Genomic DNA, 224,897 nt, shown 5'->3' with positions numbered 1-224,897 from the left:
CCCAGGCCGAGCAGGATATGGTGTTCACTCATTGGCAGTCCCTATCGGAGATGAATCGGATACAGCGCTATGAAAGACTAGCGCCTCGCACAGTCAAGGCCGCCATTCATGCCCGCGCTAGACCATCTCCTGATTGACCGCTTTCTCGACGCCCTCTGGCTGGAAAAGGGCCTGTCCGAACACACCCGCTCGGCCTACCGCAGCGACCTCGCCCATTTCAATGGCTGGCTCGATGAACGGGGCATGGCCCTGGACAAGGCCGGGCGCGACCTTATTCTCGACCACCTTGCCTGGCGTCTGGAGCAGGGCTACAAGGCGCGTTCCACGGCGCGGTTTCTCTCCGGCCTGCGGGGCTTCTACCGCTTCCTGCTGCGGGAAAACCTGATCCTCGAAGATCCCACCCTGCAGGTGGACCTGCCGCAACTCGGCCGCCCCCTGCCCAAGTCGCTCTCCGAGGCGGATGTGGAAGCGCTGCTGGAAGCCCCGGATCTGGAAGACCCCATCGGCCTGCGTGATCGCGCCATGCTCGAAGTCCTCTATGCCTGCGGCCTGCGGGTGACCGAGCTGGTGAGCCTGACCCTGGAGCAGGTCAACCTGCGCCAGGGGGTGCTCAAGGTGTTCGGCAAGGGCAGCAAGGAGCGCCTGGTGCCGCTTGGCGAGGAAGCCATTGCCTGGATCGAGCGCTATCAGCGCGAAGCGCGGCCTTTCCTGCTGGACGGCAAACCCAGCGACGTGCTCTTCCCCAGCCTGCGCGGCGAGCAGATGACCCGCCAGACCTTTTGGCACCGCATCAAGCACCAGGCCCAGGTGGCCGGCATCAGCAAGTCCCTGTCGCCGCACACCCTGCGCCACGCCTTCGCCACGCACCTGCTCAACCACGGCGCGGACCTGCGCGTGGTGCAGATGCTGCTCGGTCATAGCGACTTGTCCACCACCCAGATCTACACCCACATCGCCCGCGCACGCCTGCAGGAACTGCACGCCCGACACCACCCGCGAGGGTGAGCCGGAAAGGCGACGCATGCGTCGCCCCGGCGAACGACCGGCCACGGATGGCCGGGCCGGGGTCGAGCCTGGCACAGGAGCCACGACAGGGATGTCATGTACAAGGCCGGGCTGATACGCCGAACCCTGTTGCTGCAAATGTCCGATCGGCTTCCGGCAACGGCCGCCGGGCACTCGAGGTCTGCGCGCCAGAGCTTCTGTGTTAGGCTTGAGCGGTTTCCCGAACGTCCGCCGCTCGACAGGAGTACCCATGCGCGTGACTCGTCTTATCGCCGGCCTGGCCCTCGGCCTCGCCAGCACCATCAGCCTCGCCGACGACCCGGACCAGGCCATCCGCAAGACCCTCGACGCCCTGCAACTCGGCCTGCCCATCGAGTCCATCGGCGAAAGCCCGATGACCGGCATCTACCAGGTCCAGCTCAAGGGCGGCCGCATGCTCTACACCAGCGCCGACGGCCAGTACCTGATGCAGGGCTACCTCTACCACGTGCAGAACGGCAAGCCGGTGAACCTCACCGAGCAGGCCGAGAGCCGCTCCATCGCCAAGGAAATCAACGCCATCCCTGCCAGCGAGATGGTGGTGTTCTCGCCCAAGGAGCCGGCCAAGGCCCATATCACCGTGTTCACCGACACCGACTGCGGCTACTGCCAGAAGCTGCATAGCGAAGTGCCGGAACTGAACCGTCGTGGCATCGAAGTGCGTTATGTCGCCTTCCCGCGCCAGGGTATCGGCAGCCATGGCTACAACAGTCTGGTCAGCGTCTGGTGCAGCAAGGACCGTCAGGTCGCGATGAACAAGGCCAAGTCCCGCGAAGAACTGCCGGCGGCGACCTGTGATAACCCGGTTGCCAAGCAGTTCGAGCTGGGCCAGCTGATCGGCGTCAACGGCACTCCGGCCATCGTGCTGGGCAATGGCCAGATGATTCCGGGCTACCAGCCGGCCCCGCAGCTGGCGAAACTTGCCCTGGAGGCCAAGTAATCCGGGCGCTTGCCTCGATTGACCAATATTCGGCCGCTTCGTAAAGTGCGGCTCTTTTCCTCGGCCGGGACTCACCCGGCCGTTTTCGCAGTGATGATGGGGAGTTCAGCGTGAAGCCGGTAAAAGTAGGCATCTGTGGCCTTGGGACCGTCGGTGGCGGCACCTTCAACGTACTCAAACGCAACGCCGAGGAGATTGCCCGCCGTGCCGGGCGTGGAATCGAAGTTGCCCAGATTGCCGCTCGTCGTCCCAACCCGAAGTGTGAAACCGGCGCTACCCCCATCACCGCCGACATCTTCGACGTGGCCAACAACCCGGAAATCGACATCGTCATCGAGCTGATCGGTGGCTACACCCAGGCCCGCGAACTGGTCCTGAAGGCCATCGAGAACGGCAAGCACGTGGTCACCGCCAACAAGGCGCTGATCGCCGTGCATGGCAACGAAATCTTCGCCAAGGCTCGCGAGAAGGGCGTCATGGTTGCCTTCGAAGCCGCCGTCGCCGGAGGCATCCCGGTGATCAAGGCGATCCGCGAAGGCCTTGCCGCCAACCGCATCAACTGGCTGGCCGGCATCATCAACGGCACCGGCAACTTCATCCTCACCGAAATGCGTGAGAAGGGCCGTGCCTTCGAGGACGTGCTGAAGGAAGCCCAGGCACTGGGCTACGCCGAAGCCGACCCGACCTTCGACGTCGAAGGCATCGACGCCGCCCACAAGCTGACCATCCTCGCGTCCATCGCCTTCGGCATCCCGCTGCAGTTCGACAAGGCCTACACCGAGGGCATCTCGAAGCTCACCAGCGCCGACGTCAACTACGCCGAAGCCCTGGGCTACCGCATCAAGCACCTGGGCGTGGCGCGCCGCACCGACAGCGGCTTCGAACTGCGCGTTCACCCGACCCTGATCCCGGCCGACCGCCTGATCGCAAACGTCAATGGCGTGATGAACGCGGTGATGGTCAACGGCGACGCCGCCGGCAGCACCCTCTACTACGGCGCTGGCGCCGGCATGGAGGCCACCGCCTCTGCCGTGGTTGCCGATGTGGTAGACGTGGTCCGCGCGCTGACCACCGACCCGGAAAACCATGTGCCGCACCTGGCCTTCCAGCCGGATTCCCTGTCCGACCACCCGATCCTGCCGATCGAAGCCTGCGAAAGCGCCTACTACCTGCGCATCCAGGCCAAGGATCACCCGGGCGTGCTGGCGCAGGTCGCGACCATCCTGTCGGAACGCGGCATCAACATCGAATCCATCATGCAGAAAGAAGTCGAAGAGCAGGACGGCCTGGTGCCGATGATCCTGGTTACCCACCGGGTCGTCGAGGCGCGCGTCAACGACGCCATCGCCGCGCTGGAAGCTCTGGAAGACGTGGTAGGCAGCGTAGTGCGCATCCGCGTCGAGCAACTGAACTAAGCAGCCGCAAGGTAAGGCCGCGGCCGCGGAGGGGCGATCCCCCGGAGCGGCGCGCCCGTGCCTTCAGCTCGAAACCAAGGTTTTAAGACATGCGCTATATCAGTACCCGCGGCCAGGCACCGGCCCTGAACTTCGAAGACGTGCTGCTGGCTGGCCTGGCCAGCGACGGCGGCCTCTACGTCCCGGAAAACCTGCCGCGCTTCACCCAGGAAGAAATCGCCTCCTGGGCTGGCCTGCCGTACCACGAACTGGCTTTCCGCGTGATGCGTCCGTTCGTAGCCGGCAGCATCAATGACGCCGACTTCAAGAAGATCCTCGAAGAGACCTACGGCGCCTTCGCCCACAACGCCGTGGCGCCGCTGCGCCAGCTGAACGGTAACGAGTGGGTGCTGGAGCTGTTCCACGGCCCGACCCTGGCCTTCAAGGACTTCGCCCTGCAGCTGCTGGGCCGTCTGCTCGACCACGTGCTGAGCAAGCGCGGCGAGCGCGTGGTGATCATGGGGGCCACCTCCGGTGACACCGGCTCGGCCGCCATCGAAGGCTGCAAGGCCTGCGAGCACGTCGACATCTTCATCATGCACCCGCACAACCGCGTGTCCGAGGTGCAGCGCCGCCAGATGACCACCATCCTCGGCGACAACATCCACAACATCGCGGTCGAAGGCAACTTCGACGACTGCCAGGAGATGGTCAAGGCGAGCTTCGCCGACCAGGGCTTCCTCAAGGGCACCCGCCTGGTAGCGGTCAACTCGATCAACTGGGCGCGCATCATGGCCCAGATCGTCTACTACTTCCACGCGGCCCTGCAGCTGGGCGGCCCGGCGCGCTCCGTGGCCTTCTCCGTGCCCACCGGCAACTTCGGCGACATCTTCGCCGGCTACCTGGCGCGCAACATGGGCCTGCCGATCAGCCAACTGATCGTCGCCACCAACCGCAACGACATCCTGCACCGCTTCATGAGCGGCAACCAGTACGTCAAGGACACCCTGCACCCGACCCTGTCGCCGTCGATGGACATCATGGTGTCGTCCAACTTCGAGCGCCTGCTGTTCGACCTGCACGGTCGCAACGGTGCCGCCATTGCCAGCCTGATGAATACCTTCAAGCAGGGTGGCGGCTTCAGCGTCGAGGAAGACCGCTGGACCGAAGCGCGCAAGCTGTTCGACTCCCTGGCCGTGGATGACGCAGCCACCTGCGAAACCATCGCCGAGGTGTACAAGGAGTGTGGCGAGCTGCTGGACCCGCACACCGCGATCGGCGTTCGCGCCGCCCGCGAATGCCGGCGCAGCCTGGCGACCCCGATGGTCATCCTGGGCACTGCCCACCCGGTGAAGTTCCCCGAGGCCGTGGAGAAGGCTGGCGTTGGCCAGGCCCCGGCGCTGCCGTCGCACCTCGCCGACCTGTTCCAGCGCGAAGAGCGTTACACCGTGCTGCCGAACGACCTGAAGCAGATCCAGGCCTTCGTCAGCCAGCATGGCAACCGCGGCAAGCCGCTGTAAGCCATAGCGCCTGAAACGAAAAGGCCGGCTCCCGAAAGGGGCCGGCCTTTTTCGTTGCGGCGATCAAATGCAATGTGGGAGCGATTCATTCGCGATACGGGCTGAAAGCCTGCCTTGTCCCAAGAAGGTCGTTACTCGGCCATTTCGCGAATCAATTCGCTCCCACAGTCACAACACCCGCTCCGTGCGTAGGGTGGACCGCGCTCCATCGGTCCACCATCGGCGGTGGGTTCTGCTTCGAATGGTGGAATCGAAAAGCGACTTCCACCCTACAAAAAGCCACCCCGCCCGCCGTCAAATCGCCCCATCCCCCTTCAGCGCTGCCACCTGCTCGGCGCTGTACCCCAGCCCCGCCAGCACCTCGGCGTTGTGCTCGCCCAGCTCCGGGCCGATCCATTCGGTCGAGCCGGGGGTCTCGGAGAGCTTGGGCACGATGCCCGGCATCTTGAACGGCTTGCCGTCCGGCAGCTTCGCCGAGAGGAACATCTCGCGGGCGAGGAATTGCGGATCGGCGAACATGTCCTCGGCGGAGAAGATGCGACTGGCCGGCACTTCGGCGCGGTTCAGCACGGCCAGCACCTCCTCCAGCGGCAGTGAACCCACCCAGCGGTCGATCACGCCGTAGAGTTCATCCCGGCGGGCGTCGCGGCCGTCGTTGCTGGCCAGGGTCGGATCGTTGGCCAGGTCCTCGCGGCCTATGCCCAGCATGAAGCGCTTGAAGATGGCGTCGCCGTTGGCGCCGATCTGCACATGGCGGCCGTCGGCGGCGGTGTGGATGGAGGAGGGGGTGATGCCGGGCATGATGTTGCCGGTGCGTTCGCGGATGAAACCGAACACATCGAACTCCGGCACCATGCTTTCCATCATGGCGAACACCGCCTCGTAGAGCGCCACGTCCACCACCTGGCCCTGGCCGCCGTTCACCTCGCGGTGGCGCAGCGCCATGAGCGCGCCGATCACGCCCCAGAGCGCGGCGATGGAGTCGCCGATGGAAATGCCCGTGCGCACCGGCGGGCGGTCCTCGAAGCCGGTGATGTAGCGCAGCCCGCCCATGGATTCGCCCACCGCGCCGAAGCCCGGCTGGTCCTTGTAGGGGCCGCTCTGGCCGAAGCCGGACAGCCGCACCATCACCAGCTTCGGATTGAGCGCATGGATCACGTCCCAGCCCAGGCCCAGCTTTTCCAGCACGCCGGGGCGGAAGTTTTCGATGAGGATGTCCGCCTCGGCCAGCAGCTTCTTGAGAATCTCGCGGCCTTCCGGGTGCTTGAGGTTCAGCGTCAACGACTTCTTGTTGCGTGCCTGCACGAACCACCAGAGCGACGTGCCTTCATACAGCTTGCGCCACTTGCGCAGCGGGTCGCCGCCGTCGGGTGATTCGATCTTGATGACTTCGGCGCCGAATTCCGCGCACAGGCGCGAGGCGAAGGGGCCGGCGATCAGCGTGCCGAGCTCGATCACTTTAAGGCCGGCGAGGGGTTTTGCAGCGACGTTCATCGGGATATCCAGGGTCCAGGCGGTGGCGGCGACTCTACTCCGTGGGGCCTGCCGCGAACAGTCCGGTTTACCGCTGGCGCCCCTGTGCAGGGCGACTTAAAGTGCTTGGCAGGATCCCGATTCGCACACGCCGAACGCCATGCCAACACGTGCTGCCATCCTCTGCCGCTTGTCGCCCAGTACGCGCCGGGAGGAGGGACCATGCAATTGAATGTGCCCACCCTGGTGCTTGTGGATATCTACATCCTCGCCCTGGTGGGCATTCTCATGCTCCACGCCTGGCGCCGCGGCCGTCGCGAGCCGACCCTCGGCTACCTGTCCGCCGCGCTGCTGCTGGGCGTGCTGGGCACCGTCCTGGGTAGCCTGCGTGGCATGGGTGTGGATTACCTGCCGCTGGTGATCGGCAACGTGGTGCTGCACATCAGCGCCGCCATGACCTGGACCACCATGCGCGTGTTCGCCGGGCGCCAGCCGCACGTGCCGGGTATCTGCGCGGGCGCGGTGATCTGGACGGTGCTCTGCCTCAATCCGGCGTTCTACGAGTCGCTCACGGTGCGCATCGCGGTCAGTTCGCTGATCACCGTCTGCTATACCGGCCTCAGCGCCTACGAACTGTGGCGCAGCCGCCAGAGCCTGGAGGTCGCCTACCTGCCGGCCCTGGCCCTGACGCTCTTCCACATGGGCTTTTACTGTGTGCGCATCATCGTCGACCGCGGCATGCCTTTCGACGCGGCGGTGGCCAGCAGCGGGCAGGGCACCAACTTCTTCTCCCTGCTGGTGTTCGAGACCCTGCTTTACGCCATCGGCATCTCCTTCGTCACCCTGTCCATGGTCAAGGAACGTGCGGAACTGAAGTTCCGCGCCGCCGCCTACTGCGATCCCCTCACCGGCGTCGGTAACCGCCGCGCCTTCATGACCACCGGCGAATACCTGCTGGAAAGCTGCGAGCACCGGGGAGAGCCGGTGGCGCTGCTGCTGTGCGACCTCGACCACTTCAAGCGCCTCAACGACAACTACGGGCATGCCAGCGGCGATGAAGCCCTGGTGGCCTTCACCCGGATCGCCGTTGGCAGCATGCGCAAGCAGGATGTGTTCGGCCGCATTGGCGGAGAGGAGTTCGCCTGCCTGCTGGCCGACGCCGACGACGAAGCCGGTGCCCAGGTGGCCGAGCGCATCCGTCGCGAGTTCGCCGAGCTGCCGTTCCAGGAGCCGGGCGAGCTCAGCGTCAGCATCGGCATCGTCAGCTCCAGGGAAGCCGGCTACGACCTGTTCCGCCTGCTTTCCCTGGCCGACGACGCTCTCTATGCCGCCAAGGACAAGGGCCGCAACCGCATCCAGCGCTATCCCGCCGATTAGCCGGAAGACCCAGCCAAGGCAGCGGAATCAGGGTAGACTTGCCGCCCTCCGCGAATAACCAAGAAGCCCGCCATGGCCCTCCAAGCGACCCCCTACAAAGTCGAGCTCAACCTCACGGACCTGGATCGCAGCGTCTACGAGAACCTGCGCTTCACCGTTGCCAAGCATCCCTCGGAAACCGAAGAACGCCTGGCCGTGCGTCTGATCGCCTACGCCCTCTGGTACCACGAGCAGCTGTCCTTTGGCCGTGGCCTGTCGGATGTGGACGAGCCCGCGTTGTGGGAAAAGAGTCTGGACGACCGCGTCCTGCACTGGATCGAAGTGGGCCAGCCGGATGCCGAGCGCATCACCTGGTGCTCGCGGCGTACCGAGCGCTTCAGCCTGGTGGCCTACGGCAACTTGCGCGTGTGGCAGACCAAGGTGCTGGACGGCGTGCGCAACCTGAAGAACATCAACGTCGTCGGCGTCAACCAGGAAGCCCTGGAAGAACTCGCCCGCGACCTGCCGCGCTCGGTGAGCTGGAGCGTGATGATCAGCGACGGTTCGCTGTTCATCACCGATGAGCGCGGCCAGCATGAAATTCCCCTGGAGTGGCTCGCCGGGGAACGTTGATCGGAAGTCCGGAGGATTTCCGGGGGCAGGGCGCCGAGCTCTCGCCCCAAGGCCCTTTCCCGGGAGGGAGAGGGGAAGTCGATTCAAAGATTGGACCCTTCATGCGTATCGAACACCGCGCCCTGCCTGATGTCCTGCCCGACCTGGGCGACCTGCCACCGCTGTTGACCCGCCTCTATGCGTCCCGTGGCGTGCAATCGGCAGCCGAGCTGGACAAGAGCCTGGCGCGGTTGATCCCGTACCAGCAGCTCAAGGGCATCGACGCGGCGGTGGAACTGCTGGTCGAAGCCCTGGAAAAGCGCCAGCGCATCCTCTACGTCGGCGACTTCGATGCCGACGGCGCCACCGCCAGCAGCGTTGGCGTACTCGGCCTGCGCATGCTCGGTGCCTTCCATGTCGACTACCTGGTCCCCAACCGTTTCGAATACGGCTACGGCCTGACGCCGGAAATCGTCGCCGTGGCCCTGGAGCGCCGTCCCGACCTGCTGGTGACTGTGGATAACGGCATCTCCAGCGTCGAAGGCGTAGCCGCCGCCAAGGCCGCCGGGCTCAAAGTGCTGGTCACCGACCACCACCTGCCCGGGCCGGAACTGCCGGCGGCGGATGCCATCGTCAACCCCAACCAGCCCGGCTGCGACTTCCCCAGCAAGTCCCTGGCCGGTGTCGGCGTCATCTTCTACGTGCTGATGGCCCTGCGCGCGCGCCTGCGCGAGCTGGACTGGTTCGCCCGCGCCGGCCTCAAGGAACCCAACCTCGGCGACCTGCTCGATCTGGTGGCCCTGGGCAGCGTGGCCGATGTGGTGCCCCTGGACGCCAACAACCGCATCCTGGTCCACCAGGGCCTGGCGCGCATCCGCGCCGGTCGCGCCCGACCCGGGCTCAAGGCGATCCTCGAAGTCGCCGGACGCCCGGCAGGACGCATCACCTCCACCGACCTCGGCTTCATCCTCGGCCCGCGCCTGAACGCCGCTGGCCGCCTGGACGACATGAGCCTGGGCATCGAATGCCTGCTCTGCGAAGACGAGGCCCAGGCCCGCGACATGGCGGTGCAACTGGACCAGCTCAACCAGGACCGCAAGGCCATCGAGCAGGGCATGCAGCGCGAGGCCCTGGCCCAGCTGAAGAACCTGCCCATCGAGGACATGCCCTTCGGCCTCTGCGTGTTCGAGCCGGACTGGCACCAGGGCGTGATCGGCATCCTCGCCTCGCGCCTCAAGGAGCGTTACCACCGCCCGACCATCGCCTTCGCCGATGCCGGCGATGGCCTGCTCAAGGGCTCGGCGCGCTCGGTGCCGGGCTTTCACATCCGCGATGCGCTGGATGCCGTTGCCGCGCGCCATCCCGGCCTGATCAGCAAATTCGGCGGTCACGCCATGGCGGCCGGCCTGTCCCTGCCTGTGGAAAACTTCGGTGCATTCGCCGCCGCCTTCGACGCTGAGACCCGCCGCCAGCTCGATGAAGATGACCTCACCGGTCGTCTGCTCTCCGACGGCCAGCTGAGCATCGAGGAATTCCATCTGGAACTGGCCCGCGCCCTGCGCCTGGCCGGCCCCTGGGGCCAGCATTTCCCCGAGCCGGTGTTCCACGGCGTGTTCCAGATCGTCCAGCAGCGCCTGGTCGGAGAGCGCCACCTGAAGCTGGTGCTCAAGAGCGAGTGCGGCTCGGTACAGCTGGACGGCATCGCCTTCAACATCGATCGCGAGCAATGGCCTAACGCCAGCGTCCGCTGGGCCGAACTGGCCTACAAGCTCGACGTGAACGAATTCCGTGGCCAGGAAAGCGTGCAGCTGATGGTCGCCCACATCGCCCCGCGCTGATGCCCGACACACCCCTCACCCCCGGCCTCTCTCCCAGAGGGCGAGGGGTGACTCGCGCCGACGAGGCTCACGCAATCCTGAAGCACGTACGGGCCTGAACTGACGCATCCGAGGTGAGGCAGCGAACCCGCCCCTCGCTCACCCGTCACCCCATCCGCGCAACTTCTCCATCCAGGGCTACGCTGTTCCAGTCCTGCGCCCTCGAAAAATATTTTCGGCCTGTTGTCGATCTCGTCGTTTGCCCTTCGACCAATTGGCACAGTCAGCAGGCAGCGGCCGCAGGCTGGCGTCCATGCCACCCAACAGGAGAAAGACAATGCGCTTCATGGTGATAGTCAAAGCAACCAAGGAATCGGAAGCCGGCATCATGCCCAGCACGGAACTGCTCACGGCCATGGGCCAGTACAACGAAGAGCTGGTCAATGCCGGAATCCTCCTCGCCGGTGAGGGGCTGCATCCCAGCTCCAAGGGGGCGCGCGTGCAGTTCAAGGGCAAGGACCGCACCGTCGTCGACGGTCCCTTCGCGGAAACCAAGGAACTGATCGCCGGCTTCTGGCTGTTCAAGGTCAATTCCCTGGAAGAGTGCATCGAGTGGGTCAAGCGTTGCCCCAACCCGATGCTTTCCGATTCTGAAATCGAGATCCGCCAGGTGTTCGAGGCCGAGGATTTCGGCGAAGAGTTCACCCCCGAATTGCGCGAGCAGGAACAACGCGTATTCGAGAAAGCCAAACAGCAGTGAGCGCTGAAGACACGGACAGGAGACCCTCATGAAAATCGACCCCTACCTCACGTTCGACGGCCAGTGCGGCCCTGCCTTCCAGTTCTACGCCAAGGTGCTGAACGGCACGCTCGAAGCCTTCCTGACCTTCGCCGAAAGCCCCGCCTGCGGCGATGTGCCGGAGAACTTCCGCGACAAGATCATGCATGCCCGCCTGGCCGTGGGTGACCAGGTGATCATGGGCTCGGACTGCCCGCCCCAGGCACCTTTCCAGGGCATCAGCGGCATCAGCGTTTCGATCAACGTCGACCGAGTCGTCGAGGCCGAGCGGGTGTTCAACGCCCTGGCCGAGGGCGGCCAGGTGCAGATGCCCCTGGCGCAGACCTTCTGGGCCGCGCGTTTCGGCATGCTGGTGGACCGCTTCGGCGTGCCCTGGATGATCAACTGTGAGAAGGATCAATAATTCTCAAAAGTGACGCGGCGCCGGGGCCTCCCCGGCGTTGTGGGCCTAAGCTTCTGGAGTTATCTCAAGCGGACGGCTCCGATGTTCCTTATCCACAGGCTGCGTGATCGCGTCAGCCGTTTCCATTATCGCCGCCAATGGCTGCGACCGGACCTCATGGCGGGCCTGTCAGTAGCGGCGGTACAGATACCTACCGCCATCGCCTATGCGCAGATCATCGGCTTCCCCGCCCAGGTGGGGCTCTATGCCTGCATCCTGCCGATGCTGATCTATGCCCTGGTGGGCGGCTCCCGGCAGCTGATGGTCGGGCCCGACGCCGCCACCGCCGCCATGGTGGCCGCCGCCATCACCCCGCTGGCGGCCGGCGATCCGCAGCGGCTGATCCACCTGTCGATGATCGTCGCGGTGATGGTGGGCGTGCTGTCCATCCTCGCCGGCTTCATTCGTGCCGGATTCATCGCCAGCTTCCTTTCGCGGCCCATCCTCGTCGGCTACCTGAACGGTATCGGCCTCAGCCTGCTGGCCGGCCAGCTTGGCAAGCTGCTGGGCTACCAGAGTGAAACCAGCGGCTTTATCGCCGGCCTGCTGGCCATGATCCGCAACCTGGCCGATACCCACCTGCCGACCCTGGCACTGGGGGCGTCGACTCTGCTCGTGCTGATTCTCCTGCCTCGCCGCTGGCCACGTCTGCCGGTGGCCCTGGTGGCGATCGTGCTGGCTTCGCTGGCGGCCGCCGGGCTGGGGCTGGACCGGTACGGCGTGGAACTGCTGGGCGCGGTTCCGGCGGGCCTGCCGGAACTGAGCTGGCCGCGCGCCAATTACCCCGAGTTGCTCAGCCTGTTGCGCGATGCCATCGGTATCACCATCGTCAGCTTCTGCAGCGCCATGCTCACGGCCCGCAGCTTTGCCGCCCGCCACGGCTACACCATCGACGCCAACCATGAATTCATCGCCCTGGGCCTGGCCAACGTCGGCGCGGGTGTGTCCCAGGCCTTCGTCATCAGCGGCGCGGACTCGCGCACCGCGGTGAATGACCTGGTCGGCGGCAAGACCCAGATGGTCAGTGTGGTGGTGGCCCTGGTGATAGTCGCCGTGCTGGTGTTTCTCCATGGGCCGCTGGCTTGGGTGCCCATCGCCGCCCTGGGCGCGGTGCTGATGCTGGCCGGCTGGGGGCTGATCGACTTTCGCGCGCTCAAGGCGTTCTGGCGCCTCAGCCGCTTCGAGTGCGGGCTGTGCCTGCTCACCACGGTGGGGGTGCTGGGTGTCGGTGTGCTGCCGGGTATCTTCGTGGCCATCAGCCTGGCCCTGCTGCGCCTGCTGTACCTCACGTACCGTCCCACCGATGCGGTGCTGGGCTGGATGGAAGGCGTCGATGGCCAGGTGGAACTGAGTCGTTATCCACAGGCGACCACCTTGCCCGGCCTGCTGATCTACCGCTTCGACGCGCCCCTGCTGTTCTTCAACGCCGATTATTTCAAGCAGCGCCTGCTGCACCTGGTGGAGCAGGCGGACCGGCCCCGCGCGGTGCTGCTCAATGCCGAAACCATGATCAACCTGGACCTCACCGGCCTCGCCACACTGCGCGAAGTGAAGCAGACCCTGGAGGCCCGGGGCGTCTTTTTCGGATTCTCCCGCTTGTTCGGCCCGGCCTACGAGCTGTTGCAGCGCTCCGGCGAACTGGGCGAGTTGAAGCCCCCGTTGGTGTTCAGCTCGGTGCGGGCAGGTATCAATGCCTACCGGATCTGGTTGGCGAAACAGGACTTGCAGGACCCGCAGCCGGGCGGGTAAACCGGTGGCTCAATCCACGGGAACACAAGGAACGAACATGGACCCCTTCATGCAAGCCGCCATTGAAGAAGCCCGCCAGGGACTGGCCGAGGGCGGGATTCCCATCGGCTCGGTGATCGTCCACAAGGGCCGCATCATCGGCCGGGGCCACAATCGCCGCATCCAGGAAGGCAGCGCCATCAAGCACGGCGAGATGGACGCCTTCGAGAACGCCGGCCGCCAGAGCGCCAGCGTCTACCGCGAGTCGGTGCTCTACACCACGCTCTCGCCCTGTTCCATGTGCAGCGGGGCGATCCTGCTCTACGGGATTCCCAGGGTGATCATCGGCGAGAACCGCACCTTCCTGGGGGAGGAGGAGCTGCTGCGTTCCCGGGGCGTGGAGCTGGAGGTGTTGCAGGACGCCGAGTGCGTGAAGCTGATGGAGGACTTCATCGAGGCCCGTCCGGAGCTGTGGAACGAAGACATAGGCGAATGACCGTGCAGCTAGACTGAAACTGTTCGTCCCCATGCTCCTCGAGGAGGTGCAGCATGGCGATCCGCGAAGGTTTCATCGGTACCATCGGCAATACGCCCTTGCTGCGCCTCGACAGCCTCAGCGCCGAGACCGGCTGCGACATCCTGGCCAAGGCCGAATTCCTCAACCCCGGCGGCTCGGTCAAGGACCGCGCCGCCCGCTACATCATCGACGACGCCGAACGCGAGGGACGCCTGTTCCCCGGTGGCACGGTGGTGGAGGGCACCGCCGGCAATACCGGCATCGGCCTGGCGCATATCTGTGCGGCGCGCGGGTATCGCTGCATCATCGTGATACCGGACAACCAGTCCCCGGAAAAGCTCGACCTGCTGCGTACCCTTGGCGCAGAGGTGCGTCCGGTTCCGCCCAAGCCCTACAAGGACCCGGACAACTACCAGAAGATCGCCGGCCGCCTGGCCGCCGAGCTGCCCGGCGCGATCTGGGCCAACCAGTTCGACAACATCGCCAATCGCCAGGCCCACTTCGAAACCACCGGTCCGGAAGTCTGGGCCGATACCGAGGGCCGGCTGGATGCCTTTGTCTGCGCTACCGGCACCGGCGGAACCCTGGCCGGGGTGGCGCGCTACCTCAAGGGGCGTGACACCAAAATCCGCATCGTCCTCGCCGACCCCATGGGCAGCGCGCTGTACAACTGGGTCAGGCGCGGCGAGCTGGTGGCCGAGGGCAACTCCATCACCGAAGGTATCGGCACCACACGCGTCACCGCCAATCTCGAAGGCACGCCCATCGACGACGCCGTGCAAGTGGACGACCCGGCCTGTGTGGCGATGGTCTATCACCTGCTGCGGGAGGAGGGGCTGTTCGTCGGCGGATCCTCCGGCATCAACCTCGCTGCCGCCGTACAGGTGGCGCGCCAGTTGGGGCCGGGGCATCGCGTGGTGACGCTGCTCTGTGATCGGGGCGGGTTGTATGCGGGACGGCTGTTCAACCCGGCGTGGCTGGCGGAGAAGGGGCTGGCGGGGGCGGCTGGGGTCTAGGCCGATATGGTGCTTTTGAGTACAGGCCAGCTCTGGTGCACGCCTGAGATATTTCCCCCTCCTGCCCTCTCCCTCAGGCAGAGGGGGCTGCAATTACATCGGAGGCAATAGCGGCCGCATGCCCCTTTCCCGTGGCGGGAAAGGGGCATGCAACGGCGAGGGGCTTACCAGCCGAGTTGCTTGTTGAATCCGAGGGCGTCGTAGTAGTCGCCCTGGTAGGTGATCTTGCCGTTCTTGACGCGGATGAAGCTCACGCCTTCGAACTTCAGCGGCTTGTTGGTGGCCGGGGTTTCGGCACTCCAGGCACCGCTGTTGGTACCGGCGAACTCCCACTGGAAGGCGATACCGTCGGCGCTGACGATGGGCTCGCTGGTCATTTTCCATTTCAGGTCGGGTACGGCACCGACGAAGACCTTGATCACATTGTCGCGGGCCGCGGCACGACCTTTCTGCGGGGTGCCGACGGTGGCATCGAAGTATTCCGCGTCCTCGGCTAGGAAGCTGGCGGCCTTGTCGGCGTCGTGGGCGTTCCAGGCAGCCATGTAGCCGTCGACTATGGCCTTGGCATCGTCGGCCGCCTGGGCCATGCCGGCCATGGCGCAAAGCAGGATGAAGCTGAAATTACGCAAGGTGTTACGCATTGCTCGTTCTCCTGGTGGTTTGTGCGGGTACTGCCTGTGGAGCATGCTTGGCTTTTCTGTGGGGGCGATTTCAATCGCCAAGGGCGACTCGAAGGGCAGGCCTGCGACCTGCTGAGCGACTGAAGTCGCCCCCACAGGAGAAGCGAACAGCTGGTTAATGCTTGAACATCACATGGCGAATGGCGGTGTAATCCTCCAGCCCGTACATGGACATGTCCTTGCCGTAGCCGGAGTGCTTGACGCCGCCGTGGGGCATTTCGCTGACCAGCATGAAATGAGTGTTGACCCAGGTGCAGCCGTACTGCAGGCGTGCGGACAGGCGGTGGGCACGGCCGACGTCGGCGGTCCAGAGCGAGGAGGCCAGGCCATAGTCGGAGTCGTTGGCCCACTCCAGCACCTGTTCTTCGCTGTCGAAGGCAGTGACCGACACCACCGGGCCGAACACTTCGCGGCGGACGATCTCGTCGTCCTGGCGCGCGCCCGCGAGCACGGTGGGCTGGAAGAAGAAGCCCGGGCCGTCGACGCGTTTCCCGCCGGTGACCACGGTGATGTGCGGCAGGGCGCTGGCGCGCTGGACGAAGCCTTCGACGCGCTCCAGGTGCTGCGCGGTGATCAGCGGGCCGAGTTCGGTGGACGGGTCGTCCTGCAGGCCGGTCTGGATGCTGCCCACGGCTTCACCCAGCTTGGCCACGAACTTCTCGTAGATGCCTTTCTGCGCGTAGATGCGGCAGGCGGCGGTGCAGTCCTGGCCGGCGTTGTAGAAGCCGAAGGTGCGGATGCCTTCGACGGCGGCGTCGATGTCGGCGTCGTCGAAGATGATCACCGGGGCCTTGCCACCCAGTTCCATGTGCATGCGTTTCACGCTGTCGGCGGTGCCGGCGATGATGCGCGAACCGGTGGCGACCGAGCCGGTGAGGGAAACCATGCGCACCTTCGGGTGGGTGGTCAGCGGTTCACCCACGCTCGGGCCACGGCCGAACACCATGTTCACCACGCCGGCGGGGAAGATCTCGATGATGAATTCGGCGAGCTTCAGGGCGGTCAGCGGGGTCTGCTCGGAGGGCTTGAGCACCACGGTGTTGCCGGCGGCCAGCGCCGGACCGAGCTTCCAGGCGGCCATCATCAGCGGGTAGTTCCACGGCGCGATGGAGGCGACCACGCCTACCGGGTCGCGACGGATCATCGAGGTATGGCCGGGCAGGTATTCGCCGGCGGCGGACCCGCTCATGCAACGGCTGGCACCGGCGAAGAAGCGGAATACATCGGCGACTGCCGGCAGCTCATCGTTCAGGGCGGCGGCAAAGGGCTTGCCGCAGTTCTGCGATTCCAGGCGCGCCAGCTCTTCGGCGTGGGCATCGATGCGGTCGGCGAGCTTCAGCAGCAGAGTGGCGCGGTCTTTGGGCGAGGTCTGCGACCAGGCCGGGAAGGCGGCGTCGGCGGCGCGCACGGCGGCATCGACCTGGGCCGGGCTGGCCTCGGCGATTTCCACCAGGGCGGTACCCTGGGACGGGTTGAGTACGGCGAGGCTGGGGCCTTCGCCGGCGATGAGCTGGCCGTTGATCAGGAGTTTGGTTTGCATGGGCTGAGTCCTCGTTCGGTCTAGCCCCTCTCCCTCTGGGAGAGGGGTTGGGGTGAGGGAAAATCGTTATGGTTCGGGCGGCCCCCAGCCCCGGTCCCTCTCCCGCAAGCGGTAGAGGGGAGAAAAGCCGGAGAGAGGGCGTGTATTGGGGTTACTTCCCGCTACCCGCCACGCTCTCGCCACCCTTGGTCAGGTAGTAGGCGGCGAGGATGGGCAGCATGGTCACCAGCATCACCAGCATGGCGACCACGTTGGTGACCGGAACGTCACGCGGGCGGCTGAGCTGGTTGAGCAGCCAGATCGGCAGGGTGCGTTCGTGGCCGGCGGTGAAGGTGGTGACGATGATCTCGTCGAACGACAGCGCGAAGGCCAGCATGCCGCCCGCCAGCAGCGCCGAGCCCAGGTTCGGCAGGATGATGTGGCGGAAGGTCTGCCAGCCGTCGGCACCCAGGTCCATCGAGGCTTCGATGAGGCTGTGGGAAGTGCGACGGAAGCGCGCGATCACGTTGTTGTGGACGATCACCACGCAGAAGGTGGCGTGGCCGATGACGATGGTCAGCAACCCCGGCTCGATGCCCAGTCCCTTGAACGCCGAGAGCAGGGCGATACCGGTGATGATGCCGGGCAGGGCGATCGGCAGGATCAGCATCAGCGAGATGCCTTCCTTGCCGAAGAAGCTGCGGCGGTACAGCGCGGCGGCCGCCAGGGTGCCGAGCACCAGGGCGATCAGCGTGGCGATGACCGCCACCTGCAGCGAAAGCTTGATCGCTTCCACCACGTCGGCGCGGCCGAAGGCGACGCTGAACCAGTGCAGGGTGAAGCCCTGCGGCGGGAAGCTGAAGGCCGCGTCTTCGGTGTTGAAGGCGTACATGAAGATGATCAGGATCGGGATGTGCAGGAATGCCAGCCCGCCCCAGGCGGCGGCTTTCAGACCCCAGGACGCTTTCTCAGAGTGCATCGAAGGCCCCCAGACGTTTGACGATGGACAGGTACACGGCGATCAGCACGATCGGCACCAGGGTGAAGGCGGCGGCCATGGGCATGTTGCCGATGGCGCCCTGCTGGGCGTAGACCATGCTGCCGATGAAGTAGCCGGGCGGGCCCACCAGTTGCGGCACGATGAAGTCGCCCAGGGTGAGGCTGAAAGTGAAGATCGAGCCGGCGGCGATGCCCGGAATGGACAGCGGCAGGATCACCTGCATGAAGGTCTGGCGCGGGTGGGCGCCGAGGTCGGCCGAGGCCTGCAGCAGCGACGGCGGCAGGCGTTCGAGGGACGCCTGGATCGGCAGGATCATGAACGGCAGCCAGATGTACACGAACACCAGGAAGCGCCCCAGGTGGGAGGTGGACAGGGTGCTGCCACCCACGCCGGGTACGCCCAGCAGCAGTTCCAGCACGGGCTGCAGGTGCAGTGCCTGGACGAACCACATCACCACGCCGCCCTTGGCCAGCAGCAGGGTCCAGGCGTAGGCCTTGACGATGTAGCTGGCCCACATGGGCATCATCACCGCGATGTAGAAGAACGCCTTGGTCTTGCCCGTGGTGTAGCGCGCCATGTAGTAGGCGATGGGGAAGGCCAGGGCGGCGCTGGCTATGGACACGGCCACCGCCATGCCCAGGGTGCGCAGGATAATGTCGAAGTTGGCGGCCTGGAACAGCGCGGCGAAGTTCACCAGGGTCAGGTCCGTCGATACTGACATGGTGAAGTCGTCGAAGGTGTAGAAACCCTGCCAGAGCAGCGTCAGCAACGAGCCCAGGTAGATGGCGCCGAACCACAGCAGCGGCGGCACCAGCAGCAGCGAGAGGTACAGGGTCGGCTTGCGATAGAGCAGGCTGGAAAACCTGCGCATCAGGCCATTGGCGGCGCTTGGCCTCCCGGCGTTGAGGGTCAGTTCCATGTCACGCGCCCTCGGTCAGCCGGACCATGGCATCGCGCGCCCAGCGAGCGGTCACCACCTGGCCCTGCTGGTGCAGCGGGGCGGCGTCCTGCCATTGGCTGTTGGCCAGGCTGACGCAGAGATTCTGGCCGTTATCCAGGCGGATTTCGTAGCGGGTGGCGGCGCCCTGGTACTGGATGTCGTGGAGCAGGCCGCTGATTTCCACCTCGTGGCTGCCGATCTCGCCCTGGGCGAAGCGAATGTGTTCGGGGCGGATGGAGAAGGGCTGCGCTACGCCGCTGAGCTGGTGGGCCAGGTCGCCACGCAGCACGTTGGAGGTGCCGACGAACTCGGCGACGAAGGGGGTGGCTGGTTTCATGTAGAGGGTGCGCGGGGTGTCCACCTGCTCGATGCGGCCCTTGTTGAACACGGCCACGCGGTCGGACATGGACAGCGCCTCGCCCTGGTCATGGGTGACGAAGATGAAAGTGATGCCGAGCTGGCGCTGGAGCTTCTTCAGCTCGCTCTGCATCTGCTCGCGCAGCTTGAGGTCCAGGGCGCCCAGGGGTTCGTCCAGCAGCAGTACGCGCGGACGGTTGACCAGGGCGCGGGCCAACGCCACGCGCTGGCGCTGGCCGCCGGAAAGCTGCGCCGGCTTGCGGTCGCCGTAGCCGGCGAGGGCGACCATGCCGAGGGCTTCCTCGGCACGGGCCAGGCGCTCGGCCTTGGCCACACCCTTCACCTTGAGGCCGTAGGCGACGTTGTCGCGCACGTTCATGTGCGGGAACAGGGCGTAGTCCTGGAACACGGTGTTCACGTCGCGCTCGTAGGGCGGCAGGCCGGCCGCCTCTTCACCGTGAATGCGGATGGACCCCGAAGTGGGCTGCTCGAAGCCGGCGATCAGGCGCAGGCAGGTGGTCTTGCCCGACCCGGATGGGCCAAGCATGGAGAAGAACTCGCCGTCCTTGATATCGATGGATACCCGGTCGACGGCCTTGACCTCGCCGAACTGGCGGGAAACCTCGGTGAACTGGACAGCAAGTGTCATGGTGTGGTGCTCCGGTGACGCGAAAAAGACATGACCTGGGTGGGGCCTCGCGGAGGATGCCCTGCGGGAATATCAGGTGGCGCGGAGTAGCCCCCTCTCCCAAAGGGAGAGGGGGGACTCTCGGGGAGAGTTCTGAGCGAATTACCTTCCGCCCATGATCGCGATGTAGTCCTGGGTCCACCGGCTATAGGGCACGAACTTGCCACCCTCGGCCTGCGGGGTTTTCCAGAAGGCGATCTTGTCGAACTGATCGAAGCCGTTGGTGGCGCAGCCTTCGGCGCCGAGCAGGGCGCTGGCCTTGCAGCCTTCCGGGGCGGCGGGCAGGGAGCCGAACCAGGCGGCGACGTCGCCCTGGACCTTGGGTTCCAGCGACCAGTTCATCCACTTGTAGGCGCAGCTCGGGTGCTTGGCGTCGACGTGCAGCATGGTGGTGTCGGCCCAGCCGGTGACCCCTTCCTTCGGCACGACGGTGGCCACGGGCTGGCCTTCGGCTTTCAGGGTGTTGGCCATGTAGCCCCAGGTACTGGAGGCGGCCACGCCTTCGTTCTTGAAGTCGCTCATCTGCACCGTCGCGTCGTGCCAGTAGCGGTGCACCAGGCTGTGCTGTTTGCGCAGCAGTTCGAGGACCGCCGCGTACTGGTCTTCGGTCAGCTGGTACGGGTCCTGGATGCCCAGTTCCGGCTTGGCGGACTTCAGGTAGAGGGCGGCGTCGGCGATATAGATGGGGCCGTCGTAGGCCTGCACGCGACCTTTGTTGGCCTTGCCGTCGGCCAGTTGCTGGGGCTCGAACACCGCGCTCCAGCTGTCCGGGGCCTTGGTGAAGGCCTTGGTGTTGTACATCAGCAGGTTCGGGCCCCACTGGTACGGGGTGCCATAGGACTTGCCGTCGACGGTGAACCAGGGCGCGTCTTTCAGGCGCGGATCGAGGTTCTTCAGGTTGGGGATCAGCTCCGGGTTGATCGGCTGAACGCGCTTGCCATAGATCAGGCGCAGGGAGGCGTCGCCGGAGGCGGTGACCAGGTCGTAGCCGCCCTTGGCCATCAGGCTGACCATCTCGTCGGAGGTGGCGGCGGTCTTCACGTTGACCTTGCAGCCGCTGTCTTTTTCGAACTGGGTGACCCAGTCGTAGTTCTTGTCCGACTCGCCGCGCTCGATGTAGCCGGGCCAGGCAATGATGTCGAGCTGGCCTTCGCCGGCACCGACTTGTTTCAGGGCTTCGGCAGCCTGCAGGCTGCCGCTGGCGAGGATGGCGGTGGCCACTGCGCTGAGCAGGGCGGTTTTGCGCACGGACATGTTGTTCCCTCTTTTTCGTTATTGGTCGGGGCAGATGAAGCGGGTGCAGCCGGCCTCAGAGGCCTTTGTTTCTTCTAATTTTCCAAGCCTGTTCTTGACGCTGTATCGCCGACGCGCAGCTGGCCATGGGCAGGCTCTCAGAGGTCCGTGCCGTGACGGGCCATGATGTGGCGCACCACGCTGTAGTCCTGCAGCGAATCGCTGGACAGGTCCTTGCCATAGCCGGAGCGCTTGAGCCCGCCATGGGGCATCTCGCTGGCCAGCATGAAATGGGTGTTGATCCAGGTGCAGCCGTACTGCAGCCGTGCAGCCACTTGCATGGCCTTGTCCAGGTTCTGCGTCCAGACGGAGGAGGCCAGGCCGTACTCGGAGTCGTTGGCCCAGTCCACGGCCTGGGCCAGGTCGTCGAAACGGGTGACGGTGACCACCGGGCCGAAGACTTCGCGCTGGACGATCTCGTCCTGCTGCTTGCAGCCGGCCAGCAGGGTGGGCTGGTAGTAGAAGCCGGCGCCGGAGTGCACGGCGGCGCCGGTGACGCGCTCGATATGCGGCTGGCCGAGGGCGCGCTCGACGAAACTGGCCACGCGGTCGCGCTGGCGCGAGCTGATCAGCGGGGGGATTTCGTTGTCCTGGTCACGCTTGCGGGCGAAGCGCAGGCTGGCCACGGCTTCGCCCAGTTCGCTCACCAGGCGATCGTGGATACCGGCCTGGGCGTAGATGCGGCAGGCGGCGGTGCAGTCCTGGCCGGCGTTGTAGTAGCCGTGGGTGCGCACACCCTGGACCACGGCATCGATGTCGGCATCGTTGCAGACGATCACCGGCGCCTTGCCGCCCAGTTCCAGGTGGGTGCGCTTCAGCGTGCGCGCGGCACTCTGGAGAATCTTCTGCCCGGTGACGATGTCGCCGGTGAGCGACACCATGCGCACGCGCGGGTGGCCGACCAGTTGGCTGCCGACACTGTCGCCGCCGCCACAGAGGATGTTGATCACCCCCGGCGGGAGGATTTCCGCGAGCGCCGGTGCGAGGGCCAGGATGGTCAGTGGGGTGTGCTCGGAAGGTTTGAAGATCAGTGTGTTGCCGGCAGCGAGCGCCGGCGCGATCTTCCAGGCCGCCATCATCAGCGGGTAGTTCCAGGGGGCGATGGACGCCACTACGCCCACCGGGTCGCGGCGCACCAGGCTGGTGTGGCCGGGCACGTATTCACCGGCGAGCTGGCCCTGCTGGCAGCGCACGGCGCCGGCGAAGAAGCGGAATACGTCAGCGGTGGCGGGGATGTCGTCCTGGCGCGCCAGGTGCAGCGGCTTGCCGCAGTTCAGGGCTTCCAGGCGGGAAAGCTGATCGGCGCGTTTCTCGATGGCATCGGCAATGGCCAGCAGGGCGGTGGAGCGTTGCGCGGGCGTGGTACGCGACCAGTGTGTGAAGGCGCGATGAGCGGCGGCGACGGCGGTTTCCACCTGTTCGATGGAGGCTTCGGCGATGGCCACCAGGGTTTCGCCGCTGGCGGGGTTGATGATCGGCTCGGCCAACCCTTCGCCGATGACGAGCTGGCCGTCGATCAGCAGTTCGGTATGCAGGGTCGGGGTGCTGGTGGCGCCGGTCATCTTGCTGGCTCTTTTTTTCTCGGATTTTTGTTCTGTGGTCATCCCGTGCTCCTTGGGAGCCCGGCATGCCTCTGCTTATGGGGAGGAGAGACTAGAGGCCGGGCTGGAGGTCGACAAATTCTAAATATTGAAAGTGGCGTTCGATTAAATCGATGGCTTGCGGCTGTTCGGCTGTTCCCGCGCCACGGTGATGAAGGGGTCCACCAGGGCCGGGCGCGCGGTACCCCGACGCCAGGCCAGGCCTACGTCCAGGGGGGCGCCCAGGTCCACCAGCGGGCGGGCCTCGATGATGTCGCCCTCCAGTGACCAGGGGCGGTAGGTCATGTCCGGCTGGATCGACAGGCCGAGACCCGCCGCCACCAGGCTTCGCACCGCTTCCACCGAGGCCGTACGCAAGGTCACCTGGGGCGTCAGTCCGGCGCGGGACCAGATGCGCTGGGTGTGCAGGCCCATTTCGTCGGCGTTGAGCTGGATCAGCGGCTCGCCGGCCACGTCCGCCAGGGCGATGCTGTCGCGCTCCAGCAGCGGGTGCTGGGCCGGCAGCCAGAGGCGGTGCGGCGAGTGGGTCAGCACTTCGGTCTGCAGGGCGTGACGGTCTTCGAGGTTGGAGAGGATCAGTACGCCCACGTCGATCTCGCCACTGACCAGCAGGTGCTCGATATACGGGCGTTCGTCTTCTACCACGCGGGTCTTCACGTTGGGGTAGGCGCGCTGGAAGCGGGTGATGAGGTCGGCCAGGTAGTAGCCGGCCACCAGGCTGGTCACGCCGATGGTGAGGCTGCCGGCCACCTGGTCGGTACTCTGCTGCAGGCTGCGCTTGGCATTTTCCACCGTGGCGAGGATCAGGTGCGCCTGGCGCAGGAACTGGTGGCCCTGGTGGGTCAGCGACATGCCCTTGGCGTGGCGGTTGAACAGGCTGACGCCGATCTCTTCTTCCAATTGCTGGATGGCCAGCGTCAGGGTGGACTGGGAAATGAACACCGCCTGGGCCGCGGCGGAGATGGAGCCGGTTTCGGCGACGGCGATGAAATGGCGGATCTGGCGGAGGGTCATCATGGGCGTGGTTCGCGTCTGGATGGCGGCCGAAGAATAGGGTTTATCGAATCCTGAACGAGCATTTCGCTTTTTTAGATGGTTATGCCGAATCCCGCTACTCCGCGGACCCGCAGCAATATCTCGAAGCACTCTGCGAACTGCCGCCAGGAATCCCTGCGGCTAGAGTCGGTCGATCTGTGAGATCGGAATGACCTGGAGGCATCGATGATTACCCGCGGACTGCTCGACCAACTGCTCAAGTCCGGCCAGGACCTGCTGCAACAGAAGGCGGCTGGCCATTCCGCCAGCAAATCCGGCAATGGAAGCGACCTCGGCAGCCTGCTCAAGGGCGCTGGCGGCGGCGCCCTGGCGGCGGGAGCCCTGGGCCTGCTGCTGGGCAACAAGAGCGCGCGCAAGCTGGGTGGCAAGGCGCTGACCTATGGCGGCCTGGCGGCGCTCGGTGTGCTGGCCTACAAGGCTTATGGCAACTGGCAGGCCCAGCAGGCAGCGGCTCCGCAGAACGAGCCCCGTACCCTCGACCGCCTGCCCGCACCCCAGGCCGAGCAGCACAGCCAGGCCATCCTCAAGGCGCTGGTAGCGGCGGCCAAGGCCGATGGCCATGTGGACACCCGCGAACGCCAGTTGATAGAGGAAGAGCTGGCCAAGCTGACCCAGGACGCCGAACTGCGCTCCTGGCTGGACGCCGAGCTGAACAAGCCGCTGGACCCCGCCGAGGTGGCCCGCGCCGCCACCACACCGGAAATGGCCGCCGAGATGTACCTGGCCAGCGTGCTGATGGTGGACGAGGAACACTTCATGGAGCGCGCCTACCTCGAAGAGCTGGCCCGCCAGCTGCGCCTCGATCCGGGGCTCAAGGTCGAGCTTGAGCGCCAGGTTCGTCAGGAACTGGCCTGAATGGCGACGCCGTGTGGGGGCGATTTCAATCGCGAATGAATTCGCTCACACGGCGAGCCGAGTGCCGGCCTGGAGAACGGCAGGGTGCGCCGTGCGTACCGAAGCCCGCGGATGACGCTCACTCCTCTGGATAGGAGGCGGGTTTCCAAACTGACTATTCCTTCTCCCTGCAATTCGGCAACTTTCTGCCAAACTCCCCAAATGCTGCGGACCGGCGGCTTTCTGGCGACGTAAAAGTGCCCATTCCTCGCGCTTGCTAGCGTCAGGCCTTGCCACTAGAGTCGCCGCCATTGGCCGCAGGCCAGCAAGAATCCGGGCACTGGTAACGGGGAAGAATGTGAAGAACTGGACTGTTCGCTTGCGTATCCAGGCAAGTTTCGCGGTGATCGTCGCCATCATGTTGCTGATGGCCGGCATGTCCTACATGCAGCTGAGGAACATCGAGCAAGAGGGCGATCGAGTCCTGACGGATTCCGTTCCCGGCATGTACTACATCAGCAAGATTCGCAGCGGCTGGACCGACAACCTGCTGCGTACCCAGGCCCTCCTGCATCGCGACGGCGATTCGGGCGGCATCATCTTCCACACCGGCCGCAAGGACCTGGACGAGAGCAATACCCAGCTCGACGAGCTGATCGAGGCCTACCGCCGCACTATTGTCGCCGATGCCGATCGCGAGCGGTTCAAGGCCTTCACCGATATCCGCAAGGCCTATGGGGCGCTCCAGGCCCAGGTGTTGACGGAGCTGGGAGAAGGCCAATCCGACATCGCCCGTGCCACGTTCGAAGGCGCTCTCGTGGAGCGGTGGGGCGAAGGCCGCCAGCACCTCAATGAACTGATCGAGATCAACCGCGAGATGAGCGAGGCATCGATCACCGAGATCATCACCTCGGTGCGCAACGCCGAGCGCAGCATGCTGCTCGCCATGATGCTGGCGATCGCTGCGGCGGCCGTTTGCGGCTTCCTGCTGATGCGCGCGATCACCCGCCCGGTCGGCGGTATCGTCGATACCCTGCGAATCATGGGTGGCGGCGACCTGTCCACCCGCCTGGACCTCAAGCGCCAGGACGAATTCAACGCCATCGAGACCGGCTTCAACAGCATGGCCGAAGAGCTCAAGACCCTGGTGTCCCAGGCGCAGCGCTCTGCCGTGCAGGTGACCACCTCGGTTACCGAGATCGCTGCGACGTCCAAGCAGCAGCAGGCCACCGCTACCGAAACCGCTGCCACCACCACCGAGATCGGCGCCACCTCGCGGGAGATCGCCGCCACCTCCCGCGACCTGGTGCGCACCATGGCCGAGGTGTCCGGCACCGCCGAGCAGACCTCCATCCTCGCCGGCTCCGGCCAGCTGGGTCTGGCGCGCATGGAAGACACCATGCACCAGGTAATGGGCGCCGCCGAGCTGGTGAACGCCAAGCTGGCGATCCTCAATGAGAAGGCCGGCAACATCAATCAGGTGGTCACCACCATCGTCAAGGTGGCTGACCAGACCAACCTGCTGTCCCTGAACGCTGCCATCGAGGCGGAAAAAGCCGGTGAGTACGGCCGTGGCTTCGCCGTGGTGGCGACCGAAGTGCGCCGCCTGGCCGACCAGACCGCCGTGGCCACCTACGACATCGAGCAGATGGTGCGCGAGATCCAGTCGGCGGTGTCCGCCGGGGTCATGGGCATGGACAAGTTCTCCGAGGAAGTCCGTCGCGGCATCGCCGAAGTCGGGCAGGTGGGCGAGCAGTTGTCGCAGATCATCCAGCAGGTGCAGGCGCTGGCGCCGCGGGTGCAGATGGTCAACGAGGGCATGCAGGCCCAGGCCACCGGCGCCGAGCAGATCAACCAGGCCCTGGTGCAACTGGGCGAGGCCACCGGGCAGACGGTGGAATCCCTGCGCCAGGCCAGCTCCGCCATCGACGAACTGAACCTGGTGGCCAACGGCCTGCGAACCGGCGTCAGCCGCTTCAAGGTCTGAGTCGGCGCCATGGGCCCGAGTCGAACCCGAGCGCCGGCCCGCACCGTCAGGGGCCGGCTCTACCTGCAGTTCCGCATGGGCGGCGACCGCTATGCGCTGGACGTCCATGAAGTGGTGGAAGTCCTGCCGCTGCGCCAGTTGAAGCAGGTGCCCGAGGCGCCCGAGTGGGTCGCCGGGGTGTTTTCCCACCGGGGCGCGCTGGTGCCGGTGCTGGACCTGGGAATGCTCGCCTTTGGCCAGCCGGCCCAGGCGCGCGCCAGCACCCGGCTGGTGCTGGTGGATTACCCGCTGCAAGGGCAGAGCCGCTGGCTCGGGCTCATCCTGGAGCAGGCCACCGACACCCTGCGCTGCCGTCCGGAGGAGTTCCGCGACTACGGCCTGGAACAGGGCGCAGCGCGCTACCTGGGGCCGGTCTACCAGGCCGCCGACGGCCTGGTGCAGCGCATCCGCGTTGCCGACCTGATGCCGGACGAGGTGCGCGCCTTGCTGTTCCCGGCCACGGAGGGCGCGGCATGATCGAGCGCTTCGAAACCCTGCTGAAGCACCGCATCGGCCTGGAGGCGGAGTCCGTCGGCCGGGTGGTGATCGAGCGTGCGGTGCGCCAGCGCATGCACGCCTGCGCCAGCCGTGACGAGGACGCCTACTGGACCACCCTGAACGCTTCGCCCGCCGAACAGCAGGCGCTGGTGGAGGCGGTGGTGGTGCCGGAAACCTGGTTCTTCCGCTATCCCGAATCCTTCGCAGCCCTCGGCCGCCTGGCCTTCGAGCGACTGCCGGCGCTGGCGGCTGGCCGCCCGTTGCGCATCCTCAGCCTGCCCTGTTCCACGGGGGAGGAGCCGTTTTCCATCGTCATGGCGCTGCTCGACGCCGGCCTGGCACCGGGGCTGTTCCAGGTGGATGCGGTGGATATCAGCGAGCGGGTGCTGGAGCGCGCGCGCCAGGGCGTTTATGGGCGCAACTCGTTCAGGGGCGAGGACCTGGGCTTTCGCGATCGCTACTTCCTGCCTTCGGGCGAGGGCCACGCCGTGGCCCAGCAGGTGGCCTCCAGGGTGCGCTTCCTGCGCGGCAACTTGCTGGACCCCGGCCTGCTCGCCGGGGAGCCGCCCTACGATTTCGTGTTCTGCCGCAACCTGTTGATCTACTTCGACCGGCCGACCCAGGGCGCCGTGCTGGAAGTGCTCAAGCGCCTGATGCAGCGCGATGGCGCGATGTTCATCGGCCCCGCCGAGGCCAGCCTGCTCAGCCAGCAGGGCATGCAGCCGCTGGGTTATCCACAGGCCTTCGTGTTCCGCCACGGGTCATCCCAGGCGGCGAAGCCGGCCAGGGCTCAAATTGCGGCGCCCGCTGCCGCTGTGGCCGTGCCTGCCGCGGCCCGAGTTCCGCCCCGGCCACGTCCGCCGCTGCCCAAACCCGAGCGCCCGAACCACGGGCAGACCCAGGCGGCAGCCGGCGGAACCGGGCGCGATGCCGCCCTGGCGAACATCGTCAGCCTGGCCAACAGCGGCCGCAGCGAGGAAGCCCGCAGTGCCTGCGAAGCCTTCCTTGCCGCCCATGGCCCCTCGGCGGATGCTTTCTACTGGCTCGGGCTGCTCAGCGACGTGGCCGGCAAGGTGGATGAGGCGCAGGACTATTACCGCAAGGCGCTCTACCTGGCGCCGCAGCACGCCGAAGCATTGGCCCACCTGGCGGCGCTGCTCGCCGCTCGGGGTGACCGGGCTGGTGCACAGCGCCTGCAACAGCGCGCCAGCCGGGGAGTGAACAACCATGGCCGATAACAGCCTGCCCCTGATCGCCGGCGACCAGTTGCCGGCGGTTGACGACTGCTGGAATCGCATCGGCATCCACGGCGACAAATCCTGCGAGCGCCTGGCCGGTCATGTGCATTGCCGCAACTGCGAGGTGCATGCCGCGGCGGCCACCTTGCTGCTCGACCGCTATGCGCTGATTCGCGAAGACACCACCCGCTCAGTCGATGACGCCGAAGAAGATGGCCGTGAACGCCGTTCCACCCTGGTGTTCCGCCTGGGCGAGCAGTGGCTGGGCATCGCCACCCGCAGCCTGGTGGAGGTGGCGGCGCTCAACCCCATCCACTCCCTGCCGCACCAGCGCGCCCTGGCCCTGTTGGGCGTGACCAACGTGCGCGGTGCCTTGGTGGCCTGCCTGTCCCTGGTGGAACTGCTGGGGCTGGAGAAGGGCACCGAGGCGAATGGCGAGCGCCGTGTAGTGCCCCGGATGCTGATTTTCGCCAGCCAGGGTGGACCGCTGGTGGCACTGGTGGATGAAGTGGACGGCATCCACGGCATTCCCCTGGATGCGGTGGTGGACCCCGGCCGCGCACCGGACCTGGCCGCCCGCCAGTTCGCCTCGGGCGTGGTGCAGTGGCGCGAACGCAGCATCACGCTGCTGGACGAGGGCCTGCTGCTGCAGGCCATGGCAAGGAGCCTGGCATGACCCCGGACCAGATGCGCGATGCGTCCCTGCTGGAGCTGTTCCGGCTGGAGGCGGAAGCCCAGACCCAGGTGCTCAACACCGGGCTGCTGGTGCTCGAGCGCAATCCCGCCCAGGCCGACCAGCTGGAAGCCTGCATGCGCGCGGCCCACTCCCTGAAGGGCGCGGCGAGGATCGTCGGGCTGGATGCCGGGGTACGGGTCGCCCACGTGATGGAGGACCTGCTGGAGGCTGCCCGCCAGGGCCATGTGCGCCTGCAGCCGGACAATATCGATGCGCTGCTGCAGGGCTCCGACCTGCTGCTGCGCATTGGTGCCGACGCCGGCTGGGCGGAGAGCGCCGGGCGCGAGGCCATCGAAGCGCTGATCACCCGGTTGCAGGGGCGATCCGTGGAGGAGGCGCCGCCGGCCCGGGAACTCATCGAGCCGGTCATTCCCCCACCGCGGATTCCCGAAGCGCCACCGCCGCCTCCGGCGGAGCCCGTGCCCCGCGAGGTGGAGGCACCCGCTCCCGCAGAAACGGTCAGCGAGGCCCGCGACCGCGTGTTGCGCGTCAGTGCCGAGCGCCTCGATCACCTGCTGGATATCTCCAGCAAATCGCTGGTGGAGTTCCAGCGCATCAAGCCGCTGAACGACGCCCTGCATCGCCTCAAGCGCCTCCAGGCCAGCGCCAGCCGGGCACTGGACGTGGCCCGCGAATCGGTGCTGGACGGCTCCCTGGACCCGCAAGCCCAGGCGATGCTGGGCGAGGCGCGGCAACTGCTCGGCGAGTGCCAGCAGATGCTTGCCGGGTACATGGCCGATTTCGATGAATTCGGCTGGCAGGGCGGCCAGCGCGCCCAACTGCTCTACGACGCCGCCCTGGCCTCGCGCATGCGGCCCTTCGCCGACGTGCTGGCAGGACAGGCGCGGATGGTCCGTGACCTTGGCCGCTCCCTGGGCAAGCCGGTGCGGCTGGACGTGAGTGGTGAAACCACCCAGGTCGATCGCGACGTGCTGGAGCGCCTTGAGGCGCCCCTGACGCACCTGCTGCGCAATGCCGTCGACCATGGCATCGAGAGCCCGCAGGTACGCCTGCGCCTGGGCAAGCCGGAGGAGGGCATGATCCGCGTGCATGCTCGCCACCATGCCGGGATGCTCCTGCTGGAGCTGGCCGACGATGGCGCCGGGGTCGACCTGGAGCGCCTGCGCGATGCGGTGGTCGCGCGCCAGTTCGCCAACCTCGAAACCGCGATGCGCATGACCGAGGAGGAGCTGCTGGCTTTCCTCTTCCTGCCGGGTTTCAGCATGCGCGACCAGGTCACCGAGGTGTCCGGGCGCGGCGTCGGCCTGGACGCGGTGCAGCACATGGTGCGCCAGTTGCGCGGCAGCGTGCGCATGGAGCAGCGCAGCGGACAGGGCGCCACCTTCCATATCGAAGTGCCGCTGACCCTGTCGGTGGTGCGCAGCCTGGTGGTGGAGGTGGGCGGCGAAGCCTACGCCTTCCCGCTTGCCCATATCGAACGCATGACCCGGCTGCAGCACGAGGACATCGTCCAGCTCGAAGGCCGCCAGCACTTCTGGCACGAAGGCCGGCACGTGGGGCTGGTTTCGGCCAGCCAGATCCTCCAGTGCGCCGAAGGCAAGCGCGACGAGCACGGCATCCCGGTGGTGCTGATCCGCGAGCGCGACACCTGCTACGGCGTGGCCGTGGAACGCTTCCTCGGCGAGCGCACCCTGGTGGTGATGCCGCTGGACCCGCGCCTGGGCAAGGTCCAGGACCTGTCCGCCGGGGCCCTGCTGGATGACGGCCGGCCGGTACTGATCCTCGACGTCGAGGACTTGCTGAAGTCCGTTGGCAAGCTGCTCGGCAGCGGTCGCCTGGAACGGGTGGACCGCAGCGGGCGCCAGGGCGCGGGGGCCCAGCGCAAGCGCGTGCTGGTGGTGGACGATTCCCTCACCGTGCGCGAGCTGGAACGCAAGTTGCTGGCTGGCCGCGGCTACGACGTGGCCGTGGCGGTGGACGGCATGGACGGCTGGAACGCCCTGCGTTCCGAGCATTTCGACCTGCTCATCACCGATATCGACATGCCGCGCATGGACGGCATCGAGCTGGTCACCCTGGTGCGTCGCGACAATCGCCTGCAGTCCCTGCCGATGATGGTGGTGTCCTACAAGGATCGTGAAGAGGACCGTCGCCGCGGCCTGGATGCCGGTGCCGACTATTATCTGGCCAAGGCCAGCTTCCACGACGAAGCGTTGCTGGATGCGGTGGTCATGCTGATCGGGGAGGCGCAAGGGTGAGGATAGGGATAGTCAACGACATGCCCCTGGCGGTGGAAGCGCTGCGCCGGGCCCTTGCCCTGGAGCCGGCGCACCAGATCGCCTGGGTGGCGGTCAATGGCGCGGAAGCGGTGGACTGCTGCAGCCGGGACGTGCCGGACGTGGTGCTGATGGACCTGCTGATGCCGGTGATGGACGGGGTCGAGGCGACCCGCCAGATCATGGCCCGCAGCCCCTGCGCCATCCTCATCGTCACCGTGGATATCGAGCAGAACGTGCACCGGGTGTTCGAAGCCATGGGCCATGGCGCCCTGGACGCGGTGAACACCCCGGGACTCGGCAGCGGCCAGGCTCAGGAAGCCGCGCAGCTGTTGCGCAAGATCCAGAACATCAGCTGGCTGATGGGCCAGCACGATCACCGTGGCCGTGGTGCCGCCGAGCCCCATGCGCGGCACCGCGGCGGTCGGCGCCTGGTGGCGATCGGCGCCTCCGCCGGCGGCCCGGCCTCCCTGGCGCAGCTGCTCAAGCAGTTGCCGGCGGATTTCTCGGCCGCCGTGGTGCTGGTCCAGCACGTGGATGAGGTTTTCGCCGCCGGCATGGCCGACTGGCTGGCCAGTGAATCCAGGCTCCCGGTCCGCCTGGCGCGGGAGGGTGAACCGCCGCAGCCGGGGACCGTTCTCCTGGCCGGCACCAACAATCATCTGCGGCTGCTGAAGGATGGCACCTTGGCCTATACCGCCGAGCCCACCAGCCATGTATACCGTCCATCCATCGACGTCTTCTTCGACAGCCTGGTAGAGCACTGGAAGGGCGAGGCCATTGGCGTATTGCTCACCGGTATGGGCCGCGATGGCGCGGAAGGCCTCAAGCGCATGCGCAAAAAAGGCTTCCTGACCATTGCCCAGGACCAGGCCAGTTGCGCCGTCTATGGCATGCCCAAGGCCGCCGCGGCCATCGGCGCGGCGGTGGAGATACTCGACCTGGAGCGCATCGCGCCCCGCCTGGTCGAGGCGATTGGTTGAATTCGAAGCATCAAGCTAGGCCCGACGGGCCCGGAGAGTCATATGCAATACCCTTATCGCAGTCAGATGGATGAGACCTCCCCAGGCGGTAGCGGGGTGATGGTCCTCCTGGTGGACGACCAGGCGATGATCGGCGAGGCCGTGCGCCGCGCGCTGGTCGGCGAGCCGGGCATCGACTTCCATTTCTGCGCCGATCCCCTGCAGGCCATCGCCACGGCCCGGCAGATCAAGCCGACGGTGATTCTCCTCGACCTGGTGATGCCGGGCGTCGACGGCCTCAGCCTGCTGGCCGAGTTCCGCGGCATGCCGGCCCTGCGCGATGTGCCGATCATCGTCCTGTCGACCAAGGAAGAGCCAATGGTGAAGAGCGCGGCCTTCGCCGCCGGGGCCAACGATTACCTGGTCAAGCTGCCGGATGCCATCGAGCTGGTGGCGCGCATCCGCTACCACTCCCGCTCCTACGTCACCCTGCTGCAGCGCGACGAGGCCTATCGCGCCCTGCGGGAAAGCCAGCAGCAATTGCTGGAAACCAACCTGGTGCTGCAGCGGCTGATGAACTCCGACGGCCTCACCGGCCTGTCCAACCGCCGCCACTTCGACGAATACCTGGACATGGAGTGGCGCCGCGCGCTGCGTGAGCAGAGCGAACTGTCGCTGATGATGATCGACGTCGACCACTTCAAGGCCTTCAACGACAACTTCGGCCATGTGGCCGGCGACGATGCCCTGCGCCGGGTCGCCGAAGCGATCCGCGCCTGCTGCAGCCGCGCCACGGACATGGCCGCGCGCTACGGCGGCGAAGAGTTCTCCATGGTCCTGCCGGGCACCGCGGCAGGCGGCGCGCGCCTGCTGGCGGAGAAGGTGAGGCGCACGGTGGAGGCCCTGGGCATCCACCACGACATGCCGGCACCGGGTTCGGTGCTGAGCGTCAGCATCGGCGTCGCGACCCTGACGCCGAAGATCGGCCAGGCGTCCCTGGTGCTGGTGGACATGGCCGACCAGGGGCTGTACCAGGCCAAGAACAATGGCCGCAACCAGGTGGCCATGGTGGTGGCCGACGCCAGGCCCTGACGGGGGAGGTGATGCAGGGCGGGCCCGTGCGTCGCCGGATCGGCGCAATTCATGGCCGGCATGCTGCCGGCATTCCGTGACTCGGGTATACTCGCCGGCTTTTCCGAAAGTTTTGCCAGCGAGAGCTTCCAGCCATGGAAATCAACCCGATCCTGAACAGCATCAAGGACCTCTCCGATCGCACCCTGTCTATTCGGGGGTATCTTTGACTACGATCAGAAGCATGATCGTCTCGTCGAAGTAAACCGCGAACTCGAAGACCCCAACGTCTGGAACAACCCCGAATACGCACAGAACCTCGGCCGTGAGCGCGCCCAACTGGCGCAGATCGTCGAAACCCTGGACGACCTCACCGGCGGCCTGGCCGATTCCCGCGACCTGCTGGACATGGCGGTCGAGGAGAACGACGAAGGCGCCGTCAACGACGTCGCCACCGAAATCGAGCGCTTGCGCGAGATCCTCGAGAAGCTGGAATTCCGCCGTATGTTCAGCGGCGAGATGGACATGAACAACGCCTACCTGGACATCCAGGCCGGCTCCGGCGGCACCGAGGCCCAGGACTGGGCCAACATGCTGCTGCGCATGTACCTGCGCTGGGCCGACAAGCGCGGCTTCGACGCCACCATCATCGAGCTGTCCGAAGGCGAAGTCGCCGGCATCAAGGGTGCCACCGTCCATGTGAAGGGCGAGTACGCCTTCGGCTGGCTGCGCACCGAGATCGGCGTGCACCGCCTGGTGCGCAAGAGTCCCTTCGACTCGGGCAACCGTCGCCACACCTCGTTCACCGCCGTATTCGTGTCCCCCGAGATCGATGACAACATCGAGATCGAGATCAACCCGGCGGACCTGCGCATCGACACCTACCGCTCCTCCGGCGCGGGCGGCCAGCACGTGAACACCACCGACTCCGCGGTGCGTATCACCCACGTGCCGACCAACACCGTGGTGGCGTGCCAGAACGAGCGCTCCCAGCACGCCAACAAGGACACCGCCATGAAAATGCTGCGGGCCAAGTTGTACGAGCAGGAAATGCAGAAGCGCACCGCCGCCTCCCAGGCCCTGGAAGACTCCAAGTCCGACATCGGCTGGGGCCACCAGATTCGCTCCTACGTACTCGACCAGTCGCGGATCAAGGACCTGCGCACCGGCGTCGAGCGCAGCGACTGCGACAAGGTGCTGGACGGCGATCTGGACGAATACCTCGAGGCCAGCCTCAAACAGGGACTCTGACCCGCAGGCGGGCGTGTGGATCGACGCACGTCCCGCCAGCCCAGCGAACCCCTGTACCGTGACAATCTTCAAACAGGCGATGTAACGCCTAACCGGGAACCACCAAGACCATGAGCGACCAACAACTCGAGCAGCACGAACTGCAACAGGAAGAAAACAAGCTGATCGCCCAGCGCAAGGAAAAACTTGCCGCCGTGCGCGAAGCCAGGGCCATCGCCTTCCCCAACGACTTCCGCCGCGCCGACTACTTCGCGGACCTGCAGAAACAGTATGCCGACAAGACCAAGGAAGAGCTGGAAGCCGCAGCCATCCCGGTCAAGGTCGCCGGTCGCATCATGCTCAACCGCGGCTCCTTCCTGGTCCTGCAGGACAGCAGCGGCCGCCTGCAGGCATACGTCAATCGCAAGACCCTGCCGGAAGAGACCCTGGCCGAGATCAAGACCTGGGACCTGGGCGACATCATCGGCGCCGAAGGCACCCTGGCCCGTTCCGGCAAGGGCGACCTGTACGTCGAAATGACCAGCGTGCGCCTGCTGACCAAGTCCCTGCGCCCGCTGCCGGACAAGCACCACGGCCTGACCGACACCGAGCAGCGCTATCGCCAGCGCTACGTCGACCTGATCGTCAACGAGGAAACCCGCCACACCTTCCGCGTGCGTTCCCAGGTGATCGCCCACATCCGCCGCTTCCTGTCCGACCGCGGTTTCCTCGAAGTGGAAACCCCGATGCTGCAGACCATTCCCGGCGGCGCCGCGGCCAAGCCGTTCGCTACCCACCACAACGCCCTGGACATGGCCATGTTCCTGCGTATCGCGCCGGAGCTGTACCTCAAGCGCCTGGTGGTCGGCGGCTTCGAGAAGGTCTTCGAGATCAACCGCAACTTCCGTAACGAAGGCGTTTCGACCCGGCACAACCCCGAGTTCACCATGCTCGAGTTCTACCAGGCCTACGCCGACTACGAAGACAACATGGACCTGACCGAGGAGCTGTTCCGCGAACTGGCCCAGGCCGTGCTCGGCAGCACCGACGTGCCCTACGGCGACAAGGTCTTCCACTTCGGCGAGCCGTTCGCCCGCCTGTCCGTGTTCGACGCCATCCTCAAGTACAACCCGGAAATCACCGCGGCTGACCTGAGCGACGTCGAGAAGGCCCGCGAGATCGCCAGGAAGGCCGGCGCCAAGGTCCTCGGCCACGAAGGACTGGGCAAGCTGCAGGTGATGATTTTCGAGGAACTGGTGGAGCACAAGCTGGAGCAGCCGCACTTCATCACCCAGTACCCGTTCGAAGTCTCCCCGCTGGCGCGCCGCAACGACCAGGACCCGAGCGTCACTGACCGTTTCGAGCTGTTCATCGGCGGACGCGAGATCGCCAACGCCTACTCCGAGCTCAACGACGCCGAAGACCAGGCCGAGCGCTTCATGCTGCAGGTCAAGGAGAAGGACGCCGGTGACGACGAGGCGATGCACTACGACGCCGATTTCGTCAACGCGCTCGAGTACGGCATGCCGCCCACCGCCGGCGAAGGCATCGGCATCGACCGCCTTGTGATGTTGCTGACCAATTCGCCGTCTATTCGTGACGTCATCCTGTTCCCGCACATGCGCCCGCAGGCTTGACCCTGGAGTAACGAGAAAAACCGCCTTCGGGCGGTTTTTTCTTGGCTGGCGTCCGGCACGCGAACCTTTTGCCCCGGTGCTGCTCCTACTAGGCGCTCGTCAGGGTCGACAGAGCCACAATCTCGCCAGATCCCGCATTGAATAGCCGGATAAATGGTCAACACTTCACTTTGAGTGAGTTCGGAGGGTTTCCTGTCTTGAACCAGTCGTCCCGCAGTGACAGTGCCGCCCGCGTAGCCAGCGCGGTCGCCGAAAGCGTGAAATACCAGGGCCGCAAGGCCAGTCGCCAGGGCAGCGAGCAGCGGCGCCAGGCGATCCTCGATGCCGCCATGCGCATCATCGTCCGCGACGGTGTGAGGGCGGTGCGCCATCGGGCCGTGGCCGCCGAGGCCCAGGTGCCGCTCTCGGCAACCACCTATTACTTCAAGGACATCAATGACCTGATCACCGACACCTTCGCCCAGTTCGTGGAGCGCAGCTCGGCGGTGATGGCGGCCTTCTGGGCCAACGTGGAGGACGACCTCCAGGCCATGGCCGCAGCGCTCACTCGCGACGGCGACTCGCGTCGGGCGATGACCGACCAGATCGTCGAACTGGCCATCCAGTACGTGCGCAGCCAGCTCGAAGAGAACCGCGACCAGCTCCTGGCCGAGCATGCCTTCCGCCAGGAAGCGTTGCTGAATGCGGGACTCCGTAATCTTGCTGACGCACATCGCCGGATACTCTCGCAGGGCGCGGAGCATTTCTTCCAGGTATTGGGCTCGGCCGAACCTGCCGAAGACGCCAAGGTGTTGACGGCTGTCATTCTGCGGATGGAATATCAGGGCCTTCTCGATGGGGTGGAAAACCTCGACATCGACGAGATGCGAGCCGTCCTGAAACGCTACCTGTATCTGGTGATGGGACTGTAAGGCGCGTAGATCGAACCCCGCCGTGCCGGCGGCTGCGTGAACACTGCTGCGCTCGGCCATGCGTCGTTGAAAGCAGGCTCAGAATTGCTCATTTACTGCATGTAAACTGCGCTTCTTCGCCTGTTTCGCCTAGCCTGGCCATTGTTCGCGACCTGTTCACTTGGCCGGCTAGGCGGGGTTTTTCGTTATCACAAGGAGAGCGAGATGAAAGTCTGGCGTGCCGTGGTCGCCCTGTCATTCCTGCTGTTGGGCGGCTGCCTGGTCACCTTCAAGGATCCCATCCCGGCCAACGAGCCGGCCCCCATCCCCCTTCTCGGGGACTGGACCCGCAAGGATGAGTGGGGCGAGCGTCAATACCTGGAGATCAGCCGCGCTGGCTCCAACCTGTACAAGGCACGCAGCTTCGAAGGCAGCAAGGACAACCTTGAAGGCATGGAGGAGTTCGGCTTCACCGTTGCCCACCATGGCCGCCGCTGGTACCTCTCCGCCGGCTTACCGAAGAAATTCGGCGCCAATTTCGCCATCGCCGGTTTCGAACTGACCACCGACAACGAACTGGTGGTCTACAACCTGGATGTCGAGCGCATCGAGCAGGAAATGCAGGAAGGCAAGTTCCAGGGCCAGTCCGTGGAAATGCCGGACGGCGACGGCTTGCTCATCACCAGCCCGCTGGACGTCGTCTTCGGCTGGCTGGATGACCCGGCCAACTCCGACGTCTTCGTTGAAGTGGCGCGCTATCAGCGTGCTGTCGAGGAGTAAGCTGCCGATGTCCCGTCGCAAGCTGCCCGACGACTACCAGAAGACCATTCGCGCCCTGTCCGACCGTATCGTTCAGGCGCAGACGCCGATCCGCGTGCTGGACGCCGTGAAATGGGACGACAGCGTCCGCCAGGGCTTCCTCAAGCACAAGGGCAAGTCCATGCCGGCGGTGGACCGCGCCTATTACGAGAATCGCCCGCTGGCCTTCGACGCGACGGAAAAGAAGCTGGAGTTCCAGAACATCGAGCGCGACATCACCCGCCACCTGGGGCAGTTCAACCCGGTGGGCCAGATCATGCGGCGCATGTGCAAGGAATACCGCATGGTGATCCGCATGCTCGAAGCGCGTGGCACCGCGGACTTCGGCCTGATTTCCCAGGAACTCTATGGCGCCGCCTCCGATGCCTTCCACGCCGGCGACCCGACCCTGGCCGACCTCGGCCTGATGCTCTCGGACTACCTGAACAACATCGCCGATCGCGGTGACCTCAAGGACGAGGCCAAGACCCTCACCGCCAAGGACGCCGTGGACCTGTTGCAGAGCCGGCTGGGGCCGGTGTTCGGCGATGACACCATCCGTGTGTTCGAGTCCGACGGCATCGTCGCCGACGCCGCAGCCGGTGCCGACTACATCAAGATCCGCGCCGACGCGATGTTCAACGAGCGCGACGTGCGCGCTCTGGAAGTCCACGAGGGGCTGGTGCACGTGGGCACCACCCTGAACGGCCAGAACCAGCCGATCTGCACTTTCCTCGCCAAGGGGCCGCCGTCCTCCACCGTGACCCAGGAAGGCCTGGCGATCCTGATGGAGGTCATCGCCTTCGCCTCCTACCCGACACGCTTGCGCCGGCTGACCAACCGCACCCGCGCCATCCACATGGCGGAGGAGGGCGCCGATTTCCTCGACGTCTACCACTTCTACCGCGAGCAGGGTTACAGCACGGAGGAAAGCTACGGCAGCGCCAGCCGCGCCTTCCGTGGCTCGCTGCCGGGTGGGTTGCCCTTCACCAAGGACCTGTCCTACCTGAAGGGCTTCATCCTGATCTACAACTACATCCAGCTCGCGGTGCGCAAGGGCAAGCTGGAACAGATACCGCTGCTGTTCTGCGGCAAGACCACCCTGGAAGACACCCGCACCCTGCGCCAGCTGGTGGACGAAGGGCTGGTGGTGCCGCCCAAGTACCTGCCGCCGCAGTTCCGCGACCTCAACGCGCTGTCGGCCTGGATGTGCTTCTCCAACTTCCTCAACCACCTCAGCCTGGAGCGCATCGAGGCGGACTACGCCAATATCCTCTGACGGCCGTGCCCGTGACGATTCCAATGGCCGGAACTGCAGGGTGAAGCTGATCCGGTAGGGGCGCCGGGCGCACCGGCGGTCTGACGGGGCCGAGGCGGATACTGGAATCGGTGCGCACAACGCACCCTGCGGCCAAGACCGAGCAAAAGGGGGCGGCCTTCGGTTCGCGGGCTACCGCAAGTCCATGCTCTACGAATGTGGATATTCATTCGCCAACCAGCCCGCAGGGCTGGCCTGTGATGTTTCAGGAAGGAAATACACATGCCCGCTTCCCGCACTCTGCTGATCTTCCTTGCCCTGCTTCTGCAAGGCTGCAGCTCGCTGCTGTTCTACCCGGACAAGCATCTGCCTTTCACGCCGGAGAAGGCCAAGCTGGAATATCGCGACATCCAGCTCACCGCCGCCGACGGTACGCGCCTGCACGCCTGGTGGCTGCCAGCCAAGCCGGGCACTCAAGTGAAGGGCACGGTGCTGCACCTGCATGGCAACGGCGGTAATGTCGCCAGCCACCTGGGCGGAAGTTGGTGGCTTCCAGCCCAGGGCTACCAGGTGCTGCTGCTGGACTACCGTGGCTACGGCCACTCCGAAGGGACGCCGAGCCTGCCGGCGATCTACCAGGACATCGATGCGGCCTTCACCTGGCTCGACCAGGCGCCGGAAGTGCAGGGCAAGCCGCAGGTGCTGCTCGGCCAGAGCATCGGTGGCGCCCTGGCGGTGCATTACCTTGCCGAACGCCCCGGGCGCCGGGACAAACTCAAGGCCCTGGTGCTGGACGGGGTGCCCGCCAGCTACCGCGAGGTGGCCCGGTACAGCCTCTCCAATGCCTGGATCACCTGGCCATTGCAGGTGCCGTTGTCCTGGCTGGTACCCGATGGCGACAGCGCCATTCGTGCCATCGGCGGGTTGCAGGGCCTGCCCATGCTGATCTACCACAGCATCGACGATCCGGTGGTCCCCCTTTCCAACGGCGTGCGCTTGTATCAAGCTGCGCCCCCGCCGCGGGTGTTCCAGCCGGTCCGCGGTGGCCATGTGCAGACGTTCGCCGATCCAACCTGGCGCAAGGTCATGGTGCTTTACCTCGAAGACCCTAAGGGCTTCGTCGGACTGCGCCGGCTGGCTGAAGTCCCGAATACAGAGAGTCCCCAATGAGCGAACGCAATCCCATCCCACTGATCCTCACCGGCATCGGCAGCATTGTCGGCACCGTGATGGTGCTCTGGTACTACGGCTACCTGCACTTCGCCAAACCCGAGGACGCGCTGCTGCTGTCCGACTTCACCATGCTCAAGACCATTCCCGGTGAGGACTACAAGGTTTCCCTGGAGCCGGCCGCCCAGGTCGCCCAGTGCGTCGATGGCGTGCTGGTGCTGTTCGACACCCAGCAGAAAGGCCTGACCGGCGTGCTGGTGGACAACAAGAAGAAGGCCGTGCGCTGCATGGGTGAGGAGACTCCCCAGGAAGTCCGTTGAGGGGCCTGGCCGTCATGGACGCCGTTGCGCAGACGCCGCTTCGGCGAGCCCGTCGCGACCCCGGCCTTTGTGTGCCTCGTTGCTAAAATAATCTGTTACATTTTTGCGGCGGGGCGCTCTGACCCAGGCTCTGCGCTGACCAATAAGAACAACGGACCGCTCCGAGCAGATTCAGGGTTTTCGCATGTCCACAGGCGGCTCTCAGTGTTTCACCATCTTTACCGAGGCCCTGCTGCGCAACTGCAGCGATCAGGTAGCGCCGGTACTGAGTGAGGTGGGGTTGGACGAGTCCATACTGCACGACCCGGCCAGCGAGGTTCCTCTCGCCAAGTATGTCGCGCTGCTGGAGGCGTTGAGCCTGCGCACCGACAGCAACATCGGCCTGAGGATGGGGCTGGATCTGGACAGCACTTCGTTCGGGGTCTATGGCCATGCGGCTCGAAGCGCTACCGATATGGAAATGGCGCTGCGCTGCATGAGCCGCTTCATCGTTGCGCACATCCAGGCAACGCGCCTGGATCTGTCGATCAACGATCACGACGTGATCATCGACTATCAGATCACGGACCCGACCATCTTCCAGCGCCGCCAGGATTCCGAACTCGCCCTCAGCGCCATTCTCAACTGCCTGCGCGAGATCAGTGGCGTCGAGTTCTGGCCGCATCGGGTCGACTTCGAGCATGCCGCGCCGGAAGACCAGCAATTGCACAGGGAAATCTTCCAGTGCCCGTTGCACTTCAACCAGTTGAGTAATCGCCTGCATTTCTCGCGCGACATCCTGAGCCTGCCGCTGCGCACTTCCGATATCCGGCTGTATCGGGCGCTGGAGCCCTTGCTCGAGCAGCAGAGCAAGGTCCGCTCGCAGACAATGGATTTCCTCGGCCGCGTTTCACGGGCCATCGCAGGTTGCCTCTGCCTCGGGGTGGTGAGCCTGGAGCAGATTGCCCGCAGCCAGGGTATGAGCGGTCGAACCTTGCAGCGGCGTCTGGGGGAACTGGGTATCGAGTTCAGCAACCTGGTCGAAGATGTACGCCGCACCCTGGCGCTGGACTACATCAAGAACAAGGAGTACTCGCTGACCGAGGTGGCGCTGCTGGTGGGCTACTCCGAATCCAGCTCGTTGAGCCGGGCATTTCGCCGCTGGACACAACTGACTCCCCAGCAGTACAGGCAGCAACTGCAAACCGGCTCCTGAGCGACGTTTTCGCCGCTGGCCGCTGAGTCGGCGTTGGCGGCCTGCTCCGGCGCGACCGGACGAAGAGCCCACCAAGGCGCTGTTCGAAAGAACCTGCTGCGCCAGCCACCGCGCCGATGCCGCCGGCACGGCGGCGCTTGAAGCCCCCAAGCTGAATTCCTGCACCCTGAGACCGGTCCTTGCCGGTGTTTGCTTGCGCGGGTACGGGGCCCGGTTTCCATGCTCCGACCGGAGTTCCCGGCAACAATCTCGAACGATCTGGCCGCCTTTTCCCGATGACGGTTCGACGCTGCCGGGCTGTCCGCAGCGCTTGGCGTGCTGGGCCAACCACTCTGTCGTGCCGTGTCAATTCTTGGCCAGCCGGCAATGCAATTCTGCTCGCACAGGGAAGTACCCAGTGAATCCGACCAACAAGAAACAGCTTCCAGGCAGACAGCGACATGAAAACAAGAAAAACAGGGGCAAAGGGCATTTACCCGCACGCCCTTGCCCTGGCGGTGGCACTTGCGAGCGTGCTACCGGTCCGGGCGGCCAGCTTCAACATCGGGGAACTCCAGGGGAGTTTCGACTCGACCTTGTCGATCGGCGCCAGTTGGGCAGTGCGCGGTGGCGATCCTGACTTCATCGGCACCGGCAATGGTGGCAAGGCTTCCTCCAGCAGCTCGGACGACAATCGACTGAATTTCAAGAAGGGCGAGACCTTCTCGAAGATCTTCAAGGGCCTGCATGATCTTGATTTGCGCTATCGCGACAGCGGCCTGTTCCTGCGTGGCAAGTACTGGTACGACTTCGAGCTGAAGGATGAACACCGCCTGCTCGAGGATATTGACGACGATGGCCGTGACAATGTCGCCCAGGCCTCCGGCGCCGAGTTGCTCGACGCCTTCGTCTACCACAACTACCAGGTGGCCGATCTGCCGGGCAGCGTGCGCCTCGGCCGGCAGGTGGTCAGTTGGGGCGAAAGCACCTTCATCGGCAATTCCATCAACGCCATCAACCCGATCGATGTCGCCGCCGTGCGTCGGCCCGGCTCCGAGATCAAGGAGGCCCTGACGCCCGTCAGCATGCTGTTCCTGACCCAGGGCCTGAGCGACAACCTGTCCGTGGAGGCCTTCTACCAACTGGAGTGGGAGAAGACCGTACTGGACAACTGCGGCACCTTTTTCGGCAGCGACGTTGCGGCCAAGGGCTGCGACGATCGCATGCGGGTGAACGGCAGCGACTTCGACCGTGCGGCAGGTATCGACGGCACGGGAGTGCCCGGCGGCTACGGCTTCGTGCCGCGTTTGCAGGATCGGGAGGCCCGCGACGGTGGCCAGTTCGGGGTCGCCTTGCGTCTGCTGCTGCCTGAACTGAACGACACCGAGTTCGGCCTCTATGCCCTCAACTACCACAGCCGAACCCCGGAAACCTCGTGGGTCGTCGGCAAGGGGGCCTTTCTCGACCCGGTCGGCGGTTTCGCCGGGCGGGGCGGCCAGAGCAGCGCGCGCTACTTCCTGGAATATCCGGAAGACATTCGCCTGTACGGCCTGAGCTTCGCCACCTCGGTCGGCGAAACTGCCGTGTCCGGCGAAATCAGTCACCGGCCGAACATGCCGCTCGGTATCAACGGTTCCGATCTTTCCGCCGCCGCCACCCTGGGAGCCGCCGCCACCAGCGCTGCGGTCAATGCCGGGTTGCCGGTCTTCGCTAGCGGCTGGGCTGGTTCCAGGTTCGGATCGCCGGTGAAGGGTTACAAGCGCTTGCCCTTCACCCAGGCCCAGGTGACCACCATCAGTACCTTCGATGGCTTCCTCAAGTCGGACAGCACGATCCTCGTCACCGAAGTGGGATACAGCCACGTCGGCGGCCTCGGCTCGACCGACGGCACCGACCTGCGCTTCGGACGCAGCGGCGTATTCGGCAACGGTGAACTGGCCGGCGCCGGCACGGCCCCGGCGCTTGGCGGTATCTCGGGAAACCAGCTCTGCACCCTGGTCGCCAACGCCGCAAACCCGAACCAATGCACCGATGATGGCTTCTTCACCCGCAATTCCTGGGGTTATCGCCTGAGCGCCAGCTTTATCTACAACGATGCCCTGGCCGGCGTGAACCTGAAGCCGAGCCTGGCGTTTTCCCATGACGTCGACGGCTTCGGGCCCACCTTCCAGGAAGGCAACAAGGCCATCAGCATCGGCCTGAACGCCGAATACCTCTCCAAGTACACCGCCACCATCAGTTACACCGATTACTACGGCGGTGATTTCAATGCCAACAGCGATCGCGACTTCGTCGCGGCCAGCTTCGGCGTGAGTTTCTAAGGCCAGACCGGCAGACGAGGTCACCCATGAATCACAAGCAACTTATCCAGGCCGGCTGCCTTGGCCTGAGCCTGGCCGCCTGCCAGGCGCCAGCGGCTGTATCGCCCGAACAGGCCGCGCGCCTGGGCGCCGACCTGACTCCCGTCGGCGCTGAAGCCGCCGGCAATGCCGACGGCAGCATCCCGGCCTGGACCGGCGGCCTGCCGAAGGATGCCGGAAGCAAGGATGCCAACGGCTTCCTCGCCGATCCTTTCGCCGGCGAAAAGCCGTTGTTCATCATCACCGCGGAGAATGTCGGGCAGTACCAGGGCAAGCTGACTCCCGGCCAGTTGGCAATGTTCAAGCGCTATCCGGACAGCTACCGCATCCCGGTCTACCCGTCCCATCGTTCGGTCAGCCTGCCTGACAGGAGCAACGCCGCTACCCGGCAGAATGCCGTCCAGACCCGGCTGGCCGAAGGCGGCAATGGCCTGGAGCAGTTCCAGCCCGGCGGTGTGCCGTTCCCTCTGCCGCACAATGGCCTGGAAGCGATCTGGAACCACATCACCCGCTTCCGCGGCTACTCCGTCAAACGCATCACGGTGCAAGCCTCGCCCCAGGTGAATGGCAGCTACACGCCCAGCGTGATCAAGCAGAACCTCGCCTTCCCCATCGGCCTGACCGACTACTCGGCCGATAAAATGACCAACATCCTGTACATGTTCCGGGAGGAGTTCCTCGGGCCGGCGCGCAAGGCCGGCAACGTGACGCTGGTGCACGAAACCCTCAACCAGGTCAGGGAGCCGCGCATGGCCTGGGAATACAACGCCGGCCAGCGCCGCGTGCGCCGCGCACCGCAGATCGCCTACGACAGCCCCGGCGCCGATGGCATGCGGACCATTGACGACTCCGACATGTACAACGGCGCGCCGGATCGTTTCGAGTGGAAGCTGATCGGCAAGCAGGAGCTGTACATCCCATACAACAGCTATCGATTGGAGTCGCCCAGGCTGAAGTACGACGACATCATCAGGCCCGGTCATATCAATCCGGACCACACCCGTTACGAGCTGCACCGGGTCTGGCATGTGGTCGCCACCCTGAAGCCGGGAGAGCGTCACCTCTACTCCAAACGTGATTTCTACATCGACGAAGACAGCTGGCAGGTGGCCGAGGCCGACGCCTACGACAGCCGCGGCAATCTCTGGCGGGTCGCCGAAGGGCACACCAATTTCTTCTACGACCAGCAGATTCCCTGGTTTGCCGGGGTAACCCATTACGACGTGATATCCGGGCGTTATGCGGTAGGTGCGTTGCACAACGAGGAGAAGGATGGCTACAGGTTCGACTTCCCCGTCACCAGCAAGGAGTTCACCCCGTCAGCGCTGCGCGCCAGCGGCATCCGCTGAGGAATCACAGGACATCGCCGCGGCTGCTGCTTTCCTGCCCCTGATGTCGCTTCGTACCCGGGTGCGGTTCGTCGAGCCATCGGCTGCGGCCATGACAGATACATGAGGAGTCGAAATGAAAAAAGAACCTGTTCCAGGCCGCGTTTCGCCTGCAGAGGAGTGCTCGCAGGCACGTCGCCAGTTCCTGGTGCGAAGCGGTGTGGTTTCCGGAGCGATGCTCGGCTCCGCCGCCTTCGGCGGGGCGATCGGCAGCCTGTTCCCGGCCAGCTCCAAGGCAGCGCCCGCGGCGGCGGCGGACGTGATACCAGCGGATATCGTCGCCATGGATGCCGTGACGCTTTCCCGCGCCATCAAGGCGCGCCAGGTGTCCTGCCGGGAGACCATGACCGCCTATCTGACGCAGATCGAACGACTCAACCCCAAGGTGAATGCGATCGTCTCGCTGCAGGATGGCGATGCCTTGCTGAAGCAGGCCGAAGAGCGCGATCGGCAACTGGCGCGTGGCCAGTACCTGGGCTGGATGCACGGCATGCCGCATGCCGTGAAGGATCTCGCGGCTACCGCCGGGATACGCACGACCTATGGCTCGCCCCTGTTCAAGGACTATGTGCCCAAGCACGACGAAATCTACGTCGAGCGCATCAAGGGCCAGGGCGCGATCGTCATCGGCAAGACCAACGTGCCGGAATTCGGCATGGGCTCCAATTCCTATAACCAGGTCTTCGGGATTACGCGCAATGCCTACGATCAGAGCCGCATCGCCGGCGGAAGCAGCGGTGGCGCGGGGGTAGCCCTGGCCCTGCGCCTGGTGCCGGTGGCCGATGGCAGCGACATGATGGGCTCATTGCGCAATCCCGCCGCTTTCAACAATGTTTTTGGCTTCCGCCCTTCCGCGGGTTGCGTACCCTCCGGGCCGAGCAAGGAATTGTTCCTGGGCGACCTGGCCACCAACGGGCCGATGGGGCGCACGGTGACGGACCTCGCGATGCTGCTGTCCATCCAGGCGGGCCATGACCCGCGCTCACCCTTGTCGATCCAGCAGGATCCGGCACGTTTTGCCGAACCGCTCAAGCGCGACTTTCGCGATACCCGCATCGGCTGGCTCGGCGACTTCAATGGCTACTTGCCGATGGAGGAGGGCGTGCTGGAGCTGTGCCGTGGTTCGTTGAACGCTTTCGAGGCGATCGGTTGCAAGGTCGAGGACGCCGAATTGAATTTCGCGCCGCAGCGTCTCTGGCAAGCCTGGCTGACCCTGCGTCATTCGCTTGCCGCGGGCGAAGCAGAGGCTTTCCCTGACCCCAAACTGCGTGCGCTGATGAAGCCCGAACTCCTCTGGGAAATCGACAGCGGCAAGAACATCAGCGCCCGCGAGCTGTACAAGGCGTCGGTCGAGCGCAGCGCGTGGTACCAGGCCATTTGTGAGCTGTTCAAGCGCTACGACTACCTGGTTCTGCCCACTGCGCAGGTGTTTCCATTCGACGCCAGTGTGCATTGGCCGAAGAGCATCGCCGGCAAGGCGATGGATACCTATCACCGCTGGATGGAAGTGGTCATCCCTGCATCGCTGGCCGGCTGTCCCGCCATGAGTGTTCCGGCCGGCTTCAATGCTGAAGGCTTGCCCATGGGCGTGCAGATCATCGGCAAGCGCGAGGCTGATCTTGCCGTGCTGCAACTGGCCTATGCCTATGAACAGGAGACGCAATGGGTTCGGCGTGTCCCGCCGGCCTTGCTCAAGGTGTGATCGACAGCGCCGGATCGGCCCCCCGGTGAAACGCACCTGCTCCCTGCTGCACGGACCATCGTGGCGGTCCCCGACACGCGAACCTGAGCGACGGACGGTTCGCCATCCAGTACCTCGGTGAAGCGTCTGGCTACTACCATCGGCGGATACCCAGGTTGAGAGTCTAATCAGGTGGAAATCCGGATCTGGCAAGGCGACATCACGACCCTGGAGGTAGGCGCCATCGTCAATGCGGCCAACTCCTCGCTGCTCGGTGGCGGGGGCGTTGACGGCGCCATCCACCGCGCTGCCGGTCCCGAACTCCTCGCCCATTGCCGCACCCTTGGCGGCTGCCCCACGGGCGAGGCGAGGATCACGCCGGGCTTCCGTCTGCCGGCTCGTTTCGTGATCCACACCGTCGGGCCGGTCTGGCACGGTGGCAGCCATCGCGAACCCGAACTGCTCAGCAACTGCTACCGCAACTGTCTGGCCCTGGCCGAAGCCGAAGGGCTGGCCAGCATTGCCTTTCCGGCGATCAGCTGCGGGGTGTATGGCTATCCGCTGCAGCTGGCGGCGCGGATCGCAGTGGCTGAACTCAAGCGGCCGAGGCCGGCGGGCAGCAGCTTGCGTGAAGTGCTGCTGGTGGCGTTCGGCCAGGACATGGTCTTCGTCTATCAGGACGCTTTGGCGTAGGTTCGTTTTCGACGCCTGCACGGACAGTACCCACTCTCTTCGGGAGTGGGTTGTGGGGTGAGGGAAACTGCCAGCCGCGCGGACCTTCCCTCACCCCCGGCCCCTCTCCCGGAGGGAGGGGGGAGAAAGCAACCGCAGCCCGTTGAACACCACCAGCAGGCTGGCGCCCATATCGGCGAACACCGCCATCCACAGCGTGCCTTCGCCCATCAGGGTCAACGCCAGAAACACAGCCTTGATGCCCAGGGCCAGGCTGATGTTCTGCATCAGCACGGCGTGGGTACGGCGGGACAGGCGGATGAACTGCGGCAGCTTGCGCAGGTCGTCGTCCATCAGCGCCACGCCGGCGGTTTCGATGGCGGTATCGGTGCCGGCGGCGCCCATGGCGAAGCCGATGTCGGCACGGGCCAGCGCCGGGGCGTCGTTGATGCCGTCGCCCACCATGCCCACCGGCACGCCGCCGGACTGGCGCCGACCGATCTCCGCCAGCTTGTCTTCCGGCAGCAGGTTGCCACGGGCGTCGTCCATGCCGACCTGGCTGGCGATGGTCTGGACGGTGTGCGGGTTGTCTCCGGAGAGCATCAGCGTCTTCACCCCCAGCGCATGGAGCTGGCCGATGGCTTCGCGACTGCTGTCGCGCACGGTGTCGGCGACGGCGAACAGCGCCAGCACGGCGTGTTCACTGCACAGGGCCACCACCGTCTTGCCCTGTGCTTCCAGGGCGTCCAGGCGGGTTTCCAGCTCGCTGGAGCACAGGCCGAGTTCTTCCACCAGGCGGTGATTGCCCAGGTGATAGGTACGCCCGTCGATCAGGCCGGTGACGCCGCGGCCGGGAAGGGCGGCCAGGCGTTCCACGGCGTAGAGCGCAATGTTGTCGGCTTCGGCGGCACGGGCCACGGCCTGGGACACCGGGTGGTCCGAGCGGGCGGCCAGGCTGGCGGCCAGGGCGCGGGGATCCTGTTCGTGCGCCCGCAGCAGTTCGATATCGGTCTGGCGCGGGCGGCCTTCGGTCAGGGTGCCAGTCTTGTCCAGGGCCACCCAGGCCAGCTTGCGGCCGAGTTCGAGGAACACCCCGCCCTTCACCAGGATGCCGCCACGGGCAGCCGCGGCCAGACCGCTGACGATGGTCACCGGGGTGGAAATCACCAGGGCGCAGGGGCAGGCGATCACCAGCAGCACCAGGGCGCGGTACAGCCAGTCCAGCCAGACACCGTCGAACAGCAGTGGCGGCAGCAGGGCGGTGAGCACGGCAATGAGGATCACCACCGGCGTGTAGATGCGGGAGAACTGGTCGACGAAGCGCTGGGTCGGCGCCCGTGAGCCCTGGGCCGCTTCCACGGCATGGATGATGCGTGCCAGGGTGCTGTCGTTGGCGGCACGGGTGGCGCGGTATTCCAGTTCGCCTTCGCCGTTGATGGTGCCGGCGAACAGCGGATCGCCCAGGTCCTTCTCCACCGGCAGGCTCTCGCCGGTGATGGGGGCCTGGTTGACGCTGGAGCGACCGCCCAGCACTTCGCCGTCCAGGGCGATGCGCTCACCGGGACGGACCCGCAGGCGGGCACCAGGCTGCACGTCGCGGGCCGGGCGCTCGCGCCACTCGCCATCCTCGAACACCGTGGCCTGTTCCGGGGCCAGTTGCAGCAGGCCGCGAATGGCATCCCGTGCCCGCTCCAGGGAGCGCGCCTCGATCAGTTCGGCGATGGCGAACAGCACGCTGACCATGGCCGCTTCGGGCCATTGGCCGATCAGCAGGGCGCCGGTCACGGCGATGCTCATCAGCGCGTTGATGTTCAGGTTGCGGTTTTTCAGCGCGATCCAGCCCTTCTTGTAGGTGGGCAGGCCAGCGCCGAGGATGGCGAGGATCGCCAGTCCCGCCGTCAGCCATTGCGGCCCGCCCCCGAACCATTCGCAGGCTTCCGCCGCCAATGCGGCCAGGCCAGCCAGGGCCAGCGGCCACCAGGGTTTCTTCGCCTGTGCCGGTGCGGCGGCCGGAGCGCCTTCAGCGAGGGGAACGGCCTGCATGCCCAGGCTCTCGATCAGGCGCTGCAGGGGTTCCACGTCTTCGAAGCGATGGCGCACGCGCAGCAGGCGCTGCATCAGGTTGAATTCCAGCGCTTCTATGGCCTGGACCTTGCCCAGCGCATCGCGGATCAGGCGTTCCTCGGTGGGGCAGTCCATGGCGTCGATGCGCAGGCTGCTCCAGCGTGGCTCCGCGGTGGCGGCAATTCCGGCCAGTTCCGGCGTGGCGTTACGGGGCGCATGGTCATGCTCGTGGCAGCAATGTTGGCTCATCGGGTCAATTCCTGTTTGACGCTTCGAGTGGCATTGCACACCCTGTAGCAACTACAGAGTCAAGCGGAGTCAGGCAATGAAAATCGGCGAACTGGCCACCCTCACCGGATGTCCGGTGGAAACCATCCGCTACTACGAGCGCGAAGGCCTGCTGCCGGCGCCCTCGCGCAGCGCCGGCAATTACCGGCAATACGACACGGCGCACGTGGAGCGCCTGTCGTTCATTCGCCACTGCCGCTCGCTGGACATGACCCAGGAGGAAATCCGCGCGCTGCTGGCTCTGCGCGATTGTCCCGAGGCTGATTGCGGCACCGCCAACCGGCTGATCGAGGAACACCTGCACCACGTCGAGGTGCGCATCGCCGAGCTGCAGTCCCTGCGCGACCAGCTCAAGGATCTGCAGGCACGCTGCAACGGCGACGGCGCCAGCCAGGCCTGCGCCATCCTTCGCGAACTGGAACAGCCCGGCCCGCCGCCGGTGACCAGCGACGACTGCGCGCACGCCGGGCACCTGCACGTACCCGGCGTGCATCGGCGGGGGTGACGACTGCCGTGCCCGGTCAGTGATTGGCGGCGTCGCGCTGATCGCTGAGCTGCTGCAGGTAACGGCGTGAAAGGGCCAGGAAACGCGGTGTCGGCCCAATGTCTTCGTAGAGCGGGTCGCCCTGTTCATCGGTGGCGACCACCTGGCTGCCCCTGACGTAGGGGAAGCTGGCCTCCAGCTCCTCCAGGGCGGCGCCCACCAGTTCACCGATGAGTTCCTCGACGCTGCGCTTGGGGTACATCTCGGCCAGCGCCGCGAGCCGGGCGGCGGACTCCAGATCCAGGTGAATGCTGTATTCGCTGCGGGTCAGGCGACCCTTGGCGTTCTGCTCCCAATGGCGGACCAATTCTCTGATCTTCATAGACACCTCATCCTCTTCCCACATGGTGGTGGGTGTTTTCGAGCTCCGGGCGATCTCGGCCACCCGGGAGTCGTCATTCGTGATGGCGGCTAAGGTTCAGACTAGCTCGCGGGAGCGTTCGGATACGCCGTTCGTCGCACCCTTGTATCTGCATGGCGCTATCGGCAATCTGAAGGACGCACACAGCTACGGAGGGAAGGCAATGGCCGAAATCGACGCGCGTCTGCGTGAGGATGTCCACCTGCTCGGCGAGTTGCTCGGCGACACGATCCGTGCCCAGTTGGGGGACGCCTTTCTCGACAAGATCGAACGCATCCGCAAGGGCGCCAAGGCTGCGCGCAAGGGCTCGGCCCAGGGCGAGCGGCAGCTCAACGAGACCCTCGATGGCCTCACCGACGACGAACTCCTGCCGGTGGCCCGTGCGTTCAACCAGTTCCTCAACCTGGCCAATATCGCCGAGCAGTACCACCGCATCCGCCGGCGTGCCCCGGATGAGCCGCAGCCCTTCGAAGACCGCGTGCTGGGCGACCTGCTGCAACGCCTGCTCGCCGCCGGCCACGCCCCGGAACAGCTGGCCCGGCAGCTGGCGCGCCTGGACATCGAACTGGTGCTGACCGCCCATCCCACCGAAGTCGCCCGCCGCACCCTGATCCAGAAATACGACGCCATGGCCGCGCAACTGGCGGCCCAGGACCACACCGACCTCAGCGACGACGAGCGCGAGAGCGTGCGCCTGCGCCTGTTGCGCCTGATCGCCGAGGCCTGGCACACCGAGGAAATCCGTCGCAGCCGGCCGACCCCGGTGGACGAGGCGAAGTGGGGGTTCGCGGTGATCGAGCATTCCCTCTGGCATGCGCTGCCCAAGGTGCTGCGCCATGTCGACCAGGTCCTGCATGCCGCCACCGGACTGCGCCTGCCACTGAGTGCCGCGCCGCTGCGCTTCGCCTCCTGGATGGGCGGCGACCGCGACGGCAATCCGAATGTCACCGCCGCCATCAGTCGCCAGGTGCTGCTGCTGGCGCGCTGGATGGCCGCCGACCTGTACCTGCGTGACGTCGAGCACCTGGCCGCCGAGTTGTCGATGCAGCAGGCCAGCGATGAGCTGCGCGTGCGCGTGGGCGTACATCCCGAGCCCTATCGCGCGGTGCTCAAGCAACTGCGCGATCGCCTGCGCGCGACCCGCGCCTGGGCCGAAGCGGCGCTGGACAGGGACATTCCGCCTGGCCCCGAGGTGCTCCATGAAAACAGCCAGCTGCTGGAGCCCCTGGAAATCTGCTACCACTCCCTGCACGCCTGCGGCATGGGCGTGATCGCCGACGGTGCATTGCTCGACTGCCTGCGCCGTGCCGCCACCTTCGGCCTGTTCCTGGTGCGCCTGGACATCCGCCAGGACTCCGGCCGCCACGCCGCCGCCCTGGGAGAAATCACCGATTACCTGGGGCTCGGCAATTACGCCGAATGGAACGAGGAAGACCGCCTGACCTTCCTCCAGCGTGAACTCGACAACCGTCGTCCGCTGCTGCCGCCGCACTACCGGCCATCGGCCGACACCGCCGAAGTACTCGCCACCTGCCGGGTGGTGGCCAATGCGCCAGCCGCTTCCCTGGGCTCCTACGTGATCTCCATGGCCGGGGCACCCTCCGACGTGCTGGCAGTGCAACTGCTGCTCAAGGAGGCCGGGTTGCAACGGCCGATCCGCGTGGTGCCACTTTTCGAAACCCTGGCCGACCTGGACAACGCCGGCCCTGCCATCGAGCGGCTGCTCGGCCTTCCTGGCTATCGCGCGAGGCTGCACGGTCCGCAGGAGGTGATGATCGGTTACTCCGACTCGGCCAAGGACGCCGGTACTGTGGCTGCCGCCTGGGCGCAGTACCGTGCCCAGGAACGCCTGGTGGATATCTGCCGCGAGCATCAGGTGGAGCTGCTCCTGTTCCATGGCCGCGGTGGCACCGTGGGGCGCGGCGGTGGTCCTGCCCATGCGGCCATCCTGTCGCAACCGCCCGGGTCGGTGGCGGGACGCTTCCGCACCACCGAACAGGGCGAGATGATCCGCTTCAAGTTCGGCCTGCCCGGCATCGCCGAGCAGAACCTCAACACCTACCTGTCCGCCGTGCTGGAGGCGACCCTGTTGCCGCCACCGGAACCCGAGCCGGCCTGGCGTGCCGCGATGGACCGCCTGGCCGCCGATGGCGTGGCGGCCTATCGCGCGGTGGTGCGCGAGCATCCGCAGTTCGTCGAGTATTTCCGCCAGGCCACGCCGGAGCAGGAACTCGGCCGGCTGCCACTGGGCAGCCGGCCGGCCAAGCGCCGCGCCGGTGGCGTGGAGAGCCTGCGGGCGATTCCGTGGATCTTCGCCTGGACCCAGACGCGCCTGATGCTGCCGGCCTGGCTGGGTTGGGAGGCGGCCCTGGCCAACGCCGGGCAACGTGGCGAAACCCCGCTGCTGGCGCGGATGCGCGAGCGCTGGCCGTTCTTCGCGACGCGCATCGACATGCTGGAGATGGTCCTGGCCAAGGCGGACGTGAATATCGCTGCGCTCTACGACGAACGGCTGGTGCCGGAAGAGCTGAAACCGCTGGGTGCGCAGTTGCGCGACCTATTGTCGCAGGCGCGTACTTCAGTACTGGCCCTGACCGGCCAGTCCGAGCTTCTGGCACAGAGCCTGGAGACCCGCGAAGCCATCAGCGTGCGCAACACCTACCTGGACCCGCTGCACCTGCTCCAGACCGAGCTCCTGGCCCGTTCCAGACGCTGCGAGCAGCATGTCGAAGGCCCGCTGGAACAGGCCCTTCTGGTCAGTGTGGCGGGCATCGCGGCGGGGTTGCGAAACACCGGCTGAGGCCGTTTTAGCGCCTACTTCCGGCGTCTTGTGCGCTATAGGGGCGCTGTGTATCTTGAACGTCCTTTTGGCCCGACAGCGACGCCGAAATACCCATTCTGAGATTGGCCCCATGAGGCGAATCCGACCGATTCGAAAACAAAATCTTTGAGGAGCACATCGATGCGCGTGATTCTGCTGGGGGCCCCTGGTGCCGGCAAAGGTACTCAAGCCGGTTTCATCACCAAGAAGTTCGGCATTCCGCAAATTTCCACCGGCGACATGCTGCGCGCAGCGGTCAAGGCCGGTACCGAGCTGGGCCTGCAGGCCAAGAGCGTCATGGACGCGGGTGGCCTGGTATCCGATGACCTGATCATCAACCTGGTCAAGGAACGCATTGCCCAGCCCGACTGCGCCAATGGCTTCCTCTTCGACGGTTTCCCGCGCACCATCCCTCAGGCTGAAGCCATGAAGGAAGCCGGCGTGACCATCGACCACGTGGTCGAAATCGCCGTGGACGACGAGGAAATCGTCAGCCGTATCGCCGGTCGCCGTGTACACCCGGCTTCCGGCCGCGTCTACCACACCGAGCACAACCCGCCGAAGGTCGCCGGCAAGGACGACGAAACTGGCGAAGACCTGATCCAGCGCGACGACGACAAAGAAGAGACCGTGCGCAAGCGCCTGTCGGTCTACCACTCCCAGACCAAGCCGCTGGTGGACTTCTACCAGAAGCTCTCCGCCGCCGAAGGCACCCCGAAGTACAGCGCCGTTGCCGGCGTTGGCTCCGTGGACGAGATCACTGCCAAGGTACTGGCCGCTCTCAGCTGAGGCGCAGTTCGTATCTGACCAACGGCCCGCTTGCGGGCCGTTGGCGTTTATAATGCCCGCCTTTTTTCCTGCGTCTGGACCGATCGATGACCACTCTGCTGGCCCTGGATACCGCCACTGAAGCCTGCTCCGTTGCCCTGCTGCATGACGGCAAGGTACTCAGCCACTACGAGGTGATCCCGCGCCTGCATGCCCAGCGTCTGCTGCCGATGATCCAGGCCCTCCTGGGCGAGGCGGGCCTGCCGCTGGCCGCGGTGGATGCCATCGCCTTCGGCCGCGGCCCCGGCGCCTTCACAGGTGTGCGCATCGCCATAGGCGTGGTCCAGGGGCTGGCGTTCGCCCTGGATCGTCCGGTGCTGCCGGTGTCCGACCTGGCCGTGCTGGCGCAGCGTGCCCATCGCGAGCAGGGCGTGGCCCAGGTTGCCGCCGCCATCGACGCACGCATGGACGAGGTTTACTGGGGCTGTTACCGCCTGGAAGCCGGCGAAATGCGCCTGGCGGGCGTGGAAGCGGTGCTGCCGCCCGAACAAGCCCTGCTGCCACGCGATGCCAGCGGCAACTGGTACGGCGCCGGCACCGGCTGGGGCACCTTCTCCGCGCGGATTCCGGTGCAGGTTTCTGGCCAGTCGCCGGACCTGCTGCCTCATGCCGAGGACCTGCTGGCCCTGGCCCGCTTCGCCTGGGCGCGGGGGGAAGGCCTGCCCGCCGATCAGGCGCAGCCGGTCTACCTGCGCGACAACGTCGCCACGCCCAAGGCGCCGAACTAGAATCAATTCATGCCGTCTCCGCCGCGGATTGCCAACGCCGGGGCGGACGGCTAGAGTCCTCCCGCATTCATTTCGAAACGCCAGCATTGCCGAGCAGTAACCGATGCGCATCGACGGCTTCAACTCTTCCTATCCGCTGGAGCGCAGCCCCCGCCAGGGCAGCGCGGTCACGCCTTTCCGCGAGATCCAGCGTGAGGAGGAGGCTCGCCGCGAACAGCCGAGCACACCGTCCTCTACCCAGGGTTACGAGCAGGCTCCGCAGTCCCGTCGCGTACAGGCCGGCAATGGTTCGACCGACAGCCTCCCGGTGCGTCCCCAGGACCTGATCCAGCAGCGCAACATGAGCAACCGCGCTGCACAGGCCATCGCCAGCTACAGCACCACCGCCCGCATGACCGCCGAATACGACGCCCCCGAAGTCCTCGGCCTCGACCTCTACGCCTGATGCTGCCTTATCACCTGGGCTGCCCGTCGTGGAACGAGCCGGCCTGGCGCGGCAACTTCTATCCTGCCGACTTGCGTCCCGCCGAGACCCTTGGCCACTACTGCCAGGTGTTCAATGCCGTGGAAGGCAATACCACCTTCTACGCCCGGCCATCTGCCGAGACTATTCAGCGCTGGGCGCAAACCATGCCGGAGGGGTTCCGCTTCTGCGCCAAGGTGCCGCGCGACATGAGCCACGAAGGCGATCTGCGCGACCAGTTCACCGCCACTCAGGACTTTCTCCAGCTGCTCTCGCCCCTGGGACCGCGTCTGGCACCGCTCTGGCTGCAGTTGCCGGCGGCCTTCGGGCCTAACCGGCTCGGCGAGCTGGCTTGCTGGCTGGACGAGTTCAGTCACCAGTCCATTGCGGTGGAAGTGCGCAATCCGGCCTTCTTCGACAAGGGCGACGCCGAGCGGGTACTCAATCGCCTGCTGCATGAGCGCGGCGTAGAGCGCATCTGCCTGGATTCGCGGGCCCTGTTCAGCGTCCGCTCCCAGGACCCGGCGGTGCTCCATGCGCAGTCGAAGAAGCCGCGCGTGCCGGTTCGACCCACCGCCTTCAGCGCCAGTCCGCAGGTGCGTTTTATCGGCGGGCCTGACCTGGACGCCAACCAGCCGTTCCTCGAACCCTGGCTGGACAAGGTGGCCGGCTGGATCGAACAGGGCCTGACGCCCAACGTTTTCCTGCACACCCCGGACAATCACCTGGCGGCAGCCCAGGCCCTGCGCTTCCATGCAGCCCTTTGCGAGCGCCTGCCCGGACTGCCGGCCCTCCAGCTGCCGCAACCGCCTGCCGAACAGCTCGGTCTCCTGTAAACCTTGGGCTAGGCTATCGGCCTCTGTTCGCAGATTCCGGAGCCTGCCATGACCACCCAAGCGCAACGCGGCGAAGCCTTTGCCGCCCTGCACCATGCCCCCGGCCTGTTCGTCCTGCCCAATCCCTGGGATGCAGGTTCCGCCAAGATGCTCGCCCACCTGGGATTCTCCGCCCTGGCCACCACCAGCGCCGGCCTTGCCTTCGCCCTGGGCCGGCGTGATGCCGAAGGTAATGTCAGCCGCGAAGAAACCCTGGCCAATGCCCGAGACATAGTCGAGGCGACGCCCTTGCCAGTAGTGGCGGACCTTGAGAACGGCTACGGCGATCACCCCGAAGACTGCGCACAGACCATCCGCGCGGCGGCTGCGGCAGGGCTGGTGGGCGGTTCCATCGAAGACGCCAGTGGCCGGGACGGGGACCCGATCTACTCGCTGGAACTTGCCGTGGAACGCATCCGCGGCGCAGTGGAAGCGGCTCGCAGTCTCGGGTTCGCCTTCACCCTGGCGGCACGGGCCGAGAACTTCCTGCACGGACGTCCGGACCTCGACGACACCCTGCGCCGGCTGGTGGCCTATGCAGAAGCTGGCGCCGATGTGCTTTACGCCCCTGGCCTCACCACCCGCGAGCAAATCAGGGAAGTGGTTCATGCAGTGGCGCCAAGACCGGTGAACGTGCTGGTGGGCTCGCCCAGCCTGAAACTGGGCCTGGACGAGCTGGCGGAACTCGGGGTCAAGCGGGTCAGTGTTGGTTCGAATCTGGCCCGAGTCGCCCTGGGGGCGTTCCACCAGGCGGCCGAAGCCCTGCGCCGGGGCGATCTTGCGCCCCTGGGACAGGCGATGCCCTTCGACCGCATCAACGACTTGCTCAGGTCCTGAGCGGCGAGTCCTTTCTCTCACGGGCCATTGGGACGCTGGCGACAGGCTCTGGCAGAATGCGCGGGTTTTTTACCGGTCAGGCGATTGCGTCCATGAGTGAAGATTCCGTCAGGGTAAGGGCCGAGGCCCTGGAACCGGCCTATGCCGAAGCGCTGGAGGCCTGGGCCGTGCGCCTGGGGCTGCCGCGCGAGGGCGAGGCGGACTTCGCCCTGCAACTGGGCGGCGACGGTCTGCAATTGCTGCAACTGGGCCCCGATTCACCGGGTCCTGTCAGGGTGGATTTCGTCGAAGGTGCAGCCGCCCATCGGCGCAAGTTCGGCGGCGGCAGCGGTCAGATGATCGCCAAGGCGGTAGGCGTGCAGCCCGGCGTCCGCCCGACGGTGCTGGATGCCACGGCGGGGCTGGGGCGCGATGCCTTCGTCCTGGCGACCCTGGGCTGCGGCATGACCCTGATCGAACGCCAGCCGCTGATCGCCGCCTTGCTCGAGGACGGCCTCGCCCGCGCCGGCCGGGACCTGGACTCCGCCGCCATCGTCGCGCGCATGCATCTGTTGCAGGCCAATGCCATCGAGCTGATGCGCAGCTGGCAGGGCGAAGCGCCCCAGGTGATCTACCTCGACCCGATGTTCCCGCACCGCGACAAGAGCGCGCTGGTGAAGAAGGAAATGCGTCTGTTCCGCCCCCTGGTGGGCGACGACCAGGATGCACCGGCGCTGCTGGAGGCGGCCCTGGCCCTGGCCAGTCACCGCGTGGTGGTGAAACGCCCGCGCAAGGCGCCGATCATCGAGGGCGCCAAACCGGGCTATGCGCTGGAAGGCAAATCCAGCCGGTACGACATCTATCCGAAGAAGAAACTCGGAACCTGAAGCAGCGCCACCCTCAGGTGGCGTCCGGCCGACTCCGCGACCGGACCTGCGGACGCTCGGTCAGGGTGCATAAGCCCTGATGAACAGCTCCACCACTTCCCGCACATGCTGCTCGGCATCTTCCCCTTCCAGGGCGGCGCCGCAGCCGATCAGCAGGCGGAAGTTATGCCCGCCCTTGATCAGGCAGAAGAAATGCTCGGCGGCGTTCTGTGCGTGTTCGATGCGCAGCTTGCCGGCCTGGTTGGCCTGGGCCAGCAGCCCGGTCATTTCCTGCAGGATTTGCAGCGGCCCCGCCTCGTAGAACATCCGTGACAGCTTCGCGTCCTGGTTGGCCATGGCCACCATCACGCGGTGCAGTTCCACGGATTCACGGCTGTTGATCAGTTGGTGAAAGCTGCGGCCGATGTTCAGCAGCACGTTCTCGATACTGGCATCCGGCGGCAGCTCGAACAGCAGCTCAGGCAGCTGCTCCTCGCACTTGGCCTTCACCGCGGCGGAGAACAGCGTCTCCTTGTCGGTGAAATGGCTGTACACGGTCAGCTTGGACACTCCGGCCTCGGCGGCGATGGCGTCCATGCTGCTGCCGTCGTAGCCGTTTCGTAGGAAAAGATTCTTCGCGGCTTCGAGAATTGCCTTTCTTTTGGCCGGATCTTTCGGGCGGCCTGGGCCGCTGGTCGGAAATGAATTGTCAGACATTTCTTTCTAAATACTGGACTGGTGAGTTTGCTATTTTTACTATACCCAGCAGTATAAATATTCCAGCTGCTCTTCGCGAAAGGTCATTCATCATGTTTCGCCATGCCTTGCCCCTCGCTCTGCCCCTTTCTCTCTCCCTGTTGATCACGGCCTGCGGCAATGGGGAGCCTGTGCAACAGGTGGTGCGTCCGGCCATGGTGGTGCAGCCCGAGCCTGCGGCGGACGCGGTGGACACTTTCCCGGGTGAAGTGCGCTCGCGCTACGAGCCGGAGCTGGCCTTCCGCATTGGCGGCAAGATCGCCAAGCGCCTCGTGGAAGTGGGGCAGCGGGTGAAGAAGGACCAGTCCCTGGCCGAACTGGACCCGGAGGACGTGCGCCTGCAACTGGAGGCCAGCCGGGCCCAGGTCGCCGCCGCCGAGGCCAACCTCAAGCTGGTGCGTGCCGAGCGTGATCGCTACCGCACCTTGCTGGACCGCCAGATGATCAGTCACTCCCAGTACGACAACGTGGAGAACCAGTACCGTGCCGGCGAGGCGCGGGTGAAGCAGATCAAGGCCGAGTTCAACGTCGCCAGCAACCAGGCCGCCTACACCGTGTTGCGCGCTTCCCAGGATGGCGTGATCGCCAGCCGCCGCGCGGAAGTGGGGCAGGTGGTGGCCGCCGGACAGACGGTCTTCACCCTGGCTGCGGACGGCGAGCGTGAAGTGCTGATCAGCCTGCCGGAACATGCCATCGACCGCTTCAAGGTCGGCCAGGATGTGGCGGTCGAGCTCTGGTCGCTGCCCGGCCAGCGTTTCCCGGCGCGTATCCGTGAGCTGGCGCCGTCTGCCGATTCGCAGTCGCGCACCTTCGCCGCGCGCGTCGCCTTCGCCGATGGCAAGGTCCCGGCAGAGCTGGGGCAGAGCGCCCGCGTCTTCATCCGCAGCAATGGTTCGGTTCCGCTTTCCGTACCGCTCTCGGCGCTGACCGCCGAAGCGGGCCAGCCCTATGTCTGGGTGGTGGATCCCAAGGACTCCACTCTCAAGCGCCGCCTGGTGCGCGTTGGCCCCTATGGCGAGGACCGGGTGCCGGTTCTCGAAGGTCTGCAGCCCGACGATTGGGTCGTGGCCGCCGGCGTGCAGGTGCTGCGCGAAGGCCAGCAGGTGCGGCCGGTGGACCGTGCCAATCGTTCGGTGAAGATGCTGGCCAAGGAGTAAGGCGCCGTGAACTTCAACCTTTCCGCCTGGGCGCTGAAGAACCGCCAGATCGTCCTCTACATCATGCTGCTGCTGGGCATCGTCGGGGCCATTTCGTACACCAAGCTGGGTCAGAGCGAAGACCCGCCCTTCACCTTCAAGGCCATGGTGGTACGCACCAACTGGCCGGGCGCCAGCGCCGAGGAAGTGTCCCGCCAGGTCACCGAGCGCATCGAGAAGAAGCTGATGGAGACCGGCGAGTACGACAAGATCATCTCCTTCTCCCGACCCGGCGAATCGCAGGTGACCTTCATCGCCCGCGACTCCATGCACTCCAACGAGATTCCCGAGCTCTGGTACCAGGTCCGCAAGAAGATCAGCGACATTCGCCACACCTTGCCGCCGGGTATCCAGGGACCGTTCTTCAACGACGAGTTCGGCACCACCTTCGGCAACATCTATGCGCTGACCGGCGAGGGCTTCGACTACGCCGTGCTCAAGGACTACGCCGACCGCATCCAGCTGCAACTGCAGCGGGTCAAGGATGTGAGCAAGGTGGAACTGCTCGGCCTGCAGGACGAGAAGATCTGGATCGAACTGTCCAACGTGAAGCTGGCGACCCTGGGGCTTCCCCTCGCTGTTGTTCAGCAGGCGCTGGAAGAGCAGAACGCCGTGGCCTCCGCCGGTTTCTTCGAGACGGCCAGTGACCGCGTGCAGCTGCGGGTTTCCGGCCGCTTCGATTCGGTGAAGGAAATCCGCGATTTCCCCATTCGCGTGGGGGACCGCACCTTCCGTATCGGCGACGTCGCCGATGTCCGCCGTGGCTTCAACGACCCGCCCGCTCCGCGCATGCGCTTCATGGGCGAGGACGCCATCGGCCTGGCCGTGTCCATGAAGCCCGGCGGCGACATCCTGGTGCTCGGCCAGGCGCTGGAGCAGGAGTTCGCCCGGCTGCAGCAGAACCTTCCGGCCGGCATGCAGCTGCGCAAGGTGTCCGACCAGCCGGCGGCGGTGAAGACCGGGGTGGGGGAGTTCGTTCGCGTGCTCACCGAGGCCTTGATCATCGTGCTGCTGGTGAGCTTCTTCTCCCTGGGCCTGCGCACCGGCCTGGTGGTCGCGCTGTCCATCCCGCTGGTGTTGGCGATGACCTTCGCCACGATGTACTACCTGGGCATCGGCCTGCACAAGATTTCCCTCGGCGCGCTGGTGCTGGCGCTGGGGCTGCTGGTGGACGACGCGATCATCGCGGTGGAGATGATGGCCATCAAGATGGAGCAGGGCTACGACCGCCTGAAAGCGGCCAGCTATGCCTGGAGCAGCACGGCGTTCCCGATGCTCACCGGCACCCTGATCACCGCCGCCGGCTTCCTGCCCATTGCCACCGCGCAATCCGGTACCGGCGAGTACACCCGCTCGATCTTCCAGGTGGTGACCATCGCCCTGGTGGTGTCCTGGATTGCCGCGGTGATGTTCGTCCCCTATCTGGGCGACCGCCTGCTGCCCGATCTGGCCAGGCTGCACGCGAAGCAGCACGGTGGCAGCGACAAGGGCCACGATCCCTACGGCACGCCCTTCTACCAGCGCGTCCGGCGCGTGGTGGAGTGGTGCGTGCGGCGGCGCAAGACGGTGATCCTGCTGACCCTGGCCGCGTTCGTCGCCTCCATCGCCCTGTTCCGGTTCGTGCCCCAGCAGTTCTTCCCGTCCTCTGGCCGACTGGAACTGATGGTCGACCTCAAGCTGGGCGAGGGTTCGTCACTGGCCAATACCGAGGCCGAGGTGAAGCGCCTGGAGCAGATGCTGCGCGACCACCCGGGTGTGGATAACTACGTGGCTTATGTCGGCACCGGCTCGCCGCGTTTCTACCTGCCGCTGGACCAGCAACTGCCTGCGGCGAGCTTCGCCCAGTTCGTGGTGCTGGCCAAATCCATAGAGTCCCGCGAGGAAATCCGCAGCTGGCTGATCCAGGTGCTGAACGATGATTTCCCCACCCTGCGTAGCCGTATCTCGCGCCTGGAGAACGGCCCGCCGGTGGGCTACCCGGTGCAGTTCCGCGTATCCGGCGAGCATATCGACGAAGTCCGTGCCCTGGCGCGCAAGGTGGCCGACAAGGTGCGCGAGAACCCGCACGTGGTGAATGTGCACCTGGACTGGGAAGAGCCGAGCAAGGTGGTGCGGCTGAATATCGACCAGGACCGCGCCCGCGCCATGGGCGTGAGCACCGCCGACCTGTCGCAATTCCTGCAGAGCTCGCTGACTGGCGCGCCGGTCAGCCAGTACCGCGAAGACAACGAGCTGATCGAGATACTCCTGCGCGGCACCGTGCGTGAACGCCAGGAGCTGGCGCTGCTGCCGAGCCTGGCGGTGCCCACGGACAACGGCCGCAGCGTGCCGCTGTCGCAGATCGCCACCCTGGAATATGGTTTCGAGGAAGGCATCATCTGGCACCGCAACCGCCTGCCCACCGTGACCGTGCGTGCCGACATCTACGACAAGTCGTTGCCGGCCAGCCTGGTCAAGGACATCTCGCCGACGCTGGACCCGATCCGTGCCGAGTTGCCGGACGGCTACCTGCTGGAGGTCGGCGGCACCGTGGAAGACTCTGCCCGTGGCCAGCGCTCGGTGAACGCCGGCATGCCGCTGTTCGTCGTGGTCGTGCTGACCCTGCTGATGCTGCAACTGAAAAGCTTCTCGCGCTCGGCCATGGTGTTCCTCACCGCGCCCCTGGGGCTGATCGGCGTGACCCTGTTCCTCCTGGTGTTCCGCCAGCCCTTCGGCTTCGTCGCCATGCTCGGCACCATCGCCCTGGCGGGGATGATCATGCGCAACTCGGTGATACTGGTGGACCAGATCGAGCAGGACATCGCCCACGGGCTGGATCGTTGGCACGCCATCATCGAAGCCACGGTGCGGCGCTTCCGCCCCATCGTGCTCACCGCGCTGGCGGCGGTGCTGGCGATGATCCCGCTGTCGCGCAGCGTGTTCTTCGGCCCCATGGCCGTGGCCATCATGGGCGGGCTGATAGTCGCCACCGCCCTGACCCTGCTGTTCCTGCCGGCACTCTACGCCGCCTGGTTCCGGGTCAAGCCCGCGGAGGCGGAGCAGGTCCAGCCGGCGCTGGCTTCCGACCCGCAGCCCAGCCACTGACGACAAAGGCCCCCTCGGGGGCCTTTTTTTTGGGCGCTTCGGCCATTTCTGCCAATCATCCGGCTGGTTCCTCCCCGGCCCTTGGCGGCGTGGGCATGCGCGCCGAGACTGACCGGGCTTGCCTCAGCCCATGATCACAAGACGAGGTGTCCATGCAGCACGCGACCCAGGTGGAATTGCTCAAGCGAACCCTGGCCCTGGTGGAACGGGGCGTATCCGAATGCGTCGAGTCGCCGTCGGCACTGCCGGTGGATCTCTACCTCGACGAGCAGCGCTACCGCCGCGAACGGGACGAGATACTCCGCCGCGAGCCATTGCTGGTAGCCCGTTCCAGCGAAATTCCCGCCGGCCACTTCATCACTCGCGACCTGCTGGCACCGCTGTTGCTGACCCGTGACGAGCAGGGGCGACTGCGCGGTTTCCTCAACGTCTGCAAGCACCGTGGCACTCAATTGGTGGGCGATGCGGCCGGGCGCAACCGGGTCTTCGTCTGTCCTTACCATGCCTGGGCTTACAACCCGGACGGGCAGCTTCGCGGCATTCCCCACGGATATGGTTTCCAAGGCATCGATCGTGCTTGCCTGAACCTCACCCAGGTGCCGGTCGCCGAACGCTTCGGTGCCGTCTGGGCACGTCACTCACCGGGGCCGGCGCTGGATATGGACGCCTTCTTCGGCGAGCAGATCCTGGCTGACTTCGACAGCTTCGCCCTGGACGATCATGTGATCTTCGATCCCCAGGACATCCGCCGGCCGGTGAACTGGAAGCTGACCATCGATACCTTCCTGGAGAACTACCACGTCACCAGGGCGCACCAGGCCACCATCGACCATCTGTTCTGGCCCAATCTGGGCCTGTTCGAGCGTTTCGGCCGGCATATCCGCAACTACTACGTGAAGCGCAACCTGCAGGAAATCCTCGACCAGCCGGAGCGGGACTGGAACCTGCGGCGCCACGGCAATCTGCTGTACTTCCTCTGGCCCAACACGCTGGTGCTGGTGGAGCCGGACCATATCGATTTCTCCACCGTGTTCCCCGACGGCCCGCTGGCGACCCGTGTGCTCGGGCATACCTTGCTGCCGGAAGCGCCGGTGACGGAAAAGGCGCAGCGTTATTTCGAGAAGAACAACGCCATCCTCTATTCGGCCCTGGAGGAAGACTTCGCCATGGCGGTACGAGTCCAGGCGGGGATCCAGGCCGGTGCCAGTGACCGGCTCTGGCATGGCCGGTTCGAACAGGCGCTGAGGTGGTTTCATCAGGGGTTGGATGAGGCGTTGGGGGAGGAGCGCGTGGAGGTGCTGGGGAGGTGAGGGAATAGCGGATTGGCAATCCGGTGTGAGTTGACCTGGACGTAGTTGTCCAGCCTATTGCCGAGTGGGCTTCAGGTTTCTGTTTCGCCCCCGGCGAGTCTCTTTTTTCAAGCGTCGGAGTGCCGCCCACAAGAAAGAAACCCAAAGGGCGTACCCCGCATCCGGGTCCGGCTGCGCCGGACTTCCCTCCTTCCATCGTTGCGCCGGGGGGCGCGGCGAGAGTGGCCATTCATGGCCCCGCACGCCTCTCGCGGCATTCATGCCGCGCGTCCTCCTGAAGGGGCGGTCTTGCTGCCCCACCGCTTCCGCACGCCGACAGGTGATGACTGGTCATCAGGACTGCCGCGGCCTGTCAGGCGTGATTCACCGATCTACCTCCGGGAGAGGGGCTGGGGGGGAGGGTAACGTCCGGCTGCACGGCGTTCATCAGCCGCAATCACTCAAATTTCCCAATCCCGTTTCAAGGCTATTTACCGGAACCACAACCGGCCACCCATAAAAAGCCCGGCATCAAGCCGGGCTCTTTTTACTGCGTTGCGACGCTCAAAGTGCGCCGAACACCTTCTTCGCCAGGCTGGTAGCCGCCCCTGCCGGATTCTGGCGGATGCTGGCCTCCTGCTCGGCGATCATCTTGAACAGGCCGTCCAGGGCCTCCTCGGTCACGTAGTTCTCGACATTCGCGCTCTTGGCGTCCACCACGCCGAAACTCGCGGCCTGGCCGGCGAAGCTGTTGTACTGCTGGGCCAGGCCCACCTTGTCGGTGGCCTGCTTGACGATGGGCAGGAACTTGGCGCGCAGCTGGTCGCGGCTGGTCTTGTTCAGGTACTGGGTGGCGGCGTCGTCCGGGCCGCTGAGGATGCCCTTGGCATCCTGCACGGTCATTTTCTTCACCGCGTCCACCAGCAGCGCCTGGGCTTGCGGTACTGCAGCCTCGGCGGCCTTGTTCATGGTTGCTTCCAACTGCTCCACCTGGGCGCCCATGCCCATCATCTTCATGGTCCTGGCGGCCTTGCCGAGGTTGCCTGGCAACTCGATGCGCACATCCGGGTTGCCGGAAAAGCCACCCGGCTTGCCGAGCTGCTGGACGGCAACCTTGGCACCCTGGGTCAGGGCATCCTTCAGGCCGCCGCTGGCGTCCTGCTGGCTGAGGTCGGCGAGGGACAGGGCGAAGGCGCTGGCGGAGAGGGTGAGGCCGGCGCAGAGGGTAGCGAAGCGGATCATGGCTGCATCCTTGTGGCGATGGAGGGGCGGTCTGCCTCGGTACTCAGCGAACCGGGTCGACCTTGATCCGCAGGGGCTGCGGATCGGAGCCGTCGAGTTTAACCGAGTGCTGCTCGGTGTTGATGAACATCAGCCGGCCATCCAGTTCGATCCGTGCGCTCACGGCATAGCGGCGGTTGGGCTGGACTTTGGCCGGATCGTAGTCGAGACGGAAGGCGAGGGGCACCTGGCCCTGGACCGGGCCATTCTGGCGGGCCAGTTCCACCGCCGGGGCATCGGCCAGGGATACATCCTGAAGGCTGACACTGAGGGTGGCGGCGGGCGGGAGCGCCATGCGCTGGAGGTAGAAGACCTCGCCTTCCAGATGGCGAGTTTCGTCGGCTGGCTGGCCGACGCAGGCAGTGAGCAGGCCGCTGGCGAGAATCATGGGCAGTGCTTTCATCTGAACCTCAGGGTCGTATGGAATCGATAGGACCCACTATAGAAGGCAATGTGCGACGGGCCATGGAGCCCGGAAAGACATCGCCCCCGGTACGGGGGCGATGTGGAGCGGTCAGTGCTGGTCGTCGTCCAGCGCGGTGCTGGAGATGGCGTTCAGGGTGTTGTTGAACTGCACCGTTTCGTTGAAGGCCTTGACCAGGGCGCGGAAGCGGTCCTTGGCGGCGATCAGTTGCTTGAGCTTCTCGGCAAGCTCGTCTTCCTTGCGGTTCAGCGCGGCCTCGCGCTCGTCGAGGGATTCCGCCCGGCGCACCAGGGACTCGGCCAGTTCATCGTTGCGCTGCTTTTCCAGGCGCAGGGTTTCGGCAAGCTTGGCCGTGCTGCGGTCGCGGGCTTCGACGCTTTCGGCCAGGGCCTTGAGGGCGGTGCTGCGCTCGGCCAGTGCGCGGGCATTGTCCTCTGCGTTGCGCTCCAGGTTGGAGACTTCGCGGGTCAGCCGTGCTTCCAGCAGACGCAGTTGTTCGTCCTTGTCGGCCAGGATGCGTTCTTTCTCCTGCAGCAGGGCTTTGCGTTGCTCGAGGCCTTCCTGCTGCTTCACCGTTTCCAGCTTCTGCTGGGTCAGGCCCTTGGCCATGTCCGCGAGGGAGTCGAGGGTGCTCTGTACGTCGCACAGCACGCTATCGGCCTCGTTGTCGGAGACGGCGGGGAGAATCGGTTGAGGTTGGATCATGGCGGTCGGCTGCTCCGATTCCACCGTCGCCGGCTCATTCAGGTGTTCAGTTGCCTGCTGGGGCGGTGGGGGTTCCGTGGCGATTTCGGCGCCGTTGCTCGGCAGGTCCTCGACTTCGAGGGGCAATCCGGCTTCCGTTTCAGGTTCAGGTTCAGGTTCAGGTTCAGGTTCAGGTTCAGGTTCGGCAGTTGCCGCAGGTTCGGATTCGGGTTCAGGGGCCACTGGCTGCGAGGGCTCCTCAGCGTGGGCTGCCGCTTCGCCCGGTACGTCAACCGGCTCGTGCCCGACCTCCTCCACGACTGCCTCGTCTGTTGGCGCGGGCATCTCGGTGGCGGCTTCGACGACTGCCGGCGAGGCCAGGCTGAAATCCACGCCGAGGGCGCGGCTGTCGATGGGGGAGAAGGACGCAGCCGCAGTGGCGGGTTCATCCGGCAGTGGCGGGCGGCTAGACGGTAGCGGGTCGCCGATGTTGCTGCTTTCGCGGGTGGCAATCAGTTTGCTGATGGAAGATCTGTTGATGGACAGGCAGTGGTGATCTCCCGAGACGGCTGGATCGTTGCCATCGCCGGTGATTTCGCCCTTGAGCTGGACGAAGTGGAATTCTGCTTTGCCGGACGTGCTCATGACTCTTCCCCCCTGGTGATCTCCCTGAGCACCTGAACGGTGTGTTGCCATTCCTGCTCGGACTCCAGGCCGGCAAGGCGATAGCCGTTCTCCCGGGGGATGGCGCTCGCCACATACACCTTGGCGGTGCCCTGGCGGCCTTCTTCGTTGAGGGTGTAGACGAGGATATTGCGATCGATCAGGGGGATGGCGAAGCTGCACAGGACGGCGGCGTTTACCGCCTCTCCGGTGCCGTTCTCGACTGTGATGGTTCTCAGCAGCATGGATTGGGTCTTCCGTGTTCGGGCTGGTGGTGCACTCGGGTTACCGAGAGGCGCAGCGCCGAATGGTACGGAGAGGGCTCAGGCGAGCCTGCCGGGAATTGCCCAGTCGGGATGTGGGAACGGTCCCAAAGGAGAAGCGCCAGGCCCGAAGGCCGGGCGCGAAGTATCAGCCGGCTTCTACCGGGGCTTCCGGCTCGGCTTCGACCTGGCGATCGAATGCCACCTGGCGGATGGACAGGCGAATCTCCGCCGGCAGCACACGCTTGGCCGCACCCTCGGCCAGCTCGCCAAGCAGTTCGTGGTAGCCGAGTTTGCCCGCTTCGTCCTGGCTCAGTACGCGCTGGTCCAACATCGTCTGGATAAAGTGGCGGAACAGGCTCTTGTCGAAGAACTCCGGGGCGTTCAGGCCGTGGAGGATCGACAGTCGCTGGGCCATGACGGTGCAGAGGTCTTCGAGCTCTTCTGCGCTCAGCTGGTTCTGGCCGGCGTTGAGCAGCAGGGCGATGGCCATGTAGAAGCGCTGCAGGGTCTGGACAATGGCACGGGCCAGCAGGGTCAGCAGCACGAACTGCCGCGAGCTCGGAGCTGGACGCACATAGACGTCGCCCTCGACTTTGAGCAGACCCTGCTCGACGAAGGCCGCCAGCCACTGGTCCACGACGCCATCCAGTTCGCTCGTGTCCCAGCGGATGAACAGTTCCGCCTGCAGATAGGGGTAGAGCGCACGGGTGTAGCGCAGGATCTGCTCGCGGCTCATCCGCGCACTGCTCTGGAAGAAACAGGCCAGCAGGGCGGGCAGGGCGAACACATGGAGCACGTTGTTGCGGTAGTAGGTCATGAGGACGGCGTTCTGCTCGTCCAGATAGAGGATCTTGCCCAGCGCGTCCTTCTGCTCCGCGAGCAGGTCCATGCTCTGCACGTACTGGATCAGCGCCTGTCCGTCGCCTTCCGGCAAGGTGGCGTGGGGCGAATAAGGCACGGCACGGATCAGGGCCAGGTAGAGGTCGAGCACGCGGGTCAGGGCGCGTTCATCCAGGGCCAGGCGGGTGGTGGAGAGCAGTGCCAGGGCCACCAGGTTGACCGGGTTGATCGCCGCTGCGTCGTTGAGGTGGCGGGCGATGCGCACGGCGAGCTGGTTGGTAGTGTCGTTGAGCCAGGCCGGGCGGAACTGCGGGCCCAACTCCTGGGCGCGCCAGTCCGGGTGCTGCTGGTCGAGGAATTCGGCCAGCTTGATCGGCTCGCCGAAGTTCACCGCCACCGAGCCGAAACGAAGCTTGAGGGCGCCGATGACCTTGAAGATGTCGAAGATGGATTCCTTCTTCTTGCTCGCGCCGCGCAATTCGCCCAGGTAGGTGCGGCCTTCCAGCACACGCTCGTAGCCGATGTACACCGGCACGAAGACGATGGGCAGGCGCGAGGAGCGCAGGAAACTGCGCAGGGTGATGGCGAGCATGCCGGTCTTCGGATGCAGCATGCGGCCGGTGCGCGAGCGCCCGCCTTCGACGAAGTACTCCACCGGGAAGCCGCGGCTGAACAGGGTGTGCAGGTACTCATTGAATACCGCCGTGTACAGCGGGTTGCCCTTGAAGGTGCGGCGCATGAAGAAGGCACCGCCACGGCGCAGCAGGCCGCCGATCACCGGCATGTTGAGGTTGATGCCGGCGGCGATGTGCGGTGGGGTCAGGCCGTTGCGGAACAGCAGGTAGGACAGCAGCAGGTAATCGATATGGCTGCGGTGGCAGGGCACGTAGATGACCTCTTGGCCATGCACGATGTCCTGCACCTGCTCGATGTGGTTGACCTTGATGCCCTCGTAGAGCTTGTTCCAGAACCAGGACAGCACCACTTCGAGGAAGCGGATGGCGGTATAGGCGAAGTCGGAGGCGATCTCGTTGCCGTACTTCAGCGCCTGGGCCTCGGCAGTGGCCACGCTGACCTTCTCGCGCTCGGCTTCCTCGGCTATGGCCTGGCGCACCAGCGGGCCGCGCACCAGCCCTTTCACCAGGTTGCGGCGATGGGACAGGTCGGGGCCGATGACCGCGGTCTTCTGGTTGCGGAAGTGGACCCGCAGGATGCGGTTGACCATGCGCAGTGTGCGTTCCGGTCCCTTGTCCTGCTGCACCAGCTCGCGCAAGTGGATGGGCGCGGAGAACTGCACGCGGGTCTTGCGCCCGAGGATGAGGATGCTGACCAGCTTGCGCAGGCGGCCGGTCACTGCCCAGCTGTCGGCGAACAGCAGCTTCCAGGGACTGGTTTCACGGTCGGGCGACTGGCCCCAGAACACCGTCACCGGAATGATCTGCGCATCTTCCACCGCATGCTGCTGGATGGCGCCCAGCACCCGTACCAGCGTGGGGGAGGCGCCGCGCTTGTCCTGGCCGCCGAGCCAGCCCGGCTCCGGCGTCAGGTAGAAGAAAGCGGTCGGCTCCAGCAGCTCGCCCACTGCCACCGGCAGCACCGGACGTGGCAGGCCGGCCTTGGTGCATTCCCGGTCCACTACCGCCAGGTCGCTGGCCGAGGGTTGCTGCAGTATATAGAGCACCGGCTTGCTGCGGTCGAGCTTCAGGGTGAAGGCGGACTGGTTGATGGTCTCGGAGCGCACCCAGAGATAAAGCAGGCGGCGCAGGGCACCAAAGGCGAGTCGGCGGAAAGGGGAGCGGGTCATGACAGGGTAAGGCTGTGAAACGAGCGATTGCTCGGGGCGGCTAGTTTGCCGCATTCGCCGCCGGGTCGCAAAAAGCCGAGGGCTGTCGTTTTTACCCGAATTTTCCTGCAACTTTTCGCACAAGGGGCGGTCTTGCAATGCCTGCGGGGGACTCCTTATAGTCCGCCAGCGTTTTGCAAGGCCCCGGTGGCCAGCATGGCCAGGGGCTGTTCCCGACGGGACTAGAGGCCATGATCGAAATAACAAATCTGACCAAGCGCTTTGCGCAGCACACTGCCGTGGACAACCTGTCCTTCAGCGTCGCACCGGGGGAGGTGCTGGGGTTCCTTGGCCCCAATGGCGCGGGCAAGTCCACCACCATGAAGATGCTCACCGGCTTCCTCGCGCCGACCTCCGGCAGTGCCAGCATCTTCGGCTTTGACATCCAGACCCACACCCTCAAGGCGCAGCGGGAAATCGGCTACCTGCCGGAAGGCGCTCCCTGCTACGGCGACATGACGGTGCGCGGTTTCCTCGAGTTCATTGCTGAAGTGCGTGGTTTCCGCGGTGCGGAGAAGAAGGCACGGGTGGCCCGTGCGGTGGGGCAGGTGGAACTGGACAACGTCCTCGGCCAGTCCATCGAGACCCTTTCCAAGGGCTACAAGCGCCGCGTCGGCCTGGCCCAGGCGATCCTCCATGATCCGCGCGTGCTGATCCTCGACGAACCCACCGATGGCCTCGATCCGAACCAGAAGCACCAGGTTCGCCAACTGATCCAGAGCCTGGCCCACGAGAAGATCGTGATCATTTCCACCCACATCCTCGAAGAGGTCACGGCGGTCTGCACCCGCGCCCTGGTGATCGCTTCCGGCAAGGTGGTGGCCGATGGCACGCCCTTCGAGCTGGAAAGCCGCTCCCGCTACCACCAGGCGGTGACGCTGGTGGCCGAAGAGCCGCTGGACATGCTGGCCCTGGCAGTGCTGCCGGGCGTGGCCGGTATCGAGGAGAACGCCATCTCAGGCGGCCTGACCATCCTGGCCAAACCGGGCGAAGTGATCTTCCCGCAGGTGAACCAGCTGATTCACCAGCGGGGCTGGAAAGTGACGGAGCTGGATGTGGAGCGCGGCCGTCTCGATGAGGTGTTTCGCCGACTGACCCGGGGAGAAGCGGCATGACGCAGTTGCCGGTTATTTTCAAACGCGAGTTGGCGAGCTACTTCGCTACCCCGCTGGCCTATGTGTTCATCGTGATCTTCCTGGTGTTGTCCGGGGTCTTCACCTTCTATCTGGGCGGCTTCTACGAAAGCGGCCAGGCGAGCCTCGCACCCTTCTTCAACTTCCACCCCTGGCTCTACCTGTTCCTGGTGCCGGCCATCGCCATGCGCCTGTGGGCCGAGGAGCGCAAGTCCGGCTCCATCGAGTTGCTGATGACCTTGCCCATCACCCGCTTCGAGGCGGTCACCGGCAAGTTCCTGGCCGCCTGGGCCTTTGCCGGCCTGGCGTTGCTGCTGACCTTCCCCATGGTGGTCACGGTCAACTACCTGGGCGAGCCGGACAACGGAGCGATCATCACCGGTTACATCGGCAGCTGGCTCCTGGCCGGGGCCTTCCTCGCCATCGGCTCCTGCATGTCCGCGCTGGCGAAGAACCAGGTGATCGCCTTCATCCTCGCCGTCAGCGTGTGCTTCCTGTTCATTGTCAGCGGCTTCCCGCTGGTGCTGGATGCCTTCAGCGCCTGGGCGCCGCAATGGCTGCTGGACGCCGTGGCCTCGCTGAGTTTCCTCACCCGTTTCGATGCCATCAGCAAGGGTGTGATCGACCTGCGTGACCTGCTCTACTTCGTCACCCTGATCGCCGCCTGGCTGGCCGCCACCGCCGTGGTGGTCGATCTGAAGAAGGCCGACTGAACATGAAAAGACTGATGTATTCCGGCGCCGGGCTGCTGCTCATCGCCCTGGCTTTCCTGGCGTTCAACATGCTCGCCGGGCTGACCCTGACCAACGCGCGGGTCGATCTCACCGAGCAGAAGCTCTACACCATCTCCGACGGAACCAGGAAGATCCTTGGCGAGATCGACGAGCCCATCAACCTGTACTTCTTCTATTCCGACAAGACCGCCAAGGACCTGGTGGTGCTGCGCAACTACGCGCGGCGCGTGGAAGAGATGCTGAAGGCCTACGAGCGCGTCGCCGGCGGCAAGATCAAGCTGCACATCGTCGACCCCGAGCCTTTCTCCGAGGATGAGGACAAGGCCGCCGAGTTCGGCTTGCAGGCGGTGCCGCTGCAGCAGGGCGGCGACCAGGTCTACTTCGGCCTGGCCGGTACCAACGGCGTGGACGACACCCAGATCATCCCGTTCTTCCCGCTGGACCAGGAAGAGTTCCTGGAGTACGAGATCAGCCGCTTGGTGCAGAGCCTGGCCAAGCCGGAGCGCCCGGTGGTGGGGGTGATTTCCGGGCTGAAGATCAATGGTGGCTTCGACATGATGAGCCGCCAGCCGACCTCGCCGTGGATGGTGATGGAGGAAATCCGCCAGCTCTTCCAGATCGAGAGCCTGAAGGGCGATGTCGACCAGATTCCCGAAAAGGTCTCGGTGCTGTTGCTGGTGCATCCGAAGAACCTGCCGCAGCAGACTCAGTACGCCATCGATCAGTTCGTCCTGCGCGGAGGCAAGCTGCTGGCCTTCGTCGATCCGTGGAGCGAAGCCGACAGCGGCATGGAGATGCCGGGCGAGCCCGGGGGCGACAAGGCTTCCGACCTGGGCACCCTGTTCAAGGCCTGGGGCCTGCAGATGGTGCCGGGCAAGGTACTGGGTGACGGCGCCAACGCCATGTCCGTGAGCGTTGGCGAGGGCAAGCCGCCGGCGCGTCATGCCGCCTGGCTCAACCTGCCCAAGCGCAGCCTCGACCAGGCCGACGTCAGCACCGCGGGCCTGGAGAACATCACCGTGGCCACCGCGGGTATCCTCAAGCCGCTGGAAGGCGCCAAGACCCAGTTCGTGCCGCTGATCCAGAGCTCCGAGTACGCCATGCCCTTCGACGTGCAGCGCTTCGGCATGCTCGCGGACCCGGAGGAGCTGATCCGTGAGCTCAAGCCCACCGGCGAGCGCTATACGGTGGCTGCGCGCATCAGTGGTCCGGTGCAATCGGCGTTCCCCGATGGCATCGAGGGCCGCAAGGATGGCCTGAAATCGGCGAAGAACATCAACGTGATCGCCGTGGCCGATACCGACATCCTCAGCGATCGCATGTGGGTGCAGGTGCAGGACTTCTTCGGCCAGCGCGTGCCGCAGCCCTGGGCCGACAACTCCGGCTTCGCCATCAACGCCCTGGACAACCTGGCCGGTTCCGATGCGCTGATCAGCGTGCGTTCCCGTGGCCGCTTCAGCCGTCCCTTCGACGTGGTGGAGAAACTCCAGCGTGACGCCGAGGTGAAGTTCCGCGAGCAGGAACAGGTGCTCCAGCAGCGCCTGGCCGACACTGAGCAGAAGCTGGCGTCGCTGCAGCAGAACCAGGACCCGGCCAAGGCGCTGGAATTGACTCCGGAACAGCAGGCGACGCTACAGCAGTTCATCCAGGAGAAGCTGCGCATCCGCAAGGAACTCCGAGACGTGAACTTCCAGCTCAATGCCAGCATCGAGGACCTGGGGCGCACCCTGAAGTTCGTCAACATCGCCCTGGTGCCACTGGTGCTGACACTGGGCGTGCTGCTGCTGTGGTTCTGGCGCCGTCGGCGCAAGGCTTGAGGAGGGCGATATGGGACGCAATGGCCTGATCTTTCTCGCCCTGCTGGCCGCCGGACTGGGCACCGCCTATTACATTCAGCAGGACAGTGCGCGGCCCCAGCCGAAGGCCGTCGTCAGCCGTGAGCTCCTGTTGCCGGAGCTGCAGGGCAAGCTGGAAGGCGTGACGGCGCTGGACGTGCAGGTGCCCGGCCAGCCCGACCTGCGCCTGGCGCGCAAGGATGGTGTCTGGGTGCTGCCGGCCAAGGCCGACTATCCGGCGGCCGGCCAACCCGTGGCCACGCTGCTGAGGGCGCTGGCCGAGGCACGCAAGGTGGAAGCCAAGACCGCCAACCCCGAACTGCACGGTCGCGTCGGCCTGGCGGAGAAGGGCGAGTCCAGCGAGCAGGGGGCGCGCATCAAGGTTGAGCGCGGCGGCGAAGCATCCCTGGAACTGCTGCTGGGCAAGCCGGCACAGCAGGGCAAGGGGCAACTTGTGCGCCTCTATGGTGATAACCAGGTCTGGCTGGTCGACCAGGTCATGCCGCTGCCGACGAGCGAACTCAACTGGCTGGACCGCCGGGTGGCGGCGATCCCCTTCGCCAGCGTCCGGCAGGTGGAGGTGACCTACCCGAACGGCGGCCGGCTGACCGTCTACCGGGATACCGCCGAAGAACCCAACCTCAAGCTCAAGCAACTGCCCAAGGGTCGTCGCCTGGCCTACGAGGCGGCTGCCAACGGCATGGCGACCCTCTTCGCTGGTCTGGAGTTCGCCGACAACGCGCCGCTGGCGCAGGTGCAGTTCAAGGGCAAGCCGTTGCTGCAGTTCAGCCTTCTGACCTTCGAGGGGGGTGAGCTGCGCGGTGAGGTCTACGGGCAGGGCGAACAGCCCTGGTTGGTGCTCAAGGACAAGAAGAAGTTCGGCGAAGAGCAGGTGCCCGGCAAACTGGATTGGGCTTATCGACTGGAGCCATTCCAATATCAGGCACTGGCCAAGAAGCTTGAGGACGTACTTGCCACCAAGTAGTGCAAGTTATTGAAGTAAGGCGGTAAATCGGACTTTGACCGGTTCATTTCCGCCTTTCCTCATGCCCCATTTTGTACTGTTCGGGAACCAAAAAAGGGCGTGCAGCCCGCATGGGACGGCCATTCTGCACTGTCATAAAAAAGTGCTTTTCAGCGCGAACTCTTGTCGTATACTCCGGTCGCGGTCATAAAAAGAACGCCATTCGAAATACCCGCTCCAAGCTTGATTCCGCCGGGGTTGGATATAACAAGAAGAACGTCTTTGCCGCACCGTCGAAACCCCCAGCAAAGGGGGTACACAACAAAATTGCGAGTTGGAGAGAGCAGTAATGGCTGATCGTGAGATCGGAACCGTCAAGTGGTTCAATGACGCCAAGGGCTATGGTTTCATTCAGCGCGAAAGCGGTCCTGATGTGTTCGTTCACTACCGTGCTATCCGCGGCGAGGGTCATCGCTCTCTGCTGGAAGGCCAGAAGGTGGAGTTTTCCGTGATCCAGGGTCAGAAGGGCCTGCAGGCGGAAGACGTCGCCAAGGTCTGAGACTCAAAACAAGAGGCCCGTCAGTGACGGGCCTTTTGCTTTCTGCGAATCCTTGATCGAGCTGCCGATCTGTCAGTCGGTACGCCAGATGATTTCCTGCTCGCCTTCCGCGTTCACCTTGATCCAGCGGTCGGCGTCTTCTTCGCCCTGCGCTTCCTGCCAGCCACCTGGCGCGCAGCGGATTTCCACGCCCAGGGCCGCGAAGGCCGCGCGTGCACAACCCAGATCATCCTCCCAGGGCGTGGCGTCGCTTTCCAGGTAGAGACTGTGCCACTTGCCAACGGCCTTGGGCAGCCAGGTGACGGGAACATCCCCGGCCAGGCATTTGAAGGTCTGCCCCCTCTGTTGCCAGGGCGTGCAGGAACCCAGCGCCGCATTGAGCCAGGCGGTGACGGCCTCCTGGTCGGCGTCCTTGAGGTAGATCTCGATATCGGGTTGACGCATGGGGGACTCCCTAGAGTTTCTCGATCCAATCGTAGCGAATGGACACCGTCACATCGAAGGCTTCGGCCACCACCGCGGCGCGGCGTTCGGCGCTGGCACGCCAGCCGTGCGGGGTCATGGCCAGCAGGTCCGCGCGAGCCTCGGCGTCAGCCAGGTGCATGCGATAGCTCAGCGTTTCGCTGTGGGCCAGGCGCATGCCCGCTGGAATTTGCGACAGGTGCTTCTCGTCGTCGTAGTCGCGGACTTCATCGTAGAGCTTCTCGCGCAGCTCCAGCAGGTGCTCTCGAGTGGGCCCCATGCGCAGCAGGCCGCCACCGGGGGACAGCAGGCGCAGCGCTTCCTGCCAGTCCAGTGGGCTGAAGACGCTGGCGAGCAGGTCACAACTGCCGTCGGCCAGGGGAACCCGCGCCATGCTCGCCACCAGCCAGTGCAATTGCGGGGCGCGGCGGCAAGCGCGCTTCACCGCCTCGCGGGAGATGTCCAGGGCGTAGCCATCGGTGGCCGGCAGGGCCATGGCTAACTGACCGGTGTAATAGCCCTCGCCACAGCCGATATCCAGCCAGCTTTCCGGGTCGCGCTCGGCGGCGAGCGCCGCCAGGCGGCTGGCGAGCGGTGCGTAATGGCCGCCGTCGAGGAAGCGCCGGCGCGCCTCGACCATGGTGGCGTTGTCGCCCGGGTCGCGGCTCTTCTTGTGCTGCACCGGCAGCAGGTTGTAGTAGCCCTGGCGCGCGCGGTCGAAGCTGTGATTGGCCGGGCACACCAGGCCCTGTTCACGGGCGCTCAGCGCACCCTGGCAAAGGGGGCAGATGAGTTTCATTGGGCGAGCAGGCGGACCAGGGTCTGCTGGTAGATGTCGGTCAGCAGGTCGAGATCGCTGGCCAGCACCCGCTCGTTCACCTGGTGGATGGTGGCGTTCACCGGGCCCAGTTCGACCACCTGGGTACCCATGGTGGCGATGAAGCGGCCATCGGAGGTGCCACCACTGGTGGACGGCGTGGTATCGCGGCCGGTGATGGCCTTGATGCTTGCGGAGACCGCGTCCAGCAGTTCACCCGGCTCGGTGAGGAACGGCAGGCCGGAAAGCGCCCATTCCAGGTGGTAGTCCAGGCCGTGCTTGTCGAGGATGGCCTCGACGCGGCGCTGCAGGCCTTCCACTGTGGATTCGGTGGAGAAGCGGAAGTTGAACACCGCCACCAATTCGCCCGGGACCACATTGGTGGCGCCGGTGCCGGAGTTGAGGTTGGAGATCTGGAAACTGGTCGGCGGGAAGAAGGCGTTGCCGTCATCCCAGTGCTCGGCGGCCAGTTCAGCCAGGGCGGGGGCAGCCAGGTGGATAGGGTTCTTCGCCAGGTGCGGGTAGGCCACATGGCCCTGTACGCCGCGCACGGTCAGCTTGCCGCCGAGGGAGCCGCGACGGCCGTTCTTCACCACGTCGCCCACCAGCGAGGTGCTGGATGGCTCGCCGACGATGCACCAGTCCAGGCGCTCGCCACGGGCCGCCAGGCGCTCGACCACGGCTTTGGTGCCGTGATGGGCCGGGCCTTCTTCGTCGCTGGTGATGAGGAAGGCGATGGCGCCCTTGTGCTGCGGGTGGTCGTTCACGAAGCGTTCAACCGCCACCACCATGGCGGCCAGGCTGCCTTTCATGTCCGCTGCGCCGCGGCCGCAGAGCATGCCCTGTTCGTCGATCAGGGCGTCGAACGGCTGGTGCTGCCAGGCTTGCACCGGGCCGGTGGGCACTACATCGGTATGACCGGCGAAGCAAAGCACAGGGCCTTCGCCGCCACGGATGGCCCAGAAGTTTTCCACATCCTCGATGCGCATGCGTTCGATGCGGAAGCCTGCGGCTTCCAGCCGGCGCATCATCAGATCCTGGCAACCTTCGTCGACCGGGGTGACCGAGGGACGGCGAATGAGGTCGCAGGCGAGTTCGAGGGTGGGGGACAGGGCAGACATGGGGGCTCCGGAAAGCAGCGCGGGAACGCAAGGGAAGAAAAGGCGGATATCTTAAAACAAGAACGGCGGCCAAGGGCCGCCGTTTAAGGGTTTCGCTCGCCAATCAGGCGGTAGCGACCTCCTCTTGCTCCTCTTCCTGACCCTTGGGCAGGGAGGAGAGCAGCGCCATGATCAGCGCGGCCAGGTACGGCAGCGACTGCACCAGCAGCATGGCCACCCAGAACTTCACATCCGGGCTGGGCATGCCCTGGACGATGGCGATGCCGATGGCCGCGCCCCACAGCAGGAGCATCACGAAGACCTCTTCACGGGCTTCGGCCAGGGCCATCATCAGGCCGTGGTTGCTGCGCATCTTCGGTGTGCGGAAGAAGGGAATGCTCTTGGTGAAGAAGCCGTAGAGCACCGCCTTGGCGATGGTGTGCGAGAGCGCGAGCCCGGCCACCGCCGCACAGAAGGCGTCCTTCAGGTTGACCCCCACTGCGCGCTGGTAGAGGAACACGATCTTGCCCACCTTGAAGAAGAACAGCGCCAGCGGCGGGATGGCGAAGATCAGCAGCGGCGGGTCGACCCGCTGCGGCACGATGATCATCGCCGCCGACCAGAGCAGGGCACCGATGGTGAAGAAGATGTTCAGGCCATCGGCCACCCAGGGCAGCCAGCCAGCGATGAAGTGATAGCGCTGGCCCTGCTTGAGCTTGGAATCCTTGCCCAGGAACAGGCTGCGGGCGTGACCCTTCATGATCTGGATGGCACCGTAGGCCCAGCGGAAGCGCTGTTTCTTGTAGTCGATGAAGGTGTCCGGCATCAGACCACGGCCAAAGCTCTCGTGCGCGTAAGCCGCTGCATAACCACTCTTGAACACGCGCAGACCCAGCTCGGCGTCTTCGCAGATGGTCCAGTCGGCCCACTTCAGCTCGTCCATCACGCGGCGACGGATCATGGTCATGGTGCCATGCTGGATGATGGCGTTGCGGTCGTTGCGGGTGACCATGCCGATGTGGAAGAAGCCCTTGTACTCGGCGTAGCAGAGCTTCTTGAAGGTGTTTTCGTTGCCGTCGCGATAGTCCTGCGGCGACTGTACCACGGCGATTTCCGGGTCGGCGAAGTGCGGAACCATGTACTTCAGCCAGTTGCGGTCGACGCAGTAGTCGGAGTCGATCACTGCCACCACTTCGGCATCCGGCGCGGTGTACGGCAGGATGTAGTTCAGCGCGCCACCCTTGAAGCCTTCCAGCGGGGCGACGTGGAAGAACTTGAAGCGCGGGCCCAGCTGTTCGCAATAGTCGCGCACCGGTTCCCAGACGGCCGGGTCCTTGGTGTTGTTGTCGATGATCAGGACTTCGTAGTCCGGATAGTCGAGGTTGGCCAGGGCGTCGAGGGTCTGTTTGACCATCTCCGGCGGCTCGTTGTAGCAGGGTACGTGTACCGACACTTTCGGCCGGTAGGCGGTGTCGGCCAGCACCGGCAGGAACGGACGGCGGCGCTTGCGCACCCAGACCGCCTCGGCCAGTTCATGGGCCTCGGTGAGGAGCACGATGAATACCCCCAGGGCACCGATACCAAGTAGGAGGCCCACGGTCAGGCTGAACCAGGTGCTGTACTGCTGGCTGTAGTCGTAGGCGATCCACACCAGCACCGAGCCGCCGGCGAAGGCGACGAAGGTGAGGAAGGTGCGACCGCGCTGGCGCAGGGCGCTGCCGTCGATCAGCATCAGGGCCAGGGCCAGCAGGGCCATGACCACCGAGGCCACCGCGAGCATGCGCCATTGCGGAATGGCGATCACCGGGCCTTCGAAGGCGAACTTGGGCTGGCGGTCGAGGTTGTAGACGCCCCAGTAGGCGCCTACCGAGCCCTCGTCGCTGGCCTTCCACGGCTGGTCGAAGGCCTCGATCACGAAGTAGTTGTAGCCCTTGGCGTTGAGGGCGTTGACCAGGGTGCGCAGGTAGATGGCCTGGTCGGCCTGGGACGCGTCGGCACCGCCACGCATGCGGCCGTTGCTCGGCCAGCCCACTTCAGACAGCAGCAGCGGCTTCTTCGGGAAGGCCTTCTTCAGGTCCTTGGCGCGTTCCAGGACGAATTCGGTGGAATCTTCCATCGGCACGAATTCCCAGTAGGGCAGCACGTGGGCCGCCACCAGGTCGACGTGCTTGGCCAGTTCCGGGTACTTCAGCCAGATGTGCCACTGCTCGGAGGTGGTTACCGGAACCTTCACGGCGGCGCGGACGCGGTCCAGGTAGACCATCAGGTCCTTGCGGCTGATCTCGCGACGGAACAGGGCTTCGTTACCCACCACCACGCGGACCACGCTGCGGGACGCGTTGGCGATTTCGATGGCCTTGGCGATCTCGCGCTCGTTGCGCTCCTCGTCCGGGCTGATCCACACGCCCAGGGTCACCCGCAGGCCGAATTCCTCGGCCAGGCGCGGGATGTCGGCCAGGGTGCCGTCCACCGAGTAGGTCCGGATGTTGTCGGTCTGCTTGCTCAGCAGTTCGAGGTCCTGGCGGATCTGCTCGTCGGTGGGGTAGCGGTTCTGCTGGGGGTTCTGGTCCGCGCGGAACGGCGAGAAGGAATAACCGGAGATCTGTTCCGGCCAGTCCGGCGCAGTGACCGGGCGGTTGTAAAGCGCCCAGATACCGGTGAACAACGCGGCAACCGCCACGAAGACCACCAGGTTGAGTCCAAATTTACGCGATGGCATAGAGGTCAAGGGTTCCGAATCGAGGAACTGGGTCCCATAGGAGAACGGCCTGCAGCAGGCGGTTTTTCATACGAAACCGGGGGTAGGGCCAGCGAATTGCGGGCCGGCGCGAATCCTACCCCGGCGCCCAACAGCTGTATAGATTGCAACCAGACGGGGGAGCCGGATGGCCGCCCCGCCAGATGGTTTGTTTGCCTTTGGCGCCAGAAGTTCTCCTGATGTGGCGAAATGCCGCCTGGGGTGGGGCGGGTATCGCTTCAGAGCGCCCTCAACAGAATGCGCTCGCTGATCTCCAGGTCAAGGTCGCGCCGTTCGCTCAGGGCGGTCATGCCGTGCCGCTCCAGTTGCGCCAGGACCTGGGGGATCACGTCGGCATCCAGACCGTGTTCGGACAGGCGGGTGGGTACTCCCATGCGTTTGAAGAAATCGCGAGTGGCCTGGATGGCGGAGTCGATGCGCTGTTCTTCGTCACCTTCCTTCAGGCCCCAGACGCGGGAGGCGTATTGCAGCAGCTTCTCGCGCTTGACCTGGCGGCGTTCGGCCAGCAGTGCCGGCAGTACCACGGCCAGGGTCTGGGCGTGGTCGATGTGGTAGAGCGCGGTCAGCTCGTGACCGATCATGTGGGTCGACCAGTCCTGGGGAACGCCGCAGCCGAGCAGGCCGTTCAGCGCCTGGGTAGCGCACCACATCAGGTTGGCGCGCACGGCGTAGTCATCAGGATTGGCCAGCGCCTTGGGGCCTTCTTCTATCAGGGTCAGCAGCAGGCCTTCGGCGTAGCGGTCCTGCAAGGGCGCGTCGGCTGGGTAGGTCAGGTATTGCTCGATGGTATGGACGAACGCATCCACCACGCCGTTGCCGATCTGCCTGGGCGGCAGGCTGAAGGTGGTGCGCGGGTCGAGGATGGCGAAACGCGGATAGAGCAGGGCGCTGGAGAAGGGCAGCTTCTCCTGGCGAGCGACATGGGTCACCACGCCGTGGGGGTTGCTCTCCGAACCGGTGGCGGCCAGGGTCAGCACGCAGCCCATGGGCAGGGCGGCGGTGATCCGCTTGCCGCTGAGCAGGTCCAGCGGATCGCCTTCGTAGCAGGCCGCGGCGGCGATGAACTTGCTGCCGTCGATCACCGAGCCGCCGCCGACAGCGACGATGAAGTCGCAGCTTTCGGCCTTGGCCAGCTCGGCGGCCCTGACCAGGGTATCGAACTGCGGATTGGCCTCGATGCCGCCGAAACGGACCAGCTGATACCCGGCCAGGGCTTCCTCCACCTGCTGCCAGACGCCGTTCTGGAAGATGCTGCCGCCGCCGTGAGTCACCAGGACCCGGCTGCCGGCCGGCACATCCCGCCCCAGCTTGCTGATCTGGCCTTCGCCGAAATGGATGCGGGTGGGGTTGTAGAAGGTGAAGTTGCGCATGACCGGCTCCGTTGTTGTTATCGGCCGACTATAGCCCTGGCGGACCGGGCCCGGATCTATGGGCCACCATTCAGCGCCAGTGGACTTGGGCCGAAGGAGAGCGCTTCCTATAATGCGCGCCCGCCCGAAGGTTGGCGATGGGAGTGATCGGTATGAATACAGACGAGCGTTTCGGTGGCATTGCCCGGCTTTACGGCCTGGACGGGCTCGCCCGGTTGCAGGCGGCCCATGTGGCGGTGGTCGGCATCGGCGGCGTGGGCTCCTGGGCGGCGGAGGCCCTGGCGCGCTCCGGGGTCGGCGAGATCTCCCTGTTCGACCTGGACGATGTCTGCATCACCAATACCAACCGCCAGGTGCATGCCATCGAAGGCGCCGTGGGCAAGGCCAAGGTGGAGGTGATGGCCGAGCGCATTCGCGCCATCAATCCGGCCTGTGTGGTTCATGCCGTAGCCGACTTCGTGACCCGCGAAACCATGGCCGAGTACATCACCCCCGAGCTGGATGCTGTCATCGACTGCATCGACAGCGTGGCGGCCAAGGCGGCACTGATCGCCTGGTGCAAGCGGCGCAAGATCCAGATCGTCACCACGGGCGGTGCCGGTGGCCAGGTGGACCCGGCCCAGATCCAGGTCGCCGACCTGAACAAGACCTTCAACGACCCCCTCGCGGCCAAGGTGCGTTCCACCCTGCGCCGTGACTACAACTTCTCCCGCACGCCTGGGCGCAGCTACAGCGTGCCCTGCGTGTTCTCGACGGAGCAGTTGCGCTACCCGAAGCCAGATGGTTCGGTGTGCCAGCAGAAGAGTTTCGTCGGCGAAGGCGTAAAGCTGGACTGCGCCGGCGGATTCGGTGCGGTGATGATGGTGACCGCCACCTTCGGCATGGTGGCGGCGGCGCGGATCGTGGATAAGCTGGTGGCCGGCGCGCGCAGGCCGTCGGAGCGCCAGGCAGGCTAGGGACGGCTGCGCCGTCCTTTCGCGAATGAATTCGCTCCCACTGGATTAGCTCCCTCTCCCCCATGGAGAGGGTCGGGGTGAGGGAGCCCGCCACATTTCGAAGTTCAATGTCACCGGCCTTCGACGGTCAGGCGAATGAATTCGACCCTACAGGCTCAGTTCACGCATCTTCTTGAGCACGGCATTCAGGCCATTGCTGCGCGATGGCGACAGTTGCCGACCCAATCCCAGCTGCTTGAACCAGTCCGCCAGGTCGATTCCAGCCAGGTCACTGCCTTCCAGCCCGTCGACACGGGCCAGCAGGACCGCCAGCAGGCCACGGATCAACCGCGCGTCGCTGCCCGCGCGGAAATGCCAGTGCTCGCCCAGGCGCTCCGCAACCAGCCAGACCTGGCTTTCGCAGCCGTGGACCCGGTTGGCATCGCTGCGTTCGGCATCGCTCAGGGGTTCCAGGCGTTCGCCCCATTGCATCAGCAGGCGCGCGCGCTGTTCCCAGCCACCGGCTGCGGTGAAGGCGTCGAGCGCCTCCTGTGCCTTGGCGGGGACGCTCATCGCAATAGCTCCAGGGCTTTGTCCAGGGCACCGAAGAAGCGCTCCAGGTCATTGCCGTCGCTATAGAGGCCGAGGGATACGCGGATGGCGCCTTGCAGGCCGAGACGGTGCATCAGCGGCATGGCGCAGTGGTGGCCGGCGCGCACGGCGATGCCCTGTTCGGTCAGCAGGTGCGCAAGGTCGGCGTTATGCACTCCCTCGATGCTGAAACTGGCCAGCGCCAGTTCGGGGGCGCCCAGCAGGCGCACGCCATCTCGCGCAGCCAGCCCGGCCAGCAGCTTGGCGTGCAGGGCTGCCTCGTGGCCGGCGATGGCGGCAGCGTCCAGGTTGCCCAGGTAGTCCAGCGCGGCGCCCAGTCCGATCACCGAGGCGATGGCCGGGGTGCCGGCCTCGAAGCCCAAGGGGGCACCGTGGAAGTCGGCGCTCTGGTAGGCCGCGGTGTGGACCATCTCGCCGCCGAACTGCCAGTGCCTGAGACGCGCCAGTGCCTCGCTGCGGCCGTAGAGCACGCCGACGCCGTCCGGGCCGTAGAGCTTGTGGCTGGAGAACGCATAGAAGTCGCAGCCCATCGCCTGTACGTCATGGCGGCCATGGACCGCGCCCTGGGCACCGTCGACCACGGTAATGGCGCCCTGGCTGCGGGCCAGGGGCAGCAATTCGGTCAACGGCTGCCAGCGACCGAGGACGTTGGACAGCTGGCTCACCGCCAGCAGGCGGGTACGCGGGCCGATCAGCCGGCGCGCCTGTTCCAGGTCGATCAGGCCGCGATCATCCAGCGGCAGTACCACCAGCTTGAGTTGGCGACGCAGGGCCAACTGCTGCCAGGGCAGCAGGTTGGCGTGGTGTTCCAGGGCGCTGATGGCGATTTCGTCGCCGGCCTGGAACAGGTGTTCGAGTCCGTAGGCCAGCAGGTTGATGGCCTCGGTGGTGCCGCGGGTGAAGAGGATTTCCGCCGGGCTTGCAGCATTGAGCCACTGTGCCGCCCGCGTCCGTGTCCCTTCGAAGGCGCGTGTGGCGCGCTCGCCCGGCAGATGCTGGGCGCGATGCACATTGGCTGCGCCGCTGGCGTAGTAGCCGAGCAGGGCGTCGAGCACGGCCTGCGGTTTCTGCGAGGTAGCGGCGCTGTCGAGGTAGGTCTGACCCTCGGCTTCGAGGGCCGAAAGGGCGGGGAAGTCGGAGCGCCAGGGGGAGTTCAGGGACATTGCTGCGGCACACGGAAATGGAAGCGTTGCGAGTTAAGGCCGGTTCGAACGCGAACAGGCCCGGATGCACGGTCTACTGAGTGTAAACGAGCGTCCGGGCCTGGTCGGAAACTGTCCCGAAGCCGGGGCTTCGGGACCCTGGTTCAGTTATGAGCGTGCAGGGCTTCGTTGAGTTCGATGGCCGTCTTGTTGGTCTTGCACTCGACGGCGCCGTTCTGCGAGTTGCGGCGGAACAGCAGGTCGGCCTGGCCGGCCAGGTCGCGGGCCTTGACCACTTTCACCAGCTGGTTCTGGTCGTCCAGCAGCGCAACCTTGGTGCCGGCGGTGATGTACAGCCCGGCCTCGACTATGTTGCGGTCGCCCAGCGGGATGCCGATGCCGGCGTTGGCGCCGATCAGGCAGCCTTCGCCCACGGAGATGACGATGTTGCCGCCGCCGGACAGGGTGCCCATGGTGGAGCAACCGCCGCCGAGGTCCGAGCCCTTGCCGACGAAGACGCCCGCGGAGACGCGGCCTTCGATCATGCCAGGGCCTTCGGTGCCGCCGTTGAAGTTGATGAAGCCTTCGTGCATCACGGTGGTGCCTTCACCCACGTAGGCGCCCAGGCGCACGCGGGCGGTGTCGGCGATACGCACGCCGGCCGGGACCACGTAGTCGGTCATTTTCGGGAACTTGTCCACGGAGAAGACTTCCAGCAGCTCGCCCTTCAGGCGCGCTTCCAGCTGACGCTCGGCCAGTTCGGACAGGTCGATGGCACCCTGGCTGGTCCAGGCAACGTTGGGCAGCAGCGGGAAGATGCCGGTCAGGTTCAGGCCGTGCGGCTTGGCCAGGCGGTGGGACAGCAGGTGCAGCTTGAGGTAGGCCTCGGGGGTGGAGGTCAGCGCGGCGTCTTCGGCCAGCAGGGTGGCGACCAGCGGCTTGTGGCTTTCGGCCAGGCGGGTCAGCAGGGCGGCCTGGGCGCCGTCGATGTCCTTAAGGGCGGTGGCCAGCTGTGCGGCCTGGGCATTGCTGATGGTGATGGCCTGGTTGCCGGCGCTGTAGCCGACTACCGGAGCGACGGCGGCGACCAGTTGTTCGGACGGCTTGAGCAGGGGCTGGGCGTAGAAGACTTCCAGCCAGTTGCCCTGGCGGTTCTGGGTGCCGACACCGAAGGCGATGCTGAAGAGAGCGTTGGACATGGGGATTCCTCTTGCTGAAGGTGTTGATCAGGCGGGGCGGCGGCTGAGCAGGAGGCCCAGCCCGGCGCTGCCCAGCAGGACAGCGCAGCCACGGTTGAACAGGCGCCGGGCGCGAGCACCGGCGAGCAGGCGGCCGAGGTGCAGGCCGGCCAGGGCGTAAAGCAGGATGGCCAGCCATTCCAGGGCCAGGAAGGCCAGGCCAAGGGCCAGGAATTGCGGACCGACCGCCTGCTGCGGATTGACGAACTGCGGCAGGAAGGCGGTGAAGATCAGGATTGCCTTGGGATTGCCCGCCGCAACCCAGAACTCCTGGCGCGACAGTTTCCACAAGGACAGGCGGGCTGCCTCGCCCTGTTCGGCGAGGTTGGCGCCTGGTGCGCGCCAGAGCTGGAAGGCCAGCCAGAACAGATAGCCGGCCCCCAGCAGCTTGATGGCCAGGAACAGTGTGGCCGAAGCCTGCAGCACCAGGGCCAGCCCGGAGGCGGCGAGGGCGATCATCCCGGCGAAGGCCAGCAGCCGGCCGGCACCGGCCAGGCAGGCAGGGCGCAGTCCCTGGCGCGCCGCGTTATGCAGCGACAGCAGATTGTTCGGCCCCGGCGCCATGTTCAGCGCGAAGCAGGCCGGGATGAAAAGCGCCCAGGCGATATCCATGGTTACTTGAACGCGGCGGCGTAGAGGTCCGGCTTGAAGCCGACCAGGGTGCGGTCGCCCAGGTCCAGCACCGGACGCTTGATCATCGACGGCTGGGCCAGCATCAGGGCGACAGCCTTGTCCTGGTCCAGGTCGGCCTTCTGCGCGTCTTCCAGCTTGCGGAAGGTGGTGCCGGCACGGTTCAGGACGGTTTCCCAGCCATGCTCGGCGCACCATTTCTCCAGGCTGGCGCGGTCGATGGCTGATGCCTTGTAGTCATGGAAGCTGTAGGTCACGCCCTGCTCTTCGAGCCAGGTGCGGGCCTTCTTCATGGTGTCGCAGGCCTTGATGCCGTAGAGGGTGATGCTCATGGTGTCTTTCCTTCGAATCTCACAGGCCCTTGATGAAGTGGCGGATGCGTTCGCCGGCTTCCACGCATTCGGCCAGCGGGGCCACCAGGGCCATGCGCACGCGGCCGGCGCCGGGGTTGAAGCCGTCGACGGCGCGCGACAGGTAGGAGCCGGGGACCACGGTGACGTGCTCGCGGGCGAACAGTTCACGGGTGAAGGTTTCGTCGTCCACCGGGGTCTTCGCCCAGAGGTAGAAGCCACCGTCTGGACGCTGCACATCCAGCACCGGGCCAAGGATATCCAGCATGGCGTCGAATTTCTCGCGGTACATGGCGCGGTTGGCGCGCACGTGGACTTCGTCGTTCCAGGCCGCGACGCTGGCCAGCTGGGTCTGCACCGGCATGGCGCAGCCGTGGTAGGTGCGGTACAGCAGGAAGGACTTGAGGATGGCGGCGTCGCCAGCGACGAAGCCGGAGCGCAGGCCCGGCAGGTTGGAACGCTTGGACAGGCTGTGGAACACCACGCAGCGCTTGAAGTCCGAGCGGCCCAGTTCGGCGCAGGCGGTGAGCAGCCCGGCGGGCGGGTTCTGTTCGTCGAAGTACAGCTCGCTGTAGCACTCGTCGGCGGCGATGACGAAGTCGTGCTCATCGGCCAGGGCGATCAGTTTCTTCAGCGTCTCCACCGGGATCAGCGCACCCGTGGGGTTGCCCGGAGAGCAGAGGAAGAGAATCTGGCAGCGCTGCCAGACGTCCGCCGGCACGGCGTCGAAGTCCGGGTTGAAACCGTTCTGCGCCAGGCATGGCAGGTAATGGGGCTCGGCGCCGGCCAGCAGGGCCGCACCTTCGTAGATCTGGTAGAAGGGGTTCGGGCTGACCACCAGACCGTTGTCGGCACGGTTCACCACCGCCTGGGTAAAGGCGAACAGCGCCTCGCGGGTGCCGTTCACCGGCAGCACGTGGCGGGCGGCGTCCAGCCAGCCGGCGGGCACCTTGAAGCGGCCCTCGCACCACTGGGCGATGGCTTCGCGCAGGGCCGGGATGCCCAGGGTGGTGGGGTAGACCGCCAGTTGATCGAGACTGGCCGTCAGCGCTTCGGCGACGAAGGCCGGGGAGCGGTGCTTGGGCTCGCCGATGGACAGGGCGATGGCCTTCTTTTCCGCCGGCGGCTGGGCGCCGGCCAGCAGGGCGCGGAGTTTCTCGAAGGGGTAGGGCTGCAGCTGGTTCAGGGCGTCATTCATGGTTGTAGGGCGTCAACAGGGAGGTCGTGGGTCAAACGGTGCAATCCGGCCTGCGGCCTTATTGCACCCTACGGGTTCAAATGCTTATCCGTGTCGGGTCGAGGCTCTTGCCGTTGGCGTCGGACAGCTGGGAGACGATGGCCTCCTGCAGCCGGAGACAGAGTTCGGGGTCGGAGAGCGGCTGGTTGTTGGCGTCGGTGACGAAGAACACGTCTTCCACCCGCTCGCCGAGGGTGGCGATCTTGGCGTTCTGCAGCGACAGGTCGAACTCCAGGAAGATGCGCCCGATGCGCGCCAGCAGGCCGGGGCGGTCGGGGGCGATCAGTTCGAGGATGGTCACCGGGCGCTGGGCGTCGTTGGAGATGGTCACCTGCGGCGGGAAGGCGAAGTGCTTGAGCTGGCGCGGTACGCGGCGCTGGATGATGGCCGGGTACTCGTCCGGGTTCTTCAGGGCGTCGATCAGGCCTTCGCGGATCTCGCGGATACGCGCCGGGTTCTCGCCAATCCGCCCGCCGTCGGCATCGAGCACGATGTAGGTGTCGAGGGTGAACTGGCTGGTGGAGGTGATGATCCGTGCGTCGTGGATGTTCAGGTTGAGCTGCGACATGGCAGCCACGGTCACGGCGAAGAAGTCGTGCTGGTCCGGCGCGTAGATGAAGATCTGGGTGGCGCCTTCGAACTCGCGCTGGGCGGTTTCCTTGATCAGCACCAGGGGGTCGTTGCCGGCCGGGTGCTGGAGGATCGCCTCGGTGTGCCAGGCCACGTCGTTGGCGGTGTGGCGCAGGAAGTAGTCGTCGCCCAGCTGGCTCCAGAGCTGCTCGGCCTCGTCCTGGTCGATACCGTTGCGCACCAGGATGTCGATGGCGGCGGTCTGCGTCTGGCGGATCTGCTCTTCACGGTCCAGCGGGTTTTCCAGGCCGCGGCGCAGGGCGCGCTTGGTCTCGGTGTAGAGCTGGCGCAGCAGGCTGGCGCGCCAGGAGTTCCACAGGCTCGGGTTGGTGGCGTTGATGTCGGCCACGGTGAGCACGTAGAGGTAGTCCAGCCGGGTCTGGTCGCCCACCAGGCGGGCGAAGTCGTAGATCACCTGTGGGTCGGAGAGGTCCTTGCGCTGGGCGGTGGTGGACATCACCAGGTGGTGCTGCACCAGCCAGGCCACCAGGCGCGAGTCCCATACCGGCAACTGGTGGCGGGCGCAGAAGACTTCCGCGTCCACGGCACCCAGTTCGGAGTGGTCGCCGCCGCGGCCCTTGCCGATGTCGTGATAGAGCCCGGCAAGGTAGATCAGCTCCGGCTTGGGCAGCTTGTCGATGAGCTTGCTGGCCAGGGGGAATTTCTCCGCCAGTTCCGGCCACTTCAGCTTGCGCAGGTGCTTGATCAGGTTGAGGGTGTGGGCGTCCACCGTATAGATGTGGAACAGGTCGTGCTGCATCTGCCCGATGATCTGGCCGAACTCCGGCAGGTAGAGGCCGAGGATGCCGTAGCGGTTCATCCGCCGCAGGTTGCGGTGGATGCCCTGGGTGGATTTGAACAGCTCGATGAACAGGCTGGTGTTGCGGATGTCCTTGCGGAAGTCGTCGTCGATCAGATGACGGCTGTCCCGCAGCAGGCGGATGGTGTCCGCGCGCACGCCCTTGATCTCCGGGTGCTGGGCCATCAGCACGAAGATTTCCAGCATGGCGAAGGGGGTGCGCTTGAAGACGTTCGGGTGGGTCACCTCGATATAGCCGTCGCGCAGCTGGAATCGGCTGTTCAACGGCTGCGCCTGACCCGTCTCGCCAGCGCGCAGGATGACTTCCTCGAAGTGCTGGTTGATCAGGTCGCTGAGTTCGGAAACCCCCATCACCACCCGGTAGTACTTCTGCATGAAGCGTTCGATACCGAGCTTGCCGTCACCGTCCTCGAAGCCGAGGAGGGAAGCGATCTTGCGCTGGTGATCGAACAGCAGGCGGTCTTCGGCGCGTCCGGCCAGCATGTGCAGGGCGTAGCGCACCTTCCAGAGGAATTCCTGGCTGGAGGCCAGCATGCTGCACTCGCTTTCCATCAGGAAGCCCTGCTGCACCAGACCGTGCAGGTTGAGGCTGCCGAACTGACGGCGGGCGACCCAGAGGATGGTCTGGATATCGCGCAGGCCACCCGGGGAACCCTTTACGTTGGGTTCCAGGTTGTATTCGGTGTCGTTGTACTTGGCGTGGCGCGCCTTCTGCTCGTTGCGCTTGGCGAGGAAGAAGTGCTTGCTCGGCCACATCTGCTCGGGGCTGGTGACCTCCAGCATGCGCTGGCGCAGGTGTTCGGGGCCGGAGATGGTGCGGCTTTCCATCAGGTTGGTGACCACCGTCAGGTCCGCCTGCGCCTCCTCGGCGCACTCGGCTACCGAGCGCACGCTCTGGCCCACTTCAAGGCCGATGTCCCAGAGCAGGGTGAGAAAGCCTTCGATGGGCTCGCGGAAGACTTCGTGGTCGGCGCTGTCCAGCAGGATCAGCAGGTCGATATCGGAGAAGGGGTGCAACTCGCCGCGCCCGTAACCGCCCACGGCCAGCAGGGCGATGTCGGCGTCCTCGCTCCAGCCGAAACGCTCCCAGGCCGCCCGCAGGATCTGGTCGACGAACCAGGCGCGGTCTTCCACCAGGCGACGGATGTCGCGGCCGTTGGCGAAACGGTTGTCGAGCACATCGCGGGCCTGGCGAATGGCCTTCTTGAAGGCAGCAATGGGGCTGGACTTCAAGGCCAGTTCCGCCTGGAACTGCCCGCGGTCGAACAACTCGGGATCCACCTGCGGCATGGGGCGGCGTTCCTTATAGAGGGTGGTTGATCAGGGCGATGTGCGCGACAGGGTGTCGTCGCTGCGCAGGGTCAGGATTTCATAGCCGTCGGCGGTCACCAGGACGGTGTGCTCCCACTGGGCGGAAAGCTTGCGATCCTTGGTGATGGCGGTCCAGCCGTCGCCCAGCAGGCGGGTTTCCGGGCGGCCCTGGTTGATCATCGGCTCGATGGTGAAGGTCATGCCTTCCTTGAGCTCCATGCCAGTGCCGGCGCGGCCGTAGTGCAGGACCTGGGGCTCTTCGTGGAACACGGCGCCAATGCCATGGCCGCAGTATTCACGGACCACCGAATAGCCAAGCTTCTCGGCGTGCTTCTGGATCACTTCGCCGATATCGCCCAGGCGTGCGCCCGGCTTCACCAGCTGGATGCCCTTGTACATGCACTCCTGGGTCACGCGGCAGAGCTTGTCGGCCCACTCCGGCGCCTTGCCCACCAGGAACATCTTGCTGGTGTCGCCGTGATAGCCGTCCTTGATGACGGTGACGTCGATATTGACGATGTCGCCATCCTTCAGCGGCTTCTCGTTGGGGATGCCATGGCATACCACGTGGTTGACCGAGGTGCAGATCGACTTGGGGAACCCCTTGTAGTTCAGGGGAGCGGGGATGGCCTGCTGCACGTTGACGATATAGTCATGGCAGATGCGGTCCAGCTCCTCGGTAGTCACGCCGGGTTTGACATGCTCGCCGATCATCTCCAGCACTTCGGCGGCCAGGCGGCCGGCAACGCGCATTTTCTCGATTTCTGCGGGCGTCTTGATGGTGACGGTCATATTGGCTCTCGGGCGCAAACGGAAAAGGCTTGATATTAACAGCTTCAAGCCGCAAGCCATAAGCGCAAGGGAGGAAAGCACCTGATTTGAGGCGTATCGTTGCAGTAGCTCTACCCGGCTTTTTGTGCTATAAAACGCGCCGCTTTACGGACGTGCTGTCCGGAAGCCTTTAACCCACACACGCATCGACACGATCTCCTGGGTGCCCGAAAGGGTTGGATATTGGGATGCGTGGAGGCCTAACCCGACTTATCGAGGAATAGAAATGTCCCAAGTCAACATGCGCGATATGCTGAAGGCCGGTGTGCACTTCGGCCACCAGACCCGTTACTGGAACCCGAAAATGGGCAAGTACATTTTCGGCGCGCGCAACAAGATCCACATCATCAACCTTGAAAAAACCCTGCCGATGTTCAACGACGCCCTGAGCTTCGTTGAGAAACTGGCTGCAGGCAAGAACAAGGTTCTGTTCGTCGGCACCAAGCGTTCCGCTGGCAAGATCGTTCGTGAAGAAGCTGCTCGTTGCGGCTCCCCGTACGTCGATCACCGCTGGCTCGGCGGCATGCTGACCAACTACAAGACCATCCGTCAGTCCATCAAGCGCCTGCGCGAGCTGGAAACCCAGTCCCAGGACGGCACCTTCGCCAAGCTGACCAAGAAAGAAGCCCTGATGCGCAGCCGCGACCTCGAGAAGCTCGAGCGCAGCCTGGGCGGTATCAAGGACATGGGCGGCCTGCCGGACGCTCTGTTCGTGATCGACGTTGATCACGAGCGCATCGCCATCACCGAAGCCAACAAGCTGGGCATCCCGGTTATCGGCGTTGTCGATACCAACAGCAGCCCTGAAGGCGTTGATTACGTCATCCCGGGCAACGACGACGCCATCCGCGCCGTTCAGCTGTACCTCTCCAGCGTTGCTGATGCTGTAATCCGCGGCCGTCAGAATGCCGTTGGCGGTCCTGACGAGTTCGTCGAAGAGGCTGCTTCCGAGGCCGCAGAAGGCTGAGTTGACAGCCGTCTAGCGTTACCCGGTGCGCAAGAAGGGGGCTAGGCCCCCTTTTTGCCACCTCCGAATTGTGAATGCCCGGTCTCCGGGCTGAATGGTTGAAAACCTATTCAAGAGGATTGCGACATGGCAGAGATTACTGCAGCCCTGGTTAAAGAACTGCGCGAGCGTACCGGCCTGGGCATGATGGATTGCAAGAAGGCCCTGACCGCCGCTGAAGGCGATATCGAGAAGGCCATCGACGACATGCGCGCCGCTGGCGCCATCAAGGCTGCCAAGAAGGCCGGCAACATCGCCGCCGAAGGTGCCATCGCTGTCAAGGTTGCTGACGACAACAAGGTTGCCGTCATCATCGAAGTCAACTCCCAGACCGACTTCCTGGCTCTGCAGGACGACTTCAAAGGCTTCGTTGCCGCTTCCCTGGAGCAGGCTTTCAACGAGAAGCTGACCGACGCCGCTCCGCTGGTCGAATCCCGCGAAGAGGCTCGTCTGGCCCTGGTTTCCAAGACTGGCGAAAACGTCAATATCCGTCGTCTGACCCGCGTTGAAGGCGACGTGGTTGGTGCCTACCTGCACGGCCACCGCATCGGCGTAGTCGTGAGCCTGAAGGGCGGCACCCCGGAGCTGGCCAAGGACATCGCCATGCACGTGGCTGCCAGCAACCCGCAGTTCCTGAACCCGAGCCAGGTTTCCGAAGAAGCCGTTGCCAAGGAAAAGGAAATCTTCCTGGCCCTGAACGCCGACAAGATCGCCGGCAAGCCGGAAAACATCGTCGAGAACATGGTCAAGGGCCGTATCGCCAAGTTCCTGGCCGAAGCCAGCCTGGTCGAGCAGCCGTTCGTCAAGGATCCGGAAGTCAAGGTCGGTGATCTGGCCAAGAAGGCCGGCGCCGAAATCGTTTCCTTCGTTCGTTACGAAGTAGGCGAAGGCATCGAGAAAGTCGAAGTCGACTTCGCTGCCGAAGTAGCTGCCCAGGTCGCCGCTACCAAGCAATAAGACGGCTTCGGCTGTCGCCCCGTAAGAGGCTGCCCGCTCACGCGTGCGGCCTCTTCGTCAAACTGGGGAGCCATTTCGGGGTGGTTCCAGCGGCGGGCCCGGTAGCCGGGCACCAATCGCCGTTTGCGTAGTCTCAGGACTCGCCAGTACACCGGGCCTCAAGGCCCATGAATTCAATAGCGCCGCAGGAGAGATACGCAATGGCTCAGCAGGTGAGTGGCCGCCAACCTCGCTACAAACGCATTCTGCTCAAACTCAGCGGTGAGGCCCTGATGGGCTCCGAGGAGTTCGGTATCGATCCGAAGGTCCTCGATCGTATGGCGCTGGAAATCGGCCAGCTGGTCGGTATCGGCGTCCAGGTCGGCCTGGTGATCGGCGGCGGCAACCTGTTCCGTGGTGCGGCCCTGAGCGCCGCCGGTATGGATCGGGTGACCGGCGACCACATGGGTATGCTGGCCACGGTCATGAACGCCCTGGCCATGCGTGATGCGCTGGAGCGCTCCAACATCCCCGCCATCGTGATGTCGGCCATTTCCATGGTCGGCGTGACCGACCACTACGACCGCCGCAAGGCCATGCGCCACCTGAGCTCCGGCGAAGTGGTGATCTTCTCCGCCGGCACCGGCAACCCGTTCTTCACCACTGATTCGGCCGCCTGCCTGCGTGCCATCGAAGTGGATGCGGACGTGGTGCTGAAAGCCACCAAGGTCGATGGCGTGTACACTGCCGACCCGTTCAAGGACCCCAATGCCGAGAAATTCGAGCGCCTGACCTACGACGAGGTGCTGGATCGCAAGCTGGGCGTCATGGACCTCACGGCCATCTGTCTGTGCCGTGATCAGAAGATGCCGCTGCGGGTCTTCAATATGAATAAACCGGGTGCCCTGCTGAACATCGTGGTCGGCGGCGCCGAAGGAACCCTGATCGAGGAGGGCGAACAGTGATCAACGAGATCAAGCAAGAAGCGCAGGAGCGCATGAAGAAAACCCTGGAATCGCTGGATCATGCTTTCGCCAAGATCCGCACCGGGCGTGCGCACCCGAGCATCCTGGACAGCGTCATGGTCTCCTACTATGGCGCCGACACTCCGTTGCGCCAGGTGGCCAACGTGGTGGCCGAGGACTCCCGTACCCTGGCCCTGACCGTGTTCGACAAGAGCATGATCCAGGCTGTGGAAAAGGCCATCATGACCTCCGACCTGGGCCTGAACCCAGCCACCGCCGGCACCACCATTCGTGTGCCGATGCCCGCCCTGACCGAGGAAACCCGCAAGGGCTACACCAAGCAGGCGCGTGCCGAAGCCGAAAACGCCCGTGTTGCTGTGCGCAACATTCGTCGTGATGCCCTGGCGCAACTGAAGGACCTGGTCAAGGAAAAGGAAATCAGCGAAGACGACGAGCGTCGCGCCGCCGATGACGTCCAGAAGCTGACCGACAAGTTCGTCGGCGAAGTCGACAAGGCTCTGGAAACCAAAGAAAAAGACCTGATGGCCGTTTGACGTCCGGTATCGCCATGGACAAGAACCAGCAAGGTGCGAGCCCCGCGGTGCCACGACATGTGGCGATTATCATGGACGGTAACAACCGTTGGGCGAAGAAGCGCCTGCTACCTGGCGTCGCCGGCCATAAGGCCGGAGTGGATGCGGTCCGGGCGGTGATCGAGGTGTGTGCCGAGGCCGGTGTCGAGGTGCTCACCCTGTTCGCCTTCTCCAGTGAGAACTGGCAGCGCCCGGCCGACGAGGTCAGCGCCCTGATGGAGCTGTTCCTGGGGGCGCTGCGCCGCGAGGCCCGGCGCCTGGACCAGAACGACATCCGCCTGCGCATCATCGGCGACCGCTCACGCTTCCATCCGGAGCTGCAGGCCGCCATGCGCGAGGCCGAGCAACTGACCTCCACCCATCAGAGGTTCGTCCTCCAGGTCGCCGCCAACTACGGCGGCCAGTGGGATATCACCCAGGCCGCACAGCGCCTGGCGCGTGAGGTTCAGGCTGGTCACCTGCAGGTCGACGACATTTCTCCGCAGTTGCTGCAAAGCTGCCTGGTCACCGGCGACCTGCCGTTGCCCGACCTGTGCATCCGCACCGGTGGCGAGCATCGCATCAGCAACTTCCTGCTTTGGCAGCTCGCCTATGCCGAGCTGTATTTCTCCGATCTCTTCTGGCCTGACTTCAAACACGAAGCCATGCGCAAGGCGCTGGCCGACTTCGCCAAGCGCCAGCGTCGCTTCGGCAAGACAAGCGAGCAGCTAGAAGCCGAGGCCCGAGCCAAATGCTGAAACAACGCGTCATCACCGCCCTGGTGTTGCTGCCCATCGCCCTCGCGGGTTTCTTCTGGCTGGATGGCGGCGCCTTCGCCCTGTTCATCGGTGCCGTGGTGAGCCTCGGCGGCTGGGAATGGGCGCGACTGGCGGGCTTTTCCTCGCAGCCAATGCGCGTAGCCTACGGCCTGCTCGTGGCGGCACTGCTCTACGGGCTCTACCTCGCGCCGGCACTGGCGCCGCTGGTCCTGGTGCTCGGCGTGCTCTGGTGGGGGGCGGCAACCATCCTCGTACTGGGTTATCCCGAAACGAGTCGCTACTGGGGTGGTACCCCGGGCAAGCTGGTCATCGGCCTGCTGATCCTGCTGCCCGCCTGGCAGGGCCTGGTGCTGTTCAAGCAATGGCCGCTGGCCAACTGGCTGATTCTCGCCGTGATGGTGCTGGTCTGGGCTGCCGACATCGGCGCCTATTTTTCCGGCAAGGCATTCGGCAAGCGAAAGCTGGCGCCCAACGTCAGCCCCGGCAAGAGCTGGGAAGGGCTGGTGGGGGGGCTGCTGGCAAGTCTGGCGATCACCGTGGGTGTCGGTTTCTACCGTGGCTGGGTGGGTTCCGAGCTTGTGCTGGCCGTGGTCGGCGCCGCTCTGGTTGTCCTGATCTCTGTGGTGGGTGACCTGACCGAAAGCATGTTCAAGCGCCAGTCCGGCATCAAGGACAGCAGCAACCTGCTGCCGGGCCATGGTGGCGTGCTGGATCGTATCGACAGCCTGACCGCGGCCATCCCGCTGTTCGCCGCGCTGCTCTGGGCTGCCGGCTGGGGTGCCCTGTGAGCCAGCCGCAACGCATTACCGTGCTGGGGGCTACCGGCTCCATCGGCCTCAGCACCCTGGATGTCGTCGCTCGCCATCCTGATCGTTATCAGGTCTTCGCTCTCAGCGGCTTCAGCCGGCTGAGCGAGCTGGAGGCCTTGTGCCTGCGCCATCGTCCCGAATTCGCCGTCGTGCCGGATGCCGATTCCGCCCGTCATCTGCAGGGCGGCCTGCTGGCGGCCGGGCTTCAGACGCGTGTGCTGGTGGGTGAGGAAGGGCTTTGCGACGTCGCCGCCCATCCGCAGGTCGATGCCGTGATGGCCGCTATCGTGGGCGCTGCCGGCCTCAAGCCGACCCTGGCAGCGGTCGAGGCGGGAAAGCGCGTCCTGCTGGCCAACAAGGAGGCGCTGGTGATGTCCGGCGCCCTGTTCATGCAGGCTGTGCGCAAGAGTGGCGCCGTGTTGCTGCCGATCGACAGCGAACACAACGCGATTTTCCAGTGTCTGCCCCTGGATTACGCCCGTGGGTTGGCGCCCGTAGGCGTGCGCCGCATCCTGCTGACCGCTTCCGGCGGCCCGTTCCGCGAGATGCCGCTGGAGCAGCTGCCGGATGTTTCACCCGAGCAGGCCTGCGCGCATCCCAACTGGTCGATGGGGCGCAAGATTTCCGTGGATTCGGCCAGCATGATGAACAAGGGGCTGGAGCTGATCGAGGCCTGCTGGCTGTTCGATGCGCGCCCGGCCCAGGTGGAAGTGGTAATTCATCCGCAGAGCGTGATCCATTCGCTGGTGGACTACGTGGACGGTTCGGTACTGGCCCAGTTGGGCAATCCGGACATGCGCACCCCCATCGCTCACGCGCTGGCGTGGCCGGAACGCATCGATTCCGGCGTTTCGCCGTTGGACCTGTTCGCCGTGGCCCGCCTGGACTTCCAGGCCCCGGACGAAGGGCGTTTCCCCTGCCTGCGCCTGGCTCGACAGGCGGCGGAGGAGGGCGGCAGCGCCCCGGCGATGCTCAATGCCGCGAACGAGGTGGCCGTTTCGGCCTTCCTGGATAGACGCGTCCGCTTCACCGAAATCGCGAGTATCATCGACGAAGTGCTGAACCGCGAAGCGGCGAGTGCGGTCGAAACGCTGGATTCCGTGCTGCATGCTGACGCCCGCGCCAGGGCTGCGGCGCAGCAGTGGCTGGTCCGTCAAGGGCGCTAGCGGCCGGCCTTCAGCGGCCGCCTGCTCTGGAGGAAACCGATGAGCGCTGTCTACATGATTCTCGGCACCCTGATCGCTCTTGGGGTGCTGGTGACCTTCCACGAGTTCGGTCACTTCTGGGTGGCCCGGCGCTGCGGGGTCAAGGTCCTGCGTTTCTCCGTCGGCTTCGGTACGCCGCTGTTCCGTTGGCATGATCGCCATGGCACGGAGTTTGTCGTCGCCGCCATTCCCCTCGGCGGCTACGTCAAGATGCTGGACGAGCGCGAGGCCGAAGTGCCCGCGGAACTGCTCGGACAGTCCTTCAATCGCAAACCGGTGGGGCAGCGCATCGCTATCGTCGCGGCCGGTCCCGTCGCCAACTTCCTCCTTGCGCTGCTGTTCTTCTGGGTGCTGGCGATGCTCGGCAGTCAGCAGGTCAAACCGGTCATCGGCAGCATCGCTCCAGACAGCATCGCTGCCCGCGCAGGCCTCGAAGCCGGCGAGGAAATCGTTTCGGTCGATGGCAAGGCAGTCACGGGCTGGTCCCAGGTCAATCTGCAACTGGTTCGCCGCCTGGGTGAATCCGGAACCTTGCAAGTGGGCGTCCGCGAGTCTGGCGCCACCACCGAAGCGTTCCGTGATCTGCAGCTGAACGCCTGGCTCAAGGGTGTGGAAGAACCTGATCCGATTGGCGCCCTGGGGATTACCCCTTGGCGTCCGGCTATCCCGCCGGTCCTGGACGAACTGGACCCGAAAGGCCCGGCCCAGGCCGCCGGCCTCAAGGTCGGCGATCGTCTGCTGGCCCTGGATGGCCAGCCGCTGGATGACTGGCAGCAATTGGTCGAGCGGGTGCGCAAGCGTCCCGCCGAGCGCATCACCCTCAGTGTCGAGAGTCAGGGCCAGGCACGAGACGTCCAGGTGACCCTGGCTTCCCGTGGCGAGGGTGAGGCACGCAGCGGCTACCTCGGTGCCGGGGTGAAAGGTGTCGACTGGCCGGCGGAAATGCTCCGGGAAGTCAGTTTCGGCCCGCTGGATGCGGTGGCTGAAGCGGCGGCCAGGACCTGGTCCATGAGCCTGCTAACTCTGGATTCCCTAAAGAAAATGTTGCTTGGCGAGCTCTCGGTAAAAAACTTGAGCGGGCCGATAACCATTGCTAAAGTGGCGGGCGCTTCGGCCCAGTCCGGGGTGGGGGATTTTCTCAATTTCCTCGCCTACCTGAGCATAAGCCTGGGGGTTCTCAATCTGTTGCCAATTCCCGTCCTTGATGGGGGGCACCTGCTGTTCTACCTGATCGAATTGGCGCGAGGTCGCCCATTGTCAGAGCGGGTGCAGGCTTGGGGGGTGCAGATCGGTATCAGTCTGGTCGTAGGGGTGATGTTGCTCGCCCTGGTAAACGATCTGAGCCGTCTGTAACGAGTCACTGATTTTCGAGTCTGCCGCCTTGCGCGGCAGATTCTTTATTACCGGTTGGAATAAAAAAGGACTTCATGAAACGCCTGCTGCTACCTGCGGTGCTTGCCGCACTCATGATCGCCGAGGTTCACGCCGAGTCCTTCAACATCTCCGACATTCGCGTCAACGGCCTGCAGCGGGTTTCCGCCGGCAGCGTGTTCGGCGCCCTGCCGCTCAACGTCGGCGACACCGCGGACGACCGCCGCCTGGTCGAAGCCACCCGCGCACTGTTCAAGACCGGTTTCTTCCAGGACATCCAGCTGGGTCGCGATGGCGACGTCCTGGTTATCACCGTAGTCGAGCGTCCGTCGATCTCCAGCATCGAGATCGAGGGCAACAAGGCCATCAGCACCGAAGACCTGCTCAAGGGCCTGAAGCAATCCGGCCTTTCCGAAGGCGAGATCTTCCAGCGCGCCACCCTCGAAGGCGTGCGTAACGAGCTGCAGCGCCAGTACGTGGCCCAGGGCCGCTACTCCGCCGAGATCGAGGCCGAAGTGATTCCGCAGCCGCGCAACCGCGTGGCTCTGAAGATCAAGATCAACGAAGGCTCGGTCGCTGCCATCCAGCACATCAACATCGTCGGCAATACCGTCTTCCCTGACGAAGACCTGATCGACCTGTTCGAGCTGAAGACCACCAACTGGCTGTCCTTCTTCAAGAACGACGACAAGTACGCCCGCGAGAAACTGTCCGGTGACCTGGAGCGCCTGCGTTCCTACTACCTGGACCGCGGCTACATCAACATGGATATCTCCTCCACCCAGGTCTCCATCACCCCGGACAAGAAGCACGTCTACGTCACCGTCAACGTCGATGAAGGCGAGAAATACACCGTTCGCGAAGTGAAGCTCTCCGGTGACCTCAAGGTGCCCGAGGACGAAGTGAAGAAGCTGCTGCTGGTACAGCAGGGCCAGGTGTTCTCGCGCAAGGTGATGACCACCACTTCCGAACTGATCACCCGCCGCCTGGGTAACGAGGGTTACACCTTCGCCAACGTCAACGGCGTGCCGGAAGCCCACGATGAGGACAACACCGTTTCCATCACCTTCGTGGTGGATCCGGGCAAGCGTGCCTACGTCAACCGCATCAACTTCCGCGGCAACACCAAGACCGAAGACGAAGTGTTGCGTCGCGAAATGCGCCAGATGGAAGGTGGCTGGGCCTCGACCTACCTGATCGACCAGTCCAAGACCCGCCTGGAGCGTCTCGGCTTCTTCAAGGAAGTGAACGTCGAAACCCCGCAGGTGCCCGGCACCGACGACCAGGTCGACGTCAACTACACCGTGGAAGAGCAACCGTCCGGCTCCATCACCGCCAGCGTGGGCTTCGCCCAGAGCGCGGGCCTGATCCTCGGCGGTTCCATCAGCCAGAACAACTTCCTGGGTACCGGTAACAAGGTCAGCATCGGCCTGACCCGTTCCGAGTACCAGACCCGCTACAACTTCGGTTTCGTCGACCCCTACTGGACTCCGGATGGCGTGAGCCTTGGCTACAACGCCTTCTACCGCAGCACCGACTACGACGATCTCGATACCGACGTGTCCAGCTATGCCGTGGACAGCTACGGTGCCGGTGTCAGCATCGGTTACCCGATCAGCGAGACCGCGCGCCTGACTTACGGCCTGACCGTGCAACAGGACAAGATCAATACCGGTATCTACACCGTTGACGAGATCTTCGATTTCCTCGAGCAGGAAGGCGACAGCTACCTGAACTTCAAGGGCTCCATCGGCTGGTCCGAATCGACCCTGAACAAGGGCGTGCTGGCGACCCGTGGCCATTCCCAGAGCCTGGTGCTGGAAAGCACCATCCCGGGTAGCGACCTTTCGTTCTACAAGCTCGACTACCGTGGCCAGCTGTTCACTCCGCTGAGCCAGAACACTGCTCTGCGCTGGCACACCGAACTGGGCTATGGCGACAGCTATGGTTCCACCTCCGAGCTGCCGTTCTACGAGCACTACTTCGCCGGTGGCTTCAACTCCGTTCGTGGCTTCGAAGACAGCAGCCTCGGCCCGCGCAGTACGCCGAGTAAAGGTACTAACCCGGGCACCGCTTTCGACCCGGACCAGGACCCGCTGCCCTTCGGTGGTAACGTGCTGATCCAGGGCGGCGTGGAGTTGCTGTTCCCGATGCCGTTCGTCAAGGACCAGCGTCAGCTGCGTACTGTGCTGTTCTGGGATGTGGGTAATGTGTTCGATACCAGTTGCTCGTCCACTGCGACCAACTGCAGCAGCATCAACGCCGGTGACCTGGCCAGCTCCGTGGGTGTGGGCCTGACCTGGATTACCGCGCTGGGGCCGCTGAGCTTCAGTCTGGGCATGCCCGTCAAGAAGCCGGACAATGCCGATACCCAGGTATTCCAGTTCTCCCTGGGCCAGACCTTCTAAGTGTTATTTCAAGACAACAGTATGTGTTGCAGGAGTTGCATCGTGCGTAAGTTGACTCAATTCGTTCTGGTAGCCGCTGCCATGATGGCGACTCCGGCCTTCGCGGAAATGAAGATTGCGGTACTGAACTATCAGATGGCCCTGCTGGAATCCGACGCCGCCAAGAAATACGCCGTCGACGCCGAGAAGAAGTTTGGTCCCCAGCTGAACAAGCTGAAGACCCTGGAAAGCGACGCCAAGCGCATTCAGGACCGTCTGGTGAAAGATGGCGAGAAGATGCAGCAGGCCGAGCGTGAGCGCCTTGAGCTCGAATTCAAGCAGAAGGCCCGTGACTTCCAGTTCCAGTCCAAGGAACTGAATGAAGCCAAGGCCGTCGCTGATCGCGACATGCTCAAGCAGCTCAAGCCGAAGCTGGACAAGGCAGTCGAAGAAGTCCTGAAGAAAGGCAGCTATGACCTGGTGCTGGAGCGTGGTGCTGTGGTTGACGTCAAACCGCAGTACGACATCACCCGCCAGGTCATCGAGCGCATGAACCAGCAGCGTTGATGATGGCGGCCCCGGTCTTCACCCTCGGCCAACTGGCCGAACGTCTCGGCGCCACCCTGCGTGGCTCCGAGGACAAGGCTATCAGCGGCCTGGCTACCCTGCAGGAGGCCGGCCCTGGCCAGCTCACCTTCCTGGCCAATCCGCAGTACCGCAAGTTCCTTGCCGATACCAAGGCCGCCGCCGTGCTGCTGACCGCAGCCGACGCCGAAGGCTTTGCTGGTGATGCCCTGGTCGTGGCCAATCCCTACCTGGCCTACGCCGAACTTTCCCACCTGTTCGATCCCAAGCCCAAGGCGCAACCGGGTATTCATCCGACCGCCGTGGTCGCGGCCGATGCCAAGGTCGACCCGAGTGCCAGCGTTGGCGCCTACGTGGTGATCGAGTCCGGCGCGCAGATCGGCGCTGGCGTGACCTTGGGAGCCCACTGCGTGGTCGGCGCCCGCACCGTCATCGGTGAAGGCGGCTGGCTGGCTCCTCGCGTGACCCTCTATCACGATGTGAAGATCGGCAAACGCGTGGTGATCCAGTCTGGCGCCGTCATCGGCGGCGAGGGCTTTGGTTTCGCCAACGAGAAGGGGGTCTGGCAGAAGATTGCGCAGATCGGTGGGGTGACCCTGGGTGACGACGTTGAAGTCGGCGCCAACACCACCATCGACCGTGGTGCGCTCTCCGATACCCTGATCGGCAATGGCGTGAAGCTGGATAACCAGATCATGATCGCGCACAACGTGCAGGTGGGTGACAACACCGCCATGGCCGGCTGCGTCGGTATTTCCGGCAGCACCAAGATCGGCCGCAACTGCATGATCGCAGGCGGCGTGGGCATGGTTGGCCATATCGAAGTGTGCGACAACGTATTCGTCACCGGCATGACCATGGTGACGCGCAATATCACCGAGCCGGGAGCCTATTCCTCCGGAACCGCGATGCAGACCGCTGCGGATTGGAAGAAGAGTGCTGCCCGGATTCGCCAGTTGGACGACATGGCGCGTCGTCTGCAACAACTGGAAAAACGCCTGGCGGCGGTGACCCCGGGCGGGGATGCTTCATCAGAAGCGTGATTCACGCTGCGCCGTGCATCCCCAATCCTCTGAAAAGGCTCCAGGAACATGATGGACATCAACGAGATTCGCGAATATCTGCCGCACCGCTACCCCTTCCTCCTGGTGGATCGGGTGGTGGAACTGGATGTTGAAGGCAAGCGCATTCGCGCCTACAAGAATGTCAGCATCAACGAGCCCTTCTTCAACGGCCACTTCCCGCAACACCCGATCATGCCCGGCGTGCTGATCATCGAAGCCATGGCCCAGGCCGCCGGCATCCTCGGCTTCAAGATGCTCGACGTGAAGCCCGCCGACGGCACCCTCTATTATTTCGTGGGCTCCGACAAGCTGCGCTTCCGCCAGCCGGTGCTGCCGGGTGATCAGTTGATCCTCGATGCGAAGTTCGTCAGCGTCAAACGCGGTATCTGGAAGTTCGACTGCCACGCCAGCGTCGATGGCAAGGAAGTCTGCTCGGCAGAGATCATCTGTGCGGAACGCAAACTATGAGTTTGATTGACCCTCGCGCCATTATCGATCCGGCGGCCAAGCTGGCGGATGGAGTTCAGGTCGGCCCCTGGTCGATCATTGGACCCGATGTGGAAATCGGCGAGGGGACTGTGGTCGGACCTCACGTGGTCATCAAGGGACCGACCCGCATTGGCAAGCACAATCGCATCTACCAGTTTTCTTCGGTGGGCGAAGACACGCCCGACCTGAAGTACAAGGGTGAACCCACCCGCCTGGTGATCGGTGACCACAATGTGATCCGCGAAGGCGTGACCATCCACCGTGGCACTGTGCAAGACCGCTCTGAAACCACCATTGGCGACCACAATCTGCTGATGGCCTATGTGCATGTCGGCCATGACAGTGTCATTGCCAATAATTGCATCCTGGTGAACAACACCGCACTGGCCGGCCACGTGCATGTGGACGACTGGGCGATCCTCTCCGGCTATACCCTGGTCCACCAGTTCTGCCGTATCGGTGCCCACAGCTTCTCCGGCATGGGAACCGCCATCGGCAAGGACGTTCCGGCCTACGTCACCGTCTTCGGCAACCCGGCCGAGGCCCGCAGCATGAACTTCGAGGGCATGCGCCGCCGCGGTTTCAGTGCGGAGGCCATCGCGGCCCTGCGTCGTGCCTACAAGGTGGTCTATCGCCAGGGGCTGACCGTGGAGCAGGCGCTGGCCGAGCTGGCCGAATCCGCTGCTCAGTTCCCGGAAGTTGCCGTTTTCCGCGACTCCATCCAGTCCTCGACCCGCGGCATCACCCGCTGAGACCATGAATCGTCCCTTGCGCATCGCGCTGGTTGCCGGCGAGGCGTCCGGCGATATCCTCGGCTCCACCCTGATGCAGGCGCTCAAGGCGCGCCATCCCGACGCCCAGTTCATCGGCGTTGGCGGCCCGCGCATGCAGGCTGAAGGGCTGGAATCCTATTTCCCCATGGAACGCCTGGCGGTCATGGGCCTGGTGGAGGTGCTCGGTCGCCTCCCAGAGCTGCTGCAGCGGCGCAAGCGGCTGATCAGGACCCTGATCGACGAGCGTCCCGACGTCTTCATCGGCATCGACGCGCCGGACTTCAACCTCGGGGTTGAACTCAAGTTGCGCCGGGCCGGGATCAAGACCGTGCATTACGTCAGCCCGTCGGTCTGGGCCTGGCGGCAGAAGCGCGTGCTGAAGATCCGTGAAGGCTGCGACCTGATGCTCACGCTATTCCCCTTCGAGGCGCGCTTCTATGAAGAGCACGGCGTGCCGGTGCGTTTCGTTGGCCATCCGCTGGCCGATGCCATTCCGCTCGAAGCGGATCGCGCGCTGGCGCGAGGGCAACTGGACCTGCCGGAAGATTCTCCCGTGGTCGCGCTGCTGCCCGGAAGCCGGGGTGGCGAAGTCGGCAAGCTCGGAGCCTTGTTCCTCGATGCCGCCGAGCGCCTGCGCTCGATCCGGCCGGGCATCCGTTTCGTCCTGCCTTGCGCGAGCCCGGAGCGGCGTGAACAGGTCGAGGCGATGGTGGCCGGCCGCGACCTTCCCCTGAAACTGCTGGATGGGCGCTCACACGAAGCACTGGCAGCCTGCGACGCGGTGCTGATCGCGTCCGGCACCGCCACGCTGGAAGCGCTCCTTTACAAGCGCCCGATGGTGGTGGCCTACAAGGTGGCGCCGCTCACCTATCGAATCCTCAAGCGTCTGGTGAAGAGCCCCTACGTATCCCTGCCCAACCTGTTGGCCCAGCGCCTGCTAGTGCCCGAGTTGCTGCAGGACGCCGCGACCCCGGAAGCCCTGGCACAAACCGTCTCTCCGCTACTGGATGATGGCGAGGTGCAGACTCACGGCTTCGATGTCATTCACCGCTCCCTGCGCCAGGACGCGTCGCGCCAGGCGGCGGATGCCATCCTGCAATTGATCGGAGTGTCCTGATGCAGCTCGGTCTGGATTTCAGTCTGGTGGAAGAACTGGTGGCCGGCGTCGACGAAGTCGGCCGCGGCCCGCTCTGCGGTCCAGTGGTGACCGCCGCAGTGATCCTCGATCCGTCGCGGCCGATCCTTGGCCTGAACGATTCGAAGAAACTCTCCGAAGCGCGCCGCGATGCGCTGTTCGATGAAATTCGCGAGAAGGCGCTCGCCTGGTGCATCGCTCGTGCCGAGGTGGAAGAAATCGACCAGCTGAACATCCTGCACGCCACCATGCTGGCGATGCAGCGTGCGGTGGAAGGGCTCAGCGTGACGCCGAAGCTGGCGCTGATCGACGGCAACCGCTGCCCCAGGCTCAAGGTGCCCAGCGCGCCGGTGGTCAAGGGCGATAGCCAGGTGCCGGCCATCGCCGCGGCTTCCATCCTGGCCAAGGTCAGCCGCGATCGGGAAATGGCCGAGCTGGATGCGATCTACCCAGGCTATGGCATCGCCGGGCACAAGGGCTATCCCACCGCTGTCCATCTGGAGGCCCTGCGCCGCCTGGGGCCGACCCCCATTCACCGTCGCTCCTTCGGCCCGGTGCGAGAACTGGTCGAGGGCGGTCGCTAAGGCCCTTTGTCGCTCCTGCCCGCGACCTTGCCCCAAGCCTGTAGCTTTGTCCGAGGGCCCGGTACAATCCGGGCCTTGTCGTTTTCGCGTTTTGCATAGGACTTCCATGACCGCTTCCTTCGTCCATCTGCGTCTGCATTCCGAATACTCCCTGGTAGACGGCCTGGTGCGGGTCAAGCCACTGGTCAAGGCCGTGGCGGGAGCGGGCATGCCGGCGGTGGCGATCACCGACCAGAGCAACATGTGCTCGCTGGTGAAGTTCTACAAGACCGCCATGGGCGGCGGCATCAAGCCCATTTGTGGCGCCGATATCTGGCTCGACAGTCCTGTCGAGGACGGCCCCTTGAGCCGCATGACCCTCCTGGTGATGAATGCAAAGGGTTATCGCAATCTCACCGAACTGGTTTCCCGCGGCTGGTCCGAAGGCCAGAGCAATGGCCTGGTGATCATCCAGCGCGACTGGGTGAAAGAGGCTGCCGAAGGCCTGATCGCCCTGTCCGGCGCGAAGGAAGGGGAGATCGGCATGGCGCTGCTCAGCGGTGACCAGGTCGGCGCCGAAGCGCTGCTGGCCGAGTGGCAGGCCGTGTTCCCCGATCGTTTCTACCTGGAGCTGCAGCGTACCGCGCGAGTCAACGACGAGGAGCACGTCCATGCGGCCGTCGCCCTGGCCGACCGTTGCGGCGCACCGCTGGTGGCCACCAACGACGTGCGCTTCATCAAGCCCGATGACTTCGAGGCCCACGAGACCCGCGTGTGCATCGGCGAGGGCCGGGTCCTGGATGACCCGCGCCGCCCGCGCAACTTCTCCGACCAGCAGTACCTCAAGTCTCCGGCGGAAATGGCCGAGCTGTTCGCCGATATCCCCGAGGCCCTGGAAAACACCGTCGAGATCGCCAAGCGTTGCAATATCGAGGTCCAACTGGGCAAGCACTTCCTGCCCGACTTCCCCACGCCCAATGGCATGAGCATCGACGACTACCTGCGTCATGCCTCCTTCGAAGGACTGGAAGAGCGGCTGGCCGTGCTCCTGCCGAAGGACACCACACCTGATTACGAAGAGAAGCGACAGGCCTACATCGACCGCCTGGAGTTCGAGCTGGGCACCATCATCCAGATGGGCTTCCCCGGTTACTTCCTGATCGTTGCGGACTTCATCCAGTGGGCCAAGAACAATGGCGTGCCGGTGGGACCGGGGCGGGGCTCGGGTGCCGGTTCGCTGGTGGCCTACGTGCTGAAGATCACCGACCTCGACCCGCTGGCCTACGACCTGCTGTTCGAGCGATTCCTCAACCCCGAACGCGTTTCCATGCCCGACTTCGACGTCGACTTCTGCATGGATGGCCGCGACCGGGTGATCGACTACGTGGCCGACAAGTACGGGCGCAACGCGGTGAGCCAGATCATCACCTTCGGCTCCATGGCGGCCAAGGCGGTGGTGCGCGACGTGGCCCGGGTGCAGGGCAAGTCCTACGGTCTGGCCGATCGTCTGTCGAAGATGATCCCCTTCGAAGTCGGCATGACCCTGGAGGCGGCCTACAACCAGGAAGAAGTGCTGCGCGACTTCCTCAAGACTGACGAGGAAGCCCAGGAAATCTGGGACATGGCCCTGAAGCTGGAAGGCATCACCCGGGGTACCGGCAAGCACGCCGGTGGCGTGGTGATCGCCCCGACCAAGCTGACCGACTTCTCGCCGATCGCCTGTGACGAAGAGGGTGCCGGCCTGGTGACCCAGTTCGACAAGGACGACGTGGAGGCCGCCGGCCTGGTGAAGTTCGACTTCCTCGGCCTGCGTACCCTGACGATCATCAAATGGGCCATGGAGATGATCAACCGCGAGCAGGAGAAGCAGGGCCTGCCGCTGGTGGACATCGACCGCATCCCCCTGGATGACAAGAAAACCTACGACATGCTGCAGAAGGCGGAGACCACCGCGGTCTTCCAGCTCGAATCCCGCGGCATGAAGGAGCTGATCAAGAAGCTCAAGCCGGACTGCCTGGAAGACATGATCGCTCTGGTGGCGCTGTTCCGCCCGGGGCCGCTGCAGTCGGGCATGGTGGACGACTTCATCAACCGCAAACACGGTCGCGCGGAGCTTTCCTACCCGCACCCGGACTACCAGTACGCCGGCCTCGAGCCCGTGCTCAAGCCCACCTACGGCATCATCCTGTATCAGGAACAGGTGATGCAGATCGCCCAGGTAATGGCTGGCTACACCCTCGGCGGCGCCGACATGCTGCGCCGCGCCATGGGCAAGAAGAAGCCCGAAGAAATGGCCAAGCAGCGCGGCGGCTTCATCGAAGGTTGTTCCCGCAACGGCATCGACCCCAACCTCTCGGGCAACATCTTCGACCTGGTGGAGAAGTTCGCCGGCTACGGCTTCAACAAATCCCACTCGGCCGCCTACGGCTGGGTTTCCTACCAGACCGCCTGGCTCAAGGCGCACTTCCCGGCGCCCTTCATGGCCGCGGTACTCACCGCGGATATGCACAACACCGACAAGGTGGTGACGCTGATCGAAGAATGCCGGCACATGAAGCTGCGCATCGTCGCGCCGGACGTGAACAACTCCGAGTACCGCTTCACCGTGGATGACGACGGCCAGATCGTCTACGGCCTGGGCGCCATCAAAGGCGTGGGTGAAGGGCCGGTGGAAGCCATCACCGAGTGCCGTGCCGAAGGTGGCCCCTTCAAGGATCTGTTCGACTTCTGCAACCGCGTCGACCTCAAGCGCATCAACAAACGCACCCTGGAAGCCCTGATTCGCTGCGGTGCGCTGGATCGACTGGGTCCGTTCTTCAGCAACGAACCCAAGGCCTACCAGGCGGGTATCGACACCAACCGCGCAGTGCTGCTGGCCGCCATGGAAGAAGCCATCCAGGCCGCAGAGCAGACTGCCCGCAGCCATGACAGCGGCCATATGGACCTCTTCGGCGGCCTGTTCGCCGAGCCGGAGGCGGATGTCTACGCCAATCATCGCCGGGCCAAGGAAATGTCCCTGAAGGAACGTCTGAAGGGCGAGAAGGACACCCTGGGCCTCTACCTCACCGGTCACCCGATCGATGAATACGAGGGCGAGGTCCGTCGCTTCGCCCGCCAGCGCATCGTCGAGCTGAAGCCGGCGCGGGACACCCAGATCATCGCCGGCCTGATCGTCAACCTGCGGGTGATGAAGAACAAGAAGGGCGACAAGATGGGCTTCATCACCCTCGACGACCGTTCCGGCCGTATCGAGGCTTCGCTTTTCGCCGATGCCTTCAACGCGGCCAGTGGCCTGCTGCAGACCGACGCCATGGTGGTGGTGGAAGGGGAGGTGAGCCACGACGATTTCTCCGGCGGCCTGCGCCTGCGCGCCAAGCGTGTGCTGAGCCTGGAGGAAGCCCGTACCGGCCTGGCGGAAAGCCTGCGCATGAAGGTGGACTTCAGTGCCCTGCAGGGCGATCGCCTGCGCTGGCTGGCGGAGTTGTGCGGTCGCCATCGCGGTTCCTGCCCCCTGACCCTGGACTACAGCGGCAATGACGCGAAGGCCCTGCTGCAGTTCGGCGATGACTGGCGAATCGCACCGGCCGACGCTTTGATTCAGGCATTGCGTGACCAGTTCGGGCGCGACAACGTCTTCCTGCACTACCGCTGATGCGAGCGTGATGGCACGCCCGCAACGGCCCGATTTCGATTTGATCTCGACCCGAACGCGCCCGATCCCTTAAGGTAGGGCGCCAAATGGAACCAGCCGCCTGGCCCCAAGCGCACGACGGAAGCCTATGAACCCGAACTTTCTGGATTTCGAACAGCCCATCGCCGATCTGCAAGCCAAGATCGAGGAGCTGCGTCTGGTCGGTAACGACAACGCCCTGAACATCACTGACGAGATCTCTCGCCTGCAGGAAAAGAGCAGCGCGCTCACCGAGAGCATCTTCGGTAACCTGACCAGCTGGCAGATTGCCCAGCTGGCACGCCACCCGCGCCGGCCCTACACCCTCGATTACATCGAGCACATCTTCACCGAGTTCGACGAACTGCACGGTGACCGTCACTTCTCCGATGACGCGGCCATCGTCGGCGGCATTGCTCGCCTGAACGACCAGCCGGTAATGGTCATCGGCCACCAGAAAGGCCGTGACGTACGCGAGAAGGTCCGCCGCAACTTCGGCATGCCGCGCCCCGAGGGCTACCGTAAGGCCTGCCGCCTGATGGAAATGGCCGAACGCTTCAAGATGCCGATCCTCACCTTCATCGACACCCCCGGTGCTTATCCGGGCATCGATGCCGAGGAACGTGGCCAGAGCGAGGCCATCGCCTGGAACCTGCGTGTCATGGCTCGCCTGAAGACCCCGATTATCGCAACCGTGATCGGTGAAGGCGGTTCTGGTGGCGCGCTGGCCATTGGCGTTTGCGACCGCCTGAACATGCTGCAGTACTCCACCTACTCGGTGATTTCCCCGGAAGGTTGCGCCTCGATCCTGTGGAAAACCGCCGAGAAGGCGCCGGATGCCGCTGAAGCCATGGGCATCACCGCCGAGCGCCTGAAGGGCCTGGGTATCGTCGACAAGGTGATCGCCGAGCCCCTGGGTGGCGCCCACCGTGATCCGGCTGCTGCCGCCGAGTCGATCCGCAAGGAGCTCTCCGAGCAGCTGAAGACCCTGCAGAAGCTCAACAATGAGGATCTGCTGGCGCGTCGTTATGACCGTCTGATGAGCTACGGCGTAGCCTGATCCCGCCAGAGGCTGTAAAGATCGGGCCCCGGCTTTATGCTTGGGGCCCGATTTTTTTTGAGCCGCACCATGTTCCTCGAGTCCCGCCTTCTGACCGCTCTGGCTCCCTGGCGCCCTGCGCCGGCCTGGCACGTCGCCTACTCCGGCGGGCTCGACTCGACTGTATTGCTTCATCTTCTGGTGCGTCTCGCCCGTCGCGAAGCCCTTCCGCCGATTTCCGCCATCCATATCCATCACGGCCTGCAACCTGCGGCTGATGCCTGGCCTGAGCATTGCCGGCGGGTTTGCGACGAGCTGGGCGTACCACTCAAGCTGCTGCGGGTGAAGGTCGACTCCGGCCCCAGCCTGGAAAGGGCTGCCCGGGAAGCTCGGTACGCCGCCTTCAGCCGTCAGTTGGGAGTGGGCGACGTGCTGCTGAGCGCCCAGCATCGTGACGACCAGGCGGAAACGCTGCTCTTCCGCCTGTTACGCGGGGCGGGCGTGCGCGGTCTGGCGGGCATGCCGGAAAGCCGTGCTCTGGGGGCGGGGCTCCTGGCCAGGCCATTCCTGCAGTTCTCCCGTGCGGAACTGGAGGCGTTCGCTCGCACAGAAGGCCTTGCCTGGGTGGAGGATCCGAGCAATGCCGACACCTCGCTCGCTCGGAACTTTCTCCGTCACGACGTCTTCCCGGTATTGCAGGCGCGCTGGCCCAAGGCCGTAGAATGCCTCGCGCGCAGCGCCGAGCACATGGCCGAGGCGGAGAGCCTGCTGGGCGAACTGGCGCGGGCCGATCTCGACAGGGCATCTGGCATCAGCGAATTTCCCTGGTTGATGCTGCCGTCCCTGGAGGTTCAATCGCTCGCGTCCCTCTCGCCTGCCCGGCAGCGCAATGCACTGCGTTTCTGGCTGGCGCCGCTGACGTCACTGCCTGACAGCGACCATTGGGCCGGGTGGGAAGACCTGCGGGATGCGGCAGTTGATGCCAGGCCGGTCTGGCGTCTGGCCAGGGGCGAGCTGCAGCGCGCCGACGGACGGTTGTGGTGGTTGTCCGGTGATTGGCTCGCCGCGCCGGTTTCGAATCTCACCTGGCCCGATCCCGGACGACCGCTCGAACTGCCCGGCAACGGCCGGCTTGAAATCCACGGGACGCCACCTGCCGGAATGCTCGAAGTCCGTTATCGCCAGGGGGGTGAAATGCTTACCGTCGCAGGGCGCGGGCGTCGTGATCTCAAACGGCTGCTCAATGAGTCCCGCGTGCCAGCTTTTGTCCGCGGCCGATTGCCGCTGCTGCTGGCGGACGGCGATCTACAGGCCATCGCCAATCTTCCCGGCCTGGATGGCCCGCCTGCGGGCAACTGGCGGCTGCGCTGGACGCCACCGACGAATGACCAAGGTTTGAGCTGGTAGGGTCTTTCCGGTAGACTACGCTCCCGTCTTACATAGCTTCCGCTGATTCCTTCGGAATCGGCGGTTGTTGCTTTTGCAGTAGCGCCCCAGCGGCGCTCCATGGTTGAAGGCCATAGCCCTTCATCGCTTTCCCCGGCGGCTTTCCGCCTAAACGCAGACTTCTAGGGTTTTTCATGACGCGCTACATCTTCGTCACGGGCGGTGTTGTTTCTTCTTTGGGGAAAGGCATCGCCTCGGCATCCTTGGCCGCCATTCTGGAAGCGCGGGGACTGAAGGTCACCATGCTCAAACTGGATCCGTACATCAACGTGGATCCCGGCACCATGAGCCCCTTCCAGCACGGTGAGGTCTTCGTGACCGAGGACGGCGCCGAGACCGACCTCGACCTGGGCCACTACGAGCGCTTCGTGCGCACCACCATGACCCAGAACAACAACTTCACCACCGGCCGCGTCTATGCCGATGTGCTGCGCAAGGAGCGCCGTGGTGACTACCTGGGCGCCACCATCCAGGTCATCCCGCACATCACCGACGAGATCAAGCACCGCATCATCAAGGGCGCCGCAGGTGCGGACGTGGCCCTGGTGGAAATTGGCGGCACCGTCGGCGACATCGAGTCCCAGCCCTTCCTCGAAGCCATCCGCCAGCTGCGCGTGGAAGTGGGCGCCAAGCGCGCCATGCTGATGCACCTGACCCTGGTGCCCTACATCGCCACCGCTGGCGAGACCAAGACCAAGCCGACCCAGCACTCGGTGAAGGAACTGCGCTCCATCGGCCTGCAGCCTGACGTGCTGATCTGTCGTTCCGACCATGAAGTCGACCTGTCCTCCCGTCGCAAGATCGCCCTGTTCACCAACGTGGAAGAGCGCGCGGTGATCTCCCTGCAGGACGTCGACACCATCTACAAGATTCCGTCCGTACTGCACGCCCAGGGTCTGGACGATTTCGTCGTCGAGCGCTTCGGCCTGCAATGCGGCAGTGCCGACCTCTCTGAGTGGGATCGCGTGGTGGATGCCAAGCTGAACCCCGAGAAGGAAGTCACCATTGCCATGGTCGGCAAGTACATGGAGCTGCTGGACGCGTACAAGTCGCTGATCGAAGCGATGAGCCATGCCGGCATCCAGAGCCGTACCAAGGTGAACCTGCGCTACATCGATTCCGAAGACATCGAGACCCAGGGCACCGCCCTGCTCGAAGGCGTCGACGCCATCCTGGTTCCGGGCGGCTTCGGCCTGCGTGGCGTGGAAGGCAAGATCTCCACCGTGCGCTTCGCCCGCGAGAACAAGATCCCCTACCTGGGCATCTGCCTCGGCATGCAGGTGGCGGTGATCGAGTACGCCCGTAACGTGCTGGGCTGGACCGATGCCAACTCCACCGAGTTCGACAAGTCCAGCGGCCACCCGGTCGTGGGCCTGATCACCGAGTGGCAGGACGCCACCGGCGCCACCGAAATCCGCACCGAAGCCTCCGACCTGGGCGGCACCATGCGTCTCGGCGCCCAGGCCTGCCAGCTGGAGAATGGTTCCCTGGTTCACGATTGCTATGGCAAGGACGAGATCGTCGAGCGCCATCGCCACCGCTACGAAGTGAACAACAACCTGCTGCCGCAGCTGCAGGAAGCCGGCCTGAAAGTCACTGGCCGTTCCGGCGACGGCGCGCTGGTCGAAGTGGTAGAGGCTCCGGATCACCCGTGGTTCGTGGCGTGCCAGTTCCACCCGGAGTTCACCTCCACCCCGCGTTACGGCCACCCGCTGTTCAGCGGCTTCGTCAATGCCGCCCTGGCGCAGAAAGCGAAGAAGGCCTGACCCATGGCGCAGAAGATCGTCCGTGTCGGCAACATCGACATCGCCAACGACAAGCCGTTCGTGCTGTTCGGCGGCATGAACGTGCTGGAGTCCCGCGACCTGGCGCTGAAAGTCTGCGAAGAATACGTGCGGGTGACCGAGAAGCTCGGCATCCCCTACGTGTTCAAGGCCAGTTTCGACAAGGCCAATCGCTCCTCGATCAACTCCTTCCGTGGCCCGGGCCTGGAAGAAGGCATGAAGATATTCGAGGAAGTGAAGAAGACCTTCGGCGTGCCGGTGATCACCGACGTCCACGAGCCCTATCAGGCGGCTCCGGTGGCCGAGGTGTGCGACATCATCCAGCTGCCGGCCTTCCTGTCCCGCCAGACTGATCTCGTGGTCGCCATGGCGAAGACCGGTGCGGTGATCAACATCAAGAAGGCCCAGTTCCTCGCGCCCCAGGAAATGAAGCACATCCTGACCAAGTGCGAGGAGGCCGGTAATGATCGACTGATCCTCTGCGAGCGCGGTTCGTCCTTCGGCTACAACAACCTGGTCGTGGACATGCTCGGCTTCGGCATCATGAAGCAGTTCCAGTACCCGGTATTCTTCGACGTCACCCACGCCCTGCAGATGCCGGGCGGCCGTGCCGACTCCGCTGGCGGCCGCCGCGCCCAGGTCACCGACCTGGCCAAGGCCGGCATGAGCCAGGGCCTGGCCGGCCTCTTCCTCGAGGCCCATCCGGACCCGGACAACGCCAAGTGCGATGGCCCGTGCGCCCTGCGCCTGAACAAACTCGAACCCTTCCTGTCCCAGCTCAAGCAGCTGGACGACCTGGTCAAGAGTTTTCCGCCGATCGAGACTGCCTGAACCGGCCGTTCTCCGGTAAAGTGCCGCGTGGGCACAATCTGACCGATCGGTCAGGACATTCGCCGGGTCGGCCGACCCCGAGACCCGGCGAGTCGCCTCACTTTCTGCTGAGCGTTTTCGTCAACTTTTGGAGTGCTAACAACAATGGCAAAGATCGTCGACATCAAGGGCCGCGAGGTTCTGGACTCCCGTGGCAACCCCACCGTGGAAGCCGATGTGATCCTCGAGAGCGGCATCGTAGGCAGCGCTTGCGCGCCGTCCGGTGCTTCCACCGGTTCCCGCGAGGCACTGGAACTGCGTGATGGCGACAAGAGCCGTTACCTGGGCAAGGGCGTTCTGAAGGCCGTGGCCAACATCAACGGCCCGATCCGCGACCTGCTGCTGGGCAAGGACGCTGCTGACCAGAAAGCCCTGGACCGCGCCATGATCGAACTGGACGGTACCGAGAACAAGGCCAAGCTGGGCGCCAACGCCATCCTCGCCGTGTCCCTGGCCGCCGCCAAGGCCGCTGCCCAGGCCAAAGGCGTACCGCTCTACGCCCACATCGCCGACCTGAACGGCACCCCCGGCCAGTACTCCATGCCGGTACCGATGATGAACATCATCAACGGTGGCGAGCACGCCGATAACAACGTCGACATCCAGGAGTTCATGGTGCAGCCGGTTGGCGCCAAGAACTTCGCCGACGCCCTGCGTATGGGCGCCGAGATCTTCCACCACCTCAAAGCCGTGCTGAAGGCCCGTGGCCTGAACACCGCCGTAGGTGACGAGGGTGGTTTCGCCCCGAACCTGGCCTCCAACGAAGACGCCCTGGCCGCCATCGCCGAAGCCGTTGCCAACGCCGGCTACAAGCTGGGCACCGACGTGACCCTGGCCCTGGACTGCGCTTCCAGCGAATTCTTCAAGGATGGCAAGTACGACCTGGCCGGTGAAGGCAAGGTGTTCGACGCCGCCGGTTTCGCCGACTACCTGGCCGGCCTGACCCAGCGTTACCCGATCATCTCCATCGAAGACGGCATGGACGAGTCCGACTGGGCTGGCTGGAAAGGCCTGACCGACAAGATCGGTGCCAAGGTTCAGCTGGTCGGTGACGACCTGTTCGTGACCAACACCAAGATCCTCAAGGAAGGCATCGAGAAGAGCATCGGTAACTCGATCCTGATCAAGTTCAACCAGATCGGCTCCCTGACCGAAACCCTGGAAGCCATCCAGATGGCCAAGGCTGCCGGTTACACCGCGGTGATTTCCCACCGTTCCGGTGAGACCGAGGACAGCACCATCGCCGACCTGGCCGTTGGCACCGCCGCCGGTCAGATCAAGACCGGTTCCCTGTGCCGTTCCGACCGCGTGTCCAAGTACAACCAGCTGCTGCGTATCGAAGAGCAACTGGGCGAGAAGGCTCCCTACCGCGGCCGTGCGGAATTCCGTGGCTAAGAGACTGGTTACGATCGGCAGCGCGTCGGAATAACTGCGTTGAGAATGGCTTCGGAAGCCGCTTGCGGCTAACGCGCTTCAGCGCGGCCCGGAGGGCGAGCGAAGTGAGTACTGCTCATTTACAGCTTGTAAACTCCGCGTCCTCAGCCGTTCTCGACTTGTTCTTCTCCAGCGCGCTCGATCGTGAGCAGGTCTCAGCGGTGCCATGTTGAAATCAGGCGCTGAATGCATCTTTACTTCATGTAAACTTCGCAGCCACACCTGATTTCTCCTGGCCGGTCGTCTCCTGCCGCACGGCAGCGACGTAATCCGTTCAGGAATGGTAAAAGGGCAGCGCAAGCTGCCCTTTTCGCATGGATACTCCCTGGCAAAATGACTCGCCCTAACACTTACTGGTTGTTCGTTGTCCTCATCCTGCTGCTGGCTGGCCTGCAGTATCGACTGTGGGTGGGTGACGGCAGCCTGGCGCAAGTCCAGGACCTGCAACGGCAGATCGCCGAGCAGCAAGGCGAGAACGAGCGCCTGCTGGAGCGCAACCGCATCCTCGAAGCGGAAGTGATGGAGCTGAAAAAGGGTATGGAGACTGTCGAGGAGCGTGCCCGCCACGAGCTGGGTATGGTCAAGGAAGGCGAAACCCTCTACCAGATTGCCGAATGAACCAGGCCGATACTCCCTTCTTCTGGGCGGTGATCCCCGCCGCCGGCGTCGGTGCCCGCATGCGCGCCGACCGTCCCAAGCAATACCTCGAGCTTGCAGGACGCACCATTCTCGAACATAGCCTCGATTGCTTTCTCGACCATCCGCAGCTCAAGGGGCTGGTGATCAGTCTTTCGGTGGATGATCCCTACTGGCCGGCGCTGCCGTGTGCCAGTGACGAGCGCATCATCCGCGCCGACGGCGGCAAGGAGCGTGCGGACTCGGTGCTCAGTGCCTTGCTGCGACTGGCCGAAAACGGTGCCCGGGCACACGACTGGGTGCTGGTGCATGACGCGGCGCGGCCGAACCTGTCGCGTTTCGATCTCGACCTGTTGCTCGCCGAACTGGCCGACGACCCGGTGGGAGGCCTGCTAGCCGTTCCCGCGCGGGATACCCTCAAGCGCGTTGGCGCAGACGGGCGAGTGGCGGAAACCGTCGATCGCAGCCTGATCTGGCAGGCCTACACGCCGCAGATGTTCCGCTTCGGCGCACTGCATCGTGCTTTGGCCGATGCCCTGGTAGCTGGCGTCGCCATCACCGACGAAGCCTCCGCCATGGAGTGGGCCGGCAACGCGCCCAAGCTGGTGGAAGGCCGCGCGGACAACCTCAAGATCACTCGCCCTGAAGACCTCGACTGGCTGCGTCAGCGTTGGTCGAGTCGCAGCTGAGCAGCCGCGTACTCCGGCCGTTGGGCCAGCCCTTCCTTCAGCAGATCCACCAGTTGCCGCACCTTGGGTGAGAGGTGCCGTTGCTGTGGATAAAGTGCCCAGACCGCGGTGTTCGGCGGGCGGTGCTGTTCCAGCAGTGACACCAGGGCGCCGCTTTGCAGGTGCTCCAGCACGTAGTAATCGGGCAACTGGCACAGGCCGAAACCCCGCAGGGCGGCATCCAGCACCGCCTGGCCGCTGTTGCAGCGCCAGTTTCCCTGGACGCGGATGGCATGTTCGCGACCCTGCTGCAGGAAATCCCAGTGGTCCGAGCTGCCGACCAGGCAGTTGTGCCGGGCCAGTTCCGAAAGGCTATGGGGGCGGCCATAGCGCTCCAGGTAGGCGGGTGCTGCGCACAGGTACATGACCCGCGGCGCCAGGCGCGTCGCCACCAGTCGCGAGTCCTGCAGGCGACCCAGGCGGATGGCCACGTCCAGGCCTTCGTGCACCAGGTCCAGGGTGCGGTTGCTCAGTTCGATCTCCACCCGCAGCTGCGGGTGTCGCGCCATGAACTCATTCACCAGCGGCACGATGAAGCGCTCGCCATAGGCCACCGCGCAGGTCATGCGCAGCAGACCCTTGGGCTCGCTGGTCAGGTCGCTGACTGCGCGCAGCGCTTCCTCGCGGGCGTCCATCAGGCGCTGGCAGTGCTGCAGGAAGGTCTGTCCGGCTTCGGTGAGCGCGACCTTGCGTGTGCTGCGGTAGAACAGGCGAGTCTGCAGGCGTTCTTCGAGACGGGCGATCTGCCGGCTGACGTGGGACGAAGAGATGCCCAGGCGCTCCGCCGCAGCCGTGAACTGGCCTGTCTCTGCAACCGCAACGAACTCGTCCAGGCCTTCCCAGCGACTCATGGATTATCCCTCCACAGCAATAAAGTTTTGCTTTGCCATGGATTATTTACCATTGGCGGCTCAACTACACTCCTTGGCCATTTCAATCAGCTGGAGAATGACCATGATCAAGTCCCGTGCCGCTGTGGCCTTTGCGCCCAACCAGCCGCTGCAGATCGTCGAAGTGGACGTTGCCCCGCCCAAGGCTGGCGAAGTCCTGGTGCGGATCGTGGCCACCGGCGTTTGCCACACCGATGCCTACACCCTGTCCGGTGCGGATTCCGAGGGCGTGTTCCCCTGCATCCTCGGTCACGAAGGCGGCGGCATCGTCGAAGCGGTAGGCGAGGGCGTCACTTCGCTGGCGGTCGGCGACCACGTGATCCCGCTCTACACGGCCGAATGCCGCGAGTGCAAATTCTGTAAATCCGGCAAGACCAACCTGTGCCAGAAGGTGCGCGCCACCCAGGGCAAGGGCCTGATGCCGGACGGCACTTCGCGCTTCAGCTACAACGGCCAGCCGATCTACCACTACATGGGCTGTTCGACCTTCTCCGAGTACACCGTCCTGCCGGAAATCTCCCTGGCGAAGATTCCGAAGGACGCGCCGCTGGAAAAGGTCTGCCTGCTGGGTTGCGGCGTGACCACCGGCATCGGCGCCGTGCTCAACACCGCCAAGGTGGAGGAGGGCGCGACCGTGGCCATCTTCGGCCTGGGCGGTATCGGCCTGGCGGCGATCATCGGCGCGAAGATGGCCAAGGCCTCGCGCATCATCGCCATCGACATCAACCCGGAGAAGTTCACGGTGGCCCGTGAGCTGGGCGCCACCGACTTCGTCAATCCGAAGGAGCACAGCAAGCCGATCCAGGATGTCATCGTCGAGATGACCGATGGCGGTGTCGACTACAGCTTCGAGTGCGTTGGCAATGTCGACCTGATGCGCGCGGCGCTGGAGTGCTGCCACAAGGGCTGGGGCGAGTCCGTGATCATTGGTGTGGCGCCGGCTGGCACCGAGATCAAGACCCGTCCGTTCCAGCTGGTGACTGGCCGCGTCTGGCGCGGTTCGGCTTTCGGCGGCGTGAAAGGCCGTACCGAACTGCCGAGCTACGTGGAGAAGGCGCAGAAGGGCGAGATACCGCTGGACACCTTCATCACTCACACCATGGGGCTGGACGATATCAACAAGGCCTTCGACCTGATGCACGAAGGCAAGAGCATTCGCTCGGTCGTCCACTACTGAAGCGAAGCCGGATGGCCGCGCCGGCCATCCGGCTGTCTTGTAGGGTGCGCCTTGCGCACCGCAACCCTGTCGGTGCGCAAGGCGCACCCTGCGGAGCTTGTTCATGACCCTCGAAATCGTATCCAGCAACAAGAGCTTCGGCGGCTGGCACAAGCGCTACCGTCACCGCTCCACCAGCCTGAACTGCGACATGGTGTTCGCCGTGTACCTGCCACCCCAGGCGGAGCAGGGCGCGAAGCTGCCGGTGCTCTACTGGCTGTCGGGGCTGACCTGCACCGACGAGAACTTCATGCAGAAAGCCGGTGCGCAGCGCCTGGCCGCGGAATTCGGACTGATCATCGTCGCTCCGGACACCAGTCCCCGCGGCGCCGAGGTACCCGGCGACCCGGACAATGCCTGGGACTTCGGCCTGGGCGCGGGCTTCTACCTGAACGCCACCCAGGAACCCTATGCGCGCCACTACCGCATGCATGACTACGTGGTGCACGAGCTGCCGGCGCTGATCGAGGCCAACTTCCCGGTGTCCGGGAAGCGCGGTATCAGCGGCCACTCCATGGGCGGCCACGGCGCGCTGGTGTGCGCCTTGCGCAATCCGGGGCGTTATCAGTCGCTGTCGGCATTCGCGCCGATCAGTAACCCGATGGCTTGTCCTTGGGGCGAAAAGGCCTTCAGCCGCTACCTGGGGGACGATCGCGGCCGTTGGCGTGAATGGGATGCGAGCGTGCTGATTGCCGAGGCCACCGAACGCTTGCCGATTCTGGTGGACCAGGGCGACCGCGATGACTTCCTCGCCACCCAGCTCAAACCCGAGGTGCTGCAAGCAGCGGCCAAGGCGGCGGCGCATCCGCTGACCCTGCGCCTGCAGCCGGGCTACGACCACAGCTACTACTTCATCGCCAGTTTCATCGGCGATCACCTGAAGCATCACGCCGAGGCCCTGAAGGGCTAAAGCGGGTAGAATCACGCCCTGACTTTTCAGGGCGTTCTTCACTATGCGAATTGGCCACGGCTACGACGTACACCGCTTCGGCGATGGTGATTTCATCACCTTGGGCGGTGTGCGTATTCCACACAAGTTCGGACTCGTTGCCCATTCCGATGGCGACGTGCTGCTGCATGCGCTGTCCGATGCGCTGCTGGGCGCAGCCGCGCTGGGCGACATCGGCAAGCACTTCCCGGATACCGACCCGCAGTTCAAGGGCGCCGACAGCCGCGCCTTGCTGCGCCATGTGGTGTCCCTGGTGAAGGCCAAGGGCTGGAAGGTCGGCAACGTCGACGGAACCATCGTCGCCCAGGCGCCGAAGATGGCGCCGCATATCGAGGCCATGCGCGCGAACATCGCCGCCGACCTGGAGGTCGAACCGGACCAGGTCAACGTCAAGGCCACCACCACCGAAAAGCTCGGCTTCACCGGTCGTGAGGAGGGCATCGCCGTGCATGCGGTGGCCCTGCTGTTGCCCGCATGACCGAACTCGAACTGTTGGGCCCGCGTGCCCATGGCGAACCCCTTGGACAAGCGCAGCTGAAAGCCGTGGCGGAGGACTTCCAGGTCGACGAAGTTCTGGATATCCCGCTGGAAGGCGAGGGTGAACACCTCTGGCTCTGGGTGGAGAAGCGCGAGTTGAACACAGAGGAGGCGGCGCGGCGTATCGCCCGTGCGGCTGGTGTGCCGTTGAAGGTGGTCAGCTACGCGGGGCTCAAGGATCGCCAGGCACTGACTCGTCAATGGTTCAGCCTGCACTTGCCGGGGAAGGCCGATCCGGACCTGTCCGCCGCCGAGAATGCCAGCCTGCGAATCCTCAAGAGCGTCCGCCACAAGCGCAAGCTGCAACGTGGTGCCCATTCCGCCAACGGATTCACCCTGCGCCTGACCCGCCTGGTCGCTGACAGAGAGGCACTGGACGCACGCCTGAAGCGGCTCGCCGAGGTCGGAGTACCCAACTACTTCGGCCTGCAGCGCTTCGGTCATGGCGGCGGCAACGTGATCGACGCCCGCAACTTCGCCGAACGCAAGGAACTGCCGGTACAACGGAATGTGCGTTCGCGCCTGCTCTCCGCCGGGCGCAGCTTCGTCTTCAACCGGGTGCTGGCCGAGCGTATCGCCGCGGGTACCTGGAACCAGGCACAGGTCGGTGATCTGCTCGCTTTCACCGACAGCCGCAGCTTTTTCATGGCGGGTGAGGCCGAGTGCAATGACCCGCGTCTCGCTCTGCTCGACCTGCACCCGACCGGCCCACTCTGGGGCGAAGGGGATTCACCTGCCCAGGGACAGGCCCATGCGCTGGAAGCGGCGGCAGCCGCGGGCGAGAAGGCACTTTGCCACTGGCTGGCAGAAGCGGGAATGGCGCACGAACGGCGCATCCTGCGCCTCCCCATCGGCGGTCTGACGTGGCATTATCCCGAGCCTGACGTTCTGCAACTGGAATTCGTCCTGCCGGCTGGATGCTTCGCCACCGCAGTGGTGCGTGAGCTCGTCGATCTGCTGCCGGCAGGGCAGACGGAAAACCCATGCGCATTCTGATTTCCAACGACGACGGGGTGAACGCACCCGGTCTCGCCGCTCTGCATGGTGCGCTCAAGGATTACGCCGAATGCGTGGTCATCGCACCGGACCAGGACAAGAGTGGTGCCAGCAGTTCCCTGACCCTGGACCGCCCGCTTCACCCCAGCACGCTGGAGAATGGATTCATCAGCCTCAACGGCACGCCGACCGATTGCGTCCATCTCGGACTCAACGGCCTGCTCGAGGAGCTGCCGGATATGGTGGTGTCGGGCATCAACCTCGGTGCCAACCTGGGTGACGACGTGCTCTATTCGGGCACCGTGGCCGCCGCTTTGGAAGGGCGCTTCCTCGGCTTGCCGGCGTTCGCCTTTTCGCTGTTGTCGCGCCAGGCGGACAACCTGCCCGCTGCTGCCTATATCGCACGCCGGCTGGTGGCCGCCCATGATCGGCTCGACCTGCCGCTGCGCACCGTGCTCAACGTGAACATTCCCAACCTTCCGCTGGAGCGCATCCGCGGAATCCAGCTGACCCGCCTTGGCCATCGCGCGCGCGCGGCCGCTCCGGTGAAGGTGGTCAATCCACGGGGCAAGGAGGGATACTGGATATCCGCGGCCGGTGACGCCGAAGACGGCGGTCCGGGCACGGATTTCCACGCGGTGATGCAGGGTTACGTGTCCATCACGCCCCTGCAGCTCGATCGGACTTTCAACGAGGCCTTCCAGGGTCTCGATAGCTGGTTGGAGGGCCTGCTCTGATGTCCCGGGAACAGGACGACCTGATGCGCCGCGGGATCGGCATGACCTCCCAGCGCACCCGTGAGCGCCTTATCCAGCGTCTGTACGAGGAAGGGCTGTCCAACGCCCGTGTGCTCGAAACCATTCGCCGGACACCGCGTCACCTGTTCGTCGATGAGGCGCTTGCCCATCGCGCCTACGAAGACACCGCGCTGCCGATCGGGCACAACCAGACCATCTCCCAGCCTTACATGGTTGCACGGATGACTGAGCTGCTGCTGGCGGCGGGGCCGCTCGACAAGGTGCTGGAGATCGGTACCGGCTCGGGCTACCAGACCGCGATCCTTGCGCAACTGGTCGAGCGGGTGTTTTCCGTGGAGCGCATCCAGGTCCTGCAGGACAAGGCCAAGGAGCGTCTGGCGGTACTCAACCTGCGCAACGTGGTTTTCCGCTGGGGTGACGGTTGGGAAGGCTGGCCGGCGCTGGCTCCCTATAACGGCATCATCGTCACGGCCGCCGCCGCGGATGTACCCCAGGCACTGCTGGACCAACTGGCTCCGGGTGGGCGCCTGGTGATTCCGGTCGGCGCCGGCGATGTCCAGCAACTGATGCTGATCATTCGCGAAGAGCAGGGCTTCACCCGCCACGTACTCGATGCGGTGCGTTTCGTTCCTTTGCTGAGCGGGCCCCTGGCCTGAGCCGCAATCGGGGAACCCACATCGCGGGCAACTTTCTGATGCACCGCCAAGCTGTCCGCCTGCTGTACTTTGTGCGGCAGGCGGCTGGCTCGTCCGGATATTTCCGGCACAATAAATGACACTTGGGAATGTTGGGAAAGGGGACAAGAGTGAGCCTGATGGCCATTCGGCAGTGGATTCGCATGGGGAATGGGCTCACCTGGTTGCCCGCGCTAGCCGCTGGCATCCTGCTGGGCGGCTGTTCCAGCACCCAGAAAGACGGTGTAAACGTGGTCGACCGCAATCACCCGGGATCGACCTCTGCGCCGCAACGGCAACCCGTCACCAGTGGTCAGTACCGCGTGCAGCGTGGCGATACGCTCTATTCCATCGCATTTCGCTTCGGCTGGGACTGGAAGGCCCTCGCTGCGCGCAATGGCATCCCTGCTCCCTACGTGATTCGCCCAGGCCAGATCATCCGTTTCGATGGACAGCCGGGCCAGGCGCGTCCGACTGCGGTTGCCACCGCCCCTGTGGTGGCCAATCCAAGGACTGGTAGCAGTACTTCGACTCGTCCGCCTGTGCAGACCCAACAACCGGTCGTCCGCCCTCAAACGTCAGCACCGCAACCGGTGGTGACCACGCCAGTAACTCCGTCAAACACGTCTACTACGCGCTCTGCAGCCGGTTGGGTGTGGCCCGCGAACGGCCCTCTGATCGGGCGTTTTTCGTCAAACGGCAGTTTGAATAAAGGGATTGATATCGCTGGGGAATTAGGCCAGCCTGTCTTGGCTGCGTCAGACGGATCAGTTGTTTATGCCGGAAGTGGATTACGGGGCTACGGCGAATTGGTCATCATCAAACACAGCGATACCTACGTAAGCGCCTATGGTCATAACCGCAGGTTGCTGGTGCGGGAGGGACAGCAGGTCAAGGTCGGGCAGACAATTGCCGAGATGGGCTCAACGGGGACTGACCGGGTGAAGCTTCATTTTGAAATTCGCCGTCAAGGTAAACCTGTAGATCCGCTGCAATACCTGCCACGTCGTTGATCTGTTTTTCAGCCCGTTCCACCACGTGGTAAGGACGGGCTCAGGCGGCGCCAGGGATAGAAGGCTTCGCCGGGGCTTGTTGTCGAACTCAGCAAGGGACAACAACAATGGCACTCAATAAAGAAGCGCCGGAGTTTGACGTCGATGACGAACTGCTCATTCTCGAGCCGGGCGTCATTTTGGATGAAGCGTTGAGCGAGGAGAACGACGCGCCTCTGCCCACCGCGAAATCCCGGCATTCGAGCTCACCCAAGCAGCACAAGTACATCGACTACAGCCGCGCACTCGACGCGACCCAGCTTTACCTCAACGAAATCGGCTTTTCCCCCCTGCTGACCCCGGAAGAAGAAGTGCACTTCGCGCGCCTTGCGCAGCGTGGTGATCCTGCCGGGCGCAAGCGCATGATCGAAAGCAACCTCCGCCTTGTGGTGAAGATCGCGCGACGTTACGTCAATCGCGGATTGTCGCTGCTCGACCTGATCGAGGAGGGCAACCTCGGCCTGATCCGCGCGGTTGAAAAGTTCGATCCCGAACGGGGCTTCCGATTCTCTACCTACGCGACCTGGTGGATCCGTCAAACCATTGAACGGGCCATCATGAACCAGACCCGGACCATCCGCCTGCCGATCCATGTGGTCAAGGAACTCAACGTCTACCTGCGGGCTGCACGTGAGTTGACCCACAAGCTGGATCACGAGCCCTCGCCTGAAGAAATCGCCAACCTGCTGGAAAAGCCGGTGGACGAGGTCAAGCGCATGCTCGGTCTCAACGAACGGGTGACTTCGGTGGATGTGTCCCTCGGCCCGGATTCCGACAAGACCCTGTTGGACACTCTGACCGATGATCGTCCCACCGACCCTTGCGAGCTGTTGCAGGATGACGATCTCTCGCAAAGCATCGATCAGTGGCTGTCCGAACTGACCGACAAGCAACGCGAAGTCGTGGTGCGTCGATTTGGCCTGCGTGGGCATGAGAGCTGCACGCTCGAGGAAGTGGGCCAGGAGATCGGTCTGACCCGCGAGCGGGTGCGGCAGATTCAGGTCGAAGCGCTGAAGCGTCTTCGGGAAATCCTGGAGAAGAATGGCCTGTCCAGTGACGCGCTGTTCCAGTAGCGGTTGAAAGATTCGAAGAAGCCCGGCCTTGGCCGGGCTTTTTCATTGTGGCTTTCGGCATTTCCCGGCGCACATATGCCGGCCATTACGAGATCACTTTGAGGTAGGTGAGGGTGCCTTGAGCGAGGCTTATCTGCGTCCGTTTTTATGCATCGCTTTGTAAGTCATTGCTTACACGGCATGTACGTGATTTGAGGAAGTTGCTGCTCTCTAATGGATGATTGGATATTGAGAATATATGTAAATTGTTGATAGTTAAGAGTTTTATTTTTGTCGCCACGATCTTCTCAGCGGTCGAGACGCTGTTCCGCCAACTTGATCCGTCCTCATGGATCACTATTATCACCCTTGCGTACAGGATGTATGCGGGTTGATAAGGAAATCGACCAAGGACATCGCCGGATGCGATTCATCAGGATGATGAGCAAGGACTACAGGGAATATGGACAAAAGAGTGGGCGGGTATCCCCCGCCCCTTTTTTCGTCCACAGGAAAGCAAAAGGCCCGCAAATGCGGGCCTTTTGGCGTTCGGACGCTGAGCTGGGTCAGCGCTCCAGATGCTCCAGCTTGCCTTTGACGCCGTCCCATTCTTCGGCGTCGGCCAAGGCATCCTTCTTCTCGGTGATGTTCGGCCAGACCTCAGCCAGATCACGGTTCAGCTCGATGAACTCCTGCATGTCCTCAGGCACTTCATCCTCGGAGAAGATGGCTTGCGCCGGGCATTCCGGCTCGCACAGTGCACAGTCGATGCACTCATCCGGGTGAATGACCAGGAAGTTCGGGCCTTCGTAGAAGCAGTCCACCGGACAGACTTCCACACAGTCGGTGTATTTGCATTTGATGCAGTTGTCGGTGACGACGAAGGTCATTTCTATTCTTCTCCTCAAGCGGCGGCTCGGAAGCCTTCTATGTCCGGCTTCTCGGCTCTGGAATTCGCGGCGCCGGGCAGGCTGATTCCCGGGTGTCTTCCAGAGCGCGCGGGATTCTAGCAGCTTGTGCGGTTCAGGGGTTAGAGGCGTGACTTCAGTGTATACAACAGCTCCAGTGCCTGCCTTGGGGTCAGGTCGTCCGGTTTGACCTTCGCCAGATCATCCAGCACCGGGTGCGGAAGGCTGGCGAAGAGGTCGCTTTGCATGGGCGAACTCGGTTGTCCGGGGCTCTGGCGCGGGACTTCATGAGGCAGGCTGGTGGTTTCCAGGCGTGCCAGGTGCTCGCGGGCTCGCTGGATCACGCCACCCGGCACCCCCGCCAGTTGCGCCACCGCCAGCCCGTAGCTTTGGCTCGCTGGGCCCGGCAGCACATGATGGAGGAACACGATGCGCTCATTGTGCTCGGTTGCGTTCAGATGGACGTTGGCGACCACGGGCTCGCTTTCCGGCAGAACCGTCAGCTCGAAGTAGTGGGTAGCGAAGAGGGTGAAGGCGCGCAGGCGGGCCAAATGCTCTGCCGCAGCCCAGGCCAGCGACAGGCCGTCGAAGGTGCTGGTGCCGCGGCCCACTTCGTCCATCAGCACCAGGCTGCTTTCGCTGGCGTTGTGCAGGATGTTGGCGGTTTCGCTCATTTCCACCATGAAGGTGGAGCGGCCGCCGGCCAGGTCATCGCTGGAACCAATGCGGGTGAAGATGCGGTCCACCAGCGACAGCTCGCAGCCGGCCGCCGGTACGAAGCAACCGATGTGGGCGAGCAGCACGATGAGCGCGGTCTGGCGCATGTAGGTCGACTTACCGCCCATGTTCGGACCGGTGATGATCAACATGCGAGTGGTGTCATCCAGGGCTAGGTCGTTGGCCACGAAGGGCGTGTCCAGCACCTGTTCCACCACCGGGTGACGGCCCTGATTGATGCGCATGCAGGGTTCATCAACGAAGCGCGGGCGGTTCAGGTCGAGGTTCAGCGCGCGTTCAGAGAAGTTGCTTAATACGTCCAGCTCGGCGAGGGCGGCGGCGGTGTCCTGCAGTGGCGCCAACTGCTTGATCAGCAGTTCGAGCAGCTCGTCGTAGAGCATTTTTTCCCGCGCCAGGGCGCGGCTCTTGGCGGAAAGCGCCTTGTCTTCGAAGGCCTTCAACTCTGGTGTGATGAAGCGTTCGGCGCCCTTCAGGGTCTGGCGACGGATGTAGTCCGCCGGCGCCTGCTCGGCCTGCACGCGGGGCAGTTCGATGTAGTAGCCGTGGATTCGGTTGTAGCCGACCTTGAGGTTAGGGAGGCCGGTGCGGGCCTTTTCCCGAGTTTCAAGGTCCATCAGGTACTGGCCGGCGTTCTCGCTGAGCGCCTGCAATTCATCCAGCTCGGCGTCGTAGCCGGTCTTGATCACGCCGCCGTCGCGGATGACTGCTGGCGGGTTGTCGATGATGGCGCGCGCCAGCAGATCGGCCAGCTCCGGATAGGTGCGGATACTGCCGGCCAGGTCTTGCAGATGGGGTACATCCAGTTCGGTCATCGCGCCTTGCAGTTGCGGCAGGGCGGCGAGGGCGTCGCGCAGGCGGGCGAGGTCGCGCGGACGAGCGTTGCGCAAGCCGATGCGGGCAAGGATGCGCTCGACATCGCCGATTTCCTTCAGTTGCGGTTGCAGGCCTTCGAAGCGATAGCGATCCAGCAGGCAGTCGATGGCGTCCTGGCGGGCCTCGAGTACGGCACGGTCGCGCAGCGGGCGATTCAGCCATCGGCTCAGCAGGCGGCTGCCCATCGCGGTCTGGCAGCGGTCGATTACCGATTGCAGGGTGTTATCGCGCCCACCGGAGAGGTTCACGTCCAGTTCCAGGTTGCGGCGGCTGGCGGCGTCGAGGATGACGGTATCGTCGATGCGTTCATGGCGCAGGCTGCGCAGGTGGGGCAGGGCCGTGCGCTGGGTTTCCTTGGCGTAAGCCAGGAGGCAGCCTGCGGAGCCGATGGCCAGGGTCAGGGTTTCGCAGCCGAAACCCTTGAGATCCTGCACGCCGAATTGCTGGCAGAGGCTCTTCTTCGCCGAGTCACGATCGAAATCCCAAGGCGCACGGCGGCGTACGCCACGACGTTTCTCTGCGGGCAGGCCCTGGGGCCAATCATCAGGTATCAGCAATTCGGCCGGATTGAGGCGTTCCAGTTCGGCCAGCAGGTTTTCCCAGCCCTTGATCTCCTGCACGCTGAAACGGCCGCTGGTGATGTCCAGCACTGCCAGACCGAACAGGCGTTCGTCCCCCAGAACCGCTGCCAGCAGGTTGTCACGGCGCTCGTCCAGCAGGGCTTCGTCGCTGACGGTGCCGGGGGTGATGATGCGGACGACCTGCCGCTCCACCGGTCCTTTGCTGGTGGCTGGATCACCGATCTGCTCACAGATCACGATGGATTCGCCGAGCTTCACCAGCTTGGCCAGGTAGCCTTCCACTGCATGGAACGGGATGCCGGCCATTGGAATCGACTTGCCCGCCGACTGGCCGCGCGCGGTCAGAGTGATGTCGAGGAGCTTGGCGGCCTTCTTGGCGTCCTCGTAGAAGATCTCGTAGAAGTCGCCCATGCGGTAGAACATCAGCTGGTCCGGATGCTGATTCTTCAGCTTCCAGTACTGCTGCATCATGGGTGTGTGTTCGCTGAGATCGCTCTGACTCATTGGCTGGCCTTGCATGCAAAAGGCGCTAGTGTACGGTATCCCGTTGGCCCGCTTTAACCCCGGAGTGCACATGTCCGTTACCGAAGATGAACTGACTTCGCTGGCCGCGCGGCTGGGCGAGGAACTGAAGGCACGTGGCGAGTCGGTGAGCACTGCCGAGTCATGCACCGGAGGCGGCATCGCCGAGGCGATCACCCGCATTCCCGGCAGTTCGGCCTGGTTCGAGGCGGGTTTCGTCACTTATTCGAATGAGCAGAAAACCGCGCAGCTGGCGGTGCCTTTCGAGCTGTTCCCGCGGGTGGGCGCGGTCAGCCGTGAGGTAGTCGAGGCGATGGTGCGCGGTGCCCAGTTGCACAGCGGGGCACGTTTCGCCGTAGCGGTAAGTGGCGTTGCCGGACCCGATGGCGGTTCCGTGGACAAGCCCGTCGGCACCGTCTGGCTGGCCTGGGGAAACGGGAAGGAACTGGAGGCCGTGCGCCGCCAGTTTCCGGGCGATCGCCTGTCCGTGCGGCGGCAGACAGTGGTGGAAGCACTCCAGGGATTGATCCGACTAGCTGCAGGAGAAAAAGCCGTCCAGGGGTAGGCGAGCGACTTGCCCTATGGAATAATACTGGCTACTTATACAGTTGTTGGTGGCCGCCAGGCCCTCTTGAGTTTAGTGAGGACTTCAATGGACGAGAACAAGAAGCGCGCCTTGGCTGCTGCCCTGGGCCAGATCGAGAAGCAGTTCGGCAAAGGCGCGGTCATGCGCATGGGCGACCACGATCGCCAGGCCATCCCGGCCATTTCCACCGGCTCCCTGGGCCTGGACATCGCGCTTGGCATTGGTGGTCTGCCGAAAGGCCGTATCGTCGAGATCTACGGTCCCGAATCCTCCGGTAAGACCACCCTGACCCTCTCCGTCATTGCAGAAGCCCAGAAGCTGGGTGCCACCTGCGCCTTCGTCGACGCCGAACACGCCCTGGACCCGGACTACGCCGGCAAGCTCGGTGTGAACGTGGACGACCTGCTGGTGTCCCAGCCGGATACCGGTGAACAGGCCCTGGAAATCACCGACATGCTGGTGCGCTCCAACGCCGTTGACGTGATCATCGTCGACTCCGTTGCGGCCCTGGTACCCAAGGCCGAAATCGAAGGCGAGATGGGTGATTCCCACGTCGGCCTGCAGGCGCGCCTGATGTCTCAGGCCCTGCGCAAGATCACCGGCAACATCAAGAACGCCAACTGCCTGGTCATCTTCATCAACCAGATCCGTATGAAGATCGGCGTGATGTTCGGCAACCCAGAGACCACTACCGGCGGCAACGCCCTGAAGTTCTACGCCTCCGTGCGTCTCGACATCCGCCGTACCGGCGCGGTGAAAGAGGGCGAGGAAGTCGTGGGCAGCGAAACCCGCGTCAAGGTGGTGAAGAACAAGGTGGCCCCGCCGTTCCGTCAGGCCGAATTCCAGATCATGTACGGCAAGGGCATCTACCGCACTGGCGAGATCATCGACCTGGGCGTGCAGCTGGGCCTGGTCGAGAAATCCGGCGCCTGGTACAGCTACCAGGGCAACAAGATCGGCCAGGGCAAGGCCAACGCCGCCAAGTACCTGGAAGACAATCCGGAAGTCGGCAGCGCCATCGAGAAGATCATTCGCGAGAAGCTGCTGGTCGATTCTTCTGCCAACAACAAGTCGGCTGCCACTGCTGACGACTTGGCCGACGTAGACCTCTGATCCTCCCATGCCCGTCGTGCTCGACAGCCCCGCCGCCGTCCGGCGGGCCGCCATGGACTTGCTGGCACAGCGCGAACACGGGCGAGTCGAGCTGACGCGCAAGCTGCGTCAGCGCGGCGCTCCTCCCGAGTTGATCGACAGCGCCCTCGACCGCTTGGCGGAAGAGGGCCTGCTCTCCGAATCCCGCTATCTCGAAAGCTTCATCGCCAGCCGCGCCCGTGGCGGCTATGGGCCGCAGCGTATCCGCGAAGAACTGGCGCAGCGCGGCTTGCCGCGTGGTGATATCGACCAGGCCTTGCGCGAGGCTGATATCGACTGGGTCGAGCAATTGCGCGAGGTTTGGCGTCGCAAGTTCAATCGCCAACCCCAGGACGCCCGAGAGCGTGCCCAACAGGGGCGATTCCTTGCCTACCGTGGCTATTCCATGGAGATGATCAGCCGTCTCCTGCGCAGTAATCCCGACGACTGATTAATCACCTGTGCAGCCTTGAGCCATGCGCGGATGCGCATGGCTGATAGCTGGATGGGGCTGCGTTCGTCTGGGGGAATCAGGCCTTGCTGGCCCAGTGCTGCGGCAGGTTGATGAAGTCGATGAGTTCACGCAGGCGGCCGTGGTCACGACCATTGAAGCGGAACGCCAGGCGGATCAGTTCGCTGAATTCCGGTTCGTCCTTCTCCGAATCCGGGTTGGCTTGCTGGGAGAAATCGCCTTCCAGGCAGAGGTCGGCGAACTGCTCCTGAACCTGCCCGAGGGCCTTCTCGCTGAGAGAGTGATTCATGCGAATCACGAAGCTGTTCCTCAACCATCGGCTGGAGTGGTAGTTGCGATAGAACTGGGCGATCTCGGCAGCCGCCTCGTCGGCATTGCGCACCAGACGCATCAGGTTCATGTCGCTGGGCAGGATGTAGCGGTTGCGCTCCAGTTGCTCATGGAGGAAGCCGATGGCGTCTTCCCAGTAGCTGCCGTCCGGCTCGTCCAGCAACACCACCGGCACTACCGGGCTCTTCCCGGTCTGGATCAGGGTCAGCACTTCCAGCGCTTCGTCCAGGGTGCCGAAACCACCCGGGCAGAGCACCAGCGCATCGGCTTCTTTCACGAAGAACAGCTTGCGCACGAAGAAGAAGTGGAACGAAAGCAGGTGTTCGGAACCATTCACCGTCGTGTTGGCATGCTGTTCGAAGGGCAGGGTGATGTTAAGGCCGAGACTGTTTTCCAGCCCGGCGCCTTCGTGGGCTGCGGCCATGATGCCGCCGCCGGCGCCAGTGATCACCATGAGATCGCGCTTGGCGAGCTCCGCCCCCAATTGGCGGGCCAGGGTATAGATCGGGTGACCTTCGGGGGTGCGGGCCGAGCCGAATACAGTGACTTTGCGGCGCCGCTTGAACTGCTCCAGCGCACTGAAGGCGTGTTCCATCTCGCGCAGGGTCTGCAGCATGATCTTGGCGTCCCAGCGATTGCGGTCGGCCTGGGCCATGCGCACCACCGTGATCAGCATCTCGCGATAGAGCGCGAGGTTGGGGCTGCCACTCGGAACGGTGAGGTTGATCAGTTCGTCGACCTTCTGGGTCAGGTCGATTCCACTGGTCTGGAAGTGTCGAGAGAGATAGTCGTCCGGATCATAGGGCATAGCGTTCTCCTTGCTCATCAACATCTCTGAGCAGCACTACGGGCCGAGTCCGGAGTCCGGGCGACCCGGTCGAGCCGCTCATCTACAGCTTGCGGCAGGGGCTGGATCTTTTCCAGTACGCCGCAGACTGAATGAACCGCAGCGAGGTGTCCGGATTATGGCGGAGTGAGCGTAGGCCCAGGGCTCCAGGGAGAAAGGCGAAGGCGGCGCTCCCCGGACAGGAGCGCCGCAAAGGCGATCAGTTGTTTTTGGCCTTGAGGCCGCAATCCTGGGCACTGAAACGTTCGGACGTCACTGGGCGATTGGTCTTGTACTCGCTGAACTCGTAGCGAAGGCCGGCGCCACGGGCCAGCAGTTGGCGGTAGCCAGTATTGCGGCAGACGCTGGCGCCCAGTTGTGCGCGCACGGCATCGGGGTTGGCGCGCATCTGGGCCGCATGGGTTTCGCGCACGCTGAGGTGATTCACCAGCTCGTTTCCTTCCACCGTGTAGCCCTGGTCGAGGATGTCCTCGTTGATTGCGCGGGGCGTGCCTACGCTGCTCTCCTTGGCGACTTTCTCGAGCATCTTGCTGAGCTCGTAGTCCTTGAGCGATGCGGCCTGGGCGAAGAAGGGCAGGGTCGCGCAGACGGCGATGGCGGTGAGGCGCAGCATGTGTATCTCCTAACGAAAAGTAGCTGTTTGACCAGCGCGGCAATTGTGCGTTCGCAGGCAGCGCTTGTCGCGTGAAAAATCAGCCCATGGCGTCTCTGGTAGAATCTCGCGATCCTTCCTGCCATCCCGATTCCGCCCGCCGCCTTTCAACCTGCGCAGGGCGGGCAGCCGCTGTATTGGAACCCGTTTCGATGAGTCACGCCGTCTTCCGCCTGCGCGCCGAATGCCTCGCACGCAGCACCCGTCCCTTCGTCGCCCGTGGATCGCGTGCGCCACGCTGCCCGGAGTGCCGGGTCGCCTTCGACTACTGCTTCTGCGCCTGGCGCCCCAAGGTACCGGTGCGTTCCGGCGTGTGCCTGATGATGTACTACTCCGAGCCGATGAAGCCGAGCAACACAGGCTGGCTGATCGCTGATCTGGTGCCCGACACCTGGGCGTTTGGCTGGTCGCGTACCGAGGTGGACGAGGCGCTGCTCGCTTTGCTGGAAGACCCGCAGTGGCAGCCTTACCTGGTGTTCCCCGGTGAGTATTCGGCGCCGGAGCGCGTGGTGGATAGCGTCGAGGTGGCGGAAGGCAAGCGGCCACTGTTCATCCTGCTCGATGCCACCTGGACCGAAGCACGCAAGATGTTCCGCAAGAGTCCCTATCTGGACCGTTTTCCGGTCCTCAGCCTGACGCCGGAGCAGATTTCCCGCTATCAGCTGCGTCGCAGGAAGAACGAAGAGCACCTGTGCACGGCTGAAGTCGGGGCGCTGTGCCTGGAGCTGGCGGGTGACGAAGAGGCCGGCGGCGCGCTGAACGCCTACCTGGATGTATTCACCGAACGCTACCTGGGTGCCAAGCGGGCCCTGCCTCTGGACGAGGCGAGCCCGGCGCACCAGGCACTCAGCAGCTATCTCTGATCAGGCTTCGGCCTTGGCTGGTGCCGCCTGCGGCTCGTGCTTCTGCGGCCAGAGCTGGGCCACCAGCATGCCTGCGAACATCAGGGCGCAGCCCATGTAGCCGCGCGCGTGCAGGGACTCATCCAGCAGCAGGGCGCCGGCGATGGCGGCGAATACCGCTTCCAGCGAGAGGATGATGGCGGCATGGGAGGCGATGGCGTGACGCTGCGCCACCACTTGCAGGGTGTAGCCGATGGCGACGGCGATGACGCCGCCGTAGAGGATGGCCGGACCGGCCTGGATGATGGCGTCGACCCTGATTTCCTCGAACACAACTGCCAGCACCAGGCTGACCACCGCACAGACCGCGAACTGCAGGATGGACAGGCGGATCGGGTCATAGCGGCTGGCGAAGTAACCCACCAGCAGCACGTGCACACCCCAGACGCAGGCACCGGCCAGTTGCAGCCAGTCGCCGGACGCGACGTGGAAACCTTCACCCACGCTGAGCAGGAACATGCCCACCACTGCCAGGCAGGCGCCAAGCCAGGTGCCCGTACCGGTGCGATGGCCGAGGAAGAGGCCGAGCAGCGGCACTATGATGACGTAAAGGCCGGTGATGAAGCCGGAGTTGGTGACGCTGGTGAACAGCAGGCCCACCTGTTGCAGGTTGATTCCCAGCGACAGGGCCAGGCCCATGAGCAGCCCGCCCAGCAGCATGCCGCGATTCAGTGGCTGCTTCACGGCAGGCTTCGGCAGGACCAGCAATAGCGGCAGGAGGATGAGGGCGCCAAGGCTGAAGCGCAGGCCGGTATAGAGGAAGGGGCCGACGGCGTCCATGCCCAGCCGCTGGGCGACAAAGGCCGCGCCCCAGATTGCGGCGGTGATCAGCATCAGGATATCGGCGCGCAGAGCTTGGCTTCGCATGGCTTTTCTCGGCGGGAAAAGCCGAGAACTTTGCCGTAAAGCGTTCGACTTGACCACCCCGCCCCGGCTCGGCATTCTGGGCGCCGCTTTACGGCCTGCCCGTATCAAGCTTCGGGCCCGGCCAGCGTATCCCGTCGTGCCGAAATGCCTTTCCACACCCCCGGAGAGGCGTGTCTGGGCCCATTACAAAAAGGACATGCCCATGGCCTCATACGAAATTCTCATCGCTGATGACCACCCGTTGTTCCGCAGCGCCCTGCAGCAGGCCCTGACCCTGGGTCTGGGACCTGACGTGCGGCTGGTGGAAGCGGCGAGCATCGCCGAGCTCGAGACCCGCCTGGCCGAGCGCGCCGACTGGGATCTGGTCCTGCTCGACCTGAACATGCCAGGTGCCTACGGCTTCTCTGGCCTGGTGCTGCTGCGCGGTCAGTATCCGCAGATCCCGGTTGTGATGATCTCCGCCCAGGAAGAAGCCTCGGTAGTCGCTCGTGCCCGTGAGTTCGGTGCCAGCGGTTTCATTCCCAAGTCCAGCCCGCTGGAAGTCATCCAGAATGCGGTTCGCGCCGTGCTCGATGGCGATGCCTGGTGGCCGCCACAGCTGGAAGAAGCACAGGCCCTGTCCGATGAGGCCAAGGCTGCCAGCGAAGGCCTCGCCAGCCTGACGCCTCAGCAATTCCGTGTACTGACCATGGTCTGCGAGGGCCTGCTGAACAAGCAGATAGCCTTCGAACTGCATGTCTCGGAAGCCACGGTGAAGGCTCACGTGACCGCCATCTTCCGCAAGCTCAACGTGCGCACCCGTACCCAGGCCGCACTGCTGCTGCAACAGATGGAATCGATTCCGTCGTCCTGACGCCGGGCTTTTCACGCAAATTTGAAGCGCGTTGCGTTAGGCTGCGCGCTCCTTTCAACAGCCCCTTTCCCTATGTCGCCATTCAAAGGCCAGACCGGTCTCAAACGCATTCTCAACGCCGCCGGCTATTCCCTTGACGGGCTGCGTGCCGCCTTCACCGGCGAGGCAGCCTTCCGCCAGTTGGTGCTGCTCAACGTGGTCCTGATCCCGCTATCGTTCTTCCTCGATGTCAGCCGCGGCGAACGTGCGCTGATGATCGGCGCCTGCCTGCTGGCGCTGATCGTCGAGCTGCTTAACTCGGCGGTGGAAGCGGCCATCGACCGCATTTCCCTCGAACGCCATCCGCTGTCGAAGAACGCCAAGGACATGGGCAGCGCCGCGCAATTCACTGCGCTGACCCTGATCACAGCGGTCTGGGCGACCATTCTCCTGGGCTGATGCTCAGGCAATCGGCGGCAGCACGATCTCGTCACTGCGCGTCACCCCGGCGGTCAGTGCCCGGCACTGATCGAGGAATTCGCGCATGGCTGCCGTCTGGTACTTCTGCCGGTGCCAGATGAAATAGAACTGCCGGCGCAGGTCGATGCCCGGAGTTTCCACCGGCACCAGGCTGCCGCGGCGGAAGGCGTCGCGCAGGGCCAGTCGCGAGATGCAGCTGATGCCGAGGCCTGATTCCACCGCGCGCTTGATCGCTTCGGTGTGCTCCAGCTCCAGGCGGACGTTCAGCGGCGTTGGGTGGTGGCGCATGGCCTGGTCGAAGGTCAGGCGAGTGCCCGAGCCCTTTTCCCGGAGAATCCAGGCCTCGCGGCTCAGCTCCGCCAGGCTCGCCTGACCCTTGGCCGCCAGCGGGTGCTGCGGTGCGCAGAACACCACCAGTTCATCCTCCACCCAGGGCAGCACTTCGATATCCGGGTGTTGGCAGTCGCCTTCGATTAGACCCAGATCAAGCTCGTAGAGGGCGATCTGCTGGACGATATTCGCCGTGTTCTGCACATGCAGGCTCACCTGGCATTCCGGGTGGCGCTGCATGAAGGAGCCGATCAGCAGGGTGGCCAGGTAGTTGCCCACCGTGAGGGTTGCGCCAACGTCGAGGGAGCCGAAACCGGTCTTGCCATTGAGCAGGTCCTCGATCTCGCGGGCCTGGTCAAGCAGGGCCACTGCCTGGGGCAGCAACTGGCGGCCCAGGGCGTTGAGGCTGAGGCGCTTGCCGGCGCGGTCGAACAGCTGGCAGCCCGACTGCCGCTCCAGCTCCGTCACGGAAGTGCTGGCAGCCGACTGCGACAGGGAAAGCTGCTGGGCCGCGCGGGAAACGCTCTCTTGCTGGGCGACGGCGACGAATACCTGGAGCTGACGGAGAGTAAATCGCATATCTATATAACCGATAACCTATATCTTGATAATTCAGTTAACAGATATTGTGGTGGTCATTACAATGTCGCGCAATTGCGCCCCTTCCTGAGTGGCGCTGGCGACTTCAAATTTTCGGAGCCCCGTAAATGAGCAACATGAACTCGGAGCGCATTCTCAGCGTTCATCACTGGAACGACACGCTGTTCAGCTTCAAGTGCACCCGTGATCCGGGCCTGCGCTTCGAGAATGGCCAGTTCGTCATGATCGGCCTGCAACAGGCCAGCGGTCGTCCGCTGATGCGCGCCTATTCCATTGCCAGCCCGAACTGGGAAGAGCACCTGGAGTTCTTCAGCATCAAGGTGCCGGACGGTCCTCTGACCTCCCAGCTGCAGCACCTGAAGGAAGGCGACGAGATCATCATCAGCAAGAAGCCCACCGGCACTCTGGTGCTCGACGACCTGAACCCGGGCAAGCACCTGTACCTGTTGAGCACAGGCACTGGCCTCGCGCCCTTCATGAGCGTGATCCAGGACCCGGAAACCTACGAGCGTTTCGAGAAGGTGATCCTGGTCCACGGCGTGCGCTACGTGAACGAAGTCGCCTACCGCGAGTTCATCACCGAGCACCTGCCGCAGAACGAGTTCTTCGGCGAAGCCGTCAAGGACAAGCTGATTTACTACCCCACCGTGACCCGCGAGCCATTCGAGAACCAGGGCCGCCTGACCGACCTGATGCGCAGCGGCAAGCTGTTCGAAGACATCGGCCTGCCGCCGATCAACCCGCAGGACGACCGCGCCATGATCTGCGGCAGCCCGAGCATGCTCGACGAGACCAGCGAGGTCCTCGACAGCTTCGGCCTGAAGATCTCCCCGCGTATGCGTGAACCGGGCGACTACCTGATCGAGCGCGCCTTCGTCGAGAAGTAAGCGCCAGCGTTACACAACAAAGCCCGCCAATTGGCGGGCTTTGTCGTTTCCAGGTATCAGACCGGGGAGCTGAAGCGCTGTCCGGAGATGGCCGGATGGTAGATCGGCTGGATCTTGTTCCCGGCAGGGTCCAGCACGTGGAAGCTGTGGGCGCCGTCACCATGGGCGAAGGGGCGGTCGAGCATGGTCACGCCCTTGGCCTTGAGGTACTGGTACCAGGCTTCCAGCTCTTCCAGGCTGTCCACCACGAAGCCGTAATGGTCCACCGCCTGTACGCCGCTAGCGGATGCGAAGGCGCGGCCGAGGGACAGGTTGTCGTTGCCGCAGGTGAGGTAGACGAGGTCCTCGTTCGCGCGGTTGAGGACTTCCATGCCCAGCACGTCCACATAGAAGCGTTCGCACTCCTCCAGATTGGGCACGACGATGGCGATATGGCGCAGGCCGTTGAGGCGGCTCGGGCGAGTGGGCATTTCTTTGTCTCCGTTTTTGTATACAATTTTTGAGAAATATAAGACAAAACGGAGTTCAACGTGTACTGCCTTCTCCTCAAGACCCGCCTGCGCCCCGGTAGCCTGGACGCTTTCATGGACGCCATGCGTGTCAACGCCGCTGCCTCAGTGCGCGACGAACCCGGTTGCCTGGTGTTCGATGTGTTGCAGGATCGCAGTGATCCCGACCTGGTCTGGCTCTATGAGGTCTACACCGACGAAGCCGCTTTCGAGGCGCACATGCGGACGCCGCACTTCCTCGCCAGCCGCCCATTGGTGGACCCGCTGATCCTCGAGCAGGACTGCATCGAAGCCGATTCCCTGGCGCTCAACCCGACCCGTTGACCAGCGGCTGTGGGAGGGAACTCATTCGCGATTGAAATCGCTCCCACAGAAAACTCAGCCCCGCGCAATCTCCAGCACGCGAATCCGCCCCGGTGCGGGGTAATGCCAGCGCACGTCCACGTCCCACAGGCGGGCTCCGTAGCGGCGTTCGGGTTCGGGCTTCTGGTAGGCCGGACGCGGATCCTGGGCCAGGCACTGCTCCACCAGCTCGGCCAGGGGTTCACCCAGACGCTGCCCGTGTTCACGGGCCTGGAGCAGGGCGCCGGGTTCCCATTCCACCGGAATCAGTTCCGGCGCTGCGTCGGCGATCGCGTTGAGCGCGCCTTCCTGACGGTCGGCGTAGGGCACGTAGGGTTTGATATCCACGACCGGGGTGCCGTCCAGCAGGTCGATGCCGGACAGCCAGAGGCGACCGGCTTCGACCTTCTCCAGTTTCACCACCGACTGGCCAATGCCGTTGGGGCGGTGGGTGGAGCGGCTGGCGAAGACGCCGATGGACTGGTTGCCGCCCAGGCGCGGCGGGCGCACCTTCAACCGCGGCTTCTCTTCCAGGGCCTGGTGGAACAGGAACAGCAGCCAGATATGGCTGACCTGTTCCAGCCCCGCGACGGCATCGCCGGTATCGAACGGTGGCACCAGTTCCAGCACGCCACGGGCGGCAGGCGCCAGGTGCGGCTGGCGGGGAATGGCGAATTTTTCCTTGAAGCAGGAGCGGACGTAGCCGACCGGGGAAATGCTGTGCTGCATGTCAGTAGGGCACGCGGCAGCCGGCATCGCGGAAGGGTCCCCCCAGGCGCTGCCAGCCTTCGCCGGGCGTGGTCTGGGCGCAGGTCAGCGCGCCATCCAGCTTGCTCTGCCAGATGAAGAAGGGTGCTGGCGCAGCGAAGCTCGGGGCGGCAAGGGTGAGCAGAAGAGTCAGGAGGGCGAGGCGCATGGGGTATTTCCGCTGAAGTGCGCGGCTACCCTAGCGCCGCGCCGGGCGCCGCGCAATAGACCGGTTACAGGTGGAAACCACCGTCGATGGGTATGACGGCGCCGGTCATGTAGGCCCCCGCCGTGCTGGCGAGGCTGATGGCCAGTGCAGCCATTTCCTCGCCCCGGCCCCAGCGCTTCATCGGGATCAGCGCAGTGTCGCGGGCCATGGCTTCGGAGTCACTGGCGATGAAACGGGTCATCTTGCTGGGGAAGCGACCGGGGGCGATCACATTGACGTTGATGTGCTCGGCCACCAGTTCCCGCGCCAGCATCCTTGAGAGCTGGTGCAGCGCTGCCTTGCTCGGCCCGTAGGCGTAGGCTTCTTCGCCATGGGAGGTGATCCCGGCGACCGAGCCGATGTTGATCACCCGCGCCGGGCTGGCTTCGCCGCCAGCTTTGCGCAGCAGCGGCAACAGTTGCTGGATGCAGCTGAACACCGACGTGACGTTGAGCTGCATGACCTTTTCCCAGCCCTTCACCGGATAGCTTTCCAGCGGCGCTCCCCAAGTGGTGCCGGCGTTGTTCACCAGGATGTCCAGTCGCTCGATGCGCTGCGCCAGCGCTTCGGCCAGCGCCCTGGTGCCTTCTTCACTGGAGAGGTCCGCGGCAAGACCATGGCATTCGCCAAGGGCCGAGAGCTCGGCAGCGGTCTCGTGGCAGGCCTCGGCATCACGGGCGCAGATGAAGACGCGCGCGCCGGCTTCGAGGAAGCCCTGGGCAATCATCCGACCGATTCCACGGGTACCACCGGTGACCAGTGCGGTGCGGCCCTGGAGGCTGAAATAAGGATGCATGGCGAACCTCGCGACTGTGCCTGGAAAGGCCCATACCCTAGCCCCTGCGTGGCCGGGGCGGGGGCATTATCGAGGCGCGGAATGCACGGGCATTGTCAGGTCGGGGCGGCCTGGGTGGCGGCCAGCTCGGCGTCTTTTGCCAGGGCACGCTTATAGGCAGGGCGTTCGATGAAGCGCGCGATGTAGGCCTTGATTGCCGGCACTTCCGGTATCAGCCCGAATTGGGTCGTCCAGTTCAGCGCGCTGCCCCAGAGCACGTCGGCGGCGGTGAACTGTTCGCCGAGCAGCCAGGGCCCTTGCTTGAGCTGGCCAACCAGGGTCTTCATCACGCTGTCGAAGTCGCCGTAGGGCGAGCGTGCCTGCGGAATCGGCTCGCGGTTCTGCACGCGGTCCACCACGGCCGGTTCGAAGCAGGAGCCGTAAAACACCATCCAGCGCAGGTAGGGGCCTCGCAGCGGGTCGTCCAGGGGCGGTGCCAGTTTGGCCTCGGGGTAGAGATCGGCGAGGTAGAGGTAGACCGATACCTGCTCGGTGACCACCGCGTCGCCATGGGTGATGGTGGGGACCTTGCCCATGGGGTTGATGGCGAGGAACTCGGGTTTGCGCTGCTCGCCGAGTTTCATGTTCATCACATGCAGCTTGAAGTCCGCGCCGAGCTCTTCCAGCAGCGTCAGGGCGCCGGTGGAGCGGGTGTAGGGGCAGTGGTAGAGGGTTACCTGGCGGTTCTGGACGGTCATTGTTGTGATTCCGCTTGGGCCATGGATGCTGCGAGTCTAGACGCAGCCTCTAGAGCCTGCCGTCCCGCCTCAAGCGGCGCAGCACCCAGCGTCGGTAGACCCGCGACAGGAGTGTCCTGATCAGCGGCAACCCGATCAGCCAGGCCAGCGGCGCCGTCCTGGGCACCCGGGCGAACAGGAGGATGTAGGCGTCCAGTTCGCGGTGGATGCGGCCGGCTTCGTCCTGGACGTGGAGTTCGGTAAGTGCGAGGTAGGGGTCGATGCCCAGGGCGCGCAATTCGGCGTCACGGCCGGTGATGTCGATCCATTCCACACCCGCGGCGGCGCGGGGGAGGGATTCGTACCAGCGGCGGTCGGCGATGCAGCGTGGGCAGGTGCCGTCGTAGAAGACCTTGAGCATGATGGGGCTCTGTCGTGATGGGTGTCGCTACGTTCCACCACATCCTACGACGGAGAGGGCGCTTGAGTTTGCCCAAAAGAAAAAGCCCCGCATCAGCGGGGCTCTTTCATTCAGCGATCGACTCAGACCAGCTCGGCCCACATGTCGTATTCGTCGGCATCCACGATGCGCACGCGCACCTTGTCGCCTGGCTTCACACTGGTGGACTCGATGAACACGCTGCCGTCGATTTCCGGCGCGTCCGCCCAGGAGCGGGCCACAGCGCCTTCGTCGTCCACTTCGTCGATCAGCACGTCCATTTCGCGACCGATCTTCAGTTGCAGGCGGGCGGTGGAGATGGCCTGCTGGTGCGCCATGAAGCGCTCCCAGCGGTCCTGCTTCACGTCGTCGGGCACAAGCTCCAGGCCCAGGTCGTTGGCCGGGGCGCCCTCTACCGGCGAGTACTGGAAGCAGCCGACACGGTCCAGCTGGGCTTCGGTCAGCCAGTCCAGCAGGTACTGGAAGTCTTCTTCGGTCTCGCCGGGGAAGCCGACGATGAAGGTGGAGCGGATGGTCAGGTCCGGGCAGATCTCGCGCCACTTCTTGATGCGGGCCAGGGTCTTGTCCTCGAAGGCCGGGCGCTTCATGGACTTGAGCACTTTCGGGCTGGCGTGCTGGAAGGGGATGTCCAGGTAGGGCAGCAGCTTGCCTTCGGCCATCAGCGGGATCACGTCATCCACGTTGGGGTAGGGGTAGACGTAGTGCAGGCGCACCCACACGCCCATGGCGGAGAGGGCTTCGCACAGTTCCAGCATACGGGTCTTCACCGGCTGGCCGTTCCAGAAGTCCAGCTTGTACTTGAGGTCGACGCCGTAGGCGCTGGTGTCCTGGGAGATCACCAGCAGCTCCTTCACGCCGGCCTTGACCAGGCGCTCGGCCTCGGAGAGCACATCGCCCACCGGACGGCTGACCAGCTTGCCGCGCATGGACGGGATGATGCAGAAGCTGCAGCTGTGGTTGCAGCCTTCGGAAATCTTCAGGTAGGCGTAATGACGCGGGGTCAGCTTGATGCCCTGCGGCGGGACCAGGTCGACGAAGGGGTCGTGGTCGGCCTTGGGAGGAATGACCTCGTGAACGGCGTTCACCACCTGCTCGTACTGCTGCGGGCCGGTCACGGCCAGCACGCTCGGGTGTACGTCGCGGATGGAATCTTCGGAAACGCCCATGCAGCCGGTGACGATCACCTTGCCGTTTTCGGCGATGGCTTCGCCGATGGCATCCAGGGATTCAGCCTTGGCGCTGTCGATGAAACCACAGGTGTTGACCACGACCACGTCGGCATCCTGGTAGGTCGGTACGATTTCGTAGCCTTCCATGCGCAGCTGGGTAAGGATGCGTTCGGAGTCGACGGTGGCCTTCGGGCAACCCAGGCTGACGAATCCGACTTTGGGGGTGGCGGTGGACATTGCGGCTAACCTCGATGGGCGCTCGGGAGGGCGCCTCTGATCAAAAAGTGCGCAATTCTAGCGGCAGGCGTCAGCCATTTCCACCCTCATCTGTTGTCATTTCGCAGCTAGCCTGTAGGAAGCTGGCGGAGCGGATGCGGGATGCTTCTCGTTGCCAGGAAGGCCTATCAGACGATGCGCGCCAACAGTCATCAGCAGGAAGGTTCAGATGAGCGAAAGCGTCACCCACTCCGCCGCCCAGCATGAGGGGCATTCGACCACCGGGTTTGGACTTCTTGTAGCTGCAGCCGGGGTGGTCTACGGCGATATCGGCACCAGCCCGCTGTACACCCTGAAGGAGGTCTTCTCCCCCCAGTACGGCGTCCAGGTCAACCACGACGGGGTACTGGGGGTGTTGTCGCTGATCTTCTGGTCGCTGATCTGGGTGGTGTCGATCAAGTACATGCTGTTCGTGTTGCGTGCCGACAACGAAGGCGAAGGCGGCGCAATGGCGCTGACCGCACTGGCCCAGCGCGCCTCCAGGTCCTACCCGAAGCTGAAGTCGGCGGTCGTGCTACTGGGCCTGTTCGGTACGGCACTGTTCTACGGCGACAGCATGATCACCCCGGCGATTTCGGTGCTTTCCGCTATCGAAGGCCTGGACCTGGCGGTCGATGGCATCAGTCACTGGGTGGTGCCGTTGTCGCTGATCGTGTTGGTGGGGTTGTTCCTGATCCAGAAGCACGGCACGGCGCGCATCGGCATTCTCTTCGGGCCGATCATGGTGCTCTGGTTCAGCGTACTCGGTGCCCTGGGGATCTACGGCATCGTCCAGCAGCCGGAGGTGCTGAAAGCGATGAATCCCTGGTGGTGCGTGCACTTCTTCATTTCCCATCCGACCGTGGGTGTGGTCATCCTCGGGGCGGTGGTGCTGGCACTGACCGGTGCCGAGGCGCTCTACGCCGACATGGGCCACTTCGGCCGCAAACCCATCGCCCGCGCCTGGTTCTTCCTGGTGCTGCCGGGGCTGGTGCTGAACTACTTCGGCCAGGGCGGGGCCATCCTTGCCGACTCCGCTGCTGCGCGAAATCCCTTCTACCTACTCTCGCCGGGGTGGGCGTTGCTGCCCATGGTGCTGCTGGCCACCCTGGCCACGGTGATCGCGTCCCAGGCAGTGATTTCCGGCGCCTTCTCCCTGACCCACCAGGCGATGCAACTGGGCTATATCCCGCGCATGTTCGTCCAGCACACCTCCCAGCAGGAGCAGGGGCAGATCTACATCGGGGCGGTGAACTGGGCGCTGATGGTGGGCGTGGTGCTGCTGGTGCTGGGATTCGAGTCGTCCGGCGCGCTGGCGTCGGCCTACGGCGTGGCGGTGACCGGCACCATGCTGATCACCACCTTGCTGGTGTCGGTGGTCATGCTACTGCTGTGGAAAACGCCCTGGTGGCTGGCGCTGCCGGTGCTGCTGGGGTTTCTTTTCGTCGACAGCCTGTTCTTCGCCGCCAATGTGCCGAAGATCTTCCAGGGCGGTGCGTTCCCGGTCATCGCCGGTGCCGCGCTGTTCATCCTGATGACCACCTGGAAACGCGGAAAGCAGATAGTGGTCGATCGCCTGGACGAAACCGCGCTGCCGCTGCCGTTGTTCATCGGCAGCATCCGGTCGCAGCCGCCCCATCGGGTGCAGGGTACGGCCGTATTCCTCACCGCCCGCACTGACGCCGTGCCGCACGCGCTGTTGCACAACCTGCTGCATAACCAGGTCCTGCATGAGCAGGTGGTGTTGCTGACGGTCATCAGCGAGGACACGCCACGGGTGGCGCCGGATCGGCGTTTCGAAGTGGACGCTTACGGCGATGGGTTCTTCCGCGTGATCCTGCACTTCGGCTTCATCGAGGAGCCTGACGTGCCGGCAGCGCTGAAGCTCTGCCACCTCAACGAGCTGGACTTCAGCCCGATGAGCACCACCTACTTCCTCAGCCGCGAGACGGTGATCCCCACCAAGCGCATCGGCATGGCGCGCTGGCGCGAGGCGTTGTTCGCCTTCCTGCTGAAGAACGCCAACAGCAACCTGAAGTACTTCAACCTGCCGTTGAACCGGGTGATCGAACTGGGGACCCAAGTGGAGATCTAGGGCGGGATCGTACCGATAGGGTGCGCCGCGCGCGGCGCACCCTGCGGGGAAACGGGTATCAGCTCTTGCCCGGCAGCATCCGCACCAGGGTGTTGTCGCGGCTCACGTAGTGATGGAACAGCGCCGCCACGGCGTGCAGGCCGATCAGCCAGTAGCCGGCGGTGCCCGCCAGTTCGTGGAGTTCCTTGATCTGTCCGGCCAGTTCCTTGTTAGGGCCGATCAGCCCTGGCAGTTCCAGGCCGAAGAAGGGAACGGTCTTGCCGGCGGCGCTGAGGATCAGCCAGCCGGCCAGGGGCGTGCCGATCATCAGGGCGTAGAGCGCCAGGTGCATGAGCTTGGAGACAGCGTTCTGCCAGCTCGCCGGGGCGGGCTGAATGGTCGGGGTGGGGGAGATCATGCGGCCGATCAGGCGCAGCCAGACCAGGAAGAACACCGCCATGCCCAGCATGAAATGCCATTGCTTGAGCAGGTCGCGGGTTTCGCTGCCTTTGGGAAAGTTGCCCTTGAGTTCGATGCAGGCGTAGACGGCTGCGATCAGTACCAGCATCAGCCAGTGCAGGGCGATGGACAGGCTCCCATAGCGGGAAGGCGCGTTCTTGAGACTCATCACGGTACCTCTTTCTCGTCTTAAGGCGAAACGGTCGGGCAGGATAACCGGGTTGCCTTAAGCGAATCTGAACCTGGATCAATCCTTGGCAACGGACTCCTGGCGTTTCGCAACCGCTGCCAGCAGTTTCTCCGCCAATGCCGGGTAGTTTTCGTCGTAATGGTGTCCGCCCGGCAGTTCGAGGTTTTCCCCGACGGCGCCCGGCTGGGTGCAGCCGCTTTCGCTGACCTCTTCCTTGCCGAACACGCAAAGCACCTTGCTTGCCGGCAGCTTTTCCAGTTCCGGACCGGTGGCGGCTTCCTGGCCGGCCTTGCCGAGCCAGCCCTGTACCTCGATCTCGAAGCTGCCACTGCGGGCGAGCGCCAGCAGGAGAATGGCGTCCACCTGGTCCTGGTCGGCCTTCGGCAGCCGGTTATAGAGCGCCGGCAGCACGTCGGCGCCGAAGGAGTAGCCCGCCAGCACGAAACGCTTGGCGCCCCATTTTCCGCGGTACTCCTTCATCAGCCGGCTGAGGTCGGCGGCGCCCTGTTCGGGGCTCTTGTGCTGCCAGAAGTAACGCAGTGCGTCGATGCCCACCACCGGGTAGTCGCGCTTGGCCATCTCGTCGGCCACCGCGCGGTCCAGATCACGCCAGCCGCCATCGCCGGAATAGAACAGAGTGACGGTCCCAGTGGGCCGGGTGGCGGGTACTTCCACCACCGGCAGCGGCTCGCCCTGGTCCTGCAGCAGGCTCTGCAGGCGTTGCCGCAGCAGTTGCGTCAGGCGGGTGTCGTAGTCGCTGATCAGGGTTTCGGCATTGGGTTGATTGCGCGCGAAGGCGGCGCTTGGGTCGTCCGGATTGTCGTTCCAGGCGGCCAGCCAATGTCCGTGGGGCGCCTTTTGCGGCAGGGCGGCTGGGCAATCCGGGGTGTCCAGGCTGAAGTCGATGGACAGGGCCTGGGCGTTGTCGCTGCCTTGCCCGGCCAACCAGCGCCAGGCGAAGGAGGCCCCGGCGCCGATACCCGCCACCAGCGACGGTTCGCCTTCCAGGGTCTCGCGGGCCTGCTGCAGGCGTTCCTGTTGTGCCGCGCAGTCCGAGGCCGGGAGGTCCAGCTGTAGCAGGCGGGCATTGCTGCTGCGGGCCAGGGCCAGGAGGTCGGCGTCGGCCAGTCGCTGGTCGCCGTTGGCCATCAGCAGCACGCGGCGTTGGACGGCTCCGGCGGGGTTGGCGAGGGTCATGGGGCTGCCGTCGGAAGCCTTCAGGTGGTGCAGCTTCGCCTGGGGCGTGGGACGGCTCCAGAACAGCAGGATGGTGCCCACCAGCAGGACGATCAGGATCAGCAGCAGGTGTCGCCAGTTGCGTTTGAGCATGTGCACCTCAGCGTTTGACCAGGCCGGTGAAGCCGCCGGCGATCAGCGCGGCGGTGTCGGCCAGCGCCACCAGCGGGTCGAGGCCGGCGGGCACGGCCATGTAGCGCGGTTCCCACTCGGGCTGGAATTTCTCCTTGAAGCGGCGCAGTCCCTGGAAGTTATAGAACTGCTCGCCGCGGCGGAACACCAGTGCGCCGAGGCGTTGGGTCAGGGGGGCGCCACGACGGGGCTGCAGGCCCGCGAGAGGCACCATGCCCAGGCTGAACCGGGCATGGCCGCGTTCCTTGTAGTGCAGCAGCAGGCTGAGCATCAGGAATTCCATGGTCAGCTTCGGCGCGTGAGGATGCACACGCATCAGGTCGATGCTCGACAGCGTATTGCCTTCGGTTTCCAGCAGGTTGGCGAAGGCCACCGGCTTGCCTTCGAACTGGATGGTGGCGATGCGGAAATGCTTCAGGTAATCCGGGTCGAAGCGGCCGAGGGAGAAGCCTTTCTCCCGCGCCTGCTTGCCCTGCATCCAGGCGTCGGAAATGGCCTGCAACTGATCCAGGGGCGCGGTTCCGACTTCATGGATCTGCAGGCTGAGCCCGTCGCGCTGGCCACGGCTCAAGGTGTAACGCAGGTCCTTCATGGCCTTGTTCTTGGCGTCGAGGTCGAAGCGGGGCAGGTCGACCCGTGCTTCCTCGCCCAGCTTCAGGGCGGACAGGCCGATATCCATGTAATAGGGCAGGTTCTCGGCACGTACCTGGTAGAACACGGGCCGGGCGTGGTGATGATCGCAGAGGTCGCGGAACTGCCAGATCAGCTCGGCGCGGCGGTGGGCCGGGCCGATGGGGTCGAACAGCGCCACCAGGCTGCGGCCACGGCGGGCATACATGAGGAAGGCGTCGCCCAGGGGGTGGAAGAGCAAGGCCTTGTCGCCGGTCAGCACCAGGCCGCCATCGGGCTGGTCGGAACTGCGGATCACCTCGGCGGCACGCTGCAGTTCTTCATCGGTCGGCTCGTGGATGGTCGGCGGCACCGGGCGCAGCAACCAGGCCAGGGCGATACCGGCCAGCAGCAGACCGCTGGCCAGAGAGGCGCGCAGGGCGCGCGGCGCGTCGCCGTCCACCGCGAATTGCCACCAGAGTTCATGCTCGTAGGGAACGTCCTGAAAGGCGAAGAACATCAGCCAGAGGGCCGCGATCAGCACGCAGGCGCTGGCCGCCAGGTTGATCGGCGAGAAGGGCATCTCCAGCAGGCGGCTGGGGCGATAGAACGCCGCACGGAAAATCGCCAGCAGCACGGCGGTCACGCTCAGCAAGCTGGCTTCTTCCCAGTCGAAGCCCTTGAGCAGGGACAGACCGGCGCCGGTCAGCAGCAGCACCACGGTCAGCGCCCAGGCGGCCGACAGGCGATGGCGCAAGCCGTGGGCCAGCAGCAGGCAGAGCACTCCGACCAGGCTGGCGGCCAGGTGCGAGGCGTCGATCAGGCGATGGGGAATCAGGAAGCTCAGGTGTTCCAGGCGGGTGTCCACCGCCGGGGTGACGCCGGAGAACAGCAGCACCACGCCGGACAGGAACACCAGCAGCGACAGCACCGGCGCGGCCAGGCCGGAGGCGGCGCGCAACGCCTGGCGGCCGGCGGGGAACAGTCGCTGCGCCTCATTGGCCAGCAACAGCAGACAGGCCAGCACCAGCGGCAGGCCGACGTAGATCAGGCGGTAGAGCAGCAGGGCCGCCGCCAGGGGGGCAGCGCCCAGCTGGCCGGCGAAGGCTGCCAGCAGGACTGCTTCGAATACACCGACCCCGCCTGGAACATGGCTGAGTACGCCAGCGGCCAGTGCCAGCATGTAGACCAGCAGGAAGGCGCCGAGCGGCGGCGCGTCCGGCAGCAGTACGTAGAGCACGCAGGCGGCGGCGCAGACATCCACCACTGTGATCAGCAATTGCAGCGCCGACAGGCGCAGGCCGGGCAGGCGTACGCTGCGGTTGCCCAGGCGGATGTCGATGCAGCCGGGCACCGGCGGCTCGGGGTCGCGCTGGCGCGAGATCCAGAAGATCAGCCCGGCACCGCTCAGCAGCACACCCAGAGCCATGAAGACCACCAGGCTTTCCGGCAGGCCCAGGGCGATCGAGGCTGCGGCCGGGGCACTCAGGGCCGCCAACGCCGCCAGTGGCGGGAGCGCCGAGCCCAGGGCCAGGCTGGCGAACAAGGTGATGCGGGCGATGTCGCCGGCGCCGAGGTTATCGCGTCCGTAAAGGCGGAAACGCACGGAGCCTCCGGTGAGCATCGACAGTCCGACGGCGTTGCCCACGCCTGATGCGCAGAAGCTGCCCAGCGCCATGCGCTGCAAGGGCAGGTGCACCCCGGCGAAGCGGCAGCCGGACCATTCGTAGCCGACGTAGGCGATGAAGCTGACTGCGGTGGCACCCAGGGCCAGCAGCAGGCTGGTGCCGGGTACGTCGGCAATGGCGGAGCGCAGTGCGTCGGGGTCGAGTTCCCGCAACAGGTGCCAGCAGGCCAACAGGCCGAGGATGAACACCAGAAGGGTGAAGGCGATGACGATCCACTGCCGGTAGGCCGTGAGGCTGTCGAGCCAGCGAATCTGGGCGGATTCTTCGTTGAGTTGGCCGTTGGCCGGCTTTTCCACTGGCGGGGTGTTGGCGCGCATCGAGCACCTCTGGGCAATGTGCGCCACTGAGTGTGGGCGCCGACAGCAAGTTCCAAGTGTCTGGCAGAACTTTTTCTTCGCCGGCCTTTCGATGGTTTGGCGCGCGAAACGGCCGGGTGCACCGGCAAGTCTAGGCGAGCACGGAGTCCCGCCGCTGCGGGAAGCCAGGGGGTGTCAGGGGCGGGCGGCAATTTGCCGCGCGATGGCCCGCCGGTCAGTGCCAGACCGAACGGGTCTCCCAATCGCGGAATTGTTCGGCGGGGATCGGCTGGCTGATCTTGTAGCCCTGGGCGATGTCGCAGCCGTATTGGCCGAGCTGGTTGAAGGTCAACTGGTCTTCCACCCCTTCGGCCACTACCGTCAGGTCCAGGTTGTGGGCCAGTTCGATGATGGAGCGGACGATCTTCGCCGACCCCGGGTTGCTGGTCATGCCGCTGACGAAGGACTGGTCGATCTTCAGCGAGTCCACCGGCAGCCTCTGCAGGTAGGCCAGGGACGAATAGCCGGTACCGAAGTCGTCGATGGTCAGGTGCGCATCCAGGTCCTTGAGTGCCGAGAGGGTCTGCTGCGAGGCCACCGGATCTTCCATCAGCGCGCTTTCGGTCAGTTCGAACTCGATCCAGTGGGGTTTGGCGCCCCAGGTGGCGAAGGAGCCCCTGATGCGCTCCAGCAGCCGCGGGTCGCGCAGGTCGTGGGCGGAGAGATTGACCGAAATGGGGCGCTCATCCCCCTCTTCATGCCAGGCGTAGCGCTGGCCCAGCGCGGTATCCAGCACCCACAGGGTCAACGGGGTGATGAGGCCGGTGTTCTCGGCGAGGCGCACGAACTCGTCGGGCGGCAGCATGCCGTGCTGGGGGTGGCGCCAGCGCACCAGGGCTTCGGTGCCGCACACGCGGTTGCTGGCGATCTCTACCTTGGGCTGATAGTAGAGCAGCAGTTCGTTGCGGTCGATGGCGCGGCGCAGGTCGCCCATCAGTGTCAGGTGCTGGGCGCATTCCTGGTCGAGGCCGCCCTGGAACACCGCGAAGCCTGCGTTGGAGCGCTTGGCCTGTTCCATCGCGCTGCCGGAGCGGCGGATCAGGGCTTCCGGCGCCGTGCCGTGGCCGGGGTAGAGGGCGATGCCGATGCTGGCCCGCGCCTCCAGATAGAGACCGGAGAGTTCAACCGGGTCGTAGAGCGCCATGAGGATCTGCTTGGCCAGTTGCGAGGCGTGCTCGGCGCCGCCATTGGGCATGAGCACTGCGAATTCGCATTCGCCCATTCTCGCCACCGTGCGCTCCGCCCCCACGGCCTGTCTCAGGCGGGCGGCGATTTCGATCTGCAGGCGGTCGCCTTCGCGATAGCCGAGGGTTTCATTGATTTCCTGGTTGCGGGCGATCTCCAGGTGCAGCAGTCCGAATGGGCGCCGCTCCTGGCGGGCATTGGCGATGGCGGTATCGAGCAGTTCGTGCAGGCGCACGCGGTTGGGCAGGCCGGTCAGGGCGTCCTCATAGGCCATGCGGCGGATGGTCGCCTCGGCCTCCACGGCGCGGGCACGAGTGCGCAGGGTGGTGATGCCGAAGCCCAGGTCGTGGGCCGTGGCCAGCAGCAGTTCAACTTCCTTCTCATCGAATGCGTCGGCGCGCTCGGCCATGATCACCAGCATGCCGATGAGCGTGTCTTCCACCTGGAGGGGCAGGGCCAGCGCCGACGCGAAGCCATATTCGCGGGCTTCCTCATGGAGCGCGGCTTCCGCGTCGTTGAGCAGGTCACGCAATACCAGCGGATCGCCCGCCTGCAGGGTGGTTTCCAGCTGGCCATGGAAACTGCCGTCATGGCCGCCCGCGCCCCACCCCTGGCAGATGCCATTGGCCGCGTTGCAGGCCATCACCTTGTATGGGTGCACCGGGTCGTCCTGGCGGTAGTCGACCCAGGCTTGGCGATAACCGCATTCATCCACCAGGACCCGGCAGATTTCCGTCAGCAGCGGTATCTCGCTGGTGGCGTGGATCACCGCATGATTGACCGCCACCCGGGTGGCCAGGGCACGGTTGAGGGCTTCCACCTGCTGCTCGGCCTGCCGGCGCCGGGCCTTGATGCGCAGCGCCTGGAGGCCAAAGGCCATGTCGTCGGCGGCTTCACTGAGCAGTGCCAGCTCCCGTTCGCCGAAGGCATCCGGCTCCCTGGCGCAGATGGCCAGGGCGCCGAAGATCTCGCCGTCTACCCGCAGGGGCAGGGACAGGACCGAGGTGATGCCGTGGGTGATGGCGCTCTCCCGCCAGGGGCTGAGCCTGGGGTCTGTAAGGATGTTGCGCGTGATGGTCGGGACACCGGTGCGGATGGCGGTGCCGGTGGTGCCGCGTCCGCGCTCGCGATCGGCCCAGGTGATGTTAAGCGAGTCGACATAATCCTTATCCAGTCCCACATGGGCCAGAGGGGTCACCGACTGTGCTTCATCATGTTCGGCGCGCCCGACCCAAGCCATGCGATAGCCACCTTCCTCCACCACCACCCGGCAGATTTCCCTGAACAGGAAACACGGGTCTTCGGCGCGCAGCAGGGCTCGATTGCAACCGCTCAGCGTACGCAGCGCGCGGTTCAGGTATTCGACTTCCTCACTGGACGCGCAGTAACCGGACATGGCGAACCTCCACCAGGTGGACAGGTGCGCTTGAAGTATAGAAGTCGGGTGTTTTCCGGATGGGGGGCTGACGAGCAGCCTTGACGGACGGGGGAAGGAGTTGGAAACGAAAAAGGCCACTCCGAAGAGTGGCCTTTTTGGAAACTGGTTGCGGGAGCTGGATTTGAACCAACGACCTTCGGGTTATGAGCCCGACGAGCTACCAGACTGCTCCATCCCGCGGCGGCAATTCTACAGTTCTGTGCAGGGCTGTCAAACGATTTCTTTCATTTAAATCAAATACTTATTTCGACCCAAACGAAAAAGGCCACTCCGAAGAGTGGCCTTTTGGAAAACTGGTTGCGGGAGCTGGATTTGAACCAACGACCTTCGGGTTATGAGCCCGACGAGCTACCAGACTGCTCCATCCCGCGGCGGCAATTCTACAGTTCTGCGAGGGGCTGTCAAACGGTTTCGCAGAAAAATTCTTTTTCCCTCAAATATTTAGCAATCGGGTGAGCTGTCGGGGCGCCGCTCAGTCGTGCGCTAGAGCGGCTGGAGAGGGCTCGGGCTGCGCTATCATCGCCTGCTATCCGAACCGCCCTCGCACCACCGACCACCATGCCGCAACGAAAGATCATCCACATTGACTGCGACTGCTTCTACGCCGCTATCGAGATGCGCGACGACCCGTCGCTGGCGGGTAGACCCCTGGCGGTTGGCGGCTCGCCGGACAAGCGTGGGGTCGTGGCGACGTGCAACTACGATGCTCGCGCCTACGGTGTGCGCTCGGCGATGCCGATGCGCACGGCGGTCAAGCTTTGTCCGGACCTGACCATCGTTCGCCCGCGCATGGACGTGTACAAGGCGGTGTCGCGGCAGATCCATCAGATATTCCGCGACTACACCGAGATCATCGAGCCGCTGTCCCTGGATGAGGCCTACCTGGACGTTTCCGACAGCCCGCATTTCAACGGCAGCGCCACGCGCATCGCCCAGGAGATTCGCCGGCGCGTCGCCTCCGAATTGCATATCACGGTGTCTGCCGGGGTGGCACCGAACAAGTTCATCGCCAAGATCGCCAGCGACTGGCGCAAGCCTGACGGGATGTTCGTGGTCACGCCGGACCAGGTGGATGAGTTCGTCGCCGCACTGCCGGTGAGCAAGCTGCATGGCGTGGGCAAGGTGACGGCGGAGAAGATGGCGCGCCTCGGCATACGCACCTGCGCCGACCTGCGCGACTGGAACAAGCTGGCGCTGGCGCGGGAGTTCGGCAGCTTCGGCGAGCGGCTCTATAACCTGGCCCGTGGCCAGGATGACCGCATCGTGCAGGTGGACAGCCGGCGGCAGTCCATCAGCGTGGAAAACACCTACGACCAGGACTTGCCTAACCTCGATGCCTGCCTGGAACAGCTGCCGGTGCTGCTGGATGAGCTGCGTGGGCGCATGGCGCGGCTGGACAGCAGCTACAAGCCGGACAAACCCTTCGTGAAGCTGAAGTTCCACGACTTCACCCAGACCACCCTGGAACAGGCCGGTGCCCGCCGCGACCTGGACAGTTACCGACAGTTGCTCAGCGCGGCGTTCGCCCGTGGCGACAAGCCGGTGCGGCTGATCGGGGTGGGGGTGCGTTTGCAGGACCTGCGTGGCGCAATCGAGCAGCTCAGCCTCTTCTAAGGCTCGACCTGCTTTTCTGCAGGAGCGAATTCATTCGCGAAGGGCTGCGGAGCGGCCCGTGGGTTCATTTCGCGAATGAATTCGCTCCCACAACCAGTAGAAGGCGGACTGTTTCAGCCTTCCACCGGCCACAGCCGGATCGCCTTGCCCTCGGCCGGCCACAGTCGGAGCTGGTCGATTGGGGAAATGTCCCAGCGCTGCACCTTGCCCAGGGTGTCGAGGAAGCGTTGTTCCTGTTCCATCAGCGCGGGCGCGCACATCTTGCGAGTGCTGCCGGCAGCGCCGAAGGTCAGCTTGTCGCCTTCCATCGTGTAGGAGGCGAACCAGTGATTGCAGCCGGCGTTGCCATAGGCGCGGTTGTCGTCGCCCAGGGTGATGGTCAGGTGACTGTTGTCGATCAGCGGGCGCTCGCCGATCCATTCCACCTGGTAGGTCGTGCCGGTTTCCAGTTGCGGACGATCGCTGGCGCAGCCGGCGATGGCGGCGGCCAGAACGGCCAGCAGCAGGGTGTTCCGGGTCATTGGGTGTCCTCCTGACGACAGTTCGGGCAGTAATGCTTGCCTGCGTGGTTGCACCAGCCCAGTTCCGCGATGCGCGCCTCGGCGGCCGGTGCCTGGGCCTGTTTGCCGAGGCCGCTGTCGACGGCGAATTCGAAGTCCAGGCGCTTGCCGCAGGCGTCGCAATCGACGTGCCAGTTGTGGATGGCGAGTTCCTTGAAGGCCGGGCCCTTGGCCACCGCCAGCCACTGGCCGGGCGGGTTGATCAGGTGGCGCACCTTGTCCACGGTCAGACGCATGCTGAGGTCGCGACTGCCCTTGAGGGTCACCAGCAGGGTGTCGCCGGCCTGGATCGAGCCGCCGGTGCCCGTGACCTGGTAGAGGCCCGGGGAGAGGGCGCGGCATTCGTTCAGGGTGTGGGCGGGGTTGAGCAGGTTGTAGCGAAAATCGTGTTCGGCCATAGGTCCTCCGGCTGGGGCACGCATCCTAACATGGCCTAGGCGTCTACCTGATTGCACGGTCGCCCGGCGGCCCAGGCGGCGATGTTGTCCAGGGTGGTGCGGGCGATGGCGGCAAGGGCCTCGCGGGTGAGGAAGGCCTGGTGGGCGGTGATGATCACATTCGGAAAGGTCAGTAGCCTGGCGAGTACGTCGTCCTGCAGAGGCAGGTCGGAGCGGTCTTCGAAGAACAGGTTGGCTTCCTCTTCATAGACATCCAGGCCCAGGTAGCCGAGCTGGCCGGATTTGAGCGCGTCGATCGACGCGGGCGTATCCACCAGGGCGCCACGCCCGGTGTTGATCAGCATGGCGCCGGGCTTCATCCGCTCCAGGCTCTGGGCATTGATCAGATGGCGGGTGGCTTCGTTGAGCGGGCAGTGCAGGCTGATGATGTCGCTGTCGGCCAGCAGTTCCGGCAGCTCGACATAGACCGCGCCCAGCGCTTCGACGCTGGGGTTGCGCTGTGGATCGAAGGCCAGCAAGCCACAGCCGAAGCCAGCCATGATGCGGGCGAAGGTCGCGCCGATCTGTCCGGTACCAACCACCCCGACGGTCTTGCCCACCAGGTCGAAACCGGTGAGGCCGTGGAGGGTGAAGTCGCCTTCGCGAGTGCGGTTGTAGGCGCGGTGCAGGCGGCGGTTCAGGGCCAGTATCAGGGCCACCGCGTGTTCGGCCACCGCGTGGGGCGAGTAGGCGGGAACCCGCACCACGGTCAGGCCCAGGCGCTTGGCGGCTGCCAGATCCACATGGTTGTAGCCGGCCGAGCGCAGGGCGATCAATCGGGTTCCGCCGTTGGCCAGACGCTCCAGCACCGGGGCGGACAGGTCGTCATTGATGAAGGCGCAAACCACGTCGAAGCCATTGGCCAGGGCGGTGGTATCGAGGGTCAGGCGGGCCTGCTGGAAGTGCAGCTCGAAGGTGGGACTGGCGCCGAGGAAGCTCTCGCGGTCATAGGCCTGGCTGCTGAACAGTATGGTGCGCATGGGTTCTCCTTGATTGTTCAGCAGCATAGCTGGCGTCTGGCCACTTCACGTTGTCCCGGATCAGGCCTCCATCCGCGCCACTTCGGCCAGGCGGCTGATCGCCGCATCCAGTTCTTCCAGGGCCTGCGAGGCGCCCGGGTCGTTCTGCTTGAGCAGGGTTTCACTGCGCTGGCAGGCGGCGCGCAGTTGCGGAACGCCGCAGTAGCGGGTGGCGCCGTGCAGGCGGTGGACCCGTTCCAGCAGGGTGCTTCGATCGCCGCTGCGGGCGGCAAGCTGGATGGCTTCGCGGTCGGCGTCGAGGGAGGCCAGCAGCATGGACAGCATGTCGGCGGCGAGGTCAGCCTTGCCGGCTGCCAGGCGCAGCCCTTCTTCGGGGTCCAGCACTTCCAGGCCGTTGTCGTCCCGGTTTTCCCGCCCCGTTCCCTGGCGTTGCACCGGCTGGCCACCGAGGCTGAGACCGGTCCACTTGAGGACCACCTGGGTCAACTGGCGTTCGCCAATGGGCTTGGTCAGGTAATCGTCCATGCCGCCCTGGAGCAGGGCGCGCTTCTCGTTCGCCAGGGCGTGGGCGGTGAGGGCGACGATGGGGACCGGGTCGATGCGCTGCTCGTTCTCCCAGCGGCGTATCGCCTCGGTGGCCTGGGTGCCGTCCATGCCGGGCATCTGCACGTCCATCAGCACCAGGTCGAAGCGCTCCCGCTGCACCGCTTCGATGGCGTCGAAGCCGCTGTCCACGGCACGCACCTCGGCGCCCATGTCGGTAAGCAGGGTCTGCACCAGCAGCAGGTTGGCCGGGTTGTCGTCGACGCAGAGCAGGCGCGGCGCGCGGCTGCTTTGTGTCTGCGGCGGATCGATACGGATTGGGCGTGGACTGATCAGCCCGCCCAGCGCCTGCTGCAGCTTGCGCGTGCAGGCCGGCTTGGCCTGAAGCTGGCTGTGGGCCTCCGGCAGGGCACGGTGGTAAAGGGCCTGCTCGGTGGTGGGACAGAGCACCAGGCTCTTGCAGCCCAGCTGCTCCAGCTCCCAGACCCTTTGGCTGAGCTGTTCCGGTGAGAGCGCCTGGACGTCCGCACCTATCACTGCGAGACCGATGGGACGGTTGCCGAGGCGGTGTGCGGCGACTTCGTCCACCAGGGTGCCGATGCTGGGAAAGTCGAGCACTTCCAGGCCACTGTCTTCCAGCTGGTGGCGCAGGGCCTGGCGCGTCAGCTCCTGGGGTTCGAGCACCGCCACGCGCCGGCCTTCCAGGTAGGGCTGCGCGCTGTCTTCGATCTCGTCCAGGGATTTCGGCAGGCTGAGAGTGATCCAGAATTCCGAGCCGACTCCTGGCGTGCTGCTGACGCCGATCTCTCCGCCCATCTGTTCGATCAGACGCTTGGAGATCACCAGCCCGAGGCCGGTTCCGCCGGCCTGGCGGGAGAGGGAGTTGTCGGCTTGGGTGAAGGCCTGGAACAGTGCGCGCAGGTCGCCGTCGGTCAGGCCGATGCCGGTGTCCTGCACGCTGATGCGCAGCTGCGCCAGTTCGTCGTCGCTGTCGTCCTCGAGCATGGCTCGCACGGCGATGGTGCCTTCGCGGGTGAACTTGATGGCGTTGCTCACCAGGTTGGTCAGTACCTGCTTGAGGCGCATCGGGTCGCCCATGAGCTGCAGCGGGGTGTCGCGGTAGACCAGGCTGACCAGCTCCAGGCGCTTCTCGTGGGCCGCCGGGGCGAGGATGGTGAGGGTGTCCTGGATCAGGTCGCGGAGGTTGAAGGGAATGCTTTCCAGCACCAGCTTGCCGGCCTCGATCTTTGAGAAGTCGAGCACCTCGTTGATGATGCCGAGCAGGCTGTCGGCGGACTTCTCGATGGTGTTCAGGTAATCCTGCTGGCGTGTGGTCAGGTCGCTTTTCTTCAGCAGGTTGGTGAAGCCGAGGATGCCATTGAGCGGGGTGCGGATCTCATGGCTCATGTTGGCGAGGAATTCGGACTTGATGCGGCTGGCCTCCAGGGCCTCCTTGCGCGCCAGGTCCAGTTCGATGTTCTGGATTTCGATGGTTTCGAGATTCTGGCGCACGTCCTCGGTGGCCTGGTCGATGTTGTGCTGCAACTCTTCCTGGGCGGTCTGCAGGGCTTCGGCCATGCGATTGATGCCCGATGCCAGCTCGTCCAGTTCATGGCTGCCCAGCGGGGGCAGGCGGGTTTCCAGGCGGCCTTCCTTGAGCAACGCCACGCCCTGCTTGATGCGCCGCAGGGGATCGTTGATCGCCCGGCTCATGCGAAGGGCCAGCAGCGCCGTGACGCCCAGGCCGGTGGCGATCAGCAGCAGGCTGGCCAACAGGCTGCGGTAACCGCGCAACAGGGTGCCCTGGTGGGACATCTCCAGCTCCACCCAGCCCAGCAGGTCGTCATTGGGCAGCTTCGCTTTGTCGCCGGAAAGCACCCGGTGGCGTTCGAACACCGGTTGCAGGAAGCGGGTGGCTTCGGTGTTGCTCTTCAGCGCCAGGTTATTGCCCTCGCCATCGGGGCTTTCATTGAGCATGCGTGGCCCTGCGTGGGCGAGGCGCCGGTGGTCGGCGCCGATGAAGCTCACCGCGCGCACGTCGGCCTGGTCCAGGGCGTGGTCGGCGATGCGCTCCAGCAGCACCGCGTCGCCGCGGATCAGGGCGGGGGCGGCGAGTGGCGCCAGGTGCTCGGCGATCATCTGGCCGCGCTGCAGCAACTGAGCCTGCATATCGGCTTGTTGTACCCAGGTGAAATAGCCACCCAGTACCAGTGCCAGCAGGCTGGTGGGCAGAAGCGTCAGCATGAGCACGCGGCCCTTGATGCCCAGATCCTTGTACACGCCAGTCCTCCCCATGCGTTTTCCGCGCAGTGTAGCGGCTCATTGGGTGGGAATCTTCCGGCAGATCTGTCGAAACTCGTACTCGACAATCCTTTTCATTTACCGGTGGTTTCCATGCTGGCCACTTCTCAGGCTCCCTTGCGCGTCCTTGCCGTCGAGGACGAGCCATTGCTGGCGGTCCAACTGCATGAGCACCTTCAGGGCGGCGGTTCTGACGTCGCGCTGCGCCAGCAAGGCGAAGAAGGCCAGGGACTGTTCCGTTAGGAAGACTTCGATCTGATTCTCATGGACATTCTGTCGCCTTGGCAGCCCCGGCCGGGGGGGCTGACCCGCTTGTACAGGAGGTGCGCTGGTTACACCTCGGCCCAGCGGCGAAGCAGGTTGTGATAGTTGCCGGTGAGCCGGACCAGTGCAGGGTGGTCCGCTACGTCGCGTGCCAGGCTCTGGATCGATTGGTCCATTTCGAACAGCAGGGCGCGCTGACTGTCTTCGCGGATCATGCTCTGGATCCAGAAGAAGGACGCCAGGCGCGCGCCTCGGGTGACCGGTTCCACCTGGTGAAGGCTACTGGCGGGGTAGACCACCAAGTCGCCGGCGGCCAGTTTCACGCGATGCTCGCCGTAGGTGTCCTGGATTACCAGGTCGCCGCCGTCGTAGGACTCCGGTTCGCTGAAGAACAGGGTGGCGGAGACATCGGTGCGCACCTGCTCGGGGCTGCCCTTGATGGCGCGCACGGCATTGTCGATGTGGTAACCGAATGCGCCGCCACCGCTGTAGCGGTTGAACAGGGGCGGATAGACCTTGTTCGGTAGCACTGCTGAGACGAACAGCGGGTTGTTCCACAGGCGTTGCAGCATGGCGGTACTGATTTCGCGGGCCAGCGGGTCGCCTTCCGCCAGTTGCTGGTTGTTCTTGGCCTTGGCCGACTGGTAGCCGGCGGTGACCTTGCCATCGACCCATTCGGCCTGCTCCAGGGCTTCGCGGATTCGCGTTGCCTCGTCCGTCGTGAAGATGCCGGGAATGTGCAGGAGCATGGCGGTCTACCGGGATTGGGTGGGGTGGAGGAGAATAGTATTCATTTCCATTGGCGCTGTACATCCGCAGGGGCCGGGCGGGTTTCCGGAATCGTGGTGGCTTCATTCCGATCCGCAGGATTCGGACCTCCCCAGGGCCGATTGGCGCGCAAATTCATTTCCGCTACATGGTTATAGCTGCACGCCATAAGCGGAAACGCTTGCGCCATATGGTGTTGCGCGGTTTGCCGCTATCATATGCACCCCCTGCGTCTGGATTGCGAAACCCGCCATGACTCTGCAGTACCCCACAATCGCCGATTGCATCGGCCACACCCCGCTGGTGCGTTTGCAGCGCCTGGCCGGCGAAACCAGCAACACCCTCCTGGTCAAGCTCGAAGGCAACAATCCTGCCGGTTCGGTCAAGGATCGCCCGGCCCTGTCGATGATCACCCGCGCCGAACTGCGCGGTGACATCAAGCCCGGTGACACCCTGATCGAGGCCACTTCCGGCAACACCGGCATCGCCCTGGCCATGGCTGCGGCCATCAAGGGCTACAAGATGATGCTGATCATGCCGGACAACATGAGCGCCGAGCGCAAGGCCGCCATGACCGCCTACGGCGCCGAGCTGATCCTGGTAAGCCGCGAAGAAGGCATGGAAGGCGCCCGCGACCTGGCCGAAAGCCTGCAGCGCGGTGGCCGTGGCAAGGTGCTGGACCAGTTCGCCAACGGCGACAATCCCGAAGCCCACTACGTGGGCACCGGCCCGGAAATCTGGCAGCAGACCCAGGGCACCATCACCCATTTCGTCAGCTCCATGGGCACCACCGGCACCATCATGGGGGTGTCGCGCTACCTCAAGGAGCAGAACCCGGCTATCCAGATCGTCGGCCTGCAACCGCAGGAAGGCTCGGCCATTCCCGGCATCCGCCGCTGGCCCCAGGAATACCTGCCGAAAATCTACCAGGCCGAGCGCGTCGACCGCGTGGTCGACATGGCCCAGATCGAAGCCGAGGAAACCATGCGTCGCCTGGCCCGCGAAGAAGGCATCTTCTGCGGCGTTTCCTCCGGTGGTGCGGTCGCGGCCATGCTGCGCCTGTCCCGCGAAGTGGAAAACGCCGTGATGGTCGCGATCATCTGCGACCGTGGCGACCGTTATCTCTCCACCGGTATCTACGAAGACCCCAATGTCCCGGCGTAATACAGGCCTGCGCTTCCAGCCCAGCGGTGGAGCGCGGACTCCGCAAGTTCCCGTGGGCAAGAAGCAGCGGCTGGTCATCGAGCGCCTGGCCAACGACGGGCGCGGCATTGCCTTCATCGAAGGACGCACCTGGTTCGTTGCCGGTGCGCTGCCCGAGGAAGAGGTTGAAGCTCGTGTCCTTGCCGCTCGCAGCCAGGTGGTTGAGGCCCGTGCCGAGCGCGTGCTGAGTGCCAGCCCGATACGCCTGGTGCCGCCTTGCGCCCATGCCGGCCAGTGCGGCGGCTGCACCCTGCAGCACCTGCCCCATGACGAGCAGCTTGCCCTGAAACAGCGCACCCTGGCCGAACAGCTGGCGCGCGTCGCCGACGTTCAGCCGCAGGAATGGGTGGCCCCACTGGTGGGGGCTGATTTCGGTTATCGGCGGCGTGCCCGCATCGCTGTGCGCTGGGACGTCAAGGCGCGTCAGCTGGACGTCGGCTTTCGCGCGGCTTCCAGCCAGGCGATAGTCGGGATCAAGGATTGCCAGGTGCTGGTACAGCCCTTGCAGCCATTGATGCGCGCACTGCCCGGGTTGCTCAGGGGCCTGGACAAGCCCCAGGCGGTCGGACATGTGGAGTTGTTCCACGGCACCGCTTCGGCGTTGCTGCTGCGTCACACGCAGCCGCTGGGCGAGGCCGACCTGCAGCGCCTGCGCGAGTTCTGTGCGGCGCACCAGGCGCAGCTCTGGCTGCATGGCGAAGGCGAGCCCCATCCGGATCAGCCGGGCGCGCGCCTCGGCTTTCGCCTGGAACAGTGGAACCTGGAGCTTGAATATCGCCCCGGCGACTTCGTCCAGGTGAATGAGGCGGTCAACGAGGCGATGGTGGCGCAGGCGCTAGACTGGATGAATCCGCAGCCGGGCGAGCGTGTGCTGGATCTGTTCTGTGGGCTCGGCAACTTCGCCCTGCCGCTGGCGCGCCAGGTGCGCGAGGTGGTGGCGGTGGAAGGCGTCGAGGCCATGGTGCAACGGGCGCGCGGCAATGCCGCCGCCAATCGCCTGGATAATGTGCACTTCTTCCAGGCCGACCTGTCGAACCCCCTGGCCGATGCGCCCTGGGCCCGGCAGGGCTTCGATGCCGTCTTGCTCGATCCGCCGCGTGATGGCGCATTCGAAGCCGTTCGGCAGATTGCTGCAACCGGTGCAAAACGAGTGGTCTATGTATCCTGCAACCCGGCGACCCTGGCGCGTGACAGTGCCGAACTGGTCAAGCAGGGATACCAGCTGAAGAAGGCCGGGATTCTCGACATGTTTCCTCAGACGGCCCATGTCGAGGCCATGGCGTTATTCGAGGCGGGCTAGGAAGCCCGCGTAATCCGACCGGCACGACAGAGGCTGGCGACAATTCGACGTGAGGGGTTCACGTCGTAGGGAAGGTAGGCAAGATGGTACAGGTGAGAGCGCAACAGCCGGTCAATACGGACGGCAGCATCAACCTCGAGGCGTGGCTGGACCATGTCATCAGCCTCGACCCGGTGCTCGATCGCGCGGTACTCAAGGAGGCATGCGAGTTCGCCCGTGACGCCGAGCAACAGGCCATCGCTGCGAAGAACAGCTGGGCCGAGGGTAACTCCAGTTTCCAGACGGGCCTCGAGATCGCCGAGATCCTCGCGGACCTGAAGCTGGATCAGGAATCCCTGGTGGCGGCGGTGATCTACCGTGGCGTGCGCGAGGGCAAGATCCAGCTGCAAGCCGTGCAGCAGCGCTTCGGCGCGGTCGTGGCCCGGCTGATCGAAGGTGTGCTGCGCATGGCCGCCATCAGCGCCAGCCTCAATCCCCGCCATTCCATGGTCCTCGGCACCCAGGCGCAGGTGGAGAACCTGCGCAAGATGCTGGTGGCCATGGTCGATGACGTGCGCGTCGCCCTGATCAAGCTGGCCGAGCGTACCTGCGCCATCCGTGAGGTGAAGAACGCCGACGAGGAGAAGCGCCACCGCGTCGCCCGCGAGGTGTTCGACATCTATGCGCCGCTCGCTCACCGCCTCGGTATCGGCCATATCAAATGGGAGCTGGAGGACCTGTCCTTCCGCTACCTGGAACCGGACCAGTACAAGCAGATCGCCAAGCTGCTCCACGAGCGCCGCCTCGACCGCGAGCAGTACATCGCCGACGTGATGAAGCAGCTGCGCGAGGAGCTGGCCGCAACCGGCATCAAGGCCGACATCAGCGGCCGCGCCAAGCACATCTATTCCATCTGGCGGAAGATGCAGCGCAAGGGCCTGCAGTTCAGCCAGATCTACGACGTGCGTGCGGTACGGGTGCTGGTGCCCGAGTTGCGCGATTGCTATACCGCGCTGGGTATCGTGCACACCCTCTGGCGGCACATTCCCAAGGAATTCGACGACTACATCGCCAACCCCAAGGAGAACGGCTACCGCTCCCTGCACACCGCGGTGATCGGTCCGGACGGCAAGGTGCTGGAGGTGCAGATCCGCACTCACGCCATGCACGAGGAGGCCGAACTCGGTGTCTGCGCCCACTGGCGCTACAAGGGCACCGACGTCAAGTCGAGCTCCGACCACTACGAAGAAAAGATCGCCTGGCTGCGCCAGGTGCTCGAATGGCATGAGGAACTGGGCGATATCGGCGGCCTGGCCGAGCAGTTGCGGGTGGATATCGAGCCCGACCGGGTCTATGTCTTCACCCCGGATGGCCACGCCATCGACCTGCCCAAGGGCGCCACGCCGCTGGATTTTGCCTATCGCGTGCACACCGAGATCGGCCACAACTGCCGAGGCGCCAAGGTCAATGGCCGCATCGTGCCGCTGAACTACGGGCTGCAGACTGGCGAGCAGGTGGAGATCATCACCGGCAAGCAGGGCGCGCCCAGCCGCGACTGGCTCAACCCGAACCTGGGCTACATCACCACATCCCGTGCGCGGGCGAAGATCGTCCACTGGTTCAAGCTGCAGGCCCGCGACCAGAACGTCGCCGCCGGCAAGGCCATGCTCGAGCGCGAACTGTCGCGCCTGGCGTTGCCGCCGGTGGACTTCGAGAAGCTGGCCGAGAAGTGCAACCTGCGCACGGCCGAAGACATGCACGCGGCCCTGGGTGCCGGCGACCTGCGTCTGGCCCACGTGGTCAATTGCGCCCAGGCGCTGGTGGAGCCGGAGCGTGGCCACAGCGAGCAGCTGGAGCTGATCCCGCGCAAGGCCTCCCACCACAAGCCGGGCAAGCGCGGCGACGTGCAGATCCAGGGCGTGGGCAACCTGCTCACGCAGATGGCCGGTTGCTGCCAACCGCTGCCGGGGGACCCCATCGTGGGCTACATCACCCTCGGTCGTGGCGTCAGCATCCACCGCCAGGACTGCCCGTCGGCGCTGCAACTGGCAGGTCGCGAGCCGGAGCGGATGATCCAGGTCAGCTGGGGGCCGGTGCCGGTGCAGACCTATCCGGTGGACATCATCATCCGTGCCTACGACCGTTCCGGTCTGCTGCGTGACGTGTCCCAGGTGCTGCTCAACGAGCGCATCAACGTGCTGGCGGTGAACACCCGCTCGAACAAGGAAGACAACACCGCCGCCATGCTGCTGACCATCGAGATTCCAGGGCTGGATGCGCTGGGCCGGCTGCTGGCGCGTATCTCGCAGCTGCCGAATATCATCGAAGCCCGCCGCAATCGGGCTGCTTGATGCAGGTTGGTCCGAGCCTGCGGGGCCCAACGCCGATGTTGGGCTTCGCTCCGCTCTGCGCCAACCTGCGGATGATCCCTACAGGATTCCGTCATGTACCAACTCAATGACCTGCTGCACCTGATGGCCCGGTTGCGTGACTCGCAGTACGGTTGCCCCTGGGACCTGAAGCAGGACTACGCCAGCATCGTCCCGCACACGATCGAGGAAGCCTACGAGGTGGCCGACGCCATCGAGCGTGGCGACTTCGACCATCTGCCCGGCGAGCTCGGCGACCTGCTGTTCCAGGTGGTGTACTACAGCCAGCTGGCGAAGGAGGAGGGGCGCTTCGAGTTCGCCGGCGTGGTGGATGCCATTACCCGCAAGCTGGTCCGCCGCCATCCCCACGTCTTTCCCGACGGCGACCTCTACGGCGCTCCGGACATGGCCCGCCTGGAAGAAGCCGCGATCAAACAGCGCTGGGAGGAGATCAAGGCCGAGGAGCGTGCCGAAAAGGCTACCGCCCCCGAGCAGCTTTCCCTGCTGGACGATGTTCCCACCGCGCTGCCGGCCCTGAGCCGAGCAGCCAAGCTGCAGAAGCGCGCGGCCCAGGTGGGCTTCGACTGGCCCGAGGCGTTGCCGGTGATCGACAAGCTGCGCGAGGAGCTGGACGAGGTGCTGGAGGCCATGAGCGAGAACGACCCCCAGGCTATCGCCGACGAGGTGGGCGACCTGCTGTTCGTGGTGGTCAACCTGGCCCGCCACCTCAAGGTCGATCCGGAAACCGCGCTGCGCGGCGCCAATGCCAAGTTCGAGCGGCGTTTCCGCTTTATCGAACAGGCATTGCGCGAAGCAGGCCGTCCCATTGAAGATTGCACCCTGGAAGAACTGGATGCCCTCTGGGGCGAAGCCAAGAAACAGGAAAAACTCAGCCTTGGCTGTTAATTCGAGAGATTGAACCCCGTCATGAGCCTTTCCCTACGCGACCAGCTGCTGAAAGCCGGGCTGGTGAACGAAAAGCAGGTCAAGCAGGCCGGCAAGCAACAACAGAAGCAACAGCGCCTGGAGAAGAAGAACCAGGTCGAGAAGGATGACAGCCTGCGTCAGGCGGCCTTGCAGGCCCAGGCCGAGAAGGCCGCCCGCGACCAGGAACTGAACCGTCAGCAGCAGGAAAAGGCTGACCAGAAGGCCAGGGCAGCGCAGATCAAGCAACTGATCGAAGGCACTCGCCTGCCCAAGCTGACCACCGACGACTACTACAACTTCGTCGACGAGAAGAAGGTCAAGCGCCTGGCCGTCAACGCCATGATGCGCGACAAGCTGAGTCGCGGCTCCCTCGCCATCGTCCGTCACGGCGGCGGTTACGAAGTGATCCCGCGCGACGCTGCCCTGCGCATCCAGGAACGCGATCCCCGTCGCGTCGTGTTGCTCAACACCCAGGTGGAAGAGCCGGATGCGGACGATCCGTACGCGGCCTACAAGGTGCCGGACGACCTGATGTGGTGATGCGAAGAAACCGGGCCCTGGCCCGGTTTTCTTTTGGGTGTCCCTACGAGTCCTGTAGCAGCCTACGGCAGGACTCCGTCCTGCATGGCGAATGAATTCGCCCCCACAGTTTCAGTCCGTATCCTGGGTGAAATCCGGGGCACTCAGCAGATCTGATTTCCCAGCAGCACCCGCCCGAAACTCGCCCCTTCCGTCAGCGGCGTGATCGCCGTGATCTGATCCAGGCGCAGGCGCTCCTGGCCGCCCTCGTTCTGCACGATGAGGAACTCTTCCTTGTCCGGCGTCGTCAGGGTGGTCATGGCGCGGGCATCGAGGCGGGCGCCGCCGGCCAGTTCGATGTGCAACTGGTAGCGGTGCAGGCAGGCGATCTCGATGTAGTCGTAGAGGTCGCAGGAAAGCGGCAGGTATTCCTCGGACATGGCGGTTTCCTCTGCGGCGTGTTGGATGTTCAGCATAGGCGTCGTCGGCGCGCCCTGGCCTTCCTTCAAGTATCAGCCTGTTTCGCCTATCCGGGGCCCCACCTTGGTTCGGCAGCTTTCCTGTGGGCACAAAAAACCGGGCGCTGGGCCCGGTTCTTCGTGGGGGAGGTGTTACTCCGGCAGGCCTTGTACCGGCTTGCCGTTCACCGAGCCCTCCTTGAGCATGATCTGGTATTCCTTGCCGTCCTTCTCCACCTGGTGCAGGCGGACCAGCAGGAAGTCCCAGTCCTTGGCAAACCAGAGGACGGTCTTGCGGCTGCTCTGGGTCGGATCGCGTACACGCTCGACCTTGATCGCATCCACCAGGCCGGCCTTGGTACGCACGCGCTCCTCGCCCAGCACACGGAAGTCATAGGTCTCGACCTCGTCGCCGTCGATCACCTGGTAGCTCATGCTCTTCTTGCCGTCGGCGACGTCATGCTGGAGCACCAGCTGGTAGGTGGATTTGTCTTGCATGCCACGGTTCAGGGGCAGGCGCACCTGGTTGCCGCGGTCATTGCCGATGATCTGCTTCTGGGCCCAGTCGAAGTCGAACTCCACCTGCTTGCTCTTGCCCAGGCCGCTACGGCTGAAGCGGTAGGTCAGGGGCAGGAAGGCGTTGCTCTCGACGCGGAAGGTGCTCACTTCGCTCAGGCTGGCCACCAGCATGGAGGCTTCGAAGTCCAGTTCCCAGCGGCCATTGTCCAGCTGTTTGAGGCTGCGGCCGGCGGTACCGCTGACCGGCAGTTGCTTCCAGTCGGCGGTGTAGCTGGCCTCGAAGGGTTTCAGCTCGGCCGCGACAGCGGGCAGGGTGAAAAGGGCGAGGAGCAACAGCAAGGCACGACGCATTGGCGAATCTCCTAGTTACGCAGTTGTTGCCCCGAAGGGGGCAACGCTTGTCCATCCAGTTCGGCGCCGTACTGGCCCAGGCGCAGCCTGCCTTCGGCAAACCAGCGCATGGCCAGCGGATAAATGCGGTGTTCCTGTACATGAACCCGCTGTGCCAGGCTTTCCGGCGTGTCGTCCGACTCTACCGGGATCAAGGCCTGTACCACCAGAGGGCCGCCATCGAGTTCTTCGGTGACGAAGTGCACGCTGCAGCCATGCTCGGAATCGCCGGCTTCCAGCGCGCGCTGGTGGGTGTGCAGACCCTTGTACTTGGGCAACAGGGAGGGATGAATGTTCAGCAGGCGCCCCTGGTAGTGGCGCACGAAGCCGGGCGTGAGGATTCGCATGAATCCCGCCAGCACCACCAGTTGCGGCTTGTAGGCATCGATGACTTCGATCAGGGCGGCGTCGAAGGCCTCGCGATCCGCGTAGGCCTTGTGGTCCAGTACGCGGGTATCGATGCCTGCCTTCCTGGCCCGCTCCAGGCCGAAGGCATCCGCGCGGTTGGAAACCACCGCGCGGATGCGAGCCGGATGATCGTCGCCGGTGATGCTGTCGATCAGCGCCTGCAGGTTGCTGCCAGAGCCGGAGATCAGCACCACCACATCACAGCGTGCGACCATCAGTGGCTCTTCAGGTTGTTCAGCACGACGCGCTGGGCACCTTCGGCGGCCACGGCGATTTCACCGATGACCCAGGGCTGCTCGCCAGCGGCGCGCAGGACCTTGAGTGCGGCGTCGGCCTGCTCCGGTGCAACGCAGATGACCATGCCCACACCGCAGTTCAGCACGCGGTGCATCTCGGTCTCGTCGACGTTGCCTTGTTCCTGCAGCCAGTCGAAGACCGCAGGGCGCTGCCAGCTGGCGACGTCGATCACGGCCTGGGCGTTGTCCGGCAGGACGCGCGGGATGTTGTCCAGCAGGCCGCCACCAGTGATGTGGGCCATGGCCTTCACCGCGCCGGTTTCCTTGATCAGCTGCAGCAGCGGCTTGACGTAGATGCGGGTCGGGGCCATCAGCAGGTCGGCCAGGGGCTTGCCTTCGAGCTGTACGTTCTCGATATCGACGCCGCTGACTTCGATGATCTTGCGGATCAGCGAGTAGCCGTTGGAGTGCGGGCCGGAGGAGGGCAGGGCAATCAGGGTGTCGCCGGTGCGGACCTTGGAGCCATCGATGATCTCGGCCTTTTCCACAACGCCGACGCAGAAGCCGGCCAGGTCGTAGTCTTCGCCTTCATACATGCCGGGCATTTCGGCAGTCTCGCCGCCCACCAGGGAGCAGCCGGCCAGTTCGCAGCCGGCGCCGATGCCGGTGACCACGGTGGCGGCTACGTCAACATTGAGCTTGCCGGTGGCGTAGTAGTCGAGGAAGAACAGCGGCTCGGCGCCGCAGACCACCAGGTCGTTCACGCACATGGCGACCAGGTCCTGGCCGATGCTGTCGTGCTTGTTCAGGTTCAGCGCCAGGCGCAGCTTGGTGCCGACGCCGTCGGTGCCGGACACCAGGACCGGCTGCTTGTAGCCGGCCGGGATCTCGCAGAGGGCGCCGAAGCCACCCAGGCCGCCCATCACTTCCGGGCGCGCGGTGCGCTTGGCCACGCCTTTGATGCGTTCGACCAGGGCTTCACCAGCGTCGATGTCTACACCGGCGTCCTTGTAGCTCAGGGAGGGTTGCTTGCTCATAAATCCAGGCCTATAGGGGGAAATTCGAGGATCGACCGGCAAGTCTGGCTGCCGGTTTGCGAAGGCGCGCGATTTTATCAGGCTTGCCCGGTAGCGGCCATCGGCAGCGGTCGGCCCCGGCGAAAAGAACCAGAAAACGCGCGCGTTGCCCCGGCGCAGGCGGCTGATTAAGGTATAGCCCTTCGATTGCGGCCTATGCTGCACCTGTTTTCCTACAGAGATTCCACCATGCGCCTGCTCGCTCAAGCTGTATTGCTCTGCCTGACGTTGTTCGGCCTTTCGGTCCAGGCCGAAACGGTCAACAACCTCTATCAGGTTCGTGAACCTGTCACTTCGCAGCAGCCGGAGGAGCGCAGCCAGGCCCTGGTGCGCGCCCTGGAAACCCTGGTGCTGCGCCTGTCCGGGGACGCCAAGGCCGCCCAGAGCCCGGCTCTGGAAGCGGTGCGCAAGGACCCGCAGCAGCTCATCAGCCAGTACGGCTATGAAGGCCAGGTTCTGGTGGTGGACTTCGACCCCATCACCACCGAGCGCACCCTGCGCCAGGCCGGCATCCCGCTGTGGAGCCCCAATCGCCCGGCCATCCTGGCCTGGTGGCTGAACCATTCCGGTGAAGGCAGCAACAATCTGGTGGGCGACGGCCAGGAGGCCGCGACACCCCTGCGTCAGGCAGCACAGAATCGTGGCCTGCCGCTGCGCCTGCCGCTCGCCGACCTCAACGAGCAATTGCTGGCGACGCCCGAGCAACTGACGTCCGCCCAGCCCGGTGCGCTGACCCAGGCCTCCGAGCGCTACGGCGCAGATGCCCTGCTGGCGGTCGATGCCAGCGAGGCTGATGGCAAGTGGCAGGCGCAATGGCGCCTGTGGCTGGGAGACAGCCGCGAACAGGGCACCGCTGAAGGCGCTGACAACGCCGCGCTGGCTGATGCCGTGATGTCCGCGGTGAGCCAGCGTCTGGCAACGCGCTTCGTGGTGGCGCCCGGTGCCGGACAGAACCTGGAGCTGGAAGTGCAGGGTGCCAACCTGGCCCGCTACGCCGAGCTGTCGCGCCTGCTGGAACCCTTTGGCGCCCGCCTGCTCAAGGTCGAGGGCGATCGCTTGGAATATAAGGTCAACGCCAGCCCCGAACAGCTGCGCGCCCAGCTGGCCCTGGCCGGGCTCCAGGAGGCGCCGCCCGAGGCCCCCGCCGCCCCGGCTCCTGCCGCTGATCCCCAGGCCGCTCCGGCGCCCCAGGTGGTACCGCGCAACAACGTGCTGCGCTTCCGCTGGTAGCGGGCGTAAACTGGCGGCCTACCCGGATCGGGGATGCCATGCACCAGTTGCCCAACCTGTTGACTCTGCTGCGCCTGGCACTGGTTCTTCCCATTGCCGGGCTGCTGCTGTCCGATCGGCATGGCCAGGCGCTGGTGCTGTTCGCCGTCGCGGGAGGCTCCGATGCCCTGGACGGTTTCCTCGCCCGGCGTTTCGGCTGGACCAGCCGCTTCGGCTCCCTGTTCGACCCCCTGGCCGACAAGCTCCTGCTGGTGACCAGCTTCATCTGCCTGACCATTACCCAGGTGCTGCCCCTGTGGCTGACGCTGGTGGTATTCCTGCGGGACCTGGTGATCCTGCTGGGAGCCGGGCTGTTCCGCGTGATCGCCGGACCGGCGGACTTCTCACCGAGCCGGCTGGGCAAGTTGACCACGCTGCTGCAGATGCTGCTGGTCGTTTGCCTGCTGCTGGAGCTCAGCCTGGCGCCCGTCCTGGCGTCGCTGCGCTGGCCGCTGAGCTGGCTGGTATTGGTGGTGACGCTGTGCAGTGGGACCCAGTACGTCTGGGATTGGGGACGGAAATATCGCTACGCAAGGATGAGGGCCTGACATGACTGATTCGCGCCGCTGGCTCTGGCTGGGCGGCTTCCTGTTCCTGGGGTGGCTGATCTATCAGCTGCATCCCGTTCTCTCGCCCTTCCTGGTGGGCATGCTGCTGGCCTACCTTGGCGACCCCCTGGTGGACCGCCTGGAGCGGCTGGGCCTGTCACGTACCTGGGGCGTGGTGCTGGTATTCGGCCTGTTCGGCCTGATCCTCCTGGCTCTGCTGCTGGTATTGCTGCCCATGCTCGGCCGCCAGTTGTTCCGCCTCTACGAAGTGGCGCCGCAGATGCTCGACTGGTTGCAGCAGAGTGCGCTGCCTTGGGCCCAGGCCCAGCTTGGCCTGCCCGGCGACTTCTGGCGTGTCGACCGGCTCAAGGCGGTGATCACCGGCCATCTCGGCCAGACCACCGACATCGCCGGCACCCTGCTGGCGAGCGTCACGGCATCCGGCCTGGCGCTGCTGGGCTGGCTGGGCAACCTGCTGCTGATCCCCGTGGTGGGCTTCTACCTGCTGCGCGACTGGGACCTGATGGTGGCCAAGCTCCGCGGCCTGCTGCCGCGCAACCGCGAAACCTATGTGGTCGGGCTGGTGGGGGAATGCCACGAAGTGCTGGGCGCCTTCCTGCGTGGCCAGTTGCTGGTGATGCTGGCGCTGGGGCTGATCTATGCCGTCGGCCTGATGCTGGTGGGGCTGGACCTGGGCTTGCTGATCGGCCTGCTGGCGGGGTTAGCCAGTATCGTGCCGTACATGGGCTTCGTGGTTGGCTTCGGTGCTGCACTGGTTGCTGCGCTGTTTCAGTTCGGTGGCTTCGAACTCTATCCGCTGATCGGCGTCGTAGTCGTGTTCAGCGTGGGGCAACTGCTCGAAGGCATGTTGCTGACCCCGCTGCTGGTGGGCGATCGCATTGGACTTCACCCGGTGGCGGTGATCTTTGCGATACTTGCCGGCGGCCAGCTGTTTGGCTTCACCGGCGTGCTCCTGGCCCTGCCCGTGGCAGCGATCATCATGGTTTTGCTGCGCCATGCGCATGATTTCTATAAACTTTCCGACCTTTACGGACAGTCGAGTAGCGGTCCCGACGACCCTCCCAGTACGGCATGACACCGATCCAGCTTCCCCTGAGTGTGCGTCTGCGTGACGACGCCACCTTCGCCAACTTCTATCCCGGCGCCAATGCCGCGGCCCTCGGCTATGTCGAGCGCCTGTGCGAGCCCGACGCCGGCTGGACCGAGAGCCTGATCTACCTCTGGGGCGGCGAGGGGGCGGGACGCAGCCACCTGCTCCAGGCCGCTTGCCTGCGTTTCGAGCAGCGCGACGAGCAGGCCATCTACCTGCCCATGGACGAACTGGTGCACTACGGTCCGGAAGTCTTCGACAACCTGGAGCAGTGCGAGCTGGTGTGCCTGGACGACCTGCATGCCCTGGCCGGGCGTCCGGAGTGGGAAGAGGGGCTGTTCCACCTGTTCAACCGCCTGCGCGATGCCGGCCGCAAGCTGCTGCTGTCGGCCAGCAAGTCGCCTCGCGAACTGGGCGTGAAACTGCCGGACCTGAAATCGCGCCTGACCCTGGCGTTGGTGTTCCAGCTGCATGCGCTGTCCGACGAGGACAAGCTCCGTGCCCTGCAACTGCGCGCTTCGCGTCGTGGCCTGCACCTGACCGACGAAGTGGGGCGCTTCATCCTCACCCGTGGTCCGCGCAGCATGAACCTGCTGTTCGACCTGCTGGACATCCTCGATCAGGCCTCGCTCCAGGCCCAACGCAAGCTGACCATTCCGTTCCTCAAGGAAATTTTCGGCTGGTAGGCCGCAATTCCAGTCCGTTGCCCAATGAAAAAGCCCGGATCGAAGTCCGGGCTCTTTCATTGCGGTGCGGGAATCACTCCCCGGCGAGTTTGCGGTTGTACTGGAAGCGCCAGCGCGTGTAGAGCAGCGCCGCGCAGAACAGCAGCAGGCTGAGGCCGGCTTCCAGCCAGCCGAACAGGCTACGCGCGGGGTCGATGGCGGCGAGGACGCCCTGGATGAAGTAGAGGTTCACCACGAAGCAGGCCCAGGCATGGGCGCGGGCGTTGCCGAGGATCATGCCGGGGGCGAGCAGCGCCAGGGGGACCAGCAGGATGGCCAGCACCACCCAGGTCCGCGCGCCGTGGAGGTCGGCGAAGAACAGGGTATTCACCGTCAGCAGTACGGCCAGGGCGATGAAGCTCGCCAGGCTGACTACCCGGCTGGCCGACATGCGCGGCGCCAGCCAGTCCAGTTCCGGCAGTTTCTTGGGTTTTTTAGCCACGCGGAGCCTCCAGGCGTTGGGCGGTTTGCGCCAGGCGTTGGCCCAGGGCGCGGCACAGGGCGATCTCGTGTTCGTCCAGGGGACGCTTGCCATCGGCTCCGGCATGGTGGCTGGCGCCATAGGGCGTGCCGCCGCCGCGGGTTTCCAGCAGTGCCGGTTCGCTATAGGGCAGGCCGGTGACCAGCATGCCGTGGTGCATCAATGGCAGCAGCATCGACAGCAAGGTAGTTTCCTGGCCGCCATGCAGGCTGGCGGTGGAGGTGAATACCGCGGCTGGCTTGCCCACCAGCTCGCCGGTGAGCCAGAGGCTGCTGGTGCCGTCGAGGAAGTACTTCAGGGGCGCGGCCATGTTGCCGAAGCGGGTGGGGCTGCCCATGACCAGGCCGGCGCAATGGCGCAGGTCGTCCAGGGTGGCGTAGAGGGCACCATCGGCGGGGATGTCCGGGGCGACCGCTTCGCATTCGGTCGACACCGCCGGCACGGTCCGCAGGCGCGCCTCCAGGCCGGTCAGCTCGATGCCACGGGCGATCTGCCGGGCCATCTCAGCGGTGGCGCCGTGGCGGCTGTAGTAGAGAACCAGGATGTAGGGCGCGCTCAAGGCAGGATCTCCAGCACCTTCTCCGGCGGACGACCCACGACGGCCTTGTCGCCGGCGATCAGGATGGGACGTTCGATCAGCTTGGGGTGGGCGGTCATGGCGGCGATCAGCTGTTCTTCCGAGAGGCTGGTGTCGTCCAGGCCAAGGGCCTTGTACTCGTCTTCACCGGTGCGCAGCAGCTGGCGAGCGGTCAGCCCCAGCTTGGCCAGCAGGTCCCGCAATTGGTCGGCGCCGGGAGGGGTTTCCAGGTAGCGCACGATGGTCGGGGCCAGGCCGCGGGCTTCCAGCAGTTCCAGGGCACCACGGGACTTGGAGCAGCGCGGGTTGTGGTAGAGGGTCAGTTCAGTCATGTCGGGGGTCGCATGGGCTTGGTCGAGGCGGCTATTCTAACCGCGTCGTGGTGCCCGCCTGAACCGTGCACCGCGCTTGCGGTCTGCCGAGCCGGGCCGGGTCGATCAGAATCAAGGAGATGGAATGCGCCAACGCCTCACCGACATCGTCGAATTCTGGCGCTTCCTGCTGCAGCGGTTCATTGCCGATCGCGGCACCAACAGCGCTGCGGCCCTGACCTATACCAGCCTGTTCGCCGTGGTGCCGATGATGACGGTGACCTTCACCATGCTCTCGGCCATACCCGCTTTCCAGGGCACGGGCGAGCAGATCCAGAGCTTCATCTTCCACAACTTCGTCCCGTCCACCGGGGAAACCCTGCAGGAGTACCTGCGTGGCTTCACAGTGCAGGCGCGGCACCTGACCTGGGTCGGTGTCGGTCTTCTGGTGGTGACCGCCTTCATGATGCTGGTGACCATCGAAAAGGCCTTCAACACCATCTGGCGGGTGCGTCAGCCGCGCCGGGGCGTGTCGAGCTTCCTGCTCTACTGGGCGATCCTCAGTCTTGGTCCATTGCTCTTGGGCGCCGGCTTCGCCGTCAGCACCTACATCACCTCGCTGTCGCTGATTTCCGGCCCGGATGCGCTGATCGGCGCCAAGACCCTGCTCAGCGTCACGCCGCTGCTGTCCAGCATCGCAGCCTTCACCCTGATCTATGCGGCAGTGCCCAATGCCCGGGTGCCGGTGCGCCATGCCTTGGCGGGGGGCGTCTTCACCGCGTTGCTGTTCGAGGCGGCCAAGGCGCTGTTCGGCCTCTATGTCAGCTTCTTCCCCGGCTACCAGCTGATCTATGGCGCCTTCGCGACGGTGCCGCTGTTCCTGCTGTGGATCTACCTGTCCTGGGTGATCGTTCTGTTCGGCGCCGAACTGGTGTGCAACCTTTCCACGCCCTGGCACTGGCGTCGCCGCGCGCTTCCCCGCCTGCTGGTGCTGCTGGGCATCCTGCGGGTGTTCCACGACCGCCAGATGCGCGGCATGCCGGTGCGCCACCTGGACGTGCAGCGTGCCGGCTGGCACCTGCCGGAGGATGAATGGCTGGAGATGCTGGAGCTGTTGGAAAGCCAGCACCTGGTGTGCCGGGCCAGCGGAGGTTCCTGGGTGCTCTGCCGCGATCTGAGCGGCTACAGTTTCCATCAGTTGCTCGTCCATGTGCCCTGGCCCCTGCCAAGGCTGGGGCAGTTGCCCGAGCATCTGGATGAAGCGTGGTATCCGCCCCTGCGCAAGGCGCTGGAGTTGCTCCAGGAAGAGCAGCAGGCCTTGTTCGGTGGCAGCCTGGCGCAATGGCTCAAGCCGGGGAACGACTGACGAAAATTGTCAGTCGGCCGGTGAGTGAACCAGGCGAACCCCGCTATGGTCCATGCAACAGCAGGCCGCAGTGATTGGCATGTTTATGGCACTGACAAGGAAGGGGCCATCAAAACGATGGCCAGGGGATGGAAGCGATGGGTACCGCGAAAGACAAGCTGATTCACTTGCACGTGCGCGCACCGCAGCGGGCGCTGGAGGGATTGAACCGGGTGACCGGGCTGAAATTTCGTCACTGGCCGGAATCCCTTGCCCCGTTGGCCGTGCAAGAAGAGCAGGGCGAAACCGAGCGACAGCCCCACGAGGGCAATCGCGCTCTACCGGGCTGAAACCGGTTTCAGGCGCGGACTTGGCGGTTGGCCGGCTCGGCCAGTTCCACCGCCTGCACGAAGAGTTCTTCCACCAGCAGCCCCTTGATCGGAACGGCGGAGCGCAGGCGCACCTGCATCTGTTCGATCTTGTGCTTGAACGGCAGGCGGGCGACGCCCGAGAGCAGGATCTTGCCCTTTGGGTTGAGCTTGCCGTGATCCACTGCAACCTCTCGGCGCTGGCTGCCATCCATGTAGGCCACCATCAGTGACACCGGCAGGTCCGTCATGCCGGGCAGGTGCAGCCAGGCCGCCACATTGAAATCCGCCACCCGGCCTTCGAAGGCGGTGAGGGTGGAGCGGGCGACTTCGACGGCGCGGGCAGGAACCGGGCCGATCAGGCTGTCGTGCTGTTGCATGGGACATCCAGGCTGGAAAAGGTACGTGCGTACCGGTAATGCGGAATTATAAGCAGCCAATCCCATGCGAACTGTGCGCCTTGGCCGCCGGCTGGCGTGACCCGCCTCGCAGTTTGGCTACTCAGGCAAGCTGCAGGGGATAGCGCGCCACCAGCGAGGTGAAGAGATTGGGGGCCGGTAGCGGGACGATGGCCTGGTTGTGGACGCTGGCCAGCTGCAGCCAGAGGTTCTCACCTTCGACGAACTGCTTGCCCGGCAGCCAGAGGCCATGATGCCAGCCATTGCCGGGCTCGGGCGTGCTTTGCAGGACGCCGGGGTGTGTCTGGGCGCTGGGCGCACGGCGCAGCCAGACCGGGCGGGGCAGGCCCTTGAGGTAGCGCACGCCGAGGTGCAGGCCCTCGGTGTTCTGGTAACGCCAGCGCACCAGCGCGAGGACCGGTGTGCTCTGGGTCTGTACCAGCACCAGTTGGCCTACCGGCAATTGGCTCGTCAGGTCGCTATTGCAGAGCAGGCGGGCACCGCCGGGGCTGGCATCGAGCATCTGTGCGCCAGAGCGACCGGGGTGTTTTGCCAGCAGGTCGGCATGGATGGAACTCAGGCCCACCACCAGCTGGCAGTTTCCGGCCTGTTCGGTACGGGGATGGCGGCGTTGCTGTCGTCCCAGCCAGTGCTGGCGGACCCTTTCCAGGAGTTCGTGCTCGCTCTCGCTGCGCAGTGGCGAGGGCTCGTGCAGGGCGATCAGCAGGGCGCCCAATTCAAAGCGACGCAGGTAGGAATTGGCGCCATCGGGCTGCTGGTCCAGCGGCAGACAGGGCTGGGACTCGGTCAGGTCGACGGTCGGGCTGCCGTTCTCGTCGTCCTCGTCCCACGGCAGCAGTCGCGCCAGGCCGGCGACCGGTGCCAGGGCGCCGAACAGAAGCGGGCATTCGCCTTCGCTCAGGTGAAAGGGATTGCTCAGGGCAAGCAGCAGCATCTGCTGGTAGAGCCCGCGAAGGGTGTTGGCCGGTGTGGGGCGGAAGGCGGCGGCTACCGGTTCGTCCAGGCAATGCTGGTGCTCGCCGATCCAGTACAACAGATGGCTGTCGCGCCAGAGCCCGGGGTTCGGCTCCTGATAGAGCTGGTAGTGGCGTAATTGGGTCTGGGCGAGGAAGTGCTGCGCCATGTATAGGCACCAGGCCAGGTGCGGACGCGATGGCTGGTGGCCCTGGAGAATCTGCAGCAACAGGCGTTTGAAGCCGCAGGCCAGCTCGTTGCAGAGCTTGACGAAGGTACCGGATGGCATATCCCGGTCCTGGGCGGCCAGGGTGTAGTGGCGGAACTCCTCGCTGAAACTTTGCAGCACGCGCTGCCTTTCGAGTAAGGTCAGAGCGCTGCGATTGAGCCTGAACAAATGAGCCAGGACCTGCTGCAGGGCACTATCCTGAGGGAGTTGGCGGGCCTGTGCGAGGAGCGTCGGCACGCTTGCCAGTGGAGTGCTGTTCTCTTCAAGAATGTCCGGCACTTCCAGGCGCAAGGCATCCAGCGTCATATCAACCCCGCGTACACGAGGACCGAATGCATGGGATCGCGACTCCAGGCTGTAATAGGGGTGTTCGCTCTGATGGGCGCCGGCCTGCTCCTGGCCAGTTGCTCGGACGACGTGGGCGTCGATCAGCATGGGCAGAAGGTAACGGTTGAACGCCTCGAAGGCCAGTGGCTCGTCATCAATTACTGGGCCGAATGGTGCGCGCCCTGCCGTACGGAAATTCCCGAACTCAACGCCTTCGCAGAGCAACAGAAGGACAAGGGCGTGAAAGTTCTGGGCGTCAATTTCGACGGGCTGCAGGGGGACGAGCTTGGCCAGGCCACGCAGAAGATGGGCATCCGCTTCACCGTACTGGCGGAGGACCCGTCCAAGCGATACGACCTGCCCCGGAGCGAGGCTTTGCCAGTCACCTACATCATCGATGCCCAGGGGAAATTGCGGGAGCGCCTGATGGGGGAGCAAACCGCCACCGGCCTTGCCGCCCGCCTCGAAGAATTGCGCAAGGGAGGCTAGGGGGTATGGCGAGAATCTGTCTGCACGGCTACGTGAGCGGCAAGGTCCAGGGTGTCTATTACCGCCAGTCGACCCAGGAACAGGCCGACCGCCTGGAGCTGGATGGCTGGGTGCGCAATCTGGCTGATGGCCGGGTCGAGGTGCTTCTGGAGGGAGAGGAAGACGCGGTGCGCGAATTGGCCGGCTGGCTGGAGCAGGGGCCTGCCGAGGCAAAGGTGACCGGCGTCGAGCTTCAGGAGCAACCGCTGCAGGGCATTACCGGCTTCATCGTGCGGCGCTGATGCCGCGAGGCGGGAGCGAGATGTGCTCGCTCCCGGACTCACTCAGTCCGAATCGCCCGGGTCGGCTGCAAGGCGCCCGGCATTCTTCATCAGCGACTGGAGAAACTCCTGTTGCAGTTCCGGATCGTTGCGGGTCAGCTCGATCAGGCTCTGTTCCAGTTCGCTGGCTTCCTCTTCAAGGCCCAGTTCCGACAGGCGCTTGACGCGATGGACCCACTGCGGGACTTCATCGTCCTCGAGGTCTTCGAAGATCAGCGAATGGGCTTCCGCCAGCTTGCCGCGCAGGGCGTGGCTGATGCCCAGGTTGGCGTCTGCTCGGGCGCTGTCCGTGGGGTCTTCGACACTCAGCTGGAGCTTGCCGATACGACTGATGTCCTGGTCGGCAAAGGGGCCGTCCAGCAGGTTGAGTCGCAGGATGCCATTGCGATCAGTGAGCAGCTCATGGGTATGGTTGCCCAGCTTGACCAGCACCGGGCGCTCCGCCCAGGGCGTGCTGGAGTATTCCATGCGCTTGTCCATCTGCTTCTCGTCGAGACTGGCCAGGTTCTGCTCGGAACGGCCATTGGACTCGACGTTCATCGCCGGGTTGAGACCGGCGAAGCCGTAGCTGATCCAGTCTTTGGTGGCGGTGTCCGGCAGGCTGCCGAGCAGTACCACATTGAGCACGTTGGCGCCGACGCCAGCGACTACCGCTACCGCACCCAGCGGAACCTCGTAGAGTTCCCGCCAGGGCTGGTAGGGGGTGTAGCGATCGTAGTGACGGCTGACCTCGAACTCGGTGACTTCGAAGGTCTTCTGCTCGTTGATGCGGATGCGTCGTTGCGGCAGTTCCAGGACCTGGGGATCGCCCACCTCGATCTGCAAGCTGTGATTGAGCAGTTTGCGCTCGACGCGCTCCTCGTGCTCGCTGCGCTGCGGCAAATGGTTGGCACAACCGCTGACGAAGAGGGCGCCGCACAAGGCGGCGCCGGCCAGGTAATGGGAACGGCGCTTGGACATTTTCTCGATCAGCGATTCACGCGGGCAGTGATGAAGGACAGAACCTCAGTGAGCGCTACAGCCTGGTTGTCGGTCTCACGGCGGTTCTTGTATTCCAGGTTGCCTTCGGCCAGGCCACGCTCGCTCACCACGATGCGGTGCGGAATGCCGATCAGCTCCATGTCGGCGAACTTCACGCCGGGGCTGGTCTTCTTGTCACGGTCGTCCAGCAGCACGTCGACGCCCGCAGCGCGCAGTTCGGCGTAGAGCTTGTCGGTCGCTTCCTTGACTGCCGGGGTCTCGTACTTGAGCGGCACCAGGGCGACCTGGAAGGGCGCCAGGGCTTCCGGCCAGAGGATGCCGCGCTCGTCGTAGTTCTGCTCGATGGCGGCGGCGACCACGCGGGACACGCCGATGCCATAGCAGCCCATGATCAGGGTCACCGGCTTGCCTTGCTCGCTCAGCACGCTCAGCTTCATGGCTTCGCTGTACTTGGTGCCCAGCTGGAAGATGTGGCCCACTTCGATGCCGCGCTTGATCACCAGGGTGCCCTTGCCGTCCGGGCTCGGGTCGCCAGCGACCACGTTGCGCAGGTCGGCGACTTCCGGCAGCGGCAGGTCGCGCTCCCAGTTCACGCCGAAGTAGTGCTTGTCGTCGATGTTGGCGCCGATGGCGAAGTCGCTCATCAGGGCGACGGAACGGTCGACTACGCAGGCCAGCGGCAGGTTCAGCGGGCCGAGCGAGCCGGCACCGGCACCGATGGCCTGGCGCAGTTCGGCTTCGCTGGCGAACACCAGCGGGTTGGCGATCTGGGGCAGGTTGGCAGCCTTGATTTCGTTCAGTTCGTGATCGCCACGAATGATCAACGCCACCAGGGTGCCTTCCTCGGCGCCGTGGACCACCAGGGTCTTGATGGTCTTCTCGATCGCCAGACCGAAGTTTTCCACCAGGTCGGCGATGGTCTTGGTGTTCGGGGTGTCGACCAGCTTCAGCTCCTGGCTCGGCGCGGGACGCTCGGTCTCGCGGGGCAGGGCTTCGGCCTTCTCGACGTTGGCGGCGTAATCGGAGCTGTCGCTGAAGGCGATGTCGTCTTCACCGGACTCGGCCAGCACGTGGAACTCGTGGGAACCGGTGCCGCCGATGGAGCCGGTGTCGGCCAGTACGGGGCGGAAATCCAGGCCCAGGCGGCTGAACACGTTGCAGTACGCCTGGTGCATGCGGTCGTAGGTTTCCTGCAGCGACTCCTGGTTCATGTGGAAGGAGTAGGCATCCTTCATCACAAACTCGCGGCCGCGCATCAGGCCGAAGCGCGGACGGATCTCGTCACGGAACTTGGTCTGGATCTGGTAGAAGTTGAGCGGCAGCTGCTTGTAGCTGTTCAGCTCATTGCGCGCCATGTCGGTGATGACTTCTTCGTGGGTCGGGCCGACGCAGAACTCGCGCTCATGGCGATCCTTCAGGCGCAGCAGCTCGGGGCCGTACTGCTGCCAACGACCGGACTCCTGCCACAGTTCGGCGGGCTGCACGGCGGGCATCAATACTTCCAGCGCACCAGCGGCATTCATCTCTTCGCGGACCACCGCCTCGACCTTGCGCAGAACACGCAGGCCCATTGGCAGCCAGGTGTAGAGGCCGGAAGCGAGCTTGCGGATCATGCCGGCGCGCAGCAGCAACTGGTGGCTGATCACCACGGCATCGGTGGGGGTTTCCTTGAGGGTAGACAGCAGGTACTGACTGGTACGCATGTTTGGCCGTTTTGTCGGTTGCGATGGGTTTGAATGGCTCGGCATTGTACGGCGCTGATCAAGTGGCGTACAGGATTGTGGTCCGGCAGAGCGAGGAGGGCGACGTAGTGAGTCTGACAGCGGAGCAGGTAGAGGCGCTCATTCGCAATGGGGTACCGATGGCGGAAGACATCGACCTGCGGATCGAGCGGATGGACGAACAGGGAGCGCTGGCGCGCGTGCCCTTCCAGCCCAGGTTGGTGCGACCGGGAGGAACCTTGTCCGGTCCGACCATCATGGCGCTGGCCGATGCTGCCATGTACGCGGTCGTGTTGGGCCGCCTGGGCAAAGTCGAAATGGCGGTGACATCCAACTTGAATATCAACTTCCTGGCTCGGCCCAAACCTGTGGATCTGCTTGCCGAGGCGAGGATTCTTAAACTCGGTCGTCGTCAGGCGGTATGTGAAGTTTCACTTTATTCACAAGGGGCGGAAGAGGATCTCGTTGCCCATGTGACCGGCACTTATGCGTTGCCATTGGTTGATTAAAGTTTGAGCAACTGTTTGGCGGCGATTTGATCAACTCGCGAGTCAAGTTCTTCCGCGCAAAAAGAAACCCGGCCTAGGCCGGGTTTCTTTCATCACTTATGTATACGCGGGGGATATTACAGGATATCCAGCGGGTACTCGGTGATTACGCGGATTTCGTCGTTCGCGGTACCGCCAGCGGAGCCGAAGAAGGCCATGTCGCTGTTGGCACGCCAGCTGGCGTGACGAATGCGGATGGACAGGTCTTTAGCTGCGCCTTCCTGAACCACGTACTTGGCTTCGATGTCGCGTTCCCATTCCTTGCCGTCTTCGCCAATTGCACCCGCGAAGGCGCCGTTCGGGTCGGCCTTGGTGCCGTCAACGTCGTCACCGGTGATGTAGCGAGCCATGAAGCTCAGGCCCGGAACACCGTACTGAGCCATGTTCAGGTCGTAGCGAACCTGGATGGACTTCTCGTTCGGGCCGTTGAAGTCGGAGTACTGGACGGAGTTGGCCAGGAAGATGGAGTCGCCGGAGTTCTGGCCGTCCATCGAGATGTAGTCGAAAGGCTCGTCGCCGTTCACTTTCTGGTAGGCCAGGGTGAACTTGTGGGCGCCGATGGAGTAGGCGGCGGCAGCGGACCAGGCGGTGGTATCCAGGTCGCCAGCGATGGCGTCGCCCTTGTCGGTGGTGCGGTAGACGTTGAAGTCCAGGTTCAGGGCTTGGCTGTCGCTGAACGGAATGTTCCAGTTCAGGTTGCCGTAGTACTGACGCCAGATGTCTTCCAGCTCGGCACCGTACAGGCTTGCGCTGACGTTGTCGGTGAAGGAGTAGGAGCCGCCTACGTAGTCAGCGCTGTTGCTAGCGAGGCCGGTGTAGGTGGTGGTGATTTCGCCGTGGCGGTTGGTGGAGGCGCTGCCGTCACGGATGGAGGTGAAGTGGCCGGCGTCGACGTTCAGGCCTTCGATCTCGCTGCTGGTCAGCTGGAAGCCTTCAGCGGAGCCCGGGAACAGGCGAGCGGTACCGGTGGCGAATACCGGAGCGGTCGGGAACAGGTTGCCGTACTTCAGCTGGGTGTTGGACACCTGCATCTTAACGGCGCCGCCAGCGTAGGAGTAATCGTCCTGGGAGCGGCCGTCGGAGCCGGTCGGGAGCAGGCCGGTACCGTTGGTGCCATTGCCGCTGTCCAGTTTCAGACCCAGCATGCCGTGGGCATCAACACCGAAGCCAACGGTGCCTTGGGTGAAGCCGGACTCGTACATGGCACTGATGCCATGGGCCCATTCTTTACGGTAGTTCTGGCTGGTGTTCGGGTTGTTACGGAAGTCACGGTAGAAGAAGAAGTTCTTGTTCAGCAGAGTCAGATTGCTGTCTTCTACGAAGCCCTTGGACTCTTCCTGGGCGCTGGCGAATGCCAACTGCATGCTACCGGCGGTCACGGCCAGAGCCAGTGCGCTCCACTTCATCACTTGCATTGTGATTGCTCCTTTGGTTTTGAAGATTCTCGCCGCTTTCTTATTTACGTGAAGGCGGTTCTTTCTTTTTGTGTCGGCGCTAACTTATAGCACGGCGACAATATTGGCGATAGTTGAAACCTAGTCCTTACGATTTCTTCACAGTGCTGTCGCAAATCGAGAAGAAGTGTGTCGCATATCTATAGGTTCGCTCTTGCATCCCTTCAACCCCTATGTATCCGAGGCACGGTGCGGGTGGGCGGCCATTGGATTCGTTCCCGTTCCCGCGAGTGACCTGGCACCTGCCAAGCAACAAACGTGCACAAACGACCAGGTATGGAAAGAAATCTTGCATTTGCCACGGGGTGCGCTCGTTGCCGCTCTACCAACGCCTGATCTGGCAATGCCTGATACGAAAAGCCACTGCCCTGAAATGAGGCATTTTGCGCGCTGGGTGGCTATTGACAGGCATTGCCTGAGCAGTCTGGGAAAGCCTCTACCCCGCGTTGTGACAGGCGCTGCGTAACCTCAGTGTGGCGGTAAGTAACGAAATGTTAATCGTGCGCGATCCTGGTGCGCGTGGTGACGGAGGCTTCCTCTATATAAGAAGCGCCGGTGAGCGAGTTCCGCTCGCCGCGAGCCTTGGCTATGCTGCGCGCCCCCGTGCCGGTCGCTAGGTCGGGGATGCTAATCTCGAACTCCCTACAGTCGAACAGGAGAGGCCAGTATGTTCGCCCTGGACCCAAGACTTCAGCAGGACACCCTGCCCATCGGTGATTTTCCCCTGTGCCGGCTGCTGTTGATGAATGACGCCCACTATCCCTGGTTCATCCTGGTGCCGCGCCGCGAAGAGGTCAGCGAGCTGTTCCAGCTCGGCGCTGACGAGCAGCGCCAGCTCTGGCAGGAAACCACTTTCCTCGCCGAGACCCTCAAGGACACCTTTGGTGCCGACAAGATGAACGTCGCGACCCTCGGCAATGTGGTCAGCCAGTTGCACATGCACGTAATCGTGCGCCGTCGCGAGGATGCGGCCTGGCCGTCCCCGGTCTGGGGGCGTCATCCGGCGGTGGCGTACTCGTCCGAGCAGGTCGCTGCCATTCGTGCCAAGCTGCGCATGGCGCTGGCCGATGATTTCCGCTTTGTGGAGGAGTGAGCCATGAGTCTGGAAATGCGCATCGCTGACCTGGAGAGCCGACTTGCCTTCCAGGACGACACCATTCAGACCCTCAACGACATCCTGGTCGAGCAGCAGCGTCTGGTGGATCGCCTGCAGCTCCAGGTGACGGCCCTTGCCCGGCGCCAGGAAGAGCTCCTCAGCCAGTTCGGGTCGAACGAGGACGAGGCGCCGCCGCCTCACTATTGAGCACGCAAGAAAAAGCCCGCCGATTGGCGGGCTTTTTCATCTGCCTCAGCGTCGGCTGGGGAGCGCGGCAATCACGTCCTCTGCCTGCAGGCCCTTGTCCCGCTGGATGACCGAGAACTCCACGCGCTGTCCTTCGATCAGTACGCGGTGACCTTCGCCGCGGATGGCGCGGAAGTGCACGAAGATGTCATCCCCGGAATCACGGGAGATGAAACCGAAGCCCTTGGATGTGTTGAACCACTTCACTGTGCCGGTTTCGCGGTTGGACATGTCCTGGGGCAGCGGCGGCGCCTGGGTCACCTTGCGCAGGTTGATGGCCAGGTGCAGTGCAACGGCGAGGATCACGGTCAGGAGGCTGACGAGGATGGCCGGCTGCGCACCGATTTCGGGCATCGGTGCCAGGAGGATCAGCGTTTGCAGGATCACCGCCAGGACCAGCAGGGCGGAGACGAGGGTCTGCAACTGGTTGTGCAGTCCCTTGGCCCAGGCCGGAACCACCGGGGCCAACAGCAGGTTGAGCAGACCGAAGAACGCCAGGTAAAGGGCTTCGGGTTGTTGCAGGTAGGGCAGGGCGTCAGCGCGCAGGCTCGGAATGAAGGACAGCAATAAAGCGGCAGCGCCCGTCAACAGATGGACGATTTTCAACATGTTCAATGGATCACCTTGGAAACGGAATCTCAGACGGAAAAGAGCCGGTACATGCGGGATGAAAAGAGCATGGAGCCGGCCTATGCCGCAGGTCAGGGGATTGACTTGCGGCACCGGCTGTATTTAACAGCAAAGGACAGGGCTACTCAAATCAAGCGGTTAGCGCTGCTTCAGGGGCTGCGGGATGCACCTGATTGCGGCCATTGCGCTTGGCCTGGTAGAGGGCGTCGTCGGCTCGGGTGATAAGACTTTCGAGGGTGTCGCCGGGTTCCGCGAGAGCGAGGCCGAAGCTTGCGGTGATGGTATCGAGCACCTGGTCCGTACGGCGGACCTTCACACGCAGTGCCTGCATTTTATTGCGCAGTTGCTCGGCGAAGGCGCGGGCCGTGTCCAGGTTCTGGCAATCACGCAGCAGCACACAGAACTCTTCCCCGCCGTAGCGACCGGCCATGCCGCGCGGTGGCAGCAGTTCCCGCAGCAGTTGGCCGACATGCTGGAGGACGCGATCCCCGAGCGGATGGCCGAACTGGTCGTTGAATTGCTTGAAGTGATCAATGTCCAGCATCACCAGCGCCAGGCCTTCCTGATCGTTCTTCAGGGACTGTTCCAGCAGGCGAGTGAAAGCCTGGCGGTTGAATACCTGGGTCAGGCCATCCAGCGTGGCGGCCAGTTGCGCGCGTTCCAGCTGGTTGCGCAGGTGCTGGATTTCCGCCTGGGCGGCCTGCAGGCGATAGAGGAATTGCTCCTGCTGTTCCTGCATCAGCTGGGTGCTTTCCTGCAGGTGGTTCAGCACGCTGGGAAGGTCGTCGATGATGGGCTCATGGAGGGCCGCCAGACCCGCCGTCAGGCTGCTCTGGTACGCCTGGCCGCCGCTGACGCTGCGACTGACATCACCCTCGATGTCATCCACCAGGTCGATGACCTGCTGCTGCCCCTGGCGTGCTTCCTCGAGCTCGCCACGGATGATGTACTCGCGAAACAGCTTGAGGGCCGAGTCCGGAGGGAAGACGTCGAAGTCGTTGGTGATTTTGTCCAGTCGGCGATTGAGATCCGGATCCATGCCCTTGCTGTAGGTGTACCAGAGGGCGTAATGCACCGGGTTCGGCGGAATGGAGTGACGCACCATGTGAGGAACGGCCTGCTTGAGCAGGTCGGCGGCCTCACGGGTTTCTTCGGGGAAAAGCTCAAGCAGCGACGGATGTTTCGGAGGCTTGCTCATGCACTTCACTGTGGACAGATGTCGAATTGCCAGAGCATAGATCAGGCAGACTGTCGCGCATAGCGAAAGGCCCGGTTTCCCGGGCCTTTTTGAAATGCCTGAAGGTCAGGCGGCGAGCAGGCTGCGGAGCATCCACGCAGTTTTCTCGTGGACTTGCATGCGCTGGGTCAGCAAGTCGGCGGTGGGCTCGTCGCTGACCTTGTCCAGCAACGGGAAAATGCCACGGGCAGTGCGGACTACCGCTTCCTGGCCCTGTACCAGCTGCTTGATCATGTCTTCGGCGGCCGGAACGCCTTCTTCTTCCTTGATGGAGGACAGACGGGCGTAGGCGGCGTAGGTGCCGGGGGCTGCGAAGCCCAGGGCGCGGATACGCTCGGCAATGGAGTCCACCGCCAGGGCCAGTTCGTTGTACTGGCCCTCGAACATCAGGTGCAGGGTGTTGAACATCGGTCCGGTGACGTTCCAATGGAAATTGTGGGTCTTGAGATAGAGGGTGTAGGTGTCGGCCAGCAGGCGGGACAGGCCCTCTGCGATAGCTGCACGATCCTGTTCGGCGATTCCGATGTTGATTTCCATACCAGTTCTCCTCTCGGTAGCTTGTGGCCCGCACCGGGCCCGTGATGGAAAAAGCCTAACACGGGCCGGGTGCGGGGCGGCCTTGTCTTCTATCAATGAATGCAATGCTTAGAAGTCATTGGTCTTTGCCGGTTTCATTTCTTGTTTAGAAACTTGCCCAGCAGTCGCGGGTAGCTGGCGGGCAATAAACGCTGCAGGTGATCGAGGAAGCGCGCGTCGGCGCCGACCATGATGCGTGGCTGGCCAGCCTGCACGCCCTTGATGATGGCCTGTGCCGCCTGCTGTGCCGAGGTGCGCGCCAGCTTGTCGAAATGGATGGCCGCCTTGGCCGCATCCGTCTTGCCATCGATGCCCCGATAGAAGCGTGCCGAGCGGGCGATATTGGTGCGGATGCCGCCCGGATGAACGCAACTGACCTTGATGGCGGTACCGCAGAGTTCCTGGCGCAGTGCTTCGGTGAAGCCTCGCACCGCGAACTTGCTGGCGTTGTAGGCGCCCTGGGTGGGCATGCTGACGATGCCGAAGATGCTCGATACGTTGACGATATGCCCTTCGCCCTGATCCAGCAGGTGGGGAAGGAAGGCCTTGGTGCCGTGGACCACGCCCCAGAAGTTGATGCCCATCAGCCATTCGAAATCGTCGTAGCGCAGCTCGGCGATGGTCTGGGAGACCGCCACGCCGGCATTGTTGATCACCAGGTCGGTTCGTCCGTGCCGGGCCAGTACGCTGTCGGCGAAGGCGTGAACGGCCTCGCGGTTGGAGACGTCCAGTGTGTGGGTGGAAAGTTGCAGGCTTTCGCGGCGCAGTGGCGAAGCGGTGGCCTCGAGACCTTCGGCGTCAATATCGGCGAGGGCCAGATGGCAACCCATGCCTGCCAACTGGTGGGCGAGGGCGCGACCGATGCCGGACGCGGCTCCCGTGATGACTGCGACTTTCCCTGCAAGCGATTGCATCTCCACTCCTTCCTTGTGTGCCACGTGTCCGTCCGTCGGGTGAGTGCAGGCGAGCTTAGACACTGCCCTGTGGCCCAGCAAGCGAACCCACTCTCGGTCGGGGCGTCGGACCGGGCGGGGAGGGCGGCTGCGCGGTGACAATTTACGCTATATAATCCCGCTCTTTGCCGCGAACCCCGGCCCGTCCGGCAGGGGGTTGCACTTCCGCCGGATGCTCCGTCGCCTCAGGGCGGGCGGACGAATTCACGACTCAAGAGAAGCGAAACACGACCATGATGCGCAGCCACTATTGCGGCCAACTGAACGAGAGCCTGGACGGCCAGGAAGTCACCCTCTGCGGTTGGGTACACCGCCGCCGCGACCACGGCGGGGTCATTTTCCTCGATATCCGTGACCGCGAAGGCCTGGCCCAGGTGGTGTTCGACCCGGATCGCGAAGAAACCTTCGCCCGCGCCGACCGCGTCCGCAGCGAATTCGTGGTGAAGATCACCGGTAAGGTCCGTCTGCGTCCGGAAGGCGCGCGCAACGCCAACATGGCTTCCGGTGCCATCGAAGTGCTGGGTTACGAGCTGGAAGTCCTGAACCAGGCGGAAACCCCGCCGTTCCCGCTGGACGAATACTCCGACGTGGGCGAAGAAACCCGCCTGCGCTACCGCTTCATCGACCTGCGTCGCCCGGAAATGGCTGCCAAGCTGAAGCTGCGCGCGCGCATCACCAGCAGCATCCGCCGCTACCTGGACGAGAACGGTTTCCTTGACGTGGAAACCCCGATCCTGGGTCGCCCGACTCCGGAAGGCGCACGCGACTACCTGGTGCCGAGCCGCACCTACCCGGGCCACTTCTTCGCCCTGCCGCAGTCGCCCCAGCTGTTCAAGCAGCTGCTGATGGTGGCCGGCTTCGACCGCTACTACCAGATTGCCAAGTGCTTCCGCGACGAAGACCTGCGTGCCGACCGCCAGCCGGAATTCACCCAGATCGATATCGAGACCAGCTTCCTGGAAGAAAGCGACATCATCGAAATCACCGAGAAGATGGTGCGTCAGCTGTTCAAGGAAGTGCTGGACGTCGAGTTCGACGAGTTCCCGCACATGCCGTTCGAAGAAGCCATGCGCCGCTACGGCTCCGACAAGCCGGACCTGCGTATCCCGCTGGAACTGGTCGATGTAGCCGACCAGCTGAAGGGCGTGGAATTCAAGGTGTTCTCCGGCCCGGCCAACGATCCGAAAGGCCGTGTTGCCGCCCTGCGCGTACCGGGCGCCGCTTCCATGCCGCGCAGCCAGATCGACGATTACACCAAGTTCGTCGGCATCTACGGTGCCAAGGGCCTGGCCTACATCAAGGTCAACGAGCGCGCCAAGGGCGTCGAAGGCCTGCAGTCGCCGATCGTCAAGTTCATCCCCGAGGAGAACCTCAATGTAATCCTCGATCGCGTGGGCGCGGTTGATGGCGACATCGTGTTCTTCGGCGCCGACAAGGCCAAGATCGTCTGCGACGCCCTGGGCGCGCTGCGTATCAAGGTTGGCCATGACCTCAAGCTGCTCACCAAGGAGTGGGCGCCGATGTGGGTCGTGGACTTCCCGATGTTCGAAGAGAACGACGACGGTAGCCTGACTTCGCTGCACCACCCGTTCACCTCGCCCAAGTGCACTCCGCAGGAACTGGAAGCCAACCCGGCCGCCGCGCTGTCCCGCGCCTACGACATGGTGCTCAACGGCACCGAACTGGGCGGCGGCTCCATCCGTATCCACGACAAGTCCATGCAGCAGGCGGTGTTCCGCGTACTGGGTATCGATGACGCGGAGCAGGAAGAGAAGTTCGGCTTCCTCCTCGATGCGCTGAAGTACGGTGCACCGCCGCACGGTGGCCTGGCCTTCGGCCTGGATCGCCTGGTGATGCTGATGACCGGCGCTTCGTCGATCCGCGAAGTGATCGCCTTCCCGAAAACCCAGAGCGCCGGCGACGTCATGACCCAGGCACCGGGCACCGTGGACGCCAAGGCCCTGCGCGAGCTGAACATCCGCCTGCGCGAACAGGCCAAGGCCGAGTAATCGGAACCAACCCAAGACGGCGCCACAGGGCGCCGTCCGTTATAGAGAGTACGGAGTGAGTTATGGCTGGTCATTCGAAATGGGCCAACATCAAGCACCGCAAGGAACGCCAGGACGCCAAGCGCGGCAAGATCTTCACCAAGCTCATCCGTGAGCTGACCGTTGCCGCCAAGCATGGTGGTGGCAATCCGGCGGACAACCCGCGTCTGCGTCTGGCGGTGGACAAGGCGCTGACCGCGAACATGACCCGCGACACCATCGATCGCGCCATCGCCCGTGGTGCCGGCTCCAACGAAGCCGACAACATGGTCGAACTCAGCTACGAAGGTTACGCACCGAGCGGCGTGGCGATCATCATCGAAGCCATGACCGACAACCGCAACCGTACCGCGGCGGAAGTGCGTCATGCCTTCAGCAAGTGCGGTGGCAACCTGGGTACCGATGGTTCGGTGGCCTACATGTTCGACCGCAAGGGCCAGATCAGCTACGCGCCTGGCGTGAATGAAGAAGCCCTGATGGAAGCAGCCCTGGAAGCTGGTGCCGATGACGTCGTGGCTGGCGAAGATGGCTCCGTCGAGGTCTACACCACCTTTGCCGACTTCCTCTCGGTGAACGAGGCCCTGACCGCCGCCGGCTTCAAGGGCGACGAGGCCGAAGTGGCGATGATCCCGTCGATCACCGCGCCCATCACCGACCTGGAAACCGCGCAGAAGGTGATGAAGCTGATCGACATGCTGGAAGACCTGGACGATGTCCAGAATGTCTACCACAACGCTGAGATCCCAGACGAGATCATGGAGCAGCTCGGCTGAGTGCTGGCGTGATCCCGAAGCCGGAAGTCGCCTCGAGCGCTTCCGGCTTTTTTGTTGGCGGGCGGCTCCGTATACTCGCGGCTGGATAAATAGACAGTGTGCCGGTCTCGCGCCGGCCTGTGGAGTTGGCGGCTGCATGACCCTGATTCTTGGTATCGACCCCGGTTCGCGCATCACCGGCTACGGAGTGGTTCGTGACACCGGGCGCGGCTGCGAGTACGTTGCCTCGGGCTGCATCCGTACCGGCGCCGGCGCATTGCACGAGCGCCTGCAGATCGTCTTCCGCGGTGTCAGTGAAGTCATTCGCTCCTATGAACCGGTGACCATGGGCATCGAACAGGTGTTCATGGCACGCAATGCCGATTCCGCCCTCAAGCTGGGGCAGGCCCGTGGCGCCGCCATTGTCGCGGCCGCCGAAGCGGGCCTCGAGATCGCCGAGTACACCGCCAGCCAGGTCAAGCAGGCTATCGCCGGTACCGGTGGTGCCGACAAGCAGCAGGTGCAGATGATGGTGATGCACCTGCTCAAGCTGGTGCAGAAACCGCAGATCGATGCCTCGGACGCCCTGGCAATCGCCCTGTGTCATGCGCACCACCGGCAGAGCCTGATTCCCCATGGACTGGCCAGCGCCAAGCGGCGCGGCGGCCGTCTCCGTCTGTAATCAATTCAAAGGACGCTATTCGTGATTGGACGCCTGCGCGGCAACCTGGCGGAAAAGCAACCGCCGCACCTGATACTTGACGTCAACGGTGTTGGCTACGAGCTGGAAGTACCCATGACCACCCTCTATCGCCTGCCTTCGGTGGGTGAGCCGGTGACCCTGCACACCCATCTGGTGGTGCGCGAGGATGCTCATCTGCTCTATGGCTTCTTCGAGAAGCGTGAGCGCGAGCTGTTCCGGGAGCTGATCCGCCTGAACGGCGTTGGGCCGAAGCTGGCCCTGGCGCTGATGTCCGGCCTGGAAGTCGATGAGCTGGTGCGCTGCGTGCAGGCCCAGGACACCTCTACCCTGGTGAAGATTCCAGGCGTCGGCAAGAAGACCGCCGAGCGCCTGCTGGTGGAGCTCAAGGACCGCTTCAAGGCCTGGGAAAGCATGCCGGCCATCGCCACCCTGGTGGTCGAACCCCGGGTTGGCGTGGCAGTCTCCAGTGCGGAGAATGACGCCCTGGCCGCGCTTATCGCCCTCGGGTTCAAGCCCCAGGAAGCCAGCCGTGCGGTCTCCGCCATCAAGGAAGACGGCCTGTCCAGTGAAGAAATGATCCGCCGCGCCCTGAAAGGAATGGTGTAAGTCCGCATGATCGAAGCCGACCGCCTCATCACTGCCAGCAGTCGCGACCGCGACGAGCAGCTGGACCGTGCCATTCGCCCGCTGCGGCTGGCCGACTACATCGGCCAGCCGGTAGTGCGCGAGCAGATGGAACTGTTCATCCAGGCTGCCAAGGGGCGTAGCGAGGCCCTCGACCATACGCTGATCTTCGGTCCGCCTGGCCTGGGCAAGACGACCCTGGCGAACATCATCGCCAGCGAGATGGGCGTGGCCATCAAGAGCACCTCCGGCCCGGTACTGGAGCGGCCCGGCGATCTCGCGGCGCTGCTGACCAACCTGGAAGCCGGCGACGTGCTCTTCGTCGACGAAATCCACCGCCTCTCACCCATCGTCGAAGAGGTGCTCTACCCGGCGATGGAAGACTTCCAGCTCGACATCATGATCGGTGAAGGCCCGGCGGCCCGTTCGATCAAGCTGGACTTGCCGCCCTTCACCCTGGTGGGTGCCACCACCCGTGCCGGCATGCTGACCAACCCGCTGCGCGACCGCTTCGGTATCGTTCAGCGCCTGGAGTTCTACAGCACCCAGGACCTGGCGACCATCGTCGCCCGTTCTGCCAGCATCCTCGGTCTGCACATCGAGCCCGAGGGCGCCTTCGAGATCGCGCGCCGTGCCCGTGGCACGCCGCGTATCGCCAACCGCCTGTTGCGCCGGGTGCGCGACTTCGCCGAAGTTCGTGGCGAGGGGCAGATCACCCGCATCATCGCCGACAAGGCGCTGAACCTGCTGGACGTCGATGAACGTGGCTTCGACCACCAGGACCGGCGTCTACTGCTGACGATGATCGACAAGTTCGATGGCGGTCCGGTGGGGATCGATAACCTGGCGGCGGCGATCAGCGAAGAACGCCACACGATCGAAGACGTTCTCGAGCCCTACCTGATTCAGCAGGGTTACATCATGCGGACGCCGAGGGGGAGGGTGGTCACCCGTCATGCCTATTTACATTTCGGGCTGAACCTTCCCAAGCGTATGGCGGACAATCCGACCGCCGATCTGTTCGGTTCGGGTGACGATTAGACGCTTCCGTGGTCGAAGCGCTCGGCAGGGACGCAGCCATGAAAAAACAGTTGCCTGGCCGGATTGGCAACCTTAGGAGTAAGCACTAGAGTATGCGCGCGCAAAATGGGGCCCAGCCGTTCCAGCATCGCTGTCGTGTCTATTACGAAGACACCGATGCCGGCGGAATCGTCTACTACGTCAATTACCTCAAGTTCATGGAGCGGGCTCGAACCGAGCGTCTGCGCAGTCTGGGCTTTGCCCAGTCCACGCTTGCCGGGGAGAACCTGCTATTCGTCGTGCATTCGGCCGAGGCGCGCTACATGGCGCCGGCGAAGCTGGACGACGAGCTGAATGTCAGTGCCGAGGTAATGGAGTTGAACCGTGCGAGCCTGCGTTTTCGTCAACAGGTCAGGCGCGCCTCCGATGATGCATTGCTGTGCGAAGGGCAGTTCCTGATTGCCTGTGTACGTGCCGACAGTTTGAAACCCCGGGCGATTCCCGAAGCGCTGCGTAAAGCCTTCGCCACCGACCCGGGTCTATTCCCAGCAGGAGATTAAGCGTGGAAGCCAACGTCGTCGACCATACCTCCATGTGGAGCCTGATCAGCAACGCCAGTATCGTGGTGCAGCTGGTCATGCTGACCCTGGTGGCCGCATCGGTCACCTCCTGGATCATGATTTTCCAGCGAAGCAACATGCTGCGTGCCGCCAAGAAGTCCCTGGAGACTTTCGAAGAGCGCTTCTGGTCTGGTATCGACCTGTCCAAGCTGTACCGCCAGGCGGGCAGCAACCCGGACCCGGACTGCGGTGTGGAGCAGATCTTCCGCGCCGGTTTCAAGGAGTTTTCCCGTCTGCGCCAGCAGGCCGGCGTTGACCCGGACGCAGTGATGGAAGGTGTTTCCCGCGCCATGCGCGTGGCCATCTCCCGCGAGGAAGAGAAGCTCGAACAGAGCCTGCCGTTCCTCGCCACCGTCGGTTCCACCAGCCCGTACATCGGCCTGTTCGGCACGGTGTGGGGCATCATGAACTCCTTCCGCGGCTTGGCCCAGGTCCAGCAGGCGACCCTGGCCACCGTGGCTCCCGGCATCGCCGAGGCCCTGATTGCCACCGCGATCGGCCTGTTCGCCGCGATCCCGGCCGTTATCGCCTACAACCGCTTCGCCGCTCGCGGTGAAACCCTTGTCGGCCGCTACTACACCTTCGCCGACGAGTTCCAGGCCATCCTGCACCGCAAGGTGCATACCAGCGACGAGTGAATCGCCGGGACCCTGACAGGAAAGGTTTCAAGCAATGGCCAGAATCCGCCAAAAACGCAAACCGGTCGCCGAGATGAACGTCGTGCCTTACATCGACGTCATGCTCGTGCTGCTGGTGATCTTCATGGTCACCGCGCCCATGCTCAACCAGGGCGTCAAGGTCGACCTGCCGAAGGTCTCCAGCGAGGCCCTGCCGCAGGACAACAATGCCCGCGTCCTGACCATCTCCATCAAGGCCGACAAGTCCTACTACTGGAACATGGGCGAAGAGGTGCAGACCGACCAGACCCGCAAGAGCGAAACCTCGGTTTCCCTCGACCAGCTGGTCCAGGCGGCCTCCGGCATCATGGCCGAGAACAGCCGCCAGGGTAAGACCGTGCAGGTCTTCGTCCGTGGCGACAAGACGGTCGACTACGGCGCCGTGATGGCGGTGATGGGCGGCCTGCAGAAGGCCGGCGTGGCCAACGTCGGGCTGATCACCGAGGCGCCCTGATGCAGCAGCAGAGCGAACGCTCCTCCTCGGAAAGCTACTTCTGGCCGACCATCTGGGCTGTGTCCCTGCACGCCCTGATGTTCGGCATGCTGTTCGTCAGCTTCGCCTTCACCCCGGAATTGCCGCCGTCCCGGCCGATCGTGCAGGCCACCCTGTACCAGCTCAAATCCCAGAGCCAGGCCACTACCCAGACCAACCAGAAGATCGCCGGCGAGAAGAAGCAGACCACTGCTCCTCAGTATGAGACCGAGCAGCTGGAGCAGAAGAAGGCTGAGGAGCAGAAGGTAGCGGCGGCGGCCAAGGCCGCGGAACAAAAGAAAGCCGAGGAGGCTCGAAAGGCCGACGAAGCGGCGAAGAAGGCCGAGGAAGCCAAGCAGGTAGCCGAAGCCAAGAAAGCCGAAGAAGCGAAAAAGGTCGAAGAGAAGAAACAGGCCGATTTCGCCAAGAAGAAAGCCGAAGAGGAAGCCAAGAAGAAGGCGGCCGAAGAGGCGAAGAAGAAAGCTGCTGAAGAGGCCAAGAAAAAGGCCGCCGAAGAGGCGAAGAAAAAAGCGACAGCCGAGGCAGCCAAGAAAAAGGCGGCAGAAGACGCGAAGAAGAAGGCTGCTGCTGACGCCGCGAAGAAGAAAGCGGCGGAAGAAGCCAAGCGCAAGGCTGCCGAAGACAAGAAGGCCGCGGCCCTTGCCGAGTTGCTGTCCGAAGATGTGGGGCATCAGCAGGCCCTGGCCGACGAAGTCGGCGATCAGGTTGCAGGCAGTCTCGATGACCTGATCATCAAACTGGTCAGCGAGCAGTGGCGCCGTCCGCCATCGGCACGTAACGGCATGAGCGTAGAGGTACTGATCGAGATGCTGCCCGACGGCACCATCACCAACGCCAGTGTCACCCGCTCCAGCGGCGATGCGCCCTTCGACAGCTCGGCCGTGAGTGCGGTCCGCAGCGTTGGCCGCATCCCCGAAATGCAACAATTGGACCGCGCTACCTTTGACCAGATGTACAGGCAGCGCCGCATCATCTTCAAACCGGAGGATTTAGGTCTGTGAAAACCCTGATTCGTATCGTCCTGATCGGAGTCGCCATGCTGGTCGGCTCTGTCCAGGCCGCTGACCCGCTGGTGATCACCAGCGGTACCGACCGGGCGACCCCGATCGCCGTGGTGCCCTTTGGCTGGCAGGGCGGCACCGTGCTGCCCACCGATATTTCCGAGGTGGTTGGCAATGACCTGCGCAACTCCGGGTACTTCGAGCCGATTCCGCGCCAGAACATGATCAGCTTGCCGACCCAGGCCAGCGAAGTGATCTATCGCGACTGGAAGGCCCTGGGCGCCCAGTACGTGCTGGTAGGCAGCGTCGTTCCGGCGGGTGGCCGCCTGCAGGTGCAATTCGCCCTGTTCAACGTCACCACCGAGCAGCAGGTCATGGCTGGCAATGTCAGCGGCTCCACCGACCAGCTGCGTGACATGGCGCACTACATCGCCGACCAGTCGTTCGAAAAGCTCACCGGCATCAAGGGCGCGTTCTCCACCCGCATGCTCTACGTGACCGCAGAGCGCTTCTCGGTGAACAACACCCGTTACACCCTGCAGCGTTCCGACTATGACGGCCAGCGTGCAGTGACCCTGCTGCAATCCCGCGAGCCGATCCTGTCGCCGCGCTACGCGCCGGATGGCCGTCGTATCGCCTATGTGTCCTTCGAGCAGAAGCGTCCGCGCATCTTCGTCCAGCACATCGACACCGGTCGCCGCGAGCAGATCACCAACTTCGAGGGCCTGAACGGTGCTCCGGCCTGGTCGCCGGAAGGCAATCGCCTGGCGTTCGTACTGTCCCGCGATGGCAACCCGGAGATCTACGTGATGGACCTGGGCAGCCGCCAGATGCGTCGCGTGACCAACAACATGGCGATCGACACCGAGCCCTTCTGGGGCGCCGATGGCCAGACCATCTATTTCACCTCGGATCGTGCCGGCAAGCCGCAGATCTACAAGGCCAACATCAACGGTGGCGAGCCGCAGCGCGTGACCTTCGTGGGCAACTACAACGCCAACCCGAAACTCTCGGCTGACGAGAAGATGCTGGTGATGATCCACCGTCAGGACGGCTTCACCAACTTCAAGGTGGCCGCCCAGGATCTGACCCGCTCGGGCAGCGCTCCGCGCATCCTTTCCGGCACCACGCTGGACGACTCTCCCACTGTTGCGCCTAATGGCACCATGCTAATCTACGCAACTCGCCAGCAGGGGGGCGGCGTGCTGATGCTCGTGTCTACAAACGGGCGCGTACGAGTCCCGATTCCCACAGTTCAGGGCGACATTCGCGAACCGTCCTGGTCGCCGTACCTGAACTGAAGCGGTCCAAAAAATACCTTTGCTAAACACACCTGGGGTTCATTAGGAGTTACATGATGGAAATGCTGAAATTCGGCAAATTTGCCGCTCTCGCTCTGGCCATGGCCGTAGCTGTTGGTTGCTCGTCCAAAGGCGGCGAAGGCACTGGCGAAGGTGCTGTTGACCCGAACGCTGGCTACAACGCCGGTGGCAGCGGTGTAGACGGCAGCATGAGCGAAGAAGCCGCTCTGCGCGCTATCACCACCTTCTACTTCGAGTACGACAGCTCCGACCTGAAGCCGGAAGCCATGCGCGCTCTGGACGTACACGCCAAGGACCTGAAGGCCAACGGCAACCGCGTTGTCCTGGAAGGCCACACCGACGAGCGTGGTACCCGTGAGTACAACATGGCTCTGGGCGAGCGTCGTGCCAAGGCCGTTCAGCGCTACCTGGTTCTGCAGGGCGTTTCCCCGGCTCAGCTGGAACTGGTTTCCTACGGCGAAGAGCGTCCGGTTGCCACTGGCAACGACGAGCAGTCCTGGGCGCAAAACCGCCGCGTAGAACTGCGTAAGTAATTCGCTATGCGCAAGTCCAGTCGTGCTCTGACTTTCCTGGCCCTCGCCGGTCTGCCGTTCGCGGCACTGGCTGAGGTTCCCGTGGTGGACAACGACGCCGGTTACGGCGGTAGTTATCCGCCGGCCGGTTACGGTACGACTGGCGCTGCCTACGCCGGGACAGGGGCCCCCGCGGCCCCCGTCTCCGCGCAGGGCGAGCTGTTCATGCAGCTCCAGCAGATGCAGGAAGAGATCACTCGCCTGCGTGGCATGCTCGAGGAGCAGCAGTACGAAATCCAGCGCCTGAAGCAGGAAAGCCTGGAGCGTTATCAGGACCTCGATCGCCGTCTTTCCGGTGGTGCCGCCGCTGGCGCACCGGTAGCCCCGAATTCTCCTGCCGCTGGTGCACCCGCTGCCAACGGCGCTCCCGCCGCTCCCGCGCAGCAACCGGCTGCCAGCAGCGAGCCGGGTGACCCCGCGAAGGAAAAGCTCTACTACGACGCTGCCTTCGACCTGATCAAGCAGAAGGACTTCGACAAGGCCAGCCAGGCCTTCAACGCCTTCCTGCGCAAGTACCCCAACAGCCAGTACGCCGGCAACGCGCAGTACTGGCTGGGCGAAGTGAACCTTGCCAAGGGCGACCTGCAAGGTGCCAGCCAGGCCTTTGCCCGTGTCGGCCAGGCCTATCCGCAGCACCCGAAGGTGCCTGACTCCCTGTACAAGCTGGCGGATGTCGAGCAGCGCCTGGGCAATGCCGACAAGGCCAAGACCATCCTCCAGCAGGTCATCAGCCAGTTCCCGGGCAGCTCGGCCGCCCAACTGGCTCAGCGCGACCTGCAGCGCCTGCCCTGATCCAGGACCTCCGGTTCACGAAAACCCGCGCCAGGCGCGGGTTTTTTCGTTAGAATCGCCGACCTCCAATCTTCAATCCCGCAACGGAGGCGGATGGCCTGTTTAGCCGTCACGCCCGTGGCTGATATGCATCAAACCCTGCGAATTACCGAGATTTTCTACTCGTTGCAGGGGGAAACACGTACCGCCGGCCTGCCGACGGTCTTCGTGCGCCTGACCGGCTGCCCCCTGCGTTGTCAGTACTGCGACACCGCCTATGCCTTCAGTGGCGGTGAGATCATGGCGCTCGACGCCATCCTCGAACGCGTCGCTGCCTACAAGCCCCGCTACATCTGCGTCACCGGCGGTGAGCCGCTGGCCCAGCCCAATTGCATCCCGCTGCTGCAGCGCCTGTGCGACGCCGGCTACGAGGTTTCCATCGAGACCAGCGGCGCGCTCGACGTGTCCGCCGTGGATCCGCGGGTGAGCAAGGTGGTCGATCTCAAGACCCCGGGCTCCGCCGAAGTCGGCCGCAATCGCTACGAGAACATTGCCCACCTGACGACCAACGATCAGGTGAAGTTCGTCATCTGCTCCCGCGAGGACTATGACTGGGCAGTGTCCAAGCTGATCGAGTACCGCCTTGATCAGCGAGCCGGCGAGGTGCTGTTCTCGCCCAGCCACAAGGAAGTCAGCGCCCGCGACCTGGCTGACTGGATCGTGGCCGACAACCTGCCCGTGCGGCTGCAACTGCAGTTGCACAAGATCCTCTGGAACGACGAGCCGGGTCACTGATCCGGCACGATCTTCACCTTGCCTGTCTGCGCATGGTGTGTGCGACAGGCTGATTTCGAGGGATATCCCATGAGCGAGAAGAAAGCGGTCATCCTGTTGTCCGGTGGCCTGGACTCGGCCACCGTGGTCGCCCTGGCCCGTGCCGAGGGCTACGCCTGCTACACCATGAGTTTCGATTACGGCCAGCGGCACCGCGCCGAGCTTCAAGCGGCGGAGCGTGTCGCCCACCAGTTGGGTGTGGTGGAGCACAAAGTGATTGGCCTCAACCTCAACGGCATTGGTGGCTCGGCCCTGACCGATACCTCCATCGATGTTCCCGAGAGCCCGACCGAGGGCATCCCGGTGACCTACGTGCCGGCGCGCAATACGGTGTTCCTTTCGCTGGCCCTGGGCTGGGCCGAGGTCCTGGGCGCGCGCGATATCTTCATCGGCGTCAATGCGGTGGATTACTCCGGCTACCCGGATTGCCGCCCGGAGTTCGTCGAGGCCTTCGAACGCATGGCCAACCTGGCCACCAAGGCCGGCGTGGAAGGGGATGGCTTTCGCATCCAGGCGCCGCTGCAGAACCTGAGCAAGGCTGAGATCGTCCAGGCAGGCGTCCGCCACGGTGTCGATTACGGTCTCACTGTTTCCTGCTATCAGGCGGATGACGAAGGCCGCGCCTGCGGTAAATGCGACAGCTGCCGGCTGCGTGCAGCAGGCTTCGTTGCAGCTGGTGTCGAGGACCCAACTCGCTATCAGTAAAATTTTTTCACAGGGGTGTTGAATTCCTGAATAAAATCAGTATCATGCGCCTCGCGTTGGGTCGTTAGCTCAGTCGGTAGAGCAGTTGGCTTTTAACCAATTGGTCGTAGGTTCGAATCCTACACGACCCACCAGATTCGCAAGATCGAAAAGCCCACCTGGAATCAGGTGGGCTTTTTTTTACCGCCCCGACACCGTCTGCGGCATTGCCGTTCAAGCATCGAGCGGCATGGTGATGGTCAGGGTCGTTCCCTCGCCCGGAGTGCTGGAAATGGCGATCTCCCCGCCCAGCATACCGATGCGCTCCTTCATGCCGGCCAGCCCATAGGAATCCGCCTTGCGGCATTCCGGCATGCCGATGCCGTTGTCCGCGATGCGAAGCTGCAACCGCTGGTCGCGCTGTTTCAGCTCCACCTCTACCTGGGTTGCCTGTGCGTGGCGGGTGACGTTGGACAGCGCTTCCTGAACGATCCGGAACAGCGTGGTCGCCCGCTTGTCGTCCTGATCGGAGTGATAGTCGTCGCCCTGGACCTGCAAGGTGAAAGCGATGCCGGTGCGCTGGCGAAATTCTTCGAGCTGCCATTCGATGGCCGCCTGCAGACCCAGGTCGAGCACAGGCGGGCGCAGGTCATTGATGATCGCGCGCACGCTACGGATGGCGGTGTCGATGTGATTCATCGCGTCGCTGATTCTTTCCCTGAGGTCCTCGGGAAGGATTTCCGCACGCTCCTGCAGCAGGGAAACATCCATCCGCAAGGCCAAAAGGCTCTGCCCCAGCTGGTCGTGGACCTCCCGTGCGATGCGCTTGCGCTCTTCTTCCCTGATCTGCTCCTCGTAATTGGCGAGGTCGCGCAGTTGACGCTTCGAATTGAAGAGTTCCTCGGCCTGGAGCGCCAGCTTGCGTTGCAGGTAGAAGAGGTCGACGAACACGCGGACCTTGGCGCGCAGCACTTCGGGCAGGATCGGCGAGAAGATGAAATCCACCGCCCCGGAGCCATAGCCGCGAATCCGCTCGGCATCCGAACCCACTTCCGCCGTGATGATGATGATGGGGGTGTGTGCCGATTTTGGACGGCCATGGATGAGGCTCGCAGTCTCGAATCCATCCATTCCCGGCATTCGCGCATCCAGCAGGATGACGGCGAAATCCCGTTGCAACAGCAGGCGCAGGGCATCCCGTCCCGAGGAGGCGGTGCTGATATCCAGGCCCAGGTCAGCCAGCACGGCCGCGAGTGCCGTGAGCTTGGCCGGGTTGTCATCCACCAGCAGGATGGATGCAGGCACCCCGTCAGGTGGTGTCAGCTGGCGACGCTGGGCGCCTTCCCGGAATACGGGTGTTTCTCGCGGGTCGGTTCCCATGTCGGATACCTGCCCTTACCTGTGGCTCGCAGGGTTTCAGCGATAGAGCCATTTGCGTATCAATGACAGGAGCTGCTCGGTATTCACCGGTTTGCTCACGTAGTCCGATGCACCGGCGTCGATGCATTTCTCCCGGTCGCCCTTCATCGCCTTGGCGGTCAGCGCGATCATGGGCAGGGCCTCGAACTGCTTGTGTCGACGTATCTGGCGCATGGTCTCGAAGCCATCCATCTCCGGCATCATGATGTCCATCAGCACGATGTCGATGTCCGGGTGCTGCTGCAGGCATTCAATGGCGGCACGACCGTTTTCCGCCGACATCACCTGCATGCGATTGGCCTCGAGCACGCTGGTCAGGGCGAAGATGTTTCGCACGTCGTCATCCACCACCAGCGCCTTGCGGCCTTCCAGGTTCTCCGAGGCCTTGTGCAGCCGTTCCAGCACCCTTCGCTGCGGCTCGCGCAAGCCTGAGGCGGCCCGGTGCAGGAACAGCGTCGCTTCATCGAGCATGCGCTCCAGCGAACGGACTTCCTTTATCACTCCACGATTGATTAACGCGCCCAGACGCTTGCGCTCCGCCCTTTTGAGGTCTTTGCCGCCGAAGACAATGATTGGCAGATCGCGGGCCGTGTACATCTCCAGCACTGCTTCGAGCAATTCGATCCCTTGGGCGCCGCTGGACCCCAGACCCACCACCACGCAGTCGAAGCGTTTCCTTGCCAGCCGCTTCAGGGCCTCGTCTCCGACCACCGCTTCCAACTGCACATTGCCGTCGCCGAGCAGGTCGAGAATGCGAGCGCGCTGGCCTTCGTCGCTCTCGACGACCAGCAGGCTCCTGCCCTTGCGCTGGGAGTGTTTCACGAGTGCGACGAGCGCCTGCCGGGCGTCGCTCTCCGGCAAGGGTTTGACCTGGTAGCTGAAGGCACCCAGGCGACGGCCCTGTACGTGTTTGTCCTCGTTGCCAACGACCAGCACCGGGATGTGTCGGGTCGCGAGTTGGAGCTTGATCTGTTCGAGCACCAGCCAGCCGTCGATGTCTGGGACATCCAGATCGAGGACGATGCCCGCCGGGTCGAAGCGCTCGATCAACTCCATCGCGTCGGCGCCGCGGGGGCTGACTACGCCCTTGAAACCCTGCTGGCGACTGGTGGTGAGCCATGTTGCGGTGAGGAGTGCATCCGCGCTGAGAATCAGCAGCACGCGGTCCCCGGGTTCTGTGGACTCTCGGTCATCGGTTGTCTGGGGCTCCTGGGCCAGCAGCGGCGGCGGTGCCACGACGTCGGTGGTGACCAGCGGCTCCTCGGGAAATTGCTGGCTCACCTCATGGGCCCGCACCGGAACGAACAGGGCAAAACTGCTGCCTTTGCCGGCCTCGCTGTGCAGCAGCTTCAACTCACCGCCCAGCAGTCGTGCCAGTTCCCGGCTGATCGACAGGCCGAGGCCGGTGCCGCCGTATTTGCGCGACGTACCGGTATCAGCCTGCTGGAAGGCTTCGAAGATGATGCTTTGCTTGTCGGCGGAAATACCGATACCCGAATCGGTGACCACGAACTCCACCACCGAGTCCGCTTCATTCAGTTCGGAATGGTCCTCGCTCCAGCCTGACGTGGCGGGCACGATGCTGAGGCCGACGCTTCCGCTATCGGTGAATTTGAAGGCATTGGACAGCAGGTTCTTGATCACCTGCAGCAGGCGTTTATTGTCGGTCCAGATGCGGGAGGGCAGGGTGGGCGCCAGATCGATGGTAAACGCCAGGCCGCGACTCTCGGCCACGGGCCGGAAAGTGCGTTCTATCTGATTGTGCAGGTCGGAGAAGAGGGTTTCGTCGAGCTCCAGGGTCACCGTGCCGGACTCGATCTTGGACAGGTAGAGAATTTCGTCGATCAGTTCCAGCAGGTCTTTGCCCGCGCCATGGATGGTCCGGGCGTATTCCACCTGCTTGTGCGTGAGGTTGCGTTCGGTGTTCTCGCTCAACTGCTGGGCCAGGATCAGCAAGCTGTTCAAGGGAGTCCGCAGCTCGTGGGACATGCTGGAGAGGAACTCGGACTTGTACCGGGACGTCCGCATCAACTGCTCGGCCTTTTCCTCAAGCGACAGCTTGGTCGTTTCCACTTCGCGGTTCTTGCTCTCGACTTCGGCTTTCTGTTCTTCCAGCAAGCGAGCCTTGTATTCCAGCTCTTCGTTGGTCTGTTTCAACTCTTCCTGCTGGCTTCGCAGCTCCTCGGCAAGTGACTGGGACTGCGCCAGCAGTTGCTCGGTGCGCATGTTGGCTTCGATGGTGTTGAGGACGATTCCGATGGATTCGGCGAGCTGCTCGAGGAAGTGCTGATGGATAGTGCTATAGGCGGTGAGCGAGGCCATCTCTACCACTGCCTTCACCTTGTCCTCGAAGAGGATCGGCAGCACGACGATATTCCGTGGTGCGGCCGCGCCCAGCCCGGAGGAAATGGCTACGTAGCTGCTGGGAACCTCCGTGAGGAGAATGCGCCTTTTCTCGTAGGCGCACTGTCCTACCAGACCTTCGCCGAGGCGCCATTCGTCGTTGACGTTGATGTTTTCCTTGAAGGCGTAGGTGGACAGCAGCTTGAGCTTCGGCGCATCGGGCGGGGCCTCGGTCATCATGTAGAAGACGCCGTGCTGGGCCTCGATCAGTGGCGCCAGCTCGGACAGCACCAGGCTGGCGACGGCGTACAGATCGCGCTGGCCCTGAAGCAGGCGGGTGAACTTCGCCAGGTTCGCCTTCAGCCAGACCTGTTCCGCGTTCTGCCGCGTGGTTTCGCGCAGGTTGCGGATCATCTCGTTGACGTTGTCCTTCAACTCCGCGACTTCGCCCTTGGCTTCCACCTGTACTTCGCGGGTCAGGTCGCCCTTGGTCACGGCAGTGGCCACATCGGCGATGGCGCGCACCTGGCTGGTCAGGTTGGCGGCAAGGCCGTTGACGTTATCGGTGAGGTCGCGCCAGGTGCCGGCGGCTCCGGGCACGTTGGCCTGGCCCCCCAGCTTGCCTTCGACGCCCACTTCCCGCGCCACCGACGTGACCTGCTCGGAGAACAGCGCCAGGGTGTCGGTCATGTCGTTGATGGTGTCGGCCAGTTCGGCGATCTCGCCCTTGGCCTCCAGGGTGAGCTTCTTCTTCATGTCGCCGTTGGCCACCGCGGTCACTACCTTGGCGATGCCGCGCACCTGGTTGGTGAGGTTGGCCGCCATGAAGTTCACGTTCTGGGTCAAGTCCTTCCAGGTTCCCGATACCCCGACCACCTGGGCCTGGCCGCCCAGCTTGCCCTCGCTGCCCACCTCGCGGGCCACCCGCGTCACCTCGTCGGCGAGGTTGGAGAGCTGGTCGACCATGGTGTTGATGGTGTTCTTCAACTCGACGATCTCGCCCTTGGCTTCCACGCTGATCTTGCGGCCGAGATCGCCCTTGGCCACGGCCGTGGTCACGTCGGCAATGTTGCGTACCTGGTTGGTGAGGTTGGCGGCCATGCTGTTCACCGAGTCGGTGAGCGCCTTCCAGGTGCCGCCGACGCCCGTCACGGTGGCCTGGCCGCCCAGCTTGCCGTCGGTGCCCACTTCGCGGGCCACCCGCGTCACCTCGTCGGCGAAGGTGGAGAGCTGGTCGATCATGGTGTTGACGGTGTTCTTCAGTTCGAGGATCTCGCCCTTGGCTTCCACCGTGATCTTCTTGCCGAGGTCGCCGCGCGCCACAGCCGTGGTCACGTCGGCGATGTTGCGTACCTGGTTGGTGAGGTTGGCGGCCATTCGGTTGACCGAGTCGGTCAGGTCGCCCCAGGTTCCGGAAACGCCCGGGACCTTGGCCTGGCCACCGAGGATGCCTTCGGTGCCGACTTCACGCGCTACGCGAGTCACCTCGGCGGTGAAGGCGCCGAGGCGCGTCACCATGGTGTTCACGGTCTCCGCCGATTTGAGGAACTGCCCTTTCAACTTCTGGCCGTCGAACTCCGTGGGCATCCGCTGGCGCAGGTCGCCGTCGGCCACCGAGCCTATGACGCGGGTCATCTCACTCATGGGGCTGATCAGGTCATTGGTGAGTGCATTGCTCGACTCGGCGATGGTGCGCCAGGAACCGCGGAGCATCGGCAGCTGGACGCGCTCGTGGACCTTGCCCTGCTTGCCCACCAGGCGTGCCACGCGTTCGAGCTCACCGACGGTGTCGGCGGCCACGTCGATGATCTCGTTGAGCGTGTCGGCGACCTTGCCTGGCGTCCCTGTCCAGTCGTCCGGCATGCGCACCCTGAAGTCGCCCTTGCGAAATGCCCTGAGGGTCGCGAGCAAGGTCGCCAGGTCCAGTGTTTCGGGTGGCGTCTCTCTAGCCATGGTCTGCTCCGCCAGGATCGATGTCGGACATGAATCCTTCTCCCGGAGCGTTTTGCGTCGGCAGGATGCGCTGGCGCCAGGGTAGAGCTGCCCCGGACTGGAACTCACCCGGGACGGTGCCCGTGTGCGCATCCTGAAAATATAGCTGCCGGGCAGGCTGGTCGCGGGGACGGGCGTTTCCGCCGCCCGGCGGTGCTGCTTGCCGGGTACCGGCCGCAGGGATAGTGTGAAATGTCGGTAAAGCTGAATCTGCAGGGCAGATGCCTGCCCAGAGGCGTCAGATGAATGACCGCAGAACCAGGGTTCTCCTGGTGGACGACCACAGCATCGTGCGCAGCGGCGTGCGGCGCATGCTGGAAACTGCCGGCGAGATCGACGTCACCGGTGAAGCGGAATCCGCCCAGGAAGCGATGCGGCTGGTCCAGGCCCAGGATTTCGATGTCGCAGTGGTGGACATCAGCCTGCCCGACAAGAGCGGCCTGCATCTGCTGCGCATGATGCGTACCGAGAAGCCCGGCATGGCGGTGCTGATGCTCAGCATGCATTCGATCGAGGCCTACGCCCTGCGGGCCATCAAGCAGGGCGCCGCGGGCTACCTCACCAAGGACATCTCCGCGTCCACCCTGGTCGATGCGGTGCGCAAGGCATCCCAGGGCGGCAAGCACGTCACTCCGGAACTGGCGGAAAAGCTCCTCAACGCCATTGGCAGCGGTGGCGCTGCTCCCCACGAATCCCTGTCGGACCGCGAGCTCGAAGTGCTGAAGCTGCTCGCGTCGGGGGAGCGGATCGTCCGTATCGCCGAACTCCTGCACCTGAGCCCGAGCACTGTCACGACCTACCGTGCGCGCATCCTGGAAAAGACCGGGTTGGACAGCAACGCCAAGCTGGCCCGCTATGCCCTGGAGAACGGCCTGCTGACCTAAGTCTCAAGCCTGTGCCATCCCTTGGCCTGTAGTCGAACCCCTACACGTCATTGGCCGATTCCACGACAGCAGGTGCGCGCTAACGACGATACCCGCGTTTGCGCGTCTTCCGCATAGTGGCCCCCATTGCTGAATCCCGTGGCTGGTGGGAAGGCCATCTTCAGCAACCTTGAACTATTGATTCGGAATCACCGACACGGAAAGTGCCGGGTTCGTCCTCGCGCTGATACTTGCGCCAGTGAAATCGTTCGGCATCAGGGTAGGGCCAGACGTGGGACGTCCTGCCTGGAACGAGTCAAGGAATAAGCAAGCTGGAGGGTGAACGATGGGTTATTGGCTGTGTGCCCTGCTGTGGGGTTTGGTGCTGTTGGAGGAAATCCAGTGCATGCCAAGCCGGGAGTGGAAAGCCTATGGCATGAGCAAGGTGCTCCTGCTGCGGCGGACCAGGACCAGCAATGCATATCTGCTGGCTCTGGCGGCGGGCGCGATGTGCCTGTCCATCGAGTTTTCACTGATGCTGGGAAACCAGAGCGATTTTGACTTCGACCAGCTGGTCGCTCTGGCGAGTGTGATTTTTGGAGGGTATCTGGCCATGGTTTGCATGAAGGGACGGCGATAGGCCTGTTGTTTTGCAAGACGGCCGCGCCCGGGGGAGCCCGGCACTGGTCGAGTTGGTGTTGATGTTGGGACTTCGGGAGTCCCTGGGACCGTGCCAGCGCGGAGCGCGCCAGGTCAGGTGAAGGGAGTGGTACAGGCGTAGCTGGTCCAGGCCTGCCTTTTCGAGGCGGGCCTTTTTATTGCCTGTTTTCGGGGGGAAGGCAGGCAAATGATAAGGAGAAATGTTACCGGGGCAGGGGACGGACGGTGATTGTCAGGGTTGTCCCGGAGCCGCCAAATCTGCGTTATGATCCGCGCCCTCTCCCGCTGGCGTCCGAGCCAGAAGGGGCGGGTGTACAATGTCTTTGCGCCACGCGCTCGCAGGTTCAGCTCCCATGACACAGCTTTCCGAACGCTTTCTGGTCCAGGCCCATCTTGCCGCCAAGCAGCCCAAACAGCTGACGGCCGAGGAAGAGGCGCATTACCGTGCCGCCATCGCCGCCGAACTGAAGGCGCGCGATGCCGTGCTGGTCGCCCACTACTACTGCGATCCGGTGATCCAGGCGCTGGCCGAGGAAACCGGCGGTTGCGTTTCCGACTCCCTGGAAATGGCCCGTTTCGGCAACCAGCATTCGGCGCAGACCGTGGTCGTCGCCGGCGTTCGTTTCATGGGCGAGACCGCGAAGATCCTCAATCCGGAAAAACGCGTGCTGATGCCCACACTGGAAGCCACCTGCTCCCTGGACCTGGGTTGCCCGGTCGATGAGTTCTCCGCCTTCTGCGACCAGCATCCCGAGCGCACCGTGGTTGTCTACGCCAACACCTCGGCGGCCGTGAAGGCCCGCGCGGACTGGGTGGTGACCTCCAGCTGCGCGCTGGAGATCGTCGAGAGCCTGATGGACAACGGCGAAACCATCATCTGGGCGCCGGACCAGCACCTGGGCCGCTACATCCAGCGTGAAACCGGCGCCGACATGCTGCTCTGGGACGGTGCCTGCATCGTTCACGAGGAGTTCAAGGCCAAGCAGCTGGAAGACATGAAGGCCCTGTACCCGGATGCCGCGGTACTGGTGCACCCGGAATCCCCCGAGGCGGTGATCGAACTGGCCGACGCGGTCGGTTCCACCAGCCAGCTGATCAAGGCTGCACAGACCCTGCCGAACAAGACCTTCATCGTCGCCACCGATCGCGGCATCTTCTACAAGATGCAGCAGCTGTGCCCGGACAAGCAGTTCATCGAAGCACCCACCGCTGGCAACGGCGCGGCCTGCCGCAGCTGCGCCCACTGCCCGTGGATGGCGATGAACACCCTGGAGCGCACCCTGCAGTGCCTGCGTGAAGGCACCAACGAGATATTCGTAGAACCAGCGCTGATCCCCCGGGCTGTGAAACCGCTCAAGCGCATGCTGGATTTCACCCAGGCTGCACGCCTCAAACAGGCCGGCAACGCCTGATTCCCGCCCAGAAAAAAGCCCGGACCTGTCCGGGCTTTTTCATTTTCCGGGGCCTGATCAGCGCATCATCTGCTTGACCATCTGCTGCTGCTGGATCAGCTCCTGCTGGCGGGCGTCGATGCGCGCGGCCAGCGGGAAATTGCTGCCGGCACGACGCTTGGCGAAGCCCAGCTGCTCGATCGCCTGGTCGAAATCCCCCACCAGGGCGAAGTACTCGGCGCGAGCCTGGTGCAGACCGATGGTGTTGCCGGCCAGACCGCGGACTTCGGCCACCTGGTACCAGACATCCGGGTCGTTCGGCCGGCTCTTGAGCAGACCGTCGAGCACCTTCTCGGCGTCCTTCGGCTTGTTCTGCTTGAGCAGCAGGTCGCTGCGCATCTGCTTCAGCGGGTAGTTGTTGGGGTACTGGGCGAGCAGCCGGTCGACGCGCTGCTGGGCTTCGGCCAGACGGTTGGCGGTGATGTCCAGATCCACCTGGCCCAGGTTGTAGACGATCTCGTTCGGGGCCTTGGCCAGCAGGGGCGCGAGGTTATCCCGCGCCTGGTTGAGCTGGCCGCCCTTGATCTGGGCGATGGCCAGGCCATAGCGGGCCGCATCCAGTTTCGGGTCTTCGTCGAGCATGGCGCGGAAACGCTTGGCGGCTATCCCCGGGGTTTCCTCGAACATCAGTTGCACGCGGGCGCGCATCAGTTGGTAGCGCAGGCTGTTCTCGACACCTCCGGGCGGCAGTTGCTCGGCGCGGTTGCGGGTGTCGGCGATACGGTTCTCGGTCACCGGGTGGGTGAGGAGGAATTCCGGCGGCTTGGCGTCGTAGCGGTACTGACGCATCAGGCGCTCGAACATGCGCGGCATGGCGCGCGGGTCATAGCCGGCCTTCTCCAGATTGAGCAGACCGATACGGTCGGCTTCCTGTTCGTTCTGCCGGGAGAAGCGGCGTTGCTCCTGGATGGCCGCGGCCTGGGTGCCCATGATCGCGGCCATGCCGGCATCACCGGCACCGGCCGCGGCGGCGACGATACCCGCCAGCATGGCCGCCATCACCGGCACCTGCATGCGCTGCTGGGCCTCCACGCCACGGGCGAAGTGGCGCTGGGACAAGTGCGCCAGTTCGTGGGCGAGTACCGAGGCGTATTCGGCTTCGGTGGGGGCGTAGAGGAAGAGGCCGCCATTGACGCCAATGATCCCGCCCGGCGCGGCGAATGCATTCAACTGGGGGCTGTTGAGCAGGACGAACTCCAGGCGCCGGTCCTGCAGCTGGCTGGTCTCGGCCAGGCGATAGACGCTGGATTCCACGTAGTCCTTGAGCTGCGGGTCGTCGAGTTGCGGCACCTGGCCGCGCAGCAGGCTCAGCCAGGCGCGGCCGAGCTGGTGTTCCTGTTCCGGGGAAACGATGGAAGAGCTGGAGTCCCCAAGCGAAGGCAGGTCGTCAGCCATGACGGGTGTAGCGAGGAAGCAGGCAAGCGTCAGCAGAGTAGGGCGCAGAAGATTCATGCACTGGGCTCGTTGGCGGCAAAGGCCTAAATGTAGCCTCCAGCGGCGCCGGCTGGCCAGCGGCGCTCCACCTTCGCTATCCTAACCATCCGCTCAAGTATTATCGCCACGCGACCTTCCCGAGCGAGCCGCCAGGCACCTTTCCCCGGAGAACCATCATGACTGACACCGCCAGTCGAGCCGAAGCCTTCGACGTCGAGCTGGATGCCAGCGGCCTCAATTGCCCCTTGCCCCTGCTCAAGGCCAAGCTCGAACTCAACCGGCTGCCAAGCGGTGCGGTGCTCAAGGTGATCGCCACCGATGCCGGCTCCCAGCGGGATTTCCGTGCCTTCGCGCAACTGGCCGGGCACCAGTTGCTGCGAGAAGAGGTCGAAGACGGCGTATTCCGCTACTGGCTGCGAAAGGCCTGACACAGGGCCCGCGCGGCGGGCCATCCAAGGAACTCTGATGCTCAAGGTGCTTCGCGACTGGGTCCAGCGCTACTTCTCGGATGAACAAGCCGTGGTGCTGGCTGTGGTTCTGGTTCTCGGCTTCACCGCCGTCCTCACCCTCGGCAACATGCTCGCCCCCGTGCTGGCGGGGATGGTGCTGGCCTTCCTCATGCAGGGGATGGTCAACCTGCTGGAACGCCTGCGGCTGCCGCAGACCTTCGCGGTCTGGATTGTTTTCACCCTCTTCATCAGCGCCCTGGCGCTGATCCTCGGCGTCCTGGTGCCGCTGCTCTGGCAGCAGGTCAGCACCCTGTTCCAGGAACTGCCGGGCATGCTCGCTGAATGGCAGTCGCTGCTGCTGCTCCTGCCCGAGCGTTACCCCCATGTCGTGACCGACGAGCAGGTGCTGAGGGCCATCGAAGTCACTCGCAGTGAAGTGGCCAAGTTCGGCCAGTGGGCGCTGACCTTCTCCCTGTCCAGCCTGCCGCTGCTGGTCAACATCATGATCTACCTGGTGCTGGTGCCGATCCTGGTGTTCTTCTTCCTCAAGGACCGGGAACTGATCGGGCGCTGGTTCAGTGGCTACCTGCCCAGCGAGCGCGGGTTGATGACCCAGGTCTGGGACGAGGTGAACACCCAGATTGCCAATTACATCCGTGGCAAGGTGATCGAGATCGTCATCTGCGGCGGAGTCACCTATGTCGCCTTCGTCTGGCTGGGGCTCAACTATGCAGCGCTGCTGGCCCTGCTGGTGGGGCTTTCGGTGGTGGTGCCCTACATCGGCGCCGTGGTGGTGACCGTGCCGGTAGCGCTGATCGCGCTGTTCCAGTGGGGCTGGAGCGACCAGTTCATCTACCTGATGGTGGTCTACACCGTGATCCAGACCCTGGACGGCAATGTGCTGGTGCCGCTGTTGTTCTCCGAGGCGGTGAACCTGCACCCGGTGGCGATCATCTGCGCCGTGCTGCTGTTCGGCGGGCTCTGGGGGTTCTGGGGGGTGTTCTTCGCCATTCCGCTGGCCACCCTGTGCAAGGCCGTGCTGGACGCCTGGCCTCGCGCAGGCCCCGGGAATGTGGCCGCAGGGGGATAGCCCCGTCGATCGGGCTCCTACCTCTCCCAGCCCAAATGAAAAAGGCCGCAATCGCGGCCTTTTTCATTCACGGGTGATCAGCCCTTGTTCAGCGCCTGGGCGGCGGCGAGCACCGCATCCACATGGCCCGGGACCTTCACGCCGCGCCATTCCTGGCGCAGCACTCCGTCCGCGCCGATCAGGAAGGTGCTGCGGTCAACGCCCATGTATTCCTTGCCGTAGAGCTTCTTCAGCTTGATCACGTCGAACAGCTGGCAGAGGGATTCGTCCTTGTCGGAGATCAGCTCGAAGGGGAACTCCTGCTTGCACTTGAAGTTCTCGTGGGACTTCATGCCATCGCGGGAGACGCCGAAGATCAGGGTATTCGCCGCCAGGAAGGCCTGGTGCTGGTCGCGAAAGCCCTGGCCTTCGGTGGTGCAGCCGGGGGTGCTGTCCTTCGGATAGAAATACAGCACGACCTGCTTGCCCTTGAGGGCCGACAGGCTGACTTCCACGCCGCTGGTGGCCTGGGCGGTGAAATCGACGACGGGCTGGTTCAGGGAAACGGCCATGTTTCGGGGCTCCTCAGGGGTGTTGCGGACGCCAGGGCTCGATCAGCGCATCCAGGTTCAGGGCGTCGGCGAAGTCCAGGAACTGGTCGCGCAGCCAGCTGATCTGGGTGCCCGCGGGCAGGGTCACGGTGATGGTGGCATTGAGCATGGTGCTGCCGGTCTGCGGCGCCTGGTAGGTATCGCAGGTGAGGTTTTCCAGCTCGACGCGATGGTCGATGAAGAACTGGCACAGCTCGTTGAGGATGTCCGGGCGATAGGCAGCGCTGACGTAGGCCACGTAGGGCAGGGCCTGGGGACGAATCTCCATGGCGTGGCTGCGGGTCATGTTGGCGGTGAAGCCATGGCGCTTGGACAGGGCCGACACGCCCGATTCCAGGCGGGCCAGGCCATCCCAGCTGCCGGAGATCTGCAGCACCAGGGCGCTGAATTCGCCGTGGCGGGTCAGGCGGCTGCTGACCACGGCGCAGCGGTTTTCCTGGCTGGCTCGGCACAGCACGTTGGTCAGCTCCATCGGGTTGCGGCCCAGGGCACTGATCAAGAGGAATTGTTCGCGGGGCGGGGTGGTGGACATGCAGCATTCCTAAAACGAGGGGAGGGCGGCCAGGGCCGCGCTGTTCAAACAGGGAAGGTTAGCGAAAAGCGTCGCCGAGGGAAATGCCGCAACCGCCTGACGGCGCTTGCGTTCACCTTGTGCAAGGCCAGAGCCGACAGTACCATTACGGCTCTCTTTTTCCGGCAGGAGCGGTTGCATGATTGCGGGCAGTATGGTGGCACTGGTTACGCCCATGGATGCGCAGGGTCAATTGGACTGGGACAGCCTCTCCAAGCTCGTTGACTTCCATCTTCAAGAGGGCACCAACGCCATAGTCGCCGTCGGCACTACGGGCGAGTCCGCCACGCTGGATGTCACCGAGCATGTCGAAGTGATCCGCCGAGTGGTCGACCAGGTCAATGGCCGGATCCCGGTGATCGCCGGTACTGGTGGCAACTCCACCCGTGAGTCGGTCGAACTCACCGCTGCTGCCAAGCGAGTCGGCGCCGATGCCTGCCTGCTGGTGACCCCGTACTACAACAAGCCGACCCAGGAAGGCCTGTACCAGCACTTCCGCCACATCGCCGAAGCCGTGGCCATCCCGCAGATCCTCTACAACGTACCGGGCCGCACCGTGTGCGACATGCTGCCGGAGACCGTCGAGCGCCTGTCGAAGATCAGCAACATCATCGGTATCAAGGAAGCCACCGGCGACCTGCAGCGCGGCCAGGAAGTACTGAACCGCGTCAGCAAGGATTTTCTCGTCTACTCCGGTGACGACGCCACCGCCGTCGAGCTGATGCTGATGGGCGGCAAGGGCAACATCTCGGTAACCGCCAACGTCGCTCCGCGCGCCATGGCTGATCTCTGCGCCGCAGCCATGCGTGGCGAGGCCGAAGCCGCCCGCGCCATCAACGACAAGCTGATGCCGCTGCACAAGGCTCTGTTCATCGAGTCCAACCCGATCCCCGTGAAGTTCGCCCTGCACGAAATGGGTCTGATCCCGGACGGCATCCGCCTGCCGCTCACCTGGCTCAGCCCGCGTTGCCACGAGCCTCTGCGTCAAGCCATGCGCCAGACCGGCGTACTGGCCTAATTCCAAGGAAACAATCCGCATGAAGCGACTGGCCGGACTCTCCGCACTCGCCCTGATCATTTCCAGCACCAGCGGTTGCGGCTGGCTCTGGGGCCAAGATGGCTACTTCCGCGACCGCGGCAGCGACTATCTCGAATCGCGCCAGACTGCACCCATGCAGCTCCCGCCGAATGTCGACGCCAAGCGTCTCGACCCGTTGCTGCCGGTGCCGATGAACGTCGCCGCCAGCCGCGCCGAAGGTGAATTCGAAGTACCGCGCCCACAGGCACTCCAGGCCAAGGGCGAAGTCAGCGACTACAGCCTGCAGAAGAGCGGCGACTCCCGTTGGGTAGTTGCCCAGCGCGTGCCGGCCGAAGTCTGGCCGGTAGCTCGCCAGTTCTTCGAAGACGGCGGCTTCCGCATCGCCGACGAACGTCCGCAGACCGGTGAATTCAGTACCGACTGGCAGCGCCTCGACCAGCTCTCCGGTCCCCTGGCCCGTCGCCTGGGCAGTCGCGTCAGCGGTGTCGAGCCGGACAGCGAAATCCGCGCCCGTGTGCGTATCGAGCCGGGTGTGCAGCGCAATACCAGCGAAATCTTCGTCCTGACCACCTCCCGTCCGGCCGGCAGCACCGCCGACACCGGCTGGCCGAGCCGCTCCGACAGCCCGAGCCTGGAAGCCGCGCTGCTGGATGAAATGCTCGCCAGCATGGCGCGCAGTGCCGAACAAGGCGGTTCCGTGTCCCTGCTCGCCGCCCGCGACTTCGACGCTCCGAGCCGCGTGACCCTGTCCGAGGACGGCAACGGCAACCCCATGCTCAGCCTTGGTGCCGACTTCGACCGTTCCTGGTCCAGCGTCGGCCGCGCCCTGGAAACCGCCGACGTTCGCGTCGACGACCTGAACCGCAGCCTGGGCGTCTACTACATCAACCTCGCCGAAGGCGCCGTGAAGAAAGACGAGAAACCCGGCTTCTTCGCCAGCCTCTGGGGCAGCGACCCCAGCGAGGAGGAGATCGAAGCCCGCGCCGAGCGTTACCAGGTTCGCCTGACCCGCGTTGGCGAGAGCGTCCAGGTCACCGTGGAGAAGGACATCAACACCGTGGCTCCCGCCGATGTGGCGCGCCGCGTGCTGACCCTGATCCAGGAAAACCTCGGCTAAGAGCAAGAGGTACGCCGCACCGCGGCGAATCGTGGAAACAACAAGGCGAAACCCCCGGGTTTCGCCTGTTTCGTTTGATAAAGGCGGAAAACGACATGAGCACACCCACCACCCTCAGCCTGAAGAAGATCTACTCGGGTAAGGTCCGCGACCTTTACGAAATCGACGACAAGCGCATGCTGATGGTCGCCACTGATCGCCTTTCCGCGTTCGACGTGATCCTCGAGCAGCCGATTCCCGACAAGGGCAAGATCCTCACCGCCATCTCCAACTTCTGGTTCGACAAGCTCCAGGACGTCGTGCCCAACCACTTCACCGGCGACAAGGTGGAAGACGTGGTTCCCGCCGCCGAACTGCCCCTGGTGGAGGGCCGTGCCGTGGTCGCCAAGCGCCTGAAGCCCGTCGCCGTCGAAGCCATCGTGCGCGGCTACATCGTCGGCTCCGGCTGGAAGGAATACCAGAAGACCGGCACCGTCTGCGGCATCCAGCTGCCGGCTGGCCTCAAGGAAGCCTCCAAGCTCCCGCAGCCCATCTTCACCCCCTCGACCAAGGCCGCCGTCGGCGACCACGACGAGAACATCTCCTTCGAGCAGTGCGAAGCCATCATCGGCAAGGAACTGGCCGCCAAGGTCCGTGACACCGCCATCGCCCTGTACACCACCGCCGTCGAATACGCCGCCACCCGCGGCATCATCATCGCCGACACGAAGTTCGAGTTCGGCATTGACGAAGACGGCACCCTGACCCTGATGGACGAAGTGCTGACCCCTGACTCCAGCCGTTTCTGGCCGGTGGAAAGCTACGTCGAAGGCAAGAACCCGCCGAGCTTCGACAAACAGTTCGTCCGCGACTGGCTGGAGTCCACCGGCTGGAACAAGGAACCTCCGGCGCCCGCCGTACCCGCCGAAGTCGCGCAGAAGACCGCCGACAAGTACCGCGAAGCCCTGACCAAGCTGACGTCCTGATCGCTCCACCCGCAATTCGCCCCTCCCTGTAGGGGCGAACTCATTCGCCAAGGATCGCGCAGCGATCCCTCTCGCACCGCAACCATCTGAAACCACGCGAAAAAATCTCCCCGACGGGCTTCGCCAATGGCCTTTCAGCTGGTATCATGCGCGCCGTTCGGGAAGATGCCGGAGTGGCCGAACGGGACGGATTCGAAATCCGTTGTGTCAGCAATGGCACCTAGGGTTCAAATCCCTATCTTCCCGCCATATCCAGAAAAGCCCCGCAGACCTTGGTCTGCGGGGCTTTTTGCTTTCAGTGGCTCAGGAGTTGGAGCACATTATCGCCGCATTGATCAGCCGGCCCTTGTCCTGCCATGCGTTGCGCTGGAAGACGGAGAACTGCTTCTGTCCCTGGCTGTCGGAGAGTTCGACCAGCCCCGAGGCCTTGTCGGGATCGGTGCTGCCGACGAAGAGAAGGGTCTTGCCGTTCTCTTCCGAGGTGAACGTCTGGGCGTCGTGCCGAATGCCACCTTTCACGCAATCCACGTAGTCGGAATTGGCTCGGCTGGTGATGCCGGACGTACCGTCCCGGCTGCTTCTGATATCGGGGTTCTGCGCACAGCCTGTTGCGATCAGCAGGGTGGAAAGGATCAGGACACTGCCGCCGAGGAATGAAGCCGAAGGGTGGCCAGGGTGGATTGTTTTCATGGCTGTTGCTCCAGGCAGGTGCATTTGGCTACCCGGCTTGTCGTCGGTTAGCCGTTGGGGCAGGGCGCCTGGGAGCGGAGGCCGTCGACGAAGGGGGCGGGAATCCTCCCCCGGTTGGCCGCTGCCTGTGCGGAACAAGTGTATGCCGGCATCGGGCGAACGAAAGGGCGCTGGTCTTGAAGAGGTCCGTTTGTGGGGCTGCAAATGCCGTTCACCGGATTTCTCGTTCCCGGCTGGCGAGCTTGAAGTTGGTACGCTATTGCTAATCATGTGCATCTGGAAGCGTGATGCACCAGGAGCGATTCGTGATCGAACCGGTTTACTGGGCGGAGCTGCGCCGGCTCTCGCTCAATGTTTCTGCCGCGCACATCTCAATGGTGGCTTTCCTGGAAGAAGCAGCAGTCCCTTGGTCGGATGACCAGATGATGGAGTTCGAGCGGCTATTGGTGGCTGAACGGATAGCCATCAGCGCGTACACGACCCTCTATTCGTATATCGACGTGCGAACGTCGACGCCCGCCCGATTGCGATTGGTGGCAGGCGAGTAGAACACCTTCGGCGGGCAGGCACCTTCAGAGGCTTGGCTCGGCAATCGCCTCGATCAATCCCTCGTCATCGTTCTGTGCACTGTTCACCCGTGTGGAAACCGCGTGCCCGGTGAAGTCATCGCGTGCCTGGGCGATGACCTGCTGCACCTGTTCGCCCGGCGTTTCGGGGTCCAGCCACAAGGCGAACTGTTCCGGCGGCAGTATCACCGGCATGCGCTGGTGGATGGCGCGAATGGCCGGTGCGGCTTCCCGTGTGAGCAGGGCGCACGAGGTGATGGCCTGTCCTTCCGGGCCGGTCCAGGTGGCCCACATGGCGGCGATGGCCAGGAGCCGGTCGTTCGGGCTGTAGAGGTAGTAGGGCTGGTGGACCAGGCGGCCGCTGGCGTTGCGTACCTGTTGATTCGGGTTCCATTCGTACCAGCCATGGGCGGGCATCAGGCAGCGGTGGCTGCGCAAGCTCTGGCGCCACAGGGGCTTGCCGGCAGCCTCTTCACTGCGGGCGAAGAAGGACATGGTCGGCGGCTTCGCCTCTTTCCACCAGGAGGGGATCAGGCCCCAGCGCGCCGGCACCAGTTCCAACCCCCCTTGTTCATCCAGGCGCAGCATCGGCACCTGGCTGGTGGGGGCCACATTGAAGCTCTGGATCCAGCGCCCCGATTCCCGTGCGCCGATGTGCCAATAGTCTTCGATGGCGCGATCGGAGGGGCTGACGTAGCGGCCGCACATGGCTGCTTCCTGTATCGGGGGATGCCTTCAGCATAGAACCTACGCACCTGCCGTACGGGCTGGTGATATGAGGTGGCCATCTTTTTGATGGCTATTCAGTGGCCTATCTCCGTCAATTTGCTGCGAAAAAGGCGACAAAGTGCACGTTTTTTACACATGCCCGGAAGAACCGAATGACCTTGCGCCAGTCTGTTCTCTCAGGCCTGTTCCCGAGGATGCCGTACAGGACAGTGGCGCAATGCCACGGCAGGCCGCCTACAACCACTTCAAAAGGATTGAAGTCATGACCCACAAGAACAACGTCAGACGTGTTGTTGGTTCCCTGGTTCTAGCCGTTTCCACTTCCACCCTTGCCGCCCCGGCGCCCGAAGGCGATGCCTTCGGCGATTACTGGAGTCCCGGCAAACCCAACCCCGCTCTCTGCAAATCACCGGTGCTGGTTGGCACACCCGTGGGACTGCCGCGGTGTCTGCAGGCGAGCAACGTGATGCACCGCCTGCAGGAGCTGCAGGACATCGCCACCCTCAACGATGGCAATCGCGCTGCCGGTCTGCCGGGCTACCAGGCCTCGATCGACTACGTGAAGCAGACCCTGGAGCGCGCCGGCTACCAGGTGCGGGTACAGCCGTTCCCCTTCACCGCCTACTTTCCCAAGGGACCGGGCACCCTGCAGGCATTGACGCCGCAACCGGCGGAATACGTCTGGGAGGAGGACTTCAACTACCTGTCGCAGACCGATGCCGGCGACGTCAGCGCCCCGGTGGTACCGGTGGACCTGTCCCTCGGCGCCGGCAATACCTCCACCAGCGGCTGCGAAGCGGAGGATTTCACCGGATTCCCCAGTGGCGCCATCGCCCTGGTCCAGCGCGGCAGCTGCAACTTCGAGCTGAAGGCGGAGAACGCCGCGGCGGCGGGTGCGGCGGGCGTGATCATCTTCAACCAGGGCAATACCGAGGAGCGCAAGGGCCTGGAAAACGTCACCCTGGGCGACACCTACGAGGGCGGCATCCCGGCGCTGTTCGCCACCTATGACAACGGCGTGGCCTGGTCCCAGACCCCCGGCCTGCAATTGCGCATGGTGGCGGATGTGATCCGCGAGAAGACGCAGACCTTCAACCTGGTGGCCGAAACCCGACGCGGTGATCCGAAGAACGTGGTCATGGCCGGCGCACACCTGGATTCGGTGTTCGAGGGCCCCGGCATCAACGACAACGGCTCGGGCAGCGCGGCGTTGCTGGAGATGGCCGTGCTGCTGCGCAAGGCGCACCCGCAGAACAAGGTGCGTTTCGCCTGGTGGGGCGCGGAGGAGTCCGGGCTGGTGGGCTCGACCTTCTACGTCAACAGCCTGAGCGATGAGGAACGCAAGAAGATCAAGGCGTACCTGAACTTCGACATGATCGGTTCGCCGAACTTCGGCAACTTCATCTATGACGGCGACGGCTCTTCCTTCGGCCTGCAGGGCCCGCCCGGCTCGGCTGCCATCGAGCGTCTCTTCGAGGCCTACTTCAAGCTGCGTGGCGAGCCTGCCGAAGGCACCCAGATCGACTTCCGCTCCGACTACGCGCAGTTCTTCGAAGTGGGCATTCCCTTCGGTGGCCTGTTCACCGGCGCCGAAGACATCAAGAGCGAAGAGCAGGCGCAGAAGTACGGCGGCGCCGCCGGCCAGCCCTTCGATCCCTGCTACCACCAGGGCTGCGACACCACCGCCAACATCGACCTGAACGCCCTGGAGATCAATGGGGACGCCATGGCCTTCGCCACCAGCTGGCTGTCGCTGTCGACGAAGATCATCGACGACGAGATCGCCGCTGCCGCCGAGCAGGCGAAGGGTGCCAAAACCCTGCGTGTGCAGTCGGTGCGCCAGGCCGAGCGCTGGGGTAATCACTTCGTGAAATGACGGAAGGGCGGCGGGCCTGCGGAGTTTCGTGCTTTCGCAGGCCTTCCGTCTTTTCTGAATTGACCGTAGGAAGTCTCTGCGATTTACTGTATATAAATACAGTATCCGTAGGATTTCCCCTGATGGCCTTGATGATTGTTCCTGGCCCTTTCGGCAGCCCCGCCCCGGGGCTGCCGTTTTTCTCTTCCGCTAACGGGCCGAGCTGATGGGCGCCGTCGTAGCCCTCGATGCCCTGCTCAACGAACGGCGGGTCTGGAAGGGACAGCCCGGCGCTCTGCTGGCTGGCAGCGAGCAGCCCACCGGCCTCGACGTCCTGGACCGGGTCCTGCCCGGCGGTGGCTGGCCTGAGGCCGCGCTCAGTGAAATCCTCGTTCCGGCCGCGGGCCTGGGCGAGTTGCGTCTGCTCTGGCCCACACTGGCACGGCTGACCGCCAGCGCCGAGCGTGTGGTGCTGGTGGCGCCGCCGCATATCCCTTATCCACAGGCCTGGCAGGCTGCCGGCGTTGACCTGCGCTGGCTGGCGCTGGTGGAGGCCAGCGGCCGCGATGCCCTCTGGGCGGCCGAGCAATGCCTGCGCTCCGGCAGTTGCGCAGCGGTGCTGTGCTGGCCGCAACAGGCCGATGATCGTGCCCTGCGTCGCCTGCAGGTGGCCGCCGAAACCGGCCAGACCCTGGCCTTCGCCTACCGTCCGCTGGATGCCGCCCTGAACCCCTCGCCGGCGGCCTTGCGCATTGCCGTCGACGGCTGGCCGGCGCAGCTGCGGGTGCTCAAGTGCCGGGGCGGCCTGCCACCCGCGGCGCCGATCGCCCTGTCCCGGTGATGCCGTCATGCGCTGGGCCTGCATATTGCTGCCGCAGTTGGCGCTGGATGGCGTGCTGCGCGTCCATCCCGACCCCGAAGCGCCCCTGGCGCTGGTGACGGGCACGCCCCAGCGCCGCGTGCTGCGTGCCCTCAACCCGACGGCCAAGGCCCTGGGGCTGCGCCCTGGCCAGTCGCTGACCGCCGCCCACGCCCTGACTCGTGATTTCACCCTGGTGGAGTACGACCCGGCGCGGATCGAGCACTGGCAGCAACTGCTGGCCGCCTGGGCCTATCGCTTCAGTTCCCAGGTCAGCCTGCGCTATCCGCGCTGCCTGCTGCTGGAGGTGGAATCCAGCTTCGCCCTGTTCGGTCCCTGGCCACGCTTCGAGGCCAGGTTACGGCGGGAACTGGCAGCCCTGGGCTTTCGTCATCGCATCGTCGTTGCGCCCAACCCGGCGGCGGCGCGGGTGCTGGCCAACGCCTACGACGGCCTGGCGGTGGCGAATCAGGGTGAACTGCGTGAAGCCCTCGGGCGCATGCCGGTGGATCGCGCCGGCCTGGCCCGGGAGGCCGCCACCGCCTTCGCCCGCATGGGCCTGCGCCACCTGGAACAGGTGCTGCAGCTGCCCCGCGAGACGGTGGCCAGGCGCTTTCCCGCCGAAGTGCTGCAGCACCTCGATACCTTGCTGGGCGACCGTCCCCTGGCGCTGGAGTGTTATCGGCCGCCGGATGAGTTCGACCTGCGCATCGAGCTGAACTTCGAGGTGGAATCCCACCAGGCGCTGCTGTTCCCCCTGCGCCGTCTCACCGCTGACCTGGCCGCGTTCCTCGCCTGCCGTGACAGCGGCGTGCAGCGCTTCACCCTCCATCTGGAACACCGCGATCTGCCGGAAACCCGGGTGCCGGTGGGGCTGCTCAGCGCCGAGCGCGAGGCGGCCATGCTCTTCGAACTGGCCCGTGGGCGCCTGGAGCAGTTGCAGGTGCCGGCCCCGGTGCGTGCCTTCCGCCTGCAGGCGCGGGACCTGCCGGCCTTCGTCCCGGAGCGGCGCGAGCTGTTCGACGAGCGCCCGCAGCAATCCCTGCCCTGGGAGCAATTGCGCGAACGCCTGCGGGCACGTTTGGGAGACGACGCGGTGCACGGCCTGGCTGCCCGTGCCGATCACCGTCCCGAATGCGCCTGGCAACTGGATGCACAGGGCCCGCAGGCACCGCTCCTGCCTGGTCCGCCCCGCCCCGGCTGGTTGTTGCGTGAACCGGTGCCCCTGCGGGACTCGTCCGTCCGCATCCTCGCCGGCCCCGAACGCATCGAGTCCGGCTGGTGGGATGGCGGCGACGTGCGTCGCGACTACTACCTGGTGGAAACCCGCGCTGGCCAGCGTGGCTGGGCCTTCCGCACAGTGAACGGGGAGGGGCCGCTGCTGTTGCACGGCTGGTTCGCATGAACGCCTACGCCGAGCTGCACTGCTTGTCCAACTTCAGCTTCCAGCGCGGCGCCTCCAGTGCCGAGGAGCTGTTCATGCGCGCGAAGGATCATGGCTACGAAGCCCTGGCGATCACCGACGAATGCACCCTGGCCGGCATCGTCCGCGCCTGGCAGGCCTCGAAGAAGAGCGGGTTGCCCCTGGTGATCGGCAGCGAAGTGCGGGTCGAGGGCGGTCCGAAGCTGGTGCTGCTGGTGGAGAACCTGGCCGGCTACCAGCGCCTTTGCCGGCTCATCACCCAGGCCCGGCGACGGGCGAAGAAGGGCGAGTACCGCCTGTTGCGCGACGACCTGGCCGAGCCCACGGATGGCCTGCTGGCCCTCTGGGTGCCGGACCGGGAAGACGACGACCGCGAAGGCCCCTGGCTGCGCCAGTGCTTCTCCGAACGCCTGTGGCTGGCGGTGGAACTGCACCAGGGGCCGGACGATGCCGGCCGCCTGGAGCGCCTGCTGGCCCTGGCCGAGCGCGTCGGCATCCCGCCCGTGGCGACTGGCGATGTGCACATGCATGCCCGTGGCCGCCGCGCCCTGCAGGACTGCATGACCGCCGTGCGCCATCACTGCACGGTGGCCGAGGCCGGGCTGCGGCTGTTCCCCAATGGCGAGCGCCACCTGCGCCGTCGTGAGGTGCTGGCTGGCCTCTACCCGGCGCAGCTGTTGGCCGAATCGCTGTGCATCGCCCGTCGCTGCGAGTTCAGCCTGAGCCAGCTGGATTACCAGTACCCCCGCGAGCTGGTGCCGGAAGGGCATAGTCCCAGCACCTGGCTGCGTGCCGCCACCGAGAAGGGATTGCTGCGACGCTGGCCCGACGGCGTGCCGGCCAAGGCGCGGGCGCTGGTGGAAAAGGAACTCGCGCTGATCACCGAACTGGGCTACGAGAGCTACTTCCTCACGGTGCACGACATAGTCGAATTCGCCCGCCGCCAGGACATCCTCTGCCAGGGACGCGGCTCGGCGGCCAACTCGGTGGTGTGCTTCGCCCTGGGGA

General features: G+C 64.5%; 211 protein-coding genes and 4 tRNA genes (2 of these 215 running past the window's edge). 136 read left to right on the top strand and 79 right to left on the bottom strand.

Annotated features, from left to right (window positions below; genetic code table 11):
• Nucleotides 1-32: the start of a cation:proton antiporter gene (locus FXN65_RS22350; protein ID WP_151136517.1), read on the bottom strand. Its footprint begins 1,807 nt before the window's first position; the window shows 32 of its 1,839 coding nt (coding positions 1-32); it begins with the start codon at nucleotides 30-32; its stop codon lies off the left edge, out of view.
• A gap of 76 nt (nucleotides 33-108) precedes the next feature.
• Between FXN65_RS22350 and xerD the strand changes: the two genes are divergently transcribed.
• The 4 genes from xerD to thrC all read left to right on the top strand — a co-directional run bounded on the left by xerD (nucleotide 109) and on the right by thrC (nucleotide 4,898).
• Complete coding sequence (gene xerD / locus FXN65_RS22345) at nucleotides 109-1,005, top strand: site-specific tyrosine recombinase XerD (protein ID WP_151136515.1); 897 nt, start codon at nucleotides 109-111, stop codon at nucleotides 1,003-1,005.
• 250 nt (nucleotides 1,006-1,255) lie between these two features.
• Nucleotides 1,256-1,984 (top strand): disulfide isomerase DsbC N-terminal domain-containing protein, encoded by a 729-nt coding sequence (locus FXN65_RS22340; RefSeq protein WP_151136513.1) that lies wholly within the window; start codon nucleotides 1,256-1,258, stop codon nucleotides 1,982-1,984.
• A 110-nt stretch (nucleotides 1,985-2,094) separates the two neighbouring features.
• Nucleotides 2,095-3,399, top strand: a complete 1,305-nt coding sequence (locus tag FXN65_RS22335; protein ID WP_151136511.1) for a homoserine dehydrogenase — start codon at nucleotides 2,095-2,097, stop codon at nucleotides 3,397-3,399.
• Nucleotides 3,400-3,488: 89 nt separating this feature from the next.
• Nucleotides 3,489-4,898 (top strand): threonine synthase, encoded by a 1,410-nt coding sequence (thrC, locus tag FXN65_RS22330; protein ID WP_151136509.1) that lies wholly within the window; start codon nucleotides 3,489-3,491, stop codon nucleotides 4,896-4,898.
• A 294-nt stretch (nucleotides 4,899-5,192) separates the two neighbouring features.
• On the opposite strand, the gene FXN65_RS22325 is transcribed toward thrC, so the two are convergent.
• A complete protein-coding gene (locus tag FXN65_RS22325; protein ID WP_151136507.1) occupies nucleotides 5,193-6,392 on the bottom strand; it encodes a CaiB/BaiF CoA transferase family protein in 1,200 nt (399 codons plus the stop codon).
• Nucleotides 6,393-6,593: 201 nt separating this feature from the next.
• Between FXN65_RS22325 and FXN65_RS22320 the strand changes: the two genes are divergently transcribed.
• From FXN65_RS22320 to FXN65_RS22285, 8 genes are all read left to right on the top strand, one after another.
• Nucleotides 6,594-7,748: a GGDEF domain-containing protein gene (locus FXN65_RS22320; protein WP_151136505.1), complete on the top strand. Its 1,155-nt coding sequence runs from the start codon at nucleotides 6,594-6,596 to the stop codon at nucleotides 7,746-7,748.
• Between the two features lie 72 nt (nucleotides 7,749-7,820).
• Nucleotides 7,821-8,360: a YaeQ family protein gene (locus FXN65_RS22315; RefSeq protein ID WP_151136503.1), complete on the top strand. Its 540-nt coding sequence runs from the start codon at nucleotides 7,821-7,823 to the stop codon at nucleotides 8,358-8,360.
• 101 nt (nucleotides 8,361-8,461) lie between these two features.
• Nucleotides 8,462-10,177 (top strand): single-stranded-DNA-specific exonuclease RecJ, encoded by a 1,716-nt coding sequence (recJ, locus tag FXN65_RS22310; protein WP_151136500.1) that lies wholly within the window; start codon nucleotides 8,462-8,464, stop codon nucleotides 10,175-10,177.
• Nucleotides 10,178-10,493: 316 nt separating this feature from the next.
• Entirely contained in the window at nucleotides 10,494-10,916 is a 423-nt protein-coding gene (locus tag FXN65_RS22305; RefSeq protein ID WP_151136498.1) for a YciI family protein, read from the top strand.
• Between the two features lie 28 nt (nucleotides 10,917-10,944).
• Entirely contained in the window at nucleotides 10,945-11,358 is a 414-nt protein-coding gene (locus FXN65_RS22300) for a VOC family protein (protein ID WP_151136496.1), read from the top strand.
• An 81-nt stretch (nucleotides 11,359-11,439) separates the two neighbouring features.
• Complete coding sequence (locus FXN65_RS22295; RefSeq protein ID WP_151136494.1) at nucleotides 11,440-13,146, top strand: SulP family inorganic anion transporter; 1,707 nt, start codon at nucleotides 11,440-11,442, stop codon at nucleotides 13,144-13,146.
• A 37-nt stretch (nucleotides 13,147-13,183) separates the two neighbouring features.
• Complete coding sequence (locus tag FXN65_RS22290) at nucleotides 13,184-13,621, top strand: nucleoside deaminase (protein ID WP_151136493.1); 438 nt, start codon at nucleotides 13,184-13,186, stop codon at nucleotides 13,619-13,621.
• Between the two features lie 53 nt (nucleotides 13,622-13,674).
• Nucleotides 13,675-14,658 carry a cysteine synthase A gene (locus FXN65_RS22285; RefSeq protein ID WP_151136491.1) on the top strand — a complete coding sequence of 328 codons (984 nt, stop codon included), beginning with the start codon at nucleotides 13,675-13,677 and terminating at the stop codon, nucleotides 14,656-14,658.
• A gap of 164 nt (nucleotides 14,659-14,822) precedes the next feature.
• On the opposite strand, the gene FXN65_RS22280 is transcribed toward FXN65_RS22285, so the two are convergent.
• The 8 genes from FXN65_RS22280 to FXN65_RS22245 form a co-directional block, all read right to left on the bottom strand.
• Nucleotides 14,823-15,299, bottom strand: a complete 477-nt coding sequence (locus tag FXN65_RS22280; protein ID WP_151136489.1) for an ester cyclase — start codon at nucleotides 15,297-15,299, stop codon at nucleotides 14,823-14,825.
• A gap of 154 nt (nucleotides 15,300-15,453) precedes the next feature.
• A complete protein-coding gene (locus FXN65_RS22275) occupies nucleotides 15,454-16,878 on the bottom strand; it encodes a gamma-aminobutyraldehyde dehydrogenase (RefSeq protein WP_151136487.1) in 1,425 nt (474 codons plus the stop codon).
• Between the two features lie 151 nt (nucleotides 16,879-17,029).
• Entirely contained in the window at nucleotides 17,030-17,836 is an 807-nt protein-coding gene (locus FXN65_RS22270) for an ABC transporter permease (RefSeq protein ID WP_151136485.1), read from the bottom strand.
• Nucleotides 17,826-18,776, bottom strand: coding sequence for an ABC transporter permease (locus tag FXN65_RS22265; RefSeq protein WP_151136483.1), 951 nt, complete (start codon nucleotides 18,774-18,776; stop codon nucleotides 17,826-17,828). The genes FXN65_RS22270 and FXN65_RS22265 overlap by 11 nt, the downstream gene beginning before the upstream one ends.
• Nucleotide 18,777: 1 nt before the next feature.
• Nucleotides 18,778-19,803, bottom strand: a complete 1,026-nt coding sequence (locus FXN65_RS22260; RefSeq protein WP_151136481.1) for an ABC transporter ATP-binding protein — start codon at nucleotides 19,801-19,803, stop codon at nucleotides 18,778-18,780.
• A 141-nt stretch (nucleotides 19,804-19,944) separates the two neighbouring features.
• The gene (gene ydcS / locus FXN65_RS22255) at nucleotides 19,945-21,096 is read right to left on the bottom strand and encodes a putative ABC transporter substrate-binding protein YdcS (protein ID WP_151136479.1); all 1,152 of its coding nucleotides are present in this window, start codon (nucleotides 21,094-21,096) and stop codon (nucleotides 19,945-19,947) included.
• 137 nt (nucleotides 21,097-21,233) lie between these two features.
• A complete protein-coding gene (locus FXN65_RS22250; protein ID WP_151136477.1) occupies nucleotides 21,234-22,739 on the bottom strand; it encodes a gamma-aminobutyraldehyde dehydrogenase in 1,506 nt (501 codons plus the stop codon).
• Between the two features lie 102 nt (nucleotides 22,740-22,841).
• Nucleotides 22,842-23,753: a LysR family transcriptional regulator gene (locus FXN65_RS22245; protein ID WP_151136475.1), complete on the bottom strand. Its 912-nt coding sequence runs from the start codon at nucleotides 23,751-23,753 to the stop codon at nucleotides 22,842-22,844.
• A 204-nt stretch (nucleotides 23,754-23,957) separates the two neighbouring features.
• Here FXN65_RS22245 and FXN65_RS22240 point away from each other — a divergent pair, with 204 nt between their 5' ends.
• The 20 genes from FXN65_RS22240 to FXN65_RS22145 all read left to right on the top strand — a co-directional run bounded on the left by FXN65_RS22240 (nucleotide 23,958) and on the right by FXN65_RS22145 (nucleotide 47,993).
• Nucleotides 23,958-24,647 (top strand): tellurite resistance TerB family protein, encoded by a 690-nt coding sequence (locus tag FXN65_RS22240; RefSeq protein WP_151136473.1) that lies wholly within the window; start codon nucleotides 23,958-23,960, stop codon nucleotides 24,645-24,647.
• 337 nt (nucleotides 24,648-24,984) lie between these two features.
• On the top strand, nucleotides 24,985-26,613 hold the full coding sequence (locus FXN65_RS22235; protein WP_151136471.1) for a methyl-accepting chemotaxis protein: 1,629 nt from the start codon (nucleotides 24,985-24,987) through the stop codon (nucleotides 26,611-26,613).
• A 9-nt stretch (nucleotides 26,614-26,622) separates the two neighbouring features.
• The gene (locus FXN65_RS22230) at nucleotides 26,623-27,129 is read left to right on the top strand and encodes a chemotaxis protein CheW (RefSeq protein WP_151136469.1); all 507 of its coding nucleotides are present in this window, start codon (nucleotides 26,623-26,625) and stop codon (nucleotides 27,127-27,129) included.
• Complete coding sequence (locus FXN65_RS22225) at nucleotides 27,126-28,388, top strand: CheR family methyltransferase (RefSeq protein WP_151136467.1); 1,263 nt, start codon at nucleotides 27,126-27,128, stop codon at nucleotides 28,386-28,388. The genes FXN65_RS22230 and FXN65_RS22225 overlap by 4 nt, the downstream gene beginning before the upstream one ends.
• Nucleotides 28,378-29,064, top strand: a complete 687-nt coding sequence (locus tag FXN65_RS22220) for a chemotaxis protein CheW (protein WP_151136465.1) — start codon at nucleotides 28,378-28,380, stop codon at nucleotides 29,062-29,064. Before FXN65_RS22225 ends, FXN65_RS22220 begins: the two co-directional genes overlap by 11 nt.
• Nucleotides 29,061-31,343, top strand: coding sequence for a hybrid sensor histidine kinase/response regulator (locus FXN65_RS22215; protein ID WP_151136463.1), 2,283 nt, complete (start codon nucleotides 29,061-29,063; stop codon nucleotides 31,341-31,343). Before FXN65_RS22220 ends, FXN65_RS22215 begins: the two co-directional genes overlap by 4 nt.
• Nucleotides 31,340-32,344 (top strand): chemotaxis response regulator protein-glutamate methylesterase, encoded by a 1,005-nt coding sequence (gene cheB, locus FXN65_RS22210; protein WP_151136461.1) that lies wholly within the window; start codon nucleotides 31,340-31,342, stop codon nucleotides 32,342-32,344. The genes FXN65_RS22215 and cheB overlap by 4 nt, the downstream gene beginning before the upstream one ends.
• A 42-nt stretch (nucleotides 32,345-32,386) precedes the next feature.
• The gene (locus FXN65_RS22205; protein ID WP_151136459.1) at nucleotides 32,387-33,415 is read left to right on the top strand and encodes a diguanylate cyclase domain-containing protein; all 1,029 of its coding nucleotides are present in this window, start codon (nucleotides 32,387-32,389) and stop codon (nucleotides 33,413-33,415) included.
• A gap of 134 nt (nucleotides 33,416-33,549) precedes the next feature.
• Nucleotides 33,550-34,645 (top strand): peptide chain release factor 2 gene (prfB, locus tag FXN65_RS22200; protein ID WP_151136457.1). Its coding sequence is split into 2 segments (ribosomal slippage): nucleotides 33,550-33,621 and nucleotides 33,623-34,645, totalling 1,095 coding nucleotides; the frame shifts between segments, so codons are not numbered across the junction.
• Between the two features lie 110 nt (nucleotides 34,646-34,755).
• Nucleotides 34,756-36,261: a lysine--tRNA ligase gene (lysS, locus tag FXN65_RS22195; protein WP_151136455.1), complete on the top strand. Its 1,506-nt coding sequence runs from the start codon at nucleotides 34,756-34,758 to the stop codon at nucleotides 36,259-36,261.
• Between the two features lie 197 nt (nucleotides 36,262-36,458).
• Nucleotides 36,459-37,172: a TetR/AcrR family transcriptional regulator gene (locus FXN65_RS22190; protein ID WP_151136453.1), complete on the top strand. Its 714-nt coding sequence runs from the start codon at nucleotides 36,459-36,461 to the stop codon at nucleotides 37,170-37,172.
• Between the two features lie 204 nt (nucleotides 37,173-37,376).
• On the top strand, nucleotides 37,377-37,931 hold the full coding sequence (locus tag FXN65_RS22185) for a hypothetical protein (protein WP_151136451.1): 555 nt from the start codon (nucleotides 37,377-37,379) through the stop codon (nucleotides 37,929-37,931).
• Between the two features lie 7 nt (nucleotides 37,932-37,938).
• Nucleotides 37,939-39,228: a flavohemoglobin expression-modulating QEGLA motif protein gene (locus FXN65_RS22180; protein ID WP_151136450.1), complete on the top strand. Its 1,290-nt coding sequence runs from the start codon at nucleotides 37,939-37,941 to the stop codon at nucleotides 39,226-39,228.
• A gap of 261 nt (nucleotides 39,229-39,489) precedes the next feature.
• Complete coding sequence (locus tag FXN65_RS22175; RefSeq protein ID WP_151136448.1) at nucleotides 39,490-40,377, top strand: alpha/beta hydrolase; 888 nt, start codon at nucleotides 39,490-39,492, stop codon at nucleotides 40,375-40,377.
• Entirely contained in the window at nucleotides 40,374-40,697 is a 324-nt protein-coding gene (locus FXN65_RS22170; protein WP_151136446.1) for a hypothetical protein, read from the top strand. The genes FXN65_RS22175 and FXN65_RS22170 overlap by 4 nt, the downstream gene beginning before the upstream one ends.
• 184 nt (nucleotides 40,698-40,881) lie before the next feature.
• Nucleotides 40,882-41,892 (top strand): AraC-like transcriptional regulator QhpR, encoded by a 1,011-nt coding sequence (gene qhpR, locus FXN65_RS22165; RefSeq protein ID WP_151136444.1) that lies wholly within the window; start codon nucleotides 40,882-40,884, stop codon nucleotides 41,890-41,892.
• A gap of 440 nt (nucleotides 41,893-42,332) precedes the next feature.
• The gene (locus tag FXN65_RS22160) at nucleotides 42,333-44,192 is read left to right on the top strand and encodes a DUF1302 domain-containing protein (protein WP_151136442.1); all 1,860 of its coding nucleotides are present in this window, start codon (nucleotides 42,333-42,335) and stop codon (nucleotides 44,190-44,192) included.
• A gap of 26 nt (nucleotides 44,193-44,218) precedes the next feature.
• The gene (locus FXN65_RS22155; RefSeq protein ID WP_151136440.1) at nucleotides 44,219-45,580 is read left to right on the top strand and encodes a DUF1329 domain-containing protein; all 1,362 of its coding nucleotides are present in this window, start codon (nucleotides 44,219-44,221) and stop codon (nucleotides 45,578-45,580) included.
• Nucleotides 45,581-45,902: 322 nt separating this feature from the next.
• Nucleotides 45,903-47,321, top strand: a complete 1,419-nt coding sequence (locus tag FXN65_RS22150) for an amidase (RefSeq protein ID WP_244620775.1) — start codon at nucleotides 45,903-45,905, stop codon at nucleotides 47,319-47,321.
• Nucleotides 47,322-47,492: 171 nt separating this feature from the next.
• The gene (locus FXN65_RS22145) at nucleotides 47,493-47,993 is read left to right on the top strand and encodes an O-acetyl-ADP-ribose deacetylase (protein ID WP_151136438.1); all 501 of its coding nucleotides are present in this window, start codon (nucleotides 47,493-47,495) and stop codon (nucleotides 47,991-47,993) included.
• Between the two features lie 90 nt (nucleotides 47,994-48,083).
• Here FXN65_RS22145 and FXN65_RS22140 read toward each other — a convergent pair whose 3' ends face one another.
• Nucleotides 48,084-50,285 (bottom strand): heavy metal translocating P-type ATPase, encoded by a 2,202-nt coding sequence (locus FXN65_RS22140; protein WP_151136436.1) that lies wholly within the window; start codon nucleotides 50,283-50,285, stop codon nucleotides 48,084-48,086.
• 76 nt (nucleotides 50,286-50,361) lie between these two features.
• On the opposite strand from FXN65_RS22140, the gene cadR reads away from it, so the two are divergent.
• Nucleotides 50,362-50,829, top strand: a complete 468-nt coding sequence (cadR, locus tag FXN65_RS22135) for a Cd(II)/Pb(II)-responsive transcriptional regulator (protein WP_151136434.1) — start codon at nucleotides 50,362-50,364, stop codon at nucleotides 50,827-50,829.
• Between the two features lie 16 nt (nucleotides 50,830-50,845).
• Here cadR and FXN65_RS22130 read toward each other — a convergent pair whose 3' ends face one another.
• Nucleotides 50,846-51,190, bottom strand: a complete 345-nt coding sequence (locus tag FXN65_RS22130) for a pilin assembly protein (protein ID WP_151136432.1) — start codon at nucleotides 51,188-51,190, stop codon at nucleotides 50,846-50,848.
• Between the two features lie 202 nt (nucleotides 51,191-51,392).
• Between FXN65_RS22130 and ppc the strand changes: the two genes are divergently transcribed.
• From ppc to FXN65_RS22095, 7 genes are all read left to right on the top strand, one after another.
• A complete protein-coding gene (gene ppc / locus FXN65_RS22125; RefSeq protein WP_151136431.1) occupies nucleotides 51,393-54,029 on the top strand; it encodes a phosphoenolpyruvate carboxylase in 2,637 nt (878 codons plus the stop codon).
• Nucleotides 54,030-54,191: 162 nt separating this feature from the next.
• Nucleotides 54,192-54,839, top strand: a complete 648-nt coding sequence (gene adk / locus FXN65_RS22120; protein WP_151136429.1) for an adenylate kinase — start codon at nucleotides 54,192-54,194, stop codon at nucleotides 54,837-54,839.
• Nucleotides 54,840-54,925: 86 nt separating this feature from the next.
• Nucleotides 54,926-55,606, top strand: a complete 681-nt coding sequence (gene tsaB, locus FXN65_RS22115; RefSeq protein ID WP_151136427.1) for a tRNA (adenosine(37)-N6)-threonylcarbamoyltransferase complex dimerization subunit type 1 TsaB — start codon at nucleotides 54,926-54,928, stop codon at nucleotides 55,604-55,606.
• Between the two features lie 103 nt (nucleotides 55,607-55,709).
• Nucleotides 55,710-56,051 carry a hypothetical protein gene (locus FXN65_RS22110; protein WP_151136425.1) on the top strand — a complete coding sequence of 114 codons (342 nt, stop codon included), beginning with the start codon at nucleotides 55,710-55,712 and terminating at the stop codon, nucleotides 56,049-56,051.
• Entirely contained in the window at nucleotides 56,051-56,905 is an 855-nt protein-coding gene (locus FXN65_RS22105; protein WP_151136423.1) for a DUF72 domain-containing protein, read from the top strand. Before FXN65_RS22110 ends, FXN65_RS22105 begins: the two co-directional genes overlap by 1 nt.
• A 48-nt stretch (nucleotides 56,906-56,953) precedes the next feature.
• Nucleotides 56,954-57,781: an isocitrate lyase/PEP mutase family protein gene (locus FXN65_RS22100; RefSeq protein WP_151136421.1), complete on the top strand. Its 828-nt coding sequence runs from the start codon at nucleotides 56,954-56,956 to the stop codon at nucleotides 57,779-57,781.
• A gap of 92 nt (nucleotides 57,782-57,873) precedes the next feature.
• The gene (locus tag FXN65_RS22095) at nucleotides 57,874-58,647 is read left to right on the top strand and encodes a class I SAM-dependent methyltransferase (RefSeq protein ID WP_151136419.1); all 774 of its coding nucleotides are present in this window, start codon (nucleotides 57,874-57,876) and stop codon (nucleotides 58,645-58,647) included.
• Nucleotides 58,648-58,707: 60 nt separating this feature from the next.
• Here FXN65_RS22095 and FXN65_RS22090 read toward each other — a convergent pair whose 3' ends face one another.
• The gene (locus FXN65_RS22090) at nucleotides 58,708-59,343 is read right to left on the bottom strand and encodes a TetR/AcrR family transcriptional regulator (protein ID WP_151136417.1); all 636 of its coding nucleotides are present in this window, start codon (nucleotides 59,341-59,343) and stop codon (nucleotides 58,708-58,710) included.
• Between the two features lie 92 nt (nucleotides 59,344-59,435).
• Between FXN65_RS22090 and FXN65_RS22085 the strand changes: the two genes are divergently transcribed.
• The 3 genes from FXN65_RS22085 (at nucleotide 59,436) to FXN65_RS22075 (ending at nucleotide 64,972) form a co-directional block, all read left to right on the top strand.
• Nucleotides 59,436-60,539: an efflux RND transporter periplasmic adaptor subunit gene (locus tag FXN65_RS22085; RefSeq protein ID WP_151136415.1), complete on the top strand. Its 1,104-nt coding sequence runs from the start codon at nucleotides 59,436-59,438 to the stop codon at nucleotides 60,537-60,539.
• 6 nt (nucleotides 60,540-60,545) lie between these two features.
• Complete coding sequence (locus tag FXN65_RS22080) at nucleotides 60,546-63,662, top strand: efflux RND transporter permease subunit (RefSeq protein ID WP_151136413.1); 3,117 nt, start codon at nucleotides 60,546-60,548, stop codon at nucleotides 63,660-63,662.
• Between the two features lie 152 nt (nucleotides 63,663-63,814).
• A complete protein-coding gene (locus FXN65_RS22075; RefSeq protein ID WP_151136411.1) occupies nucleotides 63,815-64,972 on the top strand; it encodes an aromatic ring-hydroxylating oxygenase subunit alpha in 1,158 nt (385 codons plus the stop codon).
• 543 nt (nucleotides 64,973-65,515) lie between these two features.
• Here FXN65_RS22075 and FXN65_RS22070 read toward each other — a convergent pair.
• From FXN65_RS22070 to plsB, 5 genes are all read right to left on the bottom strand, one after another.
• Nucleotides 65,516-66,193 (bottom strand): DUF4197 domain-containing protein, encoded by a 678-nt coding sequence (locus FXN65_RS22070; protein ID WP_151136409.1) that lies wholly within the window; start codon nucleotides 66,191-66,193, stop codon nucleotides 65,516-65,518.
• 43 nt (nucleotides 66,194-66,236) lie between these two features.
• Entirely contained in the window at nucleotides 66,237-66,635 is a 399-nt protein-coding gene (locus FXN65_RS22065; RefSeq protein ID WP_151136407.1) for a YbaY family lipoprotein, read from the bottom strand.
• 111 nt (nucleotides 66,636-66,746) lie between these two features.
• On the bottom strand, nucleotides 66,747-67,985 hold the full coding sequence (locus FXN65_RS28040) for a hypothetical protein (RefSeq protein ID WP_178119381.1): 1,239 nt from the start codon (nucleotides 67,983-67,985) through the stop codon (nucleotides 66,747-66,749).
• Nucleotides 67,982-68,248 carry a hypothetical protein gene (locus FXN65_RS22050; RefSeq protein WP_151136403.1) on the bottom strand — a complete coding sequence of 89 codons (267 nt, stop codon included), beginning with the start codon at nucleotides 68,246-68,248 and terminating at the stop codon, nucleotides 67,982-67,984. Before FXN65_RS22050 ends, FXN65_RS28040 begins: the two co-directional genes overlap by 4 nt.
• Nucleotides 68,249-68,414: 166 nt before the next feature.
• Nucleotides 68,415-70,913 carry a glycerol-3-phosphate 1-O-acyltransferase PlsB gene (gene plsB / locus FXN65_RS22045; RefSeq protein ID WP_151136401.1) on the bottom strand — a complete coding sequence of 833 codons (2,499 nt, stop codon included), beginning with the start codon at nucleotides 70,911-70,913 and terminating at the stop codon, nucleotides 68,415-68,417.
• A gap of 230 nt (nucleotides 70,914-71,143) precedes the next feature.
• Between plsB and FXN65_RS22040 the strand changes: the two genes are divergently transcribed.
• The 5 genes from FXN65_RS22040 to FXN65_RS22020 all read left to right on the top strand — a co-directional run bounded on the left by FXN65_RS22040 (nucleotide 71,144) and on the right by FXN65_RS22020 (nucleotide 76,177).
• On the top strand, nucleotides 71,144-72,067 hold the full coding sequence (locus tag FXN65_RS22040; RefSeq protein WP_151136399.1) for an ABC transporter ATP-binding protein: 924 nt from the start codon (nucleotides 71,144-71,146) through the stop codon (nucleotides 72,065-72,067).
• Nucleotides 72,064-72,798 (top strand): ABC transporter permease subunit, encoded by a 735-nt coding sequence (locus FXN65_RS22035; RefSeq protein WP_151136397.1) that lies wholly within the window; start codon nucleotides 72,064-72,066, stop codon nucleotides 72,796-72,798. Before FXN65_RS22040 ends, FXN65_RS22035 begins: the two co-directional genes overlap by 4 nt.
• Nucleotides 72,799-72,800: 2 nt before the next feature.
• Nucleotides 72,801-74,636, top strand: a complete 1,836-nt coding sequence (locus FXN65_RS22030; RefSeq protein ID WP_151136395.1) for a GldG family protein — start codon at nucleotides 72,801-72,803, stop codon at nucleotides 74,634-74,636.
• Nucleotides 74,637-74,646: 10 nt separating this feature from the next.
• Nucleotides 74,647-75,639, top strand: a complete 993-nt coding sequence (locus FXN65_RS22025) for a DUF4340 domain-containing protein (RefSeq protein ID WP_151136393.1) — start codon at nucleotides 74,647-74,649, stop codon at nucleotides 75,637-75,639.
• 328 nt (nucleotides 75,640-75,967) lie between these two features.
• A complete protein-coding gene (locus FXN65_RS22020; RefSeq protein WP_004421058.1) occupies nucleotides 75,968-76,177 on the top strand; it encodes a cold-shock protein in 210 nt (69 codons plus the stop codon).
• A gap of 72 nt (nucleotides 76,178-76,249) precedes the next feature.
• On the opposite strand, the gene FXN65_RS22015 is transcribed toward FXN65_RS22020, so the two are convergent.
• From FXN65_RS22015 to FXN65_RS21995, 5 genes are all read right to left on the bottom strand, one after another.
• Nucleotides 76,250-76,621, bottom strand: coding sequence for a hypothetical protein (locus tag FXN65_RS22015; RefSeq protein ID WP_151136391.1), 372 nt, complete (start codon nucleotides 76,619-76,621; stop codon nucleotides 76,250-76,252).
• A gap of 10 nt (nucleotides 76,622-76,631) precedes the next feature.
• Nucleotides 76,632-77,438, bottom strand: coding sequence for a putative RNA methyltransferase (locus FXN65_RS22010; protein WP_151136389.1), 807 nt, complete (start codon nucleotides 77,436-77,438; stop codon nucleotides 76,632-76,634).
• Nucleotides 77,435-78,577: a succinyl-diaminopimelate desuccinylase gene (gene dapE / locus FXN65_RS22005; RefSeq protein WP_151136387.1), complete on the bottom strand. Its 1,143-nt coding sequence runs from the start codon at nucleotides 78,575-78,577 to the stop codon at nucleotides 77,435-77,437. The genes FXN65_RS22010 and dapE overlap by 4 nt, the downstream gene beginning before the upstream one ends.
• A gap of 103 nt (nucleotides 78,578-78,680) precedes the next feature.
• Nucleotides 78,681-81,275 carry a glycosyltransferase gene (locus FXN65_RS22000; RefSeq protein WP_151136386.1) on the bottom strand — a complete coding sequence of 865 codons (2,595 nt, stop codon included), beginning with the start codon at nucleotides 81,273-81,275 and terminating at the stop codon, nucleotides 78,681-78,683.
• A gap of 257 nt (nucleotides 81,276-81,532) precedes the next feature.
• Nucleotides 81,533-82,684 (bottom strand): iron-containing alcohol dehydrogenase, encoded by a 1,152-nt coding sequence (locus FXN65_RS21995; protein WP_151136384.1) that lies wholly within the window; start codon nucleotides 82,682-82,684, stop codon nucleotides 81,533-81,535.
• A gap of 152 nt (nucleotides 82,685-82,836) precedes the next feature.
• Here FXN65_RS21995 and tcdA point away from each other — a divergent pair, with 152 nt between their 5' ends.
• Nucleotides 82,837-83,640 carry a tRNA cyclic N6-threonylcarbamoyladenosine(37) synthase TcdA gene (tcdA, locus tag FXN65_RS21990; protein ID WP_151136382.1) on the top strand — a complete coding sequence of 268 codons (804 nt, stop codon included), beginning with the start codon at nucleotides 82,837-82,839 and terminating at the stop codon, nucleotides 83,638-83,640.
• A 147-nt stretch (nucleotides 83,641-83,787) separates the two neighbouring features.
• Here the strand turns inward: tcdA and FXN65_RS21985 are convergent, their stop codons facing one another.
• The 8 genes from FXN65_RS21985 to map all read right to left on the bottom strand — a co-directional run bounded on the left by FXN65_RS21985 (nucleotide 83,788) and on the right by map (nucleotide 92,381).
• On the bottom strand, nucleotides 83,788-84,192 hold the full coding sequence (locus FXN65_RS21985) for a SufE family protein (RefSeq protein WP_151136380.1): 405 nt from the start codon (nucleotides 84,190-84,192) through the stop codon (nucleotides 83,788-83,790).
• The gene (locus tag FXN65_RS21980) at nucleotides 84,189-85,394 is read right to left on the bottom strand and encodes an aminotransferase class V-fold PLP-dependent enzyme (RefSeq protein ID WP_151136378.1); all 1,206 of its coding nucleotides are present in this window, start codon (nucleotides 85,392-85,394) and stop codon (nucleotides 84,189-84,191) included. The genes FXN65_RS21985 and FXN65_RS21980 overlap by 4 nt, the downstream gene beginning before the upstream one ends.
• A 143-nt stretch (nucleotides 85,395-85,537) precedes the next feature.
• A complete protein-coding gene (gene dapD / locus FXN65_RS21975) occupies nucleotides 85,538-86,572 on the bottom strand; it encodes a 2,3,4,5-tetrahydropyridine-2,6-dicarboxylate N-succinyltransferase (RefSeq protein ID WP_151136376.1) in 1,035 nt (344 codons plus the stop codon).
• A gap of 27 nt (nucleotides 86,573-86,599) precedes the next feature.
• Nucleotides 86,600-87,223 carry a LysE family translocator gene (locus tag FXN65_RS21970; RefSeq protein WP_151136374.1) on the bottom strand — a complete coding sequence of 208 codons (624 nt, stop codon included), beginning with the start codon at nucleotides 87,221-87,223 and terminating at the stop codon, nucleotides 86,600-86,602.
• A gap of 2 nt (nucleotides 87,224-87,225) precedes the next feature.
• Nucleotides 87,226-87,573 (bottom strand): ArsC family reductase, encoded by a 348-nt coding sequence (locus FXN65_RS21965; protein WP_151136372.1) that lies wholly within the window; start codon nucleotides 87,571-87,573, stop codon nucleotides 87,226-87,228.
• Between the two features lie 19 nt (nucleotides 87,574-87,592).
• Nucleotides 87,593-88,789: a succinyldiaminopimelate transaminase gene (dapC, locus tag FXN65_RS21960; RefSeq protein ID WP_151136370.1), complete on the bottom strand. Its 1,197-nt coding sequence runs from the start codon at nucleotides 88,787-88,789 to the stop codon at nucleotides 87,593-87,595.
• A 76-nt stretch (nucleotides 88,790-88,865) separates the two neighbouring features.
• Nucleotides 88,866-91,568, bottom strand: coding sequence for a [protein-PII] uridylyltransferase (locus FXN65_RS21955; protein WP_151136368.1), 2,703 nt, complete (start codon nucleotides 91,566-91,568; stop codon nucleotides 88,866-88,868).
• Between the two features lie 30 nt (nucleotides 91,569-91,598).
• Nucleotides 91,599-92,381, bottom strand: coding sequence for a type I methionyl aminopeptidase (map, locus tag FXN65_RS21950; protein WP_151136365.1), 783 nt, complete (start codon nucleotides 92,379-92,381; stop codon nucleotides 91,599-91,601).
• A 265-nt stretch (nucleotides 92,382-92,646) separates the two neighbouring features.
• Here map and rpsB point away from each other — a divergent pair, with 265 nt between their 5' ends.
• The 23 genes from rpsB (at nucleotide 92,647) to ispD (ending at nucleotide 118,627) form a co-directional block, all read left to right on the top strand.
• Nucleotides 92,647-93,387 (top strand): 30S ribosomal protein S2, encoded by a 741-nt coding sequence (rpsB, locus tag FXN65_RS21945; protein ID WP_151136363.1) that lies wholly within the window; start codon nucleotides 92,647-92,649, stop codon nucleotides 93,385-93,387.
• Nucleotides 93,388-93,513: 126 nt separating this feature from the next.
• On the top strand, nucleotides 93,514-94,383 hold the full coding sequence (gene tsf, locus FXN65_RS21940; protein WP_151136361.1) for a translation elongation factor Ts: 870 nt from the start codon (nucleotides 93,514-93,516) through the stop codon (nucleotides 94,381-94,383).
• Between the two features lie 200 nt (nucleotides 94,384-94,583).
• Nucleotides 94,584-95,327, top strand: coding sequence for a UMP kinase (gene pyrH, locus FXN65_RS21935; protein ID WP_044873768.1), 744 nt, complete (start codon nucleotides 94,584-94,586; stop codon nucleotides 95,325-95,327).
• Nucleotides 95,324-95,881, top strand: a complete 558-nt coding sequence (gene frr / locus FXN65_RS21930) for a ribosome recycling factor (protein WP_151136359.1) — start codon at nucleotides 95,324-95,326, stop codon at nucleotides 95,879-95,881. The genes pyrH and frr overlap by 4 nt, the downstream gene beginning before the upstream one ends.
• A 14-nt stretch (nucleotides 95,882-95,895) precedes the next feature.
• The gene (uppS, locus tag FXN65_RS21925; protein ID WP_151136357.1) at nucleotides 95,896-96,657 is read left to right on the top strand and encodes a polyprenyl diphosphate synthase; all 762 of its coding nucleotides are present in this window, start codon (nucleotides 95,896-95,898) and stop codon (nucleotides 96,655-96,657) included.
• The gene (locus FXN65_RS21920) at nucleotides 96,651-97,466 is read left to right on the top strand and encodes a phosphatidate cytidylyltransferase (RefSeq protein ID WP_151136355.1); all 816 of its coding nucleotides are present in this window, start codon (nucleotides 96,651-96,653) and stop codon (nucleotides 97,464-97,466) included. Before uppS ends, FXN65_RS21920 begins: the two co-directional genes overlap by 7 nt.
• Complete coding sequence (gene ispC / locus FXN65_RS21915) at nucleotides 97,463-98,653, top strand: 1-deoxy-D-xylulose-5-phosphate reductoisomerase (protein WP_151136353.1); 1,191 nt, start codon at nucleotides 97,463-97,465, stop codon at nucleotides 98,651-98,653. Before FXN65_RS21920 ends, ispC begins: the two co-directional genes overlap by 4 nt.
• A gap of 39 nt (nucleotides 98,654-98,692) precedes the next feature.
• Nucleotides 98,693-100,045: a sigma E protease regulator RseP gene (rseP, locus tag FXN65_RS21910; RefSeq protein WP_151136351.1), complete on the top strand. Its 1,353-nt coding sequence runs from the start codon at nucleotides 98,693-98,695 to the stop codon at nucleotides 100,043-100,045.
• Nucleotides 100,046-100,119: 74 nt separating this feature from the next.
• A complete protein-coding gene (bamA, locus tag FXN65_RS21905; RefSeq protein ID WP_151136349.1) occupies nucleotides 100,120-102,471 on the top strand; it encodes an outer membrane protein assembly factor BamA in 2,352 nt (783 codons plus the stop codon).
• 42 nt (nucleotides 102,472-102,513) lie between these two features.
• Entirely contained in the window at nucleotides 102,514-103,017 is a 504-nt protein-coding gene (locus FXN65_RS21900; RefSeq protein WP_151136347.1) for an OmpH family outer membrane protein, read from the top strand.
• Nucleotides 103,017-104,078 (top strand): UDP-3-O-(3-hydroxymyristoyl)glucosamine N-acyltransferase, encoded by a 1,062-nt coding sequence (gene lpxD, locus FXN65_RS21895; protein ID WP_151136345.1) that lies wholly within the window; start codon nucleotides 103,017-103,019, stop codon nucleotides 104,076-104,078. The genes FXN65_RS21900 and lpxD overlap by 1 nt, the downstream gene beginning before the upstream one ends.
• 48 nt (nucleotides 104,079-104,126) lie before the next feature.
• The gene (fabZ, locus tag FXN65_RS21890; RefSeq protein WP_151136343.1) at nucleotides 104,127-104,567 is read left to right on the top strand and encodes a 3-hydroxyacyl-ACP dehydratase FabZ; all 441 of its coding nucleotides are present in this window, start codon (nucleotides 104,127-104,129) and stop codon (nucleotides 104,565-104,567) included.
• Complete coding sequence (lpxA, locus tag FXN65_RS21885; RefSeq protein ID WP_151136341.1) at nucleotides 104,564-105,340, top strand: acyl-ACP--UDP-N-acetylglucosamine O-acyltransferase; 777 nt, start codon at nucleotides 104,564-104,566, stop codon at nucleotides 105,338-105,340. Before fabZ ends, lpxA begins: the two co-directional genes overlap by 4 nt.
• 4 nt (nucleotides 105,341-105,344) lie before the next feature.
• Nucleotides 105,345-106,478, top strand: a complete 1,134-nt coding sequence (gene lpxB, locus FXN65_RS21880; protein ID WP_151136339.1) for a lipid-A-disaccharide synthase — start codon at nucleotides 105,345-105,347, stop codon at nucleotides 106,476-106,478.
• Nucleotides 106,478-107,080, top strand: a complete 603-nt coding sequence (gene rnhB / locus FXN65_RS21875) for a ribonuclease HII (RefSeq protein WP_151136337.1) — start codon at nucleotides 106,478-106,480, stop codon at nucleotides 107,078-107,080. Before lpxB ends, rnhB begins: the two co-directional genes overlap by 1 nt.
• Nucleotides 107,081-107,186: 106 nt before the next feature.
• Entirely contained in the window at nucleotides 107,187-110,711 is a 3,525-nt protein-coding gene (gene dnaE / locus FXN65_RS21870; RefSeq protein WP_151136336.1) for a DNA polymerase III subunit alpha, read from the top strand.
• Between the two features lie 127 nt (nucleotides 110,712-110,838).
• Nucleotides 110,839-111,789, top strand: a complete 951-nt coding sequence (gene accA, locus FXN65_RS21865; protein WP_151136334.1) for an acetyl-CoA carboxylase carboxyl transferase subunit alpha — start codon at nucleotides 110,839-110,841, stop codon at nucleotides 111,787-111,789.
• A 69-nt stretch (nucleotides 111,790-111,858) separates the two neighbouring features.
• Complete coding sequence (gene tilS, locus FXN65_RS21860; protein ID WP_151136332.1) at nucleotides 111,859-113,175, top strand: tRNA lysidine(34) synthetase TilS; 1,317 nt, start codon at nucleotides 111,859-111,861, stop codon at nucleotides 113,173-113,175.
• Between the two features lie 173 nt (nucleotides 113,176-113,348).
• A complete protein-coding gene (locus tag FXN65_RS21855) occupies nucleotides 113,349-114,980 on the top strand; it encodes a CTP synthase (protein WP_151136330.1) in 1,632 nt (543 codons plus the stop codon).
• 3 nt (nucleotides 114,981-114,983) lie between these two features.
• A complete protein-coding gene (kdsA, locus tag FXN65_RS21850) occupies nucleotides 114,984-115,829 on the top strand; it encodes a 3-deoxy-8-phosphooctulonate synthase (RefSeq protein WP_151136328.1) in 846 nt (281 codons plus the stop codon).
• Between the two features lie 144 nt (nucleotides 115,830-115,973).
• Nucleotides 115,974-117,263, top strand: a complete 1,290-nt coding sequence (gene eno / locus FXN65_RS21845) for a phosphopyruvate hydratase (RefSeq protein ID WP_151136326.1) — start codon at nucleotides 115,974-115,976, stop codon at nucleotides 117,261-117,263.
• A gap of 372 nt (nucleotides 117,264-117,635) precedes the next feature.
• Nucleotides 117,636-117,920: a cell division protein FtsB gene (ftsB, locus tag FXN65_RS21840; protein WP_151136325.1), complete on the top strand. Its 285-nt coding sequence runs from the start codon at nucleotides 117,636-117,638 to the stop codon at nucleotides 117,918-117,920.
• The gene (gene ispD, locus FXN65_RS21835; protein WP_151136323.1) at nucleotides 117,917-118,627 is read left to right on the top strand and encodes a 2-C-methyl-D-erythritol 4-phosphate cytidylyltransferase; all 711 of its coding nucleotides are present in this window, start codon (nucleotides 117,917-117,919) and stop codon (nucleotides 118,625-118,627) included. The genes ftsB and ispD overlap by 4 nt, the downstream gene beginning before the upstream one ends.
• Here the strand turns inward: ispD and FXN65_RS21830 are convergent.
• A complete protein-coding gene (locus tag FXN65_RS21830) occupies nucleotides 118,603-119,517 on the bottom strand; it encodes a LysR substrate-binding domain-containing protein (RefSeq protein ID WP_151136321.1) in 915 nt (304 codons plus the stop codon). The genes ispD and FXN65_RS21830 overlap by 25 nt on opposite strands.
• A 103-nt stretch (nucleotides 119,518-119,620) precedes the next feature.
• Between FXN65_RS21830 and FXN65_RS21825 the strand changes: the two genes are divergently transcribed.
• The 8 genes from FXN65_RS21825 to rpoS all read left to right on the top strand — a co-directional run bounded on the left by FXN65_RS21825 (nucleotide 119,621) and on the right by rpoS (nucleotide 126,811).
• A complete protein-coding gene (locus FXN65_RS21825; protein WP_151136319.1) occupies nucleotides 119,621-120,733 on the top strand; it encodes an S-(hydroxymethyl)glutathione dehydrogenase/class III alcohol dehydrogenase in 1,113 nt (370 codons plus the stop codon).
• Nucleotides 120,734-120,836: 103 nt separating this feature from the next.
• Nucleotides 120,837-121,682: an S-formylglutathione hydrolase gene (gene fghA, locus FXN65_RS21820; RefSeq protein WP_151136317.1), complete on the top strand. Its 846-nt coding sequence runs from the start codon at nucleotides 120,837-120,839 to the stop codon at nucleotides 121,680-121,682.
• A gap of 43 nt (nucleotides 121,683-121,725) precedes the next feature.
• Nucleotides 121,726-122,199 carry a 2-C-methyl-D-erythritol 2,4-cyclodiphosphate synthase gene (gene ispF, locus FXN65_RS21815; protein WP_151136315.1) on the top strand — a complete coding sequence of 158 codons (474 nt, stop codon included), beginning with the start codon at nucleotides 121,726-121,728 and terminating at the stop codon, nucleotides 122,197-122,199.
• Nucleotides 122,196-123,254, top strand: coding sequence for a tRNA pseudouridine(13) synthase TruD (gene truD / locus FXN65_RS21810; RefSeq protein ID WP_151136313.1), 1,059 nt, complete (start codon nucleotides 122,196-122,198; stop codon nucleotides 123,252-123,254). The genes ispF and truD overlap by 4 nt, the downstream gene beginning before the upstream one ends.
• Complete coding sequence (surE, locus tag FXN65_RS21805; protein ID WP_151136310.1) at nucleotides 123,242-123,991, top strand: 5'/3'-nucleotidase SurE; 750 nt, start codon at nucleotides 123,242-123,244, stop codon at nucleotides 123,989-123,991. The genes truD and surE overlap by 13 nt, the downstream gene beginning before the upstream one ends.
• Nucleotides 123,991-124,668 (top strand): protein-L-isoaspartate(D-aspartate) O-methyltransferase, encoded by a 678-nt coding sequence (locus tag FXN65_RS21800; RefSeq protein WP_151136308.1) that lies wholly within the window; start codon nucleotides 123,991-123,993, stop codon nucleotides 124,666-124,668. Before surE ends, FXN65_RS21800 begins: the two co-directional genes overlap by 1 nt.
• A 158-nt stretch (nucleotides 124,669-124,826) precedes the next feature.
• Nucleotides 124,827-125,699 carry a peptidoglycan DD-metalloendopeptidase family protein gene (locus FXN65_RS21795; RefSeq protein WP_151138912.1) on the top strand — a complete coding sequence of 291 codons (873 nt, stop codon included), beginning with the start codon at nucleotides 124,827-124,829 and terminating at the stop codon, nucleotides 125,697-125,699.
• A gap of 107 nt (nucleotides 125,700-125,806) precedes the next feature.
• Nucleotides 125,807-126,811, top strand: a complete 1,005-nt coding sequence (rpoS, locus tag FXN65_RS21790; protein WP_151136307.1) for an RNA polymerase sigma factor RpoS — start codon at nucleotides 125,807-125,809, stop codon at nucleotides 126,809-126,811.
• 545 nt (nucleotides 126,812-127,356) lie between these two features.
• Here the strand turns inward: rpoS and fdxA are convergent.
• Nucleotides 127,357-127,680, bottom strand: coding sequence for a ferredoxin FdxA (gene fdxA, locus FXN65_RS21785; RefSeq protein WP_151136305.1), 324 nt, complete (start codon nucleotides 127,678-127,680; stop codon nucleotides 127,357-127,359).
• A gap of 140 nt (nucleotides 127,681-127,820) precedes the next feature.
• The gene (gene mutS / locus FXN65_RS21780; protein WP_178119379.1) at nucleotides 127,821-130,394 is read right to left on the bottom strand and encodes a DNA mismatch repair protein MutS; all 2,574 of its coding nucleotides are present in this window, start codon (nucleotides 130,392-130,394) and stop codon (nucleotides 127,821-127,823) included.
• A 70-nt stretch (nucleotides 130,395-130,464) separates the two neighbouring features.
• Here mutS and FXN65_RS21775 point away from each other — a divergent pair, with 70 nt between their 5' ends.
• From FXN65_RS21775 to recX, 3 genes are all read left to right on the top strand, one after another.
• Nucleotides 130,465-130,977 (top strand): CinA family protein, encoded by a 513-nt coding sequence (locus FXN65_RS21775; protein ID WP_151136303.1) that lies wholly within the window; start codon nucleotides 130,465-130,467, stop codon nucleotides 130,975-130,977.
• A gap of 87 nt (nucleotides 130,978-131,064) precedes the next feature.
• On the top strand, nucleotides 131,065-132,111 hold the full coding sequence (gene recA / locus FXN65_RS21770) for a recombinase RecA (protein WP_151136302.1): 1,047 nt from the start codon (nucleotides 131,065-131,067) through the stop codon (nucleotides 132,109-132,111).
• A 7-nt stretch (nucleotides 132,112-132,118) separates the two neighbouring features.
• Nucleotides 132,119-132,580 carry a recombination regulator RecX gene (recX, locus tag FXN65_RS21765; RefSeq protein WP_151136301.1) on the top strand — a complete coding sequence of 154 codons (462 nt, stop codon included), beginning with the start codon at nucleotides 132,119-132,121 and terminating at the stop codon, nucleotides 132,578-132,580.
• Nucleotides 132,581-132,659: 79 nt separating this feature from the next.
• Here recX and FXN65_RS21760 read toward each other — a convergent pair whose 3' ends face one another.
• Together FXN65_RS21760 and FXN65_RS21755 are read right to left on the bottom strand one after the other, a co-directional pair.
• The gene (locus FXN65_RS21760) at nucleotides 132,660-133,739 is read right to left on the bottom strand and encodes an LOG family protein (RefSeq protein ID WP_151136300.1); all 1,080 of its coding nucleotides are present in this window, start codon (nucleotides 133,737-133,739) and stop codon (nucleotides 132,660-132,662) included.
• A gap of 238 nt (nucleotides 133,740-133,977) precedes the next feature.
• Complete coding sequence (locus tag FXN65_RS21755; RefSeq protein ID WP_151136299.1) at nucleotides 133,978-134,391, bottom strand: quorum-sensing-regulated virulence factor family protein; 414 nt, start codon at nucleotides 134,389-134,391, stop codon at nucleotides 133,978-133,980.
• 191 nt (nucleotides 134,392-134,582) lie between these two features.
• On the opposite strand from FXN65_RS21755, the gene FXN65_RS21750 reads away from it, so the two are divergent.
• Entirely contained in the window at nucleotides 134,583-135,293 is a 711-nt protein-coding gene (locus tag FXN65_RS21750; RefSeq protein ID WP_151136298.1) for a tRNA-uridine aminocarboxypropyltransferase, read from the top strand.
• On the opposite strand, the gene FXN65_RS21745 is transcribed toward FXN65_RS21750, so the two are convergent.
• Nucleotides 135,294-136,274, bottom strand: coding sequence for a DMT family transporter (locus FXN65_RS21745; protein ID WP_178119378.1), 981 nt, complete (start codon nucleotides 136,272-136,274; stop codon nucleotides 135,294-135,296). It abuts the gene before it with no gap.
• 127 nt (nucleotides 136,275-136,401) lie between these two features.
• Between FXN65_RS21745 and erdR the strand changes: the two genes are divergently transcribed.
• Entirely contained in the window at nucleotides 136,402-137,052 is a 651-nt protein-coding gene (gene erdR, locus FXN65_RS21740; protein ID WP_151136296.1) for a response regulator transcription factor ErdR, read from the top strand.
• A 72-nt stretch (nucleotides 137,053-137,124) separates the two neighbouring features.
• Nucleotides 137,125-137,490, top strand: a complete 366-nt coding sequence (locus tag FXN65_RS21735; RefSeq protein ID WP_151136295.1) for a diacylglycerol kinase — start codon at nucleotides 137,125-137,127, stop codon at nucleotides 137,488-137,490.
• A gap of 3 nt (nucleotides 137,491-137,493) precedes the next feature.
• Here the strand turns inward: FXN65_RS21735 and FXN65_RS21730 are convergent, their stop codons facing one another.
• Complete coding sequence (locus tag FXN65_RS21730) at nucleotides 137,494-138,420, bottom strand: LysR family transcriptional regulator (protein WP_151136294.1); 927 nt, start codon at nucleotides 138,418-138,420, stop codon at nucleotides 137,494-137,496.
• Nucleotides 138,421-138,548: 128 nt separating this feature from the next.
• Between FXN65_RS21730 and fpr the strand changes: the two genes are divergently transcribed.
• Nucleotides 138,549-139,328, top strand: coding sequence for a ferredoxin-NADP reductase (gene fpr / locus FXN65_RS21725; RefSeq protein ID WP_151136293.1), 780 nt, complete (start codon nucleotides 138,549-138,551; stop codon nucleotides 139,326-139,328).
• A gap of 56 nt (nucleotides 139,329-139,384) precedes the next feature.
• On the opposite strand, the gene FXN65_RS21720 is transcribed toward fpr, so the two are convergent.
• On the bottom strand, nucleotides 139,385-139,798 hold the full coding sequence (locus FXN65_RS21720; protein WP_151136292.1) for a VOC family protein: 414 nt from the start codon (nucleotides 139,796-139,798) through the stop codon (nucleotides 139,385-139,387).
• Between the two features lie 60 nt (nucleotides 139,799-139,858).
• Between FXN65_RS21720 and FXN65_RS21715 the strand changes: the two genes are divergently transcribed.
• Entirely contained in the window at nucleotides 139,859-140,161 is a 303-nt protein-coding gene (locus FXN65_RS21715; RefSeq protein ID WP_151136291.1) for a putative quinol monooxygenase, read from the top strand.
• A 54-nt stretch (nucleotides 140,162-140,215) separates the two neighbouring features.
• Here the strand turns inward: FXN65_RS21715 and tsaA are convergent, their stop codons facing one another.
• The 6 genes from tsaA to rimO all read right to left on the bottom strand — a co-directional run bounded on the left by tsaA (nucleotide 140,216) and on the right by rimO (nucleotide 144,512).
• Complete coding sequence (gene tsaA / locus FXN65_RS21710; RefSeq protein WP_151136289.1) at nucleotides 140,216-140,908, bottom strand: tRNA (N6-threonylcarbamoyladenosine(37)-N6)-methyltransferase TrmO; 693 nt, start codon at nucleotides 140,906-140,908, stop codon at nucleotides 140,216-140,218.
• Between the two features lies 1 nt (nucleotide 140,909).
• Nucleotides 140,910-141,095: a hypothetical protein gene (locus FXN65_RS21705; protein WP_151136287.1), complete on the bottom strand. Its 186-nt coding sequence runs from the start codon at nucleotides 141,093-141,095 to the stop codon at nucleotides 140,910-140,912.
• A 64-nt stretch (nucleotides 141,096-141,159) separates the two neighbouring features.
• The gene (locus tag FXN65_RS21700; protein WP_151136285.1) at nucleotides 141,160-141,930 is read right to left on the bottom strand and encodes an SDR family oxidoreductase; all 771 of its coding nucleotides are present in this window, start codon (nucleotides 141,928-141,930) and stop codon (nucleotides 141,160-141,162) included.
• Nucleotides 141,931-142,025: 95 nt separating this feature from the next.
• Complete coding sequence (locus FXN65_RS21695; protein WP_151136283.1) at nucleotides 142,026-142,667, bottom strand: glutathione S-transferase family protein; 642 nt, start codon at nucleotides 142,665-142,667, stop codon at nucleotides 142,026-142,028.
• Nucleotides 142,668-142,716: 49 nt separating this feature from the next.
• On the bottom strand, nucleotides 142,717-143,067 hold the full coding sequence (locus FXN65_RS21690; RefSeq protein WP_151136281.1) for a thiol-disulfide oxidoreductase DCC family protein: 351 nt from the start codon (nucleotides 143,065-143,067) through the stop codon (nucleotides 142,717-142,719).
• 122 nt (nucleotides 143,068-143,189) lie between these two features.
• Nucleotides 143,190-144,512, bottom strand: coding sequence for a 30S ribosomal protein S12 methylthiotransferase RimO (rimO, locus tag FXN65_RS21685; protein WP_151136279.1), 1,323 nt, complete (start codon nucleotides 144,510-144,512; stop codon nucleotides 143,190-143,192).
• Nucleotides 144,513-144,720: 208 nt separating this feature from the next.
• On the opposite strand from rimO, the gene FXN65_RS21680 reads away from it, so the two are divergent.
• A complete protein-coding gene (locus FXN65_RS21680) occupies nucleotides 144,721-146,625 on the top strand; it encodes a potassium transporter Kup (RefSeq protein WP_151136277.1) in 1,905 nt (634 codons plus the stop codon).
• Between the two features lie 58 nt (nucleotides 146,626-146,683).
• Here FXN65_RS21680 and FXN65_RS21675 read toward each other — a convergent pair whose 3' ends face one another.
• From FXN65_RS21675 to FXN65_RS21650, 6 genes are all read right to left on the bottom strand, one after another.
• Nucleotides 146,684-147,232: a cytochrome b gene (locus FXN65_RS21675; protein WP_151136275.1), complete on the bottom strand. Its 549-nt coding sequence runs from the start codon at nucleotides 147,230-147,232 to the stop codon at nucleotides 146,684-146,686.
• Nucleotides 147,233-147,310: 78 nt separating this feature from the next.
• The gene (locus FXN65_RS21670) at nucleotides 147,311-148,582 is read right to left on the bottom strand and encodes a virulence factor family protein (protein WP_151136273.1); all 1,272 of its coding nucleotides are present in this window, start codon (nucleotides 148,580-148,582) and stop codon (nucleotides 147,311-147,313) included.
• A 7-nt stretch (nucleotides 148,583-148,589) separates the two neighbouring features.
• Complete coding sequence (gene mprF, locus FXN65_RS21665; RefSeq protein WP_151136271.1) at nucleotides 148,590-151,235, bottom strand: bifunctional lysylphosphatidylglycerol flippase/synthetase MprF; 2,646 nt, start codon at nucleotides 151,233-151,235, stop codon at nucleotides 148,590-148,592.
• A gap of 214 nt (nucleotides 151,236-151,449) precedes the next feature.
• On the bottom strand, nucleotides 151,450-153,855 hold the full coding sequence (locus tag FXN65_RS21660) for a bifunctional diguanylate cyclase/phosphodiesterase (RefSeq protein ID WP_151136269.1): 2,406 nt from the start codon (nucleotides 153,853-153,855) through the stop codon (nucleotides 151,450-151,452).
• 145 nt (nucleotides 153,856-154,000) lie between these two features.
• A tRNA-Met gene (locus FXN65_RS21655) sits at nucleotides 154,001-154,077 on the bottom strand.
• A 114-nt stretch (nucleotides 154,078-154,191) separates the two neighbouring features.
• Nucleotides 154,192-154,268, bottom strand: a tRNA-Met gene (locus FXN65_RS21650).
• A gap of 187 nt (nucleotides 154,269-154,455) precedes the next feature.
• Here FXN65_RS21650 and dinB point away from each other — a divergent pair.
• Nucleotides 154,456-155,511 carry a DNA polymerase IV gene (dinB, locus tag FXN65_RS21645; RefSeq protein WP_151136267.1) on the top strand — a complete coding sequence of 352 codons (1,056 nt, stop codon included), beginning with the start codon at nucleotides 154,456-154,458 and terminating at the stop codon, nucleotides 155,509-155,511.
• 113 nt (nucleotides 155,512-155,624) lie between these two features.
• Here dinB and FXN65_RS21640 read toward each other — a convergent pair whose 3' ends face one another.
• Genes FXN65_RS21640 through FXN65_RS21625 form a run of 4 tightly spaced genes read right to left on the bottom strand, consistent with a single transcriptional unit; the run spans nucleotide 155,625 to nucleotide 160,311 of the window.
• A complete protein-coding gene (locus FXN65_RS21640) occupies nucleotides 155,625-156,032 on the bottom strand; it encodes an META domain-containing protein (protein ID WP_151136265.1) in 408 nt (135 codons plus the stop codon).
• Complete coding sequence (locus FXN65_RS21635; protein WP_151136263.1) at nucleotides 156,029-156,469, bottom strand: hypothetical protein; 441 nt, start codon at nucleotides 156,467-156,469, stop codon at nucleotides 156,029-156,031. Before FXN65_RS21635 ends, FXN65_RS21640 begins: the two co-directional genes overlap by 4 nt.
• A 35-nt stretch (nucleotides 156,470-156,504) precedes the next feature.
• Nucleotides 156,505-157,488 carry a 2-hydroxyacid dehydrogenase gene (locus FXN65_RS21630; RefSeq protein WP_151136262.1) on the bottom strand — a complete coding sequence of 328 codons (984 nt, stop codon included), beginning with the start codon at nucleotides 157,486-157,488 and terminating at the stop codon, nucleotides 156,505-156,507.
• 60 nt (nucleotides 157,489-157,548) lie between these two features.
• Nucleotides 157,549-160,311, bottom strand: a complete 2,763-nt coding sequence (locus FXN65_RS21625) for a response regulator (protein WP_151136260.1) — start codon at nucleotides 160,309-160,311, stop codon at nucleotides 157,549-157,551.
• A 114-nt stretch (nucleotides 160,312-160,425) separates the two neighbouring features.
• Here FXN65_RS21625 and FXN65_RS28035 point away from each other — a divergent pair, with 114 nt between their 5' ends.
• The gene (locus FXN65_RS28035) at nucleotides 160,426-160,575 is read left to right on the top strand and encodes a hypothetical protein (protein ID WP_178119377.1); all 150 of its coding nucleotides are present in this window, start codon (nucleotides 160,426-160,428) and stop codon (nucleotides 160,573-160,575) included.
• Between the two features lie 89 nt (nucleotides 160,576-160,664).
• On the opposite strand, the gene FXN65_RS21620 is transcribed toward FXN65_RS28035, so the two are convergent.
• Entirely contained in the window at nucleotides 160,665-161,345 is a 681-nt protein-coding gene (locus FXN65_RS21620) for a Fe2+-dependent dioxygenase (protein ID WP_151136258.1), read from the bottom strand.
• A gap of 271 nt (nucleotides 161,346-161,616) precedes the next feature.
• On the opposite strand from FXN65_RS21620, the gene cysM reads away from it, so the two are divergent.
• From cysM to FXN65_RS21595, 5 genes are all read left to right on the top strand, one after another.
• Nucleotides 161,617-162,528 carry a cysteine synthase CysM gene (gene cysM / locus FXN65_RS21615; protein WP_151136256.1) on the top strand — a complete coding sequence of 304 codons (912 nt, stop codon included), beginning with the start codon at nucleotides 161,617-161,619 and terminating at the stop codon, nucleotides 162,526-162,528.
• Nucleotides 162,515-163,867: a 23S rRNA (uracil(1939)-C(5))-methyltransferase RlmD gene (gene rlmD / locus FXN65_RS21610; protein ID WP_151136254.1), complete on the top strand. Its 1,353-nt coding sequence runs from the start codon at nucleotides 162,515-162,517 to the stop codon at nucleotides 163,865-163,867. Before cysM ends, rlmD begins: the two co-directional genes overlap by 14 nt.
• Nucleotides 163,868-163,950: 83 nt before the next feature.
• On the top strand, nucleotides 163,951-166,197 hold the full coding sequence (relA, locus tag FXN65_RS21605; protein WP_151136252.1) for a GTP diphosphokinase: 2,247 nt from the start codon (nucleotides 163,951-163,953) through the stop codon (nucleotides 166,195-166,197).
• A 93-nt stretch (nucleotides 166,198-166,290) separates the two neighbouring features.
• Nucleotides 166,291-167,121, top strand: coding sequence for a nucleoside triphosphate pyrophosphohydrolase (gene mazG / locus FXN65_RS21600; protein WP_151136250.1), 831 nt, complete (start codon nucleotides 166,291-166,293; stop codon nucleotides 167,119-167,121).
• Between the two features lie 21 nt (nucleotides 167,122-167,142).
• A complete protein-coding gene (locus FXN65_RS21595; RefSeq protein ID WP_151136248.1) occupies nucleotides 167,143-167,682 on the top strand; it encodes a DUF2058 domain-containing protein in 540 nt (179 codons plus the stop codon).
• Between the two features lie 143 nt (nucleotides 167,683-167,825).
• On the opposite strand, the gene FXN65_RS21590 is transcribed toward FXN65_RS21595, so the two are convergent.
• The 4 genes from FXN65_RS21590 to purM form a co-directional block, all read right to left on the bottom strand.
• The gene (locus tag FXN65_RS21590) at nucleotides 167,826-168,101 is read right to left on the bottom strand and encodes a Rho-binding antiterminator (RefSeq protein ID WP_151138908.1); all 276 of its coding nucleotides are present in this window, start codon (nucleotides 168,099-168,101) and stop codon (nucleotides 167,826-167,828) included.
• A 171-nt stretch (nucleotides 168,102-168,272) separates the two neighbouring features.
• Nucleotides 168,273-168,989: a DUF3108 domain-containing protein gene (locus FXN65_RS21585; protein WP_151136246.1), complete on the bottom strand. Its 717-nt coding sequence runs from the start codon at nucleotides 168,987-168,989 to the stop codon at nucleotides 168,273-168,275.
• A gap of 11 nt (nucleotides 168,990-169,000) precedes the next feature.
• Nucleotides 169,001-169,651, bottom strand: a complete 651-nt coding sequence (purN, locus tag FXN65_RS21580) for a phosphoribosylglycinamide formyltransferase (RefSeq protein ID WP_151136244.1) — start codon at nucleotides 169,649-169,651, stop codon at nucleotides 169,001-169,003.
• A complete protein-coding gene (gene purM / locus FXN65_RS21575) occupies nucleotides 169,651-170,709 on the bottom strand; it encodes a phosphoribosylformylglycinamidine cyclo-ligase (protein WP_151136242.1) in 1,059 nt (352 codons plus the stop codon). The genes purN and purM overlap by 1 nt, the downstream gene beginning before the upstream one ends.
• A 228-nt stretch (nucleotides 170,710-170,937) precedes the next feature.
• On the opposite strand from purM, the gene FXN65_RS21570 reads away from it, so the two are divergent.
• The 4 genes from FXN65_RS21570 to hda are packed head-to-tail and all read left to right on the top strand — an operon-like array spanning nucleotide 170,938 to nucleotide 174,362.
• Entirely contained in the window at nucleotides 170,938-171,978 is a 1,041-nt protein-coding gene (locus FXN65_RS21570; RefSeq protein ID WP_151136241.1) for a DUF2066 domain-containing protein, read from the top strand.
• 38 nt (nucleotides 171,979-172,016) lie between these two features.
• Nucleotides 172,017-172,565, top strand: coding sequence for a CDP-alcohol phosphatidyltransferase family protein (locus FXN65_RS21565; RefSeq protein WP_151136239.1), 549 nt, complete (start codon nucleotides 172,017-172,019; stop codon nucleotides 172,563-172,565).
• Nucleotide 172,566: 1 nt separating this feature from the next.
• Nucleotides 172,567-173,661, top strand: a complete 1,095-nt coding sequence (locus FXN65_RS21560) for an AI-2E family transporter (protein WP_151136237.1) — start codon at nucleotides 172,567-172,569, stop codon at nucleotides 173,659-173,661.
• Complete coding sequence (gene hda / locus FXN65_RS21555) at nucleotides 173,658-174,362, top strand: DnaA regulatory inactivator Hda (RefSeq protein ID WP_044873840.1); 705 nt, start codon at nucleotides 173,658-173,660, stop codon at nucleotides 174,360-174,362. The genes FXN65_RS21560 and hda overlap by 4 nt, the downstream gene beginning before the upstream one ends.
• 73 nt (nucleotides 174,363-174,435) lie before the next feature.
• Here the strand turns inward: hda and FXN65_RS21550 are convergent, their stop codons facing one another.
• Genes FXN65_RS21550 through arsC form a run of 3 tightly spaced genes read right to left on the bottom strand, consistent with a single transcriptional unit; the run spans nucleotide 174,436 to nucleotide 175,791 of the window.
• A complete protein-coding gene (locus tag FXN65_RS21550; protein ID WP_151136235.1) occupies nucleotides 174,436-174,843 on the bottom strand; it encodes a DUF2069 domain-containing protein in 408 nt (135 codons plus the stop codon).
• Complete coding sequence (gene wrbA, locus FXN65_RS21545) at nucleotides 174,836-175,441, bottom strand: NAD(P)H:quinone oxidoreductase (protein WP_151136233.1); 606 nt, start codon at nucleotides 175,439-175,441, stop codon at nucleotides 174,836-174,838. Before wrbA ends, FXN65_RS21550 begins: the two co-directional genes overlap by 8 nt.
• Nucleotides 175,438-175,791: an arsenate reductase (glutaredoxin) gene (gene arsC, locus FXN65_RS21540; protein ID WP_151136231.1), complete on the bottom strand. Its 354-nt coding sequence runs from the start codon at nucleotides 175,789-175,791 to the stop codon at nucleotides 175,438-175,440. The genes wrbA and arsC overlap by 4 nt, the downstream gene beginning before the upstream one ends.
• Nucleotides 175,792-175,915: 124 nt before the next feature.
• Between arsC and FXN65_RS21535 the strand changes: the two genes are divergently transcribed.
• Both FXN65_RS21535 and FXN65_RS21530 read left to right on the top strand, forming a co-directional pair.
• Nucleotides 175,916-177,136, top strand: a complete 1,221-nt coding sequence (locus FXN65_RS21535; protein WP_151136229.1) for a virulence factor BrkB family protein — start codon at nucleotides 175,916-175,918, stop codon at nucleotides 177,134-177,136.
• Nucleotides 177,137-177,264: 128 nt separating this feature from the next.
• Nucleotides 177,265-177,465, top strand: coding sequence for a hypothetical protein (locus FXN65_RS21530; RefSeq protein WP_342212754.1), 201 nt, complete (start codon nucleotides 177,265-177,267; stop codon nucleotides 177,463-177,465).
• Between the two features lie 8 nt (nucleotides 177,466-177,473).
• Here FXN65_RS21530 and FXN65_RS21525 read toward each other — a convergent pair whose 3' ends face one another.
• Both FXN65_RS21525 and FXN65_RS21520 read right to left on the bottom strand, forming a co-directional pair.
• Entirely contained in the window at nucleotides 177,474-177,863 is a 390-nt protein-coding gene (locus FXN65_RS21525) for a hypothetical protein (RefSeq protein ID WP_151136227.1), read from the bottom strand.
• A gap of 121 nt (nucleotides 177,864-177,984) precedes the next feature.
• Entirely contained in the window at nucleotides 177,985-179,391 is a 1,407-nt protein-coding gene (locus tag FXN65_RS21520) for a PilZ domain-containing protein (RefSeq protein ID WP_151136225.1), read from the bottom strand.
• 30 nt (nucleotides 179,392-179,421) lie between these two features.
• Here FXN65_RS21520 and FXN65_RS21515 point away from each other — a divergent pair, with 30 nt between their 5' ends.
• A complete protein-coding gene (locus tag FXN65_RS21515) occupies nucleotides 179,422-179,901 on the top strand; it encodes a TlpA disulfide reductase family protein (RefSeq protein WP_151136223.1) in 480 nt (159 codons plus the stop codon).
• Between the two features lie 5 nt (nucleotides 179,902-179,906).
• Complete coding sequence (locus tag FXN65_RS21510) at nucleotides 179,907-180,182, top strand: acylphosphatase (RefSeq protein ID WP_151136221.1); 276 nt, start codon at nucleotides 179,907-179,909, stop codon at nucleotides 180,180-180,182.
• Between the two features lie 42 nt (nucleotides 180,183-180,224).
• On the opposite strand, the gene FXN65_RS21505 is transcribed toward FXN65_RS21510, so the two are convergent.
• Together FXN65_RS21505 and FXN65_RS21500 are read right to left on the bottom strand one after the other, a co-directional pair.
• On the bottom strand, nucleotides 180,225-181,181 hold the full coding sequence (locus FXN65_RS21505) for a hypothetical protein (RefSeq protein ID WP_151136219.1): 957 nt from the start codon (nucleotides 181,179-181,181) through the stop codon (nucleotides 180,225-180,227).
• 8 nt (nucleotides 181,182-181,189) lie between these two features.
• Nucleotides 181,190-182,905 carry a proline--tRNA ligase gene (locus FXN65_RS21500; protein ID WP_151136217.1) on the bottom strand — a complete coding sequence of 572 codons (1,716 nt, stop codon included), beginning with the start codon at nucleotides 182,903-182,905 and terminating at the stop codon, nucleotides 181,190-181,192.
• A gap of 113 nt (nucleotides 182,906-183,018) precedes the next feature.
• On the opposite strand from FXN65_RS21500, the gene FXN65_RS21495 reads away from it, so the two are divergent.
• Nucleotides 183,019-183,432, top strand: coding sequence for a PaaI family thioesterase (locus tag FXN65_RS21495; protein WP_151138904.1), 414 nt, complete (start codon nucleotides 183,019-183,021; stop codon nucleotides 183,430-183,432).
• A gap of 116 nt (nucleotides 183,433-183,548) precedes the next feature.
• Here FXN65_RS21495 and FXN65_RS21490 read toward each other — a convergent pair whose 3' ends face one another.
• Nucleotides 183,549-184,886, bottom strand: a complete 1,338-nt coding sequence (locus FXN65_RS21490; RefSeq protein ID WP_151136215.1) for an OprD family porin — start codon at nucleotides 184,884-184,886, stop codon at nucleotides 183,549-183,551.
• 706 nt (nucleotides 184,887-185,592) lie between these two features.
• Here FXN65_RS21490 and FXN65_RS21485 point away from each other — a divergent pair.
• Both FXN65_RS21485 and FXN65_RS21480 read left to right on the top strand, forming a co-directional pair.
• Entirely contained in the window at nucleotides 185,593-186,018 is a 426-nt protein-coding gene (locus FXN65_RS21485; RefSeq protein WP_151136213.1) for an HIT family protein, read from the top strand.
• Between the two features lie 3 nt (nucleotides 186,019-186,021).
• A complete protein-coding gene (locus FXN65_RS21480; RefSeq protein ID WP_151136211.1) occupies nucleotides 186,022-186,228 on the top strand; it encodes a SlyX family protein in 207 nt (68 codons plus the stop codon).
• Nucleotides 186,229-186,273: 45 nt separating this feature from the next.
• Here the strand turns inward: FXN65_RS21480 and FXN65_RS28590 are convergent, their stop codons facing one another.
• From FXN65_RS28590 to FXN65_RS21460, 4 genes are all read right to left on the bottom strand, one after another.
• The gene (locus tag FXN65_RS28590; protein ID WP_151136209.1) at nucleotides 186,274-186,876 is read right to left on the bottom strand and encodes a cold-shock protein; all 603 of its coding nucleotides are present in this window, start codon (nucleotides 186,874-186,876) and stop codon (nucleotides 186,274-186,276) included.
• Nucleotides 186,877-187,027: 151 nt separating this feature from the next.
• A complete protein-coding gene (locus FXN65_RS21470; protein ID WP_151136207.1) occupies nucleotides 187,028-188,095 on the bottom strand; it encodes a GGDEF domain-containing protein in 1,068 nt (355 codons plus the stop codon).
• A gap of 105 nt (nucleotides 188,096-188,200) precedes the next feature.
• Nucleotides 188,201-188,671 carry a Dps family protein gene (locus FXN65_RS21465; RefSeq protein WP_151136205.1) on the bottom strand — a complete coding sequence of 157 codons (471 nt, stop codon included), beginning with the start codon at nucleotides 188,669-188,671 and terminating at the stop codon, nucleotides 188,201-188,203.
• A gap of 134 nt (nucleotides 188,672-188,805) precedes the next feature.
• On the bottom strand, nucleotides 188,806-189,624 hold the full coding sequence (locus FXN65_RS21460) for an SDR family NAD(P)-dependent oxidoreductase (protein WP_151136204.1): 819 nt from the start codon (nucleotides 189,622-189,624) through the stop codon (nucleotides 188,806-188,808).
• Nucleotides 189,625-189,896: 272 nt separating this feature from the next.
• Between FXN65_RS21460 and aspS the strand changes: the two genes are divergently transcribed.
• The 15 genes from aspS to FXN65_RS21385 all read left to right on the top strand — a co-directional run bounded on the left by aspS (nucleotide 189,897) and on the right by FXN65_RS21385 (nucleotide 201,939).
• Nucleotides 189,897-191,672 carry an aspartate--tRNA ligase gene (gene aspS / locus FXN65_RS21455; protein WP_151136202.1) on the top strand — a complete coding sequence of 592 codons (1,776 nt, stop codon included), beginning with the start codon at nucleotides 189,897-189,899 and terminating at the stop codon, nucleotides 191,670-191,672.
• Nucleotides 191,673-191,734: 62 nt separating this feature from the next.
• A complete protein-coding gene (locus tag FXN65_RS21450) occupies nucleotides 191,735-192,484 on the top strand; it encodes a YebC/PmpR family DNA-binding transcriptional regulator (RefSeq protein WP_151136200.1) in 750 nt (249 codons plus the stop codon).
• Nucleotides 192,485-192,620: 136 nt separating this feature from the next.
• Nucleotides 192,621-193,145 (top strand): crossover junction endodeoxyribonuclease RuvC, encoded by a 525-nt coding sequence (ruvC, locus tag FXN65_RS21445; RefSeq protein WP_151136198.1) that lies wholly within the window; start codon nucleotides 192,621-192,623, stop codon nucleotides 193,143-193,145.
• Nucleotides 193,146-193,166: 21 nt separating this feature from the next.
• Nucleotides 193,167-193,772, top strand: coding sequence for a Holliday junction branch migration protein RuvA (gene ruvA / locus FXN65_RS21440; protein WP_151136196.1), 606 nt, complete (start codon nucleotides 193,167-193,169; stop codon nucleotides 193,770-193,772).
• A gap of 6 nt (nucleotides 193,773-193,778) precedes the next feature.
• Nucleotides 193,779-194,831: a Holliday junction branch migration DNA helicase RuvB gene (ruvB, locus tag FXN65_RS21435; protein ID WP_151136194.1), complete on the top strand. Its 1,053-nt coding sequence runs from the start codon at nucleotides 193,779-193,781 to the stop codon at nucleotides 194,829-194,831.
• Nucleotides 194,832-194,923: 92 nt separating this feature from the next.
• The gene (ybgC, locus tag FXN65_RS21430) at nucleotides 194,924-195,370 is read left to right on the top strand and encodes a tol-pal system-associated acyl-CoA thioesterase (RefSeq protein ID WP_151136192.1); all 447 of its coding nucleotides are present in this window, start codon (nucleotides 194,924-194,926) and stop codon (nucleotides 195,368-195,370) included.
• A 2-nt stretch (nucleotides 195,371-195,372) separates the two neighbouring features.
• Nucleotides 195,373-196,068: a protein TolQ gene (gene tolQ / locus FXN65_RS21425; protein ID WP_151136190.1), complete on the top strand. Its 696-nt coding sequence runs from the start codon at nucleotides 195,373-195,375 to the stop codon at nucleotides 196,066-196,068.
• 34 nt (nucleotides 196,069-196,102) lie between these two features.
• A complete protein-coding gene (gene tolR / locus FXN65_RS21420) occupies nucleotides 196,103-196,561 on the top strand; it encodes a protein TolR (protein WP_151136188.1) in 459 nt (152 codons plus the stop codon).
• Nucleotides 196,561-197,601 carry a cell envelope integrity protein TolA gene (gene tolA / locus FXN65_RS21415; protein WP_151136186.1) on the top strand — a complete coding sequence of 347 codons (1,041 nt, stop codon included), beginning with the start codon at nucleotides 196,561-196,563 and terminating at the stop codon, nucleotides 197,599-197,601. The genes tolR and tolA overlap by 1 nt, the downstream gene beginning before the upstream one ends.
• The gene (gene tolB / locus FXN65_RS21410) at nucleotides 197,598-198,902 is read left to right on the top strand and encodes a Tol-Pal system beta propeller repeat protein TolB (protein ID WP_151136184.1); all 1,305 of its coding nucleotides are present in this window, start codon (nucleotides 197,598-197,600) and stop codon (nucleotides 198,900-198,902) included. The genes tolA and tolB overlap by 4 nt, the downstream gene beginning before the upstream one ends.
• Nucleotides 198,903-198,958: 56 nt before the next feature.
• Entirely contained in the window at nucleotides 198,959-199,456 is a 498-nt protein-coding gene (pal, locus tag FXN65_RS21405; RefSeq protein WP_044871477.1) for a peptidoglycan-associated lipoprotein Pal, read from the top strand.
• A 6-nt stretch (nucleotides 199,457-199,462) separates the two neighbouring features.
• Nucleotides 199,463-200,287 carry a tol-pal system protein YbgF gene (ybgF, locus tag FXN65_RS21400; RefSeq protein WP_151136182.1) on the top strand — a complete coding sequence of 275 codons (825 nt, stop codon included), beginning with the start codon at nucleotides 199,463-199,465 and terminating at the stop codon, nucleotides 200,285-200,287.
• Between the two features lie 126 nt (nucleotides 200,288-200,413).
• Nucleotides 200,414-201,061, top strand: a complete 648-nt coding sequence (gene queE, locus FXN65_RS21395) for a 7-carboxy-7-deazaguanine synthase QueE (protein ID WP_151136180.1) — start codon at nucleotides 200,414-200,416, stop codon at nucleotides 201,059-201,061.
• A gap of 69 nt (nucleotides 201,062-201,130) precedes the next feature.
• On the top strand, nucleotides 201,131-201,805 hold the full coding sequence (gene queC, locus FXN65_RS21390; protein ID WP_151136178.1) for a 7-cyano-7-deazaguanine synthase QueC: 675 nt from the start codon (nucleotides 201,131-201,133) through the stop codon (nucleotides 201,803-201,805).
• Between the two features lie 58 nt (nucleotides 201,806-201,863).
• A tRNA-Lys gene (locus FXN65_RS21385) sits at nucleotides 201,864-201,939 on the top strand.
• A gap of 79 nt (nucleotides 201,940-202,018) precedes the next feature.
• Here FXN65_RS21385 and FXN65_RS21380 read toward each other — a convergent pair.
• Nucleotides 202,019-203,164, bottom strand: coding sequence for an ATP-binding response regulator (locus FXN65_RS21380; RefSeq protein WP_151136176.1), 1,146 nt, complete (start codon nucleotides 203,162-203,164; stop codon nucleotides 202,019-202,021).
• A gap of 36 nt (nucleotides 203,165-203,200) precedes the next feature.
• Nucleotides 203,201-207,499, bottom strand: coding sequence for a response regulator (locus FXN65_RS21375; RefSeq protein ID WP_151136174.1), 4,299 nt, complete (start codon nucleotides 207,497-207,499; stop codon nucleotides 203,201-203,203).
• Between the two features lie 281 nt (nucleotides 207,500-207,780).
• On the opposite strand from FXN65_RS21375, the gene FXN65_RS21370 reads away from it, so the two are divergent.
• The 3 genes from FXN65_RS21370 (at nucleotide 207,781) to nadA (ending at nucleotide 210,473) form a co-directional block, all read left to right on the top strand.
• The gene (locus tag FXN65_RS21370) at nucleotides 207,781-208,422 is read left to right on the top strand and encodes a response regulator (RefSeq protein ID WP_151136172.1); all 642 of its coding nucleotides are present in this window, start codon (nucleotides 207,781-207,783) and stop codon (nucleotides 208,420-208,422) included.
• 325 nt (nucleotides 208,423-208,747) lie between these two features.
• Complete coding sequence (locus tag FXN65_RS21365) at nucleotides 208,748-209,041, top strand: hypothetical protein (protein ID WP_151136170.1); 294 nt, start codon at nucleotides 208,748-208,750, stop codon at nucleotides 209,039-209,041.
• Nucleotides 209,042-209,414: 373 nt separating this feature from the next.
• Nucleotides 209,415-210,473, top strand: a complete 1,059-nt coding sequence (gene nadA, locus FXN65_RS21360; protein WP_151136168.1) for a quinolinate synthase NadA — start codon at nucleotides 209,415-209,417, stop codon at nucleotides 210,471-210,473.
• Nucleotides 210,474-210,530: 57 nt separating this feature from the next.
• Here nadA and FXN65_RS21355 read toward each other — a convergent pair whose 3' ends face one another.
• A complete protein-coding gene (locus FXN65_RS21355) occupies nucleotides 210,531-211,964 on the bottom strand; it encodes a M48 family metalloprotease (RefSeq protein WP_151136166.1) in 1,434 nt (477 codons plus the stop codon).
• A gap of 158 nt (nucleotides 211,965-212,122) precedes the next feature.
• Here FXN65_RS21355 and FXN65_RS21350 point away from each other — a divergent pair, with 158 nt between their 5' ends.
• Both FXN65_RS21350 and FXN65_RS21345 read left to right on the top strand, forming a co-directional pair.
• A complete protein-coding gene (locus FXN65_RS21350; protein ID WP_151136164.1) occupies nucleotides 212,123-212,374 on the top strand; it encodes a sulfurtransferase TusA family protein in 252 nt (83 codons plus the stop codon).
• A gap of 37 nt (nucleotides 212,375-212,411) precedes the next feature.
• On the top strand, nucleotides 212,412-213,485 hold the full coding sequence (locus tag FXN65_RS21345) for an AI-2E family transporter (RefSeq protein WP_151136162.1): 1,074 nt from the start codon (nucleotides 212,412-212,414) through the stop codon (nucleotides 213,483-213,485).
• A 77-nt stretch (nucleotides 213,486-213,562) separates the two neighbouring features.
• Here FXN65_RS21345 and FXN65_RS21340 read toward each other — a convergent pair whose 3' ends face one another.
• Entirely contained in the window at nucleotides 213,563-214,036 is a 474-nt protein-coding gene (locus tag FXN65_RS21340) for a peroxiredoxin (RefSeq protein WP_151136160.1), read from the bottom strand.
• A gap of 13 nt (nucleotides 214,037-214,049) precedes the next feature.
• A complete protein-coding gene (locus FXN65_RS21335; protein ID WP_151136158.1) occupies nucleotides 214,050-214,607 on the bottom strand; it encodes a glycine cleavage system protein R in 558 nt (185 codons plus the stop codon).
• A gap of 178 nt (nucleotides 214,608-214,785) precedes the next feature.
• Between FXN65_RS21335 and dapA the strand changes: the two genes are divergently transcribed.
• From dapA to FXN65_RS21315, 4 genes are all read left to right on the top strand, one after another.
• Nucleotides 214,786-215,664 (top strand): 4-hydroxy-tetrahydrodipicolinate synthase, encoded by an 879-nt coding sequence (dapA, locus tag FXN65_RS21330; protein ID WP_151136156.1) that lies wholly within the window; start codon nucleotides 214,786-214,788, stop codon nucleotides 215,662-215,664.
• A gap of 19 nt (nucleotides 215,665-215,683) precedes the next feature.
• Nucleotides 215,684-216,802, top strand: coding sequence for an outer membrane protein assembly factor BamC (gene bamC / locus FXN65_RS21325; protein WP_151136154.1), 1,119 nt, complete (start codon nucleotides 215,684-215,686; stop codon nucleotides 216,800-216,802).
• Nucleotides 216,803-216,897: 95 nt separating this feature from the next.
• Nucleotides 216,898-217,767: a phosphoribosylaminoimidazolesuccinocarboxamide synthase gene (locus tag FXN65_RS21320; protein ID WP_151136152.1), complete on the top strand. Its 870-nt coding sequence runs from the start codon at nucleotides 216,898-216,900 to the stop codon at nucleotides 217,765-217,767.
• A 159-nt stretch (nucleotides 217,768-217,926) separates the two neighbouring features.
• Nucleotides 217,927-218,016: transfer RNA gene (locus FXN65_RS21315), tRNA-Ser, on the top strand.
• A gap of 54 nt (nucleotides 218,017-218,070) precedes the next feature.
• Here the strand turns inward: FXN65_RS21315 and FXN65_RS21310 are convergent.
• On the bottom strand, nucleotides 218,071-218,457 hold the full coding sequence (locus FXN65_RS21310) for a hypothetical protein (protein ID WP_151136150.1): 387 nt from the start codon (nucleotides 218,455-218,457) through the stop codon (nucleotides 218,071-218,073).
• Nucleotides 218,458-218,762: 305 nt separating this feature from the next.
• Between FXN65_RS21310 and FXN65_RS21305 the strand changes: the two genes are divergently transcribed.
• Entirely contained in the window at nucleotides 218,763-219,005 is a 243-nt protein-coding gene (locus FXN65_RS21305; protein ID WP_151136148.1) for a hypothetical protein, read from the top strand.
• Between the two features lie 24 nt (nucleotides 219,006-219,029).
• Here the strand turns inward: FXN65_RS21305 and FXN65_RS21300 are convergent, their stop codons facing one another.
• The gene (locus tag FXN65_RS21300; RefSeq protein WP_151136146.1) at nucleotides 219,030-219,731 is read right to left on the bottom strand and encodes an SOS response-associated peptidase; all 702 of its coding nucleotides are present in this window, start codon (nucleotides 219,729-219,731) and stop codon (nucleotides 219,030-219,032) included.
• Between the two features lie 283 nt (nucleotides 219,732-220,014).
• Between FXN65_RS21300 and FXN65_RS21295 the strand changes: the two genes are divergently transcribed.
• The 4 genes from FXN65_RS21295 to FXN65_RS21280 form a co-directional block, all read left to right on the top strand.
• Nucleotides 220,015-221,628 (top strand): M28 family metallopeptidase, encoded by a 1,614-nt coding sequence (locus FXN65_RS21295; protein WP_151136144.1) that lies wholly within the window; start codon nucleotides 220,015-220,017, stop codon nucleotides 221,626-221,628.
• A 205-nt stretch (nucleotides 221,629-221,833) separates the two neighbouring features.
• The gene (imuA, locus tag FXN65_RS21290; RefSeq protein ID WP_151136142.1) at nucleotides 221,834-222,448 is read left to right on the top strand and encodes a translesion DNA synthesis-associated protein ImuA; all 615 of its coding nucleotides are present in this window, start codon (nucleotides 221,834-221,836) and stop codon (nucleotides 222,446-222,448) included.
• A gap of 7 nt (nucleotides 222,449-222,455) precedes the next feature.
• Entirely contained in the window at nucleotides 222,456-223,871 is a 1,416-nt protein-coding gene (locus FXN65_RS21285) for a Y-family DNA polymerase (protein ID WP_151136140.1), read from the top strand.
• Nucleotides 223,868-224,897 carry the beginning of an error-prone DNA polymerase gene (locus FXN65_RS21280; RefSeq protein ID WP_151136138.1) on the top strand. The gene runs 2,051 nt beyond the window's last position, so 1,030 of the gene's 3,081 nt are visible here — the first part of the coding sequence; the start codon lies at nucleotides 223,868-223,870; its stop codon lies off the right edge, out of view. Before FXN65_RS21285 ends, FXN65_RS21280 begins: the two co-directional genes overlap by 4 nt.

The organism is Pseudomonas lalkuanensis, assembly GCF_008807375.1.
Classification (GTDB): Bacteria; Pseudomonadota; Gammaproteobacteria; order Pseudomonadales; family Pseudomonadaceae; genus Metapseudomonas; species Metapseudomonas lalkuanensis.
Note: the sequence above shows the minus strand (reverse complement) of the source record. Positions and strands in the feature narration are given on the sequence as shown.

Coding starts and splice junctions, on each gene's coding strand:
- mutS (WP_178119379.1), bottom strand. CDS start 130,394: ATGAGTCAGAGCGATCTCAGCGAACACACACCCATGATGCAGCAGTAC.
- FXN65_RS22280 (WP_151136489.1), bottom strand. CDS start 15,299: ATGCGTAACACCTTGCGTAATTTCAGCTTCATCCTGCTTTGCGCCATG.
- FXN65_RS21980 (WP_151136378.1), bottom strand. CDS start 85,394: ATGTCCCTGAACTCCCCCTGGCGCTCCGACTTCCCCGCCCTTTCGGCC.
- aspS (WP_151136202.1), top strand. CDS start 189,897: ATGATGCGCAGCCACTATTGCGGCCAACTGAACGAGAGCCTGGACGGC.
- rlmD (WP_151136254.1), top strand. CDS start 162,515: ATGTCCCGGCGTAATACAGGCCTGCGCTTCCAGCCCAGCGGTGGAGCG.
- FXN65_RS22170 (WP_151136446.1), top strand. CDS start 40,374: ATGAGCGAACGCAATCCCATCCCACTGATCCTCACCGGCATCGGCAGC.
- FXN65_RS21320 (WP_151136152.1), top strand. CDS start 216,898: ATGAGCACACCCACCACCCTCAGCCTGAAGAAGATCTACTCGGGTAAG.
- FXN65_RS21680 (WP_151136277.1), top strand. CDS start 144,721: ATGAGCGAAAGCGTCACCCACTCCGCCGCCCAGCATGAGGGGCATTCG.
- FXN65_RS21310 (WP_151136150.1), bottom strand. CDS start 218,457: ATGAAAACAATCCACCCTGGCCACCCTTCGGCTTCATTCCTCGGCGGC.
- arsC (WP_151136231.1), bottom strand. CDS start 175,791: ATGACTGAACTGACCCTCTACCACAACCCGCGCTGCTCCAAGTCCCGT.
- FXN65_RS22010 (WP_151136389.1), bottom strand. CDS start 77,438: ATGAAACTCATCTGCCCCCTTTGCCAGGGTGCGCTGAGCGCCCGTGAA.
- rnhB (WP_151136337.1), top strand. CDS start 106,478: ATGCAGCTCGGTCTGGATTTCAGTCTGGTGGAAGAACTGGTGGCCGGC.
- plsB (WP_151136401.1), bottom strand. CDS start 70,913: ATGACCCGCTCCCCTTTCCGCCGACTCGCCTTTGGTGCCCTGCGCCGC.
- rimO (WP_151136279.1), bottom strand. CDS start 144,512: ATGTCCACCGCCACCCCCAAAGTCGGATTCGTCAGCCTGGGTTGCCCG.
- queE (WP_151136180.1), top strand. CDS start 200,414: ATGCATCAAACCCTGCGAATTACCGAGATTTTCTACTCGTTGCAGGGG.
- FXN65_RS21670 (WP_151136273.1), bottom strand. CDS start 148,582: ATGCTCAAACGCAACTGGCGACACCTGCTGCTGATCCTGATCGTCCTG.
- FXN65_RS22285 (WP_151136491.1), top strand. CDS start 13,675: ATGGCGATCCGCGAAGGTTTCATCGGTACCATCGGCAATACGCCCTTG.
- bamC (WP_151136154.1), top strand. CDS start 215,684: ATGAAGCGACTGGCCGGACTCTCCGCACTCGCCCTGATCATTTCCAGC.
- FXN65_RS22325 (WP_151136507.1), bottom strand. CDS start 6,392: ATGAACGTCGCTGCAAAACCCCTCGCCGGCCTTAAAGTGATCGAGCTC.
- FXN65_RS21965 (WP_151136372.1), bottom strand. CDS start 87,573: ATGAGCATCACCCTCTACGGCATCAAGGCCTGCGACACCATGAAGAAG.
- FXN65_RS21705 (WP_151136287.1), bottom strand. CDS start 141,095: ATGCGCCTCGCCCTCCTGACTCTTCTGCTCACCCTTGCCGCCCCGAGC.
- FXN65_RS22040 (WP_151136399.1), top strand. CDS start 71,144: ATGATCGAAATAACAAATCTGACCAAGCGCTTTGCGCAGCACACTGCC.
- FXN65_RS21335 (WP_151136158.1), bottom strand. CDS start 214,607: ATGTCCACCACCCCGCCCCGCGAACAATTCCTCTTGATCAGTGCCCTG.
- FXN65_RS22245 (WP_151136475.1), bottom strand. CDS start 23,753: ATGATGACCCTCCGCCAGATCCGCCATTTCATCGCCGTCGCCGAAACC.
- kdsA (WP_151136328.1), top strand. CDS start 114,984: ATGGCGCAGAAGATCGTCCGTGTCGGCAACATCGACATCGCCAACGAC.
- purN (WP_151136244.1), bottom strand. CDS start 169,651: ATGGTCGCACGCTGTGATGTGGTGGTGCTGATCTCCGGCTCTGGCAGC.
- FXN65_RS22095 (WP_151136419.1), top strand. CDS start 57,874: ATGAGTGAAGATTCCGTCAGGGTAAGGGCCGAGGCCCTGGAACCGGCC.
- rpoS (WP_151136307.1), top strand. CDS start 125,807: ATGGCACTCAATAAAGAAGCGCCGGAGTTTGACGTCGATGACGAACTG.
- FXN65_RS21505 (WP_151136219.1), bottom strand. CDS start 181,181: ATGTCCAAGCGCCGTTCCCATTACCTGGCCGGCGCCGCCTTGTGCGGC.
- hda (WP_044873840.1), top strand. CDS start 173,658: ATGACACCGATCCAGCTTCCCCTGAGTGTGCGTCTGCGTGACGACGCC.
- ydcS (WP_151136479.1), bottom strand. CDS start 21,096: ATGTCCGTGCGCAAAACCGCCCTGCTCAGCGCAGTGGCCACCGCCATC.
- tolA (WP_151136186.1), top strand. CDS start 196,561: ATGCAGCAGCAGAGCGAACGCTCCTCCTCGGAAAGCTACTTCTGGCCG.
- FXN65_RS21590 (WP_151138908.1), bottom strand. CDS start 168,101: ATGTCCGAGGAATACCTGCCGCTTTCCTGCGACCTCTACGACTACATC.
- tcdA (WP_151136382.1), top strand. CDS start 82,837: ATGAATACAGACGAGCGTTTCGGTGGCATTGCCCGGCTTTACGGCCTG.
- FXN65_RS21490 (WP_151136215.1), bottom strand. CDS start 184,886: ATGCAAGTGATGAAGTGGAGCGCACTGGCTCTGGCCGTGACCGCCGGT.
- FXN65_RS21515 (WP_151136223.1), top strand. CDS start 179,422: ATGGGATCGCGACTCCAGGCTGTAATAGGGGTGTTCGCTCTGATGGGC.
- FXN65_RS21510 (WP_151136221.1), top strand. CDS start 179,907: ATGGCGAGAATCTGTCTGCACGGCTACGTGAGCGGCAAGGTCCAGGGT.
- FXN65_RS21530 (WP_342212754.1), top strand. CDS start 177,265: ATGGAAGCGATGGGTACCGCGAAAGACAAGCTGATTCACTTGCACGTG.
- FXN65_RS22025 (WP_151136393.1), top strand. CDS start 74,647: ATGGGACGCAATGGCCTGATCTTTCTCGCCCTGCTGGCCGCCGGACTG.
- pyrH (WP_044873768.1), top strand. CDS start 94,584: ATGGCTCAGCAGGTGAGTGGCCGCCAACCTCGCTACAAACGCATTCTG.
- fdxA (WP_151136305.1), bottom strand. CDS start 127,680: ATGACCTTCGTCGTCACCGACAACTGCATCAAATGCAAATACACCGAC.
- ruvC (WP_151136198.1), top strand. CDS start 192,621: ATGACCCTGATTCTTGGTATCGACCCCGGTTCGCGCATCACCGGCTAC.
- FXN65_RS21730 (WP_151136294.1), bottom strand. CDS start 138,420: ATGCGATTTACTCTCCGTCAGCTCCAGGTATTCGTCGCCGTCGCCCAG.
- FXN65_RS22260 (WP_151136481.1), bottom strand. CDS start 19,803: ATGACACTTGCTGTCCAGTTCACCGAGGTTTCCCGCCAGTTCGGCGAG.
- mazG (WP_151136250.1), top strand. CDS start 166,291: ATGTACCAACTCAATGACCTGCTGCACCTGATGGCCCGGTTGCGTGAC.
- FXN65_RS21830 (WP_151136321.1), bottom strand. CDS start 119,517: ATGAGTCGCTGGGAAGGCCTGGACGAGTTCGTTGCGGTTGCAGAGACA.
- FXN65_RS21735 (WP_151136295.1), top strand. CDS start 137,125: ATGTCGCCATTCAAAGGCCAGACCGGTCTCAAACGCATTCTCAACGCC.
- fabZ (WP_151136343.1), top strand. CDS start 104,127: ATGATGGACATCAACGAGATTCGCGAATATCTGCCGCACCGCTACCCC.
- ppc (WP_151136431.1), top strand. CDS start 51,393: ATGGCCGAAATCGACGCGCGTCTGCGTGAGGATGTCCACCTGCTCGGC.
- FXN65_RS22065 (WP_151136407.1), bottom strand. CDS start 66,635: ATGAAAGCACTGCCCATGATTCTCGCCAGCGGCCTGCTCACTGCCTGC.
- queC (WP_151136178.1), top strand. CDS start 201,131: ATGAGCGAGAAGAAAGCGGTCATCCTGTTGTCCGGTGGCCTGGACTCG.
- mprF (WP_151136271.1), bottom strand. CDS start 151,235: ATGCGCGCCAACACCCCGCCAGTGGAAAAGCCGGCCAACGGCCAACTC.
- FXN65_RS21760 (WP_151136300.1), bottom strand. CDS start 133,739: ATGCCCTATGATCCGGACGACTATCTCTCTCGACACTTCCAGACCAGT.
- rseP (WP_151136351.1), top strand. CDS start 98,693: ATGAGCGCTGTCTACATGATTCTCGGCACCCTGATCGCTCTTGGGGTG.
- FXN65_RS22090 (WP_151136417.1), bottom strand. CDS start 59,343: ATGTCTGACAATTCATTTCCGACCAGCGGCCCAGGCCGCCCGAAAGAT.
- recX (WP_151136301.1), top strand. CDS start 132,119: ATGCCCGTCGTGCTCGACAGCCCCGCCGCCGTCCGGCGGGCCGCCATG.
- pal (WP_044871477.1), top strand. CDS start 198,959: ATGGAAATGCTGAAATTCGGCAAATTTGCCGCTCTCGCTCTGGCCATG.
- FXN65_RS21350 (WP_151136164.1), top strand. CDS start 212,123: ATGACTGACACCGCCAGTCGAGCCGAAGCCTTCGACGTCGAGCTGGAT.
- FXN65_RS21570 (WP_151136241.1), top strand. CDS start 170,938: ATGCGCCTGCTCGCTCAAGCTGTATTGCTCTGCCTGACGTTGTTCGGC.
- FXN65_RS21620 (WP_151136258.1), bottom strand. CDS start 161,345: ATGCTCCTGCACATTCCCGGCATCTTCACGACGGACGAGGCAACGCGA.
- FXN65_RS22015 (WP_151136391.1), bottom strand. CDS start 76,621: ATGCGTCAACCCGATATCGAGATCTACCTCAAGGACGCCGACCAGGAG.
- FXN65_RS21450 (WP_151136200.1), top strand. CDS start 191,735: ATGGCTGGTCATTCGAAATGGGCCAACATCAAGCACCGCAAGGAACGC.
- truD (WP_151136313.1), top strand. CDS start 122,196: ATGACCGAACTCGAACTGTTGGGCCCGCGTGCCCATGGCGAACCCCTT.
- FXN65_RS21285 (WP_151136140.1), top strand. CDS start 222,456: ATGCGCTGGGCCTGCATATTGCTGCCGCAGTTGGCGCTGGATGGCGTG.
- FXN65_RS21300 (WP_151136146.1), bottom strand. CDS start 219,731: ATGTGCGGCCGCTACGTCAGCCCCTCCGATCGCGCCATCGAAGACTAT.
- tsf (WP_151136361.1), top strand. CDS start 93,514: ATGGCAGAGATTACTGCAGCCCTGGTTAAAGAACTGCGCGAGCGTACC.
- nadA (WP_151136168.1), top strand. CDS start 209,415: ATGACACAGCTTTCCGAACGCTTTCTGGTCCAGGCCCATCTTGCCGCC.
- FXN65_RS21690 (WP_151136281.1), bottom strand. CDS start 143,067: ATGCTCAAGGTCTTCTACGACGGCACCTGCCCACGCTGCATCGCCGAC.
- FXN65_RS22185 (WP_151136451.1), top strand. CDS start 37,377: ATGAAAGTCTGGCGTGCCGTGGTCGCCCTGTCATTCCTGCTGTTGGGC.
- dnaE (WP_151136336.1), top strand. CDS start 107,187: ATGACCGCTTCCTTCGTCCATCTGCGTCTGCATTCCGAATACTCCCTG.
- FXN65_RS22225 (WP_151136467.1), top strand. CDS start 27,126: ATGATCGAGCGCTTCGAAACCCTGCTGAAGCACCGCATCGGCCTGGAG.
- FXN65_RS21345 (WP_151136162.1), top strand. CDS start 212,412: ATGCTCAAGGTGCTTCGCGACTGGGTCCAGCGCTACTTCTCGGATGAA.
- dapD (WP_151136376.1), bottom strand. CDS start 86,572: ATGTCCAACGCTCTCTTCAGCATCGCCTTCGGTGTCGGCACCCAGAAC.
- FXN65_RS21825 (WP_151136319.1), top strand. CDS start 119,621: ATGATCAAGTCCCGTGCCGCTGTGGCCTTTGCGCCCAACCAGCCGCTG.
- FXN65_RS21460 (WP_151136204.1), bottom strand. CDS start 189,624: ATGCAATCGCTTGCAGGGAAAGTCGCAGTCATCACGGGAGCCGCGTCC.
- FXN65_RS22035 (WP_151136397.1), top strand. CDS start 72,064: ATGACGCAGTTGCCGGTTATTTTCAAACGCGAGTTGGCGAGCTACTTC.
- FXN65_RS22295 (WP_151136494.1), top strand. CDS start 11,440: ATGTTCCTTATCCACAGGCTGCGTGATCGCGTCAGCCGTTTCCATTAT.
- recA (WP_151136302.1), top strand. CDS start 131,065: ATGGACGAGAACAAGAAGCGCGCCTTGGCTGCTGCCCTGGGCCAGATC.
- FXN65_RS21500 (WP_151136217.1), bottom strand. CDS start 182,905: ATGCGTACCAGTCAGTACCTGCTGTCTACCCTCAAGGAAACCCCCACC.
- FXN65_RS22205 (WP_151136459.1), top strand. CDS start 32,387: ATGCAATACCCTTATCGCAGTCAGATGGATGAGACCTCCCCAGGCGGT.
- FXN65_RS21365 (WP_151136170.1), top strand. CDS start 208,748: ATGGGTTATTGGCTGTGTGCCCTGCTGTGGGGTTTGGTGCTGTTGGAG.
- dapC (WP_151136370.1), bottom strand. CDS start 88,789: ATGAATGACGCCCTGAACCAGCTGCAGCCCTACCCCTTCGAGAAACTC.
- FXN65_RS22130 (WP_151136432.1), bottom strand. CDS start 51,190: ATGAAGATCAGAGAATTGGTCCGCCATTGGGAGCAGAACGCCAAGGGT.
- bamA (WP_151136349.1), top strand. CDS start 100,120: ATGAAACGCCTGCTGCTACCTGCGGTGCTTGCCGCACTCATGATCGCC.
- recJ (WP_151136500.1), top strand. CDS start 8,462: ATGCGTATCGAACACCGCGCCCTGCCTGATGTCCTGCCCGACCTGGGC.
- FXN65_RS22155 (WP_151136440.1), top strand. CDS start 44,219: ATGAATCACAAGCAACTTATCCAGGCCGGCTGCCTTGGCCTGAGCCTG.
- FXN65_RS22030 (WP_151136395.1), top strand. CDS start 72,801: ATGAAAAGACTGATGTATTCCGGCGCCGGGCTGCTGCTCATCGCCCTG.
- FXN65_RS21355 (WP_151136166.1), bottom strand. CDS start 211,964: ATGAATCTTCTGCGCCCTACTCTGCTGACGCTTGCCTGCTTCCTCGCT.
- FXN65_RS21695 (WP_151136283.1), bottom strand. CDS start 142,667: ATGACCGTCCAGAACCGCCAGGTAACCCTCTACCACTGCCCCTACACC.
- purM (WP_151136242.1), bottom strand. CDS start 170,709: ATGAGCAAGCAACCCTCCCTGAGCTACAAGGACGCCGGTGTAGACATC.
- FXN65_RS21470 (WP_151136207.1), bottom strand. CDS start 188,095: ATGAGCAAGCCTCCGAAACATCCGTCGCTGCTTGAGCTTTTCCCCGAA.
- FXN65_RS22340 (WP_151136513.1), top strand. CDS start 1,256: ATGCGCGTGACTCGTCTTATCGCCGGCCTGGCCCTCGGCCTCGCCAGC.
- dapE (WP_151136387.1), bottom strand. CDS start 78,577: ATGTCTGCCCTGTCCCCCACCCTCGAACTCGCCTGCGACCTCATTCGC.
- uppS (WP_151136357.1), top strand. CDS start 95,896: ATGGACAAGAACCAGCAAGGTGCGAGCCCCGCGGTGCCACGACATGTG.
- FXN65_RS28040 (WP_178119381.1), bottom strand. CDS start 67,985: ATGAGCACGTCCGGCAAAGCAGAATTCCACTTCGTCCAGCTCAAGGGC.
- tsaB (WP_151136427.1), top strand. CDS start 54,926: ATGACCACTCTGCTGGCCCTGGATACCGCCACTGAAGCCTGCTCCGTT.
- FXN65_RS21635 (WP_151136263.1), bottom strand. CDS start 156,469: ATGGCCGAACACGATTTTCGCTACAACCTGCTCAACCCCGCCCACACC.
- FXN65_RS21565 (WP_151136239.1), top strand. CDS start 172,017: ATGCACCAGTTGCCCAACCTGTTGACTCTGCTGCGCCTGGCACTGGTT.
- FXN65_RS22230 (WP_151136469.1), top strand. CDS start 26,623: ATGGGCCCGAGTCGAACCCGAGCGCCGGCCCGCACCGTCAGGGGCCGG.
- surE (WP_151136310.1), top strand. CDS start 123,242: ATGCGCATTCTGATTTCCAACGACGACGGGGTGAACGCACCCGGTCTC.
- FXN65_RS22075 (WP_151136411.1), top strand. CDS start 63,815: ATGCAGCACGCGACCCAGGTGGAATTGCTCAAGCGAACCCTGGCCCTG.
- tilS (WP_151136332.1), top strand. CDS start 111,859: ATGTTCCTCGAGTCCCGCCTTCTGACCGCTCTGGCTCCCTGGCGCCCT.
- FXN65_RS21970 (WP_151136374.1), bottom strand. CDS start 87,223: ATGGATATCGCCTGGGCGCTTTTCATCCCGGCCTGCTTCGCGCTGAAC.
- imuA (WP_151136142.1), top strand. CDS start 221,834: ATGGGCGCCGTCGTAGCCCTCGATGCCCTGCTCAACGAACGGCGGGTC.
- FXN65_RS21480 (WP_151136211.1), top strand. CDS start 186,022: ATGAGTCTGGAAATGCGCATCGCTGACCTGGAGAGCCGACTTGCCTTC.
- FXN65_RS21340 (WP_151136160.1), bottom strand. CDS start 214,036: ATGGCCGTTTCCCTGAACCAGCCCGTCGTCGATTTCACCGCCCAGGCC.
- tsaA (WP_151136289.1), bottom strand. CDS start 140,908: ATGCAGCACAGCATTTCCCCGGTCGGCTACGTCCGCTCCTGCTTCAAG.
- FXN65_RS21640 (WP_151136265.1), bottom strand. CDS start 156,032: ATGACCCGGAACACCCTGCTGCTGGCCGTTCTGGCCGCCGCCATCGCC.
- dinB (WP_151136267.1), top strand. CDS start 154,456: ATGCCGCAACGAAAGATCATCCACATTGACTGCGACTGCTTCTACGCC.
- FXN65_RS22300 (WP_151136496.1), top strand. CDS start 10,945: ATGAAAATCGACCCCTACCTCACGTTCGACGGCCAGTGCGGCCCTGCC.
- FXN65_RS21660 (WP_151136269.1), bottom strand. CDS start 153,855: ATGTCCGGTTACTGCGCGTCCAGTGAGGAAGTCGAATACCTGAACCGC.
- FXN65_RS21630 (WP_151136262.1), bottom strand. CDS start 157,488: ATGCGCACCATACTGTTCAGCAGCCAGGCCTATGACCGCGAGAGCTTC.
- FXN65_RS21535 (WP_151136229.1), top strand. CDS start 175,916: ATGCGCCAACGCCTCACCGACATCGTCGAATTCTGGCGCTTCCTGCTG.
- FXN65_RS21520 (WP_151136225.1), bottom strand. CDS start 179,391: ATGACGCTGGATGCCTTGCGCCTGGAAGTGCCGGACATTCTTGAAGAG.
- FXN65_RS22140 (WP_151136436.1), bottom strand. CDS start 50,285: ATGAGCCAACATTGCTGCCACGAGCATGACCATGCGCCCCGTAACGCC.
- tolR (WP_151136188.1), top strand. CDS start 196,103: ATGGCCAGAATCCGCCAAAAACGCAAACCGGTCGCCGAGATGAACGTC.
- FXN65_RS21745 (WP_178119378.1), bottom strand. CDS start 136,274: ATGCCGAGCCGGGGCGGGGTGGTCAAGTCGAACGCTTTACGGCAAAGT.
- FXN65_RS22275 (WP_151136487.1), bottom strand. CDS start 16,878: ATGCAAACCAAACTCCTGATCAACGGCCAGCTCATCGCCGGCGAAGGC.
- FXN65_RS22100 (WP_151136421.1), top strand. CDS start 56,954: ATGACCACCCAAGCGCAACGCGGCGAAGCCTTTGCCGCCCTGCACCAT.
- FXN65_RS22320 (WP_151136505.1), top strand. CDS start 6,594: ATGCAATTGAATGTGCCCACCCTGGTGCTTGTGGATATCTACATCCTC.
- FXN65_RS21700 (WP_151136285.1), bottom strand. CDS start 141,930: ATGCATCCTTATTTCAGCCTCCAGGGCCGCACCGCACTGGTCACCGGT.
- lpxB (WP_151136339.1), top strand. CDS start 105,345: ATGAATCGTCCCTTGCGCATCGCGCTGGTTGCCGGCGAGGCGTCCGGC.
- FXN65_RS22215 (WP_151136463.1), top strand. CDS start 29,061: ATGACCCCGGACCAGATGCGCGATGCGTCCCTGCTGGAGCTGTTCCGG.
- FXN65_RS21525 (WP_151136227.1), bottom strand. CDS start 177,863: ATGCAACAGCACGACAGCCTGATCGGCCCGGTTCCTGCCCGCGCCGTC.
- accA (WP_151136334.1), top strand. CDS start 110,839: ATGAACCCGAACTTTCTGGATTTCGAACAGCCCATCGCCGATCTGCAA.
- FXN65_RS22290 (WP_151136493.1), top strand. CDS start 13,184: ATGGACCCCTTCATGCAAGCCGCCATTGAAGAAGCCCGCCAGGGACTG.
- FXN65_RS22250 (WP_151136477.1), bottom strand. CDS start 22,739: ATGACCACAGAACAAAAATCCGAGAAAAAAAGAGCCAGCAAGATGACC.
- FXN65_RS21795 (WP_151138912.1), top strand. CDS start 124,827: ATGGCCATTCGGCAGTGGATTCGCATGGGGAATGGGCTCACCTGGTTG.
- FXN65_RS22305 (WP_151136498.1), top strand. CDS start 10,494: ATGCGCTTCATGGTGATAGTCAAAGCAACCAAGGAATCGGAAGCCGGC.
- FXN65_RS22160 (WP_151136442.1), top strand. CDS start 42,333: ATGAAAACAAGAAAAACAGGGGCAAAGGGCATTTACCCGCACGCCCTT.
- FXN65_RS21595 (WP_151136248.1), top strand. CDS start 167,143: ATGAGCCTTTCCCTACGCGACCAGCTGCTGAAAGCCGGGCTGGTGAAC.
- FXN65_RS22315 (WP_151136503.1), top strand. CDS start 7,821: ATGGCCCTCCAAGCGACCCCCTACAAAGTCGAGCTCAACCTCACGGAC.
- ispF (WP_151136315.1), top strand. CDS start 121,726: ATGCGAATTGGCCACGGCTACGACGTACACCGCTTCGGCGATGGTGAT.
- FXN65_RS21995 (WP_151136384.1), bottom strand. CDS start 82,684: ATGCGCAACTTCACCTTCTACAACCCCACCCGCATCCATTTCGGCGAA.
- FXN65_RS21375 (WP_151136174.1), bottom strand. CDS start 207,499: ATGGCTAGAGAGACGCCACCCGAAACACTGGACCTGGCGACCTTGCTC.
- FXN65_RS22070 (WP_151136409.1), bottom strand. CDS start 66,193: ATGATCCGCTTCGCTACCCTCTGCGCCGGCCTCACCCTCTCCGCCAGC.
- relA (WP_151136252.1), top strand. CDS start 163,951: ATGGTACAGGTGAGAGCGCAACAGCCGGTCAATACGGACGGCAGCATC.
- FXN65_RS21985 (WP_151136380.1), bottom strand. CDS start 84,192: ATGAGCGTCCCCGCCAAGGCACAGGAGGCGCTCGACGCCTTCACCGCA.
- FXN65_RS22085 (WP_151136415.1), top strand. CDS start 59,436: ATGTTTCGCCATGCCTTGCCCCTCGCTCTGCCCCTTTCTCTCTCCCTG.
- adk (WP_151136429.1), top strand. CDS start 54,192: ATGCGCGTGATTCTGCTGGGGGCCCCTGGTGCCGGCAAAGGTACTCAA.
- erdR (WP_151136296.1), top strand. CDS start 136,402: ATGGCCTCATACGAAATTCTCATCGCTGATGACCACCCGTTGTTCCGC.
- FXN65_RS22020 (WP_004421058.1), top strand. CDS start 75,968: ATGGCTGATCGTGAGATCGGAACCGTCAAGTGGTTCAATGACGCCAAG.
- FXN65_RS22240 (WP_151136473.1), top strand. CDS start 23,958: ATGATTACCCGCGGACTGCTCGACCAACTGCTCAAGTCCGGCCAGGAC.
- FXN65_RS21750 (WP_151136298.1), top strand. CDS start 134,583: ATGAGTCACGCCGTCTTCCGCCTGCGCGCCGAATGCCTCGCACGCAGC.
- FXN65_RS22150 (WP_244620775.1), top strand. CDS start 45,903: ATGGATGCCGTGACGCTTTCCCGCGCCATCAAGGCGCGCCAGGTGTCC.
- FXN65_RS21755 (WP_151136299.1), bottom strand. CDS start 134,391: ATGCTGCGCCTCACCGCCATCGCCGTCTGCGCGACCCTGCCCTTCTTC.
- FXN65_RS22265 (WP_151136483.1), bottom strand. CDS start 18,776: ATGGAACTGACCCTCAACGCCGGGAGGCCAAGCGCCGCCAATGGCCTG.
- fghA (WP_151136317.1), top strand. CDS start 120,837: ATGACCCTCGAAATCGTATCCAGCAACAAGAGCTTCGGCGGCTGGCAC.
- lysS (WP_151136455.1), top strand. CDS start 34,756: ATGAGCGACCAACAACTCGAGCAGCACGAACTGCAACAGGAAGAAAAC.
- map (WP_151136365.1), bottom strand. CDS start 92,381: ATGACCGTCACCATCAAGACGCCCGCAGAAATCGAGAAAATGCGCGTT.
- FXN65_RS22180 (WP_151136450.1), top strand. CDS start 37,939: ATGTCCCGTCGCAAGCTGCCCGACGACTACCAGAAGACCATTCGCGCC.
- FXN65_RS22270 (WP_151136485.1), bottom strand. CDS start 17,836: ATGCACTCTGAGAAAGCGTCCTGGGGTCTGAAAGCCGCCGCCTGGGGC.
- FXN65_RS21775 (WP_151136303.1), top strand. CDS start 130,465: ATGTCCGTTACCGAAGATGAACTGACTTCGCTGGCCGCGCGGCTGGGC.
- qhpR (WP_151136444.1), top strand. CDS start 40,882: ATGTCCACAGGCGGCTCTCAGTGTTTCACCATCTTTACCGAGGCCCTG.
- FXN65_RS22220 (WP_151136465.1), top strand. CDS start 28,378: ATGGCCGATAACAGCCTGCCCCTGATCGCCGGCGACCAGTTGCCGGCG.
- ruvB (WP_151136194.1), top strand. CDS start 193,779: ATGATCGAAGCCGACCGCCTCATCACTGCCAGCAGTCGCGACCGCGAC.
- FXN65_RS21485 (WP_151136213.1), top strand. CDS start 185,593: ATGTTCGCCCTGGACCCAAGACTTCAGCAGGACACCCTGCCCATCGGT.
- FXN65_RS21585 (WP_151136246.1), bottom strand. CDS start 168,989: ATGCGTCGTGCCTTGCTGTTGCTCCTCGCCCTTTTCACCCTGCCCGCT.
- ybgF (WP_151136182.1), top strand. CDS start 199,463: ATGCGCAAGTCCAGTCGTGCTCTGACTTTCCTGGCCCTCGCCGGTCTG.
- xerD (WP_151136515.1), top strand. CDS start 109: ATGCCCGCGCTAGACCATCTCCTGATTGACCGCTTTCTCGACGCCCTC.
- FXN65_RS21800 (WP_151136308.1), top strand. CDS start 123,991: ATGTCCCGGGAACAGGACGACCTGATGCGCCGCGGGATCGGCATGACC.
- eno (WP_151136326.1), top strand. CDS start 115,974: ATGGCAAAGATCGTCGACATCAAGGGCCGCGAGGTTCTGGACTCCCGT.
- FXN65_RS21370 (WP_151136172.1), top strand. CDS start 207,781: ATGAATGACCGCAGAACCAGGGTTCTCCTGGTGGACGACCACAGCATC.
- thrC (WP_151136509.1), top strand. CDS start 3,489: ATGCGCTATATCAGTACCCGCGGCCAGGCACCGGCCCTGAACTTCGAA.
- ispD (WP_151136323.1), top strand. CDS start 117,917: ATGAACCAGGCCGATACTCCCTTCTTCTGGGCGGTGATCCCCGCCGCC.
- cadR (WP_151136434.1), top strand. CDS start 50,362: ATGAAAATCGGCGAACTGGCCACCCTCACCGGATGTCCGGTGGAAACC.
- FXN65_RS21675 (WP_151136275.1), bottom strand. CDS start 147,232: ATGAGTCTCAAGAACGCGCCTTCCCGCTATGGGAGCCTGTCCATCGCC.
- ftsB (WP_151136325.1), top strand. CDS start 117,636: ATGACTCGCCCTAACACTTACTGGTTGTTCGTTGTCCTCATCCTGCTG.
- cysM (WP_151136256.1), top strand. CDS start 161,617: ATGACTCTGCAGTACCCCACAATCGCCGATTGCATCGGCCACACCCCG.
- FXN65_RS22175 (WP_151136448.1), top strand. CDS start 39,490: ATGCCCGCTTCCCGCACTCTGCTGATCTTCCTTGCCCTGCTTCTGCAA.
- FXN65_RS21380 (WP_151136176.1), bottom strand. CDS start 203,164: ATGGGAACCGACCCGCGAGAAACACCCGTATTCCGGGAAGGCGCCCAG.
- lpxD (WP_151136345.1), top strand. CDS start 103,017: ATGATGGCGGCCCCGGTCTTCACCCTCGGCCAACTGGCCGAACGTCTC.
- FXN65_RS28035 (WP_178119377.1), top strand. CDS start 160,426: ATGCTGGCCACTTCTCAGGCTCCCTTGCGCGTCCTTGCCGTCGAGGAC.
- ybgC (WP_151136192.1), top strand. CDS start 194,924: ATGCGCGCGCAAAATGGGGCCCAGCCGTTCCAGCATCGCTGTCGTGTC.
- FXN65_RS28590 (WP_151136209.1), bottom strand. CDS start 186,876: ATGTTGAAAATCGTCCATCTGTTGACGGGCGCTGCCGCTTTATTGCTG.
- FXN65_RS21560 (WP_151136237.1), top strand. CDS start 172,567: ATGACTGATTCGCGCCGCTGGCTCTGGCTGGGCGGCTTCCTGTTCCTG.
- dapA (WP_151136156.1), top strand. CDS start 214,786: ATGATTGCGGGCAGTATGGTGGCACTGGTTACGCCCATGGATGCGCAG.
- FXN65_RS22105 (WP_151136423.1), top strand. CDS start 56,051: ATGCTGCCTTATCACCTGGGCTGCCCGTCGTGGAACGAGCCGGCCTGG.
- FXN65_RS21465 (WP_151136205.1), bottom strand. CDS start 188,671: ATGGAAATCAACATCGGAATCGCCGAACAGGATCGTGCAGCTATCGCA.
- FXN65_RS22050 (WP_151136403.1), bottom strand. CDS start 68,248: ATGCTGCTGAGAACCATCACAGTCGAGAACGGCACCGGAGAGGCGGTA.
- FXN65_RS21295 (WP_151136144.1), top strand. CDS start 220,015: ATGACCCACAAGAACAACGTCAGACGTGTTGTTGGTTCCCTGGTTCTA.
- FXN65_RS21720 (WP_151136292.1), bottom strand. CDS start 139,798: ATGCCCACTCGCCCGAGCCGCCTCAACGGCCTGCGCCATATCGCCATC.
- FXN65_RS22110 (WP_151136425.1), top strand. CDS start 55,710: ATGCGCATCGACGGCTTCAACTCTTCCTATCCGCTGGAGCGCAGCCCC.
- FXN65_RS21855 (WP_151136330.1), top strand. CDS start 113,349: ATGACGCGCTACATCTTCGTCACGGGCGGTGTTGTTTCTTCTTTGGGG.
- FXN65_RS21955 (WP_151136368.1), bottom strand. CDS start 91,568: ATGCCGCAGGTGGATCCCGAGTTGTTCGACCGCGGGCAGTTCCAGGCG.
- lpxA (WP_151136341.1), top strand. CDS start 104,564: ATGAGTTTGATTGACCCTCGCGCCATTATCGATCCGGCGGCCAAGCTG.
- fpr (WP_151136293.1), top strand. CDS start 138,549: ATGAGCAACATGAACTCGGAGCGCATTCTCAGCGTTCATCACTGGAAC.
- rpsB (WP_151136363.1), top strand. CDS start 92,647: ATGTCCCAAGTCAACATGCGCGATATGCTGAAGGCCGGTGTGCACTTC.
- FXN65_RS21920 (WP_151136355.1), top strand. CDS start 96,651: ATGCTGAAACAACGCGTCATCACCGCCCTGGTGTTGCTGCCCATCGCC.
- FXN65_RS22000 (WP_151136386.1), bottom strand. CDS start 81,275: ATGCCATCGCGTAAATTTGGACTCAACCTGGTGGTCTTCGTGGCGGTT.